Origin of the sequence: Legionella lytica (assembly GCF_023921225.1) — a bacterium.
In the GTDB taxonomy this organism is placed as follows: domain Bacteria; phylum Pseudomonadota; class Gammaproteobacteria; order Legionellales; family Legionellaceae; genus Legionella; species Legionella lytica.
In genome coordinates, this window is sequence record NZ_CP071527.1 from 115,343 (window position 1) to 317,500 (window position 202,158).

Sequence of the window (202,158 nt, forward strand, 5' to 3'; positions counted from 1 at the left end):
CTATTTGACTACACCAAAAGAGCGTATGACGCGATTGCTTAGTAATTCACGTAAATCAGAATTAGTCGAATGTATGGCTTATGTGTTACGTCAATTAACGGTTGATAGATTATATGAAGATCATTTAAATCCGATTTATCGTGATGTCTTTGCTAATCTGCCTCCAGATGCTGCTAAAAGTTATTTACGGGATATGAAAACTGCTTTGCCTCCAGTTGCTTTAAAAGCTTTAGAGGATAGTTTAAATATTGCGATTAACCTCTCTTTTAAAGAGCCTGAACATGAACTTAGAAGACATGAAGGTGTTGCCGATAAAGATCAGCCAGCTCTTAGTTTACAAGTGCAAGGAAATAAATATTATCCTGAGGTAAAACGAAAAGCTGATTTTACCTTTGTCGGACAGTTAGCAATTAGTACGAAACCTACGATCATGGCAAATGAGCAAGAAGGGAAAATGAATGACATCATGACCGCGATTTCTGCGGAAAACCGTGAGCTTTTACATGCCTATGAGCAACAACGTAATGCCTTTTTAAGTATGGTTGCTGCAGGCGAGCTTTCTGCTACTCAGCTAAGGGATTTATATATTAGCTTTTTGCCTGAGAATGAATATAACGCAGGATTTATTACACGTTTAGAGCAAGATGCACATCCAGTTATTACTGCAGCTCCAGTAAGCTCAGAAAAACGAATGGTGCAATTGTTAACGAATGCTTTAGCAAGTTGGATGATCGCTGGTGCGGTGGATAAAGATAAGTTATTCGAGCATATAGAAAATACACCAGCCAAGGCTGCCGCTAGAGCTCATTAATCGATTGTGTGCGTAGCCCGTATTGGCATAGCCAATACGGATATATTTATGTTAAAGGAAACCCTGCGCTTTCATCCATTCATCATTTGCAAATTTAGACATGTAGTTACGAATAGAATCTGGCAAAATAACCAAGCATTTTTGCCCCTTCTTTAATGTTTTAGCGGCTTGCAATGCACCCCACATTGCCGCACCAGAAGACCCACCGACTAATAAACCTTCATCGCGCATAAGTTGTCTTGCCGCATGGAATGAGTTTTCATCATTGGTTTTAATATATTGATCAATTAACTTATTGTCTAATACCTCAGGGAAGAAATCATAACCAATCCCTTCTACGTGGTAGGATTTAATTTCAGTGCCCCCACCTAAAATAGAGCCTTCTGGATCAATACCAATAATTTTAATGGCGGGATTGTACTCTTTTAAGCGTTTGGCGATGCCTGTAATGGTACCGCCAGTACCTACGCCTGCAACAACCATATGTAAGTCCATACCGAAATCATCGATGATTTCTTGAGCGGTGCCACGATAATGAGCATTAGGGTTATTCGGGTTGGCGTACTGATCTAAAATATAGGAGTTGGGAATTTCTGCTTGTAATTTTTTAGCTAGAGAAATGTGGCTTTCCGGATCATTATAAGCCGCCTCAGTTGGTGTGCGGTAGATTTTTGCGCCCAAACGCTCTAGAACGGATTGTTTCTCTTGGCTCATTTTTTCAGGCATGGTAATAATTACTTTATATCCTAGAACAGCACCGGCCAGAGCGATACCAATACCTGTATTACCTGAAGTAGGTTCAATCAATGTGTAACCTGGTTTAATTAAGCCATCTTTTTCAGCATGAACTACCATTTCATAACCAATTCGATCTTTAATTGAGCCGCCGGGGTTAAAAAATTCACACTTAGCATAAAGCTCACAATCTAATTCGTGGCCCAGACGATTAATTTTTACAACGGGTGTTTTGCCGATGGTTTCGAGTATGTTTGGGTAAATCATGAGGGTAATCCTTTAGTAAGTGAGAAATCTGTTTCGATTATAGGGTGCTTATGTGAAAAAACAAAATCTTCTTGGTTTAGGGTGGTGCTTTTGATTTTTATCACTTATATTTAATAAGTTACTAAAAAAAGCAGGGAGCAAATAATGATAAATTATAACTTAATTAAATGTGGTTTCTTGGGGGCTGCTTTAACATTCGGTTTAACCGCGTGCAGCTGGGATATGCAACGTCATGATCACGTAGATACTCGTTATGTACCTATGGAACAAAGCAAAAAAGCAGTTCAACATCATAAAGCAAAACCAGTACAAAAATCTTATGCCTCTAAAGATCCTACTCAAAAAGCAACACCTGGACCAGTGCGTAAAGCAGCACCACAGATTCCAGTAATTCAATAAGACCTGATCGGGGGCGTACTCTTACCGCCCCCTTTTTTTCCTTAAAGACGCCGAGCCTTTAACTTAAAATTTCTTATATATCTCCTCTGTACTAAACTAATAATTAAATTGTATCAAGGAGCGTGCAATGACGAATGCAGCAGAAGTATTGGTGGATACTCTAAATAATGAAGGCGTCAAACGAATTTATGGAATTGTAGGAGATTCGTTAAACGGAATTACGAATGCTTTGCAAAAATATAAGGACATCCAATGGGTGCATGTTCGTCATGAAGAAGCTGGGGCTTTTGCTGCTGGAGCAGAGGCACAACTAACTGGTGAATTGGCTGTTTGTGCGGGTAGCTGTGGTCCTGGTAATTTGCATTTAATTAATGGGCTTTACGACTGCCACCGTAGCAAAGTACCTGTATTAGCTATTGCTGCACATATCCCCAGTGCGGAGGTCGGTGGTGATTATTTCCAGGAAACACACCCGAATATCTTATTTAAAGAATGCAGTTGCTTTTGTGAAGTAGTCAATTCTGCAGAACAAATGCCTCGCTTATTGAATATGGCCATTCAGGCTGCTAAAGCTAAATCAGATGTTGCTGTGTTGGTTATTTCTGGCGATGTGGCATTGCAGCCGGCTCGTTTTGAGGCAAGTAAAAAGCGTATCACTAATGTACACCCAAAGGTTACTCCTCCAGAGCCGATATTAAAAGATATTGCCGAACGCCTCAATGCGGCTAAAAATATTACTATTTTTTGCGGTATTGGCGCGGCAGAGGCGCATGAAGAATTAATGCTCTTGTGCCATACTCTCAAAGCCCCGGTAATTCATACCGTTCGTGGCAAACCGTTTATTGAGCCGAATAATCCATACGATGTGGGAATGACCGGATTTATCGGATTTTCTTCAGGCTACCATGCTATGGAAGCTTGCGATACCTTACTTTTGTTGGGAACTAGTTTTCCCTATCGTCAATTTTATCCAACTAAAGCTCAGATTATCCAAATTGATTTGCATGGTGAGCAATTAGGGAAGCGAGTAGATATTGCCGTAGGCGCAGTTGGTGATGTTGCGTGTACCCTAAAAGCCTTAGCTCCCTTACTGGATATCAAAAATGACAGCAGTCATTTAGATAAAGCACGGGCGCATTATCTTAAAGCGCGCCAAGGCTTAGATGCGCTAGCAACCCCTACGCCGGACAACTCTCCCTTACATCCACAATATTTAGCACATTGTGTGAGTATGATTGCTGAAGATGATACGGTTTTTACTGCGGATGTTGGAACACCAACCGTTTGGGCGGCGCGTTATTTAGCGATGAATGGACAAAGACGGCTGTTAGGCTCGTTTAACCACGGATCGATGGCGAATGCACTTTCCCAGGCTATCGGTGCTCAAGCAAGTTATCCTGACCGTCAGGTGATTGCAATGTGTGGGGATGGCGGCTTCTCCATGTTAATGGGGGATATTTTAACCTTGGTCCAACATAAACTTCCGGTTAAAGTCATCATTTTTAATAATGGTGCTTTAGGTTTTGTCGAAATGGAAATGCATGTTGGGGGCATGTTGGACTATGCTACCTCTTTAGTAAATCCTAATTTTGCCGCGATGGCTGAGGCTGTGGGAATTAAGGGGATTCGTGTGGAGAGTGCCGAAACCTTAAATAATGATTTACATACGGCATTTGCTTATGATGGCCCCGTCGTCATGGATGTGGTGGTGCATCGTAATGAATTAATCGTGCCTCCAAGTATTGAGGCCGCCCAAGTTAAAGGTTTTAGCTTGTATATGTTAAAAGCCATTATCAATGGCCAAGGGGATACTGTTTTGGATTTGATGAAAACTAATTTGTGGCGTGGTGATTAAATCACCTCAGGATTATAGCCCGTATTAGGTCATACTAATATGGGCTACGACTAAATTATGGGTTAAAGGATGAACCCTCAAGCGGTTCCCTCAATAAGGAATCTTCAATTAATTCTTTATTTGCCTTGGAGCGAGTGGTGTGCTTTCCAAAAAGAGTTACTTTTTTGCCATTGTCGCGATAGATCTCATTGTGAGATGTTTTTGCATTTTTATCGTCTTTTTTTACAGAAGCAGTAAAGCCTTTTGCCATAATAAATAAGTCCTATTAAAATTAATATTAGTATCCTTTTTCCTAGCAGCATGCTGCTAAGCCGCGCAACTATGCAATAGACAATAATCAATTTCAAGGAATTTTTATTGTAAAAAGATAGAGATAAGTTTTACCGGGGAAGATAGCCCGTATTAGACGAGTCGTAATACGGGAGGTTGTGGCACAAGTCCCCATATTACGTCGCACTAATACGGGTTACGGTATAACCACGTCAGTAATTACTCCGGAGCAATCATTTTTTCAGGCCGGACTAGCTCTGCAAAACGCTCAGCAGTTAAATAACCTAACTTCACTGCTGCTTCCTGTAACGAAGAATTATCGTGATGAGCTGTTTTCGCAATTTTAGCCGCTTTATCATAGCCAATATGCTGATTCAATGCGGTTACTAACATCAAGGAATGATGCAAGTAGTAATCAATCATCGTGCGATTAGGCTCAATACCTTCAGCACAGAATTCTTGGAAGGAATGGCAGGTATCGTTTAATAAGTTAAGCGAGTGCATGAAGTTAAAAATCATTACTGGCTTAAACACGTTCAACTCAAAGTTCCCCTGGCTATCTGCAATGCCAATGGCCGTATCATTCCCCAGCACTTGCGCACAAACCATCGTCATGGCTTCAGATTGAGTCGGATTCACTTTACCCGGCATAATCGATGAACCAGGCTCATTTTCAGGAATCGTAAGCTCGCCAATTCCGCAGCGCGGGCCAGAAGCCAACCAACGAATATCATTAGCTATTTTCATTAACGCACAAGCTAGAGTTTTCATTGCCCCATGAGCAAATACTAATGGTTCATGCGAGGCAAGCGCTGCGAACTTATTTTCAGCACTAACAAACGGCAATTGTGTGATTTGCGCAATATGCTCTGCTACTTTAGTGGCAAACTGCGGATGGGTATTTAACCCTGTGCCTACGGCCGTACCACCTGCAGCTAGTTCATATAATTCAGGGAGTACTTCTTCTAAACGTTTGATGCACGCATCAAGTTGCGCTACATAGCCAGAAAACTCTTGGCCTAAAGTAATGGGCACTGCATCTTGTAAATGGGTGCGGCCAATTTTTACGATGTCTTTAAAGGCAACCATTTTGGCGGCAAATGCATTGCGTAGATTTTTAACGGTTGGAATTAATTTTTCGTTCAATGCGATCGCTGCGGCAATATGCATGGCTGTTGGGAACGTATCATTGGATGACTGGGACATATTCACATGATCATTAGGATGAACAGGTGCTTTGCTACCCATGACGCCCCCCGCCATTTCAATCGCACGGTTAGAAATAACTTCATTAGCATTCATATTCGATTGCGTGCCACTTCCTGTCTGCCAAACATGCAATGGAAAATGCGCATCCAATAAGCCTTTACTGACTTCATCTGCGGCTTTAACGATTAAATCCGCCTTATCTTGAGGTAGTTTGCCTAAATCTAAATTGGTAAGCGCTGCGGCTTTTTTCAAAATACCAAAAGCATGAGTCACTTCGCGAGGCATAATGTCTTTACCAATATTAAAGTGGTGTAGCGAGCGCTCAGTTTGTGCACCCCAATATTTATCCGCTGGGACTTCAATTTCACCCATACTGTCTGATTCGATACGCATTGTGCTCATAGTATTCAGATTCCTCGCATTAAAAAGGAAAAATTTTAACACAGGCTAGAATTATTCCGTATGTGACTCTTGTAAAAAATCGGAAATAAATTAACTTAGAGGGATTATCAAGCCTATAGGAAGCTAATCAGAGTGAGAACAGTTCGTATTTATCAACCTGGCGATTATCAATGTGGCCAGTTGCTAGAGTTATCGCCAGAAGCCAGTCAACACGTGGGCGTGGTTTTACGCATGCAGGCAGGGGAGTTCTTAACCCTTTTTTGCGGAGATAATCGTGAGTTTGCGGCAACCATCCATACGGTGAAAAAAAAGCAGGTTATTGTCACGATTGATAGCATGACTGAGGTGAGTAAGGAATCGCCATTGCGCATCCATTTAGCGCAAGCTATTTCTAAAGGGGAGCGGATGGAGCTTGTCATGCAAAAGGCAGTTGAGTTAGGTGTAAGCAGCATTACCCCCATTATTACTGAGCGTTGTGTGGTTAAATTAGATAAAGAACGCATGGCAAAAAAGTTACACCAGTGGCAGTCTATAGTCATCGCAGCCTGTGAGCAGTCTGGTCGTAATATGGTTCCTCAAGTACATCAACCTTTGAGCTTCGCGCAGTATCTCCAGGAAGTGCAGGCAGAATTAAAATTAATTTTGCATCCAGGCACTGATAAAACCTGGCGCGATTATTCTCTGAGCAACGTGAATATTAGCTTGTTGATTGGTCCAGAAGGTGGGTTAAGTGATGATGAAATGACCACTGCCTGCACCCAAGGATTCCAACCTTTATCCTTAGGTCCAAGGATATTGCGTACGGAAACTGCGGCGATTACTGTATTAAGTGTGTTGCAAGCTGTGGGCGGTGATCTATAATAGGTTGGATTAGGGTTTGTTTTGATCCTAAAGAATTCCAAATAACTGAGGTTTACACATGAGTGAACATATTAAAACGGTAACTGACGCAAGCTTTGATCAAGATGTGATTAATGCAAATAAGCCAGTATTAGTTGATTTTTGGGCTGAATGGTGTGGTCCTTGCCGTGCTTTAACACCTGTATTAGAAGAAGTGGCTGCAACTCATGGTGCAGATATTTCTTTTGCAAAAATTAATATTGATGAAAATCCACAAGCTCCAGCAAAATTCGGTGTAATGAGCATTCCTACACTGATTATATTTAAAAATGGCCAAGTGGAAGCAGTTAAGATGGGCTATTTGTCTAAGTCTCAATTAAGTGCTTTTGTCGAAAGTCACGTTTAAATATTCATTATTCTTTATAAATAATGTTGGATCTTAATTTAAAGCTGTGATACTGTTTGTTTATGTGACATGCTGGAATAGAGTCATGTTACATAAGCAGCAGAATCCTTAGCTGCATTCTTAAACTTATAAATTTTCTCGGATAAACCAATCTTAAACAACAAATCAAGTGAGAAGTATGAATCTTAGCGAACTTAAGCAATTGCCTATTGCCGATCTCTTTAACATCGCACAAGAGATAGGTGTCGAAAATCCTTCCCGTATGCGCAAACAAGAAATTATTTTTGCTATTCTTAAGGCTCATGCCTTAAAGGGAGCTGACATCCATGGTGATGGTGTTTTAGAAGTCCTGACTGATGGTTTTGGTTTCTTGCGTTCTGCGGATGGTTCTTATTTGGCCGGTCCAGACGACATCTATGTATCGCCCAGTCAAATCAGACGTTTCGGTCTGCGTTCTGGTGATACAATTTCAGGAAAAATTCGTCCACCTAAAGATAGCGAACGTTATTTTGCCCTATTGAAAGTTGATGAAATCAACTATGATTCACCTGACAGCGCTAAGCGAAAGATTCTTTTCGAAAACCTCACTCCGTTATTTGCTTCCGAGCGCTTGGTTATGGAGCAGGGCAATGGTAGTACTGAAGATTTGACCGCACGTGTGGTGGATTTATGTGCTCCTTTTGGTCGTGGCCAACGTGGATTAATTGTTTCTCCGCCGAAAGCGGGTAAAACGTTAATGTTACAAAACATTGCTCGTTCGATAGAAAAAAATTATCCAGAGTGCTACCTCATCGTATTACTAATTGATGAGCGTCCCGAGGAAGTTACTGAAATGCAACGCTCCGTTAAAGGTGAAGTGGTTGCCAGTACTTTTGATGAACCCGCTAATCGCCATGTTCAAGTTGCGGAAATGGTTATTGAAAAAGCCAAGCGCCTAGTTGAACATAAGCGTGACGTAGTTATTTTATTAGACTCGATTACTCGTTTAGCACGAGCTTACAACACCGTAATCCCTTCTTCAGGAAAAGTATTAACCGGTGGTGTGGATGCAAACGCATTACAAAGACCTAAGCGCCTATACGGTGCTGCACGTAACATCGAAGAAGGTGGTAGCTTGACTATTATTGCTACAGCTCTGGTTGATACTGGCTCTAAGATGGACGAAGTAATTTATGAAGAGTTCAAGGGTACCGGTAACATGGAAATCCACTTGAGCCGTAATATTGCTGAACGCCGTGTATTCCCGGCGATCAACATTAACCGTTCTGGTACACGTCGTGAAGATCTCTTGTTAAGCCCAGAAGACTTACAACGTACTTGGATTCTACGCAAGATTCTCCAGTCTATGGATGAATGTGATGCAATTGAGTTCTTGCTTGAGCGCATGAAGAATCACAAGACCAATGCTGAATTCTTTGATGCAATGAAACGTCAAGAGTAATTCATTTTATGTAGGTTGGGTTTTGCGGGTATAGCGTAGGTTGGGCCCCTGGACCAACGGTGAGTTCTCATGTGGATCTCTTGTTGGGCCATGGGCCCAACCTACAATCTATAAGTATAATCTTTAATTTAATGGTAATACCCCAAAGCCCCCCAAAGCTGTTCGAAGGGATTTTCCATGAAATACTCTGACCTAAGAGACTTTATTACCCAACTTGAATCACGTAATTTATTAAAACGTATCGATTATCCCGTTTCTCCGGATCTTGAAATGACCACGGTAAGCGACCGGGTTTTACGCGCTGGCGGTCCTGCCTTACTCTTTACTAACCCCTCAAACTATCAAATGCCAGTTTTAACCAATCTATTTGGTACTGTTGAACGCGTTGCTTTAGGCATGGGCGAAGAAAGTATCAGTGCCCTAAGAGAGGTTGGGCACTTATTAGCAGCCTTAAAAGAGCCAGAGCCGCCTAAAGGTTTTAAAGACGCATTTAATAAATTGCCCTTACTCAAGCAGGCACTTCACATGGCTCCAAAAATAGTGAGTGGCGCTGAATGTCAAACCCATGTATGGGAAAAGGATGAAGTGGACTTAACCACTTTACCTATTCAAACCTGTTGGCCTGGAGATGCGGCTCCGCTAATTACTTGGGGCTTAGTGACGACGAAAGGCCCACACCAAAGCCGTGAAAATATGGGTATTTATCGTCAGCAATTATTAAATAAAAACCAATTAATCATGCGCTGGTTATCACATCGTGGTGGTGCCTTGGATTATCAAGCATGGCAACAAGCTTATCCTGGAGAGCGTTTTCCGATTGCAGTGACACTGGGTGCGGATCCGGCAACGATTTTAGCGGCCGTGACGCCAATCCCAGATACTTTATCCGAATATGCATTTGCAGGCTTATTACGTGGTCAACGTACCCGTTTGACTCGCTGTATTGGCAATGACTTACATGTGCCTGCCAGTGCTGAGATTGTTTTGGAAGGTTATTTAGAACCTGGAGTTGAGGCTCCCGAAGGGCCTTATGGTGATCACACCGGTTATTATAATGAAGTACAATCCTTCCCTGTTTTTACGGTTGAACGCATTACCCATCGTGAACAACCGATTTATCACAGTACTTATACGGGCCGCCCACCGGATGAGCCTGCGATTTTAGGTGTTGCGCTCAATGAGGTGTTCATTCCTTTATTGCAAAAGCAATTTCCTGAAATTGTTGATTTTTATTTGCCGCCAGAAGGTTGTTCTTATCGCTTGGCGGTGGTTACCATCAAGAAACAATATCCAGGACATGCAAAACGAATTATGATGGCGGTATGGTCTTTCTTACGCCAATTTATGTATACTAAATTTGTTATTGTTTGCGATGACGATGTTGATGCACGTAACTGGCAGGATGTGATTTGGGCAATGACCACCCGTATGGATCCCTCGCGGGATACGGTAATGGTCGATAATACCCCCATAGACTATCTTGATTTTGCCTCACCTATTTCGGGTTTGGGCTCTAAAATGGGAATGGATGCTACCAATAAGTGGCCTGGAGAAACCCAACGCGAGTGGGGCGTTCCAATTGTTATGGATGAAGATATATTAGAAAAAGTTAATGGTTACTGGTCGTTACTGGGGTTGGGTGAATGAGCAAAAATAACATCAAGGCCCGGGTTGAGCAAATTACGCCACTGACGGATAGTATTATGCAGTTGGTACTGGTCCCCGAAAAATATGTGGATTATTATGCCGGGCAGTATTTACAAATTATTCTTGGAACGGAGGCATTTAGTTATTCTATTGCCAATGCACCTTTAGGCTCGCATCGTTATGAATTGCATATCCGTCACAGCCAAGACAATCCATACAATCAACGTTTATTTGCACATATAAAAGAGCAGGGCAGGGTTACCATTAATTTACCGTTCGGCGATTGTTGTATTGAGCATCTGGACGCACAGCGCCCAATATTATTTATCGCTGGTGGCACCGGGTTTGCACCGATAAAGGCGATGATTGAGCATTTATTATCTAATGGAGACAAGCGACCTTTTGAGTTTTATTGGGGGGCGCGCATGCAAAATGATTTGTACATGGATGAAAAAATTAATAGCTGGCAGGCCCATGTGGCACGGTTTAGCTATTTTTCGGCGCTTTCAGAAGAGAATTCTGATCCACTGGTTTCTTTGCTTCTGTCGCGACATGCGCACGATTTAGCAGATTGGCAAATTGTTATCAGTGGGCCTTTTGATATGGTTTATAGTATTCGAGATACTTTAGTCGAACGTGGGGCATCCCCAGAGTATTTATTCTCAGATGCATTTAGTTTTGAAGCGAAATAAGGAGAGGTTGCATGCAAACACTTTATGAAGTTCTAGGATTAGTTGGGGCGGGGTTGATTTTGTTCCTGCTCTACCGTTCAATTAAGGGAAATCCAGGCCAATTCAGTAGAGAAAATTTAAATAACAGCTTCTTTACTATGGGTGTTTTAGCCCTGGTTCTCATCGGTTTTATCGCCGTCCTAGTATTTACACTACGCCACACGTAGCCTTGCTCCAGCAAGGCTACAGGTATTTCTTACTAATGTTTGGCATTAAGATTATGATACTGCCCCCCGCGTTCTTTAAGATACATTGCCAGATTTGGATTATTAATAGGTAACTCACTCGTATCTTCCACCAGCATACATTCCTCAACATAAGTCATTTGGCTACTATCATCTACCAATAAACGATACCAAGGATTACGGGTGGTAAATTCACGTTGTGGAGCTTGAGGATTATAACGTCCCGAAGCTTGGAATAACGGATCCACATCAACAATAATTGCTCGATAACGACTATGTTTGTGAATAACTAAATCCCCGATATTAAAGCGAGCTGTTTTATTCATTTGATGTCCTTTTTTTTGTCGCCCTGCATCAGATATCGGCCAAAGTGAATTTATCTTGAGTATTGTGGGGATTGCTTGCAACGAAGGGCTCCAACTTAGGTATTCGCTGCAAGCGGTCAGGCTATCCTAGGCGATTGTGAGGACGTCGTTCTGCGCCTTCACCTAGGGAGTGGTCTTTATTTTTTTGTGCTGGTTGATGCTTTTCTGTAGCGAATAAAGTAGGTGATGATGCCTGTTTCTGTTGCAAAATATTTTTTGCTGTCGCAAGCTCTTGCGATAAGGTACTGTGCTTGCTTCGGGCGCTAATGAGCTTTGAACCGACTTCAGGTAAGTGCTTTTCACATGCGGCGAGATGGCGTGCTAAGTCTTTTCGTTGGTTGATAATACTTAACCTATTTTGTTCGAGAATTACTTCTTCTACGTGCGTGTTCCTGTTACGCGCTTCTTTTATTTTTTGATCATACAAATTAATGAGCCGTTCCATTGCGACTATTTTTCGTGGTGCTTTATCAATTATGGCTTTTAGCAGACGATGCTCCTCAGCAAGGGTCTCATAATAGTCATAGGCACTACGAACTTGCTGCTCTAGTCGTGAAATTTTCTCATTAAGTTTTCCTTCACTCATTTTTATCACCAGTAATTTGTCCAATTCATAATCAAATTATAGGCTAAAATCACCAAGTGGGTATAATTAACAGTAAGGGTGTTGATATTTCATGCAAAATAAACTGCCAGGATAATTCCTGTTTCATAAAGCAAGCACAGTGGCACTGCCAGCATGATTTGCGAAAAAACATCTGGAGGGGTAAGCAACATGCCAATAATAAAAGCTGCCACAATGACGTAAGGACGGATTTTTTTTAGCGTATCGACGTCAAGAAGTGTCAAACGTACCAGCGTTAGACAAATTAATGGTACCTGGAAACAAAGCCCAAAGAGCAAAAGCATTCGGGTAATAAAGTCTAAGGCATAAGCCATATCGGGCATGTAACGCACCCCTTTAGGCAACGCATGGATAAAAAATTGGAACATAAATGGCAGCACTAAGTAATAACAAAATGCCACTCCAGTCAGAAACAGCAACAGGCTTAAAACCATGGCGCTACGCAAGGCGCGCTGCTCTTTTTGATATAAGCCTGGACTAACAAAGCGCCAGAGATGAAATAGGGCATAAGGTGCGGTTAATAGCAGGGCGGTATCTGCAGCAAGTTTTAATGGGGTAAACACCGGAGAGGCTATTTGGGTTGCAATTAAGTCGTTTTGCCCTGAAAGCGTATGTAACAGGGGACCAACTAGCATTTGAAATAATTCGTTGGCTAGGAAAAAAAATGCAGTAAATAGAACAGCAAACCAGAGCAGAATCAAAATGCTGCGGCGGCGAAGTTCCAATAAGTGCGGTAGTAAGTTGGCTGACATAATTATTCGTAGCCTTGATGCAGCGCAGCGTAATCAAGGTTTTCCAAGCTATAGTTCAGTTCAGTAAATCTTGATTAGGCTGCGCTGCATCAAGGCTACCGGTGTTAATTATGCTTCTTCTAATGCTCTAGCTTTTACTCCAACACGCTCAGGTCGGGTTTCGCGAATGCGATTAAATTGGTCTACAAATACCACGGTGGGATTCACCTGCGCACAATCCTCTTCCAAAACTTGGGAGAAGGTCGCAATAATGATTAAATCACCAGGGGTTACCAAATGCGCGGCAGCGCCATTTACACAAATATTTGTTGAACCGGATTCACCAGTAATTGCATAAGTTTCAAAGCGTGTACCGGCGGTAACGTTCCAGACATTTACTGCCTCATAAGGAAGTATATTCGCCGCTTTTAGCAATTCAGGGGAAATAGTGATACTGCCTTCATAATCTAAATCCGCCTCGGTCACTGTTGCACGATGAATTTTTGATTTTAACATTTTTCTATAGGCCATGATTCATCCTAACCTTATTCATTGTGCCCGAATTTTACTCCATATTGAGATTTATGCTAGAGCTAGAATAATTAAAATGTGCAATATTACGTTAGGGTTGCCCTCAACCATCACTGATTTTTGACGCATGCAATTTTACTCCTACTCCATAAGCAGGATATAATCCATTTTTATTTTTTTTGAGTGTCTACAGTGAAGCACATTCCACGTAAACGTTTTGGGCAAAATTTTTTGCAAAGCTTGCATGTAATTGAAGACATCCTCGGCTCCATCAATCCACAGCCGGAAGATAATATATTGGAAATCGGCCCTGGTTTAGGCGCATTAACTATTCCGTTACTGCGACGCCTAAAACAATTAACAGTGGTTGAAATTGACACGGATCTACAACAACACTGGCTGGATTATTCCGGAGCAGGTGGCCGCTTGCATTTAATAGCTGCCGATGCATTAACCGTTGATTATGCTCAATTTGGTTCTCGATTACGGGTTATTGGTAATTTACCGTATAATATTTCCACGCCATTATTAATCCATTTGTTAGGCTTTGCTTCATCGATTGAAGACATGCATTTTATGCTGCAAAAAGAAGTTGTGGAGCGCATGGCTGCCATTCCGGGGACCAAAAATTATGGACGTTTATCCGTAATGCTGCAGTATCATTGTGATGTAGAGTATTTATTTGATGTACCGCCCGAAGCGTTTGAGCCACAGCCGAAAGTAGATTCAGCTGTTGTTCGTTTAGTGCCACATCAAGAATCACCCTTTGAAGCTGTTGCGGTTGAGCAATTGGAGCGTTTGGTAGCAAGTTCCTTTGCTATGCGTCGTAAGACCTTGAATAATAATTTAAAGGGGATCATATCAGCGGATCAGCTACATGATTTGGGCATCGATGGAAGTAAGAGGCCAGAACAAATTTCTGTCGCTGAATATGTCCAACTAGCGAAATTTGTTTCCAATTAGTGTAAAATTAATAACTGGGATGAAAGATTTGTAATTATTCACCACAATATTGGAGATTAATACTTCGCGTAGCTGGATAGTTACTTAACTTAACGTATGGAGTCATTAATCATTATGGAGATGGCTTTGTTTCATCGAGAGCGTAAAAATTCTTTGTCTATGCAAAGAAAATCTATAAAAGATTTAACCCGCATTGTAACCGCTGGTCAGTTTTTGGCTGAAGAACGACGACAAGTATTAATTAAAAAAATACAGGTGTTTTCTCATCTTGAAATGTCACGTTATGAAAGTTTATGTACCCGGCTCATTGAGAATTTAGTTTATTACTGCCAAAGTTTACCTGAAACCACAAACAGTTATTACTCTCAACCTGGCGGATTGGTTGATCATGCTTTAAATCGTACCGAAGCAGCGCTAAGCCTGTTTCAGGAATTTATGGTTCAAGAGCGATTAGGCACGGTATCTGAAGAACAGATGCTTTGGCAGTATGCCCTGTTTTCCGCCGCGATTTTACAGGGAATAGGTAAGCTCTTTATTGATTATCGTATTAATCTATTTGATAGCAATGGTCAATTGTTACGTGAATGGAACCCACTTCTAGATAGTATGGGCTCTGTTGGTCAATTTTATTCTTATGAGTTCCAAAAAGAATCTGAGGTTGAACTGCGCCGTCGCATTAATTTATTGCTTGCGAGAGCTCTGATGCCTGCCAGTGGTTTTTCTTGGATTGCATCGAATGGTGAAGTCTTAGCGGTATGGCTAGCCTTACTCAATGAAGATGAACGCTCTGCAGGAACCTTGGGCGCTATTTTGATCCGTGCGGATGCGATTGCCATTCAGCGCTATTTTACAGAATTTATGTTGCGTAGTGGCATGCAAAACCCTTCAGGCCCTTATGGACGAGCGGGAACCTTTAGTGGTGGTGTACCAGAGACGTTATTAGAAAAAGAGCGGTCTGCAGGACTGGAATTTTTAGAGTGGTTTATTAAGTCCTTGGATGAAGGCCGTATTATGATTAATAAGGCCCCTTTATTTATGGTCCCTGGAGGCATGCTGATGTGCCAGGAAATGTTCCAGCTCTTTGTGCGCGAGCATCCTGAGTATAAGAATTGGCAAGCAATCCAAAATGGTTTTCTTTCTTTAGGCTTACATAGTCGCAACGCGGACGGTAGCGTACTGAGTCGCTTTGAGCAAATGCAAAATCAGCAAATGGAAAGTGGTATTGTATTTTCTAAATACGCGATTGCTTTACCTAGCTCGGTGAAAGTGCAGCATTTATCCGGTAAAGTAGAAACAATGTCTGCGATGGAGTTAGTCAACAAGGCGCAATATCATACCCAACTGACTCAGCAGCAAAATGCGGTGGTCGCTCCTACTTTGCAAAAATTAAATGCGACAGGTCAATGGCAGGCAGCTGAAAATACGGGGAATGCATTACGACCAGGAGCAAAAAACGGTGCCTGATTATGCCATTGGTGACATCCAAGGATGCTATGACCCTTTACAACGACTCTTAGAACACATCGATTTTGATGAAAAAGTCGACCGCTTATGGTTTGTTGGTGACTTGGTAAACCGTGGCCCTCAATCGCTAGCGGTATTACGTTTTATAAAATCTTTACCCTTAGCACCCAGAATTACTTTAGGCAATCATGACTTGCATTTACTAGGCTCTATATTTGGCGATGAGCCTTGGAGAGGGCATGATGATACTATTCAGGAAATTTTGCAGGCACCCGATAAAGAAGAGTTAGGCCATTGGTTAAGAATGCAGTCGATTTTATATTATTCAGAAGAGTTTAATTTGGTGATGACCCATGCCGGGGTTGCCCCGATGTGGGATTTGCCCAAAGCCATACGGCTGGCACGTGAGCTTGAAGTGGTACTTGCGGGGGAGAATTATCACCATTTTTTGTCGCATATGTATGGAAATAAACCGGATATTTGGTGTGATGATCTGGTTGGTGTCGATCGTTTAAGAATGATTACCAATTATTTCACCCGCATGCGTTTTTGTGATGCAGAGGGTGGGCTTAATTTGAGTTATAAAGGGACACTTGCCGCAGCGCCCGCAGATGTTTATCCTTGGTATGCAGTGCCTAATCGTAAAGAGCTTGATGTCGACATCGTTTTTGGACATTGGGCTGCACTCATGGGGCAATGCCCTAATCCTAAAATTTATGCCATAGACACAGGATGTCTTTGGGGAGGACAATTAACTGCCTTACGTTTGCAGGATAAGCAACGATTTGCAGTTTGGAACAAGAATGAATGAGTGAGCTAATGAACCGATTCTCGTTATTTTTGTTGAGTGCATTGCTTAGTTTACCGGTTTTTGCCTTAACAATAACAGAGGATAAACAGCAGCTAAAAGAGGCAGAAGAACGCTTAGAGCAGGCCATTGCTCGGCCTGAATTTATGCTGAAAAATTGGATTGAGCTACCGACCTCGCCGGCGGCACGTAAGAAAGCTGTACGCAAGTTAAGTTTACGAGAAGCTATTTTGCTGGCTTTACGTTATAACCCGAATATCCGCAATGCGGAGCTGGATCGGGTGGTCCAGCGTTATCAATTGCGTTTAGCCAATAATGAATTTGAAATGCAATATGCTTTAGGTGCTTCGGGAGTAATCCAAAAAAGCCGCTTTAATGGGGTGGGTTCTGATACGACACATAGTTTTCTGGCCAGCCCTGAGTTGGGGTTACGTACTAAATTAGGCACTAAAGCTAGCCTTAATATCGATAATAATGTCTATGGGGACAATAATTTTAGCCCGGTATTAAGTTTCTCTCTCACTCAACCCTTACTGCGCGGTTTTGGTAAAAATGTGAATGAAGCAGCATTATTAAATGCTATCGATACCGAATGGTTAAATAAGTTAAGCTTGCGTCAATCCGTCTCCGATCAAATTACCCAAGTGATTATGGCATACCGTTCGTTGATCCTTAGCGGTAATACTTTACAAAACCAACGCTTGCAATTAAAAGAAGCGCAAAAGTCGCATGAAATTAATGAAAAGAAAATCGCCGCAGGGCAGTTGGAGCCTACCGCTAACATTCAACAGTCTTATCAAATTGAGTCTTTGAGTTTGATGGTTGAGCAAGGTGAAAATGATTTTCAAAACGCAACGCAGGAGTTATTGCAGGCAATAGGCCTCGATCCGGAAACACATTTGTCCGTACCCAGCGATGTGGTTATTGAAAAAATAGCGGTTCCAGATTTAAAGAAAACTATTGAACAAGCTTTAGCGCATAATACCTTATATTTGGCACAAAAATTGGCCTTACGCGCGGATGAACGAGCTTATAAAATTGCAAAAAACCAACAGCTTTGGCAGGTGGACTTAGGTGCAAACGTACAAAGTGGTACGGTCAATGATGTGACTGGAAAGAGCAATGGCATTCGTGGGATCTACAATGGCCACAATATCACTGAAGCGGCACGTTTGACGGTAACGGTGCCATTGAATGATGTGAGTCGACGTAGCCAATTGATTAATGCAAAAATACGTCTGGAAAAAGATCGACTCAATTTGCTTGCGACCAAAAGAGCCTTGATTACCAACATTACGAATATCATTAATAGCATTAGAAGTTTGGCCAAACGCTACCAGTTAGCGCAAAAGCAAGTGAAATTAGCAGAACAATCCTACGCTTTGGAAAAGAAAAAACAACAAGCAGGAATTGCTACAGCCCTGGAGGTAAACAATACGCAGAATCAATTGATTCAGGCGCAGGCGGGATTAATTACGGCCAAAGTTGCTTATCTTAATCAAATTTCGACATTGCAACGTATTCTGGGAACCACATTAGATCACTGGAAAATTAAACTTAGGTATGGTGGATGAATAACTATTTAAATCGGTGGCACATCGCTGCCTTAATCCTGATTGGCAGTCTTCTCTCTGCGTGCGGTCGTCATGAACAGCAAAAAGCAGATAGTGCTCATCGTTTTGAAGTCAAAACGCAAGCCTTACATAAAAATTTGCATTTTACGGGCACTATCCAGCCTTTGCATGAAAGCACTATTACCAGCCCCATGGAGGCTGTAGTCGAGACCATGAATTTTCATTATGGGCAAATAGTCAAAGAAGGAGAGGTCATTCTAACCTTGAATTCTACGGACCTACAAAAACAGTTTAATGAGACTTTAACCGATTATTTAAAAGCGAAAGACAGTTATTCCATCGCCAAAGCCAAGTTTTCTGGTACTCAAGATTTATGGGATGCAGGTTTATTGGCTAAAAATAATTACCTTAGTGAAAAGTCTAATATGGATACAGTGCGGGTCACGCTTATGCAGTCGACCCGTAAACTTACCGAAATGCTGGAAAAGGTAGATGAGCGTAATGCAAAAAAAATGTCGACCTTAAAGCTGGCTGATTTTGATAAGGTACGTGCTATTTTAGCATCGCAACATAATTTAATTCGCTTGAAAGCACCAAGTGGGGGCGTCTTGCTTTATCCACCGAAAGCAGGTGAGGATAAAGCCGCTCGCATTACCGTGGGTGCCTCAGTTAAAGGAGGCCAGGTTATTGCATTGATTGGTGATTTAACCGGAATTAGTATTGAAATTGAAGTGCCAGAAATTGATATCTCCCAGATCCATACGGGAATGAAGGCCAGCATTAGCGGTATTGCTTTTGGTAAGCATCCACTCCAGGGCGAACTAGTCGCTGTAAATGCCCAGGCTTCAAATACCAGTAATGGATTACCCTTTTTTACGGCAGTAGTCGAAGTAAAATCGTTGACCCCAGAACAGCAGCGCTGGATTAAAGTAGGCATGAGTGCGGCAATTGAGCTTAGTGTCGATAGCGGTAATCAATTAATCATTCCAATTGCGGCCATCAAGCGAGAAAAAGGGCAAAATACCGTGATGGTACAAAACGCCTCAGGAGGCTTGGAAAAACGAATGATAACCACGGGCGCTGCACAAGCTGATACGGTTGTCGTCGAAACGGGCTTAAAAGCAGGGGATGTGGTGGTTTATGAGTAGCCGGTCTTCGGTGGCTAAACCTTTAATGAGTCTGAGTAATATTGTAAAGACTTATCATCTTGAAGGTATCAGCTCCACCGTATTAAAAGAAGTCTCTTTGACTGTTTCAGAAGGTGAGCTCTTAGCCATTGTAGGGGCATCTGGCTCAGGCAAATCGACTTTAATGAATATTATCGGTTTATTAGATAAGGCAGATACAGGAACCTACTTGCTTAATGAGCGGAATGTGTCGGCATTAAGTGATGATGAGCTGGCTGCTGTACGTAATCAGCATATAGGTTTTGTCTTTCAGCAATTTAATTTGTTACCCCGTTTTAATGCTATGCAAAATGTAGCGCTGCCATTAATTTATCGAGGTACTCCGAGCACAGAAATCAACGACAAAGTTTTAGCCGCTTTAGAGCATGTTGGTATGGCCCGTTACGCACATCACCGTCCTACTCAATTGTCCGGTGGCCAGCAACAACGGGTTGCTATTGCGCGTGCGTTGGTGACTGAACCACAGGTCATTCTAGCGGATGAACCCACAGGAGCTTTAGATTCTCGCACTGGCACAGAAGTGATGAATTTATTTTTAAGCTTGCATGCCCAAGGCCGTACGATCATTATGATTACCCATGATGAGCATATTGCTTCCCTATGTCGACGGCAAATCACTCTGGCTGATGGTGCCGTGGTGGCGGAGAATTTGCCATGAACTTCAAACGTCTTGTCCAACAGGCTTTAGTTAATTTAACAGCGGCAAAGCTACGCTCTTTTTTAGCTGTTTTAGGTATTTTAGTGGGAACTGCCGCCGTGGTGGCTTTAATCAGTTGCGGGCAATTAGCTACGGAAAAAGCTTTAGAGCAATTTAAAGCCTTGGGAACGGATTTATTAGCGGTTGCTGTTTATCAAAAAGAACCAAGCAAATCGCCAAGCCAGGCGAGTTCATTATCCATTGATCAATGGCAACAACTTTCTGAACTTATCCCTTATATTAAAGACATAGCTCCCTACAGCACGGCTTTTCAGCCAATGAGTTTTCAGGGTAAAACCATGCAAGGGGCGCTGATTGGTGCTGATGAGCATTTAGCCAAAATTATAAAAATTAAACTGGCCCAAGGCCATTTTGTGTCTTTTGTGGAGTCGTTTGAGCATTATTGTGTGATTGGTGATGGTTTGGCCCAGCAAATTAAACAGATTAGTTTCGATGATCCAATTGGCAAGCAGGTACGCATAGGCCAGTCTCTTTATACCATTATTGGGATTGCCGAACGGTGGAAGGAAAATGGTTTTTTTAATGAGGACGTAAACCAAGCGGTGATCATTCCCTTGGCAGGTATGAACTTAGTAAGTAAAGATGCCAAAATAAATAATGCAGTATTGGAGTTAAGAGCGGATAGCCCTATTGATCAAATCATCGTTGACATAAAGCAACTCATTAGCTCCTTTTCCCCAAAGCTAAGTGTGTTTCCACGCAGCGCTAAACAAATTATTGCCAGCATGGAGAGCCAAGGCCATATTTTTACTTTATTGCTGGGAGTGATTGGCGGAATTTCTCTTTTGGTTGGCGGTATTGGGGTAATGAATGTCATGTTGGTTTCCGTAAGCGAACGAAAAAAGGAAATTGGTATTCGCAAAGCGGTGGGAGCCCGAAATAGCGACATCCAAGCTTTATTTCTAGCCGAGTCGGTCATGCTTTCTTTAGTGGGAGGCGTTCTCGGAGTGATTCTGGGATTAATTTTTACTTGGATCGTTGCCTATTTTAGTGGATGGAATTTTACCATTTACCTATTACCACCGCTGGCAGGGTTCATGGTTTCAGCCGCCACCGGTATTTTCTTCGGCTTTTACCCTGCTCGCCGCGCCTCAAAACTAGAGCCTGTAGTCTCCCTACGCAGTGAATAATAGCTGTAGCTTTTCTTAAACAACGTAGCCCGTATTCGTGTTGTGTAACATGGGCGCGTCGAGCCCCTCATCCAAGCGACAGTTCGTATCCGTATTTTCATTTCCACATTGAATTTCTAAACTAACTATTCTATGATGAAAAAACTCTTTTTATCATAAAAATGGACTTTGGCTATGTTAAAAAAATCTTTAGGATTAGCGGTATTAACAGGCAGTATTTTTTCCGTTTCCTATGCAGATAAGCCTGCTACAGATGCCTTAACTCCTACTGCAAATAATAATGTTCCCACAAGTTATGCTCCAGTCGCTATTCATGAATCCTTTCAAAGTATTTTGCAACGCATGAGTGCAGCAAAACAAGAAGTTGAAGCCAAGCAACAAGAACTGTTAAAACAACGCTATGACTTAAGCAACAAGCCCTCACCAACGGCAAAAATGTCTAATGGGAAAGCAGTTCAAGAGGGCGTGCGTGTTAAATTGCCCGCAGGAGTGACTTGGGAAAAATTAGGACAAATGAGTCCTGAGGAAATTAAAAAACAAGGTTTATTCCCCGCAGGCTTTTTGCCTCTACCTCACCCGCATCATGCTGAGGGTGGAATGGTATTTCCTAAATTTGCTATTGATGAAATTAATAAACAAGAAAATCGAGATTTAACCCGCTTTGATTTGGATTTCGATATCCCTGATCACTTTTTACCCCCATTCCCTGCCCCGATGTTCTTAACTACGCATCCAGAGTTGGGTGATGTATCGAAGGGTAAATTAGTAACCATTGACAACTATTATGAGTTATTTAATGGGATTTTGAATCCGAAGCAAATCGAAGGTTTGCGACTCTTACTGACCCCCTTTCCACAACAACAATTTAACCAAACCGAAGATCGCCGCTCACTAAAACCAAGTCGTGGAGTTGCCTGTTTTGACTGCCATGCGAATGGCCATACGAATAAAGCAACACATTTAACCGGAGAGGCCCGACCACAAGAAGTGCGCCATCGCGTGGATACCCCGACTTTGCGTGGGGTAAATATTCAACGTTTATTTGGTTCTCAACGTGCCTTAAAAACAGTAGAGGATTTTACTGAGTTTGAACAAAGAGCCGCATATTTTGATGGGGATCCAGTTATTGCTACTAAGAAAGGGGTTAACATTTTAGAGCGCGGTAGCCAGGTTCATTTTATGTCAGAGTTCCAATCTATCCTCGATTTTCCTCCAGCACCTAAATTAAACTGGGAAGGAAAGCTTGATCCAGCTAAAGCAACACCTGCTGAAATGCGTGGGCAAGAGCTGTTCTTTGGTAAAGCGAAATGTGGTACTTGTCATGCGGCACCTTATTATACCGACAACACCATGCATAATTTACAGACGGAAAATTTTTATCAGCCGCAAATGGTTAATGGAATGAAAGTTGTCGGTGATGGACCAATTAAAACCTTCCCTCTTAGAGGCATAAAAGACTCTCCTCCTTATCTGCATGATGGTCGTTTGCTGACTTTGGCTGATACCGTGGAGTTCTTCAATTTAGTGTTGCAACTCAAGTTGACTCCAGAGGAAAAAGCAGATTTAACCGCCTTTATGGAAGCATTGTAAGGGTATCTTTATTCGGCTATATCTTATGTAGGCTGGGCTGTAACGCTCGGCATTGAGAGTAAGCATAAACCGTGTTTTGCTGGGCTTTACAGCCCAGCCTACGATTTGCTTGAAGCCACGTGGTTGTACATACGTCACGTCATCTTATAGAATACATTTTTAGTTTAAAGAAAAATAAAGGGGAAGGGCTATGAGAAAGTGGTGGCTAGTCGCAATAGTAAGTATTTTGATGCATCAAATTGCTTTCGCACAACAGCAAAGTTGGAATCAATGGGTTGCGGAGGTACGTACTGAGGCTTTAGCTCAAGGCATTCCTCCAGAGGTTTTTGATAGTGCTTTTGCCGGAATCCGGGAACCCAGCCATGCCATTAAAGGGCTTTTAAAGTCACAGCCTGAACATCGGTTGACCTTTATGAAATACCGCAGCACTCGAGTGGATAATTACCGAATTGCAATTGGGCGCAAAGAATTTAAAAAGAACCAAGCCATACTTGAAGATATAGCGAAAAAATATGGAGTAAATCCTTGTTTTATTGTTTCTTTTTGGGGAATGGAAACCAGTTATGGCACCTACATGGGTAATTTCCCAGTGATTAAAGCCTTAGCTACGTTGGCTTATGATTCAAACCGTAAAGACTTCTTCCGTAAAGAATTATTCATTGCCCTACGTATTCTTAATGAAGGCCATGTTAGTTTAGCTGATTTTAAAGGCGAGTGGGCCGGTGCTTCCGGACAACCACAATTTTTACCTTCCAGCTGGGTTAGATATGCAGTGGATTATGATGGTGATGGTCACCGTGATATTTGGAAAAGTAAACCAGATGTCTTTGCTTCCATCGCGAATTACATGAAACAAAATGGCTGGCAAACAGATGAGCCCTGGGCTATTCAAGTTAAGTTACCTAAGAATTTTGATCGTGCATTGGAAGGTAAAACTACGATTAAACCAGTAAGTGAATGGGCTTCTTTGGGGGTACTTACAGAAGATGGCAAACCATTGCCTCATCAAAACTTAAATGCAAGTATTGTTGAGCCTTATGGCGGTCCTACATTTATGGCTTTCCCTAACTATAAGATGATTTTGCACTATAATAATTCTATCTATTATGCAGGAGCCGTAGGTTACTTAGCGGATAAAATCTGCCAAGCACAACCACGATAAAAGATTATGAATGATTATCTTGATAAAACTGCCAGTTTAACGCCTTTAGCAAAGCGGGTAATTTGTGACAAAGCCACAGAATATCCGCACACAGGGGCTTATAATCAAGTAGTTACTCAAGGTACTTATTTATGTCGACGCTGCGGCTTGGCACTTTTTCGTGGCTCAAGCCAATTCAGCTCTGGTTGCGGTTGGCCTAGTTTTGATGCGAATATTGTGCAGGCTGTGAAACAAGTTCCCGATAGCGATGGCAGACGCATGGAAATTCTTTGCGAGCGCTGTGATGCACATTTAGGGCACGTGTTTACTGGCGAATACTTTACCCAAAACAATTTACGCCATTGTGTTAATTCCGCTTCCATTGATTTTATTGCTGATAACAGAGTTTTAGATACCGAGGAGGCCATTGTTGCTGGCGGCTGTTTTTGGGGTGTAGAGCATTTTTTAAAGTTGATTCCTGGGGTATTGAAGGTTGAGTCTGGTTACACTGGTGGTGTGACCTTAGACCCCAGTTATGAGCAAATCTGTCAAGGCAATACCGGACATTATGAGGCCGTACGCGTTATTTATGATAAGGCGCAAACAGATTACCACCAGGTGTTGAAACGTTTTTTTGAAATTCATGACCCAACTCAAAAATTGGGACAAGGCCCTGATATTGGACAGCAGTATCAGAGCGCGGTGTTTTATTATAATCAAGAACAATTAGATGAGGCTGAGCTCTTGATGCAAATGCTTCAAAAGCGTGGCTATCAAGTGGCAACACACCTATTGCCGGTGCAGACATTTTGGCAGGCAGAAGATTATCATCAAGATTATTATGCCAAACATCATAAGATCCCTTATTGTCATCAACCCGTAGAGCGTTTTTCGTAAAACAATTTATTACTTTCTCACTCAGTGCAAAAAAATTGAATTATAATTAATCGTATATATGTAATCAAAAGGAAGTACAGCGATGCACGAGCCCAAAGAAACCTCTGATAAAACTACTGCTAAAAAAACTGAACAGGAAGATGAGGTTTTCTTATCTGCTCCCTTAGAAACCGGAGAGACAGATATTGCTAAACAGATAGGCACTCAATTAGATGACGAAGAAAATGCGAAGAAAAAACAAGTGTCGATACAAAGCGAACAGCTTGATGTATTGTTGAAGGCCTATAAAGATCGGTTTGGTGAAGATGATTGGTACAAGAAACATCCCCCCAAAGTTGAAGAGGATGGCAGTATCACCATGCACTTTAAGTCTTTTGATGATCTCGCTGATTTTAGTAAAGAGCAGGCAGAGGCGGGGATTCCCTTTGTCATGGTAGATAGCGATACGAATAAAGTAATGGCTTATTCAAATGGTGATGGTAAATTATATAACGGTGACGGTACTGAATTTAAAGCAGGGCAAAAGGATTTCATCGACGGCGATGACTTTAAGAACTTTAAAATGCCTGAGCCCACTTCAGGCCCTGAGCCCACTCCAAATGAGGGACCCGATGAAGATGCAGAACAAGACGAAGATAATCAGGTCAGGCCAACATAAGTCTTTTCGCAGCTTGGATGTCGTGTAATGCTGTAGGTCGGGTCCCTGGCCCGACGTTTCTCACCAGTATCACCAAAAGCGAATAAGTTGAATACATCATTACATTAATCTTTTAAGGCTTCCACTCGTACAACTCCCATCTTGATTTTTACGATGCTATCTGATAGATTTTTGCTCACTTATTTAGGCAGGGATGAATTATGCCGCATTATCGTAAACAAGCCGCTCTCGAATTAATAGTGCAACTGAAAGCATACTTAGGCACAGATAGATTGCAACCTAAGGATTATATGCCCAAGCCCGAGGTTAATTGGAATAAAATACTTGAGGTGTTCGCTGAGTACGAAGCCAAAACAAAAAATCTCTACCAACATAAAAATATATTTAGCTTGGAAGTATATAGTTTTTTTTATCAGTATATATTAGCTATTTTAATCGCCAAGAAATATCTTGATCTCAAAGACGCGAATACCATCCATAAGCATTCAGCAGAGCGAAGGGTTTTACTGAATGAACACGTCCATTTTATAATTGAACGACTCACTCCTTACCAGAAAAACCATGAGGGATTGAAGGATCTTGTGCTTCCTCCATCTTCAGCAGAACCGCAAAAAGCAATTGATTATGAAGCAAATGCTGCGACTAAGTTATATAAAGATTATGTACAAGCATATAACAAAACAAGTTCGTATAAATTGGATAGTAAGATACCTGATTACTTCAAATGGGAAGATGTTATCTCTGATCTTGAGCGAGCCGAGCTCACCATGCTGTATAACTTACATAGTAAGCAGCCAGATAAAGAGACAGGGTACCGCTATATACAGGTTCTTGCTGGAGCCGAGAAATATCTTGAACGTGCAAAGAAAGATAATCCGCACAGAACCGCGCTTGTACATGAGCATTTAACCTTTGTAATTGAAACGCTGCAATTAATGCAAGCAAAAGTGCCTGCGCTAATTCCGTTGGCGATACCACCACAAATGATGGCTAGCAAGGGAGAGAGCTCTCCCGCCTCTGAAAAACCAAAGCCGTATAGGAATGAGAAATTAACTCCAGTTCTAAAAAAGATAGAGAATTATGCAACGTACCTAAAAAACGATCCTCGCAGTCATTCTTTTTTTGGCACCAACCTCCGAGTCTCTAATAAAGGGCAAATGCTGTTAGATTTTGTAACTGATATCCAAAATGCAACTGACTTAAATGAAATTAAAAAGCTCATTAGCGACTTTGATCTACAACGAAATAACTATATTCATCATAAAGCTATTTTTTCATTAGGGCAAAATGCAACAACCCTCTATTTTAATTCATTTATGAGTAATATTGGTTGTGCTACACGCTTACGCACAACAACGATCACCTTAATCGACGAGCTTCGGGAATTAGTTAATGAGTCGAACCTCATGCCCCAACGTAGCACTCGTAACACGATAAATTAAGATGTAACCTGGTTGCTGCAACCAGGTTTTCTTTTTAGAAGCCTACGCTCGCAAATAAAGTTGCTCAAATCCCGAAAACGATAAACTATGATGTTTTCTCAGTGCGGGCTTTTCAGCCTCTAAACTCAGATTAGGATAGCGCTGCAGCAGCGTTTTAAAAATATGATGCATTTCCATACGCGCCAACTTTGCCCCTAAACAAAAATGACTACCATAACCATAACTAAAATGTTGCGCTTTATTCTTTGCAAGGCTAATACCATTTGGCTGATTAAAATAATGAGGATCACGATTAATCGCATGGGTTGAAATAAAAATAACTTTACCCTTCTCGATCAATTGATCACCCAACAAGGTATCGTTTTTGGTCACGCGGAAAATAAAGGTTACCGCCGGATCAAGACGATTGCATTCTTCAATATAGGCATCAAGAGCATGCCTATTCTGTCGTACTTCATTCCATAAGCCCGGGGTACTTAATAAGATAAAAAGATTATTACAGAGCTGATCGGTGGTGGTAACTTGTCCTGCAACTAACATCATAATGGCTTGCGAAATAATCTCCTCATCATTTAAGCCAAAATGCGCCTGATGCTCTAATAAAATACTCAAAAAATCATTACCTGGTCTATGACGTCTGTCGCTAATTAATTGGGCAAAATAATCATACAAGCATTGAGCGCTGTGATTCACCTTAATGCCATCAGCATCCAAATAACTGGTTGAGCCGCCAAAAAATTGGGTCATGTCATTCGACCAATGATAAAAGTCCATGCGCTCTGTATCTGGGATGGCGAAAAGCTCTGCCAAGGTGACGGAAGGGATTTGTTGTGCCAGTTGACTAACAAAATCAAAGGGTTGTTGCCCTGTAAACTCAGTCAGACAGCGGTCAATGGTGTTTTGAATCAATGGCTGCAATTGCTCGAGAAAATTAGAGCTAAAGCCATGATAGCAAATTCGTCTTCTATCCGTATGCTCTGGGGCATCACTCATCACCATCATTTTACTGACCACTTTAAAAAAGTCAGTGATCAATGACAAATTCATTTCCGGCATGCGTGAAATAAAAAATGGGCTGCGGTCACAGCTAAAATCCTCACTCATCAACACCTGTTTTGCCAGTTGATAGGAGCTTATAACCCAGAAATTTCCAGGATCCCACCAAAAAATATCTCCCATTTCCCGTACATGATTACTGAATTGTTCTGGAGTGGAATTTTGTTTTAATTGCATAAGTGTATAAGCGGTCATAATATTTGGATCCTTCGTAAATGCCGTGGACTATGGCGCTGAAAGGCATTACGTCCATGCAGCAAAGAAAAATTATCGGCAATCAAAAAATCACCTGGCTGCCATTGGTGTTGATACATAAATTGCGGCTGGCGCAGGTGCTGACTTAACGTGTTTAGAATTTTTTGTGATTCCGTTTCACTCTTGCTATTGACGCGTACTGTTACTGGGTTTAAATAGTCCTCACCTACGGGTTCGGCAAAGCGTAAAATAATGCGTTGTGTGTCTGGATGGTAATTGATTAAGTCGCGTGTAATAGAACCGCCATAATGGGCAAGTTTTTCCGTGTGAAAACTTAGGGCGTAATGACGCCATTGTGCTTGTTGGGTAGTGCTGGCAGCTTCCCAGGCTGCTTCGGTATTGATAAATACAGTTTCACCGCCACTGCCCGTTTCGGGGGCTTGCAAGCAGTTAAAAAACAAGAAACGAGGTTCTTTATGAAAGGCTCCATCCCAATGCAAGGGAACATCGCCTTCGGTAAATAGGTAGTTTTTGGGGGTGGTGTCCACCTTCATTTCCATTACTGGGCCAAAATCCCAAGAAAGCAAGCGAGCTTGGCTTTGACAGTAATTTACTAATGCTTCGCGCGGTAAGGGATGAAAGCCTCGCAAGAGCACAATTTTATGTTCTGTTACTTGGTTGAGTATGGCTTCGAGAGAAAGCATGGTTAAACAACGGGGTTCTTTGGTTTGAATGATGTACGGTTGCATTAGCTTGCCTCCAAAACGTAATGATCTTCATCTAATGTCGCTCCCAACCGCTCAGCTTCTTCGCGCTTAATTAATTGCCAGCCCTGAGCGTCTTTTAGCAAAACATTATGCCAAGGAGTGCTCCAGCGATTACCAGAAGGGATAAATTGAATCCCCATTTTGTTAGAGCCGCAGGGTTGTGGGTGAATGGACAGGCGTAGGGACTGAGAAAAATATTGGGCCAGCAACTCAGACCAGGCGTTCGAACGGCGCATGGCTTCATAGGCAGTTTCCTTGGCTTGCTGTCGCAATTTATTTTTGCTTTGCTCAGGTTTTAGCACTAATTGATCTTCAATAATAAAGCGATGAATGCCATTAAACTGATAGCGCCAATGTGGTTCTTCGAGGATCTGTTGTTTTAAGCTTGCTAAAGATTGGCCAAATTCCAGCATGAGTAATTCGCGCATGTTTTGATAATTATGACCGAGGTAAACCTCATCCAAGTTAAAGGTAGTTAAATGATTCAGCCTATGTTCGGCGATAATGTTTTGAATACCTTGCTGATATAAATCCACATCTGCATCACTGACTAATACCAAATCATTGAATACACGGCCATCCGAACAAATAATTAACTTCACTCCGGGTTGATAAATCTTTTGCATGTTTTGGCATAGCTGATTGAGTTGTGTTAAACCCATAATTTCGCCACGATCGGGCTTGGCCGATAAGGTTTTTTGCCGATTCGCTGACTTCGCGGGAAAGGCCGGAAGGATTAAGGTCAACATACGTTCATCGCAGATGGCCTGCTGAATTTTCGCTCGTGGGTGTTGGCTGCAGAAACCGCATGCAACGCCTGGGCATTTTTTTTCAGCATCTTCGCTAATACGGCGCTGGTTCATGATTAAACGGAGTAGCTGTTGTGTCGTGTCTTCAATAGTGGACATGATGTTTCTCCCTGAATTAGTTAATTATCAGATTAGAGAAATCCTTTATAATTTGATAATATTAAGTTTTTATAAACTTAATAAAAAAAACTGATGGATATTGATTTTGATGCCTTGCGTGTTTTTGTCATGGTGGTTGAGCGTGGTGGCTTTAATGCAGCGGCTCAATCTCTATTTAAAAGCCAGCCGGCAATTACAGCGGCAGTTAAAAAATTGGAAGAGCAGCTTGGAATGCTTCTTTTTGATCGTAACCAATATCGCCCGGTGTTAACGGCGGAGGGAGTAAAATTACATCAGCGTGCGAAATCACTTATTGGACATTGGCATAATGTCAGTCAATTTGCAGAGCAATTGCAGGCACAACAAGAGAGCGATATTACCATTGCCATTGATGTATTTTTTCCTCTCGCTAGCCTTAAAAACCTTTTGCAAAGCTGGATTAATCGCTTCCCTGGTACACAATTCCACTTTCTTTCAGAATCGTTGGGTGGTGCTTGTGAGCGTTTATTGAGGAATCAGGCTGATTTAATTATCAGTGAAAATTTAATGATGAAAAAAGCTGTAGAGGTTATTCCTTTACGCACTGAACCGTTGGTTGCCGTCGCGGCGCCTGAGTTTATTGAGCGTTATCATAAACAATTAGATGATTTGGATACGCTTTCTGAATGCATGCAAGTAATTCTGCGCGACTCATCGCAGTCTGACTTTTCTTTTGGGGTTATTGAGCATGGCCGTCACTGGACTGTACGTGATGTGATGGCTAAGAAGGACATCATCGTTGCAGGCCTTGGCTGGGGAAGATTACCGCTGCATTTAATCACCCAAGAGCTCGCGGATGGACGGTTGCATTATTTACAAGGAACTCATTTTGATGAGCGCTTGGTGGTTATGGGCGCGATACGCATGCAAAAGCCCGCGCATGGGCCGATTGCCGAATATTTATGGGCTGATTTAAATTTAAGGAAAATGACGATAGCTCATGAAGATGCGCAGTAACCTATAAATTCAAGGCACAGAATCCTGGATTGCATCGTAGTAACGAAGCAATCCACAAGTACATAGCGCTCTTTATTTTTTTACCTGAATGATTGAGTAGCCATAGCTCCTTTATCGATCTCGCAATAATAGTGTTCTTCCGCAGTGGCGGCAATTTCTCGGCATTTAGAAACACTAGATTCATAACCACTAGAAAACCGACTGGAAAACAACGATGTTTCCCCTGGAATAACGGCAAGCAAATTTTGTAATTTTTTTAATGAATCAGTTTGCTTAAGAACGTTAATTAAACGTAGTGCATCATTAGTTTTACGGAGGGTTAATACCGGATCCCTAAATAAACGGGTTACCCATGAGGATTGAAATTCTTGATTGATATCTAATGAACCCCTTGAGTTAATATACCGATGCAATTGATTGATGCAACTATCTTTAATGTTTTCTAAGGTAACCGCTCTTATGCTTAACAAGTCATCTAAGGCTTCCGCAATACGAATAGATGATGGCATTCTTTGTTGCGGACCAAAAACTTCTTTGTTTTCTCGGATATGGATATCATAGGCCGCAGCTAAATTTTTTCTAAGCGTGGGATCATCTTTTAAGAAATCGGCATCGTAAATATCCGGACGGTATATGCGTATAAAGAGTAAAGCTTTAATGGTACTTATGGTTTTAGGGTTCTCAGTACGGTGATTTGAAAAAAATGGCCCATAGGCTAAATATTTGTCATCCCAAGTCATAATGCTGTCAATACTGACCCTTTTCGCTTTGGAATTAGACAAATAAGCCTCTTCTCTTTGTTCTAACTGTATGGCCATCGCGATATCAACACAGACCAGGGTTCCATCATTGGTGACAATAAAATTGTTCGTTGACGTGGCATCAACCACAATTCTGCCTGTGCGGTTAAAAATATCAAGCAACCCAAGCATTATTTCATGATCGCTCGCTGCGCACCCAGGTACATAAGGACAAACCCAGCCTCGTCCATGGATACTCTGAATTATTTTGGCTGGCGGTGATAGATGAGGGTTAATTTCATTCCATAAGCGCACGGAACGCTCTGGAGTATCAGCAATATTATCTTTTTTTTGAATTTTAAGAATCAGCGAGTGATCTTCGTTGCGAAAAACTTTATTGTACTGCCCTTCACCAAAACTCGTCCAAAGCATAATTCTATCTCATAACGTTATTGCGATTCTTTATAATGTTTATCAGCCTCTTCAGCTTTACGCTGATTTTCTTGTAATTGATACTCATTGAGCTGTTGTTGCCAAAACGTTTGCGCCTTTGTTTTCCACTGCTGTACTTGGCGCATTAACAAGCCCAAATGAGTTGCTAACATGGGTAATTTTTTAGGACCAAATACGATTAGCGCAACTATAAAAATTACCAGAAGTTCCATGCTCATAAGGATTTATTATCTTCTTTGGAATTGTCTTTGATGGAATCATCATTCAATGCATTGCGAAAATTCTTAATGGCTTCTCCCAAATCTGAACCGATGGTTTTTAATTTGGAGGTACCAAATAGGGCAATAATAATGATTAAGATTAATAATAAAGAAAGAGGGCTAATACCACTGAGTCCCATGTCAATTCCTCATGTTACGGTTAAATAAAGCAAACAATCCAGTAACCACAAACCCACCTAGGGTGATTATGGTAAGTTGTTTGTGATTGAGTAGATGGAGGTATTCCAGCAGGCCAACTGATAAAAAGGCCATGCTTGCCCCTATGGCTATATTACTTCCACTAAGTGATGATGGTTCTTTTTCTTGCTTGCTGCGAATCATTTCTTTTTCGGCAATGAGTTGCTCTTTTTTCAGTTCAAGCACATCAAAAATTAAGCGGGGCATATGCGGTAACTGCTCAGCAAAAAATGGCAAGTTCTGTTTTAATTGTTGGAAAAAAGCCTTCGGGCCAATCTGATCTTTTACCCACTGTTCTAGGAATGGTTTGGCCGTAGTCCAAAGATCCAGCTCAGGGTAGAGTTGACGGCCTAAACCTTCAATCGCCAGCAATGTTTTTTGTAATAAAACCAATTGCGGCTGTACCTCCATCTGGAAGCGGCGAGCCACTTGGAACAGGCGCAATACTACTTGCGCAAAGGAAATATCCTTTAATGAGCGCTCAAATATGGGTTCACAGACAGTTCTAATAGCGCTTTCAAACTCATCTACACGAGTATCGCGAGCAACCCATCCTGATTCAACGTGTAATTGCGCAACCCGTCGGTAATCACGATTAAAGAAGGCGAGTAAGTTTTCTGCAAGATAGCGCTTGTCATTATCATTTAGGGTGCCCATGATCCCAAAATCGATGCAAATATATTGTGGGTCTTTAGGATGCTCATAGGATACGAAAATATTACCTGGGTGCATGTCCGCATGAAAAAAACAATCGCGAAAAACTTGGGTAAAAAAGATTTCTACGCCGCGTTCGGCGAGTTTTTTCACATCTACACCATGGGCTTTCAGCGTATTTAAATCGGAAACAGGAATACCGCGAATACGCTCCATAACCAGAACATCATTGCGGGTATAATCCCAATAGATTTCTGGGATATATAAAATGTGCGAGCCTTCAAAGTTGCGGCGTAATTGGGCGGCATTTGCAGCCTCTCGAGATAAATCGAGTTCATCAAGCAGGGTGTGTTCAAATTCTTTAACGATTTCTCGTGGCTTTAAGCGGCGGCTTTCTGGCCAATAACGATCTGCCCATTTAGCAATAGTGTGCATAATGCTTAGATCATTTTCAATCAATCGCCGCATATTCGGTCGGAGTACTTTAACAATGACCTCTTTACCCGTATTAAGGGTTGCAGCATGAACTTGAGCCATAGAGGCTGAGGCGAGCGCTTCTGGGTCAAATTGTGCAAAGACATCATAGGGTGATTGGCCGTAGGCTTGTTCAATGATTTGCATGGCTTTTTCACTAGAAAAGGGGGGAACGCTGTCTTGCAGCTTAGTTAGTTCCAGCGCGATTTCCGGAGGTAAAATGTCTGGTCGAGTAGACAAGGCTTGGCCAAATTTAATAAAGATGGGGCCTAGTTCTTCCAATGATTTACGCAATGCCTGCCCATGAGTTAGATGCTCTTTACGAAACCAATTCCATGGATTTAAATAAACGATAAAGCGAAAAGGAGCAAAAAGCCTTAGCGAGACTACGACATTATCGAGTCCATTTTTGGCTAAGATGTAATTGATGTGCAGTATACGAAAGAGTTGTTTAATCGATTTCATGGCGGCTTATTAAATGATTTACATGGGCTTGCAAGCGCTCAACGCTTAACGACAATTCATCCACTTCTTTATAGAAGTCTTCCAGTTCATTTTGAGATGGCAGAATGCGTAGTTCCTCTTGGAGGTATTCAGACATATTCTGGCGCATTGATTCATCAATCCGTTTGGTAAAGGATAAGCCTTTGCGCACAAAAGAACCAAGCTGGTGAGCAACAACATCACCGGTAAAATGAGCTAAATGACCTTCCCAATCGATATCCATTTCATCAAATAATTTTTTAACTTGTTGCCCCAGCTCCATATTACCAGACATCCGAATTTTATCGTTAAATAGGGAGCGTGCTTTAGAAGCAGGCAAAAGGCTAAGACGAATTAAACCTAGAGGACTGCTATGAATTATGGTATCTGCTTGGCCTTCATAATAATCTAATAATTCGACAGCGCCCTGGCTAAACTGAATAAAAAAACGCACATTTAATGGCGCAATAATCATTTCCAGGGTTTTGCCATCTAATGCCTGCAATTTGCTGGGCATGTGTTCATCCAATAAGATGGCTGTATTTATTGCTTTTTGTAAGGCTTTTAATGAATATTTTTTTAACATAATCAACTCAATACTTATAAGCAACGTGTAGGGCCACGATTCCACCGCTTAGATTATGATAGGTACAATCTTCGAATCCGGCATCTTCAATCATTTTTTTCAAGGTTTGCTGATTAGGGTGCATACGAATCGATTCAGCAAGATACTTATAACTGGCTTCATCTTGTGCAAAAAGTTTACCTATCTTCGGTAAGATATTAAATGAATACCAGTCATAAACAGGCTTTAATCCTGGAAAAGACGGAGTAGAAAACTCTAAAATCATCACTTTTCCACCCGGCTTGCAGACGCGGTACATGGAGCGCAGGGCTTCGTCTTTATCCGTTACATTTCGCAGGCCAAAACCCATTGTAATGCAATGGAAATTATTGTCTACAAAAGGTAGGCACTGAGCATTGGCTTGGACAAAATCGATGTTTTTGTATAAGCCTTCGTCAAGTAAGCGATCGCGCCCTACATTGAGCATGGCGGAGTTAATATCTGCCAAAACGACTCGTCCGGTATCGCCAACTTTTTTACATAGTAGACGAGTAAGATCGCCGCTACCGCCAGCTAAATCGAGAACTACTTGTCCAGGACGCACATGGCTTAATTCTATGGTATAGCGTTTCCATAAATGATGAATACCAAGGGACATAAGATCATTCATCATGTCGTAGTTTTTCGCTACGGAATGAAAGACTTCTGCGACTTTTTTTTCTTTGTCATCCCAGCCTACCGAGGTATAGCCGAAATGTGTCGTTTTCTTTTGATCGCTCATAAATAGGGTGGGTTTATTAAGAAAGGCTACATGTTAACTGATCTTAAGCAAGATACCCAGTGTTGGTAGGAATAAATTCGTTGTGTTTAATTGCTTGTCGTTGTAATTCTTTGTTTGCATAAGAGCTCGACTATAAAAAAAGAAGTGTTGTGAATGAGCTGTTTTATTTAAAAAAATCAAGGTATTCTTTAGCCATCAAATGGAAGGATTGATAAGGTTAATAAAGTAGATGGTTAAAAAGCGGTTAGTAATGTGTCTTTTACTGGGCTTATTTACGTACACAAGTGCTCATACCGGTGCCTGGGTCCGCAGTAAAGGGGAGTTTCTTAATATTGCTACGGGACAATATTATCAGAGCACCAACTATTGGACGACTGGAGGGCATTTGCGCTCTAGCCCGATTTATAAAAAAGGCTATGGCAGTGATTATTTTGAATACGGCGTTACAGATAAATTCACCTTTGGCGGATATTTTTCTGGGCTGCAAAGTAATACGCAAGCGAATGGAACCCAAGGAGGAGGGAGCGATAATTTGCTTCTAGGGAGGTTCTTGCTCTGGAAAGGGGATTCGGTTGTTGTATCCACCCAGCTGCTTGTTGATGCATTAGGGCACGGCGCACATCTCAATATTCCACCCCAAAATGGTCGCTTAAATACGGGTGAAGCGTTACTGATTGGTACTGGGGGTTCCTCAAAAAATAAAAAAATAAATTGGTTTTTTGATAGCTCCATAGGCGTGCTCCAACGCTACGGCCCTGGAGATCAGGCTCAGGTCATTTTTGAGGGAGGCTTAAAGTTATTCCAAGACCGTTTTTGGATTTTCATTCAAAATTGGAATACCATCGGTTTGGCAACTCCACAAAATGGGTCCTACAATTTATTTACGATCGCGCCAAGTATTGTGTATTGGCCAACTAAAAAGATTGGTCTGCAGCTGGGGTTGACACAAGACGTTTACGGACAAAACGTAGGTGAGGGTATTGGGCCATTTGCGGCACTATGGCTTTACCTCTAAGGATAGTATGTGAAACTTGGCGAATACCTCATCAGTCAGCAGCTGATTACTAAAGAAGAATTACAGCACGCACTGGAAGAGCAGAAGCTCAAAGGTGGAAAGCTGGGGGATATTTTGCTGGCTACGACCTCCATGAGGGCGCAAGAGTATTACCGTTCTCTTTCGGCTCATTTCAAACTCAACTTTGTGCAGCTTTTAAAATACCCCATAGATGACAATTTGTTGACCGAGTCAGAGAAAGATTTTTATTTAGCTCATGAAGCGATTCCCGTTAGTTATGCCAATAAGTGTTATACCGTGGCAACTTCAGATTTAACCGAAGAAAACTTTGCATCAATTAAAGAGCATTGGGGAAAGAACACTATTATTTTAGGGACTTCCAAATACGACGTGTTGGAAGTCTTACAAAGACATTACAAACATGCTTACCTAACGACCTCCATAGATCAGCTTGCCAGAGCTAATTATCATCTTAGTTCGAAACGCACCATCTCTACTTGGCAGCGCCTTTTCTTTTTCTTCGGACTTATTGCTTTAGTCTCTTGGGCTGTTCAAGAGCCCAAACACTTTCTCTTGGCGTTGAATGGCTTTTTTATGGTGTCTATTGTCGGCATTCTTATTTATAAATTTACCTTATCGTTAATTGCCGCAAGTATTCATTCGCATGTGAAACTGCCAGAACTAGTCACCGGGGAGGTGGAAGAGTTACCGATTTATACCATCTTGGTTCCCTTATATAAAGAGAACGAAGTCACTCTGCGAAACTTATGTAGCAATCTTGAGAAGCTAGATTACCCCAAGCATAAATTGGATATTAAAATTTTATTGGAGCAGGATGATGACGTTACCATAAAGGTGCTAAAAAACTTTCAGTTACCGAGGTATATTAATTTTGTGTATGTGCCGGCATCAGAACCACGAACTAAAGCGAAAGCGTGTAATTATGGGTTGCAATTTGCTCGCGGCAAATATCTGACCTTGTATGATGCTGAAGACAGGCCTGATCCGCTACAACTCAAAATTGTGTTAAATGAATTTGCTAAAGGAAATGATAAGCTGGCTTGCGTTCAATGTCGCTTAAATTTTTATAATGCCAATGATAATTGGCTCACCACCGTCTTTGCAATTGAGTACATTTATTGGTTCGATCTGTTACTTCCAGGCTTAGAATTTTTGGGGACACCTATACCGCTAGGAGGAACCAGTAATCATTTTAGAACAGATTTTCTGCGGATAGTGAATGCTTGGGATCCATTTAATGTTGCAGAAGATGCGGATTTGGGCGTGCGCTTAACGCGATTGGGATATCATAGCACGGTCGCACCATCGACGACTTACGAAGAAGCAACCTGTCATGGCTACAGTTGGATCAAACAACGAACACGATGGATTAAAGGATACATGCAAACCTATCTAGTCCATATGCATACGCCATTGCAATTATTACGCTCCCTGGGAGTTCGTGGGTTTATGGGTTTTCATTTGTTTATTGGGGGCACCATTTTAACGAATCTTGCCAATATCCTGCTGTGGATAGTCTTTATCATGAGCTTTTTCAGCAACCTCTCCTTTTTATTTCCAGGAAATACCATGCTTTATGCGCGTATTAATTTCTTTGTAGGTGCCGCATTGATGATATTACTTAATATGTTTGCGGTGATGAAAAAAGACCCCAAAAATGTACGTTTTATTTTATGTGCACTTACTTCACCGTTGTATTGGCTTATGATGTCCATTGCCTCATACCGGGCTTTATATCAATTGCTGTTTAATCCCAGTCATTGGGAAAAAACAACTCATGGGGTGAGCAAAACATTAAATTAGAATAGGGGTTGTTGAAAACACTGCCGTACCCAACATCCTTAAATTAGGGAGATGTATCATGGAATTAATACCCGTTATTTTATCAGGTGGTGAAGGCTCTAGATTATGGCCTGTTTCTCGCTTGCATCACCCCAAACCGTTCATCAAACTTAAGGATGGCCATTCTTTATTACAAAAAAATTTTTTAAAAGCGCAAGAATTAAATAATATCAATGAAATTGTAACCGTAACCAATAAAGAGTTACTGTTTAAGACTCTAGATAATTATTCAGAAGTGAACACACAAGACATTGCTTTGTCCTTTATTCTGGAGCCTTATGCCCGTAATACCGCTTCTGCGGTAATTTCTGCTGCATTGTATATCGCGCAAAAATATGGTGAGCAGGCTGTGATGCTGGTATTACCCGCAGATCATCTGGTGAGTAATCATCTGGCATTTAAAAATGCGGTCAATGATGCACTGAGCTTAGCTTTAGATAATAAATTAGTCACCTTTGGCATCAAACCCAATAAACCGGCAACGGAATATGGCTACATTGAGGTTGAGGGTTTTCAGGTGGTGCGTTTTGTTGAAAAGCCTGATCAGGAAAGTGCAACGCGCTATGTCAACGCAGGAAACTTCTTTTGGAATTCAGGCATGTTCTGTTTCAAAGTGAGCACTATCCTCAGCGAGGCTCAAAAGCATTGTCCGGAAATTTATAAGGCAATAAAGCATTGTTTAGAATCTGCTCCGCAAATTAACTCTGAAGATTACTCCAAAATAACCTTACAGGATGAAACCTTTAAGCATGTCCCTGAAAACAGCATTGATTATGCTATTTTAGAAAAATCACAGAATCTTGCCGCGGTACTTTGCGACATTAATTGGTGTGATCTGGGCTCTTGGAATGCAATGGCCAATCTTGTTCCCCTGGATCAGCACGGTAACCAAATTGAAGCGAATGTTTTACTAAGAAGTGTATCTAACTGCTATATCAGAGGGGACGAGCGCCTTATCGCCGCTATAGGGCTTGATGACTTAATGATTATTGATACCCCCGATGCGTTGTTAGTTGCGGCTAAAGAACGTGCTCAAGAAGTAAAGCTTCTGTATCAGGAATTAAAAAGGGAAAATAATGAAACCTGTACTGATCATCGAATAACCTATCGCCCATGGGGTTCTTATACCGTGTTGGATCAAGGCGTGGGTTTTAAAATCAAGCACATCGAAGTTAATCCCAAATCCTGTTTGAGTTTACAAATGCATTATCAGCGCAGCGAACATTGGGTGGTGGTGAGTGGCAAAGGCATCGTGCATTTGGGGGATAAAGAGGTTTCTATCAATGCTAATCAATCGTGTTATGTACCAATTGGCTACAAGCATCAATTATCTAATCCTTATGAGGAACCGCTTATATTGATTGAAGTTCAATGTGGCAGTTATTTAGGAGAAGACGATATCGTACGTTTCGAGGATAAATACGGACGTTGCTAGATTACCCCTACGTAGCCTTGGTGCAGTGTAGTCTAACCAAGGTTCTCCAGGCTAAATCTAAGTTATAAGTTAGACAAGGTCGTTAAGTAATACTGTTCATCTGGTGGTAAATTATCCCTTTGCGAGCGCCATAAACATTCGGCTAATTGCTCCATCATTAAATGTTCCACTGCTAACGGATCAGCATATTTCTTTAATAAAAGCTGATATATAGCACTGATCCCTACAGGGCGATCGGTGGCTATTTGTTCACGAATCCCCAGATGCAATCCCATATGTAAAAAGGGGTTTGTTTCTCCAAGTTCTGGATAATAAGTTTGCTGTTGAAACTTATTCTGATTTTCAACAGCCTTATGATATTCAGGATGTGCCAAGATGACCTGTACAACTTCATTTTCTAACGGGGTCAATGGTTTTTTCTGCTGATATTTTTCCCAACTACTAAAAAACATTTGCCGAGTTTCTTGAATGGTATCGCCGTAAAACATGATGTTTTAAATCGCTATAAAAAGATTGAGTGTAACGGAATAAAATCAGAACAACAATGATTGTTTACCGGGAACTATCACAAATAGTTGCATTGTTTTTGGTAAATAAGTTGACACTAATCAGTGCTTGTGAGATATTCACTCTGCGAGGTTGGACTTGCTATGTGTCATTCCACTGGGTCAATTGGCGACACACTGATTGGCCCTTTCTATTTTACCGTTGTTCTAATAATTTAATCCCAAAATTAAATTTACCCCATTAGCACCTAATTTAATACCAATCGTCATCATCAATAAACCACTAATTAATTCAATTCCTTTCCATACCGTATCTTGTGCTAAAACATCGGAAAAATATCGGGCAGTAAAGGTCAAAGAGCTAAACCAGATGAAACTGGAAGTAATTACTCCCATTAAGAAATAGAGTTGTTGATCAGGATATTCACTGCTGCCGCCACCAATAATGACTAACGAATCGATAATTGCATGGGGATTGAGTAAGCTAAAGCCCAGGGCCAGGAATATGATTTGTGTTTTATTATGAGGCTGTAAAGTATGCTCGGTGGTTTTTTCTGATTCCACAAAGGCATTTTTTAATGCTTTCAATGCGTAAAATAGTAAGAATGCGCAGCCAAAGAATATCATCCAAACTTGCAGCATCGGGCGTATCGCAAGCAGTTCATGCAATCCGGTAATACTGGCACAGATTAAAACTAAATCACAGATAAAACAAATCACCGCAGAAAGCAGCGCGTGATTTTTACGGACACCTTGTTTAATTAAAAAAACATTCTGTGGACCCAGCGCAATGATTAGGGATAAGCCCAAAAGTAAGCCATTAAGATAAACAAACATAGTAAAACAAATTAAATAAACTAAGATCGCGATTATAACATTGCAACTTATCCGTTGTAGAGTATAAAATGCGTCGGTTATTCTATCTCCTTATGAGAAGCGTGCAAAATAATAACAAATAGGAGGGAGCGTGGGCTCTTTGTTACTAAGAAAGCTAACTGTTGCTGCAACTGCGGCAGTGTTAGGCATGATGGGTCAATTATTACAAGCTGAAACTGTGACTGCTTCGCAGAAGTTATCGGTTATCGATGGTTATTACCCTGCTTATCCACCTACTGCACCAGCTGAAGGTGCGCAACAAGAATTGATTACGAAAGGGGAATACCTTTCTAAAATGGGCGATTGTATTTCCTGCCATACTAATGTGCACGCAGGGACTCCTGCCTATGCTGGTGGCTTGCCTATAGAAACTCCTTTTGGAACGTTCTATAGTCCGAATATCACTCCAGACAAAGAAACGGGTATCGGTAAATGGACAGAAGAGGATTTTATTCGCGCATTGAAAGATGGGCATAATCCTAAGGGTGAGAATTTCTTCCCTGTTTTCCCTTATTACTATTTTTCTTTAGTTACTGAGGAAGATGCACGCGCGCTACATGCCTATTTTAGAAGCATACCCCCGGTAAACCAAAAGAATAAGGACTTGCCATTTCCTTTTAATGTTCCGGGTTCTCGTCTTGCTTTGTGGGGATGGAACTTATTGTTCTTCTATCCGGAAAATCGTGAGTTTGTCTACGATAAGACTCAGTCCCCAGAGTGGAACCGAGGTAGATATATTGTGGATGGTTTAGGCCATTGCAGCATGTGTCATACACCTTTGAATCCATTTGGTGCTCCTAAGAATAAATATTACTTAACCGGTACATTTATTGATGGTTTTTGGGCTCCTAACATTACTAAACTCGGTTTAGAGTCAGCGAGTCATCAAGAAGTGGTTGATGTATTCAAAAAGAATCAGCTAATTAATAATGCTGGTCCAGTTGCAGGCCCCATGGCGGAAGTAAATCATAACAGTCTGATGTATATGACTGATGCTGACTTAATGGCGATTGCGACCTATCTTAAAACAGTGGATACCAAAGACCCATTAGGTTTACCAGGTTCTGATGCGGCCCCAACTTTGGCACGCGGTAAGAAAGTTTATTTCACTGCCTGTGTGATTTGTCACCAGAATGGCGAAATGAGCGCGCCACTGCTTGGGGATGCCGTAAACTGGTATTCACGCTTGAAGTTAAGTGGGTTAACTGGCTTGTATCGTCGTGCAATTCATGGTTATAACTCTATGCCAGTTAAGGGTGCTTGTGTTACCTGTTCGGATAATGATGTTATTTCTGCAGTGGATTACATTCTTAATGAATCACTGACACGCGCTGAATTAATTGATCTAAAATCTGGGGGCGCTGAGAAATATCCTGCCAATGGCGCGGATATTTACAATGAAAACTGTGCTACTTGCCATAACGAAGGCAAGGACGGAGCTCCTAAAATTGGTGATAAAGAAGCGTGGAAGCCGTTGATCGCTAAAAATATGGATGTATTGATTGGAAATACCATGAACGGGAAAAATCATCCTAAAAATGGTGGTTGTAAACAATGTACTGGTGGTGAAGTAATTGAAGCCATTAAATACATGATCAGTAAATCCAAAACTGAAGGTAATTATTCATTGTGGTAGAAATGAAGCCTTGAAAGGGGCTTATTGCCTGTAGCCCGTAGCCTGGATTACGCTCTCTCCATCTAGGCTACGTAACTTAATAGCAGTAAGTACATTACCGAAGTAGGTATTAAATCGCCAGGCTTGCTTGGCTTCTTGATAAGATGAGGAATTGGGATGTTAAACAGGTTACCTATCTGTAGATTAATAGCAATGCTTGCGGCATTGATAGTTGGTCAGCCAGTTTTTGCCACTGCTGCAAACAATTGGCAGTTAAATATGAGTCAGGGTGTGACCCCTATTAGTCGGGATGTTTACAACCTGCATATGGTGTGTATGGCTGTTTGTGCCATTATTGGGGTTGTTGTTTTTGGTGTGATGATCTATTCGTTAATTCATCACCGAAAATCCAAGGGTTATAAAGCTGCCTCCTTCCATGATAACCCACGGCTAGAGCTTATTTGGTCAATTATTCCTTTTCTAATTCTCGTAGGATTAGCTATACCTGCTACTCGAGTTTTAATCCGTATGGATGACACCAGACAATCAGAACTCACCGTGAAAATTGTGGGTTACCAATGGCGCTGGCAATATGAATATTTAGATCAAGGTATTAGTTACTTCAGTACCTTATCGACCCCGTTATCTCAAATTCAGAACAAAGAATCTAAAAATGAATGGTATCTTTTAGAAGTAGATAAACCCTTAGTTGTGCCTGTACATAAAAAAATCCGTTTCTTAGTTACTTCAAATGATGTAATCCATTCTTGGTGGGTCCCTGATTTAGGTATTAAACGTGATGCGATCCCTGGATTTATGTATGAAGCATGGGCAACTATTGAAAAACCAGGCGTGTATCGCGGTCAATGTGCTGAGCTTTGTGGGATCAACCATGGTTTTATGCCTATTGTTGTTGAAGCTGTAAGTCAGGCTGAGTTTGATAAGTGGGTTGCTGCACAAACTGTAAAACAAGACAAGTACATTAGTGAAGAAACGCAACCAGCCGCTCAAAAAACAATGCAACGTAATGAGCTTATGAGTTTAGGAAAGGAGAAGTACGATCAATTATGTGCTGCTTGCCACCGTGAAGATGGAAAGGGCTTACCGCCAATGTATCCTGCACTTAAAGGCAGTTCAGTTGCTGTAGGTAATCCTATTTCACGTCACATTAATATTATCTTAAATGGTATACCTGGTTCTGCAATGCAGGCTTATAAAGATCAATTAAGTGATGAGGAAGTTGCAGCGATCGCAACCTATGAGCGTAATGCTTGGGCTAATAATACGAACGATCTTATCCAACCTGCAGACGTGGCTGCAGAGCGGCAGAATGCGAATAAACAACCAACCATGGTGAATAAAGTTAACGCTGGAGGTTTAAAATGAGTTATACGATAGCGCATGACGATGATCATCACGATGATCATGGCCCTGAGCAAGGTAAGGGTGTTTTGGGATTTATAAAGCGCTGGCTTTTTACAACCAACCATAAAGATATTGGTACTCTTTATCTGTGGTTAGCTTTATTCAGCTTTTTTGTTGCGGGTGGGATGGCTTTAGTAATTCGTGCTGAGCTATTCCAACCTGGCCACCGTTTTGTTGATCCCAACTTCTTTAACCAAATGACTACTTTGCATGGTTTAGTCATGTTATTTGGTGTGGTAATGCCTGCCTTCACTGGAATGGCAAACTGGCAAATACCGATGATGATTGGCGCGCCTGATATGGCTTTGCCGCGGTTGAACAATTGGAGCTTCTGGATTTTACCTTTTGCTTTCGCGTTGTTGTTTTCTACCATGTTTCATAGTGGTGGGGGGCCAAACTTCGGTTGGACCATGTATGCACCTTTATCCACAAAATATGCTCCACCCAGCACCGACTTTATGATTTTCTCCATTCATATGATGGGTCTGTCATCGATTATGGGTTCGATTAATATTATTGCAACCATATTAAACCTACGTGCTCCTGGCATGACTATGATGAAAATGCCAATGTTCGTTTGGACTTGGTTGATCACAGCTTTTCTATTGATTGCTATTATGCCTGTATTAGCAGGTGCTGTTACTATGATGCTAGCTGACCGTCACTTCGGTACCAGCTTCTTTAGCGCAGCAGGTGGTGGAGATCCTATATTATTCCAACACGTTTTCTGGTTCTTTGGGCATCCTGAAGTTTATGTATTGATATTACCTGCTTTTGGCGTTATTTCTGAAATTATTCCTACTTTCAGCCGTAAGCCATTATTTGGTTACCACTTCATGGTTTATGCAACCGTCAGTATTGCAATACTGTCATTTATTGTTTGGGCACATCATATGTTTACCTCCGGGATTCCTTTGGGGGCAGAGCTATTTTTCATGTATACCACTATGTTAATTGCAGTGCCGACTGGTATTAAAGTGTTTAACTGGGTAAGTACCATGTTTAAAGGGGCTATGTCTTTTGAAACCCCGATGTTGTTTGCCTTAGCATTTGTGTTCTTGTTCACTATTGGTGGATTTACCGGTTTGATGTTGGCATTAGTGCCTGCAGATTATCAATATCAGGATAGCTATTTCGTTGTAGCGCACTTCCATTACGTACTTGTTCCTGGGGCGATTTTTTCTCTGGTTGCTGCAACTTATTATTGGTTGCCGAAGTGGACAGGTCATATGTACAACGAGTGTATTGGTAAATGGCATTTCTGGTTGTCTGTCATTTCAGTTAACTTGGCATTTTTCCCGATGCACTTCTTAGGTTTGGCGGGTATGCCACGTCGAATCCCTGATTATGCATTACAGTTCACCAACTTTAATATGATGGCAACTGTTGGCGCCTTTATTTTTGGATTTTCACAATTACTGTTTTTATACAACATTATTTCAACAGTAAGAAAGAAAGGTACTAAGAAGGATCTAGCTACTTCTCAAGTTTGGGAAGGAGCACAAGGCTTAGAGTGGACCTTACCTTCACCTCCACCATACCATACATTTACAACCCCACCTGAGTTGAATGTATAGTTTTTTAGAGTAGATGTAGTATGAGTAATGAACGTAATCATCGTAAGTTACTGATGATTTTAAGTGGTGTTGTATTAGGCATGTTTGCTTTTGGTTTTGCGCTCGTGCCTATATATAACAGCCTATGCCAGACCTTAGGGATCAATGGTAAAATTAAATCAGAAGCAGTGGCTTATGATGCAGCAACGGCTAAAATTTCTAAAGATCGTGAAGTTTTAGTCGAGTTTGTTGCAACCAATAATAGCGCCGTTCCTTGGGCTTTTTATCCCAAGACACGGAAAATAAAAGTGCATCCAGGGGAAATTGCACGGCTGGACTTTTATGCGGAAAACAAAACAGATCATCCAATGACCGTGCAGGCAATCCCGAGTGTAACCCCGGGAATTGCTGCGAAATATTTGAAAAAAACCGAATGTTTTTGTTTTGCTAGACAGACTTTGAACGGACATGAGGCAATGAATATGCCCTTGTTATTTCATCTGGATATAGATTTACCCGAAAAGATAAATACAGTTACCTTGTCATATACTTTATTTGATGTGACTGATAGTGGTTAGGTCTGCACGGGAATTTAAAATAAAAAACGGCTGTTATTGCGAGCTCAGGCCCACAATGACGAACTAAGTAGTGTTGTACTATTGAAATGCACACCAGTTACAACAAATTATTGATACAGGAGACGTAGATAGAATGGGAGCACACGGTACTTATTATGTCCCCAAGCCCAGTCACTGGCCTTTGGTTGGATCATGCGGATTAACCACCTTTTTGGTGGGTGCAGCGTCTTGGCTTCATCATGACTGGTATGGACCATACATCTTTACTTTAGGGCTTGCGATCATTGTCAGCATGCTGTTTGGTTGGTTTGGCCAGGTTATTTATGAAAATAACAAAGGTGTTTATGACCTTCAGGTTGATAAATCCTATCGCTGGGGTATGTGCTGGTTTATTTTTTCGGAAGTATGTTTCTTCGGGGCATTTTTTGGTGCGTTATTTTATGCGCGCATGTGGATTGTTCCGCTGCTCGGAGGGGAAATACATCCCATAACCAATTATACTTTATGGCCGGATTTTTCAGCGGCATGGCCCTTACTGAACAACCCTGACAATCAAGTATTTGCTGGTGCACATGAAGCTATGGGAGCATGGGGTCTAGCAGCAATCAATACGTTGATTCTTTTAACCTCAGGTGTAACGATTACTTGGGCGCATTGGGCTTTGAAACTAAACAAGCGTAAGCAATTATTGCTGGGGATGTCTTTAACGATTGCCTTGGGTATTCTGTTCTTAATCTGTCAGGCTTATGAGTATCATGAAGCATATACGGATATGAATCTAACGTTAGCTTCAGGTATTTATGGAACCACATTCTTTATGCTAACAGGGTTCCACGGTTTGCATGTTACTTTAGGTACCATCATGCTGATCGTAATTACCGTACGTTGTAAACGCGGCCATTTTACTCCAGAACGTCACTTTGCATTTGAAGGCGTGGCTTGGTACTGGCACTTTGTTGACGTGGTATGGTTATTCCTCTTTATCTTCGTTTATTGGTTATAAATCTCGATACTTGTTGCTCATAAAGCCCAATGGTGTTTTATGAGCACACATGCATAGGTTATGCTCTTAGAGTTAACGGAGTACACATCCTAAAGGTAACCAACTTACAGATGATATGCTCAAGGCAATCAAGATTTCCCTGGCATAACCGCTGTCTCCAATCGTGTCAGCCATATCAAGCCGCACAATACCAAACCAATAAAAACCAATCCCATACCCACATACTCTGGCGACGTATAGCCAAAACCAGCAGCTATAGGTAAGCCACCTAAATAAGCACCTAAGGTATTTCCCATATTCGAACTAGCTTGTACCATCGACGAGGCTAATATTTCCGCACCCTGCGCTGCCTGAATCATTAGCATCTGCATCGCTGGAACTACTGCAAATGCAATAGCACCAGTAACAAAGGTCATAATTAAAGCGGCAATTTTGTACTCAGCAACTGTCGCAACAGTAAATAGGCAGAGTATCATGAGCAAGAGCATGATTCCTGTAACCTGCAAGGGCGATAATTTGTCGGCAAGACGTCCACCTAAAATATTACCAACAGCCATGCCGCTCCCGGCGAGCATCATGATGAAGGTAACCATATCACCCGAAAATAACGTCACATCAGTCATTAGCGGCGCAATGTAACTAATCCAAGCGAATAAGCCCCCAGTACCAATAGCGGAAATACCAATAATGAGCCATATTTCCAAGTCTTTAAAGATCGATAAGCTTTGGCGAAAATCAACGGTTTTTTCTAAAACTAAATTCGGAAGCCACTTGATAATCGAAAATAGGGTCACTACTCCAAACGAAGCCACAATAAAATAGGCAACGCGCCAACTGCAATGATGGCCAATAAAGGTGCCTAGGGGTACTCCAATAATATTGGCTACTGTCAGGCCGGTAAACATAATTGCAACGGCACTAGCCCCTTTCCCTGGCTTTGCTAATTGGGTTGCGACGACAGCACCGACTCCAAAAAAAGCGCCATGAGGTAAGCCGGCCATAAATCGCGCGACTAAAAGCAAGGAAAAAGTTGGTGCCATCGAAAATAGAGCATTAAACACAACAAATAAAAGCATCAATAGTACTAAAATCTTTTTGGGTGCATAATTTTGGGCAAGTGCGATCATCAATGGAGCTCCAATGACGACGCCAAAGGCATAAATTGCGATAAGATAACCTGCTGTTGGGATGGATAGAGACAGTGAATTGGCGACATCAGGCAAAACCCCCATCATTAAATACTCAGTCATACCAATACTAAAGCCACCGAGCGTAAGTGGCAGCAAGCTTTTAAACCAGCTTTTATTTGATTGCCTTGTTTCTGCTGCACTCATTGATTATTTTTCCTATGCATTTAAAAACGATAAAGCGTAACTTTACCCTGTTTTGTATAATTAATGAATGCAAGATGGAGGATTTACGTTACAAGCGCGTATTAATTAATAAACCAGGCTGGAATTGAATTTCTTCAATGTTCATTTGATAGATGAAATGATGTTTAGAAAAGGTCACTTGTTGAATATTTGCATGCCCACGAAAATATTTACCATGAAATGATACATACGTTTCCTTCTCAAAATAATGGCTGCACTTTAACTCTAGCTCGCTATCAGAAAGGCTAAGCATTTGACACAGATGATCTTCTTGATCAAATTTTACGACAACAAAAATAGGCTCTACGGGCTGAATCAACACATCAATCTCCATGATTTCGTGCGAAACAAAATGCTCACAGCTTATATTTATAGTCTAGTTCAAATAAAGGGTAAGCATAGATTTTTTTATTGCAAATATTGCAATGACTTCTATGTCGAGCCATAGGCCCAACATAGAGCGTTGATGTGGCTAGATGCCTAGATTAACCTAATAATTGTTCCATAATTTTTTGCAAATCATGAGCGCCATCGTAATGAATAACCAAAGAGCCTTTTCCTGATTTACCTGGTTTTAACTTAATTGTGGTTTGTAAGTGGCGCGCTAAATGATTGACCTGCTCTTGATAATGGGGCGCCATTGGTTCATTATTGGGCGTGCTCTCCGTTGTCGGTTTGCCCGCTTTAACACGTTCTACTAATTTTTCAGTTTCACGCACTGATAGATTTTTCGCCACAATCAGTTGTGCAACCTGATTTTGTTGTTCTTCTTCAAGCATGAGCAATGCACGTGCATGCCCCATATCGATGTCACCATGTTCCAGCAATTTTTTTACTGCCGTTGATAAAGCGAGCAGGCGTAAATAATTGCTCACTGCAGTACGTGATTTACACAGAAGATCGGCAACTTGTTGATGAGTAAGGGAAAACTCATCAGTAAGGCGATGCATTGCACGAGCTTGATCCATTGCATTTAAATCTTCACGCTGTAAGTTTTCAACTAAGGCAATAGCCATAGCAGTTTCATCATCAACTTGCTTTAAAACGACAGGAACCTCAGTCAGGCCCGCAAGTTGGCTTGCGCGCCAGCGACGCTCGCCGGCAATAATTTCATAGCGGCCATCGCTGAGCTCACGTACAACCAGTGGTTGTAACAGGCCTTGCTTTTTAATGGATTCAGCCAATTCAGTTAAAGCGGCTTCTTCCATTTCACCGCGCGGTTGGTATTTTCCTGGTTGCAAGCAATTTACTGCCAGTTTAAGGCCATCAGTTTGTGGCTTATCATTTAAAAGATTACCGCTGGACTGGCTTAGTAAGGCAGATAGATTACGCCCTAAACCACTACGTTTCACTGTCATAAATACCTCAATTACCCCATTACGGTCTGTTTATTAATCAACTCAGAAGCCAGTACCATGTAGGCCGCCGCTCCTGGAGATGTCTTGTCGTAGTGTAACGCAGGCATGCCGTGACTGGGCGCTTCTGCCAGTCGCACATTGCGTGGCACTACAGTTCGATAGACCTTGGTGGGAAAATGTTCTATTAATTGTTTGGATACGTCGGAACACAGGCGATTACGCGCATCATACATAGTTCGTAACACGCCCTCGAGATGCAAGCGGGGGTTTACCGAGGCTTTCACTTGTTCAATAGTTGATAAAAGTGCTGCTAAACCCTCTAAGGCATAGTATTCGCATTGCATGGGGATGAGTACGGAATCTGCTGCAACGAAGGCATTAATGGTTAATGTATTCAGTGCAGGAGGGCAGTCAATGAGTATAAAATCATAACTGCTTTGTAATGGTTGTAAGGCTTTATACAGAAAAGTCTCGCGATGATTACGCTCCATGAGGCTGACCTCTGCAACAGTTAAATCATCATTACCAGGGATTAAATCATAGCCACAGGCAGTTGTAAGGCAGGCTTGTTCTGCCAGACAATCATGCAGCAAGACATCATTGGTGGTATGAACCAATTGGTTTTTATCAACACCACTGCCCATGGTAGCATTTCCTTGCGGATCTAAATCGATCAATAAAACCTGTTGACGATTCGCAGCCAGGGAGGCGGATAAATTAATGGCAGTAGTAGTTTTGCCTACACCACCTTTTTGATTGGCAATGGCTATGACTTTCGCCATGATATTAGTTCCTTGATTTTGTGTTTTCGATAAGCACGCAGCAGCGTTCACCCTCGACACCTTCAACAGTATAGTGTTCTACTTTGCAGTTTTGCTCTATTTCTTGCAGTTCGGCATCTGGATAACGTCCTTTCATCGCCAACCATATTCCATCTTTGGCCACGAGATGCTTTGTCCAGTGAATCATTTGCGCAAGGCTGCTAAACGCTCGGCTTATAACTGTATCAAAACCTTGAGCCGGGTGGTAGTTTTCGACTCTAATTTGTACAATTTCCAGATTTTTTAAATCAAGCTGCCGTTTTACTTCGTTAAGAAAGCGAGTTTTTTTCCCATTGGAATCGAGTAAAACAAAACTTTTCTCTGGGTGCGCAATGGCTAGTGGAATACCAGGCAAGCCAGGACCTGTGCCTACATCGATGATGTGCTCACCTTGTACCCAGGGCACAATAGCCAGACTATCTAAGAGATGTTTGTTGACCATGGATTCCAGATCGCGAACTGCGGTTAAATTATACGCTAAATTCCACTTTTTAAGTAAGAATAAATAATCCAATAATGGAGTGCTAATTGCTTCGAGGCTGAATTGCTTCAGCCCTTGTTCAAGTAGGTGTTTAATTGCTAATTCTTCGCTCATGCCTCAATCCGTTGTTTCTTTAAGTGAACGAGCAGTAAGGACAAGGCTGCAGGAGTTACTCCAGAAATACGTCCAGCCTGCGCTAATGAAGTTGGTTTTATTTTCGATAATTTTTGAATAACTTCGGTCGATAATCCTACTACTTCAGTGTAATCAAGTGCTTCAGGCAAAGCGGTATTTTCATGCTTGCGCATTTTTTCAATATCTTGCTGCTGTCTTTCAATGTAGCCGGCGTATTTATTTTGGATCTCTATTTGCTCACTGACTTCAGTTGGTAATTCGGGTAGACCTAGTTCTTTGAGCATTAATAAATGCTGATAAGTAATTTCTGGGCGTTTAATAAATTCAGATGCGCGATTATCATGTTGCATCGGATTTTGTAGCACATCTTTAAATAGGTCGTTATGAGCCACACGCACCCAAGAATTATGTAACAGGGCTTGAGTTGATTCGATGGCTTCGCGTTTGGCGGAAAAATGTTGCCAGCGCGTATCACCCACCATACCTAATTCTCGGCCTTTAGCTGTTAAACGTAAATCCGCATTATCTTCACGCAGGAGTAAGCGATATTCTGCGCGCGAAGTAAACATGCGATAGGGCTCTTGTGTGCCACAGGTAATTAAATCATCAATTAACACCCCGATATAGGCTTCATCACGGCGAGGGCACCATAACTCTTTTTCTTGTACGAGCAGGGCTGCATTCATACCGGCGATGATGCCTTGTGCTGCCGCTTCTTCATAGCCTGTAGTGCCATTAATTTGCCCGGCAAAGAACAAATTGGCAATGGGTTTGGTTTGCAAAAATGAGGTTAAGCCACGTGGGTCAAAATAATCGTATTCGATTGCATAGCCAGGGCGAGTAATATGCGCATTTTCGAAACCTTTGATGGTACGTACAAATTGTACCTGCACATCAAAAGGAAGGCTGGTAGAAATGCCATTAGGGTATATCTCTTCAGTGGTTAAGCCTTCAGGTTCAACGAAAATCTGATGCGATAATTTATCTGCAAAGCGCACAATTTTATCTTCAATTGACGGGCAATAACGTGGGCCAACACCTTCAATGACACCGGCATACATTGGCGATTGATGCAAATTGTTGCGAATAATTTCATGCGTGGCTTCGGTGGTATGCGTAATATGGCAAGAAACCTGCTGTGGATGATCGCTAACGCTACCTATGTAAGAAAATACGGGTAGTGGGGTATCACCGGGTTGCTCAGTCATTTGACTGTAATCAAGTGAGCGTCGGTCAATGCGGGGCGGGGTTCCTGTTTTTAAACGACCTACAGGCAAATCCAGATCGCGTAAGCTGTGTGCCAGCGCAATCGAAGGAGGATCTCCGGCGCGGCCACCCGCAGCTTGGCTCATCCCTACGTGGATTTTTCCACCCAGGAAGGTACCAACTGTAAGTACGACGGCACGTGCACGTAAGGTGTAACCTAATTGCGTTACCACTCCAGTGACTCGTCCACCCTCAATGACTAAATCATCAACGGCTTGTTGAAATAGAGTTAGATTTGGTTGTAATTGCAATTGCTCGCGAATGGCCTGGCGATATAAAACACGGTCTGCCTGTGCACGGGTTGCGCGGACAGCCGGGCCTTTAGACGCATTTAGCGTGCGGAATTGGATACCCGCACGGTCTGCTGCTTTCGCCATGGCGCCATCGAGGGCATCAATTTCTTTCACCAAATGTCCTTTACCAATACCCCCGATTGCGGGGTTACAGGACATTTGTCCCAATAAATCCATATTATGGGTTAGTAATAAGGTTTGGGCTCCCATTCGTGCTGCCGCTAAAGCTGCCTCTGTGCCTGCATGGCCACCACCTACGACAATAACATCATATAATTTTTCAAGATTCATAATCTGGTCATTAATTGTGTAACAAAATTAGCAATTATACACTTTTTTTACAATAAAACGTAGTCTGTATTAGACGAAGTCGTAATATGAGGTGGCGTGCCCTCATTCCCCGTATTACGACTTCGTCTAATACGGGCTACACTTAAAAGAAATAATAATATTCAGGGATTGGTATCATGGCAATTACTACCGGATTGTCAGGCAATGAAATATTTTGTCTTGATCTTAAAAACTATTCTCCTGGCTCAATCGTCGTTGGAAACAGTGTCCACTCACTCGGTTTTGTCGGGAGTATTGGTTCTGGCTTTAAAGCTATGTTAGGTGGTGAGTTGCAACAAATTACTTCCTTGATTGAAGAGGGGCGAGAAACTGCTTATCAACGCATGGTTCAAGAAGCGGAGGCTAATCAGGCAACTGGAATCACTGGAGTTACTAGCCAGCTTATTTTTCATGGCGCTAATGTGGAGTTTTTATCTATAGGTTCGGTGATCCATGCACGCAATGACGCAGATAAAACCAAATTTACTACTTCTGCAGATGGGCAAGAGTTATTCGCACAACTTGATGCCGGATATCGCCCTATTTGTTTTGCTTTTGGCAATGTGGCTTATTCCATGGGGGTTGGCCGCGGACTGTTAGGTGGGTTGAAAACTTTAGGTCGAGGCGAAATTAAGGAATATTCAGATATTTTTAATAAAACCAGACACTTAGCTTTAAGTCGTATTATTGCTCATGCAAAACAATGCCAGGCTAATGCTGTACTGGGAATCAAGACTACAGTATTACCCTTTGGTGGTGTTAATGAAATGCTAATGCTTGGCACCGCTTCTTACAATCCTCAGTTACCCACCGATGCTAGCAATAATGTAGTAACCAGTGATATGACCAACATTGAGATGTGGAATATGGCGCGTATGGGCTATTCCCCCTTGAAGCTTTTATTAGGAACTTCCGTTTATTCTTTGGGTGTAGTTGGTGGTATTACTTCGGCATTGAAATCAATTTTTAGAGGGGAAATTAATGAATTAACCCGAATGATTTATGCCGCACGTGAAAATGCGTTAGCGCTTATTAACGAGGAAGCACGGGCTATCGGGGCGGATGATGTGGTCGGTGTTAAAACCTATGTTTATCAGTTAGGTAATGGTTTAATTGAGTTTTTAGCCATTGGTACCGCGGTGAAGAAAACAACACGCATTAAAACCGAATCAGAACAATTACCACCACAGGCTATTGTGGTTGATAAAGATACCTTTTATGACACTAAAACCTTCGGAGACTTTAGTGTGAATGTTAATGCAGGCGAAAAGCCAATTAATAGAGGCAGCACCTTTTTGATTCCTGTAATTATTATAATTTTCTTTCTTGTGCAAATTATCTTGGCGTTCCTTCGCTAGCCGCGGCTAGATGCGTTTGTTGGGTCAGGAGCCCAACAAACAGTTTATAAATATAAGCCAAGCTTTTAAGCGGGATTCATCGGTGGCAAACTCGATGCTTTATTTTTAGGTGCGGTATATGCCTGCTTTAGATTATGGACACTACGCCATAATTCATCCCCATGCCATGTAGCCTTTTCACTTTCTTGATATAAGGCTTGCGATAAAATCTGTACCTGTTTTTTAAACTGCATATCTGTTGAGAGGCGCATTAAATCCACTAAATTTAATATTGGAGCGTCTGGCCAATGTAAATTAGCCCATTTCAATAGAGCATCTCGACAGAATTGGGGGTTATTTTGATGGCAGGCATCATGAAGTGCTTGCAAGGCACGCTTATAGGCCCCTTTTCCAGGAACGTGGCTGCGTTTTTGCCAAGCCCATAAGCCTAGGGTAAGAAGCCAGGCCAGCGCGAATAGAGCGGCAATAATCCAGGCCCAATTGTTGGTTGCCGTGGAGGCGGCGATGGTTTCTGTAGTGGCAGGGTTGGCTGGTGATGCAAGTGCCGTATCTTGTATGGGCTTTGATGCATTGGTGGTTGCCACGTTCGAGGGATTAACATCAATAGTGCGTGGGTCTAAAACCGCAATTTCCTCTTTACCTGTTACAGTATTAAACCAAGGAAGTTTTAATTCAGGGATGACTACTTTTCCACTCTTATTGAATAAATAAGTGACCTTAAGTTCTGAGCGACTAACGATCTCGCCTTGATCCACCTGATTTCTTTCTTTGCCTTTCTCTGGATAGACATTAAAGGCATCCGAGTCTGCAAAATGCAAGCTAGGTAGTAATTGCGCAGGAATACCAATCCCCTCTAGAGTAATAGTACGTACTAAAGTGCTACCTTGCTCTATGGTTTGCCCCGGGTTTTCATAGGTGTCACTTAATTTAATTTGTTTTGCAGGAATCCAGGTTTGCCCACTAAATTGCGTGGGAATGGGCTGTACATTCAGGGTTATGTCTTTGGAGCGTGCTTTAATGCGCTGCGGATCAAAACCATAAACCAGCGCGGTAAACACGGGTGAGGTAATTGTTAATGGGCCGCTTTTTTGTGGAAAAATAGCATAACTTTGTTCCTCAACCAGGTAGGTCACATTATTCTTTTGGGTTTGGTAGCGTTTGTCATTACCTAAGGGAATTAGCAAAGCATTCTCGACCTTAGGTCCTTGATAACTTGCATCCAAGAGCTGTTTGGAATTATATAGGCGTACTTTGTAAGTGATTTGTTGGTTGAGATAAGGCTTTTTTTCATTAACTTCGGTAGTTAAAAAGATATCTTGCAGTTGCTGATCATTGTTGGTGTTTTGTATGGAGGTGTCCAGAGCCGAAACATTAATGGTTAACGGACTACTGTGATCATTTCCCATTCTTATCGCTGGGATAGTTACTGGACCTACTTTTCGCGCCTTTAGAGTGATAACCCAGGTGCTAGAAGCCTGAGTTTGTCCATTTATCACTGAGTAATTCACACTGCGTTCAGTGCCTAAAATCGTAAAATCTTTGCGAAGCGGTGTTAAATCAGGAATGCCATTGGCGGATTGCAGGCTAGGCTGCGTTAATAATAAGCGGAAGGGCTCGCCTTGACTGATCTCGGCGGGATCAACTTGAATTTGTACTTCGGCATGGGCCAAGGTGCTAATTAAATAAAAAAAGCTAATTATTATTAATTTTTTCATTGATACCATCCACGTTCTCTTCTTAAGTGGTCACGTAAAAACTTTTCTCGCAGTAAGCCGCCTGGATCATCAGGAATTAAGCGCAACCATTGTTCTTGTACCTGTTGTTTTTCTTGCTCTGCCTTACTGTCTTTCTTCGCTTGCATTTCCTGATCCTGCTTTTGCTGGTCCTGCTTTTGCTGGTCCTGCTTTTGCTGGTCCTGCTTTTGCTGGTCCTGCTTTTGCTGGTCCTGCTTTTGCTGGTCCTGCTTTTGCTGGTCCTGCTTTTGCTGGTCCTGCTTTTGCTGGTCCTGCTTTTGCTGGTCCTGCTTTTGCTGGTCCTGCTTTTGCTGGTCCTGCTTTTGCTGGTCCTGCTTTTGCTGGTCCTGCTTTTGCTGGTCCTGCTTTTGCTGGTCCTGCTTTTGCTGGTCCTGCTTTTGCTGGTCCTGCTTTTGCTGGTCCTGCTTTTGCTGGTCCTGCTTTTGCTGGTCTTGCTTTTGCTGGTCCTGCTTTTGCTGGTCTTGCTTTTGCTGGTCTTGCTTTTGCTCTTTTTGTTGTAAAAGCTTTTCAAGCAACTTTCGATTATCAATGGCATCCTGATTTTTAGGATTTATGGCTAAGGCCTTATCGTAAGCGGCGATCGCTTCTTTATATTTACCTAAGTGAGCCAAGGCATTGCCGGCGTTATAATAACCTTGTTCATCGTGTTGTTTTTGATAGAGCTCGCTGGCCCTTTGGTAATCTCCAGCACGATAAGCGGCAGCGGCGGCCCAGTCGTCGCGATTAAAGGTAGTGCCAGCCTCTTTATATTGTTGCTTATTCATTAATTCCTGCCCTTGCTGATCAGGAGTAGACCACAGGTCTTGCCATTGCCAGGCTTGGGCAGATAATGACAGGAATGAAGTGAATAAAAGGGTTAAATAACGCATCATACGACGATCCTTTGCAACCAGCCACGTTGAAATATCGGGAGCAGTAATAATAAAGCGGGGATTAAAAACCAACGTCCTTCATCACGCCATAATGGAATATCATCATCTTTACTCAAGGCAAATTGCTTTTGCGCGCTCCCATCGATCCACCGATCCAAATTACTTGCATCTGAGGTGTACTTTAATAATTGGCCATCACCTGCATCAGCAAAAAGTTGAAATAACGGGTTTAAATTGGGGTCGGCCTTAATGGGCATAATCGATGTGAAGATTCCTACGGTTGCTAATTTTTTTACTTCCGCAATTGCTTCCGTCGAGGGGGAGTCTGCTGTTAATACCAGAATTTGTCCATGATTATAACCAGCTTGTTTGATTAACAATGCGGCCTCGGCTACAGCACGTTCCAAATTATGGCCTGTCACTGGCATAATGTTGGGAGTTAATGAGGATAATAATGCGCTGATGGTTTGACCATCATCCGTAAGTGGAGAAACGACAAAGGGTTCACTAGTAAACGCAACTAAACCAAATTGGCCAATGTCTTTACGAGCAAATACATCACGTAATTTAAATTTGGCGCGGCTCAGACGATTAGGGCTTAGATCAGACTCCATCATATGTTCTGACATGTCTAATACTAACACGCGTGGTTGTATAGGCTTATAGGTTGCCACGGGTAACTTATGCCATGCGGGTCCAGCAATACTCACAATCATAAAGAGGATGCTGAACAATAAGCAAAAAATTGCTCCCATTCGCTGTCCTTGCCCTTTTTTTTGTAGTAAATGGTTGAGCAAATGAGGATCACAAATTTCTGCCCATGCATGCAGTTTAGGGTGGCGCCGCCAGCTAGCAAGGGCGAGCCCGAGCAATGGGAGAATCATGAGTAGCCACCATGGTCTTAAGAAATGAAACTCAGTTATCATGATTTAAGGGCCTCCGGATTTGCTGCAGTTGCAGGTGCTTTGACTCGCAAATCGGTTTTACTTGCCAGCCAAAAGAGACAGAGCAAGAGGGCTAAGCCAACAAACCATGGATAATAGTCTTTTTGTGGACGGATGGTTGCTTGCTCTTGATTTACTTTTTCTAATTGATTAATGGTTTCATAAATGGTGTTTAGTGTTTCCATATCAGTGGCGCGAAAATAGCGCCCACCCGTCAGTGTTGCTATAGCTTTTAAGGTATCCTCATCAAGATCTGCGGAGGCATTTTGCATGAGGAAGGCATTGGTTAGCGCTCTGGGATCTGCTGCGGCGCCTAAACCAATAGTATATATTTTTATTCCTTCGTCTTTTGCCAATTCGGCTGCTTTAAGCGGCTCAAGAACTCCAGAATTATTCGCACCATCGGTTAAAAGAATAAGAATTCTTCCTTGTTGTGGCACCCGCTTCAAGCGTTTGACGGCTAAACCGATGGCATCGCCAATGGAAGTCGTTTTTCCTGCTAAACCAACGGTTGCATCGATGAGACGTAGCAAAACGGTTTGCCGATCGTAGGTTAACGGTGTTTGCAGATAGGCGTTACTACCAAATAAGATTAGGCCTATTTTGTCGCCAGCTCGTGCCTGCACAAATTGTTCTGCTGCATTTTTAACCACACTAAGGCGACTGGCTGGGCGTCCATTCAACATCATATCGGGTATTTCCATACTACCTGATAAATCTAAGGCCATCATAATATTATACCCTTCACGCTCTATAGGTTTGGGCTCACCAATCCAACGTGGGCCCGCTAAAGCAAAAACGAGCAATAACCAAATTAATGCTGGAAGTAATAAAGAGGATTGTGCACTGAGCGAACGATGATCTTGGGCTGCAATTCCCGCCATTGCCTTAAAAAACGGTACGTTTAAGGCTGTGGGCAGGTGCAGCTTGGCTTTAGGCATGATAAGCCAGAATAATAAGGGCAAGGGGAATAGTAATAAAACCCAGGGATTGACTAATGTGAACATGGTACTCCCCTTTGTTTAATCCAAAGTTTGGCATGGGTGAACAATGGGTTTAGATCAATGTTGTTATCGCTTGCTTTAAAGGGTGCATCCAACAGGAGTGCGCGTACGCCATTAAAGTCTACGTTTTTGCTGGTTTGATTTAAAAATTGCACCCAGGCATCGCCATGCAAGCTGGCAACCTCGGTGCGGGGATAATAGACCAAGGCTACCCGACGTAATAACTCAGAAATTTGTGCACTACTTGTTGCCGTATTATGTTCTTTTTCATAGTCGTCTTGATAACGTGCTAATAAAAGCAAGGCTTGTTTTTTTGCTAAAGCATAACGGTGCTGTCGGTAAGCATATGTAGCTAATATTAAAATGAGTAGAATGCTCAGCGTAATGATGGCATACCAGCCCGGTGCAAGCGGCCACCAGCCGATTGCATCCGGTAAATGAATGTCTTTCAGCTGGGCTAAAGGAGCAGTCTGATTAGCCACGAGACCTCCTGGAAAAAGTACGACGTACCAGTTGCGTTAAATCAAGATCCGCAGTGGTTTGAACGTATTGAATGTGCAAGCGTTTAAATTGTTCCTGCAGTTGGCTTATCCTTTGTTGGCAATACTGCTGATAGGCCTGGTTTACGGAGCGTACCCGCGTATCAAGCAGTAATTCTTGCTGTCCATTGGTGATGGCATATTGTTGTGGTTTAGGAGGGGCTAATTCCACGCGGTCACAAATATGATAAGCAATAATATCATTATGGCTGTGTAGGCGATTCAAATGCTTTTCACATTCCACATCCATAGTATAAAAGTCACTGATCAATACCAGGATACTGCCTGGTCGGACGACACGACGTAAACGTAATAGAGCGTCACTCAATAGGGTGGGGGGGGCTTCGCGTTGTACATCGGTCTGTTCGGTGTACTGGCTTAGGGCTGCAAGCATAGGAAGAGCCCCTGAGTCACGTCCGCGAGGAATAAATTCACTGTGTTCAGTGGCTGAAAAAAATACGCCACCTACGCGATCGCCTTGTTTAATCACCGTCCAGACCAGCATGGCGGCTAAGCGAGCGGCAACTACCGATTTGAAGGCAACCCGTGTACCGAAAATCATTGAGGGATTAAAATCAGCAAGAATCACTACTGGTCGTTCGCGTTCCTCTTGATAAATTTTAACATGGGGCCTGCCGGTACGCGCGGTAACCCGCCATTCCATGTGGCGAATTTCATCCCCAGCCTGATAATTGCGTACCTCGGCAAAGTCCATGCCGCGGCCACGTAATTTGGACAGATGATTTCCAGCACGAATCGCTCGCCCTTCGGGTTGATAGCGAATTGATTGCGCATAGCGGCGCAAGTCGATCAATTCATTTAATTCTGCAATAACTCCATCAGCCATAAAAACCTCATGTTACGGAACAGCGACTAACCGTAATAGAGAATCAATAAAGTCGTCACTACTGATTCCCTCAGCTTCCGCTTCAAAACTTAATAAAATGCGATGTCGCAACACATCATGGGCAATCACATGAATATCATCTGGGGTGACGTAATCACGCCCAGCAAGCCATGCATGTGCTTTAGAACAGCGGTCCAAAGCAATGGTGGCACGTGGACTTGCGCCAAAGCGTAACCATCGGCCTAATTCTTCATTGTATATTCCGGGGTTGCGGGTTGCTACTACTAGCTGTACTAGATAATTTTCTAAAGCCGTACTGGTATATACCTTCAACACTTGTTTACGAGCCTCAAATAAGGTGGCTTGTGGTAATTTTGCGAATTCTGGTCTGGGCGTTGCCATTGCAGCACCTAAGGCTTCTCGACGAGATAGGGCCAAAATATCTTGTTCTACTTTAGCATCTGGATAACCAATTTTGACATACATTAGGAAACGGTCTAGTTGGGCCTCTGGCAAGGGATAGGTCCCTTCTTGCTCAATAGGGTTTTGTGTTGCCATTACCAGAAATAACTCCGGTAAAGGATAGGTTTTACCACCAATCGTAACTTGGCGTTCAGCCATTGCTTCCAATAAGGCTGATTGTACTTTAGCGGGGGCGCGGTTGATTTCATCAGCCAGCAAGAGGTGATGAAATATTGGACCTTGTTGAAATACAAAGGAGCCATTTTGCGGATGATAGACATCAGTGCCAGTTAAATCGCCCGGTAATAAATCAGGAGTAAACTGAATGCGGTGAAAATCACCTTCAACCCCATCGGACAGTTCTTTAACCGCGCGAGTTTTTGCTAGGCCGGGGGCACCTTCTACTAATAAATGACCATCTGCAAGCAAGGCAATCAACAAACGAGAAATTAAGCCTTCTTGCCCCAAAATCTGCGCATTAAGATGCTGACGTAATTGTGCTATTTGTTCTTGTACCGAATCGACAGCGGTGTGGTCTTTTAATTGCTCCATAGCGATACCTACCGAGGTTTAAAAAAACTTATCCTAACGTGAAATTAAAATGAAGCCAAGACTTAATATACTGTTATTTAAGTTAATTATTTTTAAACTTCGGTTGGACTGATTCATCCAATTGTTTTATTAGTTTTTTTCAGCCCGGGGTTAATCGCTTTCTTAATTTGCTTTCAAGGTTTAAAGAACCCAGTCAAATTTTGACATGTGATGTTAGATTATAGGCGTAAGGGCACATTAAGTTGGGCTGCTTTTATTTTGGTTAACTGTATGTTGTTTCTTCTTTTTAGTAATTGTTTTTTTTAGTAATTCGCAGACGTTCACGGGAATAGTAGGTTGGTGCTGAGTGAAACGAAGCCCAGCAACGGAGCTTCAATTTCACATTCATGTTAGGCTTCACGATGCTCAGCGCCGACCTACATTTAGACGCAGCCCGACGGCTTACAGCCGGGAAGTCATGATGGAGTTAAATCTTATTGATAATCCGGATGCAACTCCAATGGCATCATCAGTTGTAGGCGTTGGTACAAAGAAATAATTTCTTCACAAAAGACATGCAATTGTTGTTGATTTTCCCAGAGGTCATATTCTGAACCTTTGTGAAAGGCTTGTTGCCGGGATAGCGTTTTTAGCAGATCAATTTCCTGACGGGAAAAGCCTAAATGGTTGTTTAACTCGACCAACTCCATTAGATTTTTATATTCTTTAATGGGACGCTGTTCGTGCAAGCAATATGCTTTTAAGGTTAATTGAAAAGCATGATACATTAATGAAGTAATGGGCGTTAAGACGAATAAGGCTCTACGTGAGCTAATAGCTTCATAGTCTAGCTGTTGTAACAGGTTATCCGCTGCATAAGCATGTTGGGTTGCAATATTAAGTAATTCCAATGGGGATAAATAATGTTTGTCCATAGTTAATGCATGTTCCTGGTTAGTTCGATTTTTTGCAGAATAATGTTAAAATTATTGTCATTATAGCTTTGAATTCATTTGATGCACGCTTTTATTAATAGTCCTCTACAAATAGGTTCTCTTACTCTACCACACCGTTTAATTCAGGGGCCATTGGCGGGGTACAGTTGTGCACCCTTTAGAACCTTATTTAATCGATATACTGCTCCAGCATACTGTGTCACGGAAATGAGTTCCGCGATGGATGTAGTGCATCGCCATGCCTTAAATTCACGTTATATCTATCGCTCGCCTCACGAAAAGCGCTTGGCATATCAAATTTCTGGAACGGAACCTATGGTTTTAGCCCAGGCGGCGCAACGATTAGAGGCTTATGGTGCGGATCTAATTGATATTAACTGCGGCTGCCCCAAACCGAAAATTCGCAAAAAGGGCGCTGGTAGTGCTTTATTAGAAACGCCAAAGCTTTTAGAAGAAATCGTGAAAACTGTACGTGCAGCCATTACGATTCCACTCACGGTTAAAATTCGTATTCAAGATACCCAGGATGATATGGTCTTGGCGCAAAAAATTGAAGCGGCAGGGGCGGATGCGTTAATCGTGCATGGCCGACGTTGGGTTGATGATTATGATATGGCTGTTAATTTTCAGCAAATTGCACGCATTAAACAGGCGCTGACGATACCGGTAATTGCTAATGGTGATATAGATTCTATCGCTAGCTTGCAACGGGCAGTAGAGTTTAGTGCTTGTGATGCATTTATGATTGCTCGTGCTGGTAGTGGGCGTCCTTGGCTATTTCAAGAATTATTGGAGCAGCGTTTGCTTAATATAAGTGGGACGGAAAAGGTTAATTTATTTATGACCCATTTACATGATTTGGCGGCATTGGAAGATGAGTTTAAGGCTGTTTTACAAAGTAAGTCATTGGTGCGGTATTATTTGGGGAGGAATTTGGATGCCGCTTGGTTGAATGGGTTTTATCAGTTGGATTCTTTAGCTAGTATTGAGGCCTATTTATTATAGGCTGGGCCCATGCCCCACCATGGCATCGAGTCACACTAGCATTCAATATTGGGGCATGGGGCTCAACCTAGACAGCATTGCAACATGTTTCTAGGTCAAACTACGGCCGCCATCAACCTGTATAATTTGTCCTGTAATAAAGGGATTTTCCGCCAAAGCCAGCACTGCTTGTGCAATAAATTCCGGATTTCCATGTCGTTTTAAAGGCGTTTCCGCAAGGATTTTTTGTTGTATTTCCTGACTTAAACTATTTTCATTTTCGGGCCAGGCAATCGAACCTGGAGCAACCGCATTGACGCGAATTTCTGGAGCAAGTTCCCGCGCCAAGCTTTTAGTCTGCATTTCCAGAGCGGCCTTAGTCTGGCAATAAACTGAGTAGCCAGAAAGCGGTTTTTCCGCATGAATGTCTGTAATATTGATAATCGCCCCGGAGTTCTTAGCTAAGAGCGGACGGGCAGCAAGACTTAATAAAAAGGGCGCTTTCACATTAGCATTAAACAGAAGCTCCCAATTTTTTTCTTCAGTTTGATGGCAATCATTGCGTATAAAAACTGAGGCATTATTTACCAACAAATGCAATTGTCCAGCCCACGCGCTAATCGCTGTCACCAGGTCCTGTGCAGCATGAGCCTCAGTTAATTCTTTTTGCAAAACAAGGGCACTATCTGGGCGTTGCTCATTTAATTGCTGCGCGAGCTCTTGGGCTTCGGTGAAGGTATAACGGCAATGAATTGCAATTTTATATCCAGCGCTATGCAGTTTTTTCACAATGGCGGCACCAATACGCCGAGCGCCTCCAGTGACCAACGCTACTTTTGCTGCTTGTTTGTTTATTGGATACAATGTATGTTCCCCTCTCTAGAAAAAATGCCAAGGATTAGTGGCAGTATTTAACGACATTATTAATAAGTTATGAGTATACAACAAACATTACAAGCACGGCTTGGTGACGGACAGGCGCTTCCTTTTGTGGAGTTCATGCAATTGGCCTTATATGCCCCGGGAGAAGGTTATTACAGTTCCGGTTTGCAAAAATTAGGTAAGCATGGTGACTTTATTACGGCTCCTGAGTTAAGCCCACTTTTTGGACAAACTCTGGCGAATCAATGCCAGCAAATTATGCAGGTGCTTGAATCACCAAAGATTCTTGAGTTTGGTGCTGGAAGTGGGGCGCTTTGCGTGGCTTTATTGGCTCATTTGGAGACGCTTAATTGCTTGCCTGAACATTATTATATTTTGGAAGTGAGTGCCAATTTACGCCATCGCCAGACAGAGTTGATTCAGCAAAAAATTCCTCATTTGGCTCATAAAGTTATTTGGTTAGAGCAATGGCCGGAGACTCCTTTTAATGGGGTTGTGTTGGCGAATGAAGTATTGGATGCCATGCCTGTGCATCGTTTTATGCTAAACGAAGACGGCATTTTCGAAAGTTATGTTATCCTAGACGAGCAGCAGCAATTAAAAGAAGTCTTTAAACCCTGCGACAATTCACCGCTACAGGATTACATCCAGCAACGATTGACTATAGAAACGTTGCCTTATCTTTCTGAGGTGAATCTGTTTATTGATGATTGGATCTTAAATATTTACCGCAGCTTGAACCAAGGGACCGTGTTATTAATTGACTATGGTTTTCCTCGTCATGAGTATTATCATGCAGACCGCCGTCAGGGAACTTTGATGTGTCATTATCAACATCAAAGTCATCCGGATCCTTTACTGCATCCAGGGGCGCAGGATATTACCGCCCACGTAGACTTTACACATGTGGCGGAAGCGGCACAACACGCGGGTTTTCATGTTGCAGGTTATACGGACCAAGCCTCTTTTTTGCTGGCAAACGGTTTGCTAGGCTTAATTAATACGCTGGATGATGAAGTAGAACAAGTCAAAGCAAAACAAGCAATAAAACAGTTGACCTTACCCAGTGAGATGGGGGAGTTGTTTAAAGTAATCGCTTTAAATAAGGATATGGACATCGATTTAATTGGGTTTCAACTATTAGATAAACGAGTGAGTTTATGAAGATAAAAAAATACCTGACTACGGTCGAGTTACAGAAAGAATCAATGAAGTTTTCTGCAGGACATACCACTATTTTTTCTGCCACTGAGCGAGAGCCATTGCATGGCCATATGTACGGCGTTTACCTTGCCCTAACAACCTGGGTTGAAGAAAATGGCATGACCTTTGATTATCGTTATTACAAAAAGCGTATTCATCACTTATGCAGTCATTTGAATCAAACCTTTTTAATGCCGCAATTTTCGCCTTTTTTAGAATATGCTGAAGACGAAGAGTATTATTATTTTACTTTTAATCATAAAAAAATCCCTTTTCTAAAAGAAGATGTGACCATGTTGCCCGTAACCAACATTACGGTAGAAGAATTATCACGTTGGTTTGTTAATGAATTAATTAAAGATACGGACGAATTAGATCGTCATCGTATTGAAAAAGTGGTGGTGAAGGTCTTTTCGGCTCCTGGGCAATCCGCAAGCCATGAATGGCATAGATCGGCATGAAAACGGTTTATCAGGTTTGTATTCCTCATACCAGCCGTGATTTTTTTGATTATGAAGCCGAGGCAGGACTTAGTCCGTGTATTGGCGGGCGGGTATGGGTGCCTTTTCGCAAGCAGGTACGCTTGGGGATAGTGGTTGGCAAACTTGAGCTAGCAGAAGTAACTGCACCGTTAAAAAGTATTAGTGAAGTAATTGATAGCGAGCCGTTAATTCAAGATGAATTATTGGCTTTATGTACTTGGGTTGGTACCTATTATCAATCCGCTTTATCTGAAGTGTTGCCTTTAGCATTACCGAAGAAATATCGTTTAGGGCTGGCTTGTCAGTTGCCTCAGGGCGATTTTTACCAATTAGCGCTGGCCATTGATGAGGCAAAAAAAATAGTGCCAGCACGGGCGCGTAAACAGCTGGAGTTGGTGGACTTTTTAGCAACTCAAACTGAGCCAGTAAGTAAACAGTTATTAGTGCAACAGGGGTTTACTTCAAGCCAGTTGCTTAATTTATTAGCCACAGGTGTGATAGCTTTATCTCAACAGGATATTTTGCCGACTCAGGCAGATATAGAGCCATCCCAACCTTTGCCATTGAATCCTGAACAAGCGGTTGCCGTTGCTGCCATAAGTGAACAGTTGCACCAGTATCAATGTTTTTTATTGCAAGGGGTTACTGGCAGCGGTAAAACAGAAGTGTATTTACAGGTAATTGCTCAGGTTTTAGCACAAGGTAAGCAAGTTTTGGTATTGGTACCTGAAATAGGCCTAACTCCTCAATTACTTGCTCGTTTTACCGCGCGTTTTAAAGAGCCTATTGCCGTTATTCATTCCAATTTAAATGAATCCGAACGGCAAGTTGCCTGGCAATTAGCCAAAGAAAAAAAAGTACAAATGGTTATTGGCACGCGAGCTGCTATTTTTACCCCCATGCCTAACTTAGGTTTAATTGTGATTGATGAAGAGCATGATTCCTCATTAAAACAAATGGAAGGCGTGCGTTATTCGGCACGCGATACCGCATTAATGCGCGCGCATTTGGCAAATATCCCGATTATTTTAGGCTCCGCAACTCCGAGTCTGGAAAGTTTATATAACAGCAAACAAAATAAATATCAGCGCTTACGTCTGACCCATAAGGCTCTATCTACCACGCCATTACATTACCAGTTGATTGATTTGCGAGCGCAAACGCTACAGCATGGTTTAGCCACACCTACGTTGCATGTAATTAAAGAACACTTGCAAAAGCAAAACCAGGTTTTAGTATTTATTAATCGTCGTGGTTTTGCCCCTGTTTTATTATGCCATCAATGTGGGTGGATGGCGGATTGTCGCGCTTGTGATAGCCATTTGACTTTGCATAAGCAGGTTGGGCAAATGATTTGCCATCATTGTGGGTTGACCCAGCGTACCCCAGATCATTGTCGCAGCTGTCAAAGTCATGAGTTGATTCCTGTGGGGGCAGGGACACAACGAGTGCATGAATTTTTAAGCTCCTATTTTCCAGATACTCAAGTGGTACGTATCGACCGTGATGCGGTGCGTAAAAAACATGCTTTAGATGAGCATTTGGAGATGATTCAACGAGGAGAGGCGCAGCTTATTGTTGGCACACAAATGTTGGCAAAGGGACATCACTTCCCACGCCTTTCTCTGGTGGTGGTGCTGGATGCTGACTCGGGCTTATACAACCAGGATTTTCGCGCGTTGGAGCAGTTAGGCCAGTTACTCACTCAGGTGGCGGGGCGAGCGGGGCGGGCAGAGCAGGCGGGGCAGGTAATCATCCAGACGCATTTACCTGATCATCCATTATTGAATTTATTGATTCAGCAAGGCTACGAGCCCTTTGCTGATGCCTTACTAACTACACGCCAGCAAGCGCAGCTACCTCCTTATCATTATCTTGCCGTGATTCGCGCTCAAGGGAAAGTTTCAAATAGCGTATTACACTTTTTACGCACAATGAAGGAACAAATGCTAAATCACCCCCTGACTATCATGGGCCCAGCCCCTGCGCCTTTGCCACGTAAAGCAAACCAATACCGTATGCAATTATTAATTAAGTCATCGTCTCGCAAAGTATTGAAGAGCTCTTTGACACAATTGCGAGAGTGGTTAACAATGAATAAATTAACTAATGGCATTCGCTGGAATGTAGATGTTGACCCTATGGATTTATCATGACTGAAAACAAAATTACTGTACACGAAAAAACCTTCCCCATTGCCTGGGGGGATATGGATGCATTAGGCCATGTAAATAATGCACGTTATTTTGACTATTTTCAGGAGGCTCGGATTGAATGGTTGCGCGAGCTTAAAATAAAGATGACGGAGCAAATGGGACCGGTGGTTGTTCATGTTGCCTGTACTTATTTAAAACCGGTGGTATATCCTGCAACCGTAACGCTACGTTCCCGAATATATAATATGGGTAACTCCAGCATGATGATGGATCATGACTTGTACCAGGATGAGGTATTAATGGCCCAGGGTAGCTGTAAGGTTGTGTGGGTTGATTATACTAAAAATAAATCCGTGCCATTACCCGATAGTATCCGCACCTCTTTTGAGGCAAGTAGATAACAACATCCGTGCTATTGTAGGTTGGGCCCCCAACAAGGCAGGCACACCAGAATTCACTGTTGGGCCATGCGCCCAACATAGATCGTTATAGCTGCGTTTTTCACGCTAATTTGCATATCCTAAATAATCCATTTTGCCAATATTCATCCCATAATGGCGTAAAATATCGTGCGCGGTGGTTAAGTGAAAAAATATATTCGGAAGTAACATAGACAATAAATAAGTACGAGCACTGAGGGAAATACTTTCCTGGTGTATTTTGATTTCAATCAGACGATTATCATCACCATTAAGTAATTCTGGTTTAATATCCTGCAAAAAACTAGCCGTTTTGCTAAGGCGCTCCTTGAGTTCATCAAAAGTTGACTCGGTATCCGGAAAACGAGGCGTGGGTATTCCGGCGAGTTTGGCAACGCCTCCTTTGCAATTATCACTAAAGCGCTGAATTTGCCCTGATAAGGGGAACATGTCAGGTGCAAGACGAGCGTTAATTAATACTGCAGGATCAATATTTTTTTCAATCGCATAAGCAGCAGCTTTATCCATATATTCAGAAAGAATACCTAAATTGCGTAGCATCACAGGGATAGTAAGATCATACAGCGAAAACGACATGTTCAACTCCATTGCAAACCATATTCGAGGAGTCATCTTATTAGAGCTGCCTTGGGTTGTAAAGCTAACCCCGATTCAGCCTTGACAAATTGTTAAGCTAGCTCACACTTTAATAATCTGAATATAAAAAGTTGTCCCCTAACGTAAGGATGCGTATATGAAAGCATTAATTTATCAAGGCCCTGGGAAAATCGCGGTAGAAGAGCGAGACAAGCCTGTTATTAAAAAACCTTCCGATGCAGTGGTAAAACTCAAAAAAACTACGATTTGCGGAACGGATCTGCATATTTTAAAAGGTGATGTCGCTACCTGTACTGCGGGGCGTATTCTGGGACATGAAGGAATTGGTATCGTGGATAGCGTAGGCTCTGGGGTAACCGAAATGTCCCCTGGAGATAAAGTAATTATTTCTTGTATCACTTCGTGTAGTAAATGCGAACCTTGTCGCAGGGGAATGTATTCTCACTGTATTCATGGTGGATGGGTCCTTGGCAATAGGATCGATGGTACGCAGGCGGAATACGTACTTATTCCGCAAGCAGATACGAGTCTATATAAGATTCCTGATGGCGTTAATGAAGAGGCCCTAGTTCTGCTTAGTGATATTTTGCCTACTGGGTTTGAGTGCGGAGTCTTAAATGGCAAAGTTCAACCAGGAAATTCTGTAGCTATAGTGGGGGCCGGACCTATTGGCTTAGCTACATTACTGACCGCGCAATTTTATTCCCCTGCTGAAATTATTGTGATTGATGTTGATGAACATCGTTTAGCGTTGGCGCAACGTTTAGGTGCGACACAGGTGATCAATAATCAGGATGGTAACGCAGCAAGTAAAGTGATGGAAATGACCAATGGTCGTGGTGTAGATACGGCTATAGAGGCAGTTGGTATTCCGGCTACGTTTGTTCTCACTGAAGATTTGGTTGCTGCGGGCGGCACTATTGCTAATGTTGGAGTGCATGGGATGAAAGTGGATCTACATTTAGAGCGTTTATGGTCACAGAATATCACCATTACTACGCGACTCGTCGATACGGTATCTACCCCCATGCTATTAAAAACAGTATGCGCGCATAAAATTGATCCGCAATTATTAATCAGCCATCATTTTAAGTTTGAAAATATCCTTGATGCTTATGATACGTTTAGACAAGCAGCAAAAACAAATGCATTAAAGGTGATTATTGATGTTTCATAGCTGTGCTTATTAATTACTTGGGTTATTATCGTGGACGAAGAAATACCATATAAAGCGATTGTAGAACAAACGACTAATCTTGTTATCGTGACGGAGATTCTACCTCTTCGGAAACCACCCGGGATAATAATTGTTTATGTAAATCAGGCGTTTATGAAAGTTATGGGCTATGCGGAAGAAGACGTTTTAGGTAAATCACCCCGAATTTTACAAGGAGAAAAAACCGATAAAAATATCTTGAAGAAAATTCGGATTGCTGTGGAAAAAAAAGAATCTGTACATTTTGAACTATTAAATTATGCTAAAGACCAAACAGAGCATTGGTTTGACTTTTCAATTATCCCGATTAACGATAAGCACGGTGATTCTAAGTATTTTGTTGGAATTGGACACGATATAACGGCACGCAAAAAAATGGAAGAAGTACAAGCTCAGCTCTCTTCACTCGTAGAGTTCTCTGATGAGGCAATTATAGGGAAAAATTTAGATGGGACTATATTGAGTTGGAATAAAGCCGCGGAAAATCTTTATGGTTATAGCGCAAAAGAGGCTATTGGCGCCAATATAAAAATGTTGTTTCCTAAAGATAAACAGGAAGAATTTCAGCATATCATGCATATGGTTGCCGCCAATAAGCACCTCACACACTTTGAAACGCTAAGGGTGCATAAGGATGGGCAGATGATACCCGTTTCCATTACTATAACGCCTATATTTAGTCAGGGAAAAGTACTCGGTGCTTCAGTAATTGCTCGCGATATTACGCAACAAAAATTAATTGAGGAGCGATTAAAGCATTTAGCAGAACACGATGCCTTAACGGGATTAATTAACCGCCCACTTTTTGAGGATCGTTTAGAGCAGGCCATACTGCGTGCTAATCGACAGGGGCAGAGCGTTGCTGTTTGTTTTTTAGACCTGGATAACTTCAAGCAAGTGAATGACATTTATGGTCATACTGTTGGTGACTTACTGTTATGTGCTACAGTAAAACGTCTGCAAACCTGTATCCGTGAAATTGATACCTTAGCTCGATTGGGTGGCGATGAGTTTGGATTAGTTTTATCAAATACCACTGAGCAGGAAGCGATTAAGGTAGTAAAAAAGATAGTTCACTCGTTCGCAAAAGAATTTTTAATTGAAAATAATGTGTTTCATATTACATTGAGTATAGGGGTTTCCCTATACCCCAAAGATGGTAATACATCACTCATTGAGAAAGCGGATATGGCAATGTACTATGTAAAAAAGCAGGGAAAGAATAATTTTAAATTGTTTGATGACAGCATTTCTAAATTAACCAGTTAAGCCTTGTTCTCTTCTCGCTATGCTATAATCTAAAAAAAGCCAAGGAGCTGATGATGGAAAAGGCGGAATCAATAAAGCGCAGCAAAATTGATGTAATGGATGCTATACATAATCGCAGAGCGGTACGTAATTATTTACCGCAAAAAGTTGACGCAGAGATTATTAATCAGCTTTTAGATGCTGCGGCTCATGCCCCTTCAGCACTGCACGAAGAATCTCGAGCCTTTGTAGTGGTTCAAGATAAATCTTTATTAGACCGTATTTCTGCTAGTGCTAAGTTGCTCACGAGCACCAAGGAACAGAAGGACTTGCAGGAACAGCACGTTTTGCAAGTGGTGCAACAAAAGGAGTTCAATGTTTTCTATAATGCACCTAGCTTAATCGTTATCTGCAGTACATTTAAGGGAGAGTTCGTTAGTGCCGATTGCTGGTTGGCTGCTGAAAATTTAATGCTTTCTGCTCTGACCTTTGGTCTTGCCTCCTGTGTTATTGGTTTTTCCGTTCCGGCTTTAAATTTACCTGAATGGAAGAGTGAGTTAGGAATACCTGAAAATATGACAGCTGTGGTTCCGATTATTTTTGGTTGGCCAGCAACGCCGACTTTAGCTACGACTCATAATCCACCGAAAATTCTCAAGTGGCTCTAGCTGCCACTGCTATTCAGTCAAAACCGTAATCCTGGGCAAGTGCAGAGCTTCCAATATTTGGCTTTGTGCTTGTATCTGAGTTAGAGATGACATTTTTTCGCAACTTAAGGATGGGATTTCTTTCCAATGTTATAGACTGAGAGTGTTGAGATCAAATTTATCTATTTATAACCACATTGAATTTACAATGATTATTTGTGCCCATATTTTTTGCTGTGTGCTTTTAATTGAGCATCATATAAAGTACACTCCGCGTTTTTAATCAACGCTATTATTGAAATTATGACACCAAAAAAAGATAAAAAAGATAAAAAAGCCAGACAAGTGGGCTTTAATGATGTTCATACTGAAATTGTTCAAGAGGTTGAGCCTACTGCTGCAGTCTCTCGGTTTGTTAAAAATGTATACGGAAATGTTCGTGCTAGCACGAAAGATCGGAGCATCAGGGCGCTTGCGAAGCAGATTTACAGTGAATTTACTATGTATCTTGATCAGCTAGAGCAAGCAGATTTTCCAGCTCTGGAATTTTACGAAAATGATGCGACTAAAATAAAATACAGTGATCCTCGGATCACTACTTATTGTGTGCTGATGAAGTCTTTGATGACTAGGGACGCCACTTTATTCCTCTCGTCGTATCAAAATAATGAGATAAAATTCAGTGTCAGCGGTTCACCTGTTAGTCCGGAGAATAATTCATTTGCTCTATGGGGGATTTTTACCAGAGCAGCAGTTGCGGCAGTGCAAGAAGCCCTTCCTACGGCTGACTTAACGGTATGGGCTGTTCCCATGCAAAATGAGCTTGATGACATTGATTCTAATTCTCAAGATGCCGAAGAGTTATCTCTAGTTGTTCCATTGTTTGCTGACGAGTTGCCTCCTGAATCGGAATTACAAGAATCAAGCAGTCCAAGTCTTTCTTCTTTAGGTGTGCAAGATGAGCAAGAACTATCTACAAATACTTCATTGCTAACTAAAGAATTAGTTCCTGAACAGGAGCAGATGGAATCAATAAGCGCGGATTCTACTTCACCGACCTTACACGCTGAGCCACAATTGACTCAGGAGGAACTGGATAATTATGATTTTAATGCTTGGCAAGCACCTAAAGAGTTATCGGCTTTACGGGCCAGTATTAAAGCAATGCATACTTATGGTTTGCGCTTAAAAACAGCTTGTCCTCAAAAAGCAAATGCAGCCATGCAGTTGGCCGTAGAATTGACCAATGATTTGCAAAACTATTATGAAACGGCGGCTGAGGCGCGCAATGAAGAAGCGTTTAAAAATGAGTTTCATACTAAGCTGCATTCTCAAGATGAATTAATGTCTACTCACCGTAATTATAAGATGGTAGTCTTGGCTAATATAGCCATTGCCTTAACGGGCTTAGGTCTGGCCGTAATCGTTGTCTCTTTATTAGTTCGTGGACATGGCTTGTATAACTCAACTCAAGGCCAAAATAAAGTGAATGATATTGACCAGCAATTGGATAAATCGCTAATGGTAATGTAATTCGTCAGTGTTCACGGAGATGTCATTTATTAACATTAAATAAAAAACTGTCTCCCTTGTGAACAACGTGAGGCAATCCAGCATTGAGTGGCAACGCCGCATCATTCTGGGTTGCTGCGCCAAACTTGCAACGACGAAATTCACTTGACCCTTACTGTAGTTCTTAAGAGCTACGCCACTTGTTCCTTTTCGAGGATTATTTTTGATGAGTATATTTGAACTATTAAAGAAAATTTTTTGCTGTGGGAGTTCGACTGTTCCCCCTGAACAGCAGCCAATTTTGTCTGGAGCTGATTTTGGCAATAGCATTCCTAAGCAGGATACTTATATTTATATCGGCAACGCGGGTATAAACACAACTGTAGCTGAAGGTTTACAGGTAGATGAGGATGAGCACTTTTCCAGGACACCGCCTAATAACGCGGTAGGAACAGGTAGTACAACTCATTCTCCTGGTGTTTCTTTGGGTGTACATACTCCGAATTCTCGTTCGCAACATCGTCGTAGGTCTTCTTCGTCAGCATTCTTTGATGGTGAGCTGCCTTCATCAACAGCTGGTACGCCTCCTTCGCCCGGAGTTTCTTTAGGTATCTGCACTCCCACACATTCGCCAACTAAAGGTGGTAGTACCCATCCTTCTCCTGGTTTCTCTTTAGGAGTTTACACACCAGAGCATTCATCTACTAAAAGTGGAAGTGCCCATCCTTCCCCTGGTTTCTCTTTAGGAGTTTACACACCAGAGCATTTATCAACTAAAAGTGGTGGCACTCATCTTTCTCCTGGCTTCTCTTTAGGAGTGCACACACCGGTAGATTCGCCAACGAAAAGTGTTGGTAGTAATTTAGACTTTTCGTTGGGGACATCTGATGATGAGGACGATACATCTACACAGCAATTGGTGCTTTAATTGTAGGATGGGATTGATAATCCACAAACTCAAAATCTTCATAAACATAATCAAATAAGGAATTTGCTTTCCGTTTGATATGTAAGCGAGCCAAAGGGAATGGCTCTCTACTTAATTGGGTACGTGCTTGTTCCAAGTGATTTAAATACAAATGACAATCACCACCTGTCCAAATAAACTCCCCCGCTTCTAACCCACATTGTTCTGCCACCATATGCGTTAGGAGAGCGTAAGAAGCAATATTAAACGGTACGCCTAAAAAGACATCTGCAGAGCGTTGATACAATTGGCATGATAGGGTGTTATTGGCTACATAAAATTGAAACAGAGCATGGCATGGCATTAATGCCATTTGGTCCAGTTCTCCTACATTCCAGGCACTGACAATTAAGCGGCGGGAATCGGGATTTTTTTGGATTTGCTGCAGCACTTCACTGAGCTGGTCAATATGACGACCATCGGCAGTGGGCCAGCTGCGCCATTGTTTGCCATAGACGGGCCCTAAGTCACCATTGCTATCGGCCCATTCATCCCAAATAGAGACACCATTTTCTTTGAGATAAGCAATATTCGTGTCACCTTTTAAAAACCACAATAGCTCATGCACAATACTGCGCATATGTAGTTTTTTCGTGGTTACTAAAGGAAAGCCTTGGCGTAAATCAAAGCGCATTTGATGGCCAAAGACGGATAAGGTTCCCGTACCTGTGCGGTCTGTTTTTTCAGTTCCGTGTTGTAATATATGCTCTAATAATTGCAAGTATGTTTTCATTGTTCAGCTCGCCACCATAAAAAAAGCCCTAATAGTATCATAGGAGCGGATAAAATTTGACCCATAGTCAGCCAGTCAAATGCAAGATAGCCTAATTGAGGATCCGGCTGGCGGAAAAATTCCGCAATAATACGGCACACCGCATAACCGATTAGAAACATCGCGGATACTCGACCAGCAGGGCGGGGCTTGCTGGCATAGCACCAAACTAAGATAAATAAACCGATACCCTCTAAACCAAACTCATAGATTTCCGATGGATGGCGAGGCTGGTTATCAACATGGCTGTAAACCATGCCCCAAGGAACATCGGTTACGCGGCCCCAGAGCTCGCCATTGATGAAATTACCAACACGTCCCGCGCCAAGACCGATGGGGACTAAAGGCGCAATGAAATCACTGACTTCCCAGAAGGGGCGTTTGTATTTGCGCGCAAACAGCCATAAAGCGCCAATAACACCGAGCAAACCGCCATGGAATGACATTCCTCCCTCCCAAATTTTAAATAATGACAAAGGAGTATGGATTAATACGGGAAAATCGTAAAAGAGCATGTAGCCAACACGGCCGCCAATGATCACGCCTAGGGCAGCATAAAAAATCAAATCACTAATTTGGTCAGAATTCCAATCTAATTTATAGTGTTTCATGCGCCAATGAGCGAGAAGCCAGGCGCTAACAAAACCAATAAGGTACATTAAGCCATACCAATGTACTTGGATGGGCCCTAGTGAAAACGCCACTGGATTAATATAGGGATAGTAGAGCATAAGCGATAAGTTCCTTTAGAGAAGCATTTTTAATGAGGTTAAAATAAGCAATAGGATAAAGCCATACTTTAATTGATGGACTGGTAATTTGTAGTGTAACCTCGTTCCTATGGGGGCGAACATACTGCTGGTCGCGCCAACGAGAAGAATGGCTGGCCAGTAAACATAACCAAGAGTATAGGGGATTGCCGCTGTTTCACGGAGACCGATGATAATAAAGGTTATCGTACCAATCAGGGCAATCGTAAATGCACAGGAGTTGGATATGCCTGCAATTTTACGTGCAGGGATGCCATAGTGGGTCATGAGAGGAACAATTAAAATTCCTCCACCAACCCCGAGCAGTCCGGAGGTAAGACCGATAAAAAAGCAGATGAGAAAAATTATCGATTGTTTAGGAAATGATGTGGACTGCTCCTTGGGTTTATCGAACAGCATTTTGAGCGCAACAAACAGCAGAAAAACGCCAAAAAATATTTTTAACCAAGCATTCGGTATCTTCGCAGCGAGAACAGAGCCTGATATTGTCCCTGCGATCAGGCCTGGCCATAATTTTTTGAGTACTGACCACAGAATATTGCCGACCTTGTGGTGCGATCTGACTGCTGAAAGCGAGGTAATAATCATAATGGCTAAAGAGGTGCCAACGGCCACATGCATGAGCATATTATGAGGAATAATAGCCATGTGCTGAAAGACAAAGACTAAGCTTGGAATGACAACTAAACCACCACCAATTCCAAATAAACCAGCAACAATTCCTGTAAAGGCGCCAATTAATAAGTAAATGACACCATGAAGGATCGCACTCTCCACTATATAGATTTCCCAGCTCTAATTAAGCCGCCTAAGCCTTCTGCCTCCAATGCTTTTTCTAAATGCAGACGAATTTCTGCGGGATGTTCAAATTCAAGTACTTCAGCAAGAATTTTACGTGCATTGGCAATCGCAAAATTACGAATTACGTATTTCACACGGGGTAAGCTTGCAGAGTTCATACTTAAGGTATCAAAGCCCATAGCAATTAATAAAATTACGGCTAAAGGATCACTGGCCATTTCACCACAAATACTCACTTCAACTCCAGCTGCATGTCCTCCCTCAACAACTTTAAGTAAAACACGCAACATGGCAGGATGCATGGAGTCATAGAGGCTGGCCACGCGTGCATTATTTCTATCTACGGCTAAAAAGTATTGGGTTAAATCGTTACTGCCGACGGAAATAAAGTCGACCCGTTTGGCGATTTCGCGCGCAAGATAAGCGGCAGCCGGTACTTCAATCATCACCCCTAATTTGGGTTTGGCGATGTTACAGCCTTCTTCCAGTAATTCAGCATAAGCTTGGTCAATCAGATAAGTTGCCTCTTCGACCTCACTCAGGGTGGTCACCATTGGCAGCATAATACGCAAGTTATTTAATTCTTCACTGGCACGCATCATGGCTCGTACTTGCATAAGGAATACGTCAGGATGATCGAGGGTAACTCGTATACCGCGCCAGCCTAAGTATGGGTTATCTTCTTCTACTGGGAAATAAGGTAAAACTTTATCGCCACCGATGTCTAAGGTACGCATGGTTACTGGACGGGGGGCGAATGCTTTTAGGGTTTGGCGATAAATAATGGTTTGCTCATCTTCAGAGGGGAATTGATCTCGGCTCATAAAGGGAACTTCAGAGCGGTATAAACCAACCCCTTCTGCGCCCACACTCATGGATAGACCCGCATCCATAGCAAGTCCGGTATTAACTTGCAGGGAAATTTTATAACTGTCGATGGTTTCTGCCGGTTTATCGCGTAGACTGACCAAACTTTGATTGAGCGCCTGTTCTTCTTGTTCTAAAAGTTTAAATTCAGTTAATACGGTTTTTGATGGCGAAACATGTACCTGGCCAAAATAGCCATCGACAATAATGGCACGACGGTTAACATACTCTAGTTTTAAACCACGAACTCCCATCACGGTAGGCACGCCTAAGGCACGCGCTAAAATAGCTACATGGGAGTTATTTGAGCCCTTGGCAGAAACCACACCTGCTAAGCACCCCTCAGGTACTTCAGCAAGGGCCGCGGCGGTTACTTCATCGCCAATCAAAATAGTACGGTTTGGATAAACTAATTCTTCATGTTGCGACCATTGTAAGGCCGCCAATACCCGCCGCCCCAGATCCCGAAAATCACTAGCTCGTTCTCGCAAGTAGGAATCTTCCATACTTTCAAACTGAGCCACATGCTTTTTGATTACGGTGGCTAAAGCTGCTTGAGCACTGATTTTTTCTTCGCGAATTACATGGACGACTTCTGCACCTAAGCTGTCTTTATCCAGGATACGTAAATACACATCAAATAATGCATGTTCTTCTTCTGCAACCACGGCCTTCATGCGTCGCCCTAAGCGCTGCATGTCATCGCGAGTCGCTTCTAAGGCTTCATAAAAGGTGCTGATTTCTTCATCCAAGGTTTCTACTGGATGGCGAGGAACGGCATCAATATCCGCAGGGGGGTACACCACAACTGCAGTACCAATACCAATGCCAGGAACAGAACCAATTCCGGCTAAAGAGGTGGAGCTGGCTTCAATTTTTTCCACGCCACCCATCGGCTTGGGCTGGGTTAATTCAGCTAATTCACCAGTGGCTTCTGCATGGGCAATAATACCACCCAGCTGAGCCGCCAGCGTAATTAAGAAGGATTCTTCTATATCATCAAAACAACGTTGTTCCGTTTGCTGAATTATTAAGACACCGTAGAGTTTACGGTGTTGAATGATGGGAACCCCAAGAAATGCTTTAAAGCGCTCTTCACCCAATAAGGAATGATGATAAAAATCAGGGTGTGAGGGGGCGTCTTCCAGATTAATAGGTTCTTCACGTCGTCCGACTTGGCCAATCAAGCCACTGTCGAGGGAAACACGTACTCGAGACTCGGCTTGCTTATTTAAGCCTTCGGTCGCGATGAGTACGTACTCAGCATGTTTGGTATCAATAAGGTAAACGGAAACGGCCTCGGCATTAATGGCTTTATTAATTTGTTGCACCAATATGCCAAGGGCCTCAGAGAGCTGCTGGGCTGCGGTGACTTCTTGAACTATTCGTTTCAGTACCTTAAGCATCTACGCCAATGATTACCTCTTTTTCCGTTTCATACCATAGGGAGTACGACGATTTTTTTTTAATAAAGGTTCTAACTCTTTTAAGGCCTGAGAGTAAACCTGGCGCTTAAAAAAGATAACCTGCCCTTCTGGTTCATGAAAATCGATCCAACGCCAGCTATCAAATTCTGGCGAATCGCTCAGGTCCAGTTTTACTTTTTGTTCACTAGCAACCAGCTTTAGTAAAAACCATTTTTGTTTTTGGCCAATTACTAAGGGCTCACTGCCATGACGCAGATATTGTTTCGGAAGTCTGTACTTAAGCCAGCGCTTAGTAGAACCTATTATTTCAACATCTTCTTTATCTAATCCTATTTCTTCATGTAACTCTCGGAACATTGCTTGTATTGATGTTTCCCCAGCAGCTAGCCCACCTTGTGGAAATTGCCAGGCATCATGTCCACTTCTTCTTCCCCAAAATACTCTGTTTTGGTCGTTGACTAGGATAATACCTACATTCAACCGATAACCGGCACGATCAATCACCATGATGTCACTGTTTAGACTAAATCGCTAATACCTTGATTTTTCCATAAACTGCAAGAACTTGGCAATTAAATCCGTAATTATTATTAAAAAAAATATAACTATTACTAAAATCTTGAATCAATGGAGCTAATTAACACTCAGCTTGACCATATGGATAAATAAAACAAGGGAGCACTTTGCTTTAACCTTGTTCATGTTAGATATATAATTAGGACAAAATACTCAAAATTTAAAGTCTGATGAATAAACATATTTTAATTATTAACACTGGTGGAACGATCAGTTGTATTAAAACTGAAAATGGATATGAACCTGCACTGGGATATGTTGCTTCTGCTTTAAAGCAAAATCCATTATTAACGCATCAGGACTTACCGGAATATACGATCAAGGAATATCATCCCTTACTCGACTCATCAAATATGACCGTAAGCGATTGGAACCGTATCGCTAAAGATATTGCCGATCATTATGATGAATTTGATGGCTTCATTGTTTTTCATGGCACCGATACGATGGCTTACACGGCATCAGCCTTATCCTTTATGCTGGAGAATTTAGCAAAGCCAGTCATTATTACTGGTTCTCAGATTCCTTTATCTGAGGTGCGTAATGATGCAATCGATAACATTGTTACTTCGCTTTGGCTTTGTGCGCATCAACCTATTAACGAAGTATGTATTTATTTCAATCAGCATTTATTGCGTGGTAATCGTACGCAAAAGATTAGCGCGCAAGGTTTTAATGCCTTTGGCTCACCTAATTATCCGCATTTAGCAACCATAGGCATTGATATCAAAGTTCACCATGGGCTTTTATTACAGCCATCTGTAAATCCATTTCGTCTGCAAACGATTGAGCCGCAATTCATTGCTAATTTCCGGTTATTTCCCGGCTTTGCTTCCGATGTTTTAGCCTATATTTTAAATCAGCCTCTATGTGGTTTAATTTTAGAAACTTATGGGGCGGGAAATGCGCAAAATAATGATCCACGTTTTTTAAATTTGCTCAAAGATGCCTGTGCTCGAGGTGTTATTATTATTAATTGTACCCAATGTCAGCAAGGGCGGGTGGAAATGGATCAATATGCAACCGGACATACCTTAAAGCAGGCAGGGATTATTAGTGGTCATGATATGACTCCCGAGGCAGCACATTGTAAGCTACTCTATTTGTTGAGTAAAAAACTCGATATTCCACAAATAAAAACCATGATGGAAATGAATCTCTGCGGTGAGTTGAGGCCTTAATTTGCCCGAACTTTATTCCTAATGTAAATGCGCCATCATTGCGAATGTAGTACTGCAACCCAGGGCTTGGTGCTTCGAACTCCCGGGGTACAGCCTAACTTATTTCTTGCAATGACGGGTAATCAATTGAGCTATATTTTATAACCCGTTTTATTACATAGTGGCCGAGATTTTGGCTTTGCTGTCCACACACAAATCTTTAATATCTTCTTCCGCATTTTGCATCGCTGTTCTTAAGCGCCCTCTGCTGGGTTTAATCGGTGATGCTTTAACATTGAGGCCAAGCCCGGAAAATGACACAATGGGCAATGAGGCAACGGGCTTTGATTCTTCACAAATCTCTGTATTTTCGCGCATAATCGCTTTTATTGCGTCATTAACAAAGGTCAGGCAAAGATCCTTATACTCATCTCGTTCAGTATCTAAACCATCGAGTTTTTTCTTGCAATCGATAAGGTTTTTAATTAGACATTCTTCTTTTTTGGCGCGGATCTCTATAGGGGAGCTAGAAACTTTGCTCGCAATAGTATCAAGTGTTTTGGTAAAAATATCTTCTTCAACTGGACACATAATATTTTCACCTAAATAGTATGCCGCATAAAAGCAAAGAATATTGAATGGTTCCGTATTGTCTGCTAAATCCGTCAGTTTGAATGTTTGGGTGGAAATCAGATTATAAAATCGGTCTAATGTTGAATTGATATTGGTCAATGTCTTATTAAGATGTCCCCGATCCCATTGCTTGAGTTTTCTCTGCTCTTGCACAATCAGATCTGTATCAATAACTAATTTTTTTAGGGCTGCAAGACTTTTTTCGTCAGAATCCAGATTTTTGAAGTCGTCAATTTCTTTTTGTAAGCCGCGGGTTAGCTCCCGCTGTTTTTCAGAAAGTTCAGTATCTCTAAACCATTTGTAAAGGGTGCTTTTATCTTCGGCGATGGAGTCTTCAATCGACTTAAGTAAAACTCGATTAATTAGATCTTTAGCTGCTTTAACAAATATCGTCATTGCTCTACTCCTTTAAATGCAATTTGTTTATCATAAACAAACTTAATTTACTGATAACGTAAAAATTGCTTCATTGCATACCTGTTATTGTTTTTAACCTAGGGAATAACAAATCTCATGAATCTACACGTCGTAATATTAGCTGCAGGACAGGGTAAAAGAATGTACTCCAATACTCCTAAGGTGCTTCACCCTATTGCTGGAAAGCCCATGTTGGTTAGAGTAGTGGAAACTGCACAGCAATTAAACCCTGATGCAATCCATGTTATTTATGGTCATGGTGGTGAAAAAATTAAGAACTCACTCCCTGACTTACCTGTGCATTGGGTTCATCAAGCAGAACAATTAGGTACGGGACATGCATTAATGCAAGCGCTACCTCATATTCCACCACAAGCACAAGTTCTTGTTTTATCTGCTGATGTGCCACTTATTCAAGCCGATATCCTTCGATCGTTAGTTGAATGTAGCAAACCCGCGGATATTCATCAATCCGTTTTGGCACTTTTAGTTGCCCACCTTGAAAACCCTTTTGGTTTGGGGCGTATCATTCGAGATAGTCAAGGCAAAGTTTATGCCATTGTAGAAGAAAAAGATGCAAATGAGCAAGAAAAGAATATCAAAGAAATTTATACGGGCATTTGTTGCGCAAGCGCAGAAAATTTAGCGCATTGGTTGCCTCGATTAAGCAATAAAAATGCCCAACAGGAATATTACCTAACCGATATTATTGCCTTAGCGGTAGCTGATGAGTCCATCATTGCGACCTTAAAAACTAAGGATGTGTCGGAGATTAATGGGGTTAATAATCGTTTACAATTACAGCAATTAGAACGTGTCTGGCAACGGCGTGAGGCAGAGCGATTAATGCTGCAAGGGGTCGCCATTGCTGATGCGCACCGTTTTGATCTGCGCGGAGAATTAATTTGCGGTAAAGATGTATTCATTGATGTGAACTGTGTTTTCAATGGAAAGGTTGTGTTGGGTGATGGTTGCGTTGTTGGCCCCAACTGCGTGTTGACCGATGTAACACTTGGTGCTGGCACCGAAATTTATGCGAACAGTGTATTGGAGGAGTGTACCATTGGTGATGAGTGTGCAATAGGGCCATTCGCACGTTTACGCACTGGCACGCAATTAGCGGCAAAGTGTAAGATTGGTAATTTTGTAGAAACCAAAAAAGCAGTATTTGAGGAGGGCAGTAAGGCCAGTCACTTGAGTTATTTAGGTGATGTGCAACTAGGGAAAAAAGTTAATGTCGGTGCGGGTACGATTACGTGTAATTATGATGGGGTGAATAAGCATAAGACTGTGATTGAAGATGGGGCGTTTATTGGGTCGGATACTCAATTAGTGGCTCCAGTAACGATTGGTGCGCATGCCACTGTAGGTGCGGGCAGTACCATTCGTAAGAATGTTCCACCTGGTGAGTTGACCTTGACCGAATCAAAGCAAAAAACCATTTATGGCTGGAAGCGCCCAATTAAAAAAGATTAAGAGTAAGTGTAGCCTGAATGATGTGCCGCGTAATCTTTGATGCAGCGGCACTGAATGCCTGTATTATACTACGCTAATACGGGCTACGTTTTTACTGACATTGGTTTCAATTTGATTGCAAAATTTCAGAATCAAGGGCAGTAATAAGATCGTGATAAACAATTTATATTGCCAAACGTTGACGACTAAATTAATAATTTGATCGTAAGAATAAATCCCACCAAACAATAAGCTGTAGTCAATCAAACATAATAAAGAATTCGCACAGACATTCGCAATCAGGATGCGTAACGGCCGTTGTACCGCATGGCGCTTCAGATAATGTAGTAACAAGGCATTGCTCATAAAAGTTGCGGATAAGGTTAGAAATGTTGCTGGTAATCTTCGCATCATAATATATTGGTAAAAGGATTCTGAGTTACAAAAACAAGGTGATGGCAGAATAACAATGACCGATAATAAAATATCAAAAATTACTTGAGTGGCAATGATAATCAGGCTCAATTTTAAGTTTGCTTGATAGCCCCATAATTCACCAATCAAAGTACTAATCGCTAAAGTAACCGGAAAGAACAAGGCGCTGGCAGCTAAAATCCAGTGACGATTAACCAAGGTGACAATACGATACTCACAGGCTAGGCAAATCAACATAATCACTAGGGCAATGCCACTCAAATAATAACAGAGGGGAAACTGTTCATTATCACGTTGTACCAGAAATGGGAGCTGTAGGTATTTTAAATAAATCGCTAAATAGATAATGCCTATAACTAACAGCAAGGATGTGGCAATCATTAATGAGTCGAGCATAATTTGCTGAAAGTTATGAAGATGCTCGCCTAAAAATAAAAGGAAAAAATTTAAAATAAAAAAGCTCAAACCGCCAAATAATGCTAAAAGCATGCAGTGTTGAGGGGAGGAGAAAATCTTCGGAGCTTTGGCACTACACAAAAGATGAGGCACATAAAAACTGAGCACAAAGGAAATGGTTACTGCGAAGAATTTTTTGGGAAGATCATCAAACACAATTTGATAGACAGGATTTTCCCGCATATGTCCTACAGTGGGCAGGTTAATTAATACATAAACGCCAAGACAAAAGGCATATAAAGACATGAGTGAAATATTTAGTATATGTCGCTGCTCTTTTTGCGTGCATTTGCGTAATGCGATAAGGTAAAAACTCGCAATTATTGGGCAAATAATCGCATGAATAGAAAATACCAATCCCTTCGATACAACGATTTTAAATGAAACATTAATGAGCAAGGTCAGGAAGGTAACTAGACCTATAGTCAAGCATAAAAATCCTGGTGCTTTGGGAGTGGACAATATTCGATTCATATTCCGAGCATATTGAAAAGGTGTATTTTAATGGACTAATCCGCGCGCAAATATAGCACTAGAGTGGTTTAAATAGCAAGGTGTAATAAATTCAGCAAGATAATGGCCTGGCTATTTTAATCGAGTTGCAGGTAAGCAATTGATTTTACTAAGACCAACAGTTTTGGGGTTCATCTGAATGTAGGCAGACCTGTTAAGTCCAGCAACGGGAGAGGACAAATAATGTTTGCTGGGCTTACCAGCCCAGCCTACGTTTACTCTACAAATTGTTTAAAATTGACAACTTTAGGTAGTCGTCGCAGATAATTATTTAAAAATAATTGCTCTGTATGGCATTACTCAAAGACAATGACGTAGATTCTTGTGCTTTCTCCCTTCTTGTATTCGGTCTTCGATGAAATGAATGGATGTTTAATTCTCGATGGTTTTGGGCCGTGTCAATTTTTAAGTCGACCAGTGGCGGTGTTTCTGTGTTGAGAACCCGTAACTCTTGGTTTTCTTCCTGTATCGGTGTGTGATCTCGGGATTCATGTAATGAGGACAATTGCGAATCACTGGCAGTGGCCAGGGGTGGGGCTTCGCGTAATTCATGGCGTTGTAACCACTGTTGTAACGCTTGTACAAACTTCCAAAAATCCTCATCTGAACATAAGTTAATAAGGAATGTGGTGACTTTGGGAGAGAGCCCGTAGCGTTGATACAGCAGTTCAGGTACGGCATTTCTTATGGCCGTGGCAACTAAGGGTATGTGCGATCGGGTAAGGTTTGCTACAGGAATGCCAGCCATTTTTACAATATCGATAATATCGAGGCCGAGTTCGTGCATGTCTGGCCAAAAAATACGGAATACCGGGTCATTGACCGCCGCTTTGGAGTCGTAATAAATGCTGGGTGCAATTTTTTTGGCTACTATTTTTACAGGACCTGGTTTAGGTCTGTTTAATCGTTCTAAATCACTATTTAGTATTTCAGTGAGTCGTCTTAAAATATCGGGCACGGAAATGAATGGTTGTTTATTAGGTTGGGGTTGAAATAGTCGGGCAATTTCTGCTTTGGAACCAGAAATAATAACATCGGCTAAAAAGCCACTGGCTTTCCCATAAGCGACGACTGGATCTAATAAATCATACTTTCCTGGCTCAACATAGTCGATTTTCATCTGGGTGGCATTATTAATAAAAAGTAGCATTAACATGTGACGCATGGTTCTATGGACTGCATAAGTAGGTATGCCAACGGTGGATTGCAGCGCTTTGTCTAAAAGCATCTCTGTTACTACATAGGCTAAACCTAAAGACCATATTTTCGACCGTTCTGCTGACGCTCGGTGACGTTCGCAACGATCTAAATTTGCGCCACGAGTGATTAAATCACCCGCAAAGCCTGTTTTTAAGATTAAAGCGACAATTTCGCCAGCATAGGGTAGGTAACTTACTCCCCCAGTTAATAAATCATTTAAAAATAATACGAAAAATTCACGAAGCGAGCCTTTGACCTTACGTTTAAAATTACAATGTTCCCGTTCACATGGTGTAAGTTCTTTAGTTTTAGGCTTTGGTTTTGTCGTATTAAATGCAGCAGCACCCATGGTATCAATGGCCATGGTCTGCGCGAGCATATGAGATGAACGTTGAGTAGTCCATCCCCAAACTGCCCAGTCTATGGCTGTGGCGGCAGGAATCACCATGGCATTGTATAACAGAGAGGCATCTTCTTCATTGTCACGTCCGTTTCTAACGGTTGTTTGCAAGGATGCATTGGCCATATTGATTAGGATCAAGGGCGCAATTTGGTAGACCGCGATCTTAGTGGCTGCTTTAACTATTTTATATGATTGCTCTGAGCCTAGTGCTGGAAGTGATGTTTTTAACGCTTGCACTTGCTCTAATGTTGAAAACATCATATTGAATGCAAAGGTGGAGACTTTGACCGCGGGGGTGTAGGTCCAGTCCCAAATCCATTTTACACTGTCAGTAACAGTATCCTTTGCTATTTGTGCTCCATTTACGATTGTATTCCACCATCCCATAATATTTCTCCCTGAAACCTCGAAAATTTATTCTAGGGGCAAAAATTGAGGAATGCTATACCCTTAAACAATCATTTTTACATAGTGTAGAAATTTCACGAACAATGGAGGGATATCTTTCCAGTAAGGTTTTTTTCTGAGCATTTATGGGAGGTTTTTATCGGTAAATTCACATAGGTCTTGGATAAGGCAGGTGCTGCACTTAGGTGCGCGTGCAGTACATACATAACGCCCATGCAAAATTAACCAATGATGGGCATCCTGTAAAAATTCTGCGGGTATGTTTTTGATTAGCCCATGCTCAACCGCTAGAGGAGTTTTACCTTTAGCAATGCCAATACGATTGGCGACACGAAATATATGAGTATCTACAGCCATCGTTGGTTCGCCAAAAGCGGTATTCAATACCACATTTGCTGTTTTACGCCCAACACCTGGTAAGGCTTCGAGTGCTTCGCGTTCTCTTGGAACTTCTCCATGATGATGCTGAATTAATAAGGCACAGGTCTTGATGATATTTTGCGCTTTACTATTATAAAGGCCAATTGATTTAACATATTCTTTTAATTGGTCCAAACCTAAATTTAAAATGCCCTGAGGTGTATTCGCTACTGGAAATAATTTTGCAGTAGCTTTATTGACGCTGACATCTGTTGCTTGGGCTGAAAGAATAACGGCAATTAATAGCTCAAAGGGTGAGTGATAAACTAACTCTGTAGTTGGGTGAGGATTTTGTTCACGAAAACGAGTAAAAATTTCTCGAATCTTTTGTTTATTCATGCGTCTTTTTTGCCTTAACGCGGGCCAGGGCTTGTTGAATATAATCTTGTTTGGCTTTAATGTCTTGCGATTGATTGGCCGAGTTTTTTGTTAACAGTCGTTTTTCTCGATAAGCCTGTTGCTTTTGATGCTCATCACGTAATAAGCGCGTTTGTTTGTCATTAAAGCGCTGACGAGCCAAATCTTTATCATAACTCGGTTCTGGTAGCGTTAGCATTTCAATACAGTCCACAGGACAGGGGGTTACGCATAAACCACAACCAGTACACTCATGACTAATGATGGCATGCATTAATTTGCCGCTTCCAATAATGGCATCTACAGGGCAGGCTTTAATACATTTCGTACAACCGATGCAATCCGCTTCACGTATAACAGCTACGGATGGTTCTCGGGTATTTGCTATCGCTTCATCAAGATAGGGGCTTGCATCAAGATTTAGTAAGGCGGCTAACGCCTTAACCGTTTTCACCCCACCAGGAGGGCATTTATTAATCGTAGCGCTGCCTTGCGCCAACGCTTCGGCATAAGGCAAGCATCCCGAATAATTGCACTCGCCACATTGAGTCTGTGGCAATAGAGCATCGATTTCTTTAACTGAGGGCATTAGTCACCTGTTTAGATTGCTCGAGCATGGCGTCTATTTTTTCTTTTTCAACACGAGTTATTAATGGTTGGAATTGGTTAAGCTGATGATTTAACAAGGGGGCATCGATTGCTGTCCAAGTTAATGGTTCGCAATTTAAAAATTGTTCTGCAGCTTGCGCCATCATCGGTAATACGGGTTTCAAATAGGTCATTAGCACGCGGAATAAATTAATGCCCATGGTGCAAATATCTTGAACTTCTGGCAAACGCCCTTCTTCTTTAGCCAGTACCCAGGGTTTATGCGTATCAATGTATTGGTTTACTTTATCTGCGCAATCCATAATGAGGCGAATGGCGCGTGCATAATCACGCGTTACATAGGCATCAATAATGGCTGGGCGCATTTCCAATAATTCCGCATATAATTGCGGCTCGCTTAGGGTATTACTTAAACGGTTTTCAAAGCGTTTATTAATAAAACCGGCACAACGGCTGGCGATATTTACTACTTTGCCCACTAGGTCAGCATTAATACGGTTGGTGAAATCTTCAAAATTCAAATCCAAATCGTCAACGCGACCATTGAGTTTTGCCGCAAAATAGTAACGCAAATACTCAGGATGTAGATGATCCAAATAGGTGCGTGCTTCAAGGAAAGTTCCTCGAGATTTAGACATCTTTTGCCCATCAACGGTTAAAAAGCCATGGGTATATACCGCCGTAGGCAGACGATGATCGCTGGCAGCAAGCATTGCAGGCCAGAATAAGGCATGGAAATAAACAATATCTTTCCCTACGAAATGATATAATTCGGTTTTAGAATCTTTATCCCAGAATTCAGCAAAAGAAATGCCTTGCTCATCGCAGTATTTTTTGAAACTGGCCATATAGCCTATAGGAGCATCTAGCCAAACATAAAAATATTTATCCGTGGTTCCAGGAATAGGGAAGCCAAAATAAGGAGCATCTCGAGAAATATCCCATTGTTTTAAACCCGCAGCAAACCACTCATCGAGTTTGTTCGCTACCTCAGTTTGTAGGTGCCCATTGCGTGTCCAGTCTTTTAGTAAGCTTTCAAAACGAGGTAAATCAAAAAAATAATGTTCTGAGTCTTTCTCGATGGGTTTGGCTCCTGAGATTGCCGATACCGCATCAAGGAGATCCGTTGGTGAATAAGTAGAGCCACAAACCTCACAGTTATCACCATATTGATCCTTCGCACCGCACTTAGGGCACGTTCCTTTTACATATCGGTCTGGCAGGAACATTTGTTTCAGCGGGTCAAAGGCTTGGCGAATCGTTTTTTTAACAATGCTGCCACTTGCCTGTAGTTTTTCATAAATAGCAGAAGCTAATGCCTGATTTTCAGGGGAATGGGTCGTATGATAACAGTCATAATCGATAGCAAAACGCTTAAAATCATGCTCGTGGCTTAATTTAATTTCTGCAGTGAGGGCTTCAGGAGTAATGCCCATTTGTTCTGCTTTTAACATAATTGGGGTGCCATGTGCATCATCGCCGCAGACACTGATACATTGAATACCTAACATTTTGTGCGTACGCACCCAGACATCGGTTTGAATATGTTCTACCAAATGCCCTAAATGCAGATGTCCATTTGCATAGGGAAGGGCACTAGTGACTACCATTTTACGTTCTGTATGGTTTATTGACATGCTCAATGACTCCTCATCACCCATAAATATGTCGTAGGTATAAAACGCCCGATTATAACGCAAATAGGGATTAAATGCTGCAAGTAAACTGGGGGAGAATAAAAAACGCGGCTAGAGCCGCGTTTTAAGTGAATAGTTTGTTATAGTATTAGACAACTTGTAGTGTATTGCCAGTATCTAGGCCAGGATCTTCTGCCTCTACTTTAGCGTTTTGATAGAGCGAAGGAGTATGCGCAGGCTCTACAGTTGACATTTGCTTTGGGGCGGTTGGATTGGCAGTTAAACGAGTCATCAGTCTTGGGCTACCATTTGCTAGCGTTTGTTGTTCTTCTTGGGTGCTCTCCTCTGGAACTTCAGGTTGAGGGTTACACGCCTTTTTAATCGCAGAGATAAAATTAACCACGGATGCACCCACATAAGACGCTACTGAGGTCGCAGCAAAAGCTAAACTAGCAGCAAAGCCCATTTGTAGTAGTGGATCGGCACCAACAATACCTGCAATGGAATAGCCATAAATGGCATAATCAGCTATGAATGTTAGAGCTGCAGGCCATAAGTACAGTGTTAAACCAACGGCACCACCAACAGCTAACGATGCCCAAAAAGCGGTAGATATTGCTGCTTTATGATTTTCAATAAAACTAGAGATTCCTCTTCCTAATGCCCCGATACCTTTTAAAACCAAGCCTAAAAGCCCAGGAAATTCGATTGGTTTCCCTTCTTTGTCTTTTTTAATGTTACCGTCTTTATATTTTTCACTAGCGCCAAAGACTAATTTAGTTATACCAAATAATATAGTTCCCGGAAGTTCTACTGCGCCAATGGCAAAGTTTTTTAATCGTCCCATATATTCACTCCATGATAGTTATAAATCGTCACAAATCATAACAACGATTCGTAACGTCGTGAATCAAAAATGTTCAATTTGTTGTAACAAAAGTGTAAATCCAACGCTAGCCCTAGCTCATATGTCAGTGTAATACGTAAATAGCTCTAGGCTATTGATATCGTGTCGGGTCACTGACATTGGCACCAGCGAAACCTCGTTTTCTAAAAGTACAACTATCGCAATGGCCACAGGCTTGGCCTGCATCATCTGCTTGATAACAGGAAACCGTCAAACTGTAATCTACTCCCAAACCTAAGCCTAACTCAATAGTTTTAATTTTACTTAAATGCTGTAAGGGGGTATGGATCGTAAATGAGTCACCGTTGACCCCTGCTTTAGTTGCTAAATTGGCTAAAGTTTGAAAAGCGGCGATAAATTCGGGGCGACAATCTGGATAATGAGAATAGTCTACAGAGCTTGCACCAATGTAAATATCTCGGGCGCCAATTGATTCGGCAAAGCCCAACGCCATTGCTAAGAAAATAGTATTGCGTGCAGGAACATAGGTAACCGGAATTTCTGAGCTATCTTGGAAGTTGGGAACCTCAAGTGAGGAGTCCGTTAAGGCGGAATGACGAAATAACTCCGTGTCCAAATTAACAATTTTATGGCTTGCTACTTGATAATGTTGGGCTATACGCGTTGCAGCCAGTAGTTCAGTGGTATGTCTTTGTCCATAGGAAAAACTCATCGCGTGACATTCAAAATTCAGTGATTTAGCTAGAGCAAGGCAGGTTGTTGAATCTAAGCCGCCTGATAACAGTACAACCGCTTTTTTCATAATATGCATTCTCGAACAGGTTGGGTCATTGCTGGTAATTTTACCATAGTTCACAAAAAGTGGTTGACTTTTCTTAAGCACTTGAATGTTTTATGCCTAATATATGAAAGATAGCGCAAATTTTAGTATCAAATGTGTAAATCGATGCAGGATTCGCTTGTGGCCAAAATGATTGCTATGTTATAAAAAAGAGCATACTTATTTTTTTTACTACTATTATTAAAAGAAAGAATGAGTCGCCAAGTAATATCTTAACTTTAGAGGTGACATTATGATAACAAGCAGCGGAATTCTTCAATCCTATCTTATCGATTCGCTTAATGCGAAGAATAAGTTACGCCATGAAGAATTGCTGAAACGTCACCACGAAGAGTTACTTAAAAATAATCTCTATTCTGTCGATGGTGGCTTTCTTACTCCCTTAAGTTTTTATGCGGGTATTTTAGCAGATACGGATGAAATTTTGATTTCGTATATGAGTCCAGAACAAAAAGCTCAACGAACCCATGATCTGCAAGTAGCCTATTTATTGCTACTCACACAAAAAGAGTATGAGTTACGACATCAAAAAACTGAAAATAGAGCGGAATATATCGAGCAGATCAAAAAATGTGAAACCATGTTGGATAAACTCAATCCAGCTTGGCAAGAGCGCATTGATAAAGCACCAGAGCAAGCTCATTTTTCGGATGGTAAGCCTGTCAAATACTTAGGGATCATGTTGGGTAAAGAATTTGCTCAACAATTAGTTGATTCTGGAAAATGTAAAACCATTAGAGAGTATGTCGGTGCCTTAAACGGCAAGCGTTTGTATTGGGTATGGGGATCTTCATTTTTAAAAACTATGCTGAGCTTGGTGCCTGAAGGTTTTCGTAACGCAGTACAAGCTGGAGAGATAGTTAAAATTCCAGATCCTTACACCGGCTGTTTAAGTTGGGGCTTATATTATTTCCGTTTTTCAATGAATTTCTTTTTATTGCTTAAACATACGGTTCAGCATCCTTGGATGAGCCAAGATGAAATTGATGAGGGATTGTTTAACCGTTTTAGCACTCAATGGACGCAACGTAAATTTACGTTGTTGAATGACTCGCTATGGGCAACTGCGAATTTACTGTGCTTCTTTTGGTTGACTGGTAAAGGCGTATTGGGAACTGCGGGAGATGCTCTGACCGTCGTTTTGTTATTATTCGATACAAGTGTGGCACTTTGGGACTTTGCAGAGCAACAAACCCTGCATAAAGCGCAAATCCAACAATATGAGCATGATATTGGATTATTAGATGCAGAAATAAAAAAACTAATTGGTGATGACGACGAAAGTAAGGCCCAAATGCTGCAACTGGAAATGCAAAAAAATGCCTTAGAACGTGATAAAAAAGAGTGTATTAGCAATTGGGCTCTACAAAAAATTGGTTTGTACACCAATATTGCCTATGCTGCAGGCTTAATGGCTGCATTTGTGGTGATGACAATGCCTTTTGTTCCGATTGCTGCTGGCTTGGCTTCTACGCTTGGCGTGGTTGGTGCGGTGGTTTGTTTTGCAATGACCGTTATAAATAATGCCGTTCAGAGTGGTATCGAAATCCATAAGACGAAATCTGCTTTACAAAATAATGAAGACAACTTTATGGTGCAGGTAAACTTATTGAAGAAGCAAGTATTTCTTAAAAAACTAAAGTTTCCTGATGATGCAAAGAAATTGCTATTTTTAGAAATAAAAAGACTGGATGCAAAAACAGAGTATCAACAACAAACGGTTAGTTTACAGATAGCCCATTTAATCCGTTCCATCATCTTGGAAGCATTTATACCTGCAGCAATTTTTTCTTGTTTGGTATTTATGCCGCTGGGTATTGGCTTAGCTGCACTTGCCGGAGGACTTGCTTTGGCAATGGCTTCTAATTTGTTAATTAACGCCTCATTTACTCCTGATGCAGAAATGCTGAAGGTAAAACCCTTTGATGTAAATGAATATAATGGGTTTTGCGCTCTACTTCAGGAAGATAAGTCATCTAAGGATTATCATGCATTCTTTAAAAGCAAAGCTGCTGTTTTAACGTACGAAGCTCAAACCTTAGCGGCTGAAGATGATTCTTGTCTTGATGGAGATATTCGTCCTACGCTTTGATCTTAAAAATCCTGGTTGCTTGCAACCAAGTATCGACGACCGAATTACCGTGGCTTGGCCGCGGTAATTTAAATTTTGCCACTATTTAGCACCCCTAGTTCAAAATTTTATCATTAAAAATCATAAGGTTAGTTTGATTTAAGAAAGGCTGGCTTTCAGATAAGTCTTATGTATAATTGCTGCATCAAGCTCTTTCGGAGGGTAAGCAATGATAAAATCTAGCGTTTCCTGCTTGTTTTTTGTTTCATTGAGCGTGAATGCCGCAGGTGGTTGCGATATGAACGCCGGGCTTTCTGATTCCAATGTTTTAGCTCTTAGTTCCCAACCTGGGTTTTGCCAAACCTACGGTTATGAGGCTGGTAAGCCTGAATGCACCCATTTATCTAAAGATTCTTATCAAGCGCGTCATCTCACCTTACATGGTTTATGGCCCAATCAGAATGCTTGTGGACAAAGTTATGGTTTTTGTGGCGTTTCGCAACGCAATAATCATTGTGATTATGCTCCCCTTGATTTATCGACCGATGTGGCTGAAAACTTACAAACAATGATGCCTAGTTATAAGTATGGGAGTTGTTTGGAGCGCCACGAATGGAACAAACATGGAAGTTGTCAGGCTTTAGTAGCCGATCAATATTTTGCCCTGGCTATGAGATTGGCCAGCGAGATGGACCAATCGGCTTTTGGAAATTATATAACAGAAAATTCCGGTAAAACCGTAAGTCGAGTGTCATTACGCAAAAGGCTTGATGAATCTTTGGGTAGCAAAAACGCAGGTAAAGTTTATTTAGGATGTAAGCGTGGCATATTAGTCGATATTTATATTGAACTCCCCGCATTAATTCCTTTCGATGAGCCTTTAGAGTCCTTAATTGATAGGGCACCTAATTACCATTACCATGATTCTTGCCCTGCAAACGTAAAAATTTCTGATTTTACCAAGGGTGCTTTTTTTTCTTGGACTGGGGAAAAAAGGGTTAATATAGGTTAGCACGGAATACACCGTCATTCCGCGTGATGTGCGGGATGGCGAATGACAATAGCTCCTCAGAAAAAACAGTAACAAAATTCTAGATTTAAGCGAATTTATCGCCTTGCACATTGAGAGAACTTCCTCTAATGTAGAGGGATTATAAATCCAGGAATGATGATTATGTTAAAGCGGTATGGTTCATTGATTTTAATTGCTTTTTTATTGGCATCTTGTGCCCATCATGGCGTTAAAAGAACCCCGGTGGCTGTTCAGCCGACAATTTATAAGAGTACAACCCAATATAAACCCGTACCTGGTTTTTCTCAGGTGGAGGCTCAAGGGCAAATCAATCTAACGCTGCATACAGGTTATCGTAAACCTCAAGTTGTGTTAAGAGGAGATCCTCGTGATTTAGAGCAAGTAAAGGTGTTCGTATCCTTAAATACGCTTCACGTCGTTTTAGGCAAAGGATTTCCACATCATGGGGCTGTCCATGCCGACATTCAAGGACCGTATCTCGCTCGCTTTAGCTTTAAGGGAGAGGGAACAATTACGGGCAGTCAATTACGTACGGGCTCGTTGGATCTCTTCATTGCCAATAGCGGAACCACACGGCTAGGAGGTTCTATAGGTTTGCATCAGCTCGTGGTTGCCGGTAATGGGTTTACCGAGATCAGTGGCGTTAATAGTTCCGATGTAAAGATTACCTTCCTACAAGGTTCACCCAAAGTCCAATTATCCGGGGTGGCAAATATTACAACTCTAAATATGAAAAGCGACGCGTGGTTCAGCATGTACTGGCTTAAGAGTGATAGTCTGACCATTCGTGCTAAAGACAGAGCACGCATCCAATTAGCAGGTACTGCAAATCGTTTGGATGTGGAGTTATGGGGACGTGCGCATTTCAAAGGACGTTATTTACGCGCACAGCGTAGTTTTGTAAGAACTCATGGCCATTCGATTGCGGAAATTTCTTCAGTGAATCATCAAAGTACTTTAGCAACCGATGCCAGTGATATTTTTTACTATAATCTGCCGAATACTCGCGAAGACTTCATGGCCTATGATGGTTCTGTATTAGATATGCGTGAGTGGGATCGTTTGAATTTACGTGACTTTGACCCTTATAACAAACAATTCCCATAATGTGTCTGGTTGCTTGCAACCAGGGTTTCCTGTAGCCCGTATTAGCGCAGCTTAATACGGGATCACAGCTTAAATAGCACTCATTACTTTTCATTAACACAAGCAACGATTTGCCCAAGATCATTATCCAATGGTAGCACATGCGCCGAATTTGCCAGCCAGTGTATGGAAACATTAGGCAAATCCTGAAATAAACGTTCCACCGCATCCGAAGAAACAACTGCATCATGAGCACCTAAAAAAAGATCAACGGGAGCATTCGGCGGAGTCCATTGATGTTGCAAAACCAAATTAAACATTTCTTCTATGGCCGTAAGCGGCAAACGCTTATAAGAGATTTCTGCCTGGGCATTGTTAAGTAAATTACCTGCTGCACCCCGCAATTCTTTAAAGCCTAAACTTTGTAAGAAGTTGGCTAATTTTAAACTAGAAGTTACATTCATCTTCAGTTTTAAAGCGGGTGCCAAAAGGAACATATGATTAAATGCAAATCGCTCACTTAGCTTGCACGCAAGTAAACCACCGAGAGAGAATCCCATTACATCAACTTTTTTGTAGGTCTTAAATAGTTCTTCACAGGCACTAGTTGCTTCAGCAATCCAATTTGCAGATGTTATTTTAGATAATGCATCAATACTTTTTCCATGCCCAGGAAGGACTGGACACATAACCGCATCATAATTTTTTAATTGGGGGATGAGCAGCCGATATACTGCTGGAGTGGATGAAAATCCATGTAAGAGCAGAAGTGCTCGTTCATTTTTGTAGCTGTGATTATACACTGACTTAATAAGAGAAAAATCTTCTTCTTTTAAGTCATATACTTGTTTCCCTTGGTGAAAATAGCGAAAATCGTTTTTATTCATAGAGCCTTCATTGCAAAATTAATGTAAAAATAGGTCCGAAGAATTTATCAAATGGCTAATCTTGATATTATCTACAATATTAAGAGTAGTCAAAAATGAAATATAGAAGCTGTTTCTTTTGGCTTTCTGGGGTATTGTTGCACAGTGTGTGCTATCTTTAATATTAAGGCGGTTTATCGAGGGTAGATGAGATGGGTACCGGAAAAGATGAAATTGTGAAAAAAGAGAATGAAGAACTGATTGAGGCTGAAGTAGAAGAAGAGGTTGAAGAAGATGAAATCTTTGAAGCCATGAACAACATGTTTGAACAAGCAGAAAAAGAAGCTGCGGAAAAAACGGCACAAGAAGAGGATGACGCTAATCTTGAAGCTGTAGCTAATATGTTTGAACAGGCGGAAGAAGAGGCTGCAGCTAAAGAGATGGCCGAAGAGGCTGAGAGAAATGCCCCCGCTGAAGCTACGGAGGAGGATGAAGAGGCCACTGCCACCCAAGAGAACTCACCAGTTCCCAAACCGGCTGCTGATGATGATGAAAAAAAGAAAAAGCAAAAAAGCCCGATGATGGAGCTCGTAGACGAGCTGAATGATTTTGTTAAAGCAGTGAATGATCAAATTACGGATTTCGTTAAAGAAAAAGGTAAAGATGCATGGAATAAGTTGAATGATACACAACCCATGAAAACCTTAAATGGCGCTATGAGCGAATTAAGCCAATTTGCCAAAGATAAAGCTGGTGAACAGGTGGATAAAATCGCTGATTCTAAAGAAGTAAATGATGCAAAGGAATTTGTTAAAGGCTTACAAGATACCGTTAATAGTGCTTTTTCCCAATTGATGAATATGGCGGCAAACTCCATTGCAAATGCAGTTAAAGGGATTACCTCGCCAACGCCCTCTTCTTCTCCCGATGCCCAAGCAGATGCTCAAGCGCAGGCCCCCGAGGATACCGCGGATGATACCTTTGCAAACGACGGCATTGATGAGCTAAACGAGGCAAATGCCGAACCTGAGCTTGCGAATGAAGATGATGCTATTTTAGAAGCTGTCGGAAAAATGTTTAATGATGCCGATGCGAGCGTCGATATGGAAGCTCCAATGGATTCATTAACTAGTACGACTGATGAACCTATGAACGCATTATCTAGTGCGATGGATGGCCAGGAAGGTCTAGGCAACGAAGCACCTGCTCCTTCAGTGGATTCAGATCTGACCGAAGAAGTTTCTTCAGGTTTGTCCAAAGCGATGTGATGAGTTTTGAGAAGCTTTATTGTTGCTAAAAAATCGAGCTAAGGGGGAATATCCCCCTTTAAAATTATGGGTTATGGGAACAAAATTCCTTCAACGGTTAAGATTTAGTTGGGGTAGTGTGCACATTTGGTGTATCGGGTGAAGGCTTTGGCGTTGTTACTAGCGTGTTATTCTGAGCAATGCTCCCCTTGGGATCTGCAAGGCTTATCCTTGATTCGGCAGTAGTATTGGTTGTTACTCCATCTGAGGGCGCCTGTAGTTCCGGTTGGTCGGCATCCTTCTTCGCTTTCGGTGTTACTGCATTGTGTACACCGGATGCAATAGCATTAGCTGCCGAATTCATTACTTGGGAAAATGCATCACCAATTTTTTCTTTCAGTCCAGACACTTTTTCTTTAGCTGAACTTAATGCATTTGCTGCATCTGACTCACTTAGCTTATCCCAGGCATCACCTGCCTTATCCTTAGCAAACTGCTTCGCTTCATCAAGAGCTCCAGCTAAGGTCTTCATCGGGCCGGTGTTTTTTAGCTTATCCCAATTCTCACTGGCTTTATCTTTGAAAAAATCGGTAATTTCCTTGTTAGTCTGTTTGACAAAATCGTTCAGCTCATCAACTAACTCCATTAGCGGATCTTTTTTATCTTTCTTTTTCTCTTTATCTTGCTCTTTTGGTGGGCCTATACGCTCATTTGCATCTTCTGCATTCCCTTTTTTTTCTTCTTTATCGTCCTTCGCTCCTGCTTTACGTGTAGCTTCTGCTTGCTGCTCTGCGGCAATTTGTTTGTCCCATTGTTGAGAAAGCTCTAGATGTTTCTGGTCATTTGCCTGACATGTCTTAACATACTCATCATAGGCTTTAACTTTACCCGCAGAATGTTCATTTTGGCTTTGCTGAAATTCTTCGGAGTTCGCTTCGTTATCACTCTGATATTGTGTGCTTATTTTTTCATGTTCGGCTTTGTAGTCATCGTAAGTCATGCCTTCTTCGCCAGCCCACCGTTGCTGCAACTCCTCTATTTTTGCCTGATAATCTGTCTCAAGTTGGTCACGTTTGGTTTCATATTTACTCAGGGCTTCTTCATATTGTCCATCTAACTGGGAGTATTTTTCTTCCAGAACCTCAGTAGCAAAATCATTAGCTGCATTATGAGCTTTTGTTGCCTCATCGAATTCAGCACTGGTAACTGTTGCAGATGGATCTGCATCAAACCTTTCTTTTAATTTCTTCATCATTTGATCATATTGATCTTGAGGAGTCAGTGTATCCGTATCTTCAGCAGTGGGTTTTTCTTCTGGGCCATCAGTAATGGCTAAGGGAGCTGATGAACTATTCACCAGTGAGGCCGTATTCAATTGTTCTAATTTTTCCAATTCTGCAATTATAAAATCTCGTGCATTATTAAGTTTTTGAGTTGCCTCTGTAGCTGCCTGTTGCTCATCTAGATTTTTATCTGGATGTATTGAACGCGATATCTCTTTCCAGGCTTTGGTTATAGCCGCTTTATCGGCATCTGGGCCAACACCTAACATAGCACGGGGGTCATTAGGATCTGCGTTATTTATCTGCGCGATTTTTGGATTTGCCATCTTAATTTCCTTCTCAATAACCGTACTTATTGTAAGTATTATCATTAATATTAAGTGTAGAGTATAATTTTTGCCTTGTAAGGCGCTTTTGGCAAATAAATGGATTATTTAAGGACAATAAATTGAAAATTTGCTGTATGCGAATAGCCCGTTTTATCTTGCTTAAAGGCCTTCATCGAGTCTCGGTTGGCTAAAAAATCGAACAAAAAAAGAAGCTTATATGGTAAGGGGGGGATACCCCCCTTTAATATGGGATGGATTTACACTTCAAATAACTTATGTGGCAAGCTCTCGATACGGCCAGCTTGGGTAACCACTACATAATTTAATTTACGTTGCAATTCACTAATCGTATCCGCACCAGCATAGGTTAGGCCGGATCGTAAACCACCAACAATGTCGCCAATAATGACATCGGCGTTTTCTCTGTAAGCTACTTCAGTGGCAACGCCTTCAGCTGTTTTCCACTCATGCATTTGTCCTAAAAAGTTTTCTTGGGCCTCTTTGGAAGCCATACCACGGTAACGTTTTACCTTGGTGCCATCTTCTTTTTCAATGACTTGTCCTGGAGTAGGAGATGTACCTGCCAACATACCACCAATCATGACGAAATCAGCACCAAAGGCTAGGGCCTTAACGATATCCCCAGAGGTTTTAATACCCCCATCAGCAACAATAGAACGGTCAGAACGTGAGCAATCTTGAATACAGGTTAGCATGGGCACACCAAAACCAGTTTTAATCCGCGTGCTACAAACGGAACCACCACCAATACCTGCTTTAATAATGTCTGCGCCACAGGATGCTAAATAGTCTGCGCCAGCGTAAGTTGCAACATTTCCAGCCATAATGCAGCGATCTTGCAGCATTTGCCGTAAACTTTTTAGCGTTTTACCCACATATTTTGCATGGGCATGTGCCACATCTACACAAAAATAATCCGCTCCAGCATCACGCAATGCTTCTGCTCGCTCCAATTCAGCCGTAGTACAGCCAATAGAAACAAAAACTTTTCCTGTGCATTTTTGAAATTCTTTGATGTTGTCTTCCACGCTCATAAAGCGGTGTAGCGCACCGATTGCCCCTTTGCTAGACATAAAATTAGCCATATTACTTTCAGTAATGGTGTCCATGTTGGAGCTGATTACTGGCAGTTCTAGGCTGAGTTTAGCTAAGCGGTCGGTGCTGGTAGTGTCCACCACGCGTCTGGACTCGTGGTGGTTGTAAGAAGGAACAAGTAGAACATCATCGAAAGTGATGGCTTGGTCAGTCATGATACATCCTCGTAAAACGTATACTATAAATGCTCTGCGGCATAAAATGCAAGTCTTGAACGCTCTCCTCGAGTTAAACTCATATGGGCACTATGTTCCCAATGTTTAAAGCGGTCTACCGCAAAGGTAAGACCCGAAGTGGTTTCACTTAAATAGGGTGTATCAATTTGCTTAATATCGCCTAGACAAATGATTTTGGTTCCTGGGCCTGCACGAGTAACCAGAGTTTTAATTTGTTTGGACGTTAGGTTTTGTGCTTCATCAATAATGAGGTAACGGTTTAAGAATGTCCGGCCACGCATGAAATTGAGTGAGCGTATTTTAATTTTATTTTGTAACAAATCTTGAGTTGCACTCCGCCCAAAACTGCCACCTACTTGCGAACTATGCAGTACTTCCAGGTTATCCATTAATGCGCCCATCCAGGGAGTCATTTTTTCTTCTTCAGTTCCGGGTAAAAAGCCAATGTCTTCGCCTACTGGAATAGTGACTCGCGTCATGAGGATTTCATTATAGCGATTTTGATCCAGCACTTGGGTCAGGCCTGCAGCAATGGTTAATAAGGTTTTTCCGGTGCCTGCAGGGCCTTGCAGAGTAACAAAATCAATATCAGGATCTAGCAGCAAGTTCAGGGTAAAGTTTTGTTCTCTATTCTTGGCGTTAATTCCCCAGACAGAATGTTTTGCTTGCGTGTAATCGCGTACTAATTGGATAATCGCTTGGTCTTTATCTAATTTTTTCACTATAGCCTGGAATTGATTATCTTCGGTACTTAGACAGTCATTAGGATTCCATTGGCTAATTAATGGGCCTGCTACTTTATAAAAAGTTTTGCCACTTTCTTGCCATGACCCCATGTCTTTGGCATGCGTATCCCAGAAATCATTCTCTAAGATATGTAAGCCGCGATGTAATAAATTAACATCATGAAGTACTTGGTCATTGTAATAATCTTCAGCGGGAATGCCCAATATTCCGGCTTTAATTCGTAAGTTAATGTCTTTAGAGACAATAATTACCTGCTTGCTCTTGCTGTATTTTTTTTGCAATCCTAATGCGGTTGCCAAAATAGTATTATCTACTTTATGACCGGGTAAGGTAGTTGGTACTATTATGTCAAACTCATCCGTTTGGAAATAAAGTTTACCGCTGCTGGTCTTGTCTGAGTTAATGTAGCTAGGAATGGGTAAGCCGGAGGCAATTTGTGCATGGGAGGCATTACTCATCAATTCAACTAACATGCGGTTTGTTTGTCTTACGTTACGTGCGACTTCTGATGTGCCCATTTTATGGCTGTCTAATTCTTCTAGAACAACCATTGGTAAATAAATATCATGTTCTTCAAAATGATAAATGGCGGTTGGATCGTGCATTAAAATGTTGGTATCAAGTACAAACAGTTTTTTTTGTATGTTGCTAGTATCCATGATTCACCTCAGTTATCAAACAAAACTGCTTTTTATAACAGTGTTACAGCAAAGGAACAAAATTTCTTTTGTCTTAACTCTCATTGTGCTAAGGCTAAGTACTTGAGTCAAGAACAATATTTTTATTTTTAAAACCGTTTTGTGCTGAAATTTAGTCTATACTTAGGGTTCAGTTGCGGCTAGGGATTTAATGCGTACAACACTTCATCAACATGACCTTTCACACTCACTTTACGCCATTGATGAACTAATTTACCTTCAGGGTCAATGATAAAGGTACTACGCTCAATGCCTCGTACTTGTTTTCCATACATGGATTTCATCTTGATTACATCAAAGAGCTGACATAATTGCTCATCCGCATCACTGATTAATTCAAAAGGGAAATTTTGTTTGGCTTTAAAGTTTTCATGAGATTTTATGCTGTCGCGAGAAATACCAAAGATTTGCGTATTTAAGGCTTGGAATTGAGGGTAGGCATCACGGAAGTCTTGGCCTTCTGTAGTGCAGCCTGGAGTAGAGTCTTTGGGGTAAAAATAAAGGACAACATACTGTCCTTTATAATCGTTGAGATGAGCTTGTAGGTCAGAGGTTGCGCTAAATGCGAAATTTTCTACAGAGTCACCTATATTCATTATTCTCTCCCTGTCTTTTTCATAATTCGTGAACGGTCTCGGTTCCACTCGCGGTCTTTGATGGTATCTCGTTTATCATGTTCTTTTTTACCCTTGGCCAGAGCAATTTTTAGTTTGATTTTATTCTTTTTCCAATACATAGATAAGGGGATAATCGTATAACCTTGACGCTCGACACTGCCAATTAGGGTATTCAATTCTTTTCTATTTAACAATAGCTTGCGCGTACGCGTTGGATCAGGAATTGAATGGGTTGAGGCAGTTAACAAAGGTTGAATTTGGGCGCCAAGTAAAAAGGCCTCCCCATATTTGAGAATCACATGAGAATCTGACAAATTAATTTTACCCGCACGTAAGCTTTTGATCTCCCAACCTTCAAGTACAAGCCCTGCCTCGAACTGTTCTTGAATAAAATAATCAAAACCTGCTTTGCGGTTCATTACAATCGTTGAATCGGGTTGTTTTTTACTGGTCATAATTTAAGAGCCCGTACTATTCCTTGTCTTTCTGTATTCATGTTTATATTCTAAGGGTAACTGAGGATAAACGCGTGCTAAATCTTCGTCAACGGCCATTCGATTATCGAATACAAAACATTGACCCTCCCATAGTGATTTTTCTTTGGGCATGGTTTCAATATAGTGCAAAATCCCATCTTGTAAATGGTAAACTTCAGGGAAGCCTAAATCTTTTAAATACGCGGTAGATTTTTCACAGCGAACACCACCAGTGCAGAACATGGCAATTTTTTTATCTTTTTTATCAAGTAATTGCTGCTCTACATATTCTGGAAAATTTCTAAAGTTTTCAGTATTGGGGTTTATCGCATTTTTGAAGGTACCCAAGTCATATTCATAATCATTGCGAGTATCGATAAGTATGACTTCAGGATCTTGGATTAACACGTTCCATTCTTCTGGAGAAAGGTAGGTACCAACTGTTTTTAGCGGATCAACATTGTTGATGCCCATAGCAACAATTTCTTTGCGCAATTTGATTTTGGCCTTTTCAAAAGGATTTTCTTTATCAATGGTTTCTTTGAAACGCAAATCGGCTAAACGGGTATCTTGACGAATATGTTGATAAAAACGGTCTATCTCTTCACGAGAACCAGCAAAGCTACCATTAATTCCTTCGGCGGCTAATATAATGGTTCCTTTAATTTTGTGGGCTATCATTTGCGACAATAATAGCTTACGCATTGATTCATAATCATTTATAGGAACAAATTTATAAAAGGAGGCAATGATTATTTCTTGCATTGGACTACCTAGGGCGTAACAAAAATAATCGCCGGAAAGTAACATCTAATCACAATTTAATCAATAGGAATGAATAAAACACATACAGCAAACAAAGTTTTTTATGATGTCTGCATGCATACATTTACTGGATCTCTGCAGTATGAACAGAAAATATTTATTATTTTATTGGTGTTATTAAAAAGTGACCAAATGCGTTGACAAAAACTAACCAGTGATCATACTGTTATATACAAAGGCAAATAACTTCTAATGGAAATGGATGGTGGCATTAGTAATGCCATGGAGAAGTTATCAGGGACGTCTGTATTCTTGGTGTACAGATTTTATAAGGAGATAATATGGTTAATTATACCCGCGTTTTTCGTTGGTTTTTCGCACTAATCCTCTGCATTCCTCTCGTTAGTTTTGCTGCAGCTAAGCCTATAAAGTCTATGGTGCTTTTTGGTGACAGTATGTCGGATATAGGTAACACCACCCACCTGCTTAAAAGTCTACGTCAGGAAGATGATCCTGCATTCTTAGTTGCACCATTCAAAATCTTCGTACTAAACAAAATGGTTGAGTTTGCAGATGAATACTATGTGCCACAAATGGTTTTAGAGTCTGGTATGGCCGTAGTTACTGAGTTTTTTGATAAGGAGCTTGCGCCCTATATTGCTAATTTAGTGAGTAAAATTAGATTAGTGCCTATATTACCTGGTCAGCCTTATTGGAATTCAAGATTCTCTAACGGTAAAGTTTGGAATGAATATTTAGCGAATATGATTTCTGTAAATCAAAACGATGAAGATGTTTATTTAAACCGTTCTTTTGCGGGAAGCTGGGCTGTCACTTATGACTATCAATTAACAGTTTGGAATTTAATTCGTCACCCAATCGGCACGATTAAAAACTTGGTTGTAGGTAAGCTCGTACCTCCAAGTCTGGGTTTGACTGTACAAGCGTACCTAATGGAGCATCAAAAGCTTAGCGATGAAACGGTATTCTTCTTGTTTGCCGGAAGTAACGATTACATTAACGTTTTATTCTTCGAAGACAATTACAACACGTCAGTAATGAGCACTTATGTTGATAATGTTCTGTCTGGTTTAGGTTCTTCAGTAAATAAATTAATGCAAGCAGGTGCACGTCGCTTTGTTATCATGGGGGTTCCACATATCGGGGATACTCCACGGGTGGTAAAAACTACAGATCGCGAAGTGTTAAATGCTGCAGTGGACCAACACAATGAGCGTTTACGCACACGCATTCAAGAATGGCAAAAATTGTATCCAGATTCTGATTTCATGTTCGTAGATATGAGTGATTACATGAAGCGGGCTTTAGATAATCCACAAACTTATGGATTTACCAACACGACTGATGCATGTATCGATGTGAAGTTGCCAATGTATCATGAATTCAATAATTCACCTTTTGCCAATAACTTTGTTTTACGCTATGTCCAAGTGCTGAAATATCGAGATAGTAGTTTTGCCGCTGGTGAAAAGAACTACACAGTATGCGATAAACCAGAAAGCTATTTATTCTGGGATGAGATTCATCCAAGCACTCGCGCACATGCTTATCTTGCCTTTGAAGTGTGTAAGGACATGAAGTATCACGGTTATGGTGTAACGTGTAAAAACCCACTGGATTAAGTCGGTGTGGCGCTCAGGTTAGGGGAAAATGTACCCTAATCTGAGTTTTATGTTGCAATAGCTTCTAAAAATCTTACTTTTTTGTGGATTAATTCCCATTCTGTTCTAAAATTACCCATGCGACCTAAATAGGCTTAGTTCTTTTTGGAGATGTTTGTGGCATAATTCTGGTCTTTTTTCTACTTATCCCCAAGATACTTTACAATGCTTGGTTTGGTGTGGACTGTTTTTTCGCTTTAGGCGTAAGCACAATCGCGCGATGAGAATCTTTGGGAATATTATACGTTAATGAAGTGTTAACACGAGGAGCTGGTGATGTGCGGAATTATGGGTGCTGTTTCTGAAAGGGATATCAGTAAGATTTTGTTGGAAGGTTTGCGACGTTTGGAGTACCGTGGTTATGATTCTGCAGGGATCGCGGTAATTGATGGTGATTCGCATCTGAAGCGCGTCAGAATTCAAGGGAAGGTACAAAATCTGGCTGATGCCATGTTAGAAACAGCCATTTCTGGGACCACGGGAATTGCTCATACGCGTTGGGCAACTCATGGTAAACCTTCAGAGCTGAATGCACACCCGCATTTATCGCATGGTGAAATTGCCCTTGTTCATAACGGCATTATTGAAAACCATGATCATTTACGCCAGGATTTAATGGCCAAGGGTTATGTATTTACATCAGAAACTGATACTGAAGTTGCCGCACACTTAGTTCATTATTATTACCTCAAATCGGAAAATTTATTAGAAGCCGTACAAACTGCAGCAATGGAAATGCATGGTGCGTTCGCTTTAGGCGTTATCCACCAGCACCGTCCCTATGAGCTAGTTGTTGTGCGTAAGGGTAGCCCCTTGGTTATTGGTTTAGGTATTGGTGAGAATTTTATTGCCTCAGATGGTTTGGCATTAAAATCATTCGCGCAATCGGTCTTGTATCTGGAAGAAGGTGACAGTGCCTTGATTACGGCCAAGCAAGTTACTATTTACAATGCGTCCGGAGTTCCGGTAGAACGCCCAACGCATTTGTTAAGCAATGATGCAGAAACGGTGAGTAAAGGGCGATATCGCCATTTTATGCTTAAAGAGATTTTTGAGCAGTCCAAAGTGTTAACCGATACTGTTGAAGGGCGTGTGAATAGCCTGGAAGTACTTCGCTCCAGCTTTGGTGAACGTGCCTCTCATGTATTTCCTTTAGTAAAACAAATCCATATTGTTGCGTGTGGAACCAGTTATCATGCGGGTTTAGTTGCTAAATATTGGTTGGAGTCTTTAGCAGGTTTACCAACGCAAGTTGAGATTGCTAGCGAATACCGTTACCGCGATGTGGTTGTGCCTGATGATACCCTATTTATTACCGTATCCCAGTCAGGGGAAACAGCAGATACCCTAGCGGCATTGACTAAAGCAAAATCTTTAAATTATCTTGCTAGTCTGGCAATTTGTAATGTGGCGACCAGCACTTTAGTACGCGAAGCCGACTGTGTCTTTTTAACTCGGGCGGGCATTGAGATTGGTGTTGCCTCAACGAAAGCGTTTACTACACAATTAGCGGCATTTTTGATGCTGTCAGCGGCTCTTTGTCATGATCAGCGAGCAGAAGACGTAGTTGCGCAATTGCAAGAATTGCCACGATGCTGTGAGCAGGTATTGCAAATGAATGACGAAATCGAAGGGTTATCGGCCTTGTTTGTTAATAAAGCGCATACCCTATTTTTGGGACGTGGCGTGCAATATCCTGTCGCATTAGAAGGGGCTTTAAAGCTCAAAGAAATTTCATACATTCATGCCGAAGCTTATCCTTCTGGAGAGTTAAAGCATGGGCCTTTAGCTTTAGTTGATGAAGACATGCCTGTTATTGCGGTTGCACCTAATGATGAGCTTTTAGATAAATTGAAGTCTAATTTACATGAAGTGAGTGCACGCGGCGGTCAGTTGTTTGTTTTTGTCGATGGAGCGCATACTTGGAAAGCAAATGGAGCACGTTTAATTAAGGTTTCCCCTTGCGGTTCTTGGATTGCACCTATAGTGTACACAATTCCGTTGCAGTTATTAGCTTATCATGTTGCCGTTGCAAAAGGTACTGATGTGGATCAACCACGTAACCTTGCCAAATCGGTAACGGTTGAGTAATAATGTCGCGATTTTTATCATGTATTCGGGGATGTAAATGACTCAAGAGATGTTGACGTCAGCGTCAATTATTGCGCAAGAACTTAAGGTTAAAGTTGCGCAGGTTGAAACAGCGATTCGTTTGCTGGATGAGGGAGCAACAGTGCCTTTTATTGCACGTTATCGTAAAGAGGCTACGGAAGGATTGGACGATTCGCAATTGCGTTTTCTTGCTGAACGTTTGCTTTATTTGCGTGAATTGGATGAACGTCGTGAAGTAGTCTTGCAGTCCATTCGGGAACAAGAAAAATTAACTCCAGAGTTAGAGAAAAGTATTCTTGCCGCAGACACTAAAACTCGTCTTGAAGATTTATATCTGCCTTATAGACCGAAACGTCGTACTAAAGCGCAAATCGCCGTAGAGGCAGGCTTACAGCCTTTAGCGGATGCATTATGGCATGATCCTGCACTGGATCCTGAAGTACATGCAGCGCAGTTTATTAATGCTGAGGTCGGTATTGAAGATGCTAAAGCGGCTCTTGAAGGTGCTCGTCACATATTAATGGAGCACTTTGCTGAAGATGCGGACTTAATTAATGAATTACGCGAATACTTATGGCAGCATGCTATTGTGAAGTCCGTGGGTAGTTCGAAGAAGAAAGAAACTGTGAATAAATTTGCAGATTACTTTGATTATGAAGAGCCCATTAAGAAAATACCTTCTCATCGTGCTTTGGCTTTATTCCGTGGCCGTCGAGAAAGTGTATTACAAGTTAGCCTCACCTTACCAGAAACGGATTTGGCTTATGGTGAAACTAAAGTCGCAGCTCACTTTAAGATTACTGATCAGCAAAGAGCAGCCGATCCGTGGTTATTAGAAACTGTTCGTTTAACGTGGAAAGTGAAGTTATTCACTAAACTTGAGTTGGAATTATTGACTCGTTTACGTGAAATGGCCGATGAAGAAGCCATCAAAGTATTTTCTAGAAACTTGCGCGATTTACTCCTTGCCGCTCCTGCTGGCCCACAAATCACCATTGGTCTTGATCCGGGGATTAGAACTGGGGTGAAAGTAGTTGTGGTTAATGCGACTGGGAAGCTTTTGGATTTTTCTGTTATTTATCCATTCGCACCACAAAACGAATGGCATCAATCCATTACTGATTTGGCTAAGCTTGCTGCAAAACACCAAGTGAATTTACTTAGTATTGGTAACGGGACTGGTTCACGTGAAACAGAACGTTTAGTTACCGATTTAATTAAAATGTACCCAGACTTAAAACTGACCAAAATCGTAGTCAGTGAAGCTGGAGCTTCTGTTTATTCTGCTTCTGAAGTTGCGGCACAAGAATTCCCTGATTTAGATGTGACCTTGCGCGGAGCGGTTTCTATTGCTCGTCGTTTACAAGATCCTTTAGCGGAATTAGTAAAAATTGAAGCGAAGTCTATTGGGGTTGGTCAGTATCAACATGATGTAAACCAAGCCCGTTTAGCGCGCAGTCTCGAAGGGGTTGTTGAGGATTGTGTGAACGCGGTTGGTGTGGATGTTAATACTGCTTCCGCAGCACTACTATCGCATATCTCTGGTTTAAACGAGACTTTAGCGAAGAATATTGTCCAATATCGTGATGAACATGGTGCGTTTAGTAATCGCATGCAATTGAAGAATGTTAGCCGTATGGGTGAAAAAGCATTCCAACAAGCTGCTGGATTCTTACGTATTATGAATGGCGATAATCCTTTGGATGCATCTTGTGTTCATCCTGAAGCTTATCCGTTAGTAGAAAAAATTATTGCAGATAAAAAGGTTGCGATTTTAGAGCTTATCGGTAATAAAGATGCTTTAAATAGCGTGAATGCGGCACAATTCGTTGATGACCAATACGGTCTACCAACAATTCGCGACGTGTTACGTGAATTGGAAAAGCCAGGCCGTGATCCTCGCCCCGAGTTTAAAACAGCACAATTTAAAGAAGGCGTTGAAGACATTGAGCATTTACACGAAGGAATGATTCTGGAAGGTGTGGTGAGTAATGTCACTAACTTTGGTGCCTTTGTTGATATTGGGGTTCACCAAGATGGCTTGGTCCATATTTCAGCGATGACCAATAAATTTATTACGGATCCGCGTACAGTAGTTAAAGCGGGCGATATCGTTACGGTCAAAGTGGTTGAAGTGGACAAAGAACGCAAGCGTATTGGTTTAAGCATGCGTTTGGAAGAGGAATCTTCTTCACCAGTTGTTAAGAAAAAAGCGAAGGCTCCAGAGGCGAAGAAACAACCTGAGGGAGCTCGGTCTGAACATCGTAAGAAACCTGAGATGGCTAAAAAAGCTGAACCAGTCAAAAAGACGGTGTTTAACACGGCGATGGCGGATGCGTTAGCGAAGTTAAAGCGTAATTAAAACTAAAGCGTAGCCCGTATTAGTACAGTCTAATACGGGTCTATGTGCCACAAAGCCCTACCTATATAACTAATAAGTGGTGGAACCAATGACATATTCCCCAAAAGGCGAATTAACCATCCAAACTTTGGCAATGCCTGCCAACACGAATGCAAACGGTGATATCTTTGGCGGTTGGATCGTGTCGCAAATGGACTTAGCCGCAGGTGTTTTGGCAAAAAAGCTCGCTGTTGGACGGGTAGCAACCGTTTCTATTCATTCAATGTCGTTTTTAAAACCTGTTCATGTAGGTGATCTGATCAGTTGCTATGTTACCCTGGTCAAACAGGGGAAGACCTCCATGACCATGAATGTAGAAGTATGGGCCTTGCCTGCTACAACGCAAAGCGAACCTTATCAAGTGACAGAAGGTGTTTTTATTTTTGTCGCTATTGATGAACATGGAAAATCAAGACCGGTACCTAAAATAATATGACCAATGATTCGGCAGAATTGCAACGTTTACTTACGGAAATGGCAACATTAATTGAGCAAAAGGCGGATCCTGATCCTCAATTATATATGCTGTTTTTTCAACAACCAGAACTTTCTTTTAAACTTGTTGATATTATAAATAATCTTGAGGAAAACCTAGAAGAGGGCCTGGCTGTTTATTCAGCCTGCGTGTTTGCTTTAGATATTTGTGTGGCGCAGCTGCAAGGGGCAGCCGAGGCCAATAATAAATTAAGTGCAAAGGTCTTGTTTAATTTGATGGACCATTTAGCTGAACTTATTTATTCGCAAAAACACAGCTTAAGCTTTTGGCTACCCATTTTAAATTCTTTCTATGAAGCGCATGTTGAATTAAGTGAAGAATTAAAAAATGCTTATTTTGATTTAGCAAATCAAGAAGAAGATCGCATTGAGGACGAATTACTTGATGGTGAAGAGCTTCCTTCTCACTTAGATGCAATTCGCGATTTAATTCATGAATTATCTGACCTCAGTGTTTTTGAAATAGCAGAAAATTTTTTCGCGCAAAGCTATGCAATGCCGGCTGACTTTTTCACGGATTTAATCATCGATTTATACAGTATTGAAGAGGGTGCTGATATCGCGCTATTTACCTTACTGCATCCCAAAGCCGAGGTTAGGGATATTGCGATTACAACATTGGGACAAATTATCGATCAGGTTACCTTTTCTTCTGCCTCATTATCACGATTGCAAAATATAATGCATTGGTATCCCGAACGTTATCATCCACTATTTAATAGCTGGATAAAAATTCAACGTAAGAAAGGAGTGGTGTTTACACCGGAGAGTGAAAAAGCGATTGCGAGTATTAAAGCGACGGAGGTCGACGGCACCGGAGCCCAAGGTATTTTTATTCATGCACGCAAAAATAGAAAAAACCGACTTTGTGGATTATTACTTAAGTACAACATAGGAATTAAAGATGCGTGGATGACTCCGATTGTTAGTGCGAAGGAAGTAAAAGATTATTACGGCCAGGCTTTTGATGAAAACGTCACCTTACGTGATGTTGACCTGCCTTATTTCACTATGATGGTTGAACATTTTCTAGCAGAAACCATTGCGCATGGCGATATTCCGCATGTACATTTTTTAGAAATTCAAGAGTTATTAGGTTTGCGTTTACGTCCGCATAAATTGGATTTAGATGGCCTGTTTGAGCAATTGAGTGTGCAAATAACGCCATTTACCCCAGAGGCAATTACAGCATCTTTACAGCGCTCAAAGTCATGGTTAAAAAGCAAGGCCTTTACTGAATCCTGGTATATAGAAAATCCGGTAATTGATAAAATCGTGAATCATAACAGCAGCTTTGTTGATGGTATCCGTGTCTGTAATTTAGAACAGGCAATGTCCGAAGTATTTGCTGAAGAAATGGAGCATCATCGCGATAAATGGCAATTTCATTTTCTCTGGATTGCCTTGTGGATGAAGTCCAAAGAGCGCTTGAATGAAAAAATATGGCGAGATAGTTTTCTTATCGCTTACTCTATTCATGATGGTGTGGCATTAGAAGATCTTCCGGTGATGCGGGAAATTTGCCGTCAGACAGTAATTAATAGTGTGGAAACAATGCATGAGCGTAGAACGCACTTAAGCCAGGAGTAGGTTGGGCCAGAGGGCAATGGCACTTCACGAATAACCGCGGCTTGTCCGCGGTATCCATTTATCCCGGTAACGTTCTTTATTATGGATTAATCATGTTACAAAAGAATAAAAATAAATACATTAGTTACATTGATGGATTAAGAGCATTCGCCGTTATTTCTGTATTATTATTTCATCTTAATGTTGCCCACATCACAGGCGGTTATGTTGGGGTAGATATTTTCTTTGTCATTAGCGGTTTTTTAATTACTCGCTTAATTGTCAATGAAGTTACCCAAACAGGCTCATTTAATTTTACCAATTTTTATTGCCGTAGAATAAAACGTATTTTTCCGGCACTCTTTTTCATTTTATTCTGTAGCCTGGTGGCCGGACTTATTTTATTAGCACCAAGCCATTTACGCGCGTTGGGACGTACTGTAGCGGCTGCCGCATTTTCTGTATCCAACTGTCTCTTTTTATTTGAAAGTGGTTATTTCAATGCAAACGCCATATACAAGCCGTTATTACATACCTGGTCCTTAGGCGTTGAAGAGCAGTTTTATTTTGTTTGGCCATTTATTTTATTTATCGTAGCAACCAAGTTAAATAAACGCTTTTTGCCTTTGACGATTATTGTTTTAGGCTTAATTAGTTTTGGCTTAAACTTACTATTCCAAAAGAGTTATCTTACGGCGCTCTTTTATTTGATGCCTTTTCGATTTTTTGAATTTTGTATTGGAGCGTTGATGGTTTGGCTCATTAAGTACAAACCAAAACAGTCGTTTTTCACCGAGCTGGCTTGTCTTCTCGGTTTGGGCATGATGTTGTACTCTGTGCTAACTTTTAGCAAAGATACCTTGTTTCCTTCGTATAATGCATTAATTCCAACTCTGGGGGCTGCCTTAGTTATTTATGGTGGGAATGCCAGGTACATGGGACGACTTTTTAGCAACAAGGTTGTTGTCAGTATAGGCTTAATCAGCTATTCACTGTATTTAGTTCATTGGCCAATACTCGTATTTTATTCCTATGTAAGCGCTACAGAAATTAGCACTATTGGGGTACAGTTATCCCTCCTTCTTTGCTCCTTATTGGCTGCTCTATTTAGTTATTATTTTATTGAGCAACCATTTAGACATACGCCAGCCCAAGGTATGAAAGCACAACATATGTTAATTATGAAATGGATTCCAGGCATTGCTTTAACTGCTAGTTGTGGCTTTGCTTTGTATTTAAGTCATGGCTTATTGTGGCGGATTCCTGCACTTGATGGCCCACAATTTAGTCCCGGGCAAATTGCTCTGGATTATCATAAAGCTCATTTTGGTGGCCAAGGCTTTGCCTATCCCTTTGGCTGGACCTATAAAGCAGAGCATGATACGCCAGACATTGTTTTACTGGGAGATAGCCATGCGCAAATGCTGCAGTATGGATTAGCCAATGAAATCGCAAAACCCTACCATAAATCCATATACATAGCCGGTTCGAGTTGTTTGATCCTGCCGGATTTATCACGTACCACTCCAGGGGATGATTGGAATAAGATTTGCCCTAATGTATTAAAACAAGGGTTGGCTCAATTACAAAAAAAGCCTGATTCAATTTTGATTGTTTCTCAATACTGGTTATTCCAAATTTTAATGGCCAAGGATTTAAGCAATCAACAACCATGGCATATTGATTTAATGAGCAGTCAGAGAAAAGACTATCAGCCTTTATTGATTAAGCTTGGCCAATTACGCCAATTAATTGGGGATAGAACGTTAATTATCTTGGGTGATGTTCCTGGGGCTGGTATTAAAGATCCATTTGCATGCTTAACTCGTCCTAGTTTATCTAAGACCAATTGTATTACAAAAATTGATACTCGTGCCGAATCAAATATTAAAGCGCTTAATATCAATAAGGTTCTAAAATATTTTGCGCAACATAGCCCAAAAACTTATTTCTTCGATCCTTATTCGGTATTCTGTAATGCGACGATTTGTCATTCTTTGAATGCTCAAGGGGAGCCTTACTATAGCGATGACAATCATTTATCCGAAGTTGGCTCAAGTTATTTATTTGCCACACTGAAACCCCAATTGTTACCAATAATTTCATAGGACGTTCTGGTCATTTACAACAAATGACCCTTACTTAAATTGTTCTTGCCACATACTTATAAAAGTAGCCTGGTTGCTTGCAACCGGGAAGTCAGCAGCGTAGCGAATTCCTGGAGTAAGTAGCATTTATTGCAAGCAATTAGGGCACCCGAAAAAAAAGTAAATAAAACACCCATCTACACGCCTAATCTGTATGAAATACATGAGTTCCTTATGCTATGATAATCGCATTTTAATGTGGCTATTTTTTTTCGTACTCTTTAGCACACAAAGCTTGAGTGTACAGATAAGTTAAGGATGGTTTAATGAAGGTTTTGGTGACTGGCGCCGCAGGTTTTATTGGGTTTCATGTAGTACAAAAATTATGTGAGCGAGGGGATGAGGTTATTGGGATTGATAATCTTAATGATTATTATGACGTGAACCTTAAAAAGGCACGCTTGCAAAAATTAGCTGATTATTCTCAGTTTAAATTTATTCGTATGGAGCTTGCTGATCGAGAGCTTATTGCACAATTATTTGCTGAGCATGAATTCCAACGCGTGATCCACTTGGGGGCGCAAGCCGGTGTGCGTTATTCACTAGAAAATCCACATGCTTATATTGACAGTAATATCGTTGGCTTTATGAATATTCTGGAAGGTTGTCGACATCATCATATTGAGCATTTGTCTTATGCGTCTTCAAGCTCAGTTTATGGTGCGAATAAAACATTGCCATTTTCGGTTCATGACAATGTGGACCATCCTTTAAGTTTGTATGCTGCAACGAAAAAAGCTAATGAATTAATGGCTCATACCTACAGCCACCTCTACCAATTACCCACAACTGGGCTACGCTTTTTCACCGTTTATGGTCCTTGGGGTCGACCGGATATGGCAATTTTTAATTTTACGCGTAAGATTCTTAATGATGAGCCTATCGATGTCTTTAATTTTGGTAATCATCGTCGCGATTTTACCTATATAAATGATATTGTTGAGGGTATAATCCGCGTCCATGATCGAGTGGCACAAGTGAATCTAGAGTGGTCAGGGGAATCTCCTGATCCAGGAACCAGTGCAGCACCTTGGCGAGTTTATAATATTGGCAATAGTAGCCCTGTACCCTTGCTTCGCTATATTGAAGTGCTGGAAGAATGTTTAGGTAAAAAAGCCAAAATGAATTTATTACCTCTGCAGCCTGGTGATGTGCCTGATACTTATGCTGATGTTGATGCGCTAATGCAGGACGTTGGTTATAGACCAGGAACTCCCGTGGAAGTAGGTGTAAAGCATTTTGTCGCGTGGTATCTTGATTATTATGCAGTATCTAAGGGTCAAAATATAAAACAACAAGTCAACATAGAAGTATGATGAATTAGGGGCGACCCATAAAGAATGGATGAAATTTTGATGTTAACATCGGTTGATGAACGAAAACTTGCACTAATCGGTTTAGGCTATGTAGGTTTGCCATTAGCAGTTGAATTTGGCAAAGTACGCTCAGTCATGGGCTTTGATATTAATGAAGATCGCATAAATGAGTTAAAACAAGGACATGACAGTACCTTAGAAGTAAGCCGTGCTGAATTGCTTGACGCGCGCCATTTATATTTAACGGCTAATGTGCAGGAAATTGCTTTTTGTGATACCTACATCATCACCGTGCCTACCCCCATAGATGAACATAAGCGCCCAGACTTTACTCCTTTAATTAAGGCCAGTGAGTTGGTAGGTTCCATAGTGCAATCTGGGGCGATTGTTGTTTATGAATCTACGGTTTATCCGGGGGCTGTGGAGGAAGTCTGTGTCCCTGTTCTTGAACGGATGTCTGGTCTGAAATTTAACCGTGATTTTTTTGCCGGTTATAGCCCTGAGCGTGTAAACCCTGGTGATAAACAACATCGGGTCACTAATATTATGAAAGTAACATCGGGGTCTATACCCGAAGTTGCTGAAATCGTTGATGAGCTCTATAAGCAAATTATTGCGGCAGGAACTCATAAAGTTGAAAGCATTAAGATTGCTGAGGCTGCAAAAGTTATTGAAAATACACAACGTGATTTGAATATTGCGCTGATTAATGAGTTAGCTATTATTTTCAATAAATTAGGCATTGATACCGAGGCAGTGTTAAAAGCCGCTGAGACCAAATGGAACTTTTTGCCTTTTCGTCCAGGCTTAGTAGGGGGGCACTGTATCGGTGTGGATCCTTACTATTTAACCCATAAGGCGCAGGCGATAGGTTATCATCCGGAAATCATTCTGGCGGGACGACGCTTAAATGATAGTATGGGGGCTTACGTTGTCTCCCAACTGATTAAATCCATGGTGAAAGAACGTATTCATGTTCAAGGTGCCCGGGTTTTGGTCATGGGGTTAACTTTTAAAGAAAATTGCCCAGATATTCGTAATACACGTGTTATTGATATTATCAATGAGCTTAAAGAATATAATGTTGCGGTTGACGTGTGCGACCCTTGGGCTGCAGCGGAAGATGTTGCTCATGAATATGGTTTAAGCCTGCTTGAACAACCAGAACAACAAGCATATGATGGGATTGTCATAGCCGTTGCTCACCAACAGTTTAAAGAAATGGGCATTACTGCGATTCGTTCTTTTGGCAAAGCGCAGCATGTACTTTATGATTTGAAATATCTATTCCCCGCTGACCACAGCGATTTACGTTTATAGGAGCAAGATGAGCGAGCGACGATTGTTGTTCATAGTTAATGATGCAGCATTTTTTATCTCTCATCGTTTACCTTTGGCTCTTGCGGCTAAGGAAAATGGATTTGAGGTACATGTCGCTACTCCTAAAGCTCAAGCTAGTGTACAGATTAAAGATGCCGGATTAATTTTTCATGCGATTCCTTTATCCCGCAGTGGTAAAAACCCTATTGCGGAATTGAAAAGTTTATTTGCTTTTTATCGTTTGATGCGTGCAGTGAAACCAGATTTAGTGCACTTAGTCACGATTAAGCCCATTTTATATGGTGGCTTAGTTGCGCGTATGCTGAAAGTCCCAGCAGTTGTGGCTGCAGTTTCTGGCCTAGGCTATTTATTCACCTCACAGCAAACCAAGACTAAGCTATTGCGCCAGGGCGTAAGCCAATTATATAAACTTGCCCTTGGTCATGCTTATTTGAAGGTGATATTTCAAAATCCTGATGACCGCCAAGTCTTTTTGCAAAATGCTACCTGTACAGTGGATCAAACAATATTAATTCGTGGCTCCGGTGTGGATCTAAATGCTTATAAGGCCTTGCCAGAGCGCACTGATAAAATTGTGGTGGCGATGGTTTCACGCTTATTAAAAGATAAGGGTGTGTTGGAATATGTGGCGGCAGCCAAGCAGCTTAAAGCTGAGGGTATTGAGGCACAGTTTTTGTTAATTGGCGACATTGATGAAGGAAATCCAGCCTGCATTGATAAAGAGCAATTAGTCCAATGGCGTAATGAAGGCTTTATTGAACTATTGGGGTTTCGTGATGATGTGGCCCAATTAATGGAGCAGGTGAATTTGGTCGTATTACCCTCTTATCGAGAAGGTTTACCCAAGGTATTGGTTGAAGCTGCAGCATGTGGGCGGGCGGTTATCACCACGGATGTTCCCGGTTGTCGCGATGCCATTGAGCCTAACCAAACGGGGTTACTAGTGCCCGCACGTAACAGCCAAGCATTGGCCTTAACGATGAAGCAATTAATTGAAGATCATGCATATCGCCAACAATTAGGTAATGCTGGACGCGTATTGGCAGAGCGCGAGTTTGCTATAGAGCGGATTGTTGATGCTCATCTTAATATTTACAAAGAGCTTTCTTTATCAACGCGAGGATGTAAATCATGATTTGGGATTTACCCAATTTATTGGTATGCCTCATGATTGTTTTTGCCGCATACTTATTAGGTAAAATTAAGGCCTCGCATGCCTTTTGTTTGGCACTTCTCAGTTTTGTTCCCTTTTGTTTGAATGGGGTATTATTTGATCCTCGTTATATGCCAGATCAGTTTACGTATTGGCATATGCTCAGTGCTATAAGAGATTTTAACTACAACTCTAATTTCTATAATTCACGAGTCACTGAAGCTGCCTATATGTATGCCTTTTTTCCCTTACCTTTTGTCGAAACGGTAAATAGTCTGGGCTTTTTTAATAAGTTTTTAATGATTTCGGTATTTATTTGGGCCTCTGCAGTATTAAGACTACGTGGTTGGGTTTTATGGTTTTTATTATTTTATCCTAGCCTAATTTTATACAGCTCCTTAGGCTTGCGCGATATGTTGATTTGCACGATGATGCTCCTGGCCTTATGGACCTTAATGCGTGGATGGTACGTATTTACGCTTATTTGCCTGATTTTACTGGTGCAAATAAAAATGCAAAACGCATTATTGGTAGTACTCTTTTCTACCATCTATCTTTTTGATAAGTACAGTAATCTGCATTATTCCAAGAAACAATTGCTAGCGCTGCTTACTGTCTTTGGCGCTTTGTTTTATCTGGCGTTTCCCCTTCTGGTTGGCAAAATTGAATATTACCGCTTAAGCATGTATTTAGAAGATGGTGGCCAGTTGGCTGATTACCAAGCTATTGTTAGCGTGGGAGATTGCATCTGGCAGATAGCCTTGGGGTTATTTCGGGCCTTGTTTTACCCTTTGCCGTGGATGGCAAAGACTAAATTGCAGTTGTTACAAGCGTTCGAAAATGTTGCTGTTGTCGGGATTCTGGCTGTGTTTACTTGGCGTTCTTATCAAGTACTACCAAAACAAACCTTAATGTGGTTTTGCTTTTTCCTTTCGGGGATGTGTATGTATGGTTTAATTGTTAGCAATGTGGGTACCATCGTTCGCTATAAATTGCCGTTCATCGTAGTGTATTTAATTTTCCTTAGCTACGAGCGTGTTCGATATAACCCAAAACAACTTCGTCCGCAGTCTTATGCATTGGCTAGTTAAATTATATGAATGCGAATAGGATATACAAATGACTGACCCCAATAAGATTATCCATATTATCACTGGCTTAGAAGTAGGAGGGGCCGAGCAGATGCTCAAGCGTCTTTTACTGTCAGACCCCCATTCTATAGACAATGCATTAGTTATTTCACTCAGTGGTTTGGGTACCATCGGTAAAACCTTGCAAGAACAGGGTTTCACGGTTCATGTATTTAATTTTAATCGCATATCAGCTATTCCTGCTAATTTTTGGGCTTTAGTTAAGTTACTAAAAGCGCATAAAAAGGCAATAATCCAAACCTGGATGTACCATGCTGATTTTTTTGGTGGCTTGGCGGCTCGTATGGCGGGGTGTAGCAATGTGATTTGGGGTATTCGCAATACTTATGTGCCTCGTAATAGCAGGATGACCTATGTGTTAATGCGGTTTTGTGCATTACTTTCTTATATGGTACCTAAAAAAATTATCTGTGTCGCAGAGGCGGCCAAAAGCACCCATGTATCTTATGGATATAATCAGAAAAAAATGTTGGTTATCCATAATGGTTTTGACTTTGCTCGCTTTGATGCGCGACAAATTGATGCAACTAAAGTACGACAAGAACTTGGGCTGGGGGCAGATGAGTTTGTTGTCGGTTGTGTTGGGCGCCTGCACTTGGATAAGGGACAAGATGTTTTTATTAATGCCGTCGCTCTTTTGGAGCGTGTGCATAATCAAAAGGTTCGTTTTTTATTAGTTGGGCGTGGTTGTGATTACAACAATACTGAATTATTAAAACAGCTGGATTCTTTTGGCTTAGCCTCATCATTTCTTTTACTTGGTGAGCGCCACGATATTCCCGAATGTTTGGCGGCTATGGACGTATTTTGCATGCCATCACGTACAGAAGGTTTTCCCAATGGCTTAGGCGAAGCCATGTCTATGGGATTAGCTTGTGTTGCCACTCATGTGGGTGATGCCAAGGTGTTGGCTGGTGATACCGCAGTAATCGTTGCTGCTGATGATCCGATGGCATTGGCAGCCGGATTAACCAAAGTCATTTGTATGCCCACGGAGCAACGCCGATTTTTAGGTGAAAAGGCCGCCATTCGTGTACGCGACCAGTTTTCTATAGACAGAGCTCGGGAACGCTTTTATGCGTTGTATCGGGACATTGAGGAGTTATCTCATTAATGTGTGGATTTTCAGGTATTTTATCTCGAACGGATTGGGCATCTGGGGCAGAGCAATTGTTGTCTGCTATGTGTCTGTCTATTGCACATCGAGGTCCTGATGATCAGGGAATCTGGTTTGATGCTCAAGCTGGCATTGGATTAGCCCATACTCGCCTGGCTATTGTAGATTTATCTCCCGCAGGACATCAACCAATGGTCTCAGCCAATGGTCGTTACATGATTGTTTTTAATGGAGAAATTTATAATCATTTAAAACTTAGAGAAGAACTGGCATTGCCAACTTGGCGCGGTCATTCGGATACGGAAACATTGTTGGCAGGCTTTGAAGCCTGGGGTATTGAACAGACGATTGAACGTAGTATTGGTATGTTCGCGTTTGCCCTATGGGATAAACAGTCACAGACATTAACCTTAGGACGAGACAGGGCTGGCGAAAAACCGCTTTATTATGGTTGGCAGAATGAAGCCTTTCTTTTCGGCTCGGAATTAAAAGCACTCAAGGTACATCCTGATTTTAAAAAAGAACTTAATCCCGATGCTCTAGCTCTTTTTTTGCGTCATAACTACATTCCTGCACCTCATTCAATTTATAAAAACATTTATAAATTAGCTCCGGGCTCGTTCTTACAGCTTTCTTTAAAAACTCCACAGCCAGTAGTGAAAAATTATTGGTCCGCAACTCAGACGGCATTGACGGGTTTTTCCTCTCCGTTCAAAGGGGATGTGCATGAGGCGATTGATGAATTAGAGCGTCTGGCAAAAGATGCGATTGCCCAACAAATGATTGCTGATGTACCGCTTGGTGCATTTCTTTCTGGAGGTATTGATTCCTCCACCGTGGTGGCATTAATGCAAGCGCAATCATCACGACCTGTACGTACTTTTTCGATTGGCTTTCATGAAACGAATTATAATGAAGCAAAGTACGCTAAAGCGGTAGCTGATCATTTAGGAACCGAGCATACCGAGCTGTATGTAACGATTGAGGATGCTTTAGCGGTAATTCCCAAATTATCGACCCTATACGATGAGCCCTTTTCTGACTCATCGCAAATACCTACTTTTTTAGTTTCTGAATTGGCGAAGCAGCAAGTTACGGTAGCCTTAAGCGGTGATGCGGGGGATGAATTATTCTGTGGTTATAATCGTTATACGATGACCTCAAAGTTGTGGAATAAAATTAATAAAGTACCTCTGCCCATACGTAGGGGAGCCGCCACAGTGATGCGGCAGCTCTCACCGCGAACCTGGGATCGTGTTTCCTCGGTTTTGCCCGTGTTGAAGCGTTATTCACAAGTCGGCAGCAAAGTGCATAAAGGTGCTTATGTCTTGGCCAGTGCTTCGGTGAATGAAGCTTACCGTCGCTTGGTTTCTCATCATGATAAGCCTTACTCTTTATTAGTTTCTGAAGGCGTTGAGCCTGACGTGTTTATGGACCAACATCATGCTGATTTATCCCAGCTTGATGATGTCAATCGAATGATGGCCATGGATTTTGTTTCTTACTTGCCTGACGATATTTTAGTTAAAGTCGATCGCGCGGCAATGGGGGTATCTTTGGAGACACGCGTCCCATTTTTAGACCATCGCCTAATTGAATTTGCCTGGACCTTACCCTTGTCGATGAAATTACGCGATGGGCAAAGTAAATGGCCGTTACGTCAATTATTAGATCGCTATGTTCCTCGCACCTTAATCGAACGTCCGAAAATGGGTTTTTCCATTCCGTTATCAGAGTGGTTACGAGGCCCTTTGCGTGAGTGGGCCGAGACATTGCTCAATGAGCAACGCCTACAAAAAGAGGGTATTTTCAACTCCACAGCAATACGCTTGATGTGGCAACAACACCTACATGGCAAAGGCAACTTCTCCGCACTGTTATGGAATATCCTAATGTTTCAAGCCTGGTGGGAAGCCCAATAAAGCTTCATTTCGCCTCATGAGTAGGCTGGGCTGAAAAGTCCAGCAGCACAATGCTTATCCGCACTGTTATGCAATATCTTCATGTTTCAAGCCTGATGGGAAGCCTAATAAAGTTTCATTTCGCCTCATGAGTAGGCTGGGCTGTAAAGCCCAGCAGCACAACGCGTGCCACTTTCCAATGCTGGGCTTTACAGCCCAGCCTACATAGACAAAGAAGGAATTTTCAAGACAACGTCGAAGAAGAAGGTTTAACCCGCACTCGCGCATCAAAAAACTTCCGCAACAGACCAACTACAAAGGAAAACTTAATCAACAACAAATTTAACAACACCGAACTCAGAGAAATAAAACCAATCTTCAAAATCCAAGTGAGTTTATCATCCGGTCTCGCAAGCAAACCATTCAAGGTAGCAACCGTCAGCAAAGAAAGTAACACTACAGGCAGCAAATCCACGCATAACCAACGCAGATGAGTATTCTTTATAAAGCGACGATGCACAAATGCCGTCCAGATAAGAAAGAAGCTAATGTTCGCTAAGAACCATACCTTAGCCGCACCAATCATCCCAAAGTGCAGTGTTGCCCAGATGATAGACGGAATTAGCACCAAGGCAAAACAGGTATTGCCAATCAAATGCAAACGCATCGTGCCATTCGCATACTGTAAGTAATAGGGAAAGGTCGTAAATGCCAAGGCTGCATTTCCAAGAGCATACAAACGTAAGACCGGTGCCGTTGCTGTGGCCACACTAAGGTTATTCGTCCATAACCAAAGCACTTGTTCTGGAAAAAAGGCTAAAACAATACTGGCCGGAATCGTAATTGACGCAACAAACTGCGTGGCTTGACGATACAAAGTAAGCAGCTCCTTATCTTTACCTTCGGCCTTCAATTTAGCCAAACGAGGTTGTAGTACCATACTAAAGGGTGCACTAAAGAGCATAACCCCACTGGCAGCCAGAACCCCTAAAGTAAAATAACCATACTCGGTAAGGGATAATAATTTAGAAAGAATCAATTTATCCGTTTGTGTGATGACTATCCAAATAGAGGAAGTTACCGCAATACTTAATGCAAAAGGGAGAATTGGTTTGATGCTCGCTACTAGAGCAGCAAGTCTCCATGAGAGTTTTTGTCCCTGAGGTAGGCTTGGAAATTCGCGAATGGCTTTGCTGGCAAGGAAGACTAACTCAAAAAGCGAGATAATGATTTGATAAAGAAAGAATAAAAAGGGCGTGGTGCCTATATAGATTAAAACCAATAAGACGCCCAAGTAGCGTAATGTAGTAAAGACCCAGGTGTAATAACTTAACCACACAAAACGTTCCGCACCGATTACCGTATAGCGGTATAAACCACACATCCAGCGTAAGCCGATACTGGCGGCCATTAATTGTAAGGCAACTTGGATTTCATGGGCGGGTATGGTTTGTGCTTGTAGCCAGGAGTGAGATATGTACGGAGCCAGTAAAAATAAGCTCCCTGCACCAACAAACATAATAATGAAAAACAGTAACTGCAGTACTCGCAATAATTCGCGGTAGTTTTGTGCACTGATAGCACCCGCTCGCATGCGTGCGGTTTCGCGAGAAATACTGGGACTTAAACCTAAATCAAGGACATTGAACCAACTTTGTAACGCGGTAAAAAAACCAACTAGTCCATAAGCCTCTGCCCCCATGTATTTGAGGTATAGAGGTAAGATGAGTATGCCCGCCAAGGTCATATAAATTTGACTGGCATAATTTGCAATAAGGTTTTTTTTAAAACTCACTTCAATCCTGGCTTGCGAAAAGTCGATTACATACTGCCTGCACTAAGGGATGATAATACGTAATTTTTCCTTTCTGTCAACAGCCACTAAAGCCTATTCTTTGACAAAGGAAGCATTAGTATTTAGTATCCCGCCTACATTCTTTTTCGTTAATCCATGACTGGAGTAGTGAACGATGCAAACAGAAGGCGTTGGTGATAACCGTGATCTCAGTATGATGGACATGTTACGTATTTTTTATCAGAACAAGGTATTGATTGGTTTATGCACCGTACTCGGTTTCGCATTAGGTTGTGCGGCTATTTATTTTAGTAAGCCAGTCTATGAGGCTAAAATTAAACTAATTTCGGCAAGTGAAGGGGAGATTGCGGAACTTAATCAAGGGCGATCTTGGGATAATTCACCCTTACAGCCGCTCACGGTTAAAGACGTTAATCATGTGTTTAATGACGTTTTACAATCAGAAGAAGCGAAACACTATTTCTTTGAACATTATTATCTGCCTGCATTACCTGCAAGCGTAAAAGAAGGGCGTACTATAACTCAACTGTATACAGCTTTTTCGCACATTTTTGCCGTTGTTCCCGATCCGAAAAAAACGAATGACCGTTTTCTAAAATATACAGTCGCAATTCAGGGGAGCGATGCCAAGCAGGTAACAATATGGCTAACGCAATTTATTAGTGTTGTAAAGTCACAATCTCTAAATGCTTTATTAAAAGACATGCAGCAGCAGAATGCCGTGGTGGTAAATAATTTGCGTCATCAAATCGACATTGCACGCAAAACAGCGCGCGCTAAACGCCAAGACCGTATCACCCGGTTAAAAGAGAAAGTTCACACGCTGCAGTTAGCGAGCGCTCGCACCTTTTGGGATGATGAAGCAATAATGAATGATGCCAATGAATCTCCATTCACTATGGAAATGATGCAGGCGGAAATAAAAAATTTATCCAAACGAACATCGGATGATGCCTTCATTCCTAACTTACGTGACTTGCAAGCAAAACTCTCATTTTATCAGTCATTTAAGATTGATGTAGATAAGGTTTCAGTGTTCCACGAAGATGGTGTTCTGGCCGTCCCCGTCGATCCGATTGCCCCCAGGAAAAGATTAATGCTTATGGTGTCTTTAGTTTCGGGAATGTTTGTAGGAATCCTCTTGGTTATGCTGCAAATAGCCTGGCGTAAAAATACAGCGAACATAGCCCGTATTAGTTGATACGGGTTTCATCCACAATCTCCTATGTATTTATTTCCATCACTACCGTATTTTTTACGGTAGTGGCAAATTCTCTCTTTTACTAAAAAAGATAGGGCTGCACAATATGAAATGGTTCCTGCCTCCGTAACCAACTATAAATTAGAGCGTGATCAGTTTTACTCAAAAGCGAGATTTTTTGTTTCTCAAAGCGATATTTCCTTCATCAAAGCTTCAAAGGAACGTGATGATGAGTTAAAGTTATCGATGAGTATACGATAACAAAAAAATTACCGCGGCTTGCCGCGGTAATTCACTCTTTAGATGAAAATAGGTATCGGAGGTCTATATTTTAATAATTTCCATGCTATTAGTGCCCCCCGGAGTACCAATTGCTCGACCACGCGTTAACAAAATAAACCCTTTCTTCTCTATATGTTGAGCCGCAAGTAATTCATTAATAACTTGTTGGTTTAAATTTTCTGCCGTAAATCGATGATAATCCATAAATACCGGTACCACATTCTGCACCAAACTAAGACGACCAATAGTGCGTTTATTTGCTGAAATAGCAATAATCGGTACGGTACTTTGTTGTCTGGAAATCCATACTGCGGTATCTCCAGATTCGGTAAGGGTTACAATTGCCTGAATCGGAAAATGATTCGCCGCATGCATGGTTGCCATCGCAATTGCTTGGTCAGCACGTTGGTAATGACAGGTTTCAGAAGTGCTATCATAATAAAAACTTGCATGCTTCTCCGCACTCAAGCAAATCTTATTTACCATGGTTAGTACTTTTACGGGAAATTGCCCACTGGCTGTTTCTGCTGAAAGCATTACCGCATCGGTTCCATCTAAGATGGCATTGGCCACATCGGAAACTTCAGCACGAGTTGGTTGGGGATTGCTAATCATGGATTCCATCATTTGCGTTGCAGTAATCACCACTTTATCCAAACGACGGGCCTGACCAATAATATGCTTTTGAATTGCAGGCACTTCTGCGGCACCCACTTCAACCCCCAGATCACCACGTGCAACCATGATGGCGTCAGATTCTTGAATGATTTCTGTCAAACGCGCTAAAGCTTCACTACGCTCAATTTTGGCAATGATAGGGGTAGGAAGTCCACCATATTCTCGCATTAAAGCCCGTGCGTTGCGGATGTCTTCGGCATCCTTTACAAAGGATAGACTGATGTAATCTACTTGTGCTGCTAGAGCAGTGCGTAGATCTTTTTTATCTTTTTCAGTTAAGGTACGGGCTGCTAATCCTCCGCCTTTTCTATTTAAGCCTTTCAGATTAGTTAAGACACCACCCTCAATAACAGTGCAATGAATTTTTGAGCCGTAAATTTGTTTTACTTGTAATTCAATTAAACCATCATTAATAAGTAAAAAATCACCTGGAGCCAGTTCCTTATCTAAATTAGGATAAGCTACCGAAACCCAGTGTTCATCGCCTAATTCATTGGTTTCTTCACAGTCCAAAGTAAAATCTTGCCCCTCATGCAGGGTAATGGACTTCTCTTTAAAGCGGCCTATGCGTATTTTCGGGCCTTGTAAATCGGCCATCACCGCTAGAGGCAGCTGTAATTCCTCGGCAATTTGACGCACTAAGGCAATCAATTCGATGGCAGAGGCATCCGCATGCGAAAAGTTGATACGTACCACGTCAACCCCAGCGGTTAACATGGCGCGAAGTGTTACAGGGTCATTACTAGCTGGCCCTAAAGTGGCAACGATTTTAGTCTGACGTAACATGCTGAGCTCGCTCCTGCAAAATAGCAACAGCTGGTAGTGTTTTGCCTTCCAAACACTCCAGAAATGCCCCACCGCCTGTGGAAATATAAGATATCTGCTGATTAAGATCGTACAAATCAATCGCAGCTAAAGTATCACCACCACCAGCGATTGAAAATGCATCGCTTTCCGCAATGGCAATTGCTAAAGCACGGGTGCCATAAGCAAATTGGGCAAACTCAAAAACACCAACAGGCCCATTCCATATGATGGTTTTGGCTTCATTAATAATGTCTACATAGTCACTGACGGTCACAGGCCCAATATCGAGAATCATATCGTCAGCGGCAACATTATGCAGTGATTTGTTATAAGCTGGGCAGGTTTCGCTGAATGTTTTGCCAACTACAACATCGGTAGGTAGCGGGATCTTGCAACCTTTTTCTTCTGCTAACTTCAGGATGGCGCGTGCTTCATCCAGTAAGTCTTCTTCATAAAGTGATACCCCAATTTCAAAGCCTTGGGCTTTAAGGAATGTATTGGCAATACCGCCTCCAGGGATTAGGTAATCGACCATGCCTACTAATTGGCGCAATAAGGTTAATTTTGAAGACACTTTAGCGCCACCAACAATAGCCACAATTGGTTTTTGTGGCGCTTTCAGCACTTTTTTCAGCGCATTGAGTTCTTTAACCAATAAAGGTCCTGCTACTGCAACCGGAGCAAATTGAGCTACCCCATAGGTAGATGCCTGGGCTCGGTGTGCGGTACCAAAAGCATCCATGATGAACACATCACAAAGGTTGGCTAGTTTTCTTGCCAGTTGTTCATCATTACTTTTTTCACCGAGATTAAAGCGGACATTTTCACAAACCACTAACTCACCAGGACGAGCATCCACTCCATTGAGATAATCGGTAACAAAATGGACTGGGTAATTTAAGTTTTGCTTTAAATATTCCGCAACAGGGGCTAAAGAAAAGCGTTTTTCAAATTTGCCTTCTTCTGGTCGGCCAAGATGCGATAGGACCATCACTGCAGCCCCAGCCGCCAACGCGGCCTCCAGGGTTGGTAAGGCTGCTTGCAAGCGCTGGTCGCTTGTAATTATCCCGTCTTTGATTGGCACATTCAAATCTTCACGAATTAGCACTCTCTTACCAGAAAGTTCTATATCGTTCATTTGGATCAGATTCATTATTATCTCCGCAGGGGGTTTAGCAGTTCATCATCTTATGCGCTGTATCTAACATACGATTGGAGAAACCCCATTCGTTATCATACCAAGCAACTATTTTTACCAACTTACCAAATACTTTAGTTTGCGTAGTATCAAAAATAGCTGAGGCAGGATTATGATTGAAATCAGAAGAAACTAAAGGCTCATCATTGATTTTCAATACATGGCTTTGTGCTTTACTCACAATAGCATTTACTTCATCAACAGTTGTTTCACGATTGGCAGTGAATGTTAGGTCAATTACCGAAACGTTAATTACGGGCACACGCATTGCAAAGCCATCAAGTTTTCCTGCTAATTCAGGTAAAACCAATCCTACAGCCGCCGCAGCACCTGTTTTTGTCGGAATAATATTATGCGCTGCAGCACGAGCACGGTGCAAGTCTTTATGACTACCATCTAAAAGTACTTGGTCATTTGTGTAGGCATGTACGGTATTTAATAAGCCATGTTCAATACCTAGAGCGTCATTTAATGGTTTAACTACTGGAGCTAAACAGTTTGTGGTACAGGACGCATTAGAAACTACCAGGTCACTTGCTTTAAGCAGGTGGTCATTAACGCCATATACAATCGTGGCATCAACATTTTTACCTGGGGCAGAAATTAACACTTTTTTCGCTCCAGCGGTAATGTGTTGCATTGCTGATTCGCGATCAGTGAAATGTCCGGTACATTCAAAAACTAAATCAACATTTAATTCTTTCCAAGGCAGCTCTAATGGGTTACGTTCAGCAATAATCTTAATCGCATGACCATCAATAATCAGCATATTGCCTTCAGTGGTTACATCACAAGGAAAACGGCCATGGGTTGTATCATGGCGGGTTAAATGAGAGGTTACTTCAATCCCTGATAAATCATTGATCGCAACGATTTCAAAGTCATTTTGTCGGTTGTATTCAAAAATAGCTCTTAGAATACAACGGCCAATGCGGCCATAGCCATTAATCGCGACACGTATAGTCATACTACTTCTCCTTTGCTGCCCTTAACTCGCAGCGGTTGTACATTATAATTAGTTTGAGTTTGCCGTTAATGTTTCTAATGTTTTAACGATGCGCTCCACGGTGATCCCTAAAGCATCATAGGCTTTGGTTGCTGGAGCTGAGACACCAAAGCGATCAAGGCCAATGACTGCACCATTTAACCCAACGAATTGATACCAATAAGCAGAACTTGCTGCTTCAATTGCAATGCGTGTTTCAACATCTTTAGGCAACACTTGGTTTCTGTAAACTAAATCTTGCGCTAAGAATCGTTCTGCACAGGGCATGGAAACAACGCGTACTTTTAATCCTTGCGATTTTACTTGTTCTGCAGCTGCAAGCGCTAACTGCACCTCTGAACCAGTAGCAATCAAAATTGCATCAGGATGGCCATCACAATCAACAATGATGTAGCCACCTTTTTTAATCAATTCGACAGCATTTTCCTGATGAGGTAAGGCGGGTAAATTTTGTCTGGAAAGCAGTAATGATGTTGGGCCATTATGATGTTCTAAGGCTGTTTGCCAGGCTATGGCTGTTTCCATTAAATCTGCTGGACGCCAAACCATCATATCTGGAGTCATACGCAACATTGCTGCATGTTCCACCGGTTGATGGGTCGGGCCATCCTCACCAAGGCCAATAGAATCATGTGTGAATACATAAATAACACGCTGCTTCATTAAAGCGCTTAAGCGTACCGCATTACGGGCATAATCAGCAAAGACCAGGAAGGTTCCTGCATAAGGAATAAACCCGCCATGAACCGCTATTCCATTCATGATGGCGGCCATCGCAAACTCACGTACGCCATAGTATAAGTAATTGCCGGAGAAATCTTCGTGGTTGATGGCCTTGCTACCTGACCAATCCGTATTATTGGAGCCAGTTAAATCAGCAGAACCACCTAACATTTCGGGTAAGAGACTAGCAAAATGCTCGATGCATTGTTGTGAGGCCTTACGCGTTGCAATCGCTTTTTCATTTTGTAGGCATTGAGTTAAAAATGCTTGGCTATGACTTTGCCAATCATCGGGAAGATCGCCATTAATACGGCGTAAAAATTGATAGTGTTCTTGTGGATGTTGTTGTTGGAAATCATGTAATAGACTTAACCATTCTTGCTCATCACGTTCTCCTTGCTCCACGTGGTTCCACTGTTGATAGATGGTTTCGGGAATTACGAAGGGGGCATGATGCCAGTGGAAGAATTCGCGAACTTTTTCAATATCTTGAGCACTTAATGGTGAGCCATGTGATTTCTCACTACCGGCAACGGAGGAGCCAAGGCCAATGATGGTATTACAGATAATGAGTGTTGGTTGGCTGGTATTAGCACGTGCTTGCACAATCGCGTGTTCAATTGCAGCCATATCATGGCCATCAATGGCTTCAATTACCTGCCAATTATAGGCTTTAAAGCGAGTAGCGGTGTCATCGGTAAACCAGGAATCAATCTTACCGTCGATGGAGATGCCATTGTTATCATAAAACGCAATAAGTTTACCTAGTCCTAGAGTTCCAGCTAAAGAACAGGATTCATGAGAAATCCCTTCCATTAAACAGCCATCACCTAAGAAAACATAGGTATAATGGTCAACCAGGTCATATTCGTCTTGATTATAATGACTGGCTAATGCTTTTTCTGCTAGTGCCATACCTACTGCATTTGCTAAACCTTGCCCTAGTGGCCCGGTTGTGGTTTCCACTCCCGGAGTATGTCCCAACTCTGGGTGGCCTGGAGTTTTCGAGTCTAACTGACGGAAGTTTTTAAGCTCGTCAATAGATAGATTATAGCCTGTTAAATGCAACAAAGAATAAAGTAACATCGAACCATGTCCATTAGACAAGACAAAACGGTCGCGGTTAAACCAATGTGGGTTTTTCGGGTTATATCGTAAAAACTTTTTCCACAATACCGTTGCAATATCAGCCATACCTAAAGGCATTCCAGGGTGGCCTGACTGGGCTTGATCAACTGCGTCTACGCTCAAAATGCGGATGGCATTTGCTAATTCTTGTGACAAGTTCATGTGCTCTCTTCATGCGCTGAGTTTGGTGCGCTATTGTCGCTCAGAAGACATGAATCAGCAAGAAAACCAGCTCATTTTTAATCATTCTTTTATGGGCTGTCCCGAAAAGAATAGTTGAAGTTGTACTGGGATTTAGGATATAACTGTTAAATGTAAGTACAAATGACGATTTTAGAGGCAGGGGAGTGTATTTATAAACATGTTAATTTTACTTATTGTGTAATTTTTGATACAATCGGAACACATTTTTATCTTGCTAATTCGTTTTTATGCACCATAATTATGTAGTTATTTGATATCCATTAAGTTATTTCGGACATCATGAATCCAGTTATTAGACGATTACAAAATACACTGTTTGCCAATTACCCACTTGGGATTGACGACCCCAACCCTGAGAATTGGACCTTCTCTGAGTCGCTCCGGGGACTTGGGGTCGATTTTTATCGCGAAATTATCCCCTCTCATCTTATTTTAAATATGGAATATAGTCTGCTTGGACAGCAGATTCGGATTAATTTATTAGGTGAGCAACTCGTTTCAGAACAACAATTGGTTGAGCAGTTGATTTCCGCTATTTTCTTAGCAGAATTATTAGAAGAGGTTTATAAACATTATCTAATAGTTCCGCGGGAAGTGGAGCGTTTGCGTACCCAGAAAATGCTTTATCGCGAAATTTTAAGCGAACTTAAGCATCCTCCTCCGGAACCTGTAAGTGATGAGAACAATGCCATCGACGTAGGCAAGTCTTTTTCACAGCAAGTACGCCTGCGCACCCTTGATGTTAACCTATATCGTTTATTGTTAGTGCGTTCTAAGCGTGCCTTAGACGTAATTGCCGCCTTAGATTCCAGTGCCGAGTGGTACCGCCATATTATGCGGGATTTAGGACATTGCACTGATCCGTTCTTACCTCATTTAGCGTTCCTCTTTTATGCGCCACGTTTAGCGGTAAATCTTGGTTTACTGATGAAACATCTATTGCCTGGATCTTGGATGGAGCAACCAGAAAAAGATTTAGGTTGGCAGGTACGCCTGCAGGGCCAATTATTGCGGCGTTGGTTTGAGTTAGGTAATGACATTGCCTGGGTTGGCTTAGGTTATGTTAATGGTTATCTTCTCACAGGTGCTTATGCTCCAGTTGCAGCTTATCTGTCCATTGCCTTTTTTGGCTATGATGTTGCTTTAGCGGCGATACGCGCTTACATTGAGCTCAATCGAGTGTATGAGATGCGCCGTCAATATCAACAAATGTTTGATAGTGCTGGCAGTGATGCAGCGCGAGAAGAAATAAGTCAGCAGTTACGGGTTTTAGATCAACAAATAAATTTTGAGTTATTGCGTTTTAGCTCCCATGTTGCGACCACTACCGGTATTTTCTTGGCTATGGGGTGTGGAGCTCCTTTCTTTGCCACAACTCCTGCTATTGCCGTTGTCGGAGCAATTTGTCTCGTGGTAATTTGTTTAATCAACTTTGCTTTAGCGCCGGTTCTTATCCAGCAAAGACCCGCGGACATCATTGAAGTACCTAAAGGTGGCATAAATAAACTTGGCTTTTTCGCCACAAAAGAGCAACTATCAGATGCGCTCGTAGATGATGAAGATAACCATCTTAATAACCCTCCTCAGCTCTAGAGCCTTTATCAATTGAATGCTATGCTTTTGTTACTTACACTAATTTTAAGGTAAAGCATGTCAGCGCCAGTTGGATTACCACAATTTAGCCATATTGATACAGAGCGATTTAAAACGCATCTTGAAGGAATGTTAAAGAATCATTTAGAGCAAGTAGATTTGCTCATCAAGAATAATCATTACTACACCTGGGATAACCTAATGTATCCCTTGGAAGATCTGGATGATGAGTTAGAGCGTTTCTGGTCGCCATTCTCTCACCTACATTCAGTGATGGATTCTCCGGTATTACGTGATTGTTATGATGAATGTTTGCCTTTACTTTCCGCATATGAAGCGGCGATGGGGCAGAATCATGATTTGTATATGGCAATTAAATCAATTGATACGCATGCTTTAAATGCCGCTCAGAAAAAGCTAATTGCGGACAGCTTACTTGGTTTTGAGTTGTCAGGGGTTGCCCTGGAGCCACAGCATAAGAAGCGCTTTGAAGAAATTCAAACGCGTTTGGATGAGTTATCCAATCAATTTGAACATAATATTTTGGATGCCTCTCAAGCGTTTACGATACATATCACCGATCCTCAACGTGTAGCAGGAATTCCGGAGCATGCATTAAATACCGCCAGAGAATTAGCTGAGGAAAAAGGCCTTGACGGCTATATATTCACATTAGAAGCCCCGAGCTATCAAGCTGTTATTACCCATGCGGAAGACCGCGCTTTGCGTGAAGAGATATATCAGGCTTATGTAACTAGAGCTTCGGATCAAGGGCCTAATGCGGGTAAATTTGATAACACAGCGAATATGAATGAAATACTCGCTTTACGTCATGAGCAAGCGAAGCTTTTAGGATTTCATAATTATGCGGAATTATCATTAGCCACCAAAATGGCTGATTCCACCACACAAGTCATGGATTTCATGAATGATTTGGTAAAACGCGCGCATCATCAGGCCGAAGGAGAGCTTGCCGCTCTCAAAGATTTTGCCGCAAGCAAATGGAGTTTTGAGCCCTTACAGCCTTGGGACATAAGTTATTTATCTGAAAAAAGAAGGCAGGATTTATTTACCTTATCTCAAGAAGAGTTACGCCCTTATTTCCCCCAGCCTAAAGTGATGCAAGGTTTATTTGATTTAGTGAAAATCCTTTATGGTATGACCATTCAGGAAATTAAAGGGGTGGATGTATGGCATAAAGACGTGCAATGTTATTGTGTTGTTGATGAGCACGGACAAGTACGTGGTTACGTGTATACTGATTTATTTGCACGGCCCAACAAGCATAGTGGTGCTTGGATGGACTCCTTACAAAGCCGAAGAAAATTAGACGATGGCAGCATCCAATTACCTATTGCCACCTTAACCTGCAATTTCGCAAAAGCATCAGCGAATAAACCAGCAATGTTATCTCATGATGAAGTTGAAACCTTATTCCATGAATTTGGTCACTGTTTGCATCATATGTTAACGCAAGTTGATTACCTTGGGGGTTCGGGTATTAATGGTGTGGAATGGGATGCCGTGGAATTACCCAGCCAATTCTTTGAAAACTGGTGCTGGGAGAAGAGTGCTTTAGATGTACTCACTTCTCATGTAGATACCCAGGAGCCTTTGCCTGAAGCGCTTTACGAACGATTAATAGCCGCTAAGAATTTTCAATCAGCAATGGCGACATTACGGCAAATGGAGTTTAGTTTATTTGATTTTCGTATCCACCAAGAGTATCAGCCCAATAAAGCATCCTTTGTCACTGATATCTTGGCGGATGTACGCTCTAAAGCCTGTATTGTACCGGTGGTTCCCTACAGTCGCTTCCAACACAGCTTTAGCCATATTTTTGGTGGTGGCTATGCCGCGGGTTATTACAGCTACATCTGGGCTGAAGTCCTTTCCAGTGACGCGTTCTCCCGTTTCGAAGAGGAAGGAGTACTCAATCCACAGACAGGCCATGACTTCCTACATGCTATTTTAGAAGTAGGCGGTTCCAAAAAAGCGGCAGAAGCTTATCAAGACTTCCGCGGACGTCCAGCAACTGTGGACGCCCTATTGAGACACAAGGGCATCCAAGGCTAAACCCAACCAACCTGCATCCAGGCAAATCAAACGTAGCCTGGATGCAACGAAGTGTAATCCTGGAACAATAAGCGCAGCGAATTCCTATTCTTTTATTATTTACATGCCACAAGAACAATTTTTTATTGTCATTTTAAATGATCATGCCAATCTTTTTATATTTTATGTTATAATTAAAGTGTACAAATTGGGGGCGACCTGGCTTCGACGTGGGTTGCAAAACCAGAGGTGCATGCCGAGAATGAGATCTCTCGTAAATCAGGCTCAAATAAATATAAATGCAAACGATGAAAACTTTGCTGGTGAAGCTATCGCTGCCTAATCCGTAGTTATAGTAAGCCACTGTGTACTGGCCTATAAACCCGGTATCCCGTTGACCGAGCTCGCTTATTGGTATCGAATCAACGGTCATAGAAGATAAGCTAGTGTCTTAATTTATCCCGAATTAAGATTACGAAATTCAGGGAATCGCTGTGTAGAATCCTGCCCGTCGGAGAATGCACAGTTAAATTAAAAGACAAGGCTACGCATGTAGAGCTGAAGGCAGAGGATTTGCGGACGCGGGTTCGATTCCCGCCGCCTCCACCAATTAAGCCATTGATTTACAAGTATTAAATAAGTTTTTCATCATGTCATGGCACCATAGCGGCACCATTTTGTATTATTTGATGGGCCTAAGAGCTCCTGACTTAAGTTGATCATCAATCCATTTTTTGGCTTTGTTAATTATATATTCTTCTGCTTCTTCTATTGTCTTGTGTACATCACCGAGAATTTGCTGATCAATGCTTTCCTTTGCATGTATAGTAATCCATGCATTTGAGCCATAAGAACCATTTTCACCATATACTGACCAACTAATATCACAATTTTTATAAAGTTCATTTCCATCTTTTCGCATACTCATATATGAATTCCTTTTAAAAAAATCATAATCACTACTAATTATAGTCTGGTTGAATAGTAAACAGTTAGCATGGTTATCCTAAGTGACGGCTCCAGTCATGGACAGTGCGGTATCCTGATTGTAATGAGCTGTCTGGTATCCATCGGCCATAAGTTTTAATGACCATTTCTACGTCTACATGACCTAATTGTTTAGATACCCACATGATGTTTTCTCCTTGAGATAGCATCATAGAAGCATAAGTATGCCGGGTCTGATAGGTATTACGATAACGAATGCCTGCTCGTTTTAAAATATGCATCCATTGTGTGCGGCGAATTTGCTGTGAGGTTTCCCATGGTTTATCGGTTTGAGGGTTATAAAAAACTCTTCCTTTATAAGCAAAAGTGTATTGTTTTTGTTGTTCTAACGCATCTAGTGCTGGGGGCAATAACATTACATCCCGAATGCCTGCTTCTGTCTTCGGACCTTTAGCTTCTTTGGCAACTATGGTTTCCTCTACATGAATGATCTGGTTTTTCCAATCGATGTCTTCCCATCTCAAGCCGCTCAACTCCGAAACGCGTAGCCCTGTGAAAAAAGCAAATTGAAATAAAAGCCGTACTTGCCCTTCAGATTCACTTAATATTGCCTTTATCTCATCAACACTGAATGGATCAGGCTTGTAATCACTTTTTTTAGTTTCTTTGTTAAGCAGCTTATCAACAATAATGCTATTGAGCGGATTTTCTTTAATATATTGATCTACTAATGCTTGTTCAATAACAGCACGCAGAGGGGGCAAAATATTTGCCACTGTTTTGGTGGTGCACTGTAATCCTCGAATCCACTTTATCAAACATAGGCAATAGATGTCCCTCGCAAACACGCTTGTAACCTCGATAAGTACTTGCCTCTTTTGTGGATTTTGCTTCTGCTAAAAATTCACGCTGCAATTCACCGATAGTGATTTTTGACTGAACATGTCCAAAAATATGAGCGCGTTTTGAGTTCGCGAAGTAATCAGGGTAAGAAAAATTACCACGTTCAATCGCGGCTCAACATACAGTTGCTCAGAAATAGACTGATGACTGATGCGCCTTTTGATTCCGACTATTCCAGTTTTAACGTCCATATAAGGTCGTATCCCTCTTAAATAAGTCAGTTGTTGGATATGAGGTAACCCACTCATTGCCTCTAAATCATCACCATTAATCACAAAATCCATCATGGGTAATATCCCTGCTCATCCTCGTTTTTATTTCCATAAAGTGATATTGCAATAGTTGATTCTCATTTTCTTAGGGGTAACTTTGACTGAGCTGAATATCAAAAAGGAAATTGGCAAACGTATTCTTAAGGCACGGAAGACTAAAGGCTTGACGTTAAAGGCTCTTGGTGAGCTTGCGGGAGGGCTAAAACAAACACGCCTGACGAATTGGGAGCAGGGTGTGCGTACTCCGGGGCCGGAAGAGATTAAATCGCTTGCGCAGGCATTGGATGTTTCACCTGCTTATTTGATGTGTTTGTCGGATAACCAGCTGCTCAAGGAAGCAAAAAATCCTAGTCAGTTAATACCGCTTTTGGATTATCGACAGGCTTGCGAGGCTAAATTGCATACTTGTGCTGAGGCATCTGGCGATAAGGTTTTTATTTCTGTGAGTACGGCTTTACAACCAGAATTAAGCACGGATGCATTTGCCTTGAAAATAACAGATGACAGTATGATGGCTGAAATTAGAGTCAATGATGTATTGGTGATTGAGCCTTCTGTTTTACCAGAACCGGGTGATTTTGTAGCAGTTAAAATCAGTGGTAAGCCAGAAACGCTGATATGTCAGTATAAAAAATTATCTTATACCTCGGCAGAATTTGAACTGCTAACATTAAATGATAATTGGCCAAATATTAAAGTAAGTGATGATATTGATGTTAAAATTAGCGGTGTTCTAGTTCAAAATCTTAGATGTTATAAATCTCCCAAGATTAAGTCATAAGATATAAATTAGCAGCTTTATCGAGATATTGTTTTACCTGCTTCCAGTTGGGGCTAACCTGATTTAATAGACGATAAAACTTATCGCTGTGATTATGTTCAGAATGGTGACATAGCTCGTGGAGTATCACGTAATCAATACATGCTATCGGCGCTTTAATAAGATGAGTATTAAGCGTTATTTTTCCATTAACCGCACAGCTACCCCACCGGGAACGCATCGCTCTTAAATTTATCGAAGGGCGTTCTTTTATCCAAGGGGCTGTTGATAGAAGTTGATCTAATCTTTTGCTAAAAACCTCAAAAGCTTTCTGTTTATACCACTCTGACAACAGTTGGCGTCTATGTTCTATATTCCTTGCTGCAATAATTTGAAGTTGACCGCGTACTAATTTGACTTGTGGTTTGGCTTTTGAATCTTCAATCACTTTGAGCACATATTTTCTTCCCAGATAGTAATGACTTTCGCCGCTTATATATTGTCGAGGAATAATATATTCTTGCTGAGATCTGAATATATGTAATTTGTTATACACCCATTTTGCGCGTTTATTTACAGCCACAATAATTTCATCATGAGTTGCGGATGGAGGTGCGAAAACAATAACCTGACAATCAGGCTTGACTTTAATTGTGATGCGATGGCTTTCTTGGCGTTTGGGTCGAAGCTCGAAAGGAATTTTATCTATCCCAAATGTAATATAGGTTGCATCTGTAGACATCGATTATCCTTAATCATATTGAAATTAAACCCACACGAACAATTTGAATAACCTGTTCAATAATGTTTTTCGCATGTTCCATTCCAAAACCTAATTCTTTACACGCTTTGAAAATAATAGGTAATAATTTTTTTCGAATGTCTGCTTCTGTATTTTGTTGATTCAAAGAATGTTCCGCAATTGAAATATTAATTAGTTCATCCACAGTAAAGGCAAGATCAATCCATTTTTTTTGTTCTTCTTCTGTAAGCGTGGCAAAGGAAACAGGAAGTTGAAGTTTGAATACTCCATAATAAGCCTGTGCATGGTGATTATCAGAAAAATCCGCTGGAATTTCCTTTAGTTTTCTGTTCAGCACATCATTTTCAAATTCTTGAAATAGTAAATATTGTTTTAATGGATGTTCAAATAGCTCGTCTGCCTCTTTTATGGCTATTTTTAAAAGTTCTGAGAATGTTTCTTGCGCATAAGGATCATCTCTTAAATCCTGTTCAATCATTTTAGCGATGCGTGTTTTTATGATATCTGTTTCATTTCTTGTTTTTTCTTCATTCCATTCTTCGGGTCGCTCTTGACGCCCCATTTTGCCAACTTCATATACACCTACGGGCTCTTTAATTTGCACACCAACAACATGTTTATCCATGAGCTTTTTTACAAGCTCGGCGTATTTATCATATATAATGATTTCACCTGCATCGAGTTTTGCAATTTGGCGCAGGCTGGTGAATTGTTTTAATGTCTCTTTATAGTGTGTACGTTGGACATCAGTAATACTTTTATCATCAAAAAAGCTGTCAGACTGTAAAGCAACTTTGAGGCAATTCGCAAATTCACTCAGTGCATCGTAGAAATCCTCTCTAACTTTCAGATTTGTATCGACGAGATCGCCATCAACTTCTTGTATTTTGGGGATAAGTACTTGCCTTAGTTGTTCAAAATCGCCTTTATTTTTAACTTCTTTGAAGATTTGCCATAATGCATCATAGAGCAGGGGAAGACGTTTATATTCACTAGACATTTGATGATATAGACCATCCAGATCTGTAATGTCATAACCTTGCTGTGTTCTGGATGCTAAATCCTGATATTTGGCAATAGTGGTATCAAGCTCTTTAAGGATTCCTCTATAATCAATCAATAATCCAAATTTTTTATTTTCATGTAATCGGTTAACACGAGCTATAGCCTGAATTAAATTATGCTCTTTGAGCTGTTTATCAATATAAAGCACTGTATTTCGTGGTTCATCAAAACCAGTGAGCAGCTTATCAACGACAATAATTATTTTTAAATCTTCATCATTGGCAAAACGCTCTATAACCTGTCGTGTGTATTCACGTTCCTCTTGATTGCCAACATTGTCTTTCCACCATTTCGTTACTTCTGGGATTTTAGATTCATCAACTTCAGTATTTCCTTCCCTTGTATCTGGCGGGGACATCACAACAGCCGATTCAAATAAGCCTACATCATCTAAATATTTTTTGTAACGAATAGCGGATAACTTGCTATCGCAAGCAAGTTGACCTTTTAAGCCCTCATCAATATTTTTTACAAAATGATGCGCTATATCCAGAGCAACAAGCTCAATTCGGTTTTCTGAGCGATAAATTTCGCCTTTCTTTGCATATTTTTTCTTTAAATCAGCCCGTTGTTCATCAGAAAGTTCCTCGGTTATTCGTTCAAACCAAGAGTCAATTGCACGATCATTGACCATGAGTTCAGGACGTCTTTCTTCGTATAAAAGCGGTGTCACCATTTTATCTTCTACTGCACGCTGCATGGTATAAGCGTGGATGATAGACCCAAATTTATTCGTTGTTTTATCTTCTTTAAGCAAGGGCGTACCTGTAAAGGCAATGAAGGCAGCATTAGGCAAGGCCTGTTTCATGCGAATATAATTTTCCCCGCCTTGTGAGCGGTGGCCTTCGTCCACTAAAACGACAATATCACGACTTAAATTCTTACATTGTGGCAGCTTGGCCGCGGTATTAAATTTTTGAATGAGAGAAAAAATAACACGTTCAGTGCCTTTGCTGATTTGCTCCGCCAGCCGCCTGCCGGATGTGGCTTTTGCATTTGAAAATTCTGTTTTTCCAGAAAACTCACCACCAGAATGAAAGGTATTAGATAGTTGTCTTTCCAGATCGACCCGATCAGTGACGACAACGATGCGACATTGTTTCAAACTGTCATGCAAAATGAGCGCACGTGATAAAAAGACCATCGTTAGAGATTTACCAGAGCCAGTCGTATGCCATATAACGCCACCTTCTCGCCCACCATCAGGGTTTGGTGTGTTAATTCGTTCGATCAGCCGCTGGATACCAAAAAACTGTTGATAACGTGCAACGATTTTCCCTGCTTTCTTGTCAAACAACATGAAATAACGAGTCATATCGAGTAATCGTTGGGGTGATAATAAACTGATTAGCAGTTTATCCTGTCCTGTTACAGCCAATTGTCCTTGCGAAATGAGTTTTTCAAACCAAACTCTATCTGTGGCTCGCCGATGGTTAAAAAAAACGTCTACTTGTTGCGTGGTAAGGGCTAAATTTTTAATTTGATTAAATTGATTCTCGTCTATATCTTCATCTCGCCAAGTCGCCCAAAATTTTGCATCTGTGCCCTGTGTTCCATATAAGCCATCAACGCCATTAATAGATAATAGCAGTTGGCTATAGGCGAATAACTGAGGGATTTCGCCTAAACGCTGGTTGCGTAGATGTTGTGATATCCCTTCCTCAATCGTTGGCCCTTTCTTCCCATCAGGACGTTTCGCCTCGATGATTGCGAGTGGTAAGCCATTAACGAAACAAACAATATCAGGGCAACGGGTTTGTACACCACCAGCACCCAAAACAGAATATTCTTCTGTAAATAGAAAACTATTATTTTTGATATCATGCCAATCAATCAGCGGAATAGTCGGATTTATTTTTTTACCACCAACAAATTCAGTGACAGTAATGCCATACAAGATGTGGTTATATATCCGCTCATTTGCCTTGGTTAATCCCTCATTTAATGCTGGAGTGCTAATTTCTGCAACGATGGCATCTATCGATTTATCAGAAAGTGGGTACTCTTTTCCCGCAAATATAAAGCGGCGTTTTCTTAACACATCATATAGTGAAGCTTTTAAGACTACCTCATTAGGTTTACCATCACGTAAAGCTAAGGCTTGTTCTGGAGATAGGAAATTCCAACCTAAATTGTTGAGAACAACCAGCGCAGGTATTTTTGCGCTGTATTCTTCTTGAAAACGAGGTAATTGGGTCATAGTTGCCCCTTATTTTTTAACCACTGCCTTCCTTTCTCTGTGATAACGTAAGCTTGATTTGGATGATTTCGTACCTCTGGATGGGTATATGTTATCAAACCTTCTTCACACATAGGTACAAGTTGTTTCGTTTTTAAAGAATTCGGGTTTCTATTAAGAATAGTCCCCATTTGATCGGCAGAATACGAGTGATGTAGGCATAACTTCAAAATGACAGGCCTTATCTGACGAGACTTTGGAGTCAATCGATCAATTTCCTCTCGCAAGACATCAGGTAAGTGACTACTATTTGCACCGAGGTCACTACCATTTCGATTGAGGTCACTACTATTTGCCATGAGGTTACTATCATTTCTATTGAGCTCATCTCTATTTTGATGTTCAGAAGGATGATAGCTCATCAGCAAATGGGTCGGCTTATAATAGGTATTACGTCCGCTTCCACCCTTTTCAATCAAATGGTGTTGTTGCCAGAGGCGACCAAGCACTTTACTTGCTGCCAGCGTATCTAAGTCTGTAATTGCTCGCAGAGCACCATTATCGATGGCTCCCACCTCTCTAATTAAGACCAACGCTTTGGCTTCATCAGAACTTAAATTCAAGTATCTAAACTGCTTTAACCAAAGCAATTGCTCTTCATTCATCAGTTGATGCAGTAAAAAGGTTGCTTTGAAATAGTTACTTTGTCTATTAGATAATAAAATAGGTTTAGTTAAGCCTGCATCGTTTAGCAAACGCTGCATGGTGCGGAACCCTGTTCCCTTAGTCTCTGCGAAATTCAAGTCATATAAAACATGAGAAAGGATAGGGTTTCTCAACTCAGAACCCGTATCATCATATTCATCTAATGACTTCAATGAGTAACCTGCATTTCGGATCTCAAGCCGATTACTATAGCGCACAACCATTGTCGGCTGGTATACATGGTAATCTCTGTGCATCACAGCATTCACAATCGCCTCGCGAATCACTTTTTGAGGTAAAAACGGTTGATCAGAGCGCTGTAGCTGTCCTTCTTCTAAACGAAAATAGCGAGGCATGTCATCTAAAATCACATTTTCGAGTTTAGGAATAAGGGTTAATAACGGCTCTCGTAGATCAAGAGAGTACTGAAAACGTTGTTCAGGATCTTCCACCCATTCAGTACCGGCAGCCCGAACATAATCCACGCGCACAGCAGGCAATAATCCACGTAAAGAAAGCGTTTTGCCAAATAACAATAGTCCTGCAATGTTGGGGATATAGTCATTCCCTTGTTTTTTAACAACGCGCAAAGCGCGTAACAACCCCAAATCATCAGCTTGCAATTCTTCAGCATTAGGTCTAACTTTTGCACGTAGTTTTCGATATAAGGCGAGGGCATTTTCATCCAAATCATCGAGAGTGGTATCCGGTAAAATAATTTGTTCGTAGCTGGTGCCAGCCTTTGCCATTAAAATGGGCTCTAGCTCTTTTTCAGTGCATTCATAATCACCGTTTGCCCCACGTCGCCAAACACCCGTTTTACGTTTATTGTGTTTGTCTTGTTTTCCAATAAAGCGACATGGTTTTGCATTAGGTTCAAGTTCATGGACAAAAACACCGATGACTGATTTGGCATCAAATTTTTCATGCTTACATTCAATGCGGACAGGATGTTCAAACTGTGTACGGCAATTGTTTTGCAGCTCACCTAATAACTTGTCGATATTTTCAACGCCACTAACCCAATGTGTGCTATGTTCATCGTTTGGTTCATCAACACCAAGAAGCAGCCAGCCACCTCCTAAACCGGGTTCGTTTGCAAAAGCACAAATAGTTTGCATCACTGAAGGCCCAATTTCACTGGCTCGTTTGGCTTCGATACGTTGATGCTCATCGAGTTGGATGAGTTCATTTAAAATTAGTTCAACTGTCCATGTCATGATATAAATCTCTTTTGGATAGTAAAGGAAGTGGGCTTTTGATTGAAAATCATCATACTCCCCACACATTAGCGGATAAAGAGTCATAAAATGCTAAATTTAAGGGATATTTTTTATCCCTTAAAGCGACTAATTTTTTGGCCTGTTGAATAATGTGTTTATTTCCTTGATTGGATGGGTCTCCGTATAACCCTATGTACAATTTAGGGAATTTACCTTTACCTATCTTCCTTAAAATGTGATTATCATTTTCAGCAAGGGAGTGTCCATAAATAAAAACACAAGGCTCTTTTTGCTTGCAGTTTGCGATCAAGCTCTTATAGCTATGATAAAGATACGCATGATGTTCAATTTTAGCCATTTTTTCTTGGCTGGTACCTTCTGTAACAAACAATGGAAATTCATTGTTTTCAAGTGATTCACGGACTTGATCAATAAGCCGAACACCACTTCTGAGCCAGGTATATTTTCTTAATTCATATCCTGCATCGAATAAATGAAGTGCGCCATGTAGATAGTGAACGCGTTGCTGTCCTGAGTTAGAGTGACCTTGCCAAATGACATATGAAGTATCAAATTCATCTTCAACATTTCCAAAACCATCATTTTTGCTTATTTTGTTTGATGATTCATCAATAAAATCGCTGGAATGCATTAGAACCCAATAAAGAAGCAAGTCATAATTAAGTGTATAAACTTGTCCAGAGGTTCCTTCTCCAAGGAAATAATTAATAAACTTCTTACAGTGCAGATATTTCGTTTCTGAAATGTCAGATGGAATCTTCGGGTGATTTTCTGAAATAGTCTGAATTAACACTTCTTTTAAGCAAGCAATATGTACTTCTATTTTTTTTATGAATGCTTGATTATTTGGTACATAAATAGGTAATAGATTAATGCCATTAGTGAGTGCTTTAAGAATGATTTCGAAATCTTGTGTATTAAAAGCTTCAAAAGCCTGTTTTAATTCTGGTGTATTAGAAAAGTCTGCTTTCTTATATAAAGAGTAATAGTGAAAAATATCGGGGAAACAGCCTATACTAAATCCATTTCCTAGAATTAAATGCCGTTTAGAATAGTTTTGTGAATCAATAATAGCTTCTTCAAAGGAAGTTAATTTAAGCATTATTTATCTCCGCTACTTTAACTCGTTTTTTCCCTGTTAAAAGTTGCTGCATTAATGCTTTTTTCTCTTCTTTTAGGTGATCTAAAGTTTGTTTCAATATCTCAATTTCTTGATCAACAAGAGATAGTGTCGAGGCGATTTCATTTTGCTCTTCTAAGGTGGGTAGTGGAACATGAATGGAAGAAAACTCATTCCAACGTAAACTTCCTCTTCTATCAACCGAAGCATTAGTCGCTGCAGAAAAAATTTGTCGATAATGCTCCGTTTTAAGTAAGGCAAAAAGATACTGATTATTTACCCTTTTAGGATTTGCTCTAAAAACAACATATATTGGACTAACTATCCCAAAGTCATGACTATTCTGAAGGCCAATGGAGCCCTCTTCAATATGATTGGATGGGAACCCGAAGCAGCCCCTTGGAATGAGCCGATATGCGCTAGTATCATCACTGTAAACTTTCTTTTTAAAATATTTCAGCGAATCAACAAACCCATCATATTTTGAGCATGAAAGCACTGGATAATTAGCCTTCGTACTATTTTTTTCTGATATTTGAGAGCAAATATCTCTGATAGCAGGATGTTCCCAGTCCGCCGGAATTGTTCCATATCGAGTTTTAGTATAGTTGAATGAAGTTGATAGCCTGCTAAAACGCTTTTTCCCCGTAAGTAACTGCTGTATTAACGCTTTTTTTTGTTGTTCGCTGTTGACTAATAATTTTTCGGTGGTGGTGATGGCTTTATCCCATGTTGATAGAATTTGGGCAATTTTTATTTGCTCATCTAGTGGAGGAAGTGCCATTGGATAGGTTCTTAGTAAATCCATTTCAATTCCGGTTTGTCCAGATGTTCGCTGAGAAAAAGACTCAATATATTTAAGCAATGGTGCTCTAGACAAAAAATAATACATATAATTTTTATCTACCCCTTTTTTAGGGATAGCTTTGATTAGAGCTACATTATATGCACCCTCCAGTCCTCTTAAAATTTGAAAAATTGGAGGGCCATAACGGCCTATCATGACATCGTCAGATGAACAAGTTTTTTTTGCTTTATTTTTTGGTATATATGTTGCAAATTTGTCTGTTTTATAGTCTCTAATTTGAATTAGTCGAATATAACCTTCCATTAAAGTAAATTGAAAGACCTCTCTTGGTGGTTGCGCTCCACCAGAGAATGTAATATTGTCACCGATTGCTCTTTTTAACCATCCTTCAGGCACCATAGCCTAACTCCTTCAAATACATTTCCATTTGAAGCTCAAGCTCCGCCAGTTCTTTTTTCAGTGCTATGCGTTCAGTTCTTACTGCTATCAAATCAATTTCTTCTTCCTCTTCAAAGGTATCAACATAGCGAGGAATATTCAGGTTGTAATCGTTCTCTTTAATTTCATCGAGGCTAGCCAGATAGGCATACTTATCAATGGATTGTCGTTCTTTGTATGTAGCAATGATTTTATCAATATTTGCTTGAGACAATTGGTTTTGATTTTTTCCTGACTTAAATTCTTTAGACGCATCAATAAAAAGAACTTTATCATCTGACTTTTGATTTTTTAAAATAAGTATAGCCGCAGGAATACCAGTACCATAAAATAGTTTTTCAGGTAAGCCAATCACTGCATCCAGTAAATTTTCCTCAATCAATTTTTGTCTAATTGTCCCTTCGCTTGAGCCTCTGAATAGAACGCCATGAGGCACAACTACACCCATGCGGCCTGTTTTAGGTTTAAGTGTCTCAATCATATGTAAAATAAATGCATAATCGCCTTTGGTTTTTGGCGGTACCCCGCGGCGAAAACGGCCAAAATGATCATTTTCAGCTTCTTCATGACCCCATTTATCCAGTGAGAAGGGGGGATTTGCTGTGACAATGTCAAACAACATCAAATGCCCTTTACTATCCAATAGTTTTGGATTTCTAATAGTATCGCCCCATTCGATTTTATGATTGTCTTCGCCATGCAAAAACATGTTCATTTTTGCCAGCGACCATGTAGAGCCTATAGCTTCTTGTCCGAAGAGCGCATAATTTTTTTTGTGATGATGTTCGCGAATGAGTCGCCCACACTTCATTAATAGTGAACCAGAGCCACAAGCAGGGTCGCATATGCTGTCACCGGCTTGAGGATCAAGCAAAGTTGCCATCAAACTAGAAACTTCAGGAGGAGTGTAAAATTCACCTGCTTTTTGCCCACCACTTGCAGCAAAATTTTTGATGAGGTATTCATAAGCATTGCCAATAATATCAAGTCCAGCAACACGAGAAGGTCTTAAGTTCAATTCAGGCTTAGCAAAATCTTCCAACAAATGCCTTAATATAGTGTTCTTTTGCTTCTCTTCACCGAGTTTATCGGTATTAAAACTGATATCTTGGAAAACACTTTTAGCGTTATCGCGTAGTTTGGTACCATTCGCTTCTTCTATAGCATGTAAGCACATATCAATTCGCTCGCCATTTCCGGGTTCATGGCGTCGTTCCCAAAGGTTTCTAAACGTTGCTTGAAATTGATCTCTAACTGAGCCATCTTCCTTTTTAAGCGTAATTTCAGGAATAACAAAACGTTCATTTTTCATCATTTCATGAATTAATTCCGGCTCATCGCCATATTGCTTTTGATATTCGTCAAAATGATCCTGCCATACATCTGATATATATTTCAAAAAGAGCATGGTAAGAATAAAATCTTTATAGGTATCAGCACTAATCGTTCCACGAAAAGTATCACACGCTGCCATAAGCGCTTTATTGATTGTATCTTGATTAACAGGATCGGCATTGATGGTTATAGTATTTAACGCATGGCTATTTAGCATGATGGAACATCCTCTTCATTCAATTTGGTTTGACTGATTTCATTAAGCAGTGTTTGCATAAGTAACTCGCCATTGACGATCATTTTGTGTGCTAACTGTTTTTCTTTGCTAATGGTTTTAGCTAATTCTATGATGGTTTTTTGTTGCTTCAATGTAGGTAAAATAATTGGTGTTGCTTCTAATACCTGTCTACGAATACTTGGCGTTGTACTACCTTCAGCATTACTGAGAAAATAGCGTTGTGCGATAGTTTGATTTAGAAGCCAAGCTATATATTCTGGTAGAACATCAGGAACATTTAAACGAATTACAAAGAATTGAGGTGCTGCAATCGCAAGACGCTCTTTTAGCTCAGCATCTATTAATGCGGCGTAATTGCGCTGACCACGTGCTGCGAATAAAATATCCCCAGACTGAAGTGATACCTGAGATTGGCGGCTAGGTAATATAGTCTCTATTACTGTGCTCCAGTTTACATTATATGTTTCATTAATGTCTTTCATTTGAACACAATAAACGCCTGAGTTTTTAAGTTCAGGAATTTTTCCGCGAAATGAATAGCCTGCACTAATTGTTGATATGTTTATCAGATCCAAAATATTAGCATCCTTGGTAATGATGTTGATAATTATTGAGTACAAAGCAAATTTTGTCAAATTTATTTTGCATCAATGGCAAGGATGTAATAATATCCAGCTTTAAAAAGGAGTTTATTTTATGACAGCAAGCATCCGCACTATAATCTCTACGCTAGAGCAATTGTCCTTGGAAGGGTATGTTTTCAGAGGACATGAAGATTTTAGGTATCAGTTAACACCCAGTGCTTTTAGAGAGCATTCGATTGCTCAAATGAAGATAGACTTTAATATTCCCCCAACGATCCTTGGTGAATGGTTCAATAGTAAAGAAATTAAAAAAACTATAGCATCATGGTATTCGTCCAATCCTATTCATTCGCAACATCCAGCAATACATTTATTAAAAGAATGGTGCCTTTATATAATGTGCTACAACCATTCTCTCCATCTTTTTGTTAAAAATAATCCCAATAACGTCTCTGAACAGGATGCTGCCAGCTTTTTATTACGTGACGCTGAGTATTGGAGGAAGGAAACAACTTTTCAACAAATGTTCGAAAGATACCTCCCAACCATTATTGACCGTCACAGTTTAAAGGATGGAGGGCTCATTCAACAAGCTAATCCCTATGAAGATCTGGCTGCTGTAGACGAGACATTGCCACAACATTACGGGATCCCAACTGCGGCATTAGATTGGTCATATAATTTTCATGTGGCTATTCATTTTGCTTTAGGAAATGAGTCTGAGCAAAACTCCAAATTTCTTGCTTTATACGCTTTTAGAATCCTTGATCCACAGTCGCCAATTAAAATGCTTGATAGAAATATACACACAGAAAACATTAGAGCGGAAAGACAAGAAGGTACTTTCAGCTATTTTAGCCATCCGTGTTCTTTCTTTTTGCAAAACGGAGCCTTCCCATCATTAAATTATTTTAGTCAACGCTGTAAAAATCAATTGGACATCTGTAGCTTTGAGCTAAAGGAATTTTTGATTGAACGAACAGAAAGCAACTTATGCTACCTCAAGGGGCTACTGAAAGAGAAGGGGATAAATAAGATGTATCTTTTTCCTGATGTTATCGAGCATGCTGAACTCACCTCTTAATTAGCCGCAACAAAACGGCGCCACCTGAGGACAATTACTGACGATGAAAGATAACTTAATAATATATTTGGAGAAAGAACGATAGTCCAGAATTGACATGGTTTTTCATGGTCTTTAGTGGTATTGCATGAAACACTCAAAAAACATGGCAGCGGGTTTGATTCCCGCTGAATACAACATAATTTATTGATTTATATCAATATTTTTCATTGAGTTTTTCAAGTGGTACCACTGCGACACCAAAAATATCTAAAATCAATTCACTTACTTGCTCGTTATAAAGAACTGATTTGTGAAGATTTGTTCTTTATGGTTAAGGCATTTTATATGGGGTGTATTCAATAAAGTTTAATTCCCTTATAACATTATTCTTGCTTAGCAACTTTGATTGAATACTCCTGACCCCTTTATCTATATATTCATGAAAATCGTAAAAGGTCTGATAACGGATTAGATCTCTGTAGAATCCAAAGTAACAAATTGGTTTTAATTGAATATTATTCAATAGGCACCATTTGTGACCTAAGTACTAAATTATTTGTTGATACCGAAAGATAAAAATGTTTTGATGAAGAGCCCAAATCTATGCTCTAAAAAACTTTATGAACTTAATTATTAAAAATGTTAACATCAAAGCCTTTAAGGGCATTAAAGATATTCAAATATCTGAATGTGCCAGGATAAATGCATTTGTTGGGAAAAATAATTCGGGAAAGAGCTCCATTCTTCATGCTATCGAGATGGCTAGCCTAGCTTTAAAAACTAATGATTGGAATAACTTTCACTTTAAATTAGAAATAAAGGATATGTTAACGGATCTTGGGAATTTTGAAATCTCATTAACATATGAAAATAGTAGCTCTATTTCAATAAAATCTAATGCTCCGAATATTGTTCCAAATATTCAGCCACATGCAACTAATGATCAAAAATTTCAATCAGTCTTAATAGTTCCTGACTCAGGAGTAAATCTTCTTACTCGGCAGCATAAAACACCTAAACAAGTACTTAATCAAGTAAGAGCGAAGCAGTTTGCCTACATCAATGCCATGGATATTTTGTATGCGATTAAATTCTATGCGGATCGTAATGAAGAAGGCATCACTCCATATGATTATGACTCCATAATCACCGAAATAAAAAATTATTTTCCTGATATTCAAGATTTAAATGCTATTCGTACAGAAAATGATATTTCTAGTTTAGAATATACAGAGTTTGGAAAGAGGCTGGATATTTTATATTCCGGTACAGGATTAAAACATTTTTTGGATGTTTTAATTAAGACTACATTATCTAATGCACAAATACTTCTTCTTGATGAACCAGAGATGGGGCTTCATCCTGACTTACAACGTCGTTTTATGGAGTATCTTCTAAAATTAGCCACCGAAAAAAATCTTCAAATCTTTATCGCCACTCATTCCCCTGTATTACTAAACTATACTACTGACATTCAATGTTACAGGATTATTAATTCAAAAGGGGTTCGTGAAATCAATAAAGTACCTACAGAGGCTAATCATCTACTTCTGAGTGATTTAGGTATACGTCCAAGCGATATATTTAACTATGATATTTGCTTAATGGTTGAGGGGCAGTCTGAAGTAATTTTTTTTGAGCATATCCTCCGCATACTTTATAAAGATGATTTCTCTGGGGTCGCCGTGACTGTTATACAATACGGAGGGGATGCGGCAGCGGCTATTTCTAATGGGGCTTTGCAAATAAGAAATATAACAGCTGCTCAGAAGTATACTTTTTGGCTTAGAGATCGTGATGCAATGCCTAAAGAAGAACCTTCTACCAATTCTACCAAATTTAAAAATTCTCTTGAGAGAGCCGGACTTCCAATACATATTACATTGAAGAGGGAAATCGAGTTCTATTATCCCTTATTAATTCATTTAAAAGCGCAACAAGGTGATGTAACTAAAGAGGAAGCAACGAGGTCAATTTACAACGGAAAACAAGACCAAAAATATCGCACCGCGGCTGAAACAAAAAACATATGTGTGCCTCAAGGCGTATATTTAAAAAAGCTTCTTGAAGAACATTTACTTTCAAAAGAGGATCTAGATCAGGAGATTGTTGATATTTTTGAGGAAAAATTGTTGTTATGGAAACAAGAAATTTTGGGATAAATGGAAACTCTGATTAACATAGCCCAAAAGATTATTTCAAACTATGAGGAATTATTTGATAAATCAGTTGCAGCATATTTTACGATGTAAAATGCTATTCACACCGTTATGAGACTCTTTGGAATCTAGTTGCTTTAGAAAAAAAACGAGTTAATTGTTTCATGATGAAAGAGAAATTTACCGGCACCAAAACGGCACCATCTGCAGACCATAACAGACCATGAAAGACAACCTAGTGCTTTTGGGGAAAAAGGTGATAAGCTAGAATTGACATAGTTTTTAATGGTCTTTGGTGGTCTTTCATGAAAAGTGTAAAAGAGCTGGTAGCGGGTTCGATTCCCGCCGCCTTCAAACTCTAAGCAAAAAGACTATTCAAAGATTACAAAACCAAAACACCATACCTTGATGAAGTAATTAACGATTATTTATATGAATATAAACCTCAACACTTTGATATAGATGAAATTATTTTATCTTACGACATAGACGAGGACAATTTTAGCCTAATGAAAGCCCAGCATATTATCGCGCTTATGGTCGGCTTCGATAAATGGGCCGATTTATTGAAATCCTCTGAGTTTGAGTTAGAACTCGCTAAGTTATTAATTGATAACTACGATAAAGTAAGCTTAGTTGATTGGGAGATATATATTGCTGGTGTGGAGCGCGATAATAACACAAGCATTGATTCTCAATCCAAATTAGAAATATTTAAACAGATTTTTATCAATATAGAATCTGAAAATTCTGTTTAAATTGTTGTTCAGGATAGGGCAATCTAAGCTAAGCTCCCTAATTGGAGAGAGCTTATTACATTTAATATGTCCTAAATTGACGCTAAATTTATGTGTGTTGAGAAAGGCCTTAATGCTAGATAAAACCAATATAGTTGACTAAAATTATTCTTTATTCTTTATTCTTTATTCTTTATTCTTTATTCTAGAATACGGAATAAAGGGTGATGATCGATGATTAAATCACAAGATATCGTAGTTCTAGCCAAGCTGTTGGCTTACCAAACAGATAAAAGCTGGTCTCAAAATAGTATTGCATTTGAATTGTGTTTGAGTCCTTCTCAAATCAATAGTGCATTTAAACGATTGGTTGTAGCAGGGTTAATTACACCATATCATCCACCAAGCAAGCCGCAACCCATTATTCAGGCTTGTGAAGAGTTTTTTGTTCATGGATTAAAGTATGTCTTTCCTGCTAAATTAGGCGAGCTAGTCCGTGGCATTCCCACTAGTTATGCTGCTCCATGTTTAAGTGATCAGATTGTTGCTGGTAGTGATCCTATCCCTGTATGGCCATATGGCGAAGGGAGCGAGCGTGGTCTTGCTTTAAAACCATTATATTCTTCAGTACCTGAATCTGTAGCAAAGCATCCAGATCCGTTATTTTATGACTTATTGACATTAATTGATGCTATTCGTTCTGGGCGTGTAAGAGAAAGACAAATTGCTTCACAAAAAATATTGGCATTATTAAAACAAAAAGAGTTGGCATCAAATGAACATTAAATTTTAATCATTTTCTTGAATAAATTAGCGTTTATTTCTAATAATCATAGGAATTTATCATCATATCTTGCTGGTTGTGGAGCTTAGCCCTGCCAATATTCATCACGGTCTTCTCGTAATTCAGGGGCATCCGGTTGCATGCTCTGGTAACGAATAAACACTTTACGCATCCATACTGGCATCTTATCAAGATGCATTAAAACCTCACTGAAATATTTATCTTTTAGGCGATCATGAAGCTTTTTAACTACTCGTGGTTTTAAATACCCCTTACCCTCATACCACAACGCATTAACCACATGACATGTTACTGTATTTGGCATGACTATTTTTCTAGGACTCACATGCACAAGTTTAATTCTATTTTCACCATTAATTTTGATATAACGTGAGCGACCAGTCGTATAGTAAATTTCGTGAACAGGAATTTGTGTACTAAGACCAAGCTGATTCAAAGCTACAGCTGGATGAACTGTTATTATTTCACCTGTTTTCTTAGAAACAGCTTCAATGATTTTATCTGTACTTGGCGGAATTGGACGACCTGGCAGCAAGCGATTTTTTTCAGGTCTAAAATATATACCACGAGATATAGTGCCCACGTCATTGCTTTTTGCTAACCGCAATAAAACACGTTGTACAAGCTTAATTGGATATTTCTTGTAAATTGAGTCCACAAAAAAAATCCTTCCTTTTGGAATTTTTTTTATGAATTTTTCAATTAATACCGTTGTGCTCATATCTTTGACCTGTTTATTTAAGCCTTTAAAAGATTATTAACTATAACTACCATGCTGTATTACTTTTTAATCAGAGTCCTTAAATAAGATTTGCATAAATCTTGTATTGATATATATTTTTTCTCTTCCAATTTCTATTTCTTTCAAAATTCCCTCACTGACTAGCTTCTGCAGGTATTCGGCAGCAGTTTGTCTCTTTACTATCCCTGCATCTACTACATTAGAAATTCTACAGTAAGGTTGTACAAAGAGGAGTTCGACTAATTCTCTTGAATATATTTTAGGTTGTTTATTTTTTACATACTCCACAGTTTCTTCCATTAAACCAACAATGTTCTTAATCCTATTACAAGTCCATTGGGATGTGTTTGCGACGGCATTTAACATGTAAATAATCCAAGATTCCCAGTCATCTTTTAAAGTGACATTTAAGAGATATTGGTAATATTCCCTCTTATTCTTGATGATATAACGGCTCAAATAAAGAACAGGTATAGTTAAGAGTTCCCGCTCGATTAAATACAATATATTTAAAATTCTCCCCGTTCGACCATTTCCATCTGTAAATGGATGGATTGCTTCAAATTGATAATGTCCTATAGCCATTTTTATTAATGGGTCAATATCATTTTGATCATGTAAAAATACCTCCCAATTGTGAAGCTTTTGCCTTAAAAGCGCCTCGCCTTCAGGAGGAGTATAAATTATTTCTCCAGTTGCCTGATTAGATAGAGTTGTGCCTGGAACCTTTCTTACGGTCATTTCAACGCCGTGCAAGGTTGAACATACACTCTCTGCTAAGACTGTATTTAATGGCCGAGACTTAATAGATTCAAAGCCTTCTCTCAGAGCAGTTCTGTAACGTAAAGCCTCTTTTGTCGCTGGATCTATATTAGTTTCGGAACTGCTATTGGCATATTGAAATAACTTATCTGTTGTAGTCACTATATTTTCGATCTCTGAGCTGGCTTGAGCTTCTAACAAAGGCAACGAGTTTATTAAAACGCTTTGGTTTGGTAACATTTCTGCGGCCTTTCTCAGTTCTGCTAGTGATGCACGTGCTTCAATGCATACTTTCAGTATTTTTTTAGTTTCTATATCCTGTCTAGGAGGCAGTGCAGGCAATTCATTGTATGCTTTAGTTACATCAATTTTTATCATGTTTAAATTTTTCCATTTTATCGACATGTTTTAAGGATATGTCGATGCGGTATACATGTCCAGATAATGTGTCGATATTTTCCAGTTTTGTCGACATTTTTTTGGAATGTGTCGATGGTATAAACATATTCGTATAATATGTCGATAATTTAATATTATATCGACATGTCATTATAATAAATTAAAGATATGAGATGTTGCTGGGGGTATAAATGGGGGTATATTTAAATTTATAAAAAATAAATACATTAAAAATCAATTAATTATATTTAAAGTTAAATAGCCGCTGCCCCAATTTCCAAATATTAGCTTCAATTTTTCAATGATTTTTCTAAAATCTAGTGTCGTAAAGTATTAGGTTTTGCTTTGAATCGTGAATGTCTTGTTTGCTTTTTAGTATTTTCTTTGGGGCTCTATAATTAATATAGGGTTATTTTTAAGAGAAAAAGCATGGAAGCATATCAAAATAAAAGCGGGATCTCAGGTGTTGTTGCCTATGAAATTGGAGGTGACTTTATAAAAGTTAAATTTCAAAAAAATAACGGTGTGTATTTATATAATTATCAAAGTCCAGGAGCTTTGCATGTTGAAGCAATGAAGGAGAGAGCAATGGATGGCATTGGTCTAGCTACGTATATAAACGAACACATAAGAAAGAATTATTTTAGTAAAGAATGTTAATTGCTAATAAAGCTTGTTTATCTTTATACATTGTCCTACATAAACTGCAAAGCCTCGAAGTACACATTCCCGTGAAATTGAGCAAATGAATTGGTTTCATTATGATGGGCTATCAGAAATGGTTAGCCCTGGCACAAAGCGTAGGCTAAAGGAGTATTTTACTCATTCCCTTCAATCGGAAAAATGGTATGTTAAAATTGAATATTCTCGGGCAAATCTTGATAATACCATTTTGAGTACTCATTATTTTAAAATAATATTAGCAAAAGACTTGAGCCTTCCGGCTTGTAATTTTCCATCAATATGATAGGTATTGGTTCGCACCTACATTATAGAATTAGACTCTTATGAATAGTACATTTAATAAAATTGATCTTTTAGTTAATGAAGCTAAGTTATCTCTTAAGGAGACTCAATCTCTTTTAGGTGGCCTTTTGCAGGTAACAACGGATAGTGACAGTGAGGGCTCTTCTGAAGAAGACAAAATTCTCAAAATTCAATTAACGCTGCAATATCGTTTAAGTTGCGAAGATGCTTTGAGTTTTTTATTAAAGCTGGATCATAACTTACTCTATTTTCTCGGAGTTCAACCTCAGCAGTCCGCTAAAATGAATATTGAACGATTAGCATATGCTGTAGGGAATGAGGATTTAAAACAAATTTTAAATGTTTTGGCCATACTGACCGGCTCACTATCTAAAATTGTTGCGCGCTATAAAAATACCCATACCTCTTTTGCATTAAAGGAGAGAGTTTCGCAAAAACAACACACCATAACCAACGAACTCTCTAGATTGCTTGTTAAGCAAAATCGGTTTTTAACCGTGCTACATCAGCTTGATGCTGAAATTGCACAACTGAAAAAGCTACAAGTTGGAGAACCTATTTTGGATTATATTGCCGCACTAAGAGGGCCCATTTCACATTTTCACCAAGCCATCATTCATGGTCTTGAGCAGGGAAAACAGCTCTATCACCAAGTAAATAAAACGCCTTTAATTGACTATCAACTCGATGCTTTACTCAAAGAAACGCAACAAGTACTTCACTTAATGCCAAGTACTTATAATCTGCAGCCTAATAATCCGATTAAACAATTTGATCATCCAATGACTTCTGAACAATTAGAACAACGTGCTGCAGCAAAACGATTACGTCCATTTTTTGGATAAAAACCTATTTCCCTAAGATGCATGGCTCATGAACTCCCTGAGATGTAGGTTGGCCCATATGCCTAATGGCACTTACTTAAGGAATTTGCTTTGCTCATGGTCTTCCGGATTTGGCTGCGCTGCATTCAGCGAGCCAAATCCGGGGAGTGATGAGTATAGAGAAAATTAGCAGTTAATTCATAAATAGATCAGCATGTGCTCCTGTTGTGCTATAATCGATTCACACCAACCATTCAATTTCTAAATGAGATACAGACGAAATTCTTATTCATTTTTATTTATACATGATGAAAGAGGTATAGCCTGTTATGCCACACAATAAATTTCCTTCATTAATTGTTCTCTCAGCCGCGCCTAATGGCAAAGTTCAATGTCTGGACGACAATGATGAGCCATTATCATTGCTTGGGCATGGCCAGTCATTGGCCTGCATTTTTGTGCCGCTCCTGATGGTGGAGCAGCAGCTGGCATATAAAGATTACTCTCTTTATATTTTTGAAAATGCCGATGATCTGCCAATTAAAATCAACAAAATTATGCAGCATGAACAGGATGCAATTTTGTTAATAGGCGCTCGCGAGCAGCGCGAGATTTATTACATTGAGGACAGTACATTAGTTTTTGACACGCCGATCCTTATTTCCTGTGAGATTCATCTTGAGTTAATCGATGAACTAGATATCGGCCCTGAGGGTAAAGTGACCAGTCAAGAATCCTATTATCGGGATACGGTGATTACATTATTGCGGAATGCAGGTCATCGTGGAAATGAAGCTGAAATATCAGGTACACGAGTGGGCCTTAATGTATTTTCAAGAGATTTTTCTCCGTGTAATGCTATTGTTGCCAAAAGAAAACTAGATAATCAATTTGTTCTACACCACTCGACAAGTGCAAGCATGGATAAAACCAGGCCTGGGGTGGAGCTTTTTATGGAGGGGATAGAGGACGGATTTTCCTTTGCAGCAGTGATGCAAAACCCTCGAAATAAAAAAAATTACTTAAAAGCACCGATGCTTGCCGCCCAATTGGCAATACAACTTCATGACGAGAATATAAGCCGTATTAATATTCCTGAGGGGTATGGTGCAATCGCATGCATTAACGGTGATACCATTATCATGGCTCAAAGGATGGAGTTTTTTAAGAGCGAATTAGATAAACGAACAGTCATTGGGCAACTTAAAACAAAAAGCGAAGAGACCACTCGTTTTATTGAATTAGATAATGAATGCCTTTCTTTACCTGAAACTGCAAAAGAACTCCGGGGGCAACTCTTAGTAGAAGAGAACTCAGGAATGAGGGCTGTATACAGAAACCTTTTAGGGCAACTAGGTTTATTCGCAACAGTACAGAAAGATTTACCCCAGCTTGAACAAAAGAGTAGGTGTACTTTAATATAAGTTTAACCCAAATGATGAGAATCTTGCTGATGGAAGTCGGCCATAGCCCGATATTCATATTTGGGATAAAAATATAAACGCCTACTTCGCGATCTTAATTCAGTGCGCTGAAATAAAAAATGCCTTTAAAAAACGATTAAAAATTTTTGCAGAGCTCATTTTCATTGGCTAAGTAAAAATGGGATTAAAAATTGAGAGTGACATAAAAAGCCCGTAGCATTTTTCATTGAATAGTACATCTGTTGTCTTATTCATAAAAAATACCTCTGCCCCGCGATTTTTTGCTTTACCATTAAACGATAAAATAGACGAGAAAACGCCTTTATCACAACCGTCATCTCCATCGTTATAATTGTTTTTGAGGAGGTTGTTGAATATTGGATACCGACTTTTGAGACGAGATTATTTTGATGAATAAATTAACGCAGCGTATTAAAAAGTACGAGTCTGTTTCAACACATATGGCTTGTCTAAGCAATGAAACGCTAGGACAGATTTTAAATCAGGCAAAGCCGGTACATGCTGGCATCGGTGGCAAATCAGTCTTTGCTTATATAAACAACATCCCCGTATTTGTGAAAAAAATTCCAATAACCGATAGAGAACAGCTTCCACAAAACCTAATGTCCACGGCCAATATTTTTGATTTGCCTTTATTTTACCAATACGGTGTTGGCTCTGCCGGTTTTGGCGTATGGCGCGAGCTAGCCACACACATTATGACAACCAATTGGGTCATTTTAGCGGAATGCGTTAATTTTCCTCTAATGTATCATTGGCGTATCCTTCCTGGCACCCCAGAGGATTTAAATATTGATCATTGGGGTAATATCGATGAATATACTCAATATTGGGAAAATTCGAGCTCCGTGCGTATGCGCGTACAAGATATTAATAATGCTTCCACTTATGCCGCAGTATTTCTGGAATATGTCCCGCAAAATTTGGAACATTGGTTAGGTAATGAAATAAAACAAGGGGATGAGCGCGCGGAGCGCGCTATTCAATTCGTTGAGCGTAGTCTTAATTCCACAAATCGTTATATGAATGCTCACGGTCTTATTCATTTTGATGCGCATTTTAGAAATATTCTGACCGATGGTGATACCTTATTTTTTACTGACTTTGGCTTGGCTTTATCGGAAAAATTTGCACTAAGCTCTGCTGAAGCTGCGTTTTTAAAACAGCATCGCAATTATGATGAAGCCTGTGCTGCCGTTAATTTACTCCATTGCCTCATCACGTCAATTTTTGGCAAAGAGCACTGGGAAAGAAAGCTGCATGAACTGATTCAAAGTGAGGCAACACAATTGATGCCAATTTTAGCAGCATGTATTAAACGTTATGGTTTAACTGCGTTAATGATGGATGAGTTTTTTCAACAACTGCAAAAAGACAGTAAATTAACGCCTTATCCGGCATCGCGCATCAATGAGTTATTAATGAAGAATGAGTGCTAAAACTAAAGATTTTTGGAAAAAATAATAATAGTCTACAAGACATCAACGTAAGTATCGGCTATCCTGCTAATTGCATTTTATATCAGTAAAAGGAATTTAAGATGAGTAAAGTATTAGTGTTATATTATTCAAGCTACGGGCATGTTGAGACAATGGCTTATGCGGTTGCAGAAGGGGCAAAAGAAGTTCCTGGTGTTGAGGTGGTAGTTAAACGCGTACCTGAAACAATGCCAGACGATGTTGCCAAAAAAGCAGGGGTAAAGCTTGATCAAAAGGCTCCGATTGCAAGCCCATCAGAGTTAGTAGATTATGATGCCATTATTTTTGGCACACCTACTCGTTTCGGTAATATGGCAGCACAAATGCGTAACTTTCTTGATCAAACTGGCAGCTTATGGGTGCAAGGGAAATTAATTGGAAAAATAGGAAGTGTTTTTGTCTCTACTGGCACCGGAGGCGGAAATGAAACAACGATTACTTCTTTTTGGAATACGCTTGCCCATCATGGAATGTTGATAACCGGCGTTCCTTATAGTGAATCGAGTCTGTTTGACCTGAGTGAAATGCGTGGAAGCTCACCTTATGGAGCGGGCACCATTGCGGGCGCCGATGGCAGTCGTACTCCCCTGGAAATCGAAAAGAAAATTGCCAGATCCCAAGGGCGCCATGTTGCTGAACTTAGCAAAAAACTAGCTTAAAGAGATTAAATGTAATCATTGTCTGTGATGGCAATGATTACATCGCTGGATCTTCTGCAATGGTTGTTGAGGTAGCTTGTAAGTGGTATAGGCTATACCTATTTTAATCCAGGAACAGGATATGAGTTTTCTTCCGTGTTAGGCTGGACTTATAACTTTGAAAATAAACAGACCCACACCAAAATGGTGTAGATATGCATTCGGACTTTAGTGCTTCTAAGTTTTTTTCTAGAAAACGCAACTAGGAGCCGTTGGTTATATCTATCAACAATTATTCTGTGATCGGGGGCGTGGCAATTTTGTTGGGTGTTTTAAATCGCGAGTATTTAGTGCCGGGCCACAAATTGGTTATTTAAAAGTATTTAAACGGGTACACGTATTGCTTAATCTCAAAGGTTATAAAGAGTTTAATGCACAGGCTAGAGCATCAGGATGGAATAGTTGGTTAACTCTTTCTATTTCTCCTTTTAATACTAAAGGTTAAGACTTTTAGGAGGAGTTTTTTTATGGAAAAGAATAATGCGCTACATCCTTGGACTGCGCGGTTTGCTGTCGGAATAATCATACTGCTGCTTACCTTCATCGGTCTAATTCTGACCAATATGAAAGCCTCAGGCGCGTGGCGCTTTTGGCAAATCACCACCGTTATCATCGCTTTACTTGCTTTGGGCTTGAGTTTTTACCTTAAACATAAGAATGCTATCTCAACGCCTGCGCTTATTTGGCATGAACTATTGCATTGGTTAGGGCTAATTGGTTCGGTTTATATCATGTCAATTTATGTCGATATAGGTATTATAAGTCCCTTTCTTGGAACATTAGGGGTTATCACACTAATTGCTCAAGCGATTTTTTTGGCCGGTATTTATATTGAGTCGACTTTCCTTTTTATAGGGGTAGTACTTGGTTTATTCGCCATAAGTATTGCGTGGATGGAAACACATATATTTCTTTTCATTGTGCCTATTTTAATTATTGCCATTGTTGCCTTAGGATTTTTCCTACGACGCAAGCATTTAGCTTCAGTAGCTAGTTTGAATAAAGATGAATGAAAAATTAAATAATATAGCCTGGTTGCTCGCAACCAGGTTTTCATTGAACTGCACTACATTAGTACACAAACACGCATTATTTAAACCACAACCCCAAGCTCAAACCAAGAGATAGCCTCTTGCTCCTCATCATAAATGCTCTTAAACCAAGAGGGTATGTGCATAGCAGATGTTGAATGAGTGTCTTGTCTTTCTTGTCTTGGTAAATAGCTATAAAATAATTTCTCTAAAGCCTGATTATCATCAATTAACAGGGTAATTTGATTTACTAGATAATAGGTTTCTCGCGGTTTAATTTTGCTTCCTTGTCCATTTTGATCAAGCCAGCGTAACGACGCTAAGCCAATAAACATAGACCAGGCGCAGAATAAACGATATGGGCGTCCTGTAACTATGGGAATGCTTTTTATATAGGCTAGCGAATGATGGGCATTGATGGCTAAACTCTCGTGTAAATTTGTTCCTGGCGAAACAAAAAAGCGCCCGTTTGCTTCATCATCTATCTTATCTTTTAAGATATTAACTTTTTGTAAAAAAAAGCCAAAATGAAAGGATTGATTTAACAGCTCAGCAGTCCATTTAAAATCAGCAATTACGTAAGTAAAAATTTGTGACAGTAGTTTGCCAACGATTCCTGCAACAAAAAAGCAATACTGATTGGTGGTTGCTAGAGAAGGAAAGATAATTTTGTCTTCAACTGTATAATGATTAAGAAAATGCTGCATCCCATCGATCATTTGCACAATGGTTTTTATCATCGCGTTTTTTATGGGGGCAGGTAATTTATCTTTATCTTCGAGCAAGAGCGGAAGATCGCAAAGTAACAGTTTTTCTTCCGAGGGTAGTTGAGCTGGAAAACGAGCGAGCCATTTAATGAATTGCTCATTAGATGGCTTTTCTATTAGAAATGATTTGAATGTTGCAAATGAGTTATTTTGTGCCTGCATTTCATGCCAGTTTGCATCTTCAATACTATCGACAATACGCAAAAACAAATAACTCAATGCAACCCATTCTTTTGCAGGCGAAGTTAATTGGCTAATACAAAAGCTAAAACTTCTGCTTACACGTTCTAAGTGTTGATAATAAAAAGAAAACTGCCGCATAAAGGTTAACCAACTTGTCCTTCACTTTGCGGCAGATTCTTTCTTATTTTACGGTAACTGTCCTCGATGCTTTTTGCCAACTCATCATAGGAAATATAATTTTTCCACACATGCATGAGTGAAAATAAATAAAGGAATCCAAATTCCAGGTCATTTTCTAAGAGTGTATTACTGTATTTGATAAACTTATCTAGGTTTGAAAATGGTCGTGATATGGGTTTGGATTTAGCTTGCTCCATATCAGCAAACATTTGATCAAAGGCATCTTGCATGTAATGTGGTAGTGGGATATTGCCATCAAATACACGATGGTCAACACTTAGGCCTACAGGCAATATATCTTGGGCTTCAAATTGTTTCGTTGTTTTATTCCAAACCTGTCTCTTTTCTATTTCGGTTAAGGTTAATTTAAAGGTTTCACTGGGAAATAAGGGCGAAATAGCTGCCTGATAGCCCCAATGACCAATGTTACTCAATGAAATAGCCGGTCTTGCAAATAAGAAATCACGATATACTCGCTCATGTCGAGGAGTCAGGAGGCGGTTTACTACCTCATTTAAATAGGGGTGTTCTTTTTGTAAGGCTTGGGTTTTTTTATAACAATAGGTCATGATGCTCATATCATGCTGAATATGTTGCGCTAATTCAGCCATAGTCATTTCATGACAATTTTTAAATTCAATCGCACCCAGCTGATCACTGCCTGGAATTTTTACTGCAAGCGCAACATGACTGTCATGGGAGTTGTACAGTTTATGATTGAAAATATAATTTCTCGCTTGCGGGTTATCAAAACAGGACTTACTTAGTGCTTGCAACATCAGACAAGTGATTGTTTCTGGTTTAAATTTCTTTTCGAAAAAGCAAACGGGGCTAACATTAATGCTAAAAATGGCGGATTCAGTAGGTAATTCGGGATCATTCCATAATGCGGACAGTAGCTTACGCACATTGGTAAGTTCAACTGGCGTATCTTTTTCATAATCATGAGATAGGTTTTTCAGCAATAGGGGCATGCTCTCCATAAACAACTGCCAATGAGCTGAGGGTGTGATGCCTATTTGTTTTAACATGGAATGTTGTTTCTGATTAATATTGTTCATCAACTTCAACGAGCCTTCCTTGCCTAAAAGGATGCCCAGGGTTGTTACGTATTGTTCATGAGCGAATACAGTATTAATTAACTCATCTTCAAAAATGGCTAATTTTTTCTGTAAATATTCTTTATTAGGCAAGCCAATTTGGCGGTATAAATCATATTCATCCATATGCCGGCTTTCATCTGCAAGTACGGCTTCAAAAACAGATGTGGCAATGTTTTTCTCTTTCATGGCAATACATAATTCTTCTACCCAACCTTCGCCGACTAAATTTACTAAAGTTAAGGAAGTTGCTAGATCATCTTCGCCCTCAAGGGAGGAAATAAAATGATTGATGCTCTTTTGATGCCCTAAAGGTAGTGAATAAGGAGCGGACAGCTGGAATGCCAGTTTGGTAAACATCGTCGCATGAAAAATTTCATCCGTAATTTGTTGGCGCATTTGTTGATACAAATCGGTGCCACGGAGTTTCTCAAGCGATCTTATTAGGCCTCTTAAACCAATCGTTTCTAATTGGGCAAATAATGAAAATAAATGAATGTAGATAAGCTTATCATGCTCAAGTTGAAATGGTATTTCATTATAAAATATCTTATCAATTCGATTCTGGATTGTTTCCTTTTCCTCAGCAGTTAGTACAGACCATGCTTTGTTTAAGGCTCTTTCTGCACTCCAAGTTGGTTTTATCAAATCATTTAATTGAGTCATAAATTAATACCAGTCCATTAGTTAGGTAATATGCGCCTACACTCTACCACAGTTGGCGAATTGTAAAAATATATCAAGAGGATAAAAGAAACAGAACCAATTTAGAAGATGTTGTAATCAGGCTGCCCACGCTATCACAAGACAATTGCATTTCCATGTAGTGTTACTTTAAGATGGGTTTTCAGTGAGTTGGAACATGCACTAAGTCTAAGCGGTGTTTTGCTTGGTATATTGCCAAAACAAAGAGTTATTATGACAACATTAGAATGGTTAACGAAACTCATTGCATTTGATACTACGTCTCGTAATTCAAATATGCCGCTAATTGATTATGTGACCAATGGCTTCAATGATATGAACCTTGAGCCGATTTTGATTCCTGATACGAAAGAGCCTAAGGCAAATTTATTAGCTACTTTGCCTGGAAAAAATGGTTGTCGAGAGGGCGGTATCGTCTTGTCAGGCCACACGGATGTAGTTCCTGTCGATGGGCAAGATTGGGCTACAGATCCTTTTAAGGCTACCGTGATTGGCGATAAAGTATATGGGCGTGGCACTTGCGATATGAAGGGTTTTATTGCGGTAGTTATGGCTCTTATTCCTGAATTGAAAGCCCAAAACTTTGCATTTCCTATCCATTTTGCGTTTTCTTATGATGAGGAAATTGGTTGCCTGGGGGCGCCGCATTTAATTGAAAAAATGGTTGCACTTAATTACCAACCTAAAGCGTGTATTGTTGGTGAACCGACGCTTATGTTGCCAGTTATTGGTCATAAGGGAATACGCGTTTATCGGTGCCAAATCCACGGTGTTGCAGCTCATTCGTCGTTGACTAGTCAAGGATGTAATGCAATTGAGCACGCGGCGGGTTTCATTAGCTATCTTCGTTCCATCGCTCAACGTTTTAAAACCGAAGGTACTCAAGACAAAGCTTATGATGTGCCTTATACCACCTTAACGACTAATTTAGTTAAAGGTGGGAATGCTTATAATACGATTCCTAGTTTATGTGAGTTTATTTTTGAGTTTAGAAACTTAGCAGCGGATAATCCTGACGCACTGCATCGCTCTATTTTGGCTTACGTTGCCGAGCAGTTAGTGCCTGGGATGCAAGAAGAGCAAGCAGCTGCTCAAGTTGTGCTTGATACCATTGCGAGTGCCCCAGGCTTAGATACGCCGCCTACGGAAGCCTTGGTTCGTGCTGCCCAAGCAGTGACGAATAGCTCGGAATTATTAAAGGTTGCTTATGCTACTGAGGCAGGGTTATTTCAACAAGCCCACGTCCCTACAATTGTTTGTGGTCCTGGGAGTATCGAACAAGCACATCGCGCAGATGAATTTGTTGCATTAGAGCAATTACAGCGATGCGAGCGCTTTATCATCGATATGCTTCACGCCCCATTTTTATGAAGCTTTAAGTAGAAAAAATTGTAGCCTTGACGCAGCGCAGCATCAAGGCTACACACGTAGCCCGAGTTTACATACCACCATTATTTACGTTTTGGCAAAGCAACATACAATGAGCCAGTATGATTCAACTGATTTGCCTCCACGCCAGCACGGTCTCCCTCACCCTTATAGACGTCAACATGGGCTCCCATAATGGCACCACCGGCATCTTGAGCGACACACCAGGAAGTGGCATTTTTACAGTTATAAATAAAATTCATGCCAATAGGAATCACTTTATGATCTGTTGCACAGGAAGCATGTGCTGTTAGCGAAATATTTTCTGATCCATAAGGCCCGCCATCTTCTTTCGCAAAGAATACATAGCTTTGATCACGATTTCGCAAGTTATCTGCTTTAGCACGGTTTAGAGGGTTATCCAGATATTGGCGAATTTGCTTTTCTGATGCCGCACTTTGCCTAATTTCTTTAGACACATTACAACGTAATTTAGCCTCATCGTGGCACTTAGGATCTTTAGCGCAACGCTCAATGTTATCCAGATTACCACCACAGGTTGGGTCTTGGGCGCATTGGACTATACGGCCTAACATCGTGCGAGGCCTGCCGTTGAAGCCATCATAATTGATATGGAGCAACTTGCCATCAAGTATCAATGAACCAGAGCCTTCAAGCATTAAAAACGCAGGGTCGTTAGGATCTTTAACATAGCCAATGATGTGTTTAGCATTTAATGCCCCATGCTCAATTTCTTCGCGGTCCGGAATAATTGAGTAGGTGCCATTGGCGTTTTTCATACAAAATCCACGTGGTGTTTTGGTTAGTGGATCAACGCCGCAAAGCGGGCCTTTTAATTTAAGCCTTCTGCTCTCAGCCGCTGCATTGACAATACCTGGATTGCCATAAAGTGGATATAAAAATGCACCACCACGTTTGCTACGTGCTTCAACCGCAGCTGGCGCGTAATAAGCGGTAAATTGAAATTCACCTTTTTTAAATCCGGCATGATTTTCTGGCCAGCCATCACTTTTATACCAATCGAATTCAGTTTTGATATTGGTTAAATATTTTTGAAAATCGCCCCGAGCCGCTTTAGCAAATGTGAGCAGTTTTTTATTGGTATTAATGCACCATTCCTGACGGGTAAAGCGATGGCCTGCAATAGTCACTGCCTGATATTCGCCGCGGTATTTGGTACAGTTGGCAATCTGATGATTTAAGGCATCAATAATTTCATTCATATTACCCACAGGATTATCTAGTGGGAGTTCAGAGACAGAAATTTTATGAAATTTAAAGCGCAACACGCCAGGTTCCTTGGCTGCCATTTTCTGTCGGGTGGTAAAGTCTGCGAACCGTCGAACATCCAAGCAACGTTGAATTGGATCGGCGGGTAGGGCTGCTTGAGCAATGATGCTAAACGTCATTAGTGCAATGATGAGAGCTGATTGAAACATGGGTGTCCTTTAGCCTAAATTGGTAATCAAGATTATATAGACTATTGTTCAGTCATCAAAGGCAGGCGTCAAGTTAAATTGGTAGGCCAATCAACATAGAAATAGATCCTGGATTTGAAGCCATACATGAAGATAATTGATGCCATTCATTATATTTAATGATGCTTATAGGTTGTTCGTATAAGATGAGGCTAAGAGATTACATGCTCAGGCCATTCTTCATTCCCAAACAATGGGCCAAAAACGGGGGCATTGCCGGTTTCTCTACCCCAAAAAATAGTCCCAATATCAAAATGCCACCATTCATGTTGATATGAAGTAAATCCTGCATTTTCCATTAAATCTCTCAGGGTATTTCGCTGTTTTTTGATGTTCATTTCTTCCGCAGATAAATTGATTTTTTTGTTAAAATAATCTCGATCAGCTTTGTCACTGCAGTCGTCAAACTCTGTTCCCATATCTAATTCGGTACCTGTAGGCACATGATATAATGTCAGATCTATCGCACCACCACTTAAATGAGGAGGGCAGTATGAATCGCCTATCTGCGATGGAGGTGACATATATTTTTTAGTTTCGCTATAGTTTTCTTCATCGCTCAACGTAGGATTTTTTTTCCTAATTTCATTTCTCATCCACTCAAATAAGGTACATTGTACTTCTCTTGGGCGATACACATCCCAGATAAGGAGGCCATATTCTGCAGGAAGTTGCTCAAGGGCACTTAATATTCGTTGAAGAACGGCCTTTCGCCCATAAATATGAGGAACCACACTAAATCCCAATTCGTAATATTTTGGGCAAACTTTGATTCTCGGATGCGTTTGATTATGTAGTTCGATAGGAGCATAGTCATTATCTGAAAAATATTCGGTCATTCTCTTTAATCCCTTAGTAAAGTCACTGCTCTCAAGGTCTTATTAACTCAAAATCCGTCTCGATTTTGGTATAGGAGTTATATCCTAATCTTGCGATAAGATTAAGTTTATTGGTATCAATTCGTTGATCTGTTGTTAAAATTTCTGGATTAAGGTGGATCCCAATCACTTTACCAATGACCATTCGATTAATTAAGTTCGAGTGCTCTGGCCTAGGTAGTTGAATTGATTCATGATATACACATTCCAAACTAATTGGAGACTCTTTGACTCTATGTGTTTTAACCAGCTCTCCTGGCACATGCTCTATTCCTGCAGCCTCAAATTCATTAGTTTCTCGCGAAAAATCCTGCGAAGTAATATTCATTGCTTCTTTACTGCCATAGCTAACTAGGTTAATGGTAAACTCCATCGTCTCTTCCACATTTTTTAGCGTATCCTTAGCACCTCCATCGCTATGCGAACCAGTTGTCGCAAACATAATCATCGGTGGATCCTCACAGACAATATTAAAATAACTAAAAGGCGATAAATTATGATTGCCCTCAGTATTTTTGGTGCTGATCCAGGCAATAGGCCTGGGCACAATACATGCTTTAAATATTCCTCTAGGTAACTTCTGGGATGTGCGAAAAAACATGATAATGTATTCCTTTTTTAAATCAGGTTGGAATGCTGCGTATTTTGCTATTCGCCAGCCTATCATATGCTTCATATTGGGAACAAGTTATTGGCTTTTGTGATAAATCGATCATTTCAAAAGCCACTGCTCGAATATGAGGTAATTGATAAAGAGGCTGACATTGAGCGTATATAGTAAAGATATTTTATTCACGGATGAGTTCTATCATATACCGTTATTTTGGGGGATATATAGTTCAGGTACTAATCTTGGATAGATAAGCAATAACTGTTTCAATTAATTGGGTCTTAGAGAATACGCCAAATTTCATTTTTATATTGTTTAAATGTTCCTCTACAGTGCGTGATGAAATATTTAGTTGATAGGCAACTTGTTTGGCAGATTTTCCTGTTAAGGTAAGTAATAAACAATCGCATTCTCGATTGGTAAGTGTAATGTTATGTGTTTTTAAAAAATGCGTAGCAAGTTTTTTTTCTTCGATGAGAGAAAATGTTTGTTGAAAACTTTTTTGGGGAGTGGATACGATAGCCTTAAGAAAGGTTTTTCTTTGTTCCTCATGATGAACCGCATGGGTCGTTTCATAGATAGGACAGTCAAGTTCATACTGAACTTGGTAAATACTGGATAGAGTTTTTGAATGACTAATCTGTTCTTTATAGTGTGTAATAAATTTTTGTAATAGGTCAAGATTAGAAAAATAAGATTGATTTATTTCTGGTTTCGGGAAGCGTGTTGCAAAATGATAGTAATTTCGTATGTTGGCAACGTTTTCGATAATAGTGAAGGTATGGAAAACGCCAAAAGCCAAGGATTCCTCTTCCATCATTTTACACATACCATCTAATTGGATCGTATCCCAGGCAATAAAATTATGTTGCTGCCCTAAATCGATGGTATGCAGATCCGCATTATAGTATTCATTTTTCAAATAATGCTCAAAAAAAGTAGGATTAGTACTTGCTGCTGAAAATTGATTATTTTCCGTAAGTTGGGCATGGCCAAAGTAGGTTATATCAAGATGCTGTAAAGGGCTGCAAATATCTTGAATATCTTGAGAATAAGTAAGGGCCGGATGTTTAATAATACTTGATGTCATTGTAAAACCTTAACGCTTAGCACAATAGTTTCGGGCGTGGTCAATAAGCTCTTCTAAAACCACCGCGAAAAATATTTTTTTGCCATCCCATATGTTTTTTGAATCCTTGGGGGCTCGTTGAGGCGCTACAGAGGTAAAAAAATTTTCGATGTAATAGATATTGGACATAGCTTTTTCATGGGTTGGTTTGGCACAAAATTATACACTCGACTTATTGCGTACTCAATACCTCTTGATGGTAATTAGAGCAACGTTATAAGATTAGGGGAGGTAAAAATACGAGGATTCTGAATAAATGATTTCAATGTTTGCTATTCCTAATTGCGATACGGTAAAAAAAGCACGTAGTTTTCTTGAGAAAAATAAAGTTGATTATGAGTTTATCGATTTTAAAAAAACACCTCCCACGCCAGAGCAAATCAAACAATGGAGCGATTTTGCAGGTGAGCTTCCCGTCAATAAACGAGGGACCACATATCGCAAATATAAAGATGATTATGAAATCCTAAGTTTAGAGGGAAAAACCGCATTTATTATCGCCAATGTCTCACTAATCAAAAGGCCTGTTTTAGCAAAAAATGGCAAAATAATTGCATTGGGTTTTGATGAAGAAGTCTACAAGGAATTAATAAAATAGGTATTAGTTGCACGCTTGTGTAATTAAGATAAAGCGCGGAATATTAACCAGGTACCGGCAATGAGGGTTGCCACCCCCGTAATATAAATCATTGCCTTCATGATCTTCGATGGGTTATCCAGTTTACATCGGCCCAAGGTAAGCATTCGCAGTGTGCATTTTCCTATTGAGTAGATTATTGGGTCAATAATTTGCTCAAATATAAAATCATTGAGCAACCACCCGAAAAATTTAAATGGTGCGCGCAGCAAACCGGAAATCAATTCATCTAACATGTTGTGTAAAAAATAGTGCTCTTTTTTTATTTTAACATGAGTGTGCTTTTTTTTCTCCATGCATGCCTAATCAATAATATTATCAATCGTTTACAGATTATTGTAAAATGCCAGCTCAAATTACAGGCTAGCTGTTATGTAGCCTGGTTGCTTGCAACCAGGTTTTCGATAAAAGAAGAATCCTGGTTAGAGCAACCAGGCTACGACAAGGACGAACAACATGCTGCATTTGTGTAAAAAGGCATTACTCTATGTATCGCTTATTTCTGCTGTAACTTATGCCTCGGCCACCTCATTTTCTGGCTTAGTTGGCGTGGACTACCAACCGAATCATTATCCTAATGGAAATTTGCTTAATTACCATGATGTATTTTATGTTGGAACTAATGCCGCGGGTAAAGCCATTACCAACGTCTATGCGGAGCTTTCTCAATTAAAAGCCGCAGGGTTTACCACCGTTCGCTCCTATCAAACCACCGATTATTCTTGGGTAGATATCATCAACCAGGCTAACGCCTTAGGCATGAAAGTAATTTATGAGGCGGTGATCCCGCAACAAGCAGCAGATTCGGCATACACCGGGGGTTGTCCTACAGCCCCTGCGGCGCAAAACTATATTCCTTGTGCCCAGACTGTACTGAGTACAGTAATTAATACAGTGGGAGCCCAAGTGTTCCAAAATACCGTGATTCTGGTATTTGCTGGGCATGAAAATTATTGTGAGGCGGGGAATATAACTGCACCTTGCAATAATCCAACAACCTCAAATGTGGGCTATCTTACTTCTGCGGTAAGTGCGCTGCAAAGTACCTTAACAGCGGCAGGACTCACTACCCCAGTAGGTTCTGCTTTGGTAAGTGGTAATTTAACAACCCCTAGCTCTGCGATTTCGCAAGACATGGTCACTTTAGTTAATAGTTATTCTGCCACTGCCCCCTTGTCTTTTGATCCCTATCCTTTTCAATGGGGGGTAACACCCTCATCTGCGGTGTGGATCCAACCATTAACGACAACACAGTTAAATAACTCATTGGCTTGGGATTATCTGCGTGTTGTTGGTTCAACGAACCCGCCAGCAAATCCAGCAGCACCTACGCAACCTTTTTATACCCCTTTAGGTCGTACACTTTTATCTGCTGAAACCGGTTGGGCAACAAAGGGGAGTACGTCAATTTACGCGTGCAATAGCCCTGGTCCTTGCGCACCATCTGTTGCTAATGCAGTGACTTATTATCGAGCCCTTTATCAACAAGCAAGTGCTAATTTTGTCGTCAGTTCAGGATATCCTATCGGTGTTTTGGCATTTGAGGCCTATGATGAGCCGGTTAAAGGAGTCGCTTCTGCGGAGGGAAATTATGGTCTTTTTGATACCAATTGTACTCAAAAAGCAGCGGGCTTGGTTCCTAAAAATGTGATGGTTACTGACAATGGCTGTAAAGGCTTTTCAGCTGGTGCGTTGCTCACCATAGTTGGTTTTGGTAATCCTTATACACTAATTATCACGCAAACTAACCCCGTTACTGGTAAAAATGCCAACGTGGTTATGGCCAGTACAGGAAACCAAGGTCCTCTAGCAGATGCTCCTTGGCCTGAATACTTGGTATTTCCCGGTGCAAAAATCACTATTAGAGGAAATCCTTCGTGTACCAGTACGGTGCAATCAATTAATGCCGCACAACAAATTACCTTTTCCGGCAAATGCAACTGCCCGAATAATAATGGCAATAACTGTTATTTCTAACCGTTCTATAAATGAAACCGCTGCATGTTATGGCGGTTTCTCTGGAGATTAATGTGAAGCAGCTCAAGTTATGTTTATTGGTTTGGGGGTTAATGAGTTCGTTCGTGTTTGCCGGTACTTTAGGAGAGGTTTCTTCTGCATCTATCAATCAAACGGGACTTTTTATTGGGCTCGGTGGCAGTTATAACTTTGTTCGCTTGAATTCAGATCTACTAGGAACACTTAATGTAACCGGCGGTTTGCCACCATTAGGCGTTTTTGCTGGTAGTAGAGAATCGTTCCACAATAGTGCGCAAGATTTTTCTTTTGAAGCACAAGCGGGTTATTTTAAACAGTTCTCAGGTAGTGAATGGTTGTGGGGGATTGAGTTTTTATACCAATACACTAATTTAAAAATTAGAGCACCGGGTTCAGTACGCGCAATTAATTTAATGGCTCCTACGTTGAATACGACGGACACCGTGAGCTTTGCTGCTATCGAGGCTAAAGTGCATGATACCTTAATGCTGCCAGCTTTTATTGGGCGTTCCTATAAACGCAGTTTTATTTATGTTGGTGTCGGTCCTTCATTATTTAATACTCAGCAAAAAATTGCCGAAATGAGTGACACTGAGTCTGCCTATTATTTGGGTACTTTGGATGGCATTTCGAAAAGCAAATGGATATGGGGAGGGGCGGTACAGGCGGGTATGGCTTATTATGTTAATTCTACTTGGTTCTTTAAGTTAAATTATACCTGCGCGTTCACCGGTAATTATGCAATAAACAAAACCATTTCATTCGCGCCAGAAATGAACCAGGGATTTAATTCCGGCACCTTGACTTTTCATAGCCGACAAAGCCTTGTTGGCCAAGAAGTTGCGCTGTCACTTAATAAAGTATTTGCATTGTGAGTGGGGCTTGCTGAATTTTTTCCGGATTATGGTGGATGTCATAATCCGGTATTAGACTGTTTTTTACATGGAGAATTCGGTTTGTGCCACAGAAGGATTATCAGTGGGGGCAACTACCGTAATCGCTGCAGGGCCTTCTGGTAAGGCAAAGAAACCTGACTCGCTTGTTTTTGAGGACGACGCTTTATTGTTCTCTTCACGTAGCGTTTTTAGTTGCTTATGCAGTGCTTTAAATTGAGCGCACAATAGCGTTTCTTCTTTTAGTAATATCGCTTCATCTTTTGTAGGCAACATCGCTTTATTCATTGTTTTAATACAGTCAGTATTACGCACTAAACCATCAAAATCTAAACCATAGCCGATAATAAATGCCTCTTCTGAAACCGTAAATCCAACGAAGTCTGGCTCTATGCGTCTACCTTTTTGCTTTTTATCAACAAGAACCATTAATTGTACTTGTTTCGCACATTCTTCATTTTCAAAATGCTTCTTTATCGCATCTGCTGTTTTACCTGTATCACAAACATCATCAGCAACGATAACTAAGCGGTTAGTTAAAATACCCTTGGGTTGGGTAAAACGTAAGTTTCCAGACTGCATGCCTTCATAACTGGTTGTTTGCATTGTTGAGTATTGGAAACGGTAATCGCGTTTGGTCAATTCGGAGTAGAGTGCAGCAAAGAAGGGGTGTGCTCCATCCATTAAGCCAACTAAAATAGGGAATGCATCAGGATGTTGGGTTATTAGTTGATCTGCAAGTCGCTCTACAGCCTGTTGAATATTTTCTTTTGAAAGAGGAACACCATTAATATCTTCGCATACATCCGAATTGCCCCAAAAACGGGATTCGAGAGTCTTTTTTAACTCGGTGAGTTTATCTAATTTTGTTTGAGTTTCCTTTAATTGTTCTTGAATTTCCTGCTCTGTAACCATAACAACATCCTATTTAATATAAAGTACAGTTAAAAACTATTGGCAAGGGTTAATAAATAAATTGCCAAAATGCCCTGTAATCAAGTAACTTAGAGCCTAAATAATTCTTAATGCATGTATAAAACATTAGTCAAAAAGGCGCGCTATTCTCCGTAATTTGCAATAAAAATACAAGAGTAATATTACGTCTGTAAAAGCACAGAAATGTCCGCAAGCTCTTGTTAAGAATGTTTAAATATGCATGAATAGAGAGTAAAGATAATTAAATAATGACGAATGGATTAACTACTGTATGAAAATCAAATTATTTGAGATTTTAAAGCTAAAGAATAGCTTATATGGATTTTGTGCCCTGCTGTTTTCTGTGAATTGCTGGGCGGTAAATGCAGACGTAGCACTGACTAAAAAAATTAAGGAAATCGAGAAAAAATCTCATTTAGTTATGGGGATCACGGCCATTCACATCGAGAAAAATCAAATGATTACGCATAATAGTAATCAGCGTTTTTTCATGGCCAGTACCATTAAATTACCCATCGCCTTGGCTTTTTTACATCTCGTGGATGAAAAAAAAGAATCATTAAGTCGTATGATTAAACTGAACTCAAAAAACGCGGTCCCAGGCTCAGGCTATTTACATCATATGTTTGAAAAGAAACAAATTAATATTTCTTTACAACAAATACTTAAATATACCTTGATCAACAGTGACAACAGTGCCAGTGATTCGTTATTAAAAGCGGCTAAAGGGCCTGAGGCAGTGAAAAAACGTATGGCGGCTCTAGGTTTTAAAGACATCCATGTTAATCGCTCGATCATGGAAATGTTTGTCGATACCAATCACGTAGACCATGCTTTATTAAAAAAACGCCCACCTGTATTAACTTGGGAACGTGCTTTTGCTCGTGTTTCTCTTAAAGATAAACAGAAGGCTTGGCAGCGGTTTCAAAAAGATACTCGTGATACAACGACTCCAAACGATATGGCTAAGCTGCTGGTGAAGGTTTATAAAAAACAAGCGCTATCAGAGTCCAGTACTCAGTTGCTTATGAAGATTATGGAACAATGTCGAACCGGTAGAAGTCGCATAAGAGGCTTGTTACCCCCTGGGGTTAAAGTGGCACATAAAACAGGCACTTGGTCTATCTATGAACCCAAATATTTAAATTATTCGGGCTCAAAGAAATTGTATCGTTTTGTGAGTGATGTTGGGATTATTACTTTACCTCATAATAAAGGGCATATTGCAATCGCGGTTTATGTTAAATCCCAATCTGCGAGTGATTACCCACGAAGCCGTGCTATCGCTTTAGCAAGCCGAGCTATTTATGATCATTTTATGAAGTCTTAGAGGTGTTACACTTCGCCTCAATGTGTTTCATTTTTATGTCCCGCAGCTTGTCTGCGGGATCTCGTAATTTAGTACAATACATCCAGCTCCCACTCTATGGCTGTGAACCACTCGGATTCGGTTTATCCGGTTCTGATTCTAAATCGGGCGATTCATCATCTGGATAAAATATCTCATATCCATCTGGCCCTGGTTTGCTTCTAATTGATTGTGCCGGGGTCGTCGAGGGGGTAAAGAAGGATGAAGACGCGTTGCTGGCAGATGTCTGCGGGGTACTATCGGCCATCTCCACATAGGTAAAGGCTTCGGCTAATAATTGGCTTAATTGTTGGGCTGAATGGCTGACCACGGCTTCTATCTCTTGCGAAAGTTCCTGAGAACACAGGAGTGTTAATGCTTCTATAGGGGTTAAGCGTTTTGTATAATCTGGATTTAACAAGCCTAACAAGGCTTCTATAACTTCCTCCGTATATCCTAGTTCATGTAGTTTATTATCTAACTCAAGATGAAAATTTTGATACGCTACCAATCGTGTTGCATGAGGGTGCGAATCTTTCATCGGTAGTTGTAACAATGATTGTACTAGCTCATGAAGATCTGGATCAATGAATGGTGCGATAGTAAAGCCAAGTTTCCATGAGTCAACTAATTTAATTCGATCTTCTTCGGTATAGCTTGCAGGAATAGGAGTATAGGTGGTATCCGTAGGTAAACGTTTTATAAATTCAGGAGGATTGTACATTACATCGCCATTGGGATAGGCTTGTATTTTACCTTGGGCATTATAAATTACTGCAGAACCAAAATCAGCCACAACTACTTCATATTGAGAGGTGATGAGTATGTTTTCGGGTTTTAAATCACGGTGATAGATATGGTGTTCATGAAGATCGGCGAAAGTTTTGGCCAGTATTAAGAGAAGGTGAGGAACCAACTTTTTATTTGTGTCCCCAGAGTTAAAAGCAATTTTTTCAATGAAGTTATTGCCATCTCCGCGACTGGCCAGAGGGAAAATTTGGTATATAGTTTCTTCATTCTTGCTGCTTACGGTTCGGATCATATCAATAGCACTCAATGTTCCTTTAATCTGGTGCTGTTGAATTGCTTCGTGTATTTCTTGTTCTATCTCCAATTTATCCAAATCTGCGGAAGTTAATTTTGCTTTCGCTTTAGATGGTTTTATTTTTTTTACTACCAGAAATAAACCTGAGGCTTCATCTTGAGCCAGTCGCACTGTACCGAAAGATCCCTTTCCTAATATGATTTTATTGATGCTCTTTCCTTCTTTTTTTATGCTTTCTTGCTGAGCAAAATGCTTGTACTCATCTTCCAGCAAGGTACCCATTAAGGTATAGGAGTGACCACGTGTCGAGTGTAAACTGCTATGAGTTTTTCCCGAGAGTTTTTTATCAGTTCGTTGCCCTAAATTATTATTATTCTTCTCGGTTTTTTCATCAGTCATATCTCCCCCCAAAGGCAACCACCTTAAATTTAGTGATTCACTTAACTTTAAGTATAGAAGGGCTTTATGGTTGTTCAATATTTGAGCTGATTGTTTCTGTCATTGTTGTGCAGAAAGCTATTGCTCAATAGCGTTAATTAGCAAATAATGATCATCTCCATCGGAGATTACCGCCACCCAACGGATATTGATAATGTTTTAGAGTAAATCTATGGCTTAGAGTAAATCTATGGCTTAGAGTAAAGGCTAAAATTTGATCTATGCTTATTCTGGAAGGAGTAAGTATTTATCGTTAAAAGATTACCTATAAAAGGACTTTATACATGAGCACTTCAGATCAAGAACGACAATCCCCCACAGGTAGCTGTATTGCAACAAAATTAACCGCATATGATTTACTAAATAACTCTTTGTTAAATAAAGGTACTGCGTTCACTCAGGAAGAACGAGATATATTTTCTTTGCATGGCTTGTTGCCTCCTCATATCGGTTGTATGGGAGATCAAGAACGTCGCCGATATGCCGTTTTTTCCGAGTTGCCAACCCAATTGGAAAAGTATAGTTTTCTACGCGATCTTCAAGATACGAATGAAACTTTATTTTATTCTTTAATTGCCCATCATATTGAGGAAATGCTTCCTATTGTATACACGCCGACGGTTGGTGAGGGCTGCCAAAAATTTAGTGAAGTATTCCGTAAACCCCGGGGGCTTTTTATTAGTTATCCCAATAGAGATAAGATTGAGCAAATTTTTGCGCATCCGCGTTATGATTCTATTAAATGCATCGTGGTTAGCGATGGGGAGCGCATTTTAGGGCTTGGTGATCAAGGGGCTGGTGGGATGGGAATCCCGATCGGGAAGATGGCCTTATACACCGCTTTAGCGGGCATTCATCCAAAGTATTGTTTACCCATTTTACTTGATGTCGGAACTGATAATGAGGAGCGACTTAATGACCCTTTGTATATTGGTTGGCGAAGCAAGCGTGTACGAGGAGCAGAGTATGATGAATTTGTTGATACCTTTGTTTCTGCAGTAAAACGGCGTTGGCCACATATTTTGTTGCAATGGGAGGATTTTGCAGGGGGCAATGCTGCCAAATTTTTAGCTCATTATCGCAATCAGCTGTGTACTTTTAATGACGATATTCAAGGTACTGCCGCTATGACCACGGGTACTTTATTGTCGGCGATTAATGTCACAGGTATCCCTTTACGTGAGCAACGTGTTGTTTTCTTCGGTTTTGGTGGAACTGGACTGGGAATTGCGCAGTTGATTCGTGCGGCAATGGTTGATGCGGGTTTAACTGAGCAAGAGGCTAGTGAACGTATTTATGCGGTTGATCGTTATGGCCTCTTGGTTGAAGGAGGCAAAGGTCAAAGCCCTTCTCAAGAAACCTTTGTGCGTCAACGCTCGGAAATTGATGGGTGGCAGCTCTCTAATCGCGATGAAATCGGATTGCTTGATGTGGTTCGCAATGTGAAGCCAACCGCTTTGATTGGGGTTTCTACGCAGTTTGGTGCATTTACTGAAGAGATTGTAAGAACCATGGCGCAAAATACAGAGCGCCCTGTTATTTTCCCTCTCTCTAATCCTACGTCGCATTGTGAGGCAACCCCAGAGGATTTATTGCATTGGACTGATGGTCGAGCGTTAATTGGCACCGGAAGCCCTTTTGCTCCCGTTACCTTCAAAGGCAAAGAGTATCATATTGACCAGACGAATAACTCCTATGTTTTCCCTGGTTTAGCTTTGGGAATTATGTCGTCACAGGCAAAACATGTTTCTGATGGCATGATTAAGGCAGCTGCACTGGCACTTGCAGAATGTTCTCCTGCACGCAATGATAAGACGGCAAATCTTTTACCTCCATTATCTGCATTACGTGCGATTAGCTTTGCGGTAGCAAAAGCAGTTGGCAAGCAAGCCATTACTGAAGGGTTGGCTCGCGTTAATGAAGCAGAATTTGAACAAGAGCTTGCTGCAAGCATTTGGGAACCAGTATATCAGCCCTATGTGTTAAGCAAATAATTATAGAGCAGCCCTATGGCCCGACGTTTCTCAAATACGTAGATAGGGGGACTATCGGGCCATGAGCACAACTTACATTATCGTGGTCAAGCGGGGGGTAATTGGGTTTGGTTTAAGGCTAGTTGGTAGAGTCTCAACGAAATCATCAAAACATTGCTGAACCTGCTCAAAGCAAATAACCCATGGACAATGGCCTGCATTGGAGATGAGCTTGTTCATCATATTGGGGCTTTGAAACCGTTCATCATCAAGAAAAATTTGTGGTGGGCAAATAAAATCTTGTTCGCTAGCAATCGTCATGGCTGGGATGGTTTTAGGACTCCACTTGCATGCATAATCAATATAAAAATGTTCCACTGCATAATAGTAGGCTGCATTATTAAATGCAAAAAGAGGGAGCATTTTCTCACCTTCAGAGAGCTCTTCTGCCGTAAAGCAATAATGCTTGTAGGTATGCCAAAACGCCTTATAAGTTTCATTTGACGGATCTAAATGATACTGGCCTGCGGCAGGTACTAGGTCCGGTAAGTCATACTTTTCTTGCATGGCGTTAATGTGTGGGAAAAAGGTATTTTGAGTCGTGGTATTCATTAGCACTAAACCTGACAGCTGTTGTTCCAACTCAGGCATCATCAAGGCAAGCATCCCTGAAAAACTATGAGTAACCAGTATGGGGTTACTAAAGGACTGAAGAAGGTCCATAAGTCCTTCTTTCCAGCATTCTAGGTCCAGTTCTCCATGAGCGGTATTCGTTCCATCTTGAGGGAAGTCTAGAACAAAAATAGCTCCTGGTAGCTGTAATTTGTTACAAAACTCGGTCAAATACTCCGAACCCAAGCCAGGCCCCCCTGGCAAAAAGAGCCAGTTAGGTCCTGAACCTGCGGTAATTTGATTGATTCTATAGCCATAATCAGTGTAGTTCATTGTTACTCTATTTTTTGTTTTGCCAGGCGGCGAAAAACTCTTCAGCACGCTGCTTAATTTGTTCATTGTTGAGATCAACCGTATGGGTCGCAATCATCCAACTGTATCCAAATGGGTCTTTAACTTGACCTACGCGGTCGCCCCAAAACATATCCGTGATAGGCATGGTTACTTGCGCGCCCGCATCGACTGCTTGGCTAAATGCACTATCAACGTCATCCACGTAAACATACATACTTATAGGGGAGTGGCCAAGCGTTTCTGCGCTTTGGGAGCACTGTTCATTACCAGGCATCTCGTCGCCCATCATCATCATCGAGCTGCCAATTTTAAGTTGAGCATGCATTGTACCTTTACCATCAATATTGGGCATAAAACTTATTGTTTCTGCATTAAAAGCCTTTTGGTAAAACTCAATAGCTGCCTTGCAGTTTTTAAACATAAAAGAAGGTGTAAGTGTGTGAAATCCATTTGGAATAGCTTGAGTCATTGTGCTCTCCATACAATATTGACGTAAGTTGGGCGATAAGGATCCCTTAAAAATTTTGATAAATCAACCCCAGGTCTACCTTATTCATCAGGACACCCGGTGTTTCGGGTGATTTTTATACAGATTTAGCTGTTATTTTTCAAAAAGTTAGTGCCTATTTTTGTGCTATATTTTTTTATAAGCATAGGGATAGGAGGTGGCAAATGCATGAATATACAGGCGTATGTACTCGATTTCTTCATGACGATGAGCGTTTTATTTTATCCGATGAGAAGGAAATGCCTTTGGTGATTGAGGCACAGGGTATCAAGACTGCGGCGTTTTTACATCAGTTTTTGGCGGCTAATGCGAGCCAATTAGTAGCAGATATTGCTAAGTATGGCGCGGTGCTCTTTCGTGGTTTTGATATTCACTCAGACCAACAATTTGAAAAGGCAATCACGAGTATTCCTGATTTTCATGGAATAAGCGAAGCGTTTATGTCCGAAAATGGTCGCACGCATGTTGATGATCTAAAATATGTTTTGCATACAAATTCAGTTTATAAAACTGGAGGAACCTTATACCTTGGCGGTTTTCACACAGAAAATTATTATTCTGCAGATGTTCCTAGCTATATTGGTTTTTTTTGCATGGAGCCATCTACTTTAGGTGGGGAAACGGGCATCATTAATACAGAAAAAATCTATCGCCAGCTGTCCGTTGGATTAAAAAATAAATTGGAAGATCATGCCTATTTTGTATCCAAATGGTTAGTCTCGGAGGTTGCTGAACGTTATCACCTTTCGGCAGAAAAAGTAGAAGAAATTTGCGCTTATTTCGATCTCCCTGTCGTGGGTGAAGGAGAAGAACGTTTTGTTCTAATGTATAAACCCAGTGTATTTGAACATCCACTTACCAAAGAAAAAGCCATGCAACTTAATCTTTTTGAATTACCAACCCTTAACGATGAATTGCGCAAACGCTTTATGAATGATTATCAAGGCAAGGCATGGTTTTGGCATCGATTTTTTTGGAAATTACCTAGCCCGGTTTTTCAAGCAATAGAATCCGTTGCTATGGGGGCGATTGCTTTGGCTAAATCACCTAAGAACTCCTATCAGATCGTAAGAAATAAAGCCATTGAGTTTATGGCTAAAAGAAAAACGGACTTATCTGGGTTTGATGAAATAAAGGTAGGAAGTTGTTTTAATGACCAGGAAGTCAAAGAACTCGCTGAATTGATGAGAACTAATTATTCGTCATGCTTATGGAAAAAAGGCGATATTATGCTGATTGATAACCGCAAAGTGATGCATGCCGGGATGCCTGGAATGGGGCCGCGAGTTATTCGCGCCATTATTGGTAATCCCGTGGATATGCACTATACCGTCAAAGAGCCAGGTTGCATACATAGTTCTGAGCGATATACCGATACAATTGGCAGTTGTATGGCTTCCGGAAAAATTAATTCGGTATTTAATCTAAAGGGTCAACCTCCAGTTCTCAATGAACTGGAGGTTCGCTGATAGAACAATTAGGATAGTACTTGAATACTAAAACATGCTGAGGTGGTATTGCTGCCTTTAACTTCGACGTCAATCGGTGGATTTATCGGTAAACCGCTAGCATAAAAGGTTAAGGTGCCTGAAGTATGCGGGGCGATGCTAGCCAGGCCGGTGTCTGGTGATTGGAAAATGTCATAAGAGCTAATAAAGGCCTGATTTGTTGTGACATTTAAAGCCGTTTTATTCGAATTATTGGTAATGGTAAGTGTTCCGGCAAAAGCCGAAGGAGTGAAAACCATCATACACGAACTTGGCACACCGGCAGGACAATTACCCTGTATCTTTTTGGGGCAGGGGCGACTGGCCACTGTTCCATTCTTAATGTTAATCGCATCAATTGATATTTCAACTAGTTCTTGTGCCCAAGCTCCTGTGTTTGTGGCAAAAATCAGGGCCATTAATGCTATTTTTTTGAAAGAGCTCTTATTCATCTATCTGTCCTTAGTTAGGTGTTTGTACGATGCTTTTGTAGCAAAAAGAGAACTGTTGTCGTATCTTACTGAATGGTATCGGTGAAAATAATGATATTAGCAGCAGTTTTAGCAAATGAGCAAGAGCAGGCTAACTGCGGAACTGATATCAAACTATAATAACTAAATATTATTTTACGGACTGTATAAGGAATGAATCATGGGGCTTTTGGTTGATGGGAAATGGCAGGATGTTTGGTATGATACCGATAAAACTAAGGGGGCATTTAAACGCGAGCCTACCCAGTTTCGTTCCGCAATTAGTCATGAGCCCGATGCTCGTTTTCCTGCCGAAAAGGGACGTTATCATTTGTATGTGTCTTTAGCTTGTCCCTGGGCCCATCGCACCTTAATTTTCAGAAAACTCAAAAAGCTCGATGAATACATCGACGTTTCTATTGTCCATCCACATATGCTGGAGAATGGATGGGAGTTTAATACGGGAATGGATGCAACAGGAGACAAACTTTATGGCTTGCGCTATTTATACGAGATTTATCTTAAGGCACACCCTGACTACACTGGGCGGGTTACGGTTCCGGTCTTATGGGATAAAAAAGAACAAACGATTATAAATAATGAATCGGCGGAAATTATTCGCCAATTTAATGAGGCCTTTAATCAACTTACCGGAGACACTCAGGATTTTTACCCCAAACCATTACGCGCAGAAATCGATGCTATGAATGACCGTATTTATAATGGAATTAATAACGGGGTTTATAAATGTGGTTTTGCGACTGCTCAAGAGGCTTATGAGCTTGCCTATCATGAATTATTTACTTTGCTCGAGGAACTGGAGCTGCATTTAGCGAAACACCAATACTTGATTGGGGAGCAATTAACCGAAGCCGATTGGCGCTTTTTTACCACCCTTATACGTTTTGATGCCGTATATTACAGTCATTTTAAAACCAACAAGCAACGTATGAGTGATTACAAAGCAATTCAATCCTACCTAGAGCGTTTGTATTATCATCCAGGGGTACGTGAAACGGTTAATTTTTTACAAATTAAACAACATTATTATTACAGCCATAAGACCATCAACCCAACGCAAATTGTCCCTTTAGGCCCCAAATTGGCTTTTGATTAATGGTGACGGTACTTAAAATAAGGTAGCCTGCTATTGCCATGGCGACTTCCAGGCCTCCTGAGCCGATGGCCAGCATGGCCATAAAGCCAGCGGCACAGGTATGGCTGTCAGAACCGGCGAGTGTTTTTCCAGGGAGACCGAAGTTTTGCATGTGTACCGCATGACTTATTCCATTTCCTGGTCGGCTAAAGTAAAGGCCATAACGCCTGGCTGCGCCTTCAAGGAAAAGATGATCATCAGGATTTTTATTATCTTCTTGAATCAAATTGTGATCGACATATTGCACTGAAACTTCTGCCTTGGTACGTTCTAGTCCGATAGCTTCTAATTCAAGCATAACTAGAGTTCCTGTTACATCTTGGCACAAGGTTTGATCTATTTTTAAGGCGATTTCTTTGCCTGCCTCCATTTTTTCATCCAGCAGGTGAGCATAAATGATCTTTTCAGTAATGTTCAGAGTTTGATCCCTTCCTTGTCATCAATCCATTGGTCAAATATAGCACAGCATGGGCTTGGGCGTTCTGACAAAGGGATGTACTAAACTTTTAATTAAGGGAATAATTTCAAGGAGCCAAACGGTGAACTATGCGAATAGGCAGCAAGCCGGACAGGTTCTCGCTGACTTGTTGCATGATTATGCAGTAAAAGATAACAGTATTATTTTGGGTTTACCCCGAGGGGGAGTGCCTGTGGCCTATGAAATTGCAACCAAACTTTCCTTGCCAATGGATATTTTTATTGTGCGTAAATTAGGGGTTCCTGGGCATGAAGAGTACGCCATGGGTGCCATTGCACCCGGAGGTGTCGTGGTTTTTAATGAGGATGTTGTGCACGGACTGCATATCGACCGTAGTGCAATTGATGAGGTATTGCGGAAAGAAAAGCTGGAATTAGAACGTCGTGATAAGGTTTATCGAGTGAATAAATCTCCTCTGCACCTTATGGGAAAAACCATTATTCTGGTTGATGATGGGATTGCTACCGGTTATACCATGCGTGCAGCTATTGCTGCATTAAAGCAAAAAAATCCAGCAGAGCTTATTGTGGCTGTCCCTGTTGCGGCAAGGTCTACTTGTGCGGAAATGGCAAGCCTGGTTAATAAAATAATTTGTCCATTACAGCCAGCTAATTTTTATGCCGTTGGGTTATGGTATGATGATTTTAGCCAGACGTCCGATGAGGAGGTCATGCGTTTGATGACTACATTAAGTTCTACCCACTAAGAACTACTAATAAAAAGCTCATAGACATTTCAATATTTGCAGTTAAGGATTATAAACAATGAATTTATTAGAGGATAAAATTATTTTAATCACTGGTGCATCGAGTGGCATTGGCCAAGCGTGTGCCCATTATTGTGCAGGACAAGGGGCTCAATTGATTTTGGCTGCCCGCCGTACAGAACGTTTAGAAACTTTAGCGCAACAATTAACTCAAGAATCAGGTAAGGAACATTATGTCTTAACTTTAGATGTAAGTGATCATGAACAAGTTACCAAGCAATTATCTTCGTTGCCCAGCCAATGGAAAGCAATTGATGTGTTAATCAATAATGCTGGTTTAGCCTTAGATACCTTACCCTTACAGCAAGGAGTTGAAGCGCATTGGGATACAATGATTGATACGAATATTAAAGGATTACTTTATGTCAGTCGTGCCATTATTCCTGTGATGATGGCTCGTGGTAGAGGGCATATTGTCAATATAGGTTCTATTGCGGGTCATGAATGCTATCCTAATGGTAATGTTTATGCTGCAACCAAACACGCAGTACACGCTATTTCAAAATCGATGCGCCTGGATTTATTGGGAAGTCCAATTCGAGTTACAGAAATCGCTCCTGGAGCAGTGGAAACTGAGTTTAGTGAAGTGCGCTGGAATGATAAACAACGGGCTAAAGAGTTTTATAGTGGCTTCCATCCGTTGGTTGCCGAGGACATTGCTGATGCAATCCTCTATTGCATTTCACGGCCCCAACACGTTGATATAGAACAAATGATAATCATGCCAACGGTACAAGCATCTGCCAATCACTTATTCAGATATTCACAATAAGCTCAAATGTTGCCCGTATTAATACTGCATAATACGGGTATTTGTAGCATTTAACCTGCATTGTAATTTAGCGAAGAAGTAGCAAAGTATGGCCTATCGGTGGTCAATAATTTTACAATCATTCTATTTTTGGTCTATTATTAAACATATGGGTGATGACTGAACCTAACTGAACCATTAATATTTTCAGATAGGGAGGGTAGTTTGATGGGTGGTGTGCCAGCCTACATGAGTCATAGTAGGACGCCTTAAGCTCAGCATAAACCTCCAACGTGCATTCAGTAGCGGCTCAGGATTCGGTAAGTCGTTACCTATATTTTTCCATGAAAAGTTTTTGGAATTACGTTTTTTCCTCCCTATCTGTGCCCGTTTTCCTGAATAACGCAACCTGTTTTGCTAAACATGGAATCTAGTTGTATAATAATAATACACAAAGAGGGAGTGCTAATTGACTTGGAGGTTATCATGAAAACGCTTATTTTCTCTTTTGTTATTAGTTCATTACTCCTGTTTGGTACTCCAGGGTTTGCCGTGGCTCATGCTTCTATTTATAACCCGGAATTGCGCTCAGACAATAGGACCGCCATTAATTACAATAAGGTAGCTAAAGTTGGTACTAATTACGCTTATTGGCATCATAACCATGGGTATCGTCATGGGCATCATAACCATGGGTATCGTCATGGGCATCATAACCATGGGTATCGTCATGGGCATCATAGACATTGGGATCGTGGACATCATAGGGGTTGGGATCGATGGCACCACCACCATCATCATCATCGCCACCACCATCGTTACTAGTATTAATTAGTTTTAGAATCATAGAAATAGGATGGAACCATGAAAAAATTAATCATTGCTTTAGTTATCGTAGCACCAATGCTCTTAGTAACAAGTTGTGTTACTACAGAAACGGTTTACTATACTCGCGCATATCCTACTCGTACTGTTTACACCGTAGGTTATTATGGTGGGCCATATTGGAATGATGCTTATTACTACGGTTATGATGACTTAGGTGACGTGGGGTACTGGGGTATGTATGACTCTTATAATGTTTATTAGAGCCTATTCGCCTTTGGTATTTTTACTATAGCTAAGTACATTATTCGGAGTGAGCGCCAGCTTATGACGTTAACTTAAACGTATTCGAATTCCCGCGGCTTGGCCGCGGGATCCGGAGGTCTTGCAACGCCGATAACTCGACGTAGTTCGCGAGAACCCTATTCTTTTGCGCGCGAAACGTATTCGCCCTTACGCGTGTCTACCTTAATTAATTCACCTGTTTGTACGAATAAAGGTACTCGCACTACTGCGCCTGTTTCCAGGATGGCAGGTTTTCCGCCACCGCCAGAAGTGTCACCTTTTAGTCCTGGATCGGTTTCAGTAATCGCAAGAATAACAAATGTAGGTGGCAATACCTGAATAGGTTCATTGTTCCACAGGGTCACGATGCAAATATCTTGCTCTTTTAACCAGAGTGCGGCCTCATCAAGAATTTCTTTGGTTAGCGCATATTGTTCAAAATTATCTGGAACCATGAAATGCCAGTGCTCGCCATCAGCGTAGAGAAATTGCATTTCCATATCAACAACATCAGCAGAAGGTAAGGTCTCGTTTGATTTGAAGGTACGTTCTACGACTCGACCTGTTTTCAGATTACGAATTTTAATGCGGGTAAAGGCTTGGCCTTTTCCTGGTTTTACGAATTCACAATCAATGATGGTGCACGGGGCATCATCGACCATTACTTTTAGGCCATTTTTTAATTCATTGGTGCTATAAATTGCCATTAGGACTCCACAGTGTTGAGATTTTTTCTGGTTTTAGTTAAAGTTCGCACAGTTTATCAAGTCTGTGTAATTAATGCGAGATACCTCTTTAAGTTGGCAAAAAAAATTAGCGCAAGGTTTTTCTTCTGTAGCTGATTTATTAGCCTATCTAGAATTACCCCTATCTACTGGAAGCTTATGTGCTGAAGAGCAATTTGCCAGCCGTATTCCTTTGGGATTTGCCCAACGAATGCAAAAGGGGAATCCTCAAGATCCATTACTGTTGCAAGTTTTAGCAACAACTCAAGAAATGAATTCATCAGCAGAGTATGGGGTTGATCCATTGCAAGAACGCGTGAGTAATCCCTTAAGAGGCTTAATTCATAAGTATCATGGGCGAGTCTTACTCACCTTAACTGGGGTTTGCGCAGTTAATTGCCGATTTTGCTTTCGACGACATTTTCCTTATCAGGAGAATAATCCCGGGCGCCAGGGGTTTAACGAAATTTGTGAGTACATTGCGAAGGATTCAAGCATTACCGAAGTAATTTTAAGTGGGGGAGACCCACTTTTAGCGGCTGACGTCGTTATTGCTGAGCTTTTGCAACGATTAGAAATGATTCCCCATGTGCACACCATTCGTTTTCATACCCGTATTCCTGTGGTATTTCCAGAACGAATTGATTCTGGCTTTTTAAGCTTATTAACAACGACTCGGCTGAAAAAAGTAATGGTGCTACATTGTAATCACCCGCAGGAATTGCAGGATACTGCGGTTGGTCAGGCGCTTTATGATTTACGGCAAGCAGGATGTCATTTATTGAATCAGTCGGTGTTATTGGCGGGCATCAATGATGACGCGCAGGTTTTAGCGTCACTAAGCCAGTCTTTATTTAACTATGCGGTGCTTCCTTATTATTTACATACCTTAGATAAAGTAAAAGGCGCTGCTCATTTTGATATGCCCTTTACGAAAGCCCAAGCAATCTACCACCAATTGCAACAATTAGTGCCAGGATATTTATTACCGCGCTTAGCTTGCGAAGAACCTGGAAAGTTAAGTAAAACGCTTTTAATATAGTACGATTACTTTTTAGCAAAGATAAACAATGAAAACATTACCGGTACTTAAGCCAGGCGATCTCGTTGAGTTGATAGCCCCTGCCTCCCGTTGTACGGATCAGCAATTACAGGAACTAAAAGAGCTTATTAGCTCTTGGCAGTTAAACTGCGTCGTTAAAGAGAATATTTTTGCAGAGGATTTATTCTGTGCAAATAGTGATGAACTGCGTTTCCAGCATTTAAGAAGTGCCTTACTCGATTCAGAGGCGAAAGCACTGATTTGCGTGCGTGGTGGTTATGGTGCGATGCGCTTAATTCCACAATTAGCGAGCCTGAAACCTCCAGCGAAACCAAAGATTTTTGTTGGGATGAGTGACATAACCTCGTTGCATTTGTATTTGCAACAGCACTGGGGTTGGGCCACGATTCATGGCGGTGCAACGCCCGATAAATTTTCAGCAGAATCTATTGCTGCTTTGAAGTCTTTATTGTTTGCTGAGCGTGAATCGGTTGATTTTAAGGGATTAAGGCCGCTAAATGGCTTAGCCCAAGAGAATCGTATCATTGAATCTTCCGTAACCGGAGGTAATTTAACCCTGGTTCAAGCGAGTATAGGAACTAATTGGCAATTAGATGGTCGCGGCAAAATTATTTTATTAGAAGAAATAAATGAGCGTGGCTATCGTGTTGATCGCATGCTAGAACATTTGCGCCAAGCCAATATTTTTAAGGGCGCCGCCGCCGTACTTTTCGCTGATTTTCTTGGTGGTGAAGAACCCAACGCGACCTCGCTAATTCAACCGGTGTTACAGCGTTTTGCCGAGGAAAGCGCTATTCCGGTAGTACAGATGGATGGCATTGGGCATGGTGCGACGAATTTCCCCATTCCTTTGGCCACACGAGCGCAATTACATTTGGGTAAAGAAATTCATTTAACCTGCCCACGCTAAGAACACCTAGCCTGGTTGCAAGCAACCAGGCTTTGAATCTGGTCCAAATATAAATGTAGCCTGGATGTAACGTTGTGTAATGCGGGAGCAATGAGCATAGCTAATTCATTAAATATCATTCGTCTCATCTTTATAAAGTGTAATTAATTTCTCCTGCGCCGACGAATTTCCCTGAGTCATTGGCTTATAACTACCATCACTTTGCATTTCCCAAGTATTGCTATTATCTTTGAGATAGTTCTTAATAATTTCTTGCTTGATACGTTTCTTGCATTGTTCATCAAGAATAGGAAACATAATTTCAATTCGATGATACAGGTTACGCTCCATCATATCTGCACTGGCACAAAAATAATGCTCTTCATTATCAATGCGAAAGTAAAAAATGCGATGGTGTTCTAAAAAGCGTCCAATGTAGGACAGCACACGAATATTCTCGGAAACACCTGGGAGGCCTGGTTTTAAACAACAGACACCACGGACGAGTAAATTAATTTTTACACCGGCTTGAGATGCTTTATATAAAGCCTGAATGGTTGTCTTATCAGTTAAGCCATTTACTTTGAGTAAAATTTCCGCGTCTACGCCTGTTTGCGCCGCAGTAGCGCATTGATCGATATATTGCAGCAGGGTTTTTTGTAAGGTAAATGGAGAATGGCTTAATGCTTTCAGTTTAACTACCTTTCCTAATCCCGTTAATTGTTGAAAAATAATTTGCGTATCAGCAGTAATCGTTGGTTCGCAGGTTAAAAGCCCTAAGTCGGTATAACGCTGTGCCGTTTTTTCATGGTAGTTACCCGTACTTAAGTGCACATAACGTTTTAACTTGCCATGAGTTCGGCGTACGACCAGCGTCATTTTGGCATGTGTTTTATAGCCGACTACCCCATAGAGCACTAACACACCTGCGGCATGTAAGCGGTTTGCCAGTTTTAAGTTAGACTCCTCATCAAAACGAGCCCGCAGTTCAATAACGGCAGTGACTTCTTTTCCTGAGTGTGCAGCATCAACTAAGGCGTCAACCATGGCTGATTCGGAGTGCGTGCGATAAAGTGTTTGGTTAATTGCTAATACGTGAGGGTCTGCTGCGGCCTGCCTTAAAAAATCGATGACCACCTCAAAACTTTGATACGGGTGATGCAACAAAATATCTTGCTCATCAATAACATTAAATAAATTACGTTCTGAGCGGTGAAATTGAGGATATTCGGCTGTATATGCTGGATAGTTTAAATCAGGCCTATCCAGGTTATTAATTGCAGTTAGATAGCGTTGAATATTTACAGGACCATCACAATAAAATGTGTCTTCATGGCGTAAATGGTATTTTTGCAATAAGAAATCAACGATCTTTTCTGGGCAGTTTTTTTCAATTTCCAAACGCACCACATTCCCGTAATGGCGAGAAAAAATTTCTCGTTGCACCGCTTTCGCTAAATCATCAATTTCTTCTTCGCGTAAGAATAAATCACTATTTCGGGTGAGACGAAATGAATAACAGCCACTGATTTCCATCCCAGGGAATAGGCTATTAACGTGGGTGGTAATAATTGATGATAAATAAACAAAATAATCAGCGCCACCACACAGCTCTGAGGGAAGATGGATTACGCGAGGAATGGAGCGAGGTGCATGCACTACCGCATAATTAATATTACGATCAAAGGCATCTTTTCCGCTTAATGAAATAATAAAGTTCAAGCTTTTGTTAATTAGTTGCGGTAATGGATGAGCCAAGTCCAATGCGATAGGGCTCATAACGGGTTGTATCTCGTGTTTGAAATAATGTTTGGCCCACAGATGAATATCATCGGTCCATTCTTCTAATTCAAGAAAATGAATGTTTTCTTTGTGTAAGGCTGGGAGCAAATGCTTATTAAATGTTGCATATAATTGATCGATTAATACATGGGTTCTTTGGCTAATGATGCTAAATGCTTCATCAGGACGTAAGCCATCAATGGTGAGCTTCCCTGTAGATGAGGCCATTTTTTCTTTTAGGCCGGCAACGCGTATTTCAAAAAACTCATCCAGGTTGCTGCTACAAATACTAAGAAATCGCATTCGTTCTAATAATGGAACTCGTTCATCATTCGCCAACGCAAGAACGCGTTGGTTAAAGGCTATGGCCGAAAATTCTCGGTTAATATAATACTCAGGATTATCCAATACTGTATCCAAAAGGAAACTCCATTTTAATAATTTCTATCGTTAAATTATTACTCAGCGCACCAGGAAAAAACAAACGGCGATAAAGCCTAGAAAACCGTAAAAAGGCGATAAGTTCCAAAAAGTTAATGCTAAAAAAAACACAATGCAACACAGGGCAATAGGAATAGAAAAATACATAGCCACAACACCTTGAGCCACCGAATAACTGGCAGCCGCTAATAAAGCTAAGGCTCCGTATTGCACGCCAATCATTATTTTGCGCGTTGCAGGACTATCATGGCTGGTTAACCATTGATAACCAATGACTGTCATAATTAATCCTGGTAAATTAAGGCAGAGAACGGCAAGTAATAAGCCTGTCAGTCCCGCAGCTTTATAACCGATGAGGGCCGATAATTTTACGGCGGTTAGCCCTGGAAAAACAAAGCTTGAACCTACCATATTGATGAATTCTTCTTGTCCAATCCATTGGCGGTAATTAACGGCTTCATACTCCAATAGCTTTAACATGGAGTTGCCGCCACCTAATGAAATTAGCCCAATTTTTCCGAAGCTGTAGATAATGTCTAATAATGTTTTGATCATAGGTGCAAAATGTTTTTTAAGAATGTTACATATTCGCAGGAATCCTGTTTTCCCAGCAAGCGTTCCGCGATGTGTTCTACTAAAAATAATGATTTTCCTTCAATACATGCACTTAAATAAGTCTGATTATGAGCCTCCAGGCGCGCCAATTCGAGTTTAACTGTCGGCGTGGTGGCAAATTTGTAGATAAAAGCCACTTTTTTAACGTAGATTTCCACTCCATATTGCACAACTTGTTGGGCGATTTTTTTTAACTGCGGCTCAGCAGATTTATCAAGGTTATCGATATTTACTTTTGAGCCAAACGCCATAGCCTGAGGGGTTTGCTTTAATAGTGGTTTATACATTAATTCATTACGGCGTCGCTTGATGTTGTAATTGTCGTCCGCGAGTAGGTAATAATAATCGTCTCGAGATTTTTGTTGGTAATTAGTTATGTCTAATAATGAGTCATCAAGCGTATTGAGTACAATGATTTCATCATTAGGCCAGAAGAAACGGATCTCCCACTTTACTTCCTCGGGCTCGCGTTTTATAACGAATTCTGCAGGCAAGCTTGCCACTTGTGGGGTAAATTCAAAATTCCAAATCAATCGTTGATTCATACTCCAGTAGGCCATATGTTATTGTTATAAAAAGAGTATATACTATATGCTCGTCCTGCAATAATAAAAAAGAGCAAGGGAAGGTATTTTTATGGCTATTCTATTTTTCTTGGTTTATTTAGTCTTTACGCTTATCGTTCTTTATCGAGCAATGAATCCCCTCGTTTGGGAGTTAGGAAGCGTATTTTATTTATTAGTTGCCACCTTCGCCATCGGTCTCCCGTGGATTGTTGGGTTTGTATTATGGGCGGTAATTATTGTTGCTTTGCTAGTCGTTTATATGGAGCCTTTGCGGGCATGGCTCGGTGATTTTCTCTATAAAACTGCAGGTAAATCAGTTCCTAAGCTTTCAAAGACTGAAGAAGAAGCCTTAAATGCCGGTGATACTTGGCTTGAAGAAGACATTTTTCGTGGAGCCCCTAATTGGGAGCGCTTATCAAAAGTTGCTACTGAGCTTTCTGCAGAAGAGCAGGCATTTCTTGATAATGAAACACAGATGCTATGCGGCATGCTAAATGAATGGCAAATTAGCCAAGAGCATGATTTGCCTGAAAATGTTTGGACTTATCTCAAAGAAAATGGCTTTTTTGGCTTGGTTATTCCCAAGGAATATGGTGGAAAAGGCTTTTCGGCTCGGGCACATTCTGATGTGGTACAAAAAATTGCTACCCGTTCAGGAGTTACCGGGGTAACGGTGATGGTTCCCAATTCATTAGGCCCAGGCGAGCTAATTAATTATTATGGTACAGATGAGCAAAAGAATCATTATTTGCCACGATTGGCCAAAGGTATCGATATTCCATGCTTTGCGTTAACTGAACCAGGAGCGGGTAGTGATGCTACATCCATTCAATCTGATGCGATTGTGATGCAAAAGCAAGTGGACGGTAAAACCGTGCTTGGTTTGTCGATTACTATAGATAAACGTTGGATTACTTTAGCACCCATTGCAACCTTGATTGGTTTAGCCGTTAATGTTCGCGATCCTGAAGGTTTATTACAAGGCGAAGGAGTGGAAGGAATTACTTGCGTACTCGTTCCACGGGATACACCAAATCTAGAGGTTGGTAATCGCCATTTGCCCGCAGAACAACCTTTTATGAATGGTACTGTGCGTGGGAAAGACATTTTTGTACCAATTACGGCAGTTATTGGTGGACAAAAACGGGTGGGTGGTGGATGGCAAATGTTGGTTGAATGTTTGTCTATTGGCCGTTCTATTTCTTTACCTGCAATGGGAGCAGGCTCTTCTGCTATTTGCTATCTCACCTCAGGTGCATTTGCTCGTATTCGTCGTCAGTTCAATGTGGAAATCGCGCAGTTTGAAGGAATTGAAGAGAAACTCGCAGAAATTGCCGGTTTAACCTATTTAACTAGTGCAACACGTTTACTCACAGTCGCTGCCGTTAATGAACATAAAAAACCGTCTGTAGCTTCTGCGATTACCAAATACTTCAATACTGAATTAGCTCGTGCCACGATTAATAATGCGATGGATGTACACGCTGGGCGTGCTGTTGTGGTTGGCCCACGGAACTATTTAACGAATTTCTACCAAGGAATTCCTATCTCCATTACAGTTGAAGGTGCGAATGTTATGTCGCGCAACTTGCTGATCTTTGGCCAAGGTTCTATGGCATGTCATCCGTTTATCCGAGATGAGTTTTATGCCGTTGCCAAAGAAGATAAGGCTGCCTTTAGAGACGTAATTTGGAAGCATATTCAATATTTCATGCAAAATTTTGCCAAAGCGATGTGTACTGCATGGACTGGTGGATTATTGATTAGTGTTCCTAAGTCGCCCATGAAGCGTGACTATCAACGCTTAACTCGTTTAAGCTACGCCTTTGCTTGGTTAGCTGACTTATCCTTAATTTATTTAGGTGGGGATTTAAAACGTAAAGAGCGCTTATCTGCTCGTCTAGCTGATGGACTGTCTTATTTATATATGGCAATGGCTGCGTTACGTAGTGTGCAGTTAAATGGAGATGATAAAGATGAGCAATTGCATGCACAATGGGCCGTTGCTTATTGCTATTATCATGCACAAAAATCACTACTTGCTTTATGCCAAAACTTCCCATCCCGGTTATTAGGTTTCATCATGCGCTTTGTTGCATTTCCCTTGGGGCAAACCATGCGTTACCCCAGTGATAAATTAGATAGAAAACTGGCTGCATTAATGACTGGAAATAACCATTTCCGCAATCGTTTGAAATCATTTCTTTATTTATCAGGAGATCCACAACAGCCAGTGGATCGTATGGAACATGCCTTACAATTAATCATCAACGCGGATGAACTGTCTAAGAAAGTAGGTGATGTGAAGCGAGCTAAGTTTGGACATTTAAAAGCGAAACTAGAGAAAAAACTGGAAAAGAAAGAAATTACTCAAGAAGAGATGGAGCAATTGTTGGCAGTAGAAGCAGCACGTTGGGATGCTATCTTAGTGGATGAGTTTACTTTCGAATCGATGAAACAAGGTACTTTTAATTCAGTAATCGATTATGTTAAATCACCATTCATTTAATTTTTTACAAACGCTTAACACCAAATGCAAAATTAGATGTCAATTTGTTGACATCTAATTTGCTATAATTAGGGCATGCGTTAATCAATTCAATGTGAGATTCGAATTATGGCTGGCAACAGATTTCCAACTACTCAAGAAGTTAAGTCTGCAATGGAAACGGCAGGAACTACAATTGACGGCGCAGAGTATCTTGCTTCGCGTGTGAGAGATTTAGCAACTAAATCTAAGTTTCTAAGTAAGAATCCAGAATTAAAAGAAAACATTATTGCTGCAGTAGATAAGTTTGCTGATTATGTCCGCTTTAAGTTGACTGTAAATGGCCAACCCTGGTCTGGTCAGCAATTAGAAACTTCAGACTTGAAAAATATGCAGAATAATCTTGCTGACGCTGCTGTGAGAGAGATGGCAGGCAAGGTATCCGACATCAAGGTCGATTATGCCGTTAGTGCTGGTGGGCACTATGTTCGTGGTTATTCCTCCAGTGATGGCGCAGTACCTCCTGAGACAGTAGGTACTCTTGATAAAGTTTTTAATGCATGGTTGGCATCAAAAGATCATGTAATCAAAGGTGGTTTTATTTACCATATCGATGACAAGGTGCAAAACGAAAGTACAAGGATCAGTCAGGATGAGATTCAAAAGTTGATGGACGAAGGTGGTTTAAAAGATTATATGGCTAATAAAGGAATAACTATTCAAACCAGAGAGCGTAACTATCCTGGAGAAGAAAAAGCGGCGGAGGTTGCAAAAGATGCTGAACATGCAGTTGAGGTTGTTGCTAAAGTGAATGCAGAGGAAGGTTTAGAAGGACCAGAAGCTGATACTGGCCCTGGCGTTTCAGCTCACTAATCGCACACATAAACATAGGTAGCCTGGTTGCTTGCAACCAGGAGCTCTTTAAACGGCAACCAAGCCTGATCACCGAAAACCCTAGTCTTGATGCAGCGCTGCATAATCAATGTTTTCCTACGTACACAAACATTAAATACTATTCGCCGCATTCAAGCGTTCCAACGAACCAATATCAAACCAAAGCCCACCATAAACACTAGCTGTTGCCTTAGCTAGATCCGCATAATGCCTAATCAACGGAGCAACGGAATACCGACCTTGCTTACATCCTGAAAACACTAACGGGTGATAACAACAAATGCCTGCAAGAGTATATTCCGGGTTTGCATTAGTTAATTGCTGTTGATTAATCAGCCCAAAATCTCCATGATGCTTTAAAGCAGGGTTTTTATTAACCAATATGACATGAATGGAGTTGGGCTCCGGAGCTTGCAATAAGCTAAAATCAAAGTCAGTATAAATATCTGCATTTACGGTAATAAATGGTTGCTCACCCAATAACGGTAAGGCATTAACAATACCGCCACCAGTTTCTAATCCTCCCGGTGGTTCGGCGGAGTAAATAATTTGAATCCCCCAACGTTCACCATTCCCTAAATACTGACGAATTTTCCCACCAAGATAGGCATGATTAATTACTATTCTTTCATAGCCAGCCTTGGCTAGATTGATGACATGGTGCTCAATTAAGGGCTTGCCTTTGACTACGCATAAAGCTTTGGGCTGAATCTCGGTTAATGGTTTTAGGCGCTCCCCACGTCCAGCAGCGAGTATCATGGCAGTATTCATGGCAAATAAAGCCTCATTTGTAAAAAATTCAGCAAGGGATGAAGCTCGGGGTAAATTTCCGTGCATTCAAGAACATACTTCAAAGTGAGGGGCAGATCTTTTAAATAACCGGGTTTGTTATCACGTAGATGTAGACGGGAGAATACGCCTAATACTTTTAAATGCCTTTGTAATCCACATAAGTCAAAAGCACGAATAAATTCAGCAAGAGAATATTGGCTGGCCAAGGCATTTTGTTTATAAAACAGTTCCACCCATTCAAGAACTTGAGCACGAGGCCAAGAAATATAGCAGTCTTTTAGTAATGAAACTAAATCATAAGTAAACGGGCCGCGCATGGCATCTTGAAAATCAATAACACCTAATTGAGTTTCAGAGCCATTGGGTACCAACATTAAATTACGCGAATGATAATCGCGGTGAATAAATGTTAACGGTTGTTTTGCAACTTCAGACGCAATCCAGTTGATTGAGCTCTGTACTAGCGCTGTTTCTGCCTCACTAAGTGTTAGGGAAAGATAGGCGTTGAGAAACCATTCAGGACAGAGGTTCATTTCTTTAACCATGAAGTGATAATCAAATGGCGCAAGCAGAGGATCATGAATCGAACAGGTTTGAATTTTAAACAGGGTTTGTATCGCTTGATGATAATAATGATGAACGGTTGCTGGATTAAGCGCATTTAAAAGTAATTGATCGCCCAAATCACTCAATAATAAAAAGCCTTGTTGTGTATCACTAGCAATAATTTTCGGGGTACATACTCCTGCTTGCTCTAAGGTTTGCGCAACATGCATGAATGGATGTAAATCTTCTTTGCCGGGAGGTGCGTCCATAACTACCTGGGTCAACCCATTATGAAGTACGCGAAAATAGCGTCTAAAACTAGCATCGCCAGCTAAAGGGGTTAAAACAAAATCTTGTTGTTCAAGCACTTGCGTAAGCCACTCTTTCAGTGCGTTTTCTCTTTCATGCATGGTATACTTCCCGACGTTATTTTTGGCATGTAACGATTCACCTGCTCTTTGAGCGAATTGTTACTTGATTTTTAACTGTGTTAGCACGCAGTATATAGTTTTTGTGTGCATAATAAGGCATTTTATTACTTGTGAACAAGATTTCAGTTAAATGGTTCTTGATGGCAGGAGGTACAGTCACTCTGACGACGCTTATGGTGATTCATCACTCTTTGGCCCATGCGGACGCCATTACCTATGAACCTGTACAAGCCTGTGTGGTCGCACGTGATGTGGATTTAACCAACGCAGTAAGAAGCAAATTAGCCCAATGTTTAGGCTGGCAAAACGACCGCAGCTCGCCAGTCTGTCTCGGTTCTTATCGATCAATTACGGTAGCGCCTCTTGCTTCACCCGATGAGTTACGCATCATGGCGGATCGGGTATCGTTTTTCCAAGATAAGCCCTCGACTTTATCTGGGAATGTAGAAATTCGCCAAACACAGCGTGTGGTGAACGCAGAAACAGCACATGTGTATCGAGATGCCAAAACGAACCAAATCACACGCATAGAATTTTTAGGTGATGTACATTATTTAGAACCGGATAAGTTAATGATCGCGCGTAAAGCGAGTATTAACCCGCAAGATAAATCAGGGCAAACTGAGGATGTCATCTATCGTTTTAATACCAACAAAGGTCATGCGATATTGCCTGCCTGGGGGCGGGCGAGTTTAATGCAGCGTTTGGCTAATTCTGATTATTTATTAAACCAGGCAACCTACACTACCTGCGCGCCTCAGGATAAAGCGTGGATGCTGGAAGCTAAATCAATAAAAATTGACGATAAGAAACAAGTTGGTGTGGCGCGCAATGTAAAATTACGCATTCGCGAATGGCCAGTATTTTATATTCCTTATTTAAGCTTCCCAACCAGTAAGGAGCGTAAATCAGGCTTCCTCATGCCGGTTGCAGGATACACTAATGTCGGTGGTTTTGATTTGGGTGTACCTTATTATTGGAACATAGCTCCAAACTATGATTTGACCTTAACTCCGCATTTATATACTGAGCGTGGGGTAATGCTGGGAGCTGATTACCGGTATTTGACGCAAAAGAGTAGGGGGATTATTAGCGGTACTTTTTTACCTCAAGATGCGGCTTTTCGGAACTTTTTGCATGATCATGAATGGGAGTTCCCTCGGTTAAAGCATAACTCAACGAATCGTTGGTCTCTGGGGGTATTAGAATCAACCCAGTTAGCTCCAAACCTGAATTTTAATGCAAATGTGCAACAAGTTTCGGATGATTATTATCTCCAAGATTTCAGTACCAATTTGGCCTTTATTACGCAAAGACAATTATTGCGTCAAGCGGATTTGACCTATACCACTGAAAATTGGGTTTTTAGAGGCATGGCACAAAGTTATCAAACTTTGCATCCAGTTAATGAGACACCCATTGCTGATCAGTATGAACGGTTACCGCAAATTGCGGCCCGCGGTTATTATTATGATTTACCAGCACATGCGAATTTAAACATTGTCGGGCAATATGACCAATTCTTCTGGCCTGGAACGAAATGGGAAGGGGCTCAAATAGGTGTGCCTCGCGGTCCAAGATTGCATTTCAATCCGGTTCTTATTTTACCGCAGCGTAAAGCCTGGGGATACATTACGCCTTCTGTAGAGTTTGTAGAAAACTATTATGAGGTAAGCAATAACTCGGGACCTAAACACACAGATTACAATCGTTTTATACCGCGTTATGATGTTCGCGGAGGATTGTTTTTTGAGCGCAATTTTAACTGGTTTGGCAGTGGCTATACGCAAACATTAGAGCCCAGCTTGTATTATTTATATGTGCCTTATCAAGATCAAAGTGCCATTCCTATATATGATACGGCCAACATGATCTTTAATGTGGACCAATTGTTTAGAACAAATCGCTTTTCTGGCTTTGACCGTATTGGTGATGCGAATCAATTATCTTATGCCGTGACTACACGCTGGTTATCTGAGGAAACAGGCTTTGAGCGTGCTAATTTTTCTGTGGGTCAAATTAAATATTTTACAGATAGAAAGGTGCAATTATGCCGAAGTTTGACGGGACCTTGTATTGCTAATCCTTTAGAAATAGGGCAGCTGTCTCCGTTTGCGGAAACTTCCCCAATTGCCTCGCGAGCGGTTTACCATTTTAATCCTGTTTGGAGCATCACTGGAGATTATGTTTGGGATCCTGCTACTTCGGCTACGAATAACGGCGATTTAAACCTGCATTATCAACCCGCACCGAATGCTATTGTTAATTTTGGTTACACCTACCTCGTTAATGCGGATGTCACCTCGGTAAGGAATAATGCCAAAAGTGATAATGCATTACATCAGGCCCTGGTTGCATTTTCTTTGCCTTTAAATGCAAAGTGGAGCACTATAGGAGCGTATAGCCACAATATTAGTAAAGATTACAGTATGATGTCTTTATTAGGTATGCAGTATGATAGTTGTTGTTGGGCCGTGCGTATTTTAGGTGGGCGGACATTTAAAAATTTAAATGAATTGTATAAACCACAGTACAACAACAATGTGTACTTGCAAATACTATTAAAAGGCTTAGGATCAGTGGCTACAAGTGATCCAAGTAGGATCTTAAATACTTATATTCCAGGGTATAATGATCCATTCCGTCGGTAATGGTAAAAAATTAGGCAGGGCTGCTTGTATTTTGATTAAAAATAACTTAGTGTGACGATAATTTTAATATTTTCGAGTTTCAGCAGGGAACGCATACAAACTGCTCGGAAAAGGTTAAATAAGGAAGGATTTTTGTATGTGTAAAAAAATAGCGCTTGTTTGTATGCTGTTTGCAGCAGTAAGTACAAGTCAGGCAACGCAATTCTTAGATAAGGTCGTTGCTGTCGTAAATAATGGAGTGATCACTTCAAGTGAGTTGGACAAGCAAGTGTCTTTAACTAAAAAACAGCTACTTGCACAAAGAATGCAACTTCCTCCAGATAACGTACTTCGTAAACAAGTATTACAACATTTAATTGATGTCGATTTGCAAATGCAAATGGCAAAACAAAATGGGATTACTGTTGATGATACTGAGTTGAACCAAGCCATTGAACGAATTGCTTCAGCAAATCATGCGACTATGGTGCAATTGCGTGAAGAAATAACACGCCAAGGCATGGGATGGAATGAATACCGCGAGAGTATTCGTAAAGAAATGATTTTGTCTAACTTGCAGCAAAAAGCTGTTGGTCGTGAAGTACGCATTACCAATGAGCAGGTAGAGCAGTTTTTAAAAACCGAAGGTGATCTTCCTGTTGATCGTACGAACCTTACTTATCACTTACAAAATATAATAATTCCATTAAGTGAGTCACCAAGTGCTTCGGA

The 202,158-nt window shown here is 40.9% G+C and carries 181 protein-coding genes, 1 other RNA gene and 1 pseudogene (2 of these 183 only partly in view); 92 read left to right on the forward strand and 91 right to left on the reverse strand.

Features of this window, described 5'->3' with window-relative positions; all coding sequences use genetic code 11:
• Positions 1–811: the 3' portion of a hypothetical protein gene (locus tag J2N86_RS00380; RefSeq protein ID WP_252580183.1), read on the forward strand. It extends 227 nt beyond the left edge of the window; the window shows 811 of its 1,038 coding nt (coding positions 228–1,038); its start codon lies off the left edge, out of view; the stop codon is at positions 809–811.
• A gap of 51 nt (positions 812–862) precedes the next feature.
• Here J2N86_RS00380 and J2N86_RS00385 read toward each other — a convergent pair whose 3' ends face one another.
• Entirely contained in the window at positions 863–1,813 is a 951-nt protein-coding gene (locus tag J2N86_RS00385) for a pyridoxal-phosphate dependent enzyme (RefSeq protein WP_252580185.1), read from the reverse strand.
• Between the two features lie 144 nt (positions 1,814–1,957).
• Between J2N86_RS00385 and J2N86_RS00390 the strand changes: the two genes are divergently transcribed.
• On the forward strand, positions 1,958–2,212 hold the full coding sequence (locus J2N86_RS00390) for a hypothetical protein (protein ID WP_252580186.1): 255 nt from the start codon (positions 1,958–1,960) through the stop codon (positions 2,210–2,212).
• A 127-nt stretch (positions 2,213–2,339) separates the two neighbouring features.
• Positions 2,340–4,067: a ubiquinone-dependent pyruvate dehydrogenase gene (gene poxB / locus J2N86_RS00395; RefSeq protein WP_252580188.1), complete on the forward strand. Its 1,728-nt coding sequence runs from the start codon at positions 2,340–2,342 to the stop codon at positions 4,065–4,067.
• A gap of 55 nt (positions 4,068–4,122) precedes the next feature.
• Here poxB and J2N86_RS00400 read toward each other — a convergent pair whose 3' ends face one another.
• Both J2N86_RS00400 and fumC read right to left on the reverse strand, forming a co-directional pair.
• Positions 4,123–4,317, reverse strand: a complete 195-nt coding sequence (locus tag J2N86_RS00400) for a hypothetical protein (protein WP_252580189.1) — start codon at positions 4,315–4,317, stop codon at positions 4,123–4,125.
• 239 nt (positions 4,318–4,556) lie between these two features.
• Positions 4,557–5,948: a class II fumarate hydratase gene (gene fumC / locus J2N86_RS00405; protein WP_252580191.1), complete on the reverse strand. Its 1,392-nt coding sequence runs from the start codon at positions 5,946–5,948 to the stop codon at positions 4,557–4,559.
• A gap of 132 nt (positions 5,949–6,080) precedes the next feature.
• Between fumC and J2N86_RS00410 the strand changes: the two genes are divergently transcribed.
• The 6 genes from J2N86_RS00410 (at position 6,081) to J2N86_RS00435 (ending at position 11,180) form a co-directional block, all read left to right on the forward strand.
• Positions 6,081–6,809, forward strand: a complete 729-nt coding sequence (locus J2N86_RS00410; protein WP_289781837.1) for a 16S rRNA (uracil(1498)-N(3))-methyltransferase — start codon at positions 6,081–6,083, stop codon at positions 6,807–6,809.
• Between the two features lie 58 nt (positions 6,810–6,867).
• A complete protein-coding gene (gene trxA / locus J2N86_RS00415) occupies positions 6,868–7,194 on the forward strand; it encodes a thioredoxin (protein ID WP_058534143.1) in 327 nt (108 codons plus the stop codon).
• Positions 7,195–7,372: 178 nt separating this feature from the next.
• Positions 7,373–8,635 (forward strand): transcription termination factor Rho, encoded by a 1,263-nt coding sequence (gene rho, locus J2N86_RS00420; RefSeq protein ID WP_058534142.1) that lies wholly within the window; start codon positions 7,373–7,375, stop codon positions 8,633–8,635.
• Positions 8,636–8,812: 177 nt separating this feature from the next.
• Positions 8,813–10,282, forward strand: a complete 1,470-nt coding sequence (ubiD, locus tag J2N86_RS00425; protein WP_252580193.1) for a 4-hydroxy-3-polyprenylbenzoate decarboxylase — start codon at positions 8,813–8,815, stop codon at positions 10,280–10,282.
• The gene (locus J2N86_RS00430; RefSeq protein ID WP_252580195.1) at positions 10,279–10,974 is read left to right on the forward strand and encodes an NAD(P)H-flavin reductase; all 696 of its coding nucleotides are present in this window, start codon (positions 10,279–10,281) and stop codon (positions 10,972–10,974) included. The genes ubiD and J2N86_RS00430 overlap by 4 nt, the downstream gene beginning before the upstream one ends.
• 11 nt (positions 10,975–10,985) lie before the next feature.
• Positions 10,986–11,180, forward strand: coding sequence for a hypothetical protein (locus tag J2N86_RS00435; RefSeq protein WP_252580196.1), 195 nt, complete (start codon positions 10,986–10,988; stop codon positions 11,178–11,180).
• A gap of 32 nt (positions 11,181–11,212) precedes the next feature.
• Here the strand turns inward: J2N86_RS00435 and hspQ are convergent, their stop codons facing one another.
• The 4 genes from hspQ to panD form a co-directional block, all read right to left on the reverse strand.
• Positions 11,213–11,524: a heat shock protein HspQ gene (gene hspQ / locus J2N86_RS00440; protein WP_133136117.1), complete on the reverse strand. Its 312-nt coding sequence runs from the start codon at positions 11,522–11,524 to the stop codon at positions 11,213–11,215.
• Between the two features lie 121 nt (positions 11,525–11,645).
• Positions 11,646–12,149, reverse strand: a complete 504-nt coding sequence (locus tag J2N86_RS00445) for a hypothetical protein (RefSeq protein WP_252580197.1) — start codon at positions 12,147–12,149, stop codon at positions 11,646–11,648.
• An 89-nt stretch (positions 12,150–12,238) separates the two neighbouring features.
• Positions 12,239–12,940 carry a twin-arginine translocase subunit TatC gene (gene tatC, locus J2N86_RS00450; RefSeq protein WP_252580199.1) on the reverse strand — a complete coding sequence of 234 codons (702 nt, stop codon included), beginning with the start codon at positions 12,938–12,940 and terminating at the stop codon, positions 12,239–12,241.
• 108 nt (positions 12,941–13,048) lie between these two features.
• Positions 13,049–13,450, reverse strand: coding sequence for an aspartate 1-decarboxylase (gene panD, locus J2N86_RS00455; RefSeq protein ID WP_252580201.1), 402 nt, complete (start codon positions 13,448–13,450; stop codon positions 13,049–13,051).
• Between the two features lie 192 nt (positions 13,451–13,642).
• Here panD and rsmA point away from each other — a divergent pair, with 192 nt between their 5' ends.
• The 12 genes from rsmA (at position 13,643) to J2N86_RS00515 (ending at position 27,022) form a co-directional block, all read left to right on the forward strand.
• The gene (gene rsmA, locus J2N86_RS00460) at positions 13,643–14,413 is read left to right on the forward strand and encodes a 16S rRNA (adenine(1518)-N(6)/adenine(1519)-N(6))-dimethyltransferase RsmA (RefSeq protein ID WP_252580203.1); all 771 of its coding nucleotides are present in this window, start codon (positions 13,643–13,645) and stop codon (positions 14,411–14,413) included.
• Between the two features lie 114 nt (positions 14,414–14,527).
• On the forward strand, positions 14,528–15,877 hold the full coding sequence (locus tag J2N86_RS00465) for a conjugal transfer nickase/helicase domain-containing protein (protein WP_252580204.1): 1,350 nt from the start codon (positions 14,528–14,530) through the stop codon (positions 15,875–15,877).
• Entirely contained in the window at positions 15,870–16,688 is an 819-nt protein-coding gene (locus tag J2N86_RS00470; RefSeq protein ID WP_252580206.1) for a symmetrical bis(5'-nucleosyl)-tetraphosphatase, read from the forward strand. The genes J2N86_RS00465 and J2N86_RS00470 overlap by 8 nt, the downstream gene beginning before the upstream one ends.
• A gap of 8 nt (positions 16,689–16,696) precedes the next feature.
• Positions 16,697–18,259 (forward strand): TolC family protein, encoded by a 1,563-nt coding sequence (locus J2N86_RS00475; protein WP_252580208.1) that lies wholly within the window; start codon positions 16,697–16,699, stop codon positions 18,257–18,259.
• Positions 18,256–19,407, forward strand: coding sequence for an efflux RND transporter periplasmic adaptor subunit (locus J2N86_RS00480; RefSeq protein ID WP_252580210.1), 1,152 nt, complete (start codon positions 18,256–18,258; stop codon positions 19,405–19,407). The genes J2N86_RS00475 and J2N86_RS00480 overlap by 4 nt, the downstream gene beginning before the upstream one ends.
• On the forward strand, positions 19,400–20,104 hold the full coding sequence (locus J2N86_RS00485; RefSeq protein WP_252580212.1) for an ABC transporter ATP-binding protein: 705 nt from the start codon (positions 19,400–19,402) through the stop codon (positions 20,102–20,104). Before J2N86_RS00480 ends, J2N86_RS00485 begins: the two co-directional genes overlap by 8 nt.
• Positions 20,101–21,294: an ABC transporter permease gene (locus tag J2N86_RS00490; RefSeq protein WP_252580214.1), complete on the forward strand. Its 1,194-nt coding sequence runs from the start codon at positions 20,101–20,103 to the stop codon at positions 21,292–21,294. The genes J2N86_RS00485 and J2N86_RS00490 overlap by 4 nt, the downstream gene beginning before the upstream one ends.
• A 174-nt stretch (positions 21,295–21,468) precedes the next feature.
• Entirely contained in the window at positions 21,469–22,884 is a 1,416-nt protein-coding gene (locus J2N86_RS00495; RefSeq protein ID WP_252580215.1) for a cytochrome B6, read from the forward strand.
• A 229-nt stretch (positions 22,885–23,113) separates the two neighbouring features.
• Complete coding sequence (locus tag J2N86_RS00500) at positions 23,114–24,046, forward strand: lytic murein transglycosylase (RefSeq protein ID WP_407658996.1); 933 nt, start codon at positions 23,114–23,116, stop codon at positions 24,044–24,046.
• 6 nt (positions 24,047–24,052) lie between these two features.
• Positions 24,053–24,922 (forward strand): bifunctional methionine sulfoxide reductase B/A protein, encoded by an 870-nt coding sequence (locus J2N86_RS00505; protein ID WP_252580218.1) that lies wholly within the window; start codon positions 24,053–24,055, stop codon positions 24,920–24,922.
• A gap of 82 nt (positions 24,923–25,004) precedes the next feature.
• Positions 25,005–25,580, forward strand: a complete 576-nt coding sequence (locus J2N86_RS00510) for a hypothetical protein (protein WP_252580219.1) — start codon at positions 25,005–25,007, stop codon at positions 25,578–25,580.
• Between the two features lie 200 nt (positions 25,581–25,780).
• Positions 25,781–27,022 carry a hypothetical protein gene (locus J2N86_RS00515; RefSeq protein WP_252580221.1) on the forward strand — a complete coding sequence of 414 codons (1,242 nt, stop codon included), beginning with the start codon at positions 25,781–25,783 and terminating at the stop codon, positions 27,020–27,022.
• A 42-nt stretch (positions 27,023–27,064) separates the two neighbouring features.
• On the opposite strand, the gene J2N86_RS00520 is transcribed toward J2N86_RS00515, so the two are convergent.
• From J2N86_RS00520 to J2N86_RS00530, 3 genes are read right to left on the reverse strand one after another with little or no spacing between them, the layout of a single operon-like run.
• A complete protein-coding gene (locus tag J2N86_RS00520; protein WP_252580222.1) occupies positions 27,065–28,273 on the reverse strand; it encodes a cytochrome P450 in 1,209 nt (402 codons plus the stop codon).
• Complete coding sequence (locus J2N86_RS00525; protein WP_252580224.1) at positions 28,270–29,022, reverse strand: TauD/TfdA dioxygenase family protein; 753 nt, start codon at positions 29,020–29,022, stop codon at positions 28,270–28,272. The genes J2N86_RS00520 and J2N86_RS00525 overlap by 4 nt, the downstream gene beginning before the upstream one ends.
• On the reverse strand, positions 29,022–29,948 hold the full coding sequence (locus J2N86_RS00530; protein WP_252580225.1) for an isocyanide synthase family protein: 927 nt from the start codon (positions 29,946–29,948) through the stop codon (positions 29,022–29,024). Before J2N86_RS00530 ends, J2N86_RS00525 begins: the two co-directional genes overlap by 1 nt.
• Before the next feature lie 93 nt (positions 29,949–30,041).
• On the opposite strand from J2N86_RS00530, the gene J2N86_RS00535 reads away from it, so the two are divergent.
• On the forward strand, positions 30,042–30,944 hold the full coding sequence (locus tag J2N86_RS00535) for a LysR family transcriptional regulator (RefSeq protein ID WP_252580227.1): 903 nt from the start codon (positions 30,042–30,044) through the stop codon (positions 30,942–30,944).
• Between the two features lie 80 nt (positions 30,945–31,024).
• Here the strand turns inward: J2N86_RS00535 and J2N86_RS00540 are convergent, their stop codons facing one another.
• The 6 genes from J2N86_RS00540 to ubiE are packed head-to-tail and all read right to left on the reverse strand — an operon-like array spanning position 31,025 to position 35,552.
• Entirely contained in the window at positions 31,025–32,116 is a 1,092-nt protein-coding gene (locus tag J2N86_RS00540; RefSeq protein WP_252580229.1) for a hypothetical protein, read from the reverse strand.
• 17 nt (positions 32,117–32,133) lie between these two features.
• On the reverse strand, positions 32,134–32,355 hold the full coding sequence (locus J2N86_RS00545; protein WP_252580231.1) for a Sec-independent protein translocase subunit TatA/TatB: 222 nt from the start codon (positions 32,353–32,355) through the stop codon (positions 32,134–32,136).
• Positions 32,352–32,537, reverse strand: a complete 186-nt coding sequence (tatA, locus tag J2N86_RS00550; protein ID WP_252580233.1) for a twin-arginine translocase TatA/TatE family subunit — start codon at positions 32,535–32,537, stop codon at positions 32,352–32,354. Before tatA ends, J2N86_RS00545 begins: the two co-directional genes overlap by 4 nt.
• A 1-nt stretch (position 32,538) precedes the next feature.
• The gene (ubiB, locus tag J2N86_RS00555; RefSeq protein ID WP_252580235.1) at positions 32,539–34,188 is read right to left on the reverse strand and encodes a ubiquinone biosynthesis regulatory protein kinase UbiB; all 1,650 of its coding nucleotides are present in this window, start codon (positions 34,186–34,188) and stop codon (positions 32,539–32,541) included.
• The gene (locus J2N86_RS00560; protein ID WP_252580236.1) at positions 34,175–34,792 is read right to left on the reverse strand and encodes a ubiquinone biosynthesis accessory factor UbiJ; all 618 of its coding nucleotides are present in this window, start codon (positions 34,790–34,792) and stop codon (positions 34,175–34,177) included. The genes ubiB and J2N86_RS00560 overlap by 14 nt, the downstream gene beginning before the upstream one ends.
• Positions 34,793–34,799: 7 nt before the next feature.
• On the reverse strand, positions 34,800–35,552 hold the full coding sequence (gene ubiE / locus J2N86_RS00565; RefSeq protein ID WP_252580238.1) for a bifunctional demethylmenaquinone methyltransferase/2-methoxy-6-polyprenyl-1,4-benzoquinol methylase UbiE: 753 nt from the start codon (positions 35,550–35,552) through the stop codon (positions 34,800–34,802).
• A gap of 229 nt (positions 35,553–35,781) precedes the next feature.
• On the opposite strand from ubiE, the gene J2N86_RS00570 reads away from it, so the two are divergent.
• The 3 genes from J2N86_RS00570 to J2N86_RS00580 are packed head-to-tail and all read left to right on the forward strand — an operon-like array spanning position 35,782 to position 39,865.
• Entirely contained in the window at positions 35,782–36,567 is a 786-nt protein-coding gene (locus J2N86_RS00570; RefSeq protein WP_252580240.1) for a hypothetical protein, read from the forward strand.
• A 9-nt stretch (positions 36,568–36,576) separates the two neighbouring features.
• Positions 36,577–38,391, forward strand: a complete 1,815-nt coding sequence (locus tag J2N86_RS00575) for a glycosyltransferase family 2 protein (protein ID WP_252580241.1) — start codon at positions 36,577–36,579, stop codon at positions 38,389–38,391.
• Between the two features lie 58 nt (positions 38,392–38,449).
• Positions 38,450–39,865: a mannose-1-phosphate guanylyltransferase/mannose-6-phosphate isomerase gene (locus tag J2N86_RS00580; protein ID WP_252580243.1), complete on the forward strand. Its 1,416-nt coding sequence runs from the start codon at positions 38,450–38,452 to the stop codon at positions 39,863–39,865.
• Positions 39,866–39,927: 62 nt separating this feature from the next.
• Here the strand turns inward: J2N86_RS00580 and J2N86_RS00585 are convergent, their stop codons facing one another.
• Both J2N86_RS00585 and J2N86_RS00590 read right to left on the reverse strand, forming a co-directional pair.
• Positions 39,928–40,353, reverse strand: a complete 426-nt coding sequence (locus tag J2N86_RS00585) for a DUF1841 family protein (protein ID WP_252580245.1) — start codon at positions 40,351–40,353, stop codon at positions 39,928–39,930.
• A gap of 225 nt (positions 40,354–40,578) precedes the next feature.
• Positions 40,579–41,208, reverse strand: a complete 630-nt coding sequence (locus J2N86_RS00590; RefSeq protein ID WP_252580247.1) for a LysE/ArgO family amino acid transporter — start codon at positions 41,206–41,208, stop codon at positions 40,579–40,581.
• Between the two features lie 130 nt (positions 41,209–41,338).
• Between J2N86_RS00590 and J2N86_RS00595 the strand changes: the two genes are divergently transcribed.
• From J2N86_RS00595 to J2N86_RS00615, 5 genes are all read left to right on the forward strand, one after another.
• Complete coding sequence (locus tag J2N86_RS00595) at positions 41,339–42,883, forward strand: c-type cytochrome (protein WP_252580248.1); 1,545 nt, start codon at positions 41,339–41,341, stop codon at positions 42,881–42,883.
• A gap of 156 nt (positions 42,884–43,039) precedes the next feature.
• Positions 43,040–44,248: a cytochrome c oxidase subunit II gene (gene coxB / locus J2N86_RS00600; RefSeq protein ID WP_252580249.1), complete on the forward strand. Its 1,209-nt coding sequence runs from the start codon at positions 43,040–43,042 to the stop codon at positions 44,246–44,248.
• Positions 44,245–45,864 carry a cytochrome c oxidase subunit I gene (gene ctaD / locus J2N86_RS00605; protein ID WP_252580251.1) on the forward strand — a complete coding sequence of 540 codons (1,620 nt, stop codon included), beginning with the start codon at positions 44,245–44,247 and terminating at the stop codon, positions 45,862–45,864. The genes coxB and ctaD overlap by 4 nt, the downstream gene beginning before the upstream one ends.
• A gap of 20 nt (positions 45,865–45,884) precedes the next feature.
• Positions 45,885–46,421, forward strand: coding sequence for a cytochrome c oxidase assembly protein (locus J2N86_RS00610; protein ID WP_252580253.1), 537 nt, complete (start codon positions 45,885–45,887; stop codon positions 46,419–46,421).
• Between the two features lie 133 nt (positions 46,422–46,554).
• On the forward strand, positions 46,555–47,424 hold the full coding sequence (locus J2N86_RS00615) for a cytochrome c oxidase subunit 3 (RefSeq protein WP_252580255.1): 870 nt from the start codon (positions 46,555–46,557) through the stop codon (positions 47,422–47,424).
• Between the two features lie 128 nt (positions 47,425–47,552).
• Here J2N86_RS00615 and J2N86_RS00620 read toward each other — a convergent pair whose 3' ends face one another.
• The 6 genes from J2N86_RS00620 to mnmG form a co-directional block, all read right to left on the reverse strand.
• A complete protein-coding gene (locus J2N86_RS00620) occupies positions 47,553–48,758 on the reverse strand; it encodes an MFS transporter (protein WP_252580257.1) in 1,206 nt (401 codons plus the stop codon).
• A gap of 88 nt (positions 48,759–48,846) precedes the next feature.
• Positions 48,847–49,119, reverse strand: coding sequence for a hypothetical protein (locus tag J2N86_RS00625; RefSeq protein WP_252580259.1), 273 nt, complete (start codon positions 49,117–49,119; stop codon positions 48,847–48,849).
• 163 nt (positions 49,120–49,282) lie between these two features.
• The gene (locus tag J2N86_RS00630; RefSeq protein ID WP_252580260.1) at positions 49,283–50,155 is read right to left on the reverse strand and encodes a ParB/RepB/Spo0J family partition protein; all 873 of its coding nucleotides are present in this window, start codon (positions 50,153–50,155) and stop codon (positions 49,283–49,285) included.
• Positions 50,156–50,166: 11 nt separating this feature from the next.
• Positions 50,167–50,937: a ParA family protein gene (locus J2N86_RS00635; RefSeq protein ID WP_252580262.1), complete on the reverse strand. Its 771-nt coding sequence runs from the start codon at positions 50,935–50,937 to the stop codon at positions 50,167–50,169.
• 4 nt (positions 50,938–50,941) lie between these two features.
• A complete protein-coding gene (gene rsmG, locus J2N86_RS00640) occupies positions 50,942–51,571 on the reverse strand; it encodes a 16S rRNA (guanine(527)-N(7))-methyltransferase RsmG (protein ID WP_252580263.1) in 630 nt (209 codons plus the stop codon).
• Positions 51,568–53,442: a tRNA uridine-5-carboxymethylaminomethyl(34) synthesis enzyme MnmG gene (mnmG, locus tag J2N86_RS00645; protein ID WP_252580265.1), complete on the reverse strand. Its 1,875-nt coding sequence runs from the start codon at positions 53,440–53,442 to the stop codon at positions 51,568–51,570. Before mnmG ends, rsmG begins: the two co-directional genes overlap by 4 nt.
• A 176-nt stretch (positions 53,443–53,618) precedes the next feature.
• Between mnmG and J2N86_RS00650 the strand changes: the two genes are divergently transcribed.
• A complete protein-coding gene (locus J2N86_RS00650; protein ID WP_252580266.1) occupies positions 53,619–54,839 on the forward strand; it encodes a heavy metal-binding domain-containing protein in 1,221 nt (406 codons plus the stop codon).
• A gap of 65 nt (positions 54,840–54,904) precedes the next feature.
• Here the strand turns inward: J2N86_RS00650 and J2N86_RS00655 are convergent, their stop codons facing one another.
• From J2N86_RS00655 to J2N86_RS00690, 8 genes are all read right to left on the reverse strand, one after another.
• On the reverse strand, positions 54,905–56,554 hold the full coding sequence (locus J2N86_RS00655) for a BatD family protein (RefSeq protein WP_252580267.1): 1,650 nt from the start codon (positions 56,552–56,554) through the stop codon (positions 54,905–54,907).
• Positions 56,551–57,465, reverse strand: a complete 915-nt coding sequence (locus tag J2N86_RS00660) for a tetratricopeptide repeat protein (RefSeq protein WP_252580269.1) — start codon at positions 57,463–57,465, stop codon at positions 56,551–56,553. The genes J2N86_RS00655 and J2N86_RS00660 overlap by 4 nt, the downstream gene beginning before the upstream one ends.
• On the reverse strand, positions 57,462–58,391 hold the full coding sequence (locus J2N86_RS00665; protein WP_252580271.1) for a VWA domain-containing protein: 930 nt from the start codon (positions 58,389–58,391) through the stop codon (positions 57,462–57,464). Before J2N86_RS00665 ends, J2N86_RS00660 begins: the two co-directional genes overlap by 4 nt.
• Positions 58,388–59,416 (reverse strand): VWA domain-containing protein, encoded by a 1,029-nt coding sequence (locus tag J2N86_RS00670; RefSeq protein ID WP_252580272.1) that lies wholly within the window; start codon positions 59,414–59,416, stop codon positions 58,388–58,390. The genes J2N86_RS00665 and J2N86_RS00670 overlap by 4 nt, the downstream gene beginning before the upstream one ends.
• On the reverse strand, positions 59,404–59,895 hold the full coding sequence (locus J2N86_RS00675) for a DUF4381 domain-containing protein (protein WP_252580274.1): 492 nt from the start codon (positions 59,893–59,895) through the stop codon (positions 59,404–59,406). Before J2N86_RS00675 ends, J2N86_RS00670 begins: the two co-directional genes overlap by 13 nt.
• A complete protein-coding gene (locus J2N86_RS00680; protein WP_252580276.1) occupies positions 59,888–60,799 on the reverse strand; it encodes a DUF58 domain-containing protein in 912 nt (303 codons plus the stop codon). Before J2N86_RS00680 ends, J2N86_RS00675 begins: the two co-directional genes overlap by 8 nt.
• 12 nt (positions 60,800–60,811) lie before the next feature.
• On the reverse strand, positions 60,812–61,813 hold the full coding sequence (locus tag J2N86_RS00685; RefSeq protein WP_252580277.1) for an AAA family ATPase: 1,002 nt from the start codon (positions 61,811–61,813) through the stop codon (positions 60,812–60,814).
• A 473-nt stretch (positions 61,814–62,286) separates the two neighbouring features.
• Positions 62,287–62,727, reverse strand: a complete 441-nt coding sequence (locus J2N86_RS00690) for a hypothetical protein (RefSeq protein ID WP_252580279.1) — start codon at positions 62,725–62,727, stop codon at positions 62,287–62,289.
• Between the two features lie 81 nt (positions 62,728–62,808).
• Between J2N86_RS00690 and J2N86_RS00695 the strand changes: the two genes are divergently transcribed.
• Positions 62,809–63,753: a tRNA dihydrouridine synthase gene (locus J2N86_RS00695; RefSeq protein WP_252580280.1), complete on the forward strand. Its 945-nt coding sequence runs from the start codon at positions 62,809–62,811 to the stop codon at positions 63,751–63,753.
• Positions 63,754–63,843: 90 nt separating this feature from the next.
• Here the strand turns inward: J2N86_RS00695 and J2N86_RS00700 are convergent, their stop codons facing one another.
• Positions 63,844–64,596 (reverse strand): pteridine reductase, encoded by a 753-nt coding sequence (locus J2N86_RS00700; RefSeq protein ID WP_252580281.1) that lies wholly within the window; start codon positions 64,594–64,596, stop codon positions 63,844–63,846.
• A 69-nt stretch (positions 64,597–64,665) separates the two neighbouring features.
• Between J2N86_RS00700 and J2N86_RS00705 the strand changes: the two genes are divergently transcribed.
• From J2N86_RS00705 to J2N86_RS00720, 4 genes are read left to right on the forward strand one after another with little or no spacing between them, the layout of a single operon-like run.
• A complete protein-coding gene (locus J2N86_RS00705; RefSeq protein WP_252580282.1) occupies positions 64,666–65,778 on the forward strand; it encodes a class I SAM-dependent methyltransferase in 1,113 nt (370 codons plus the stop codon).
• Positions 65,775–66,278 (forward strand): 6-pyruvoyl trahydropterin synthase family protein, encoded by a 504-nt coding sequence (locus tag J2N86_RS00710; protein ID WP_252580284.1) that lies wholly within the window; start codon positions 65,775–65,777, stop codon positions 66,276–66,278. The genes J2N86_RS00705 and J2N86_RS00710 overlap by 4 nt, the downstream gene beginning before the upstream one ends.
• The gene (locus J2N86_RS00715; RefSeq protein WP_252580286.1) at positions 66,275–68,455 is read left to right on the forward strand and encodes a primosomal protein N'; all 2,181 of its coding nucleotides are present in this window, start codon (positions 66,275–66,277) and stop codon (positions 68,453–68,455) included. The genes J2N86_RS00710 and J2N86_RS00715 overlap by 4 nt, the downstream gene beginning before the upstream one ends.
• A complete protein-coding gene (locus tag J2N86_RS00720; protein WP_252580288.1) occupies positions 68,452–68,856 on the forward strand; it encodes an acyl-CoA thioesterase in 405 nt (134 codons plus the stop codon). The genes J2N86_RS00715 and J2N86_RS00720 overlap by 4 nt, the downstream gene beginning before the upstream one ends.
• Before the next feature lie 105 nt (positions 68,857–68,961).
• On the opposite strand, the gene J2N86_RS00725 is transcribed toward J2N86_RS00720, so the two are convergent.
• Positions 68,962–69,471 carry a DUF1993 domain-containing protein gene (locus J2N86_RS00725; protein ID WP_252580290.1) on the reverse strand — a complete coding sequence of 170 codons (510 nt, stop codon included), beginning with the start codon at positions 69,469–69,471 and terminating at the stop codon, positions 68,962–68,964.
• A 157-nt stretch (positions 69,472–69,628) separates the two neighbouring features.
• Between J2N86_RS00725 and J2N86_RS00730 the strand changes: the two genes are divergently transcribed.
• The 5 genes from J2N86_RS00730 (at position 69,629) to J2N86_RS00750 (ending at position 75,043) form a co-directional block, all read left to right on the forward strand.
• Positions 69,629–70,669: a zinc-dependent alcohol dehydrogenase family protein gene (locus J2N86_RS00730; RefSeq protein WP_252580292.1), complete on the forward strand. Its 1,041-nt coding sequence runs from the start codon at positions 69,629–69,631 to the stop codon at positions 70,667–70,669.
• 30 nt (positions 70,670–70,699) lie between these two features.
• Positions 70,700–71,977: a diguanylate cyclase domain-containing protein gene (locus tag J2N86_RS00735; protein ID WP_252580294.1), complete on the forward strand. Its 1,278-nt coding sequence runs from the start codon at positions 70,700–70,702 to the stop codon at positions 71,975–71,977.
• A gap of 53 nt (positions 71,978–72,030) precedes the next feature.
• A complete protein-coding gene (locus tag J2N86_RS00740; protein WP_252582463.1) occupies positions 72,031–72,624 on the forward strand; it encodes a nitroreductase family protein in 594 nt (197 codons plus the stop codon).
• A 282-nt stretch (positions 72,625–72,906) separates the two neighbouring features.
• Positions 72,907–74,136 carry a hypothetical protein gene (locus J2N86_RS00745; protein WP_252580296.1) on the forward strand — a complete coding sequence of 410 codons (1,230 nt, stop codon included), beginning with the start codon at positions 72,907–72,909 and terminating at the stop codon, positions 74,134–74,136.
• Between the two features lie 205 nt (positions 74,137–74,341).
• Positions 74,342–75,043: a hypothetical protein gene (locus J2N86_RS00750; protein WP_252580297.1), complete on the forward strand. Its 702-nt coding sequence runs from the start codon at positions 74,342–74,344 to the stop codon at positions 75,041–75,043.
• Here the strand turns inward: J2N86_RS00750 and thyA are convergent.
• The 5 genes from thyA to J2N86_RS00775 are packed head-to-tail and all read right to left on the reverse strand — an operon-like array spanning position 75,021 to position 80,226.
• Positions 75,021–75,815 (reverse strand): thymidylate synthase, encoded by a 795-nt coding sequence (thyA, locus tag J2N86_RS00755; RefSeq protein WP_252580298.1) that lies wholly within the window; start codon positions 75,813–75,815, stop codon positions 75,021–75,023. The two genes, J2N86_RS00750 and thyA, sit on opposite strands and share 23 nt — an antisense overlap.
• Complete coding sequence (lgt, locus tag J2N86_RS00760) at positions 75,812–76,585, reverse strand: prolipoprotein diacylglyceryl transferase (protein ID WP_252580299.1); 774 nt, start codon at positions 76,583–76,585, stop codon at positions 75,812–75,814. The genes thyA and lgt overlap by 4 nt, the downstream gene beginning before the upstream one ends.
• 15 nt (positions 76,586–76,600) lie before the next feature.
• Positions 76,601–77,401, reverse strand: a complete 801-nt coding sequence (locus J2N86_RS00765; protein WP_252580300.1) for a sulfite exporter TauE/SafE family protein — start codon at positions 77,399–77,401, stop codon at positions 76,601–76,603.
• Positions 77,401–79,698 (reverse strand): phosphoenolpyruvate--protein phosphotransferase, encoded by a 2,298-nt coding sequence (gene ptsP, locus J2N86_RS00770; RefSeq protein ID WP_252580301.1) that lies wholly within the window; start codon positions 79,696–79,698, stop codon positions 77,401–77,403. The genes J2N86_RS00765 and ptsP overlap by 1 nt, the downstream gene beginning before the upstream one ends.
• 12 nt (positions 79,699–79,710) lie before the next feature.
• Positions 79,711–80,226 (reverse strand): RNA pyrophosphohydrolase, encoded by a 516-nt coding sequence (locus J2N86_RS00775; protein ID WP_252580302.1) that lies wholly within the window; start codon positions 80,224–80,226, stop codon positions 79,711–79,713.
• Between the two features lie 239 nt (positions 80,227–80,465).
• Between J2N86_RS00775 and ansA the strand changes: the two genes are divergently transcribed.
• The gene (gene ansA, locus J2N86_RS00780; RefSeq protein ID WP_252580304.1) at positions 80,466–81,476 is read left to right on the forward strand and encodes an asparaginase; all 1,011 of its coding nucleotides are present in this window, start codon (positions 80,466–80,468) and stop codon (positions 81,474–81,476) included.
• Positions 81,477–81,629: 153 nt separating this feature from the next.
• Here ansA and J2N86_RS00785 read toward each other — a convergent pair whose 3' ends face one another.
• Positions 81,630–82,484 (reverse strand): hypothetical protein, encoded by an 855-nt coding sequence (locus tag J2N86_RS00785; RefSeq protein ID WP_252580306.1) that lies wholly within the window; start codon positions 82,482–82,484, stop codon positions 81,630–81,632.
• A 117-nt stretch (positions 82,485–82,601) separates the two neighbouring features.
• Between J2N86_RS00785 and glmU the strand changes: the two genes are divergently transcribed.
• Positions 82,602–83,981 (forward strand): bifunctional UDP-N-acetylglucosamine diphosphorylase/glucosamine-1-phosphate N-acetyltransferase GlmU, encoded by a 1,380-nt coding sequence (gene glmU / locus J2N86_RS00790; protein WP_252580307.1) that lies wholly within the window; start codon positions 82,602–82,604, stop codon positions 83,979–83,981.
• Positions 83,982–84,044: 63 nt separating this feature from the next.
• Here the strand turns inward: glmU and J2N86_RS00795 are convergent, their stop codons facing one another.
• The 7 genes from J2N86_RS00795 to queC all read right to left on the reverse strand — a co-directional run bounded on the left by J2N86_RS00795 (position 84,045) and on the right by queC (position 92,068).
• On the reverse strand, positions 84,045–85,325 hold the full coding sequence (locus J2N86_RS00795; RefSeq protein ID WP_252580308.1) for a VUT family protein: 1,281 nt from the start codon (positions 85,323–85,325) through the stop codon (positions 84,045–84,047).
• A gap of 310 nt (positions 85,326–85,635) precedes the next feature.
• Positions 85,636–87,354, reverse strand: a complete 1,719-nt coding sequence (locus J2N86_RS00800; protein WP_252580309.1) for a hypothetical protein — start codon at positions 87,352–87,354, stop codon at positions 85,636–85,638.
• A gap of 144 nt (positions 87,355–87,498) precedes the next feature.
• Complete coding sequence (nth, locus tag J2N86_RS00805) at positions 87,499–88,134, reverse strand: endonuclease III (protein WP_252580310.1); 636 nt, start codon at positions 88,132–88,134, stop codon at positions 87,499–87,501.
• Positions 88,127–88,741, reverse strand: coding sequence for an RnfABCDGE type electron transport complex subunit B (locus J2N86_RS00810; RefSeq protein ID WP_252580311.1), 615 nt, complete (start codon positions 88,739–88,741; stop codon positions 88,127–88,129). The genes nth and J2N86_RS00810 overlap by 8 nt, the downstream gene beginning before the upstream one ends.
• Entirely contained in the window at positions 88,728–90,371 is a 1,644-nt protein-coding gene (metG, locus tag J2N86_RS00815; RefSeq protein ID WP_407658998.1) for a methionine--tRNA ligase, read from the reverse strand. Before metG ends, J2N86_RS00810 begins: the two co-directional genes overlap by 14 nt.
• A 175-nt stretch (positions 90,372–90,546) precedes the next feature.
• The gene (locus J2N86_RS00820; protein WP_252580313.1) at positions 90,547–91,245 is read right to left on the reverse strand and encodes a hypothetical protein; all 699 of its coding nucleotides are present in this window, start codon (positions 91,243–91,245) and stop codon (positions 90,547–90,549) included.
• Positions 91,246–91,396: 151 nt separating this feature from the next.
• The gene (queC, locus tag J2N86_RS00825; RefSeq protein WP_252580314.1) at positions 91,397–92,068 is read right to left on the reverse strand and encodes a 7-cyano-7-deazaguanine synthase QueC; all 672 of its coding nucleotides are present in this window, start codon (positions 92,066–92,068) and stop codon (positions 91,397–91,399) included.
• A 271-nt stretch (positions 92,069–92,339) separates the two neighbouring features.
• Between queC and J2N86_RS00830 the strand changes: the two genes are divergently transcribed.
• From J2N86_RS00830 to J2N86_RS00840, 3 genes are all read left to right on the forward strand, one after another.
• Positions 92,340–94,199: a hypothetical protein gene (locus tag J2N86_RS00830; RefSeq protein WP_252580315.1), complete on the forward strand. Its 1,860-nt coding sequence runs from the start codon at positions 92,340–92,342 to the stop codon at positions 94,197–94,199.
• A 208-nt stretch (positions 94,200–94,407) separates the two neighbouring features.
• Positions 94,408–95,190, forward strand: a complete 783-nt coding sequence (locus J2N86_RS00835; RefSeq protein WP_252580316.1) for a ribonuclease T2 family protein — start codon at positions 94,408–94,410, stop codon at positions 95,188–95,190.
• Positions 95,191–95,352: 162 nt separating this feature from the next.
• A complete protein-coding gene (locus tag J2N86_RS00840; protein ID WP_252580317.1) occupies positions 95,353–96,318 on the forward strand; it encodes a GIN domain-containing protein in 966 nt (321 codons plus the stop codon).
• 83 nt (positions 96,319–96,401) lie between these two features.
• Here J2N86_RS00840 and J2N86_RS00845 read toward each other — a convergent pair whose 3' ends face one another.
• Entirely contained in the window at positions 96,402–97,184 is a 783-nt protein-coding gene (locus tag J2N86_RS00845) for an alpha/beta hydrolase (RefSeq protein WP_252580318.1), read from the reverse strand.
• Between the two features lie 191 nt (positions 97,185–97,375).
• Here J2N86_RS00845 and J2N86_RS00850 point away from each other — a divergent pair, with 191 nt between their 5' ends.
• The gene (locus tag J2N86_RS00850; RefSeq protein ID WP_252580319.1) at positions 97,376–98,431 is read left to right on the forward strand and encodes a hypothetical protein; all 1,056 of its coding nucleotides are present in this window, start codon (positions 97,376–97,378) and stop codon (positions 98,429–98,431) included.
• A gap of 97 nt (positions 98,432–98,528) precedes the next feature.
• Here J2N86_RS00850 and J2N86_RS00855 read toward each other — a convergent pair whose 3' ends face one another.
• The 6 genes from J2N86_RS00855 to trhO form a co-directional block, all read right to left on the reverse strand.
• Positions 98,529–100,019 (reverse strand): J domain-containing protein, encoded by a 1,491-nt coding sequence (locus tag J2N86_RS00855; protein ID WP_252580320.1) that lies wholly within the window; start codon positions 100,017–100,019, stop codon positions 98,529–98,531.
• A 260-nt stretch (positions 100,020–100,279) separates the two neighbouring features.
• A complete protein-coding gene (locus J2N86_RS00860; protein WP_252580321.1) occupies positions 100,280–101,293 on the reverse strand; it encodes a guanosine monophosphate reductase in 1,014 nt (337 codons plus the stop codon).
• Between the two features lie 23 nt (positions 101,294–101,316).
• Positions 101,317–102,720 carry a PhoH family protein gene (locus J2N86_RS00865; RefSeq protein ID WP_252580322.1) on the reverse strand — a complete coding sequence of 468 codons (1,404 nt, stop codon included), beginning with the start codon at positions 102,718–102,720 and terminating at the stop codon, positions 101,317–101,319.
• 179 nt (positions 102,721–102,899) lie between these two features.
• On the reverse strand, positions 102,900–103,355 hold the full coding sequence (locus J2N86_RS00870) for a peroxiredoxin (protein ID WP_252580323.1): 456 nt from the start codon (positions 103,353–103,355) through the stop codon (positions 102,900–102,902).
• Positions 103,355–103,831 (reverse strand): SsrA-binding protein SmpB, encoded by a 477-nt coding sequence (gene smpB / locus J2N86_RS00875; protein WP_252580324.1) that lies wholly within the window; start codon positions 103,829–103,831, stop codon positions 103,355–103,357. The genes J2N86_RS00870 and smpB overlap by 1 nt, the downstream gene beginning before the upstream one ends.
• A gap of 3 nt (positions 103,832–103,834) precedes the next feature.
• On the reverse strand, positions 103,835–104,617 hold the full coding sequence (trhO, locus tag J2N86_RS00880; RefSeq protein ID WP_252580325.1) for an oxygen-dependent tRNA uridine(34) hydroxylase TrhO: 783 nt from the start codon (positions 104,615–104,617) through the stop codon (positions 103,835–103,837).
• Positions 104,618–104,958: 341 nt separating this feature from the next.
• On the opposite strand from trhO, the gene plaC reads away from it, so the two are divergent.
• From plaC to asnB, 12 genes are all read left to right on the forward strand, one after another.
• Positions 104,959–106,260, forward strand: coding sequence for a lysophospholipase/glycerophospholipid:cholesterol acyltransferase PlaC (plaC, locus tag J2N86_RS00885; RefSeq protein ID WP_252580326.1), 1,302 nt, complete (start codon positions 104,959–104,961; stop codon positions 106,258–106,260).
• 315 nt (positions 106,261–106,575) lie between these two features.
• Positions 106,576–108,390, forward strand: coding sequence for a glutamine--fructose-6-phosphate transaminase (isomerizing) (glmS, locus tag J2N86_RS00890; RefSeq protein ID WP_252580327.1), 1,815 nt, complete (start codon positions 106,576–106,578; stop codon positions 108,388–108,390).
• A gap of 37 nt (positions 108,391–108,427) precedes the next feature.
• A complete protein-coding gene (locus J2N86_RS00895) occupies positions 108,428–110,773 on the forward strand; it encodes a Tex family protein (protein ID WP_252580328.1) in 2,346 nt (781 codons plus the stop codon).
• A gap of 88 nt (positions 110,774–110,861) precedes the next feature.
• A complete protein-coding gene (locus J2N86_RS00900; RefSeq protein ID WP_252580329.1) occupies positions 110,862–111,248 on the forward strand; it encodes an acyl-CoA thioesterase in 387 nt (128 codons plus the stop codon).
• The gene (locus J2N86_RS00905) at positions 111,245–112,897 is read left to right on the forward strand and encodes a hypothetical protein (protein WP_252580330.1); all 1,653 of its coding nucleotides are present in this window, start codon (positions 111,245–111,247) and stop codon (positions 112,895–112,897) included. The genes J2N86_RS00900 and J2N86_RS00905 overlap by 4 nt, the downstream gene beginning before the upstream one ends.
• Positions 112,898–112,989: 92 nt before the next feature.
• A complete protein-coding gene (locus J2N86_RS00910) occupies positions 112,990–114,984 on the forward strand; it encodes an acyltransferase family protein (protein WP_252580331.1) in 1,995 nt (664 codons plus the stop codon).
• A 305-nt stretch (positions 114,985–115,289) separates the two neighbouring features.
• Positions 115,290–116,339 (forward strand): NAD-dependent epimerase, encoded by a 1,050-nt coding sequence (locus J2N86_RS00915; protein WP_252580332.1) that lies wholly within the window; start codon positions 115,290–115,292, stop codon positions 116,337–116,339.
• A gap of 39 nt (positions 116,340–116,378) precedes the next feature.
• Positions 116,379–117,659 carry a Vi polysaccharide biosynthesis UDP-N-acetylglucosamine C-6 dehydrogenase TviB gene (tviB, locus tag J2N86_RS00920; protein ID WP_252580333.1) on the forward strand — a complete coding sequence of 427 codons (1,281 nt, stop codon included), beginning with the start codon at positions 116,379–116,381 and terminating at the stop codon, positions 117,657–117,659.
• Between the two features lie 7 nt (positions 117,660–117,666).
• Complete coding sequence (locus J2N86_RS00925; RefSeq protein WP_252580334.1) at positions 117,667–118,815, forward strand: glycosyltransferase family 4 protein; 1,149 nt, start codon at positions 117,667–117,669, stop codon at positions 118,813–118,815.
• Entirely contained in the window at positions 118,812–119,924 is a 1,113-nt protein-coding gene (locus J2N86_RS00930) for a hypothetical protein (protein WP_252580335.1), read from the forward strand. Before J2N86_RS00925 ends, J2N86_RS00930 begins: the two co-directional genes overlap by 4 nt.
• Before the next feature lie 28 nt (positions 119,925–119,952).
• Positions 119,953–121,098, forward strand: coding sequence for a glycosyltransferase family 4 protein (locus J2N86_RS00935; RefSeq protein ID WP_252580336.1), 1,146 nt, complete (start codon positions 119,953–119,955; stop codon positions 121,096–121,098).
• Positions 121,098–123,023 (forward strand): asparagine synthase (glutamine-hydrolyzing), encoded by a 1,926-nt coding sequence (gene asnB / locus J2N86_RS00940; protein ID WP_252580337.1) that lies wholly within the window; start codon positions 121,098–121,100, stop codon positions 123,021–123,023. Before J2N86_RS00935 ends, asnB begins: the two co-directional genes overlap by 1 nt.
• A 223-nt stretch (positions 123,024–123,246) precedes the next feature.
• On the opposite strand, the gene J2N86_RS00945 is transcribed toward asnB, so the two are convergent.
• A complete protein-coding gene (locus J2N86_RS00945) occupies positions 123,247–124,797 on the reverse strand; it encodes an oligosaccharide flippase family protein (RefSeq protein WP_252580338.1) in 1,551 nt (516 codons plus the stop codon).
• A 175-nt stretch (positions 124,798–124,972) separates the two neighbouring features.
• On the opposite strand from J2N86_RS00945, the gene J2N86_RS00950 reads away from it, so the two are divergent.
• Positions 124,973–126,019, forward strand: coding sequence for a Wzz/FepE/Etk N-terminal domain-containing protein (locus J2N86_RS00950; RefSeq protein ID WP_252580339.1), 1,047 nt, complete (start codon positions 124,973–124,975; stop codon positions 126,017–126,019).
• A 324-nt stretch (positions 126,020–126,343) separates the two neighbouring features.
• Here J2N86_RS00950 and pyk read toward each other — a convergent pair whose 3' ends face one another.
• Genes pyk through tkt form a run of 4 tightly spaced genes read right to left on the reverse strand, consistent with a single transcriptional unit; the run spans position 126,344 to position 132,003 of the window.
• Positions 126,344–127,765 carry a pyruvate kinase gene (pyk, locus tag J2N86_RS00955; protein WP_252580340.1) on the reverse strand — a complete coding sequence of 474 codons (1,422 nt, stop codon included), beginning with the start codon at positions 127,763–127,765 and terminating at the stop codon, positions 126,344–126,346.
• The gene (locus tag J2N86_RS00960; RefSeq protein WP_252580341.1) at positions 127,749–128,939 is read right to left on the reverse strand and encodes a phosphoglycerate kinase; all 1,191 of its coding nucleotides are present in this window, start codon (positions 128,937–128,939) and stop codon (positions 127,749–127,751) included. Before J2N86_RS00960 ends, pyk begins: the two co-directional genes overlap by 17 nt.
• 19 nt (positions 128,940–128,958) lie before the next feature.
• Positions 128,959–129,951 carry a type I glyceraldehyde-3-phosphate dehydrogenase gene (gene gap / locus J2N86_RS00965; RefSeq protein WP_252580342.1) on the reverse strand — a complete coding sequence of 331 codons (993 nt, stop codon included), beginning with the start codon at positions 129,949–129,951 and terminating at the stop codon, positions 128,959–128,961.
• A gap of 48 nt (positions 129,952–129,999) precedes the next feature.
• Entirely contained in the window at positions 130,000–132,003 is a 2,004-nt protein-coding gene (gene tkt, locus J2N86_RS00970) for a transketolase (protein ID WP_252580343.1), read from the reverse strand.
• A gap of 321 nt (positions 132,004–132,324) precedes the next feature.
• Here tkt and J2N86_RS00975 point away from each other — a divergent pair, with 321 nt between their 5' ends.
• From J2N86_RS00975 to ssrA, 3 genes are all read left to right on the forward strand, one after another.
• Positions 132,325–133,638 carry a hypothetical protein gene (locus tag J2N86_RS00975; protein ID WP_252580344.1) on the forward strand — a complete coding sequence of 438 codons (1,314 nt, stop codon included), beginning with the start codon at positions 132,325–132,327 and terminating at the stop codon, positions 133,636–133,638.
• A 57-nt stretch (positions 133,639–133,695) separates the two neighbouring features.
• Entirely contained in the window at positions 133,696–135,714 is a 2,019-nt protein-coding gene (locus J2N86_RS00980; RefSeq protein ID WP_252580345.1) for a M3 family metallopeptidase, read from the forward strand.
• Between the two features lie 189 nt (positions 135,715–135,903).
• Positions 135,904–136,302: a transfer-messenger RNA gene (gene ssrA / locus J2N86_RS00985) on the forward strand.
• 73 nt (positions 136,303–136,375) lie between these two features.
• Here the strand turns inward: ssrA and J2N86_RS00990 are convergent.
• The 3 genes and pseudogenes from J2N86_RS00990 to J2N86_RS16190 form a co-directional block, all read right to left on the reverse strand.
• Positions 136,376–136,621, reverse strand: coding sequence for an HlyU family transcriptional regulator (locus J2N86_RS00990; protein ID WP_252580346.1), 246 nt, complete (start codon positions 136,619–136,621; stop codon positions 136,376–136,378).
• Positions 136,622–136,694: 73 nt separating this feature from the next.
• A complete protein-coding gene (locus J2N86_RS00995; protein WP_252580347.1) occupies positions 136,695–137,459 on the reverse strand; it encodes a site-specific integrase in 765 nt (254 codons plus the stop codon).
• A 183-nt stretch (positions 137,460–137,642) separates the two neighbouring features.
• Positions 137,643–137,831, reverse strand: a pseudogene (locus tag J2N86_RS16190) (hypothetical protein); the annotation flags it as partial.
• Between the two features lie 82 nt (positions 137,832–137,913).
• Here J2N86_RS16190 and J2N86_RS01005 point away from each other — a divergent pair.
• Entirely contained in the window at positions 137,914–138,597 is a 684-nt protein-coding gene (locus J2N86_RS01005; protein ID WP_252580348.1) for a LexA family protein, read from the forward strand.
• Here the strand turns inward: J2N86_RS01005 and J2N86_RS01010 are convergent.
• Genes J2N86_RS01010 through J2N86_RS01040 form a run of 7 tightly spaced genes read right to left on the reverse strand, consistent with a single transcriptional unit; the run spans position 138,587 to position 149,046 of the window.
• The gene (locus J2N86_RS01010; RefSeq protein WP_252580349.1) at positions 138,587–139,318 is read right to left on the reverse strand and encodes a M48 family metallopeptidase; all 732 of its coding nucleotides are present in this window, start codon (positions 139,316–139,318) and stop codon (positions 138,587–138,589) included. The genes J2N86_RS01005 and J2N86_RS01010 overlap by 11 nt on opposite strands.
• A gap of 13 nt (positions 139,319–139,331) precedes the next feature.
• Positions 139,332–142,604, reverse strand: a complete 3,273-nt coding sequence (locus J2N86_RS01015; RefSeq protein WP_252580350.1) for a type I restriction endonuclease subunit R — start codon at positions 142,602–142,604, stop codon at positions 139,332–139,334.
• Positions 142,601–144,508, reverse strand: coding sequence for an RNA-binding domain-containing protein (locus tag J2N86_RS01020; RefSeq protein ID WP_252580351.1), 1,908 nt, complete (start codon positions 144,506–144,508; stop codon positions 142,601–142,603). The genes J2N86_RS01015 and J2N86_RS01020 overlap by 4 nt, the downstream gene beginning before the upstream one ends.
• Positions 144,509–144,560: 52 nt before the next feature.
• On the reverse strand, positions 144,561–145,634 hold the full coding sequence (locus J2N86_RS01025; RefSeq protein ID WP_252580352.1) for a DUF4917 family protein: 1,074 nt from the start codon (positions 145,632–145,634) through the stop codon (positions 144,561–144,563).
• On the reverse strand, positions 145,627–146,859 hold the full coding sequence (locus J2N86_RS01030; protein ID WP_252580353.1) for a restriction endonuclease subunit S: 1,233 nt from the start codon (positions 146,857–146,859) through the stop codon (positions 145,627–145,629). The genes J2N86_RS01025 and J2N86_RS01030 overlap by 8 nt, the downstream gene beginning before the upstream one ends.
• Entirely contained in the window at positions 146,849–148,450 is a 1,602-nt protein-coding gene (locus J2N86_RS01035) for a type I restriction-modification system subunit M (RefSeq protein ID WP_252580354.1), read from the reverse strand. The genes J2N86_RS01030 and J2N86_RS01035 overlap by 11 nt, the downstream gene beginning before the upstream one ends.
• Positions 148,444–149,046 (reverse strand): restriction endonuclease subunit S, encoded by a 603-nt coding sequence (locus J2N86_RS01040; protein WP_252580355.1) that lies wholly within the window; start codon positions 149,044–149,046, stop codon positions 148,444–148,446. Before J2N86_RS01040 ends, J2N86_RS01035 begins: the two co-directional genes overlap by 7 nt.
• Before the next feature lie 169 nt (positions 149,047–149,215).
• Here J2N86_RS01040 and J2N86_RS01045 point away from each other — a divergent pair, with 169 nt between their 5' ends.
• From J2N86_RS01045 to J2N86_RS01060, 4 genes are all read left to right on the forward strand, one after another.
• On the forward strand, positions 149,216–150,139 hold the full coding sequence (locus J2N86_RS01045; RefSeq protein ID WP_252580356.1) for an FRG domain-containing protein: 924 nt from the start codon (positions 149,216–149,218) through the stop codon (positions 150,137–150,139).
• Positions 150,140–150,741: 602 nt separating this feature from the next.
• The gene (locus J2N86_RS01050; RefSeq protein ID WP_252580357.1) at positions 150,742–152,283 is read left to right on the forward strand and encodes an ATP-dependent nuclease; all 1,542 of its coding nucleotides are present in this window, start codon (positions 150,742–150,744) and stop codon (positions 152,281–152,283) included.
• 506 nt (positions 152,284–152,789) lie between these two features.
• Positions 152,790–153,038, forward strand: coding sequence for a hypothetical protein (locus J2N86_RS01055; protein WP_252580358.1), 249 nt, complete (start codon positions 152,790–152,792; stop codon positions 153,036–153,038).
• Between the two features lie 213 nt (positions 153,039–153,251).
• Positions 153,252–153,803 (forward strand): helix-turn-helix domain-containing protein, encoded by a 552-nt coding sequence (locus tag J2N86_RS01060; protein WP_252580359.1) that lies wholly within the window; start codon positions 153,252–153,254, stop codon positions 153,801–153,803.
• 83 nt (positions 153,804–153,886) lie between these two features.
• On the opposite strand, the gene J2N86_RS01065 is transcribed toward J2N86_RS01060, so the two are convergent.
• Positions 153,887–154,543 carry a DUF6088 family protein gene (locus J2N86_RS01065; RefSeq protein WP_252580360.1) on the reverse strand — a complete coding sequence of 219 codons (657 nt, stop codon included), beginning with the start codon at positions 154,541–154,543 and terminating at the stop codon, positions 153,887–153,889.
• 66 nt (positions 154,544–154,609) lie between these two features.
• A complete protein-coding gene (fic, locus tag J2N86_RS01070; protein ID WP_289781838.1) occupies positions 154,610–155,704 on the reverse strand; it encodes a protein adenylyltransferase Fic in 1,095 nt (364 codons plus the stop codon).
• Between the two features lie 450 nt (positions 155,705–156,154).
• Here fic and J2N86_RS01075 point away from each other — a divergent pair, with 450 nt between their 5' ends.
• The 7 genes from J2N86_RS01075 to J2N86_RS01100 all read left to right on the forward strand — a co-directional run bounded on the left by J2N86_RS01075 (position 156,155) and on the right by J2N86_RS01100 (position 162,170).
• Positions 156,155–156,385 (forward strand): hypothetical protein, encoded by a 231-nt coding sequence (locus J2N86_RS01075; protein ID WP_252580361.1) that lies wholly within the window; start codon positions 156,155–156,157, stop codon positions 156,383–156,385.
• 347 nt (positions 156,386–156,732) lie between these two features.
• Entirely contained in the window at positions 156,733–157,557 is an 825-nt protein-coding gene (locus J2N86_RS01080) for a hypothetical protein (RefSeq protein WP_252580362.1), read from the forward strand.
• 308 nt (positions 157,558–157,865) lie between these two features.
• Positions 157,866–158,960, forward strand: a complete 1,095-nt coding sequence (locus tag J2N86_RS01085; RefSeq protein ID WP_252580363.1) for a hypothetical protein — start codon at positions 157,866–157,868, stop codon at positions 158,958–158,960.
• Between the two features lie 410 nt (positions 158,961–159,370).
• On the forward strand, positions 159,371–160,420 hold the full coding sequence (locus J2N86_RS01090; RefSeq protein WP_252580364.1) for a protein kinase family protein: 1,050 nt from the start codon (positions 159,371–159,373) through the stop codon (positions 160,418–160,420).
• Between the two features lie 101 nt (positions 160,421–160,521).
• Complete coding sequence (gene wrbA / locus J2N86_RS01095) at positions 160,522–161,118, forward strand: NAD(P)H:quinone oxidoreductase (RefSeq protein WP_252580365.1); 597 nt, start codon at positions 160,522–160,524, stop codon at positions 161,116–161,118.
• A gap of 259 nt (positions 161,119–161,377) precedes the next feature.
• Entirely contained in the window at positions 161,378–161,602 is a 225-nt protein-coding gene (locus tag J2N86_RS16195) for a transporter family protein (protein WP_407658978.1), read from the forward strand.
• A 22-nt stretch (positions 161,603–161,624) separates the two neighbouring features.
• A complete protein-coding gene (locus tag J2N86_RS01100; protein ID WP_252580366.1) occupies positions 161,625–162,170 on the forward strand; it encodes a hypothetical protein in 546 nt (181 codons plus the stop codon).
• Positions 162,171–162,250: 80 nt separating this feature from the next.
• Here J2N86_RS01100 and J2N86_RS01105 read toward each other — a convergent pair whose 3' ends face one another.
• Both J2N86_RS01105 and J2N86_RS01110 read right to left on the reverse strand, forming a co-directional pair.
• Entirely contained in the window at positions 162,251–163,276 is a 1,026-nt protein-coding gene (locus tag J2N86_RS01105) for a squalene/phytoene synthase family protein (protein WP_252580367.1), read from the reverse strand.
• Positions 163,277–163,281: 5 nt separating this feature from the next.
• Positions 163,282–165,084, reverse strand: a complete 1,803-nt coding sequence (locus J2N86_RS01110; RefSeq protein WP_252580368.1) for a 2-oxo acid dehydrogenase subunit E2 — start codon at positions 165,082–165,084, stop codon at positions 163,282–163,284.
• A gap of 252 nt (positions 165,085–165,336) precedes the next feature.
• Here J2N86_RS01110 and argE point away from each other — a divergent pair, with 252 nt between their 5' ends.
• A complete protein-coding gene (argE, locus tag J2N86_RS01115) occupies positions 165,337–166,494 on the forward strand; it encodes an acetylornithine deacetylase (protein WP_252580369.1) in 1,158 nt (385 codons plus the stop codon).
• A gap of 80 nt (positions 166,495–166,574) precedes the next feature.
• Here argE and J2N86_RS01120 read toward each other — a convergent pair whose 3' ends face one another.
• From J2N86_RS01120 to J2N86_RS01135, 4 genes are all read right to left on the reverse strand, one after another.
• Positions 166,575–167,951 (reverse strand): MltA domain-containing protein, encoded by a 1,377-nt coding sequence (locus J2N86_RS01120; protein ID WP_252580370.1) that lies wholly within the window; start codon positions 167,949–167,951, stop codon positions 166,575–166,577.
• 191 nt (positions 167,952–168,142) lie between these two features.
• Complete coding sequence (locus tag J2N86_RS01125; RefSeq protein ID WP_252580371.1) at positions 168,143–168,829, reverse strand: M15 family metallopeptidase; 687 nt, start codon at positions 168,827–168,829, stop codon at positions 168,143–168,145.
• Positions 168,830–168,860: 31 nt separating this feature from the next.
• Positions 168,861–169,544 (reverse strand): flavin reductase family protein, encoded by a 684-nt coding sequence (locus J2N86_RS01130; protein ID WP_252580372.1) that lies wholly within the window; start codon positions 169,542–169,544, stop codon positions 168,861–168,863.
• A 163-nt stretch (positions 169,545–169,707) separates the two neighbouring features.
• Positions 169,708–170,568 (reverse strand): helix-turn-helix domain-containing protein, encoded by an 861-nt coding sequence (locus tag J2N86_RS01135; protein WP_252580373.1) that lies wholly within the window; start codon positions 170,566–170,568, stop codon positions 169,708–169,710.
• 295 nt (positions 170,569–170,863) lie between these two features.
• On the opposite strand from J2N86_RS01135, the gene J2N86_RS01140 reads away from it, so the two are divergent.
• The gene (locus tag J2N86_RS01140) at positions 170,864–171,205 is read left to right on the forward strand and encodes an arsenate reductase family protein (protein WP_252580374.1); all 342 of its coding nucleotides are present in this window, start codon (positions 170,864–170,866) and stop codon (positions 171,203–171,205) included.
• A gap of 23 nt (positions 171,206–171,228) precedes the next feature.
• On the opposite strand, the gene J2N86_RS01145 is transcribed toward J2N86_RS01140, so the two are convergent.
• Positions 171,229–171,540: a hypothetical protein gene (locus J2N86_RS01145; protein WP_252580375.1), complete on the reverse strand. Its 312-nt coding sequence runs from the start codon at positions 171,538–171,540 to the stop codon at positions 171,229–171,231.
• Between the two features lie 160 nt (positions 171,541–171,700).
• On the opposite strand from J2N86_RS01145, the gene J2N86_RS01150 reads away from it, so the two are divergent.
• Both J2N86_RS01150 and J2N86_RS01155 read left to right on the forward strand, forming a co-directional pair.
• On the forward strand, positions 171,701–173,221 hold the full coding sequence (locus J2N86_RS01150; RefSeq protein WP_252580376.1) for a glycosyl hydrolase family 17 protein: 1,521 nt from the start codon (positions 171,701–171,703) through the stop codon (positions 173,219–173,221).
• Positions 173,222–173,274: 53 nt separating this feature from the next.
• The gene (locus J2N86_RS01155) at positions 173,275–174,114 is read left to right on the forward strand and encodes a hypothetical protein (protein WP_252580377.1); all 840 of its coding nucleotides are present in this window, start codon (positions 173,275–173,277) and stop codon (positions 174,112–174,114) included.
• Positions 174,115–174,177: 63 nt separating this feature from the next.
• On the opposite strand, the gene J2N86_RS01160 is transcribed toward J2N86_RS01155, so the two are convergent.
• The gene (locus tag J2N86_RS01160) at positions 174,178–175,047 is read right to left on the reverse strand and encodes a phosphoribosyltransferase (protein WP_252580378.1); all 870 of its coding nucleotides are present in this window, start codon (positions 175,045–175,047) and stop codon (positions 174,178–174,180) included.
• Positions 175,048–175,339: 292 nt separating this feature from the next.
• Here J2N86_RS01160 and bla point away from each other — a divergent pair, with 292 nt between their 5' ends.
• Positions 175,340–176,398: a class A beta-lactamase gene (gene bla, locus J2N86_RS01165; protein WP_252580379.1), complete on the forward strand. Its 1,059-nt coding sequence runs from the start codon at positions 175,340–175,342 to the stop codon at positions 176,396–176,398.
• 94 nt (positions 176,399–176,492) lie between these two features.
• Here the strand turns inward: bla and J2N86_RS01170 are convergent, their stop codons facing one another.
• Positions 176,493–177,860, reverse strand: coding sequence for a protein kinase family protein (locus tag J2N86_RS01170; protein WP_252580380.1), 1,368 nt, complete (start codon positions 177,858–177,860; stop codon positions 176,493–176,495).
• Positions 177,861–178,183: 323 nt separating this feature from the next.
• On the opposite strand from J2N86_RS01170, the gene J2N86_RS01175 reads away from it, so the two are divergent.
• Positions 178,184–179,893, forward strand: a complete 1,710-nt coding sequence (locus tag J2N86_RS01175) for an NAD-dependent malic enzyme (RefSeq protein WP_252580381.1) — start codon at positions 178,184–178,186, stop codon at positions 179,891–179,893.
• A gap of 72 nt (positions 179,894–179,965) precedes the next feature.
• Here the strand turns inward: J2N86_RS01175 and J2N86_RS01180 are convergent, their stop codons facing one another.
• Both J2N86_RS01180 and J2N86_RS01185 read right to left on the reverse strand, forming a co-directional pair.
• Positions 179,966–180,817, reverse strand: a complete 852-nt coding sequence (locus J2N86_RS01180) for an alpha/beta fold hydrolase (RefSeq protein ID WP_252580382.1) — start codon at positions 180,815–180,817, stop codon at positions 179,966–179,968.
• Positions 180,818–180,824: 7 nt separating this feature from the next.
• The gene (locus J2N86_RS01185; RefSeq protein WP_252580383.1) at positions 180,825–181,307 is read right to left on the reverse strand and encodes a VOC family protein; all 483 of its coding nucleotides are present in this window, start codon (positions 181,305–181,307) and stop codon (positions 180,825–180,827) included.
• A 203-nt stretch (positions 181,308–181,510) separates the two neighbouring features.
• On the opposite strand from J2N86_RS01185, the gene J2N86_RS01190 reads away from it, so the two are divergent.
• Entirely contained in the window at positions 181,511–182,815 is a 1,305-nt protein-coding gene (locus tag J2N86_RS01190) for a TauD/TfdA family dioxygenase (protein WP_252580384.1), read from the forward strand.
• An 8-nt stretch (positions 182,816–182,823) separates the two neighbouring features.
• On the opposite strand, the gene J2N86_RS01195 is transcribed toward J2N86_RS01190, so the two are convergent.
• Complete coding sequence (locus J2N86_RS01195) at positions 182,824–183,285, reverse strand: hypothetical protein (protein WP_252580385.1); 462 nt, start codon at positions 183,283–183,285, stop codon at positions 182,824–182,826.
• A 199-nt stretch (positions 183,286–183,484) separates the two neighbouring features.
• On the opposite strand from J2N86_RS01195, the gene J2N86_RS01200 reads away from it, so the two are divergent.
• A complete protein-coding gene (locus tag J2N86_RS01200) occupies positions 183,485–184,420 on the forward strand; it encodes a glutathione S-transferase family protein (RefSeq protein ID WP_252580386.1) in 936 nt (311 codons plus the stop codon).
• On the opposite strand, the gene J2N86_RS01205 is transcribed toward J2N86_RS01200, so the two are convergent.
• A complete protein-coding gene (locus tag J2N86_RS01205; protein WP_252580387.1) occupies positions 184,371–184,829 on the reverse strand; it encodes an aconitase family protein in 459 nt (152 codons plus the stop codon). The genes J2N86_RS01200 and J2N86_RS01205 overlap by 50 nt on opposite strands.
• A 169-nt stretch (positions 184,830–184,998) precedes the next feature.
• Here J2N86_RS01205 and J2N86_RS01210 point away from each other — a divergent pair, with 169 nt between their 5' ends.
• On the forward strand, positions 184,999–185,643 hold the full coding sequence (locus J2N86_RS01210; protein ID WP_252580388.1) for a phosphoribosyltransferase: 645 nt from the start codon (positions 184,999–185,001) through the stop codon (positions 185,641–185,643).
• A gap of 58 nt (positions 185,644–185,701) precedes the next feature.
• Entirely contained in the window at positions 185,702–186,475 is a 774-nt protein-coding gene (locus J2N86_RS01215) for an SDR family NAD(P)-dependent oxidoreductase (protein WP_252580389.1), read from the forward strand.
• Positions 186,476–187,091: 616 nt separating this feature from the next.
• Here J2N86_RS01215 and J2N86_RS01220 read toward each other — a convergent pair.
• Positions 187,092–187,301 (reverse strand): hypothetical protein, encoded by a 210-nt coding sequence (locus tag J2N86_RS01220; RefSeq protein WP_252580390.1) that lies wholly within the window; start codon positions 187,299–187,301, stop codon positions 187,092–187,094.
• A 17-nt stretch (positions 187,302–187,318) separates the two neighbouring features.
• On the opposite strand from J2N86_RS01220, the gene J2N86_RS01225 reads away from it, so the two are divergent.
• Entirely contained in the window at positions 187,319–187,543 is a 225-nt protein-coding gene (locus J2N86_RS01225) for a hypothetical protein (RefSeq protein WP_252580391.1), read from the forward strand.
• Positions 187,544–187,701: 158 nt separating this feature from the next.
• Here the strand turns inward: J2N86_RS01225 and efp are convergent, their stop codons facing one another.
• Positions 187,702–188,271: an elongation factor P gene (gene efp, locus J2N86_RS01230; protein WP_252580392.1), complete on the reverse strand. Its 570-nt coding sequence runs from the start codon at positions 188,269–188,271 to the stop codon at positions 187,702–187,704.
• A 73-nt stretch (positions 188,272–188,344) separates the two neighbouring features.
• On the opposite strand from efp, the gene epmB reads away from it, so the two are divergent.
• A complete protein-coding gene (epmB, locus tag J2N86_RS01235; RefSeq protein WP_252580393.1) occupies positions 188,345–189,331 on the forward strand; it encodes an EF-P beta-lysylation protein EpmB in 987 nt (328 codons plus the stop codon).
• A 28-nt stretch (positions 189,332–189,359) separates the two neighbouring features.
• The gene (locus tag J2N86_RS01240; RefSeq protein ID WP_252580394.1) at positions 189,360–190,262 is read left to right on the forward strand and encodes a S66 peptidase family protein; all 903 of its coding nucleotides are present in this window, start codon (positions 189,360–189,362) and stop codon (positions 190,260–190,262) included.
• Positions 190,263–190,370: 108 nt separating this feature from the next.
• On the opposite strand, the gene ppk1 is transcribed toward J2N86_RS01240, so the two are convergent.
• From ppk1 to J2N86_RS01255, 3 genes are read right to left on the reverse strand one after another with little or no spacing between them, the layout of a single operon-like run.
• Entirely contained in the window at positions 190,371–192,443 is a 2,073-nt protein-coding gene (gene ppk1 / locus J2N86_RS01245; RefSeq protein WP_252580395.1) for a polyphosphate kinase 1, read from the reverse strand.
• A 42-nt stretch (positions 192,444–192,485) separates the two neighbouring features.
• The gene (locus tag J2N86_RS01250; RefSeq protein WP_252580396.1) at positions 192,486–193,019 is read right to left on the reverse strand and encodes a chromate transporter; all 534 of its coding nucleotides are present in this window, start codon (positions 193,017–193,019) and stop codon (positions 192,486–192,488) included.
• Positions 193,016–193,639 carry a hypothetical protein gene (locus J2N86_RS01255; protein ID WP_252580397.1) on the reverse strand — a complete coding sequence of 208 codons (624 nt, stop codon included), beginning with the start codon at positions 193,637–193,639 and terminating at the stop codon, positions 193,016–193,018. Before J2N86_RS01255 ends, J2N86_RS01250 begins: the two co-directional genes overlap by 4 nt.
• Positions 193,640–193,715: 76 nt before the next feature.
• Here J2N86_RS01255 and J2N86_RS01260 point away from each other — a divergent pair, with 76 nt between their 5' ends.
• Positions 193,716–196,154 (forward strand): acyl-CoA dehydrogenase, encoded by a 2,439-nt coding sequence (locus tag J2N86_RS01260; RefSeq protein WP_252580398.1) that lies wholly within the window; start codon positions 193,716–193,718, stop codon positions 196,152–196,154.
• A gap of 108 nt (positions 196,155–196,262) precedes the next feature.
• Positions 196,263–197,006 carry a hypothetical protein gene (locus tag J2N86_RS01265; RefSeq protein ID WP_252580400.1) on the forward strand — a complete coding sequence of 248 codons (744 nt, stop codon included), beginning with the start codon at positions 196,263–196,265 and terminating at the stop codon, positions 197,004–197,006.
• Positions 197,007–197,138: 132 nt separating this feature from the next.
• Here J2N86_RS01265 and J2N86_RS01270 read toward each other — a convergent pair whose 3' ends face one another.
• Complete coding sequence (locus J2N86_RS01270) at positions 197,139–197,798, reverse strand: nucleotidyltransferase family protein (protein ID WP_252580402.1); 660 nt, start codon at positions 197,796–197,798, stop codon at positions 197,139–197,141.
• The gene (locus J2N86_RS01275) at positions 197,795–198,775 is read right to left on the reverse strand and encodes an aminoglycoside phosphotransferase family protein (RefSeq protein ID WP_252580404.1); all 981 of its coding nucleotides are present in this window, start codon (positions 198,773–198,775) and stop codon (positions 197,795–197,797) included. Before J2N86_RS01275 ends, J2N86_RS01270 begins: the two co-directional genes overlap by 4 nt.
• 161 nt (positions 198,776–198,936) lie before the next feature.
• Here J2N86_RS01275 and J2N86_RS01280 point away from each other — a divergent pair, with 161 nt between their 5' ends.
• Both J2N86_RS01280 and J2N86_RS01285 read left to right on the forward strand, forming a co-directional pair.
• Complete coding sequence (locus J2N86_RS01280) at positions 198,937–201,447, forward strand: LPS-assembly protein LptD (protein WP_252582304.1); 2,511 nt, start codon at positions 198,937–198,939, stop codon at positions 201,445–201,447.
• A gap of 136 nt (positions 201,448–201,583) precedes the next feature.
• Positions 201,584–202,158, forward strand: the 5' end (the start) of a protein-coding gene (locus tag J2N86_RS01285; protein WP_252580406.1) for a peptidylprolyl isomerase. The gene runs 724 nt beyond the window's last position; only the first 575 of its 1,299 coding nucleotides appear in the window; it begins with the start codon at positions 201,584–201,586; its stop codon lies beyond the right edge, outside the window.

Excerpts from the sequence above, each read along its gene's own strand:
- J2N86_RS00385 (WP_252580185.1), bottom strand. The coding sequence starts at position 1,813 with ATGATTTACCCAAACATACTCGAAACCATCGGCAAAACACCCGTTGTA.
- J2N86_RS00390 (WP_252580186.1), top strand. The coding sequence starts at position 1,958 with ATGATAAATTATAACTTAATTAAATGTGGTTTCTTGGGGGCTGCTTTA.
- poxB (WP_252580188.1), top strand. The coding sequence starts at position 2,340 with ATGACGAATGCAGCAGAAGTATTGGTGGATACTCTAAATAATGAAGGC.
- J2N86_RS00400 (WP_252580189.1), bottom strand. The coding sequence starts at position 4,317 with ATGGCAAAAGGCTTTACTGCTTCTGTAAAAAAAGACGATAAAAATGCA.
- fumC (WP_252580191.1), bottom strand. The coding sequence starts at position 5,948 with ATGAGCACAATGCGTATCGAATCAGACAGTATGGGTGAAATTGAAGTC.
- trxA (WP_058534143.1), top strand. The coding sequence starts at position 6,868 with ATGAGTGAACATATTAAAACGGTAACTGACGCAAGCTTTGATCAAGAT.
- rho (WP_058534142.1), top strand. The coding sequence starts at position 7,373 with ATGAATCTTAGCGAACTTAAGCAATTGCCTATTGCCGATCTCTTTAAC.
- ubiD (WP_252580193.1), top strand. The coding sequence starts at position 8,813 with ATGAAATACTCTGACCTAAGAGACTTTATTACCCAACTTGAATCACGT.
- J2N86_RS00430 (WP_252580195.1), top strand. The coding sequence starts at position 10,279 with ATGAGCAAAAATAACATCAAGGCCCGGGTTGAGCAAATTACGCCACTG.
- J2N86_RS00435 (WP_252580196.1), top strand. The coding sequence starts at position 10,986 with ATGCAAACACTTTATGAAGTTCTAGGATTAGTTGGGGCGGGGTTGATT.
- hspQ (WP_133136117.1), bottom strand. The coding sequence starts at position 11,524 with ATGAATAAAACAGCTCGCTTTAATATCGGGGATTTAGTTATTCACAAA.
- J2N86_RS00445 (WP_252580197.1), bottom strand. The coding sequence starts at position 12,149 with ATGAGTGAAGGAAAACTTAATGAGAAAATTTCACGACTAGAGCAGCAA.
- tatC (WP_252580199.1), bottom strand. The coding sequence starts at position 12,940 with ATGTCAGCCAACTTACTACCGCACTTATTGGAACTTCGCCGCCGCAGC.
- panD (WP_252580201.1), bottom strand. The coding sequence starts at position 13,450 with ATGGCCTATAGAAAAATGTTAAAATCAAAAATTCATCGTGCAACAGTG.
- J2N86_RS00465 (WP_252580204.1), top strand. The coding sequence starts at position 14,528 with ATGGAGATGGCTTTGTTTCATCGAGAGCGTAAAAATTCTTTGTCTATG.
- J2N86_RS00475 (WP_252580208.1), top strand. The coding sequence starts at position 16,697 with ATGAACCGATTCTCGTTATTTTTGTTGAGTGCATTGCTTAGTTTACCG.
- J2N86_RS00480 (WP_252580210.1), top strand. The coding sequence starts at position 18,256 with ATGAATAACTATTTAAATCGGTGGCACATCGCTGCCTTAATCCTGATT.
- J2N86_RS00485 (WP_252580212.1), top strand. The coding sequence starts at position 19,400 with ATGAGTAGCCGGTCTTCGGTGGCTAAACCTTTAATGAGTCTGAGTAAT.
- J2N86_RS00490 (WP_252580214.1), top strand. The coding sequence starts at position 20,101 with ATGAACTTCAAACGTCTTGTCCAACAGGCTTTAGTTAATTTAACAGCG.
- J2N86_RS00495 (WP_252580215.1), top strand. The coding sequence starts at position 21,469 with ATGTTAAAAAAATCTTTAGGATTAGCGGTATTAACAGGCAGTATTTTT.
- J2N86_RS00500 (WP_407658996.1), top strand. The coding sequence starts at position 23,114 with ATGCATCAAATTGCTTTCGCACAACAGCAAAGTTGGAATCAATGGGTT.
- J2N86_RS00505 (WP_252580218.1), top strand. The coding sequence starts at position 24,053 with ATGAATGATTATCTTGATAAAACTGCCAGTTTAACGCCTTTAGCAAAG.
- J2N86_RS00510 (WP_252580219.1), top strand. The coding sequence starts at position 25,005 with ATGCACGAGCCCAAAGAAACCTCTGATAAAACTACTGCTAAAAAAACT.
- J2N86_RS00515 (WP_252580221.1), top strand. The coding sequence starts at position 25,781 with ATGCCGCATTATCGTAAACAAGCCGCTCTCGAATTAATAGTGCAACTG.
- J2N86_RS00520 (WP_252580222.1), bottom strand. The coding sequence starts at position 28,273 with ATGACCGCTTATACACTTATGCAATTAAAACAAAATTCCACTCCAGAA.
- J2N86_RS00525 (WP_252580224.1), bottom strand. The coding sequence starts at position 29,022 with ATGCAACCGTACATCATTCAAACCAAAGAACCCCGTTGTTTAACCATG.
- J2N86_RS00530 (WP_252580225.1), bottom strand. The coding sequence starts at position 29,948 with ATGTCCACTATTGAAGACACGACACAACAGCTACTCCGTTTAATCATG.
- J2N86_RS00535 (WP_252580227.1), top strand. The coding sequence starts at position 30,042 with ATGGATATTGATTTTGATGCCTTGCGTGTTTTTGTCATGGTGGTTGAG.
- J2N86_RS00540 (WP_252580229.1), bottom strand. The coding sequence starts at position 32,116 with ATGCTTTGGACGAGTTTTGGTGAAGGGCAGTACAATAAAGTTTTTCGC.
- J2N86_RS00545 (WP_252580231.1), bottom strand. The coding sequence starts at position 32,355 with ATGAGCATGGAACTTCTGGTAATTTTTATAGTTGCGCTAATCGTATTT.
- tatA (WP_252580233.1), bottom strand. The coding sequence starts at position 32,537 with ATGGGACTCAGTGGTATTAGCCCTCTTTCTTTATTATTAATCTTAATC.
- ubiB (WP_252580235.1), bottom strand. The coding sequence starts at position 34,188 with ATGAAATCGATTAAACAACTCTTTCGTATACTGCACATCAATTACATC.
- J2N86_RS00560 (WP_252580236.1), bottom strand. The coding sequence starts at position 34,792 with ATGTTAAAAAAATATTCATTAAAAGCCTTACAAAAAGCAATAAATACA.
- ubiE (WP_252580238.1), bottom strand. The coding sequence starts at position 35,552 with ATGAGCGATCAAAAGAAAACGACACATTTCGGCTATACCTCGGTAGGC.
- J2N86_RS00570 (WP_252580240.1), top strand. The coding sequence starts at position 35,782 with ATGGTTAAAAAGCGGTTAGTAATGTGTCTTTTACTGGGCTTATTTACG.
- J2N86_RS00580 (WP_252580243.1), top strand. The coding sequence starts at position 38,450 with ATGGAATTAATACCCGTTATTTTATCAGGTGGTGAAGGCTCTAGATTA.
- J2N86_RS00585 (WP_252580245.1), bottom strand. The coding sequence starts at position 40,353 with ATGTTTTACGGCGATACCATTCAAGAAACTCGGCAAATGTTTTTTAGT.
- J2N86_RS00590 (WP_252580247.1), bottom strand. The coding sequence starts at position 41,208 with ATGTTTGTTTATCTTAATGGCTTACTTTTGGGCTTATCCCTAATCATT.
- coxB (WP_252580249.1), top strand. The coding sequence starts at position 43,040 with ATGTTAAACAGGTTACCTATCTGTAGATTAATAGCAATGCTTGCGGCA.
- ctaD (WP_252580251.1), top strand. The coding sequence starts at position 44,245 with ATGAGTTATACGATAGCGCATGACGATGATCATCACGATGATCATGGC.
- J2N86_RS00610 (WP_252580253.1), top strand. The coding sequence starts at position 45,885 with ATGAGTAATGAACGTAATCATCGTAAGTTACTGATGATTTTAAGTGGT.
- J2N86_RS00615 (WP_252580255.1), top strand. The coding sequence starts at position 46,555 with ATGGGAGCACACGGTACTTATTATGTCCCCAAGCCCAGTCACTGGCCT.
- J2N86_RS00620 (WP_252580257.1), bottom strand. The coding sequence starts at position 48,758 with ATGAGTGCAGCAGAAACAAGGCAATCAAATAAAAGCTGGTTTAAAAGC.
- J2N86_RS00630 (WP_252580260.1), bottom strand. The coding sequence starts at position 50,155 with ATGACAGTGAAACGTAGTGGTTTAGGGCGTAATCTATCTGCCTTACTA.
- J2N86_RS00635 (WP_252580262.1), bottom strand. The coding sequence starts at position 50,937 with ATGGCGAAAGTCATAGCCATTGCCAATCAAAAAGGTGGTGTAGGCAAA.
- rsmG (WP_252580263.1), bottom strand. The coding sequence starts at position 51,571 with ATGAGCGAAGAATTAGCAATTAAACACCTACTTGAACAAGGGCTGAAG.
- mnmG (WP_252580265.1), bottom strand. The coding sequence starts at position 53,442 with ATGAATCTTGAAAAATTATATGATGTTATTGTCGTAGGTGGTGGCCAT.
- J2N86_RS00650 (WP_252580266.1), top strand. The coding sequence starts at position 53,619 with ATGGCAATTACTACCGGATTGTCAGGCAATGAAATATTTTGTCTTGAT.
- J2N86_RS00655 (WP_252580267.1), bottom strand. The coding sequence starts at position 56,554 with ATGAAAAAATTAATAATAATTAGCTTTTTTTATTTAATTAGCACCTTG.
- J2N86_RS00660 (WP_252580269.1), bottom strand. The coding sequence starts at position 57,465 with ATGATGCGTTATTTAACCCTTTTATTCACTTCATTCCTGTCATTATCT.
- J2N86_RS00665 (WP_252580271.1), bottom strand. The coding sequence starts at position 58,391 with ATGATAACTGAGTTTCATTTCTTAAGACCATGGTGGCTACTCATGATT.
- J2N86_RS00670 (WP_252580272.1), bottom strand. The coding sequence starts at position 59,416 with ATGTTCACATTAGTCAATCCCTGGGTTTTATTACTATTCCCCTTGCCC.
- J2N86_RS00680 (WP_252580276.1), bottom strand. The coding sequence starts at position 60,799 with ATGGCTGATGGAGTTATTGCAGAATTAAATGAATTGATCGACTTGCGC.
- J2N86_RS00685 (WP_252580277.1), bottom strand. The coding sequence starts at position 61,813 with ATGGAGCAATTAAAAGACCACACCGCTGTCGATTCGGTACAAGAACAA.
- J2N86_RS00690 (WP_252580279.1), bottom strand. The coding sequence starts at position 62,727 with ATGGACAAACATTATTTATCCCCATTGGAATTACTTAATATTGCAACC.
- J2N86_RS00695 (WP_252580280.1), top strand. The coding sequence starts at position 62,809 with ATGCACGCTTTTATTAATAGTCCTCTACAAATAGGTTCTCTTACTCTA.
- J2N86_RS00705 (WP_252580282.1), top strand. The coding sequence starts at position 64,666 with ATGAGTATACAACAAACATTACAAGCACGGCTTGGTGACGGACAGGCG.
- J2N86_RS00710 (WP_252580284.1), top strand. The coding sequence starts at position 65,775 with ATGAAGATAAAAAAATACCTGACTACGGTCGAGTTACAGAAAGAATCA.
- J2N86_RS00715 (WP_252580286.1), top strand. The coding sequence starts at position 66,275 with ATGAAAACGGTTTATCAGGTTTGTATTCCTCATACCAGCCGTGATTTT.
- J2N86_RS00720 (WP_252580288.1), top strand. The coding sequence starts at position 68,452 with ATGACTGAAAACAAAATTACTGTACACGAAAAAACCTTCCCCATTGCC.
- J2N86_RS00725 (WP_252580290.1), bottom strand. The coding sequence starts at position 69,471 with ATGTCGTTTTCGCTGTATGATCTTACTATCCCTGTGATGCTACGCAAT.
- J2N86_RS00730 (WP_252580292.1), top strand. The coding sequence starts at position 69,629 with ATGAAAGCATTAATTTATCAAGGCCCTGGGAAAATCGCGGTAGAAGAG.
- J2N86_RS00740 (WP_252582463.1), top strand. The coding sequence starts at position 72,031 with ATGGAAAAGGCGGAATCAATAAAGCGCAGCAAAATTGATGTAATGGAT.
- J2N86_RS00745 (WP_252580296.1), top strand. The coding sequence starts at position 72,907 with ATGACACCAAAAAAAGATAAAAAAGATAAAAAAGCCAGACAAGTGGGC.
- J2N86_RS00750 (WP_252580297.1), top strand. The coding sequence starts at position 74,342 with ATGAGTATATTTGAACTATTAAAGAAAATTTTTTGCTGTGGGAGTTCG.
- thyA (WP_252580298.1), bottom strand. The coding sequence starts at position 75,815 with ATGAAAACATACTTGCAATTATTAGAGCATATATTACAACACGGAACT.
- lgt (WP_252580299.1), bottom strand. The coding sequence starts at position 76,585 with ATGCTCTACTATCCCTATATTAATCCAGTGGCGTTTTCACTAGGGCCC.
- ptsP (WP_252580301.1), bottom strand. The coding sequence starts at position 79,698 with ATGCTTAAGGTACTGAAACGAATAGTTCAAGAAGTCACCGCAGCCCAG.
- J2N86_RS00775 (WP_252580302.1), bottom strand. The coding sequence starts at position 80,226 with ATGGTGATTGATCGTGCCGGTTATCGGTTGAATGTAGGTATTATCCTA.
- ansA (WP_252580304.1), top strand. The coding sequence starts at position 80,466 with ATGAATAAACATATTTTAATTATTAACACTGGTGGAACGATCAGTTGT.
- J2N86_RS00785 (WP_252580306.1), bottom strand. The coding sequence starts at position 82,484 with ATGACGATATTTGTTAAAGCAGCTAAAGATCTAATTAATCGAGTTTTA.
- glmU (WP_252580307.1), top strand. The coding sequence starts at position 82,602 with ATGAATCTACACGTCGTAATATTAGCTGCAGGACAGGGTAAAAGAATG.
- J2N86_RS00795 (WP_252580308.1), bottom strand. The coding sequence starts at position 85,325 with ATGAATCGAATATTGTCCACTCCCAAAGCACCAGGATTTTTATGCTTG.
- J2N86_RS00800 (WP_252580309.1), bottom strand. The coding sequence starts at position 87,354 with ATGGGATGGTGGAATACAATCGTAAATGGAGCACAAATAGCAAAGGAT.
- nth (WP_252580310.1), bottom strand. The coding sequence starts at position 88,134 with ATGAATAAACAAAAGATTCGAGAAATTTTTACTCGTTTTCGTGAACAA.
- J2N86_RS00810 (WP_252580311.1), bottom strand. The coding sequence starts at position 88,741 with ATGCCCTCAGTTAAAGAAATCGATGCTCTATTGCCACAGACTCAATGT.
- metG (WP_407658998.1), bottom strand. The coding sequence starts at position 90,371 with ATGGTAGTCACTAGTGCCCTTCCCTATGCAAATGGACATCTGCATTTA.
- J2N86_RS00820 (WP_252580313.1), bottom strand. The coding sequence starts at position 91,245 with ATGGGACGATTAAAAAACTTTGCCATTGGCGCAGTAGAACTTCCGGGA.
- queC (WP_252580314.1), bottom strand. The coding sequence starts at position 92,068 with ATGAAAAAAGCGGTTGTACTGTTATCAGGCGGCTTAGATTCAACAACC.
- J2N86_RS00830 (WP_252580315.1), top strand. The coding sequence starts at position 92,340 with ATGATAACAAGCAGCGGAATTCTTCAATCCTATCTTATCGATTCGCTT.
- J2N86_RS00835 (WP_252580316.1), top strand. The coding sequence starts at position 94,408 with ATGATAAAATCTAGCGTTTCCTGCTTGTTTTTTGTTTCATTGAGCGTG.
- J2N86_RS00840 (WP_252580317.1), top strand. The coding sequence starts at position 95,353 with ATGTTAAAGCGGTATGGTTCATTGATTTTAATTGCTTTTTTATTGGCA.
- J2N86_RS00845 (WP_252580318.1), bottom strand. The coding sequence starts at position 97,184 with ATGAATAAAAACGATTTTCGCTATTTTCACCAAGGGAAACAAGTATAT.
- J2N86_RS00850 (WP_252580319.1), top strand. The coding sequence starts at position 97,376 with ATGGGTACCGGAAAAGATGAAATTGTGAAAAAAGAGAATGAAGAACTG.
- J2N86_RS00855 (WP_252580320.1), bottom strand. The coding sequence starts at position 100,019 with ATGGCAAATCCAAAAATCGCGCAGATAAATAACGCAGATCCTAATGAC.
- J2N86_RS00860 (WP_252580321.1), bottom strand. The coding sequence starts at position 101,293 with ATGACTGACCAAGCCATCACTTTCGATGATGTTCTACTTGTTCCTTCT.
- J2N86_RS00865 (WP_252580322.1), bottom strand. The coding sequence starts at position 102,720 with ATGGATACTAGCAACATACAAAAAAAACTGTTTGTACTTGATACCAAC.
- J2N86_RS00870 (WP_252580323.1), bottom strand. The coding sequence starts at position 103,355 with ATGAATATAGGTGACTCTGTAGAAAATTTCGCATTTAGCGCAACCTCT.
- smpB (WP_252580324.1), bottom strand. The coding sequence starts at position 103,831 with ATGACCAGTAAAAAACAACCCGATTCAACGATTGTAATGAACCGCAAA.
- trhO (WP_252580325.1), bottom strand. The coding sequence starts at position 104,617 with ATGCAAGAAATAATCATTGCCTCCTTTTATAAATTTGTTCCTATAAAT.
- plaC (WP_252580326.1), top strand. The coding sequence starts at position 104,959 with ATGGTTAATTATACCCGCGTTTTTCGTTGGTTTTTCGCACTAATCCTC.
- glmS (WP_252580327.1), top strand. The coding sequence starts at position 106,576 with ATGTGCGGAATTATGGGTGCTGTTTCTGAAAGGGATATCAGTAAGATT.
- J2N86_RS00895 (WP_252580328.1), top strand. The coding sequence starts at position 108,428 with ATGACTCAAGAGATGTTGACGTCAGCGTCAATTATTGCGCAAGAACTT.
- J2N86_RS00900 (WP_252580329.1), top strand. The coding sequence starts at position 110,862 with ATGACATATTCCCCAAAAGGCGAATTAACCATCCAAACTTTGGCAATG.
- J2N86_RS00905 (WP_252580330.1), top strand. The coding sequence starts at position 111,245 with ATGACCAATGATTCGGCAGAATTGCAACGTTTACTTACGGAAATGGCA.
- J2N86_RS00910 (WP_252580331.1), top strand. The coding sequence starts at position 112,990 with ATGTTACAAAAGAATAAAAATAAATACATTAGTTACATTGATGGATTA.
- J2N86_RS00915 (WP_252580332.1), top strand. The coding sequence starts at position 115,290 with ATGAAGGTTTTGGTGACTGGCGCCGCAGGTTTTATTGGGTTTCATGTA.
- tviB (WP_252580333.1), top strand. The coding sequence starts at position 116,379 with ATGTTAACATCGGTTGATGAACGAAAACTTGCACTAATCGGTTTAGGC.
- J2N86_RS00925 (WP_252580334.1), top strand. The coding sequence starts at position 117,667 with ATGAGCGAGCGACGATTGTTGTTCATAGTTAATGATGCAGCATTTTTT.
- J2N86_RS00930 (WP_252580335.1), top strand. The coding sequence starts at position 118,812 with ATGATTTGGGATTTACCCAATTTATTGGTATGCCTCATGATTGTTTTT.
- J2N86_RS00935 (WP_252580336.1), top strand. The coding sequence starts at position 119,953 with ATGACTGACCCCAATAAGATTATCCATATTATCACTGGCTTAGAAGTA.
- asnB (WP_252580337.1), top strand. The coding sequence starts at position 121,098 with ATGTGTGGATTTTCAGGTATTTTATCTCGAACGGATTGGGCATCTGGG.
- J2N86_RS00950 (WP_252580339.1), top strand. The coding sequence starts at position 124,973 with ATGCAAACAGAAGGCGTTGGTGATAACCGTGATCTCAGTATGATGGAC.
- pyk (WP_252580340.1), bottom strand. The coding sequence starts at position 127,765 with ATGTTACGTCAGACTAAAATCGTTGCCACTTTAGGGCCAGCTAGTAAT.
- J2N86_RS00960 (WP_252580341.1), bottom strand. The coding sequence starts at position 128,939 with ATGAATCTGATCCAAATGAACGATATAGAACTTTCTGGTAAGAGAGTG.
- gap (WP_252580342.1), bottom strand. The coding sequence starts at position 129,951 with ATGACTATACGTGTCGCGATTAATGGCTATGGCCGCATTGGCCGTTGT.
- tkt (WP_252580343.1), bottom strand. The coding sequence starts at position 132,003 with ATGAACTTGTCACAAGAATTAGCAAATGCCATCCGCATTTTGAGCGTA.
- J2N86_RS00975 (WP_252580344.1), top strand. The coding sequence starts at position 132,325 with ATGAATCCAGTTATTAGACGATTACAAAATACACTGTTTGCCAATTAC.
- J2N86_RS00980 (WP_252580345.1), top strand. The coding sequence starts at position 133,696 with ATGTCAGCGCCAGTTGGATTACCACAATTTAGCCATATTGATACAGAG.
- J2N86_RS00990 (WP_252580346.1), bottom strand. The coding sequence starts at position 136,621 with ATGAGTATGCGAAAAGATGGAAATGAACTTTATAAAAATTGTGATATT.
- J2N86_RS01010 (WP_252580349.1), bottom strand. The coding sequence starts at position 139,318 with ATGTCTACAGATGCAACCTATATTACATTTGGGATAGATAAAATTCCT.
- J2N86_RS01015 (WP_252580350.1), bottom strand. The coding sequence starts at position 142,604 with ATGACCCAATTACCTCGTTTTCAAGAAGAATACAGCGCAAAAATACCT.
- J2N86_RS01020 (WP_252580351.1), bottom strand. The coding sequence starts at position 144,508 with ATGACATGGACAGTTGAACTAATTTTAAATGAACTCATCCAACTCGAT.
- J2N86_RS01025 (WP_252580352.1), bottom strand. The coding sequence starts at position 145,634 with ATGCTTAAATTAACTTCCTTTGAAGAAGCTATTATTGATTCACAAAAC.
- J2N86_RS01030 (WP_252580353.1), bottom strand. The coding sequence starts at position 146,859 with ATGGTGCCTGAAGGATGGTTAAAAAGAGCAATCGGTGACAATATTACA.
- J2N86_RS01035 (WP_252580354.1), bottom strand. The coding sequence starts at position 148,450 with ATGCTAAATAGCCATGCGTTAAATACTATAACCATCAATGCCGATCCT.
- J2N86_RS01050 (WP_252580357.1), top strand. The coding sequence starts at position 150,742 with ATGAACTTAATTATTAAAAATGTTAACATCAAAGCCTTTAAGGGCATT.
- J2N86_RS01055 (WP_252580358.1), top strand. The coding sequence starts at position 152,790 with ATGAAAGCCCAGCATATTATCGCGCTTATGGTCGGCTTCGATAAATGG.
- J2N86_RS01060 (WP_252580359.1), top strand. The coding sequence starts at position 153,252 with ATGATTAAATCACAAGATATCGTAGTTCTAGCCAAGCTGTTGGCTTAC.
- J2N86_RS01065 (WP_252580360.1), bottom strand. The coding sequence starts at position 154,543 with ATGAGCACAACGGTATTAATTGAAAAATTCATAAAAAAAATTCCAAAA.
- fic (WP_289781838.1), bottom strand. The coding sequence starts at position 155,704 with ATGATAAAAATTGATGTAACTAAAGCATACAATGAATTGCCTGCACTG.
- J2N86_RS01075 (WP_252580361.1), top strand. The coding sequence starts at position 156,155 with ATGGAAGCATATCAAAATAAAAGCGGGATCTCAGGTGTTGTTGCCTAT.
- J2N86_RS01080 (WP_252580362.1), top strand. The coding sequence starts at position 156,733 with ATGAATAGTACATTTAATAAAATTGATCTTTTAGTTAATGAAGCTAAG.
- J2N86_RS01085 (WP_252580363.1), top strand. The coding sequence starts at position 157,866 with ATGCCACACAATAAATTTCCTTCATTAATTGTTCTCTCAGCCGCGCCT.
- J2N86_RS01090 (WP_252580364.1), top strand. The coding sequence starts at position 159,371 with ATGAATAAATTAACGCAGCGTATTAAAAAGTACGAGTCTGTTTCAACA.
- wrbA (WP_252580365.1), top strand. The coding sequence starts at position 160,522 with ATGAGTAAAGTATTAGTGTTATATTATTCAAGCTACGGGCATGTTGAG.
- J2N86_RS01100 (WP_252580366.1), top strand. The coding sequence starts at position 161,625 with ATGGAAAAGAATAATGCGCTACATCCTTGGACTGCGCGGTTTGCTGTC.
- J2N86_RS01105 (WP_252580367.1), bottom strand. The coding sequence starts at position 163,276 with ATGCGGCAGTTTTCTTTTTATTATCAACACTTAGAACGTGTAAGCAGA.
- J2N86_RS01110 (WP_252580368.1), bottom strand. The coding sequence starts at position 165,084 with ATGACTCAATTAAATGATTTGATAAAACCAACTTGGAGTGCAGAAAGA.
- argE (WP_252580369.1), top strand. The coding sequence starts at position 165,337 with ATGACAACATTAGAATGGTTAACGAAACTCATTGCATTTGATACTACG.
- J2N86_RS01120 (WP_252580370.1), bottom strand. The coding sequence starts at position 167,951 with ATGTTTCAATCAGCTCTCATCATTGCACTAATGACGTTTAGCATCATT.
- J2N86_RS01125 (WP_252580371.1), bottom strand. The coding sequence starts at position 168,829 with ATGACCGAATATTTTTCAGATAATGACTATGCTCCTATCGAACTACAT.
- J2N86_RS01130 (WP_252580372.1), bottom strand. The coding sequence starts at position 169,544 with ATGAAGCATATGATAGGCTGGCGAATAGCAAAATACGCAGCATTCCAA.
- J2N86_RS01135 (WP_252580373.1), bottom strand. The coding sequence starts at position 170,568 with ATGACATCAAGTATTATTAAACATCCGGCCCTTACTTATTCTCAAGAT.
- J2N86_RS01140 (WP_252580374.1), top strand. The coding sequence starts at position 170,864 with ATGATTTCAATGTTTGCTATTCCTAATTGCGATACGGTAAAAAAAGCA.
- J2N86_RS01145 (WP_252580375.1), bottom strand. The coding sequence starts at position 171,540 with ATGGAGAAAAAAAAGCACACTCATGTTAAAATAAAAAAAGAGCACTAT.
- J2N86_RS01150 (WP_252580376.1), top strand. The coding sequence starts at position 171,701 with ATGCTGCATTTGTGTAAAAAGGCATTACTCTATGTATCGCTTATTTCT.
- J2N86_RS01160 (WP_252580378.1), bottom strand. The coding sequence starts at position 175,047 with ATGGTTACAGAGCAGGAAATTCAAGAACAATTAAAGGAAACTCAAACA.
- bla (WP_252580379.1), top strand. The coding sequence starts at position 175,340 with ATGAAAATCAAATTATTTGAGATTTTAAAGCTAAAGAATAGCTTATAT.
- J2N86_RS01170 (WP_252580380.1), bottom strand. The coding sequence starts at position 177,860 with ATGACTGATGAAAAAACCGAGAAGAATAATAATAATTTAGGGCAACGA.
- J2N86_RS01175 (WP_252580381.1), top strand. The coding sequence starts at position 178,184 with ATGAGCACTTCAGATCAAGAACGACAATCCCCCACAGGTAGCTGTATT.
- J2N86_RS01180 (WP_252580382.1), bottom strand. The coding sequence starts at position 180,817 with ATGAACTACACTGATTATGGCTATAGAATCAATCAAATTACCGCAGGT.
- J2N86_RS01185 (WP_252580383.1), bottom strand. The coding sequence starts at position 181,307 with ATGACTCAAGCTATTCCAAATGGATTTCACACACTTACACCTTCTTTT.
- J2N86_RS01190 (WP_252580384.1), top strand. The coding sequence starts at position 181,511 with ATGCATGAATATACAGGCGTATGTACTCGATTTCTTCATGACGATGAG.
- J2N86_RS01195 (WP_252580385.1), bottom strand. The coding sequence starts at position 183,285 with ATGAATAAGAGCTCTTTCAAAAAAATAGCATTAATGGCCCTGATTTTT.
- J2N86_RS01200 (WP_252580386.1), top strand. The coding sequence starts at position 183,485 with ATGGGGCTTTTGGTTGATGGGAAATGGCAGGATGTTTGGTATGATACC.
- J2N86_RS01205 (WP_252580387.1), bottom strand. The coding sequence starts at position 184,829 with ATGGAGGCAGGCAAAGAAATCGCCTTAAAAATAGATCAAACCTTGTGC.
- J2N86_RS01215 (WP_252580389.1), top strand. The coding sequence starts at position 185,702 with ATGAATTTATTAGAGGATAAAATTATTTTAATCACTGGTGCATCGAGT.
- J2N86_RS01220 (WP_252580390.1), bottom strand. The coding sequence starts at position 187,301 with ATGATTCTAAAACTAATTAATACTAGTAACGATGGTGGTGGCGATGAT.
- J2N86_RS01225 (WP_252580391.1), top strand. The coding sequence starts at position 187,319 with ATGAAAAAATTAATCATTGCTTTAGTTATCGTAGCACCAATGCTCTTA.
- efp (WP_252580392.1), bottom strand. The coding sequence starts at position 188,271 with ATGGCAATTTATAGCACCAATGAATTAAAAAATGGCCTAAAAGTAATG.
- epmB (WP_252580393.1), top strand. The coding sequence starts at position 188,345 with ATGCGAGATACCTCTTTAAGTTGGCAAAAAAAATTAGCGCAAGGTTTT.
- J2N86_RS01240 (WP_252580394.1), top strand. The coding sequence starts at position 189,360 with ATGAAAACATTACCGGTACTTAAGCCAGGCGATCTCGTTGAGTTGATA.
- J2N86_RS01250 (WP_252580396.1), bottom strand. The coding sequence starts at position 193,019 with ATGATCAAAACATTATTAGACATTATCTACAGCTTCGGAAAAATTGGG.
- J2N86_RS01255 (WP_252580397.1), bottom strand. The coding sequence starts at position 193,639 with ATGGCCTACTGGAGTATGAATCAACGATTGATTTGGAATTTTGAATTT.
- J2N86_RS01260 (WP_252580398.1), top strand. The coding sequence starts at position 193,716 with ATGGCTATTCTATTTTTCTTGGTTTATTTAGTCTTTACGCTTATCGTT.
- J2N86_RS01265 (WP_252580400.1), top strand. The coding sequence starts at position 196,263 with ATGGCTGGCAACAGATTTCCAACTACTCAAGAAGTTAAGTCTGCAATG.
- J2N86_RS01270 (WP_252580402.1), bottom strand. The coding sequence starts at position 197,798 with ATGAATACTGCCATGATACTCGCTGCTGGACGTGGGGAGCGCCTAAAA.
- J2N86_RS01275 (WP_252580404.1), bottom strand. The coding sequence starts at position 198,775 with ATGCATGAAAGAGAAAACGCACTGAAAGAGTGGCTTACGCAAGTGCTT.
- J2N86_RS01280 (WP_252582304.1), top strand. The coding sequence starts at position 198,937 with ATGGCAGGAGGTACAGTCACTCTGACGACGCTTATGGTGATTCATCAC.